Origin of the sequence: Ignisphaera cupida (genome assembly GCF_030186535.1) — an archaeon.
Lineage (GTDB): Archaea > Thermoproteota > Thermoprotei_A > Sulfolobales > Ignisphaeraceae > Ignisphaera > Ignisphaera cupida.
On the sequence record NZ_JASNVW010000001.1, the window covers coordinates 115,344 to 346,029 of the forward strand.

Below are 230,686 nucleotides of genomic sequence, written 5' to 3' on the forward strand. Positions count from 1 at the left end.
GGTAATGTATGCAACAAACAGATACATTGCTAACGTGGTTGCATCACTAAATCCAATTGCAATTCTAAGTCCATACCCACCATAGATAATGTAGTATGCTACAGCTATAGGCACTCCTATGAGAAGATAAAGAGCAACGTTTTTTGCTATATCCTTGGGTGTGTCATATCCAAGAAGCTTGTCTAAAGATATTGCAATTAAAGTTCCTAAAGCTATTAGTAAGCTCATGGCTGTTGAGAGGTGGTGGCAAAGCACTTGTGAGAATGCTAGCAATGGTAGCAAAGCAATGTGTTTTTAAATATTTTTAGAATTTAATATAAGAAGATATGTGGCTAGCATTATTGGATATGAATAAACCTCTTTGAGTGTAGATGATGTGAAGATAACAAATGATGGAAATGCTAGAAGCAAAGCCATGGATAGAACTGGTTTTCACATTTTCGGCATATGGCATAGACTAGAAGAGCAATTGCTGTGTTTAGTACTAGAACCATGTAAAGACCGTAAAGCGTATACAAATCAAGTTTCAGAACCCTATTCAGCACAACAGCTGCCAGCATGGTTCCTGGCCACCTATTGTTGTAGCCATCGAATGCAGAATCAATCCAAATCTTCAGATCTGGGTTGTTCAAAAGCCTTTGACTAATTTCGATAAGAGGCCATACATCAGTTGAGAAAGGGGTTTCAGTAGCCAGATATATCAAAACATGCACAAGTACTACAACTACTAGTGTTGCAATCATGATTTTTCTACTCATTTAGCTCACCACTTCTCACAATTCCCACAACTGTTATTGCATATGCTATTACAAATGTTGATGCATATACATGTGGGTCGACAACTAGTTGAATGCTGTGATTAATTATTACAATTCCAGGTTTTATCAAGTCAATGGCTATGTATGTAAGCAGCCAGCTTAGAACCATAGAAACTAGAATTGCAATGCAAAGAATTATGGCAATTAAGATTTTTGGCACACCAATTACTCGAAGCACCACAATCTCATTTTTAATTAAATGTAGTATAGATTGGCCAATGAGATAAAGACCCAGAGCTACTATTGCTGATAGCGCTATGCTAGCGGCAATTATAGTTGTTTGGTTTATTCCTAATCTAGAGAAGTAGGCTTCTGATACGCTGCTATAGAATTTTGTCTTCTTTTCCTGGCCCATATACTCAATAGCTATAAAAATTTTTTCAAGCAATGGCCTAGGAATGTTTATGTCTAGGCTTTTGTATAGAAGCTCTATGCTTTCCCTATTCCAAGCATGGATATAGGCAACTGAAACCTGGTTTGAGGTAGCACGTCTAAGTATGCGAGCTACAGCTATTGGCACAACCACTTCGTAGCTATATGGCTTTTCATTTGTGTAGCCAACAACTTTTAGTGGAATAGAGATTGGCTGAAACATTGATGAAACAATTACAAAACTGTCTAATTCAATGCCCAGGGCCTTTGCAAGATCACTGCCAACAACACAGCAATAGAGACAGTTGCTCAAATTGCTAAAATCGCTTATGTATCGAGAAGAATTAGCTTCTATACCACGAATCAAAACAGTTTTTTCATTGACTAAAGCCAAGACCATAACCTCAGAATCTATGCTTAAACCACTAACGTTTTTCAGTCTATGCATTAGCGATTCAAAATCCATAAGCGCTGTGAATGGTGCTAAAGCCATATTGCTAACAACAATCTCATTCTCATTTCTGTAAACAACATAGCCATAGAATGTATATAGCGCATTGATAACGCCAAGTACTATGGCAACTGCACAGGCTATGGGCATTGAAAACGCAATGCCTACAAGAATTAGCTTAGCAGCAATCCCAATTCTCATAAAACATTTTCACCAATTCTCAAAGCAACAACTGTTGCTACAAGCAATGCTGCTACTGCATAAATTACATAAACAAGAGTGTTGCTAAGCACTAGTGGTCTGTACGGCACTTCAACAGCTATTGAGCTTGCTATTGTCAATGCCAAGTGACTTGCTATTACACCAACAGCCACCCCTATTGCTGCTGATAATAGTGCAACAACTTCCTCAGAGATTATTAGGGACAATGAGATTATGGTTTTGGGAACACCAGCAATTCTAAGAGCCTTAACCACTGCAGAAACTCTATGAAGAACGTTATTTGCAGCGGGAATGAATACTGGCAGATATGCAATTAGAACATAGTTTTTTATGAGAAGTAGTGCTGAGGTTGTGTCCTGGGTAAGAAGCTGTGACATTTTTAGCAAAGTGTTTTGGGAAAGGCTTAGCTGAGTAAATGAACAGGTATTTGCAAGCTTCATAGGGTTTGTAATGTTTATGGGAAGTGCAATGAATGGACTTAGCCAACTCTGTTTGCAAACACCTTCAACATTTATTGTTTCGCTTTCCAATTCCACAACGACTTTACCTACACCAAGTGATCTATACACATCCAGGCCTATACACGGCTTATCAATATTTGCTAATACTGTTGCCACATAACTCAGCTTTTTGTTGTTCACAACAATATTGAAGTAGCATAGGTAAATGTTTTCATGTTTTGTTATTGGCATGGTCATAGATTCATGTACTTGAGCAAATGTATTGGATAAGTCGGCTACATATAACTGGCTAGAATAGCAAATAGTGTCAATGGCTACTGCTATAGCTATTGGCACTGCAACAACTAGCAACAGCCATGCAATTGAATTTGTACGAACAATAGCTAGTGTTATTGTTTTTGATGTTTCAAGGATTTGCACAAAAGCTTTGGACACTATTCCAACCTTTTCTCAAGTTCTCTAATCCTTCTATATATTCGTATTTCAAATCTCTTCAAATATATTGATAGTAGCGATAGGAAAATGCCAAGAACCCCTACAGCTAATAAGCCCAAACCGATTAAGCCCTTGACATAATGTTTTACACCATACACCACGTAACGATAGAGAACATATGAAGAAAGGGCGAATCCCATGACTAGAAATGGTATTGAGATTATTAGAGAAAGTGATATAGGGTTGTATCTATAAGCAAGTCTCAGCATATCCAAGGCTATTCTAAAACCATGTCTTACACCAAGTTTTTTCTTGCCAAGTCTTTTTCTATACTCTATTGGAATCTCACATATTTTTCCACCAGTTGATGCTATGTGAGCAACTATTTCGCTTTCTATAGAAAATCCCTTCATCTCAAACAGTAAATCAGATACACTATCAACTCGAATTAAATACATGCCACTAAGAACATCTCTTAGCTTCGTACCAAACAAAAAGTTAAACACATTGGTTAATATAATGTTACCAAACTTAAATGTATGTGTAAGCCATCACCATATAACCTAACCCCTATAACTTCATCACACTTGAATTTATTCATAGTCTTTAGCATTTCATCTAAAAACCTTGCTGGATAGCTATAATCACCATCAACAACAAGAACATATGGGGTATTCACAACATATTTAAGTGTAGTTGCTATGGCCATCGCCTTCCCCTTCCCCTCTTGAGAAATAACCTTCACGCCTTTCGACTCAGCAATTTCCACAGTCTTATCTGAACTGCCACCATCAATCACAATAATGTTGTTATAGCCATAGCTACGAAACTCATCTATAACAAGACCTATTGCCTCTTCCTCGTTAAGTGTTGGGATAATAATTGTTACAGAGTCTTTGGATAGGTCATCAACCATGAAATAGACCCATCACCAAAACTTGAAAACCTCTCTTACAATACTCTATGGTAGACTAGGGTAAAAATACTTTGACTTTCTAATAAAATTAGATTGCTTGAAAATCAGGTCACCGCCAATGGTATTATCCATAAATCATTTTGATGTGTTGTAAGTGGGTGTTTTATTCCTACATTGAAGAAAGCGTTAATGGCGTTTGATTTAAGTCGCGCTTTTTAGTGTGGAGAAAATTGTTTATTGAAAACATTGTATAAAGATTTGAAAGCTTTAATAATTTTTAAACAGAGTAGTAGGTATTGAAGCAAATTAGTTTTCAAGTTTTAGCAATCCTGGGTCAAGGAGGGTTAGGAGGTATTTACAGTGTTTGATGAGGAAGAATTCAATAGATGGTTTAATAGTGCTTTAAAAACATTGGAGTCTGCTAGAGTTGATCATGCTCATAGATTCTATAACTGGGCTTGTTTTAAAGCTCATCAAGCTGCTGAAAAAGCTATTAAAGCTTTTTTATGGGGCTTAGGAAAGCCTCAAACGGGGCATTCACTACCTGTACTAATATCTAAATTAAGAGAGGTGCTCGGTAATATTCCGGAAAATGTTGTGGAGTTTTGTATGAGGTTGAATAAATACTATATACCAACTAGATATCCCGATGTGTGGAGCGAGGGAATTCCAGAGGAGCAGTATACTGAAAAAGAATCTTCTGAGGCAATAAACATGGCTGAAGGGGTTCTGAGGTGGGTGATGGAAACATGGAGATTGTTGAAGAGAGAATAAAGATTCGTGAAAAGCTTCTTGAAAAAGCACAAAGATTTGCTGAATGCGTATTGCAAAAACTAAGCAACTCAACGATAGTAGTTTTTGGTAGTGTTGCTAGAGGTGATTTTAATGAATGGAGCGATGTAGATGTTCTAATAGTGACAAGAGATGATGTGCCCACAAGACCTGTGGATAGATTGGATGTGGTTTATGAGTGTATGAAGAGAAATCCAATTGTAGAACCGGTAATAATTACATATAATGAGTTCATGAAGTTACTTACCAAGAACAATCCCTTGGTGATTGAGGCATTGGAAAAGGGGATAGTTTTCGTAGATAAGCTTTCTCTAATCACTATATATTCCTCTCTAAAAAGTTCTGTATACTGATTTTGCATTTATTTTGCACATCCATTAAGATTAGAAATTCATCTGTGTTATTAGCTGTTTCAACCCATTTTCAAGTTTTGTATTTGGTCTGTAGCCAAGTTCCTTCATCGCTTTGGTTATGTCTGCTACGGAATGTTTTATGTCTCCTGGTCTTGGGGATGTGTATACAGGCTTCAAATTTTCTTTGCCCATTAGCTTGAGCACAAGCTTTGCCAAATTATTTATGGTTGTTGCTGTGCCACTACCAATGTTATAAACGCCTTTTGCATTTTCATTTCTTATTGCAAGCATTATAGCATTTACAACATCATCAACCGAAAATCTTGTTATTTGTAGTGTGGATGAGTGTTTATAATCATTTTATAAATTTGCTTATTTTTGGGTGATTTGTTGTGGGCTGTGAGGGTTTGCTAACCATGACAATTGGGATGAGGGTTAGCCCAGAGCCCACAGTATTAGATTTTCTGAAAAGATATAGAAATGCTTTGAACTACTCAATAGAGAAAATAATCAAGAGTAATGCAACATCTATTTCAAAAGCACATAAGTTGCTATACAACGAGTTGAAAAAGCTGTTTAATCTCCCATCCAGAGTTGCTATTGACTGTTATAGAGAGGCTTTGGCAATTGCAAAGTCTTGGTTGAGAAACTCGAGAAGAGGTAGAGTTCCAAGGGTTAAAACACTTAGAATGTGGTTAACGTATAAGCAGAGCTATAGAATTAGAGATGGTTTTGTTGAAATCATTGGCGGCTACAAGCTGAGAATTATTGGATGGAACAAAAGATACGACTCACATGAAAACAGAGAGGCTAGATTAGTCTACAGAGATGGTAAAATGTTTCTTATGATTACCAAGAATATTCCAAAACCAGAAACAATTAAGCCAATTGATGTCATTGGTGTTGATATCAATGAGAAGAAGATTGTTGTTGCTAACCATGTTCTTGTTAAAGATTTTGAAACACCAGTTGAGAAAGCTTTGCACTTTAGGTTGTTGGCTGAAAGGCTTCAAAGAAAGTATTCATTAACAAGATATCAGGCTTGGATGAGGAGAAGAGGAGTTCTCAATAGAGTAAAAAGCTTCTACAGAAAATCTAGGAACATTGTTGTGGACTGGGCTAGGAAGGTCTCTAAGGATATTGCTGAAATTTCTAAAAGCAATAGATTTGCTGTTGCCGTGGAGGATTTGAGGAATCTCATCAAAGCTCTTAAGAAGCTTCCGAAGAACCACAGAACATCACTAATAATGCTTGGCTATAGAAAACTTAGCTACTGGATGAATTGGCAAGCAATTAAGAGAGGTGTTCCAACAATAGTTGTTAACCCAAGAAAAACATCATCTATTTGCCCAATATGTGATTCAAAGCTTGTTGAAAACGGTTATAGAAGGTTGAAATGCTTGAAATGTGGTTTAGAAGCAGACAGGGACTTGATTGGAGCATTGAACATTAGAAGAAAGGCTCTTAATGAGATGGGGGGATCTCTGACCACCCCGACTGCCCAGCAGATGACAGATGTGAAAACGAATAGATGCTGGGAACCTATGAGCCTCTAGGGGAGGAGGTCAGAAGCACCTCAGACAAATGCTAAAGACAAAACAATATAGATTCGCTTAAAAATGCAAACTAATTTAAAATAGCATCAATGAATCAATGCATTAGATAACGACTTAGAATACATAGCTTCCTAGATTTGCATTAAACTAAGTTTATTAAGTTTCTCAACTGGTTATATATTACAGTGGTGTGTATGAGTGATCTACTTATCTTTGAGGCTAAAGTTAGTAGGAAAAGGCTATTAACCATTCCCAAGGCAGCTGCTGAAAGGCTTGGCATTAGAGAAGGTTCTAGAGTTAGAATAGTTGTCGAGAACAACAGAATCATCATTGAGCCCATAAAAGATGCTTTTTGGTATGCTCTTCACGGACCTAAGATTGGATACATAGGGTTTAAAGAGCTTGAGGAGGAAAGTTTGCGTGAACAAGAAAAAATTGAGAATTCTTCTTGACACATCATTTTTACTACCATTTGTAGGATTTAAAACAGATGTAGAAATTGAAGATGCAATTGCTTGTTTAACACATCATGAGGTGTACTATAGTGATCTAAGCTTGTTGGAAGCTGTGTGGAAAATAGCTAAGGTTGTTAAGAAAGATGAAAACATCGAAGTGATTGTTGAGGGTGTGAAACTATTAGAGAAAACATTTAAGCATCGAAAAATTGATGCAAACAGTATAGAAATTGCTTTGAAAATGCGTTTAGAAGGTCATAAAGATCTTATAGATAATATGCTCTATGGTTTAGCACTTTCAAATAACATGATGTTTCTTACTGTGGATAAAGAACTTGAGGAATTTGTGAAAAAGCGTGGCATGAAAGATGTTATATTAGATGTAACTAGGTTAAAACAAGAGTATTGCTAAACAGAAATAGTTTTTATAGCTGCAATCGCAAGGTATAGAATGGCATCATCTTAAACTCCTCACATATAAAATGTTATTGAGATAGTTCTAGCATAATTAAAGCCAAAGCTGAAGAAAATGTAAACATTTTTAATCTGTTAATAACATTAGTTTTACTAACCTTAGAGGCAAATATTTTGGGGGTGCTATATGGGTGTTCTTGAGTATGTGAGTAGAAATCTCGATTGGGGTTTGAAGATTTTAGGGGATATGATTTCAATTCCAACTGTTAATCCGCCTGGTGAGAAGTATAAGGAGTTTGTTTACTATGCTAGAGATGTTTTGACTGGTTTGGGAATGGATGTTGAAATTGTTGAGGTGCCTAAAGACTATGTGGCTAGGTATTACCCCGAGTACTCTCTGCATTCAAGATATATTTTGATTGGTAGATTGGGTAGAGGCAAGCCTGTTGTTCATTTTAATGGTCACTACGATGTTGTTCCAGCTGGAAGTGGTTGGAGTAGCAATCCATTTGATGCTGTTGTGAGAAATGGTAAAGTGTATGGTAGAGGAGCTAGCGATATGAAGGGTGGTATAGCATCTTTTATTCTAGCTCTCAAATCCTTTGTTGAAACCACAAAGAGTTTTAGTGGCTCTGTTGAAGTTGCTTTGGTTCCTGATGAGGAAATTGGTGGAGAAACTGGCACAGGTTTCTTGGTGAGAGAGCTTGGCTCTAAACCAGATTATGTTGTTATTGGCGAGCCAAGTAGTAGTGAAATTATTTGGATTGGTCATAAAGGTGCTTTATGGACTTTGGTAGAAGTTTATGGTAGACAAGCACACGGATCCACGCCATGGCTTGGTATAAACGCTTTTGAGTACATGGCCAAAATAGCCATGAGAATAATAAGTGAGTATAAACCTGTTCTAGACTCTAGAAAAAGTGTTTATGAGTATGAGGATGAGAGAGGTGCTAAACCAACAATAACAATTGGTGGTGAGGTTAGAGGAGGTGCAAAAACAAATGTTGTTCCAGGATACTACGCATTTTCAGTAGATAGAAGAGTTACGCCGGATGAGGATTTGGAGAGTGTTGAGAAAGAGTTTATGGAGTTTATAAACAGAGTTGCAGCTGACTATCCCGAGGTCAAAATCAGTGTTAGAGTTCTTCACAAATCACCACCAGCTTTAACAAATCCAAACTCAGAACTGGTTACATATGCAAAAAGCGTAGCTAAGGAAGTTATAGGTAAAGAGCCAAAGACAACAGTTTGTCTAGGAGGTCTTGACATGAGGTATTACACGGAGAAGAATATTCAAACAATTGCATATGGTCCAGGAACAGCAGGAACAGCACACATAGCTGACGAATTTCTGCCGATTAGCGAGTTTGAAAAGATGAGTAAGATATATCTTCTACTCTTAAACAAGATACTGCTCAAAACATAGTGCTCATTTAAAGTAGTATTTTATACTTTCTTTTTCACATTGAAAATTCTGTTTTTATATTTTGAAAAGTTGATTGATCTAGCCAAGATACTAGTAATTAACTATTAAGAGTTAAGTACTTGCTAGAAAAATACTGATTTGGTGTCTATTTTGATTAAAATTGAGCTTTTGGCGCATGTAATTGGAATTTGTTTAACGATTGCTATAATTGTTTACATATTAGCAACATATTTTCTTGCGTCAAGGGGTGCCCAGCTAGCACCTACTCCTCCACTACATGAACAGCCTTCAGAAATTCGTAGAGTTGGGGACAGAATCTATCTTCCACTACCAAGAAAAATAACAAATGTTTCTGTTGAAGAAGCTATTCTTTGGAGAAGAAGCATTAGAGAGTATAGACAAGAGCCTTTAACAATACTTCAGCTGTCAATGCTTCTATGGGCTGCGTATGGAGTTACAGATACTGTTTGGGGTTTTAGAGCCTCTCCCAGTGCTGGTGCAACATATCCTCTAGAGGTTTATGTTGTTGTTGGTGAAAAGTGTGTTGTTATAGACAATAAAACCTATTTGGAGGCTGGCATATACAAATATGATGTTTATACACATTCTCTTAGACTTGTAAAGAAAGGAGATTTTAGAGAAGAGCTTTATAGAGCAGCTCTTCACCAGGACTGGGTAAGGGATGCTGCTATAAACATAGTTATTACAGCTGTTTTTGAAAGAACAACGAGAATTTATGGTGAGAGAGGAGCTGTTAGATATGTTCCTATGGAGGTTGGTCACCTAGGCCAAAACGTGTATCTTATGGCAACAGCAATGGGCTTGGGAACAGTTGTTGTAGGAGCTTTTTACGACAATGAAGTAGTAAAAATATTGTCTGCACCACTAGAGGAGGTACCAATGTACATAATTCCTGTGGGTGTGCCCAAAACTCTTCGAAAAACAAGTTTTGAGGAAATACAAAACTTTATAGAGAGAAACAGGAGGTAGAGATGAGCAAATCGCTAAGAATTGCATTGGCAATTGTTGAAGCCACATCTCTACCCCTTCTAACACTAGTAGTGCTCTACACACTTAGTGGATACCAAATGCTCTATCCACAGATACGCTTATTGCCAGCTGCTAGAGCGATACACACAGATTTTTCACTAAGAATTCTATTCATAGTGTTGGCTTATCTACACTCTGTTTCAGGACTCATAATAGTTATTGAAAGAAGAATCAAGTTGAAAACGCTAAAAACAATTTTAGAGTACATAGCTATAACCATTTTATCATTGTTTCTAGCAATATGTATAGCCCTGGACATCACCTTCAGAATATTCTAAGCACCAACACTAAAATAGCAAAAATTGTTGGTTAAATCATGTTTAAAGCTCTGAAACGATTTCTATTTGGAAGTATTTCGGTGTATTCCATGGCTAAACTAATTGTTTTGAGTGGTTGTGATGGTAGTGGCAAGACCACTGCTATAACCATTTTATTGATTTACTTGTCCAAGAGATTTAGGGTTTCTGTTCACTGGTTGAGGGGCAGTCATTTACATGTTTCAATTCTTTACAGAATCCTCTCTAAATTTAGTGTTTTCAAAGGTTTTGACAACCCCTATTACAGGTTTTCTGCTCCCAGCAATCTAAGACCTCTTCTTGCTTTGCTTGAATTTACAGGTTTTTTGCCACAGTTTTTTTCTAGATTGTTGAAAAAATTGATAAGCGATGTTGTTTTGTGTGATAGAGGTGTTTTGGATTTTCTTGTATGGGTCATGGCAACACTTAGATATGGCAAGTTTCTAAATAGTGTTTTGGGGAGGTTCCTATTTGCTTTATCACTTAAAGAACTTCCAATAGTGTTGACAGCAAGCTTTAGTGTTTTGAGTAGCAGAGCTGATGTTCCCAGAGAGTTTCTTGCCAGAGAATATATGTATTACAGTGTTTTGCAAAAGTATTTAGCGAGGCTTGTTATAGACTCATCCAAGGATTCCCCAGCAAGGGTTGTGGCAAGAGTGTTGAAGAGCTATGGCATCCAAGACTCTTAGAATAATTGAAATTTTAAATGGTTTTGCAAAGCCTTTGCCAAGCGAGGTAGAGGAGCTTACTAGAATTGCTAGTTTAAACAAGATTCTCCTCGCTTTTTTGAGAACTGCAAATATTGGTGGTGCCATTAGGGTTTTGGAGGAGGCTAGGTATAGAAGATATGTGAAGAGCGTTGCTGAAGTTGTTGAAGCTCTCAGGGATTTTAACTATGCTTTGTACAAGTTTAGAAAACCTGTTGAGCATGTTTCAGTGGATATAGATGTGCTTATTGATTATAGAGACTTGAGCAAGGCAATTAAAGAACTTGTTTCCAAGGGATTTAAAATAATTGCTTTCGAAAAATATACTGTGACTCTAGCTAAAAACAATACAATAGTTGATCTATATACACATCCAGCATTTGCATGGATTATATACATAGATGGCTATAAGTTACTTGATTGCTGTGTTGAGGAATTTTATTTTGAAGGTCATGTTGTTAAAGGATTAACTAGAGAAGCAGAGGCTGTTGTTTCCACTGTTCATGCCATTTACAAAGAGCATTTGTATCTCCTAATAGACTATTTTGTGACTAGAAAATGGCTTAGCAAGAAAGCATTGAATCTCTCAATAGAGCTGGGCATTGGAAATAGTGTTGAAATAGCATGTCAGCTTAATGAATTAGTTGAAAAAGGTTTGCTAGAATTACCACATAAACTACCACTAGCAATAATGGCAAGAACATATCTAAACAAATTTATTAAAGACTCAGAATTCAGAGCAACAACACCAAACATACTCAAATATCTATTTACAGAAAGAATTGGAGAAAAAATAAAGTGGAGATTATCAAGAAAAACATACTAGTTATACACAAACACCATGGTTTTGTATTGATTCATTGCATTAATGTGCTTCAACAAAAACAAATACACACCTCTAACTTCCAAGTTTTCTAATTTTAATGCAAATCACATATTGATTAGCAAATCAACAAATACAAATTTTAAAGTAGTAACACAATATTTTATGGCGATGGAATGTTATGAGCAATGAAACCTGTGTTTTAATTACTTTCTATAGCGAGCCAAGAGAAGCATTCTTAACATCTATTTTTAGAGTTGAGGAGATTTTCAATTGTAAATACATAGAGGTTTTTGTTTCGAGAAGTAGAGCTGATGAAGCTAAGAAAATTGTTGAGATTGTTAAAAGCTTTCTTGAGGGTGTTGAAATCGATGTTCATCCCTTGTTTCCAGACCCAAGTGATTTAAGTTCTTTTAATGGTCTTGTGGAATCTCTATTCAAAGTTTTGAAGGGGTTGAGGGAAAGAGGCAGAATAGTTATTGCTGTTTTCACAGGCTCTAGACTAGAGGTTTCAACAACTGTTTTAGCTGCTTCAAGAGTTAGGGAGGATATAGTTCTTGTTTACATACCGTTTTTCTGGGGCTGTTTCATTGTTGATAATGGAGCATAAGGTTTATAAGCTCTGGTTTTGTTTATGTTTGTAGAGCTCTGAGGGGCGATGGGAGCGTTGCTCCAAGCCCGCAGGCTTCAACGTAGATGGGAGCCCTGTGCCGTTGGGCTCGACAGCCGCCCATGAACCCACAGTGATAGCACGTGACCTGTGGGCGAGGCGGAAGCCCCTACACCCGATCATGAACAGATGTAAAATGATTGAAATGAGGGTGTAGGGACAAACGGTCCCTGGACAAATCTATTCTACCCCTTTACACCAAAGCCTTTAGAACCTTTAACAGTTCTTCATCCAGTAGCTGAAGAAATTAAAAATATTGTTGTTGCTCAAGGTTTAAGGCATTTGGATCGTAAATCTGTTGAGGATTTCCTAATTAAAATGGGTTTGGCTTCAACACTTAGAAGAAACATGGCTTATACACAACACAGAATTAATTTTGAGTATGCACCAACGCTTATAGTATACCCCGTGGAGATTACGTGTAGAAAGCTTGAGGTATCTATAAAAATCAATAGAATTCCCAAGGTGATTGCCAAAGCCAATGATTATTGCGACTATAGCGAAGTTGTTAATCTTGTTAATGAGCTTGGGTTTAGAGTTGCTAGTGAATTGAGTGAGAGGGATGATATTGGTAAAGCTGTTAATCTCTTAATGAAATTTTCATCAGTTCTACTGCCAGTTGTTGAGGATTGTACATTCAACTGCTCTGAATATAGAGCTGCTCTCTTAACAGACTTCATATCTTCTATAAATGAAAAAGTTTTTGTTGATACAAACATTGTTTACACCTCTCTCCATACACTCCTGTATGAGAGTAGAAGAAATGTTGTTATTCCATTGTGTAGCTATGTAGAGCTGCTTAAGCATAAAGCCCATGGCGAAACACCATATGAGAGACTTAGATCAGTCTTAGCTGGACTGGCCATTGAAGAGCTGAGGAATTTAGGACTGGAAATAGATGAGAAGGTGTTTCAGCAGCCATGTGAAGTGGGCTTAGCGTTAACAAATAGAGTTGCTGTAACATGTGATAGAAAAGCCTATAACGAAATATTTAAAGCGTTGAACATGAGAGCTGTATTGGTTGTGCCAAAGCCATTGAAAGAAGTAAGGTTTTTGTATAGAGGGGATGTGAGAAGAATAGCATATGCATACCATGCCTTGGCTCAGCTAAAAATGCTTTTAACAATGGGTAGCGTTAAAAAGGCTTTGGATGAGCTGGGTATATCCATAGACTATACATAGCAGCAATGCATTTGCTGTAGCATTTTTGCTATTTTCTTGTTAGTGTTGTGAGAAACTCTGCTAAGGTTTCTTTGAATAGCTTTGCTTCTTCCTCTGTGTGTATAAGTGATGGTAGTAAATGCACAAGGTTTTCCTTCATGTATAATATGCCCCGGGTTCTCATGTATAGATGCAGAACTTGTTCTATGCTTTTACTCCATCTAAGCTCATAAACTTCCCTTACATTCTTTGGTTTAGATGTTGTGAAGTGTATACCAATCATTGTTGCTACTCCAGTTGTCCAACACTGTATGTTTGTTTCTTCACAAAGCTTTGTCACATCTCTTCTAAAGTTGCTCCATATTCTCTCAGCTTTTTCATATAGATCTCTGTGCTTGACAAGGTATTCAACCATGGCTTTGCCAGTAACCATGTTTACTGGGTTTCCAACAAATGTTCCTCCATGAAACGATCTCTTTGCAGGGCTTGGATATTTCATGTGGTCTATAAGCTCCATAACCTCAGCTCTACCTCCAAAGGCTCCAGCACCTGCAAAACCACCTCCAACAATTTTGCCAAACACAACCAAATCTGCTTTAACACCAAAATACTCCTGTGCTCCTCCAGGAGCTAGTCTAAAACCTGTTATAACCTCGTCAAAAATTAGAAGAGAGTTGTGTTCATATGCAAGCCTTCTAACCTCCTTCAAATAGTTGTTAACAGGTTCTATGGAGCCACCAGCTCCAAGAACTGGCTCAATAACAATGGCTGCTACTGAATAACTTTTCAATGTTTTTTCAAGAGCTTCAACATCATTGAATGGAACTGCTATTGTGTAAGCAAGGTACTCTTCTGGAAGACCAGCTGACTCAGGTTCTGTAAATGGGTATGTCACAGCTTTGTGCAAGGCATCGTAGCCTCCGTGCCACCCACCCTCAATTTTAACAACATATTTTCTCTTTGTATATGCTCTAGCAAGTCTAAGAGCATACATGTTAGCTTCTGTACCGCTATTCGTAAATCTAATCATTTCAACACCTGGAACAACTTTTGTTAAAAGCTCAGCATACTCAACTGCATATGGATTTTCATAACCTAGGTGAGTACCTTTATTCAAAACCTCTTTAACAGCTTCAATAACAAACTCTGGTTTATGACCAAGTATATGTGTTCCATGACCCATCCAAAAATCTACATAGGAATTTCCATCAACATCCCAAACTCTAACACCCTCAGCTTTCTCTATGAAAATTGGATAAGGCTTAAACCACCTTATCGAATATGTAACACCAGCTGGAAGCACTTTAGAAGCTCTTTCAAACAACCTTTTACTCTTAGCAGTTTTCTCAAAATACTTATCAACAAGCTCTTTACTTAATTCAACAAGTCTTTCCTCAATCCTTGCATACATCATTTAAATCACGAAAACTAAATACCTAGTCAACACTACATAAATTTTGCTGGCAATAACATCATTTCATAATTCCTACAATTCGCAATAACAAGCAAAATTTATTATTTATTGCATGATCTGTGTAGAATTGGTTAAACATTTTTGGAAAGGTCATGTCACAATCATTTTAAATGAATTTAGCTATAAAGCCAGCATTTAACAAACCTGTTTCCACCTACATTAATTGTGGGAGGCTCTAAACTTCTACATTTCTCTAATGCAAATGGGCATCTTGGGTGAAGACGACAGCCTTTTGGTGGATTTGATGGATCTCCTATCTCCCCCTTTAAATAGATCTTTTCAATTTCTAATTCCTCGCTTGCAAGAGGTGTAGCTGTTAACAATGCTTTTGTATATGGGTGAAGTGGGCTAGACACCACCTTTTCTGCAGGACCTTCTTCAACAAGTTGTCCTAGGTATAAAACACCTATTCTATTTGCTATTAAGCTGATTAAGGCAATGTCATGAGTTATGAATAGCATTGATAAATTGTACCTGTTTTTGAAGTCAAGCAATAGTTTAATTATTGAAGCACGAATTGATGCATCTAAGTTGCTTGTTGGCTCATCTGCAACTACGTAGCTGGGGCCAAGAAGCATTGCTCTTGCTATCACAACTCGTTGAAGCTGACCACCACTTAACTCATATGGTCTTCTCTTAATGAATTCATCTGGTGGAACCAAGCCAACTTCCTCAAGAGCTTTATATGCTTTTTCTAAAGCTTCTAGCCTACTCAATTTCTCATGAACTATAAGAGGCTCTGTAAGAGCTTCGCCAATAGTTTGAGCAGGGTTTATGGCGCTGTATGGATCCTGGGGTATTAACTGCATTTTTCTTCTCAGCTCCCTCAACCTATTCTCACTCAAATTCGTTATATCTCTGCCATCGAAAAACACCTTTCCGCTTGTGGGCTTGTATAATCTAAGAGTGATTCTACCTATTGTTGACTTGCCACTACCACTTTCGCCAACTAGGCCATATATCTCGCCTCTTCCAATTCCCAAAGAAACATTGTCAACAGCTCTAATTCTACGCTTTCTACCAAACAATCCAATCTCAAAATCCATTACCACATTACGCATCTCAACAATTAAATCCAGAGTACCTCACCTCGCAAAATGACATGCAACGAAATGTCCTTTCGAAATCTCAACAAGCTCAGGTTTCATAATTCTACACTTTTCTGATGCAAATGGACATCTTGGATGAAATATGCAGCCAGGTGGGGGATTGCGCAAATCAGGTGGATAACCTGTGAGGTACTTTGGCAAGGTTCTTTGTTTAATTCTTGGAAGAGACTCAAAAAGTGCTTTGGTATATGGATGCACCATGTTTTTAGCAAGTTCATTTTTACTTGCCATTTCCATTACATAGCCTCCATACATAACCATTACACTATCTGCTCTTTCAAGAGCTAGCGCCAAGTCATGTGTTATGAGTATAAATGATGAGCTATATCTTCTCTTGATATCACTTATCAAGTCCATTATTTGTTTCTGAACAACAACATCTAAAGCTGTTGTAGGCTCATCAGCTACTACAACACTAGGATTTAAGCTTATTGCCATAGCTATTGAAACTCTTTGTTTTTGGCCACCACTTAATTGATGTGGGTATGAATCCAAAACCCTCTCAGTTAGACCAACAGCCTCGATATACTCTCTAGCTATTTTTAATGCATTGTTTTTATCAATGCCATGCTCCATGAGAAACTCTATAAACTGATCTCTTATTTTTCTCAAGGGATCTAGCGTTGTGAATGGGTCTTGAAAAACAATCGAGATTTTGCTTCCACGAATTTTTCTAAGCTCCTCCTCACTTAGCTTCAATATGTTAACACCGTCCAATAGTATTTCGCCTTTCACAATTCTACCTGGTTTTGGAACCATGTTAAGTAGTGCATAGCCTATTGTTGACTTGCCACTACCGCTCTCACCAACTACTGCAAGCATTTCACCTCTAGATAAAGAGAATGATACTCCAGAAACAGCATTGATTACACCACTAGAGGTAAAGTACTTCACCCAAAGATCCTTGACAATTAGAACTGTGCTCAAAATATCGTCACCTCAACCTAACCCCAACTATTCTCGACACGCCTTCACTAATCAATGCAAAGCCAAAAGCCAAAAGTGTTATGCAAAGCCCTGGAAAAGCCATTAGCCACCATGCACCAGCTAATACAAAGCCTCTTCCCTTATACAAATCAAAGCCCCAGTCAGGTGTTGGAGGCTGAACTGTTAAGCCTATGAAACTCAAACCAGCTTCTGTTAATATGGCATCAGCACTATTCATGCTAAAAACAATCATTAGCGTTTTGAGTACGTGGGGCAGTATATGCCTTAGAATTATTCTTGTGGTTGGAAGTCCTAAAGCCTTTGTCATTTCAATATAACCCTCATTTTTAATGCTTATCACATGGCCTCTAAGCATTCTAAAGTATGTAGGAACATAAACCACGGCTATGGCAATAGCAGCGTTAACAGGGCTTGGTCCAAGAGCTACTGAAAGAGCAATTGCAAGTATTAGTGATGGGAATGCATATATAGAGTCCATTACAAATGATAAAACCTTGTCTAGAACACCACCAACATAGCCACTTACAAGACCTAGAATCGAACCTATGAAACCACTTAAAGATATTGACATAGCTACTATCATTAGAACTATTCTCGAGCCATAGACTATTCTCGAGAACATGTCTCGCCCAAGGTTATCTGTGCCCATTACAAATAGCTTGTTTGGTGGTTGAAGAGGGGGGCCAGCAGCATCAATAGGTGAGTAAGGCGCTATAACATCTGCAAAAAGAGCGAATGCAACAAAGATTAGTACTATGGCCAATCCTGATGCTATATAGGGATTTTTAAGAATGAGTGCAAAGCTCATGGAATCACCCCTCAGTATCTAACCCTAGGATCTATAACAGCATAGATAATGTCAACAATCAAACTAATTACACCAACTATGATAGCAAATAGAACAACAACAGCCTGTATCGCTGTATAGTCTCTGTACATAACCTTGTCAACAAGGTATGTCCCAATGCCAGGCCAGTTAAAAGTTGTCTCTGTTAGTACTGCACCTCCCATGAGAAGTGCAAACTGAAGTCCTGTATATGTTACAACAGGTATGAGCACATGTTTAAATGCGTGTTTCAGTATCTTCGCTTCGCTTATCCCCCTAGCTCTATACGCTTCAACCATTTTCGATTCTAGTATCGCCTCTAAATTGTTTAGTGTTAGCCTCATGTATGGACCTGAAAGAACAAGGCCTAGTGTGAAAGCTGGTAAAAGCAAATGCTGAAGCGCATCGATAAATGCGTTAATGTTTAGCTGGATTAGCGCATCCAATGTGTAAATACCTGTAATTGGCTTGAAATTCACAATATCAGAGATTCTGCCACTGCTAGGTAGTAGACGTAAATACTTTGAAAATACTAGCTGAAGTGATAATCCAAGTGCTGGTATGAATATTATGAACACTGCTGAGCCTAGTAACCTAACGAAAGCATTGATGTATTTACTCCTTGATTGCGCACCTAAATAGCCTAGTCCCAAGCCTATTGCCAAACTTATTAGTATTGACCAAATAGTCAGTTCTAGAGTTGCTGGAAGCTTATCAGCTATATCACTTGCAATAGGCCTACCTCTAACAATCATTGACTTGCCCATATCACCTTTAGCAAAGTTTATTAAATACTCGAAGTATTGCACATAAAGAGGTTTGTTTAAGCCAAGTTCGCTCATTATAGCATTTAACTGTTCTTCAGGAATATTCTTTGTGCCCAAAGCAGCTATTACAGGGTTTCCAGGCAAAATCCTTAACACTATAAACACAAGTGTGTAGAGTATCAGTACCGAGGGTATTATTAAAGCAGCTCTAATGGCAACGTATCTTAGCAAACCCATTTGATGGCACCATATTGCCACAGTTTAGATATTGTATATGCACATATCTTCATTGTACATGCTTATACAAATCTAGTGAAACAAATAGAGTTATTAAGCCTATTGTATGCAATAAATTCGATAAACTCTTTTGAAGCTTGCTTATGCTATATCATAAATTTATATACTTCTTCATATTTTTCTATACACCTTATGAGGTGAAGTAGTTGAGAAAAACCATGTATATTGTAATAGCTTTGATTATAGCTATAGCTGTGGTCGCAGCAACAATATACCTCTACTACAAGCCAGCGCCATCAGCAGCTGCTGAAAAGATTGTGATTGGTGTAACAGACAAGGTTACAGACCTCGATCCTTCAAATGCGTATGACTTCTTCACCTGGGAGGTTCTAACAAATGTTATGGATGGTTTAGTTAAGTATAAGCCTGGAACAGACCAGTTAGTACCTGGAATTGCTGAGAGTTGGAGTGTTTCAAGTGATGGTAGTGAATGGACTTTTAAGCTTAGGCAAAATGTTTACTTCTGTGATGGTAGAAAGGTTACAGCACAAGATGTTGTGAGAAGCGTTAAAAGGGTTATGACTATTAAGGGAGATCCATCGTGGCTAGTAACAGAGTTTGTAGATGATGTTATAGCTGTTGATGACTATACTGTTAAATTCAAGTTGAAAACTCCTGCCAGCTACTTTTTAGCACTTGTAGCTACACCACCGTATTTCCCAGTACATCCCAGCTACCCAGATAATCAGATTGTGAGTGATGCTACATGGGGTGGTGCAGGGCCTTACTGCATTAAAGATTTTAAGAGGGATGAGTACATTGTTCTTGAGGCAAATCCACATTACTATGGGGATAAACCAAAGACAAAAACTATTGTTATAAAGTTCTATAGAGATGCCACATCATTGAGAATGGCTTTGGAGAATGGCGAAGTTGATATTGCTTGGAGAACTCTTAGACCACAAGACTATGTTGCTCTTAGTAAAAACCCAAACTTTGTTGTTGAAAGCATTCCAGGTTCATTCATTAGATACATAATAATCAATGTTAAGATGCCTCCTGTTGACAATGTGTTGGTTAGAAAAGCTATTGCTGCAGCTATTAACAGATCGGAGATAGCTGAGAAAGTGTTTTTCAACACCATGACACCTCTCTATAGTCTTGTACCAAAGGGTATGTGGAGTCATATAGACGCTTTTAAGGAGCTTTATGGACCAGGACCAAACCTAACCCTAGCAAGAGAACTGCTAAAACAAGCAGGGTATAGCGAAACAAATAAGCTGAAGCTAGAGCTGTGGTACACCCCAACACACTATGGCGATACAGAAGCAGATGTTGCAGCTCTGCTTAAAAGCCAGCTTGAAGCCACTGGCCTAATCCAGGTTGAGTTAAAGAGTGCCGAATGGGCAACTTATGTAGATAATGCTAGAAATGCTAGAATGATGCTAAGCCTCTTCGGATGGTACCCAGACTACATAGACCCAGACGACTTTCTATCACCATTCTTACTAAGCACAGCAAACAAGTGGACAGGTTCTCAATACTCCAACCCAACTGTTGACAATCTATTAAGAGAAGCGATGGCGAAAACAAGTCAAAGCGAAAGAGAGGCTTTGTATATTCAAGTGCAGAAAATACTAGCTGATGAAGCACCATTCATACCACTACTACAAGGAAACCTCATGATAGTTCACGCAAAGAATGTACACGGAGTTGAAATAGGTCCGCCAATGCTCATGCCATACTACACCATATACAAAACAACAAGCTAGCTCCACACAAAACACTTCACAAAACTTTTTTCACAAAATTAAATCCCAACGCATGTTTATGAAATGCGCACAAAATATTTTCATAAATGATGCTGTGCATGAAGTTTTAACTTTATTGAGAAGTTATATTAAATTCAACAACTTTGTTTGTAAAAGGGAAAATAGTTTTTTATTGTAGGTTTTGCACAACATTACTTAAAGGCTGAATTCAATGGTTTGGCCAAAGGTCTCTATCATATGGCTTAATCACAATTCTATGAAGATTATTGATACTGTTATTGAGTCTTTAGAGTCTATAACAAATTTGGATTATCCAGATGATAAGTATGAACTTATTGTTGTTGATAATGGTTCAACTGATGGCAGTTTTGATAAGATTAAGGAGTTTCTTGATAGAAGGAGTAAGCTAAGGAAAAAAATTATTAGATTAAGTAAAAATCTTGGTTTTACTGGAGGAAATAATGTTGGGTATAGGGCAAGAGATGAGGATAGTAAATATGTTGTTTTAGTGAATAATGATGCTACTATAGAAGCAAATAGTGTGAAGCTTTATGTTGAAACTTTTGAGAAATTTCCTGGTATTGGAGCTCTTCAAGGCATTTTGATAAATAGAAGAAAAAAGGTAATAGACTCAATAGGATCGTACTTGTCAAATGTATTTACAGCACATCCCTTCTCAAGAGATATAAGAGATGTGCCGCAGAAATATGAAGCTTTAAAATGTTCATTTGTAGAAGGAACATTTCCAGCCTATCGAATTGAGAGTCTAAAACTTAGCATGGGAGAAAGGATTTTTGAGGAAAAATTTTTTGGTTTTGGTGAAGATGTGTTAACCAGCCTCATGATATGGTCTAAGGGATATTCAACAGTATTTATTCCAAAAATAGTAGGATTTCATGTGCGAGGAGCCACATGGAAAAAATGGAATCTGTATACTTAGTTTACAGAAATTACCTCACCATGTCTTACTTATTTGGAGGACCAACAGTTTATATGTATAACTTACTTTTAGTACTTATTCATTATAGATATAGAAAATTGACGTCTGTTCTTATAAAAGAATCCAGAAAACTTTACAGTATGTTAAGAAAAGAGATGACAAATGTGAATATAGCTAAGACCTCGATACCAATTATACAAATACCTAAAGCTATTCTTGTAAAAGGATTAGTTTTTAGAAGAAATATTGACGCATATGTAAATAGATGGATCAAAAAGAATATATCTAAATTGGCAATAACTTAGTTTTTGTGGGAGGTGAAGCCTTGTAGAGGGAATATAAATGCGTTTAAAGGGTCTTGTCCTGGCCGCTGGTGAAGGGTCTAGGCTTAGACCCTTCACCTATTCTAGGCCTAAGCATTTAATACCTTTGCTTGGAAAGCCCTTGATTCAATACCCTATAGAGGATCTTGTTGTTGCTGGTGTTAGAGATGTTGGTGTTGTTATTAGAAAAGGGTCTCCGTGGTTTGGAAAACACGTTGGTGTTGTTTTAGAATCTGGCTATGCTTTGTGGATACCCCCGGGCTTTGCCCACGGATTTCAAGCACTTGAAGATACACTTTTTCTCTATCTCGTCACAAAGGAGTATAGTCCTCAACATGAAAGATGCATTAAATGGGATGATCCAGAGCTTGGAATTGAGTGGCCATTGAAGGAAAATATTATTGTTAATGAAAAAGATAGGAAGTGCCCCAGTCTAAAGGACGCTGAGTACAACTTCGAATACTAATCCTCAACTCCTTTCACAATTCATCAATACTCATCTAACATGGATAGTTTTTGAATTGTCAATTAAATAAAAGATAGAAGCAGTGAAAATCTGTTAAAACAAAAAGCATTATGAAAAGGCTATGGGCAAAGCATTCATTGGTTTGATAAGAGATCATAGAACTAGAATTGGTAGAATAAAGAGTTTCAAAAGTGATGCTCGTGGTTATGAGAGTAAAGGTAAAGATAGTTAGAGAAGAGAAGGAGGTTAAGAGAAAAAGCGAACCACCCAAATACTGGAAATAAAAATAGCCTTCTTTGCTTTTTTCAATATACAATATGCGATTTTATGTACTAAACACTGTTTTTCATTGGGAGCGTAATGCATTTGTAAGATGCTCATATGCATTTTCTTAACATATCTATTATTTTTTGGTTTCCAGCTAACAAAATTCCGTGTTCTGCTATCTCCTTTACTATTCTTCTTCTCTCTTTACACATACCCATTATCTCATCCACTGTGTAAACTCTTGGCTCTACATCTATTCCCAGATCAGTATCTATGTACTCTGCTATGCGATCAACGAATCTTCTCGAATCGTTTTTAACAATAATTACTATGTCTGCATCTGAAAATGCTGTGTAGTCTCCTCGAGCCAAAGAACCTATTAGCACTATGGCCATTACATTGCTACTCAACTTTCTTTTTGCGTATTCCCTCAGTTTCTTCAAAACAGCTTCATAATCAAGTTTGAAAACCTTTATTTCTGACAAACTCGATCACCATTTTAGCATATTTAACAGCTCTCTCAGCATCCTCCCTTGTATAGTAGTCCATGGGAGCTCCCTCAGAGTGAAAATTAGGGTATATCGTTGGGCCATAGTGTCTATCCAACTCCTTTGCTCTATCAATAAGTTCTCTAGGTGGCTTAAATTCTTTGGGAAGCTCTTCAAGCATGCGAGAAACAGAATGCCCCCAAACCTCTAATCCAAGAAGTTGGTAAAGAGCTTTAACAGCTTTTTTAGCTGCTTGCTGAGCCATGAAACAAGCCCATTCATAGTATCCCAAATTCATAAGCGTTTCAGCAAGCCCTAAATCCCTGACTGCTTGTCTAAACCAGTCTCTTGCTCTAGAAACCACTTCAAAAGCACCATTCACTCACACACATCTTACATACACAAATAAATTTGTTTAAGATCTGGTCATAGGTAAAAATATGCTTTAAGAATATTAATTGAGTTGGCAAAAACTTTTTGTGCAACCTGCAACATTAACATGTATAAATGGCGGTTATCGTGAGTCATGTATGGGTTAGAGTTCGTCTAGCGGATCCTGCCCAAACAAAGATGATCGAAGTTGATGCTCTTGCAAATATAGGGGGCAACACTAACGGTTATACCAAGGAGAATAGCTAGTGAACTTAACCTTGCTATTACTGGAAAAAACCGTTGTGAAAACAGGTTCTGGCAAACTTGGGTTGGATAGGAGTAGGGCGTGGATTGAGATTATGGGCAAAAGCGACATAGTTCCAGTACTAGTATCTAACTCATAGATAAGGTGCTGGTGGGAGTGTCAACACCGGAGATTCTAGGACTAGAAGTAGATCCTGTAACTGGTGAACTAAGGGAGTAGACAATATTACTGTACTAAAGCAGGAAACAAAAATGCTAATCTTTCCAACTACACAAAAATTGAAAATCCTTTTCACAACAACATTACCACTTCTCTACAGCAAATTAATTAAAATCACTACTAAGCAATGTTTTCTGTGAAGCAACGTTATAGATTTCTAAAGTATTTAACAGATGTAGAGTTTGTAGTAAAATTTGCAAGTCAGGTTAAAAATGTTATGAGTGTTGTTATAAGTGTTCGTATACCTAAGAAGCTTAAAGAGCAGATGGATATGTTGAAGAGGTATGTCAATTGGGGGGAGGAAATTAGGAGGTTTCTTGAAAAACGTGTTGAAGAGGTTCGTAGAATGGTTGTTTTGGAGGAGGTGAGGAATGTTATTGAACAGCTACCTGAAGTTCCTAGAGGTACTGTTACTAAATATGTGAGGGAGGATCGCAACAATTTTTATTAACGTTGCATATTTGCATTTCATTACTGAGCTTGGCAAGATCTTTTGCATTCAAAAAGTCTTATTTATATTTGCTTACTTTAAATAAGCTTTGAATGCTTTTCTTAATAGTCTTAGCATAATCTTTGGTATTCTCTCTTCGAATTTTAAACAAAAATTAGTAGCATAAAACCCTTCAATAATTATTCAGCTAAGTAAAGCTATGTATGAACATAGGTATTGCTTCCTTGTTCCAAATAATGAATAACTCTTTGTGTTTATATACTACAATCATATCGCAATTACGTTATGGTGAATACAGCATAAGTTCATTAGTAGTTATATTGCAACTATATTATATGGTATTTCAGCTGTATTATAGTAATCTTACCATAATGGTGTTAATAAAATGAGCTATGTAACTGTTTCAGCTAGAATAAGAAGAGAACTTTATGAAAAACTAAGGAAGTATGGAATAGTTGTTAGTGAGGTAATTAGAAAGGCCTTGGAGGAGGAGGTGAGGAGAAGAGAGGAGGAAATCAAAGAAGCTTTGAAAAAAGCCCAGGAAATCCTATTAAAAATACCACCAGAAGAAATAGTTGAGGCTATTAGAAGTAGTCGTGAGGAAAGATGAACATTTATTTAAAAGCGATAAGCCAACCAGCTTAAAACTTCCTAGAAAGAGTCTAAAGGTATTTGTGAAAATGAATGGGATATGTATTTGACTCTTCAGCATTACTAAACATAATAAGGCTCATGGGATTCAATTCCCTTTCAATTCTCAGAGGAGGCTACATATTAACATTAACAATTTATGAAATAGGAAACGCCTTATGGAAAGAAGCTGCAAGACTTAATACAATATCAGTTGATGAAGCAATAAAGATTCTAGAAATAGTTACTAGCATAATATATAAGGCCTTGAACATTGTTGATCCACAAAACAGTAAATTAGTATTGAAACTTGCACATGAGCTTAGTATAACTTATTACGATTCATCATATATCGTTGCAGCATTTGAGTTAAACATAGGCTTAGTAACTGATGATAAAAACTTAAAAAGCGTGTAGAGCAAAACATGGATAAACTTGTAAATATTCTTGAAAGAAGAATAACCATTTATACAACTAAAGAAATTATTTGAATTGAGATGAATATATAAAACCTTATCAAGGTATAGCAACTGCAGGGAGTAACAGCATTGAAGAATCTTGGTTTTAGAGTAAATCCCGAGAATGGGAGGCTGGAGAAAGTAAATCTCTACATAATTTAACACATTTAAATACTGCAATAATATATGACGAGTCGCAATAAGTCATGCTAGGCCTTTGACAACTTAATCGATATTTAGAATTCAGTAATGGAGTTTCAAGGGGAAAGAAAAATAAATGAAATTGAAATAATGATTTGACAATTTTAGTGAAGGCCAGAATTAAATTAATTGCTTCAAAGAGTGGCTACAGCTGAAGGCATTGCTATTTGTAATGGGGGATGAATTTTTACGAATTTTGTGCCTTACATTCTTTACTGATAATGATGGTAACATTTGGTGATGGATTGTTTTCAAGAACTAGATGTTATATTGACAACGCAGAAAATTCAGAATGGTGTGATTTCCAGTCAGCTCAACTGTTCAGCGAATGACGGATGTAAAGATGTATCCACGAATAGATGCTGGGGAACCGATGATTCACCCCCAAAGAGTTCTTGCCCTTTAGGGCGGGGAGGAGGTTAGACGAAAAGTAAGGAGCAGGTCAAGTAGAGAAGCATTGACCATGGCATGCACAATTTCAAGAATGAATTCAAAATTATTTTAGCTAACAATATAAATGGCTACCTGCCCTTAAATCAATTGTTGTAAACCAAGTATCAGATCTGAACCCTATTGAGTGGATCTGGTTTGAGCTTTTCTGAGCTTTGGATAAACAAACACTACTTTAGCTATCATAGCAAAGTATCTTAGTTTCCATGCATACTGCTTCAAATCTTTTCTACCACTTTCAAAACCCTCCATCTCAATTAAATCAGCTATTCTCTCCATCTCCTCAATATCAGCCATGGTATAATCATTTGGATCCTTATCAAGTAATTGGAGAAGCCTCTCATAAACCTCTCTAGTATAGTACTTGGATTTCGGGGTTGGAAGCAGCGATTTAACTGCTCCTCTCAAAATCAAGGCCTCTGCTGATGACAAAACGTTCTTAGCCTCTAAAGTTGATATCAAGATTTCAGAGAATTGAAGAAAAGCATTCTCAAGCTTCTCAATCCTATTGTCTATGGAGTTAAATCTCTTATCTAGCCAGTAGACCAATGCAGAAACGGAGCTTATAATACTTGCTAGAATTGTGATGGTTGATAGCAATGTTTCATCTATCATTCTATATAGCCTTGAGCATTTTCTCAAATATATACTTTATAAGTTATAAATTTGTATGATTCGACCTCCTCCCCACTCTAAAGGGCGAAGCTTTCGATTGTAATTCATTTTTGGCTTGTTGCTATTTAAATAATGGGTGAGTCGATGAGTTGCTGTATATTGTTGTGGCTTGTTCATAAACTGTATTTGGATCTTCGTATAAACTCAGCTACCTTGATAACATCCTTTGTTTCAAGTGGGTCATGGGTTCTGATGATATGAGCACCATTGAAGACAGCGATAGCTGTTGCTGCTAAAGAGCCGTATAGCCTTTCTGAAGGGTCTCTAAGTTCAGTTATTTCACCTATGAAAGATTTTCTTGAAACACCAACTAGGATGGGCTTGTTAAGAATTCTGATCTCCTCCAGCTCTGCTAACACCATGGAATCCCACTTGAACCATGGTATTTCACTAAACCTATTGAATCCAATACCGGGGATCTACAATAATCTTGTTTTAGTCTATCCCATCTTTAAGAGCTATTGACACTGCCTCTACTCACTTTATCTTTGGTTCAGCAACATTATTTCTCAACGTGCTTATCCATATATTCTATACATTGGTGGGTTGTTTAAATATGATATGCCTGTGTAAAGTATTTTGCCAAAATCTCTAACAATGTTGATTGCCTTTTCCACGCAATTTTTCATTGTGAGAATAATGCCGTAGAATAAGGCTTTTCCTCTAACTGTGCAAAGCTCTATCTCAAGAAATATGTTGAGAAGAATAGACTTGAGGGTAGATGATTTGACAACACCCCATCTCCTAAGAGCTAATAGCAAAGCCCTTGACTCTGGTTTCAACATTCTCTAAACACCTAAGCGCATAGCTTTCCAAATATACTTGCGAACAACCTCCCCACTAACAACCCTCGGAAGCAAAAACCCGGCTAGAACCATTCTAGCACGGGATACAACATGCTCACTCAACTCAGTGGTTGCTTCAACAAGCTTTGCAGCTACAACACTCATAAAAACAAACCATCAACTTCCTATATACAAAGCCTAGCTTTAAAAACATTCTTGAACACAGCACCTCCTGCAAAACACTAGAACAACACCACAAAAAACATTTAGAAAGTGTGAAAAATGCTATTACTAATTTCTCCTCGAAGAACTCTCGCCATTTAAACCACTTTTAGAAGAGGCAATGCCACCTCTTTAACTCGATGATGTTTTAAGAACTTCATTTACCACATAACTTTTTAAGTTTCTCCAGAAATTTCTCCACATCCTTTAAAGACCTCTCCACCTCTTCTCTTGATGCCCAATTTTTATAGAAATTCACATGCATCGATATAGCTGTTCTCCACAGCCTCCCCAGTTTCTCATCACTTGTTTCTATAACTAGCTTATTCACATACTCCCATAGCTCTCCATGGCTCTTCAACCTACTTCCACTCCTCATATAAGCAACAGCTTTAACAGCTAGTGCAGTTACACCCAAAATCTTCTCACTAGCTTGTTTAAAATCACCTTTACTAAAATCCTCTTTCGCTCTTCTCAAATACTCCTCAGCCATATCCCAGTACATTCATGATTAACCTCTTCTCTAAATGTGTAAGCCATAACCACATTTATGTTTATGTATGTCATCTATTGTGCTTCTTTCTCACAGCATCTACAAAAATTTTGAGTAATTTCTTCAAAGCAATTTGCGAAGTTTTAGAGCCCATGGATTTTGCATCTGCATAGCAATTTACCTAACCTTTCCAATGTGTTGACTACCACAATTTGCTTAGCATCATTTCGTCTTGTACTAGGTTTAGAAGTGCTTCGTAAAGTCCAGGCACTTTCTCAACTATTACCACACCTTTTGTAAGTATTTTCCATTTGAATTTTGGATCAAGCTCTACTAGAGGCACTACATCTACTGGTACACCAACTCTCTCCTCAAGTTTTATGCTTAACTCTATTAGATAATCCAAGCTAGTATCTGTTGTGTAAATAGCTACATCAATATCTCTATAGCTTTCCAATTCAACAAAACTACCAAAAACTATTGCCAGAAGAACCCTATTCTCATTCTCAAGAGCTTTTTTCAAAATGTTAAGCTTCTCCTCCTTACCACCTCTAAAATACTTATACTCCCAAAACATTTTTCAATCTCTCAACAAATCTTTTAACACTTCTAAAATCATTTTTAACATTTTCGTATATGCGCCTATCATCTATAACCCAATACCTGTGAACCAAAAGATTTCTAAGCCTTATAAGAGCCTCAATGTCTCTAAGCTCATCACTATTCACTAAACCACGATCAGCTAAAAACCTAAATGTTTGAATTGGTGTTGTTGGCTCTAATCCATAGAGTCTTCTAGCAATGTGATAAGCTAAAGCTGTCAAAGCCTCAACAAGAACAATAATGTGGTATCTAACCCCAATTTTCTCAGCCTGTGAAAGCTCATCAAAAGGCTTTGAATAATACTCCTCAACAACTCTAATAGATTCAAGCACATCAGCTACAAGCTTTCTAACAAACTCTTTATCAATACTCATATACAACAACCCAAAACCACAGCCACAAACTTCAATTTAAAATTTTTGGCGTTGCTAAGCTGTTTCCAATACCTTAGCATTGACCATTACTGCTTTTTCCACAACCAATAACATTCTTTGTTTCCACAACCAACTTCTCTATGTGCTGCAACCTAGCCTTAACATCCTCGAAATCAAACTTTGCTTCATGAAAACCCCAAACATGAAGCGCCCAGGCGTGGTCCCATGAGCTCAAAACCCACTCCCCAAGCTTTTTAGCAACAAACAAAACTGTTTTTTCAAGTTCTTTAACAGTCCACCTACCCCTGCTTTCAACACTTTTCAAAACATCCTCAAGATTGTAGTGAATAGCTAATGCCTTTACACATTCCTCAGCAGCTTTGTAAAGCTTCTCACTTGCTTGAACAGGATCCTTATCAACAAGCTCTCTACCCTCAGCAAAATACTTCTCGGCAAGCTCAAGATGCGTTCTGGCCACAACCTTAAGACTTTGGCTTAGCCTTTCGAAAAACGCTTCTCCACATTCTATCATCTTTTTCACTTTTGTTTGTGTTTTCAACACATATATCTCTCGCGCTATCGCTTTTTATCTTTATTTTTCCTCTTTTTATACTCATTGCAACTACACCGAAGCTCGTGGTGAATAATATGGGTTTAGTTATACCAGCTTTAATTGAGGCAGTAAACAATTTCATGCCTATAAGATTTCAGGCAATATTTTTGTGTTGAGAAAAGCCCTATGGGGCAGGGAGTACTGCTCCAAGCCCTGCGGAGCTTCCCGTAGATAGGAGCCTCGTGCCGTTTACCTCAACAGCTGCCCATGAGCCTATGGGATGAGCTGGGCGAGCCCTCTAAGCGAGGCAGAAGCCCTTGACGCAGTAACGAAAAACGTGAACTAATAGGAATGAGCTTCAAGGGGCAAACAGAATAACTAGCAATACCTGAAGCCTATAACACTTTTACATAACTATTTATTATTTTTAACTACTTTTAATCCCCTTACTGCTATTAATTAAGCTGAGGCTTTATATCTATCAAAATTCATAAACTTTTCTGCTAGCATTTTATTGGAGGGATGAGCAGTGTGAGGTGGAGGAAGACACTCAATAAAACCCCTATGTCCTCGAGGGGGTTAGCCCCATAGGTTGCATGGGGAGGGAAGAAGGGGTGATGAGACCGAGTGATTAATAATCATTAAAAATAACTATCAATAATGATGAAGGTCAAACCCTATAACACTAACGTTAAATAAGTTAATTGAAGTCTTAAACACCTTCTACTTGAAGAACATGGTTGAGATGTTTTGGCCTATGATAGTTGAAGAGAAGAAAGCAAGGTTTGCAACTAAAAGCCTTGCTTTTTAAGGTGGGGAGAGGGTCAGATGCTAAGACAACGCTGCTGAAATTCCTGTTCCTAGATATAGCAATGTGTTAAGCTTGTCTTGATAGAACTTCGCTATAGTATTTCTCTAGCCTGGGTCTAAAATCTAGACATTCTTTCAGTGTTTTAACCTCGAAATCAATTCTCTCCTCAACACCTCTATCAACTACAACAATGCCCTTGGACACCACTTCACATGCTAGTAGCAGTGGTGCTGTTCTGAGATCAACAACATCAACTTTTTTGTTGGTGGCATCCTCAAGCTCTAGAATGAGTTCAACAAGTTCTCTCCACCCCATTGAATTCCTTGTGTAGATAGCTACATCAACATCGCTTTCATCTCTATAAACACCTGTGGCATATGAGCCAAAAACATATGCAAAAACAATGTTGCTTCTCTTTTCAAGAACCTTTTTAACACTATCAACAATGTTGCTCAAACTCTCTTTTTGAGGATCAACACCCCTATTTGCAACATATTCAAATATTCTATTCACAAAATTTTCAAGTTCCTCAATGTTTTGCAAAACCTCATACAACTTCCCATAATCTATTCTGGCATATCCATGTACAAGCACATTTCTAAGACCTATCCACAACTCAAGTCTTTTAGACTCATCATAGCTCAACACTCCACATTCTCTAAAAATTTTTGCAACATCTCGATATCTCTCAGGCTTAATTAGTTTAAGTATTGATGCAATTCTCATACCAACATCTATTATGGCTTCGATAGCAAGATGCAAATACCTTTCAATAGCACCTCTCAACACATAGTCTTCAAAATACCTCAAATCTCTAACTTTCGATCTAAGCAATTTCAAAATCTCTATACAGCTTTTAGCAAAAGCTAGTCTATCTCTAACAATTATTGTACATCACCTCAGATTGGTGTTGCTACACAACACTTTGAAGTATTTACTAGATTGTTGCTAGCTACTCTACTTTAACAACACTCTTATTTTTATCTATAAACATTTTTCTGAATTCTTCACAGCTCATCACATGTATATCCACTGGATAGTCCCATGGAAGCTCATACTTATCTATAGCTATTCTCATAACCTGTCTCCTAATCTCCTTAACCTTTTCAGGGTAAAGCTCTTCACATAGAACTATAGCCACATCAACATCACTTAAAACAGTTAATCTATTTTCGGCAGCTCCACCAACAACATAAACAGTGGCGTTGAGCCCAAGATCCTTAACAGCATTTGCAATAGCCTTTGCAGCTTTTCTCCACATCCTCAAATAGTTGATGTGGTATCTAACCCACAACACTATTCTCAACCTCTTCAAGAAGCTTGTGAAGATCTTTACAAGCAACAGCCATTTTAATCACATCATCTTTGCTATATACAAATACTCCATACCTAGACATTGTATATGCAGAGTCTAGATCTCCAAGCAAATCCCTATACCTCTTAGAAAAATCCCTAACCCTATTCGACTCCACACCAAAACCAAGCTCCTCAAGAATTTTCGCAGGCAAGCCAAGCAACTCTCCAATGCTATGAATCCTTGGAATCTCACCCGAGAATCTAAATATCGAAGCCTTGACTCTTAACTGACACCACTGCTAAATATTGAACGCAGCTATATCCACAACACCTCTATCAACAAGCTCTAAACCCACTTGCAAAAACACCTTCGATCTATCTTTAAGAAGATTAACCCTTTCACCACTCACAAGCAACACTCTCCGAAAATACACACCTACTTAAACATATTACTATCTCTATAACCCTCTCAACAACTTGTAGCTACAATGCATAGAGAAGAGTTCAGCTCCCCCAATAAAAGCTGGTAGCCTGGTAACTATATCATGAGTTTTGAGTTTTAGGTAATAAAAATTTATATACTAGTTGTTGTTTCTTAAATTACCTCTTTTTCAATATGAAATAAATTGCTGTTGCAGCTATAGCAACGGCTATAGCTGTTGTTGCTGCTGTTACGCCCCAGTTGATTGTTTCTGCATATACTGTTGTTGGAGTTGTTGTGGTTATGGAGATTGTTTTTGTTGTTGGAACTGTTGTTGTGTATGTGAGTGTTGTTGGAGCTGTAGCTGTTGTAGTTTCTACAACTGTAGTTGTTATGGTTTTAGTTGTGGTTAGTGTGGTTGCTGTAGTGGTGGTTGTGGTAATCGTTACTGTAGTTGGCAATGTTATTGTTGTTGCTATTGTTACAGTTGTGGTTGTTGTGATTGTGGTTGTTACTGTTTGTGTTTGTGTGGTGGTGATGGTTGGTGTTGCCATTTCCTCGTGTTTTGCTAGTACATATGCAGAGTTTAGTGATGTTAGCGAGCCCGCTCTAAGTGAAACCGCTATAGTTCCTCCACTCCTAATTCTTATTATCGCATGCGTTATGTGCAAATCCTCTTTAGATATGTTGATTATTTCAGCCAACCCCCTAACAACATTTATGCTTATGTTTTCTGTTGTTGGATGAGCTATTACCAAGTGCAGCACTCCTGGAGCTAGATTCAACTCTATTTCGCTAGCCCCCTCCTCGTTTAGCATCAAAGCCTTTGAAAGCACCTCTTTCCCAGGTGTTTTAGAGGCAGCATCTCTAAACCTGTTTGCAACATCCTTTGAAACTCTAACTAAACCTCCTAGAAGCTCTGTTACATTCAGGTATCTCCACTTCTTCACCCACTCAACAGAGTTCATAAGAAGCTTCTCAACAACAGCTCCCTTACCAGCCTCCACCTCAAAGCTGAAGTAAACAGCTCTATAGCCGTTGGGATCCCAGTACTTGTCATGCACAATAATACCTGCTAGGCCATTGGGCGACAAAGCCACTACTCTAGTTGGGAACCTCATCAATATGTTTGAAAGAGCCTTTTCACCAATGTCTATAACTACACTAAGGTTTTTACCAATTTCTGGAATTGGCATGGATATGTTTATGACTGTGCCTCGAATATGTGCAGAGCTCAGTACTTTGTAGAATCTTCTTAAATCTCTATCAATAGCTCTATCCAAGTACATGCCAATATCCTGAGCTCTAACAACACCTACACTAATGTTTTCATATAAAAGCCCAAGCCTATCTCTAACCCTGGCATAGATTTCCCTAGCCTTGGAAGTGCTATCCCATGCAACATAGGCTAATACCCTTGGGAAAGCAAGTTGCCACCCAACCTCTGTATAGGCCTTAAACCCAAACTCGTTAAGCAGCACAGGTATTTCAACATCGAACACCTCTGGAATGTCCCAGCCAAGATCCCTAGCCTCTGGCGTAGTCCTCAAAGTTCCGTTCCACGGAACATGTGGTACTTGCAGAGGTGTTGAGCCAATAGCTATTGCAGCAATCTTCAACGCTGCTGCTACTTGAGGTTGTGAAGAAAATGCTTTGGATAAATTGCAGATGGTTTCAGCAATCTTGTCTCTTGCAAATTCCCAAATAGCTAGCTCAGGCATTCCAAGAAGAGCAGCAACTGTTTTCTCATTAGAAATGTCCACATCGCTTATGTCGTAACCAACATGACCTCTAGCCCCAAGCTTGATCCTGACTTCGCAATCTAGCCAAACAATTTCATCACTTAAGGTGCTGTGTGTAGCTATAACTCCAGCATGATTTTGCTTAACATATGATATGATGTGGTCTAGAAGAGGCTTTCCATCTACCACAATATCTCTCAGATCCCAGTTCCATACACCTCCACGACTCACACCCAAACCAAGACTGCTAAGAATAACGACATTTGGTCTAAAGATGCTCAAAACCTTTACCAAATCACTCTTTGGCCATGCAATATATATGTTATAGTATTTGCCCAAATACTCCCAGTGATGGAAAAGAACTAAACCCTGCTTTGCAATTCTAGAAAAGTTTGCAACGCGTTTAACTGGTGTTGAAACCTCATCAGGAATGCTATAATCCATATTTGCCTTCACAACAGCTTCGAAATTAGCCAAATTCTCTTTGAATAGCCATAGCCACACATGAGGATCTATCACAAGAACTCTAGTATCACTATTTTTGTTAGCAACATAGTAAAAACCTATTGGCGATGTTGCAACATTTCCATCTACATCCCTAGCCACAGCTCTAAACATTACATATGTGCCTGGGTTTTGAGGTGGTATAGTAGCTTCTAAAATGCTTATTGTTAGCTTAGCTCTTGGTAACGTCAAATCCTGTTTGTAACTCCTAGCAACATTCTCTATAGACTCTATAGCATTGTTAACCTCATTAACAATATTCTCAACAGAACTCATAAGATTGCTTTTAACAGCTGATACAGAAAACCAGCTGCCTTCATCAACTCTGTACTCAAACTGTGTTCCAGGTCTATCACTCTCATCAAATGCCACAACCAGTATTTTTACGTTCTCACCTCCTCCAACAACCCAGCCCCTTGGCCCAAGACCAAAAGTATCAGCAACTATGCTTGGATCTTTGAGAACATCGTAGAGAAAAGCATAGACTAGTGGTGGCAACCGCCTAGCAAGCTCAAACTCTTTAACAGTATAGCTATCACTAGCTACAGCAACACCATCAACAACAAGCTTATACAAAACACTACTACCTATAGCAAGCCTTACAGCTACAGTTCTTAGAAGAAGCCTTGTTGTAAAGACAATTGTTTTCGATGGTAAACCAGGTATGTAGGCCATGTACCACCCAATCTCCCAAGGCAAAGGAATTGCAGGAACTTTGTAGGTAACAGTTACTGGTTGTAGAAGTTTCAAAGCCAATTCCGTAAAATTTGTCTCAACCTTAATTGTTACTGAAACCTCCAATTCAACAGTTTTAGCGTTTGGAGCATAGGCAAAGACTAGAACAGGTTGGCTAGAGCAAACATCTAATGGAGTTCTAAAAAGCTTTACCCCTTCTGTCGAGGCGTGTACAAGCAACAAATTGCTTAGCATCGATAAAGTTGTGGATATTAGTAAAAGCAACACAAAGACAAACCCAATACATGAATACATACATTTCCTCATATCATCAACTCCTCAAGAAGCTTTTCTTTATAAGGTTATATAAAACTTTCAATCAATTGCTTTAGTAATTCCTTTAGCTTCTCAAGCATAAACTCTACATACTCTATATCTCATCTTAATTGATTCACTATCCAACTTAATCTCGTGAAATCCCCAAACATGCAAATAATTAGCTTCTCCCCATGCAACTAAAATTCTTTGCCAATTCTTTCGGATATTCTCAGCACAGCTTTTTCCAAGTCTGTTACTGTCCACCTACCCCTCTTCTCAACGTTTTTCAAAATATCCTCTAGCTTAAAGTATTGTGCAAGTGCTTAGACCAGAGATTACAGAGCCTTTTGTAGCTCTTTCGATATTGAATCAGGATTGTAAATTGGGTGACTACCCCAGAATTGTCTATCCAGGCATGAATCTAACGCTATGCATTTATGTATATAACCACAAGCCTTACCCAATACTAGCTCAGGTTAGATACAAAATTGGTGATGCAAGCTCTCTACCATCAAACACATCGCCAAGCTTTGCACAAACAATAAGGATTTACCAGTTTGTTGTTAACATCGAAAATAATGTGACGAGAAAAGTTAGCATACCAATAACTATTACCAGTAGCCAAAACAAAAACGCTACTCTCATATTTGAGCTGTGGATCTTTGATGTGGATAAGCGTGACTGGGTTTATACAGGTATTTGGAACTCTCTCCATGTGCAAGTGGTGAGGGCTCCAATACCATGAGGCAAGAAACAAAAAATAAAGATGTTAAAACTCTTGAGGAATATGTTGAAGAAATTGCTAAATCCTCTGGAAATAGGGTGAATGCTATAAGAAAAGTTTTTCAGGATGTTGCAAGTGGAAAAGCTATTTTGGTAGACCCCAACACTCCAAGAGACTTTGTCGAGTACATTCTTAGAACCGATTACTCTCTATGGCTTTGGACAATATACACCATAGTTATTTTAACATTGGTATCAATAGCAACCACTTCTCTAATCCCCATTACAGCATATATCAGATATGTTCTAGGCTCTATAACAGTTCTATTTCTACCAGGCTATGTAACCATAGAGGCTCTATACCCAGAAGAAAAAGAGCTTTCAAATCTAGAGTAGCTCTCTCAATAGGTCTTTCACTAGCTATAGCACCTCTAATAGGGTTGTTTCTCAACTACACGCCATGGGGCATAAGACTACTGCCAGTATTGGCATCGCTAACAGTGTATATAGTAATCATTGGCTTAGTTGCCGCATATAGAAAATACAGCATATTGTCCAAGGCAAGAACAAGAACTATAGCAAGAATACCGCTACACAGCAAGTAATCACACAAATAGCTCTTGAAAAGCGTTTCCATTATACATGCGCAAAAGCCTTTTTGAGAAAACACTAAATGTTGTATAGTAGTGTAAAACATTGTTAGTTTCGAAAAGTTTTTAAATTTCAAGAAGAGCATTTTTGTGGAGAGAGTGTTTTGAATGGTTATTGAAATTGTTGGTGTTTCAAAATCTTTTGGTAGGGTGAAGGCTTTAAGCAATGTTTCTTTCACTGTTCGTAATGGGGAGGTTGTTGGATATGTTGGGCTTAATGGTGCTGGAAAGACAACAACTATTAGGATTGCTGTAGGGGTTTTGCCTCCGGATTCTGGCAATGTTTTTATTGATGGATATTCGGTGGTTAAGGAAAAGAAGAATGCTTCAAGACTTGTTGGCTGGGTTCCAGAGCTTCCCATATTCGAATCTGATTTCAGAGCTCTTGACTACTTCACATATCTTGCGGGTTACTATGGATACTCAGCTAGTGATGCTAGAAGAATTGGTAAAGAGCTTCTTGAGAAGCTTGGTCTTGGCGATGCTCTTAAGAAGAAGCTTTCTGAGTATTCCCAGGGAATGAGAAAGAGATTTGCATTGGCTGTGTCTCTTATTGGGGATCCACCAAACTTTGTTTTTGATGAGGTTCTCAATGGGCTTGATCCACAGGGAATAGCATTTTTCAGAAATCTTGCGATAGAATTTAGAAAGCAGAACAAGGCTGTGCTTTTCTCATCTCACATTCTAAGCGAGGTAGAGGGTATTGCTGATAGAGTAGTCTTCATACATAAGGGCAGAATCGTTGGAGATTATTCAATGGAGTATATAAGGCAGCAGGCTCAGCCAGCTATAGAACTTGCTTTAACAACTGTTGATGGAAAGGTGCTGAAGCTTTTGGAAAAACATGGCGAGCCTGTTGTTGTTTCTGAGAAAAGGGTTTTGCTGCGAAAACCCATAAGTGATTCTTCACAAATAGTTGTGGAGCTTGTAACAGCAGGTGTAGGGGTTTTAGAAGTTAAGAAGCATGAGAAACACCTAGAAGACTTTTTCTTTGAGCTTATAAGAAAGGCTGAGGGTGGTTAGTGATTGAATCCTGTTCTATACGACTTTAAACGTGGTATACTAAGACTTTCTGTGGTAGTAGCAATAACATTGTTTATATTAGCTGGTGCAGGCCTAGCATATATGACTATTCAGACAATGGTTGGCACAAAAGTACCTTACATTGAGTTAGTGGCTATGTCAACTCTAGATATCGAAACAGGAGTTTTGGATCTTGAGGGAATAGTTTTTGATATCTCAACCATGAAAGAACTTGGTGGGGTTTTTGAGTACAGGTTTACAGTTACAAACATATCTGGGTTTAAAGTAGGGGCTCAACCCGTAGTTGTTTGGTCAACTAGAGATAGTGTTAGGTTTAGTGGTAAACTCAATATCAGTAAAAACCTTGGCTCGCTTATCAAATACAATAGTAGCGAATATCTTTACTCATTGCAATACAATATAACAACATATCTTGGTTTAAAAAGTGGTGAAATACATTATGAACGCAGTAATGTGAATAGAAGCATTTATTGCTCAACTAGTGGAAGTTACAGTTTTCATGTACTGGGATCTGTTGAAACATCAGGAGCTGGTATTTTTGGAAAAGCCTCGTTGATGTTTATAAAATTCTCTAACTCAACAATAAAAGTTGTTATAGCTCTATGCACCCCATTGGCTAAAGACAGTTTTGAACTGTATGTTGGTGAAGTAAAAACAGCAAGACCACAGCAAGCGTTTTACATTACTACAAAGCCTCCTAGCTTGGATGAGCTAAAGAACTACACATTAGTGGGTACAGTAACCAATGGAGTCAATATATTGGATGTGCCACAAAACTTTAGCAAGGTCACGCAAATAGCTTTTGTGCTTATACAACCTAGCAAAACTCTCTATGTGCAAGGCGTTGTACCGGTTATGCAGAGAATAGGAACAACAGCAATGTATGTGGTTTTCTCACTTCTAGGTCAAGCAGATGTTTTCACACGATTTTTCCCAATTTTAATGCTGTATCTAGCATATGTATACATTGCTAAGCCAAGATCTCAAGGAGCACTAGAATTCGTACTTGCTAGACCAGTTACAAGACTAGAACTTTATTTAACGAGATTATTTGCAGGGATTCTAGTAGTTGTTGTAGCCTCGGCACTATTCTATCTCGTGGCAATAGCTACAATAGCAACTATTATGGGAATTGTTTTTGAAAGTTACACCTATATCATGATGTATCTAGGCATAGCTGTTTCGCTCATGGCCTTCTACAGTCTATGCTACGCCTTATCAGCAGCTCTCAAAGGTGGAAGATATTTAGCAGTTTCAATATTTGTATACATATTCTTCACAGTAATAATACAGATAATAATCTCCATAGTAGCAATTTTTGCAGTAAAGCCAGGCCCAAACTTCGTAGAAAACATAACTAAGTTAAGTTATCAAATGGCATACTTCTCTCCACTAGGCTTCAACGAATTCTCAAAATACTTCACTATGAAATACTATGAGACAAAGTATGGTGTTGGATTCACACCACCAGGGGTAGAAGATATTGCAAATCCAGTGTTGGTAGGGGTATCAGCTATTGCCTGGATTGTTATACCAGCTTTGCTTGGATGGCTAGTGTTTAGAAAAGCTAATTTGAGTAGTTAAAGCATCTATGCAAAATGTTGAATTTGGTTTGGCGCCGGGGGCGGGATTTGAACCCGCGCGGGGATGTTCCCCACCGGCTCTCCAGGCCGGCCCCTTAGACCACTCGGGCACCCCGGCACATTTGCTTCAAGTATATGTCTACCAATTCTGCTAATACTATAATTTTTAGAAATTTTTGTTTTTAAATGTTTTTATTTTAGCTGGTTATAAGTCTAGTTTTCTTGATAACAATACTTTGTATCCTTTTTTAGATGCCTTCACCTCAACATTGCCAAATGTTTTCCTCATTAAATTCTCAACTTTTTCAGCACCTTTTCTTGCAACAATTTGCAGCGCACCATCTTTTTTGAGGTGTTGAGGTGCTTCAACAATTATTTTCTCTACCACTTGTGAACCTGCGGCAAATGGGGGATTGCTATAGATTGCATCAAAAACAATGTTTTTTACTGGCTCGTAGAGATTTCCATGAAGAATCACAATGTTTTCTTTGCTAAGCTTATTTCTAACAACATTTCTTTCCGCTAATCTCACAGCCTCCTTGTTTATATCAACCATGTACACTTTGAGACTTGGATTAAGCTTAGCTAGCGTTATTCCTATTACTCCATAGCCGCATCCAACATCCAATACAGTACCGCTACTAGGTATTTCAGCATGTTCTAGAAGAAGCTTTGTACCCTCATCAACACCCTCATATGAGAACAGCCCTGGGACAACCTCAAACTCTACTGTAACTCCTCTAACAACATCGGATATGAGCATGTACTGACCTTTTCTCCTAACCCTTTCCGAGTAATAGTGTTGATCACTCATATTGCTTGTTCCTTCTTAGACTTTTTCCATAGAGATGGGTAAACATTTGGCTGCATAACAACACGCTCAATATTTACAACAACTCCTTTTTCACTCTTCAAAACCTCTTCCAAATCCATTGCACTTTTACCAATAGCCACAAGCTCACCTTTCAAAGTGAATATAGCCACTCTCTCACCCTTCTTCAAATCATCCGATACTGCAACAACACCTGGAGCTGCTAGCTGAGCTCCATGGGCAATAGCATCAACAGCAGAATCTCTTATCAAGATTCTTGGCAAGTGAGCAACTATGTACTCTCCAGGTAAAACAACTTTGCGTATTAGAGTATCATCTTTGTATCTATTAAGAAGGTAAAGAGCTTCGCTAACATCATGCATTGTTACAATGGGTAGATCCTCTCTTATATGAGCAACCATTGTTCTTCTAAGTTCTCTCATGTGAGCCTCAACACCAAGCAAAAGCCCAATATCGTGACACAGCTTTCTTATATAAGTTCCAGACTCGCATCTAACCTTGAACAGCACATGCCTATTCTCAAACTCTAGAAGATCAATAGAGTAAATCTCTTTAATTCTCAAAGACCTTTTAACAGATGATCTCAGAGGAGGCCTTTGATAGATTTTACCAACAAATATTTTCATAACCTCAACAAGCTTATCACGATCAACAATATCGTGAAGCTCCATTAAAGCAACATACTCTTTGTATGAATGCATAAGCAGGCCTATAACCCTAGTTGCATTCTCCAATGCTACTGGCAAAACACCTGTTACCTTTGGATATCCCCGCCCAAACCCTTCTAGGGTTTGGGCTCTAGGGTTCCCCCATGGCCAGCCTTAGACACTCCAAACATTTTCTTAATCCATGCAACAACCTCGTGACTTGTTGGACCAGGTGGCTTGTCTAGTGGTATTAAACCATAGCTTATATAAACATCTACTGGTCTTTCAAATGGGTAAAACCCGTATCTAGGATCTGTCTCAGCTTCTGACTTCACAATATAGTTACGCTTTTTGTTTGCAACTTCATCAAGTTTTTTCAAAAAAGCAAATCCCTTACTGCTTTCTATTTTCATGGCTAGCACACTAAAAACAATATTGCTTAATAGTGTAAAATACTCTTTTCTGTACCCAGTTAGAGCATTTATTTTTTGAGAAGCATTGGTGTAAGCTTAACCTTTACTCTTTCCTTCATAAAATCTATGAGCCCTGCTTGCTCCAATGCCTTAGCAACTTCCTCATCAGATGCTCCTTTAGGAATCTCTATCTTTTTGTCAAGCACCTCAATATGGTTGATATTACATCTTCTTCTCTTTACACCAGATACTTGCTTAGGTCCTGTTACAAGCACATAGTTCTCATCTATTATATCAACTATTACGCATTTCCTACCAGCTTCTCTACCAGCTATTTTAACACATATTCTACCAACTTCTATTGCTGGCATAACCAAATACTCACCTCTTTTCGCGGTGGTTATATCTAATTGGAAAGGTTTTTAAGCTATATCTCTAGCTGTTTTTTGCATATAATTGCAAGTGCCTTGTCAATAATTTCAACTATTTCATCCGGAGAAAATCTCTCGCTGTTAATAACCAAGTCAAAATCTGTGTAATCAGTAATGTCTATGTTGTATAGCTTTAGAAATCTGCCTCTCTCTATCTCCTCCCTCAATCTGGTTTCTCTAAAAACCTCATCAAGTGGTCTTCCATCTCTTTCAGCAAGCCTCCTAACTCTAACATCAAAACTAGCAACTATAGCTACTCTCAAATTAGCCAAACCCTTTAACAGCCATGGCGATGCATGACCATCTATAACAACATTACCTTTCTTAGCCTCTTCTTTAGCTATGGAGTCAAGCATTAAATCAATGGATGGATCCTTAGCAGCAACCTCACTTAATTGCTCAAGAGAAAGCCCACGCTCCTTAGCAATTCTTCTAAAAATTTGTCCTATAGAAACATGTCTCAAGCCATATTTCTGGGCTATGAGCTTTGCAATTGTTGTTTTCCCACTTCCAGGAGGCCCCCCAATAGCCACAACAATTTTACATTGCAGATTCTCTCACCACATTCTTCAAAACCTCTCTTAAACAAGATGCACACAAAACTCCACCAAACATTCTCTCAGGTCTTTTCAAGGTTCTTGGCAAGCTTCTTCTCAAACTCTCTTTTATTGGAACACCATTCAACACCTTACCACATCTAGCACATCTCATTGGGGTATTCTCTCTTTTCTCATAGTGTACAACAGTTTTGCCACCTGGTGTTCTTCTATATATTCTCTTGTATGATCTGGATCTAAGTCCAGGTCTTGGCACAGCAAATCACCTAGCTAAATCAAAATGTTTTCATGTCTCCACTTATAAGCTTTTAAACAATGTCTTCAAATATCTATCCATGCCCATATCTTGAAAGAGTAAAGAATCTCATACAAAAGCATACTCTTTGTCATATTCATAATTCATGTGTTAATACAAATTTTAACTAAGGTATTTCTTTGTGTAGTAATCATATAGTGGGAGATATAATATGAATACCAGAAAATGTATCCATATAAGTGATATGCTACATCCTGTTATTGTTGGAAATGCTATTGGGATTGGAGCTAAACACGCACCTTTAATACTAACAACATCTATGTAGTAGCCAAAAACAGCTATTGATATAAGTAGATATAGCACAAGCGCTATTATATATGATGTGAATGGTATTATGAATTGAAACATTGATAACTTGAAAATACTTCCTCTAACCTTTCTTATTTGAGATGATGCAACAATATACTTTTTTCTGCTTATATGAGCTTTTCTAACAGTTCTTTCTATTCTAGCACTTTGCTCAGCTATTCTATACCTTCTAACTATGGATATTACAGCATATAGTGCAAGACTATTTATTGCAATGCTTATTGCAAGTGCCATTACTATTACTGGATTCAGATACTACTCACCCAATAGCCTGCTAAGCATTGGATACATTTCAAGTGTTCTTTCATAGACTAGCAACTGGTAGTAGTTGTAAACTATTCCAACAGCAAGCAAAATCCCTGTTCCAGTGCCGTAGCTTCCAAAAATATCGCCAACAAGAGATATAATAGCAACAGCTAGCGAACTAAACACTGTGAGTGGGTATATGTATCTAGCCAAGTAAGATGCTAAAACCCTTGGATTTCTTCTCATACCAGGAATCTCAAGACCAGATTTTACCAAGTTCTCTGCCTGCGCCTCTGGATTTAGCCCAGCTATTTCAACCCACAGCAAGCCAAATAGAATGCATAAAACCATGAACATCACAGTATATGTTATTGCTTGCCAAGGTCTATAAACAAAGGAGTATAGTGTTGGTGGCGAGAGGTACTGTCTTATATTGTTAACAGTATCGACACCAATATAGTTTTGAAGCAGACTTAGAAACAGTATAATATCGGATATTAGTATACCTGTAAGCAAAACAGGTATGTTTGTTACATAGAGTAGTTGCAAAGGCACCTTAGTCTTTATACCACCATATCTGCTTATAACAATTGGCACATTAATTCTTGCAGCATTTAAGTAAGACAAGATGGCTATTAGGAATAGCGATGTTAAAAATCCGACAATGGTTGGATAGCCCATTGCCAACCTCTCTACAAATATATACCAGAAGTTTAGCGTGTTGCTTCTAACAGAATTTACAATATATGGTATTAAGCCATATACCTCTCCACCAGACTGAATGGGGTGAGGTGTTAAAAGATCTCCGAAAAATCTCCATGCAACACCTATTAAAATAAATAAGCTAACACCGCTACCAAGTCCCCAACCCTTCTGCACAGCTTCATCAAGCATAATAATTATTATGCCGCCCCAAATAAGCTGAGCAACAACAGCTACCTTAACCCATATTGGAACAGCCTGGGGAACATACCAGTAAACACCACTAACAACAAAACCCGTTGCCTCAACAATAGCAAGTATAATTCCAAGACCTTTAGAAGCTAGTGTAAAGTTCTTTCTAGCCTCAGGATCATTCAAATCAATATTAATTATTTTTGCACCAACAAGTATCTGAAGTATCAAACCAGCAGTAACTATAGGGCCTATACCAAGCTGTGCAAAAGTTCCTGATTGCATAGCTAGAATGATGCTTATAATTGGTGATATAGCACCTCTACCAGCTACCTGAATACCATAAAGCTTTGTTGAAGCAAGCATGACATAAGCTATTGCAACTAGCATAGTAAATAAAAGTCTCTTTCCCAACGACACTTTCCTAACAGGTCTAGGTGCTGAGGGTATTACAAGCCCCAGCTTTGCCAATACTTCAATTACTCCCAATACCTACACCCACTCAAACACTCATTAAACTTTTAACCATTTAGATCCTCAGAAAATTTTTATTGAAGAGGTAAATAAGCTATTTGGATTACAACCAAAGCCTTATTTTCGGCAATTATAATGAATGTTTCAAGTTTTGCTTTACATCTCCATAGAGAATATTTATTTAGAATACTTAATAGCAGATTTGTATCTGAGCAAATACTGAAAAATAATGAGCTTTGATACTTGGATATAGGTAAACTATTGCTATATTTTCTGTATAACTCCCCCGATCTTCTCTACTTTCTCCTTAGCTTTTTTAGAATATGATGAAACAAGAACCTTGACTGGAAACTCTATTGATCCACTTCCCAACAACTTATTTATACCCATTTTAGATAAATCCACAACAATTTTTCCATTTTCGGTAACAGCTGTGTTACTTTGAATCATTTTCTTTACAATCTCATTTAAATCACTAATATTTATTGCTCTTACCTTAACACTTTCACCTCTTGGAACAAAACCTTTTTTGCCAAACCAGTCTTTAAAATACTTCATAACCCAAGACCATTTATGTTTATGCATTCCAGCAGCTCCTCTGCCTCCTCTCGAACCAGATTTTCTGTGCTGACCTATGCTACCCCATCCCCTGTTTCTATATCCATGCATTTTCCTACTTTTCTTTTCTCTTCTAACAACCATTTCACATCATCCTCAACAATAAATCATTTATTTCCTTGCCTCTATAACCCAGTTCACCACCATCCTTATAAGGTTTCTTAATACTTCCCTTGAATCCTTTTGATGGTGGATGCAATCTGAATAGTGGCTTAATGCCATACTTGTTGAGTTTGTGGAAAAACACCTTGTTTTCAAATATTGCTTTTGCTAATTCCTCTACACCATCTAGCCCAAGAACCTTCTTCACATATTCATCTGTTAACGGCTTGTTACCTACAATCCTTCCTCTAGACCTAAGTAATTGAACAAGAACATGAAAATCTATTTCTCCCCATGTGACCCAGTCCTTAACCTTCTCCAACATTCCTTCAATATCAGATGTTGCTGGATAAATTACACAGGTAAACTTTCTTGTGAGTCTTAGAAGTCTCAATGTATACTCTATCTCCTCTGGTGTATCAACAACTCCTCTTAGTCTTATTATTGCATATATCTTGTTGCTTGCTACTCCCATGCCTTCTTACCCCAGTCAACTGGTGTCACAAATTTGTTTGTGTTTTTAAGAGCATTGTAAACAGCTTTAGCAAAGTTTATTGTGGTTCTAGTCTCGCCTTTGCTAAAGGTCCACACATCTCTTAAGCCAGCTAAGCGCAGAATCACCTTACCAATTTCTCCAGCTACAATACCTACGCCAAGAGGTGCTGGAATCAATGTAACTTCAACACTTCCTGCTTTTCCACGAACCCTAAATGGAACTGAGTGTGGCTCGTTACAACTACACTCCCAGCTTCCACAACCACGCCTAACAGGAACTATATTCAGTTTAGCATCTATAGTCGCCTTTTCTATTGCTGTTCTCAACTGCTTTGCCTTTCCAATTCCTAAACCAACATATCCATTCTCATTACCAACAGCAACCACAGCTCTAAATCTTGAGATTCTACCAGCATCAGTCATTTTCTGAACTAGCACAACATCCAAAATCTCTTGCTTTAGATTTGGAAGAAGAATATCCACAATTTCGGGCTCCATTATAACAGCATTCATAGCAAATATCTGATCTATTGAAGTTATCTTACCTTCTTTAACTAGCCACCCAAGTCTTGTTCTCGGAGTCCACTCCTCAATGCTTATACTCATAGCATTCTCACCTATTTCCAGATGTTAAAAGATTGATAATAGTTTCAGCATTTTTATCCTCTGGTATAGCAGAATAAACATTCAATATATAGTTTTTCACTTGCTCAAAATGCTCAACAATATTTCTTGGATCAAACCCAGCCTTTAGCAAAGCAGAGAACTGTCTATTGAATTTCTCTGGGTCTTTCTCACTAAGCATTTTAGCATACTCAGCTATTGTAACCCCCCTCAACCTGTCATCACTTGGCAACATCTCTTGATCTACCGGAACCTTTACACCACTATCAATCACACCTTTTATTACTGCAAAAATCTTTGATCCTTTAACAGGTCTGTGAAGACCTATGTCAGGCACAGCCTCCTTAATCCCAAGTTTGCTTGCTCTTAATCCAGCTAAAAGCCCTACCAAATATGCAGCTGGAGTATTCTTTGTTCCAGCTTTCCATCCAAACAGCTTCACAAGCTCTTTGCTATGCGCAGAAACTAGTGTATAGTCTCCAACAGGTGTTGGATAAACAAATTGTGCAAGAACATATTTATTAGTCTTTCTTATTACCAATATCACATGCTTATTTCTAACAAGTTTGTATCTCTTATGATAATTTGTCTTTCCCTCTCTTCTCCTTCTCTTAGCAACCTTATAGCTAGGTCCATGAGCCAACTCCTACTCACCTATAACTTTGAGGCAAAATATTTTGGTCTCTCATATACCTTTTAAGCGATGATAAACTATCAAATGCACCTCCCTTAGCCTTTCTATACAACATTCTGTATGTCCTCTTATCTATAACCCCATTATCTCTAAGCCATTTTAAGAACCTTCTAATTTTCCTAATTCTACTTATCCACATCTCCCTTGGTTTTGCCCTAGCACCTACAGAACCTTTTCTCTTACCTTGTCCTCTGTGTCTTCCACTTTTGCGCTCTTCATGAAATTCTCTCCACCTCCCCCTGGAATTGCTCTTAACAGGCTCAACATATATCACACCATCCTTTATCAGTCTTCTTATCTCATCCTTTGTAACAGCACCTTCTATTCTATCAATGGCGGATTCATCAAACTTTATTTTAGACTCGCCAACACCAAGTATTTCTGCTGCCAATCTTCTTTGATAACTCAAATCCATACTTTATTTCACCTCTCGTTAGCTACTTTAAATCCTTTTGACTTAGCCAACTTGATTAGCTCTAGCCTCTTTTTAAGACCTACAGCAGAGGCTATATAGATTATATGCTGCATTGGATCCAGACTCTCCATATCCTTAGCACTTGCAATCACAACAGGCTTTAACCCACTTGGATGCAGGTTTCTTATCTCATTAGGAGTTCCATAACCTGTAGATGCCTTTGGTGGATAACCTTTAAGAGCTAGTCTAACAGGATTGTCCTTTCCCCTAGGCTTTTTCCACTTCAAATTATTTTGAAACTTAGCAAATTTCCACCAACACCATCTCAGAAACTCTGGTTTTTGCAACCTCAGTTTTAATTCTAGAATTTTTCTTCTTTTTCTAAGATTCTTTAAAACACTTAATCTTTTTGACAATAACTCATTGTACTCTGTACTCATTCAATAACACCTCTTTCATAAATGTATACCCCATCTACAAATATTCTCCTATCCTTATCCCTAACCTTAGTAGCAATCTCTATATTTGCAGCAGTTTGTGAAACCTTCTCCAAATCAATTCCCTCAACAATTATATCCTTTCCCTCAACCTTGACTCTAACACCCTCCAATATCTTTGCTTTTCTAGGAGCTCTTTCACCAAGAAAATTCTCCACAACAACATAATTACCAGAAATTTTCACGTTAACAGGAAAGTGTGAGGAAATAACCTTTAATTTATATTTCCAACCCTTTGTAACACCAGTTATCATATTCTCTATATGGGATGCTATTGTATACAACAACGCTTTTTGTTTGCTATTGGCAAAAAACGTTTCTAAAACTATCTTCCCATTCTCCATTCTAATATCAATATTCTTGGCATAGCCAAAATCTCTTACAAGTTCTCCTTTGGGCCCCTTAACCTTAACTACTTTATTACTAATCTCTACCTCAACGCCATTTGGAATATTTATTTGTTCAATTATGTGAACAGCCTTAGCCAATTTTCAACACCTTTTAGTATACATAGGCTATTAGAATACCTCCTATTCTCTTCTCAATAGCTTCTCTATGAGAGAGAACACCCTGATTTGTTGTTAATATTAATAATCCAATGTCTTTAGATGGTAAATATCTTCTTATGTAATGAGGCATTTGAAGAAGATCTCTATACGATACAGCAGTTCTTGGCTTTATAGCCCCTGCCCTATTTATTCTACCCATTAGCTGAACTAATATCTTTCCCCATCTCCCATCATCAATATACTCAAACTCTCCTATGTAACCATATTTCTGCATAACTCTCAGCACTCTTATGATGAGTTTAGAAGCTGGCCATATCAATGCCTCTGACCTTCTTCTTGCCTCAGCATTAGTTAATGTTGCGAGAGCATTTGAGAGAGTATCCATTGTTGTCATGTGTTGTCACCCTAGTTAAACTTTCTGAATCCCATGATCATAGCTACTTCTCTAAAGCATTGTCTGCAGAGATATATGCCATACTTTTGTATAACAGCATCTCTATTACCACATCTTCTACACACTTGAACTCCACGACCATATTTTCTTTCTGCAGGAGGCCTGAACTTGCCCATTCACTATTCACCTTAACCTGAGACTTTTGTTCCAAACAAAATTTCTAGAAGAAGTATGCTCTCCTCCCTACTTACCCTATGTCTATTGGGTATTGATAACACTTTTCTTCTACGTCTCTTCATAATTCTGAAACCTGGTCTTTCAAGTGTTAGTGCAACATCCATTCCAAATATTCCTATATCAGGATCGTATCTTACGCCAGGCAAAAGCAAATGCTCTTTTATTCCAAATGAGACATTGCCATATTTATCAAATGAAGACAGCTTAAGTGTATTGTTAACAGCGTAAAGAGCTTTTCTAAGAAACTCCAATGCTCTTTGACCACGCAAAGTAACAACAGCAGCTATGGGCTGTCTTCTACTAATGCCAAACTCCCTTATAGTTTTCTTTGCTTTGCGAATAGATGGTTTTTGCCCAGTTAACTGTTCAAGTAATCTAGCTGCTTTTTCAAGTCTTTCAGATGCTCCACCCACGCTAATGTTTATAGTTACTTTAGCTATTCTTGGAATTAGCATTGGCTTCTCTCTCCACTTCTTTAGTATGTTATTAACAACATCTTGACTTAAAATAGAACTTGTAAAGCTTTCAGGTATGGATGACAATGTTAATGAGCCATTTCTTATAATTACTAAAGACATTTAACCACCTTTGCATTTATGCAATTGTTATCAATGGTTTATCAACACCAATAACCAAAATATAATCCAAAATTGTTTGGAATCTATGGCCCTGCAAATCTTCTAGCATAACAACTGATCTTCTTTTCTTCATGCCAGGCCTAATATCGATGCTTATTATTTTTCCAACCCTCCCCACATTTCTACCATCAACTACAACAGCAAGTTTCCCTGGCTCCAACTTTATATGTTGCAAAATATTTTGTGATGGCACCTCTATTAGAAGTGAATCAAGGGTTGATATATTGGATGCTTCCACAGGCTTTGTAGGATCCTTGACTTTAATCAAAATGTTTCTTCCATCAATTAAATTAAGCTGTATATGTCCTCCATTTACAGTGGTTTTGTTCTCTACTCTAACTATTTTTAGAAAGGCCTCCTCCTTTGGGATTTTAACATACCATAAATACTTTGTGGGATATGGAACAAAACGAGCATAAAAGTCTATATCGGGTATAGAAATAGTGTCCATTAAACCAACAGGAAACTTATAGTCTCTTCTAACAACACCATCAACAAGAATCCTTCCATCAAAAATAATTCTCTTCGCCTCTCTAGCAGTTTCAGCTAAGCCAAGAACATCTCTAACTACAACAAGCAAAGGCAAGCTTCTATCAATTGGGTGAGGACCTGGCAAAGGCTTTACAACCCATTTATACTCCTTTCTAAGAATGGGCCAAAACCATGGAGCAGCCAATCTTTTTAGATGTCTAGAATTGCCCATTTTAGCCATGAGACATCGCCTCTAGGCTTTTTCAGCAATTTTCTTCTGCTCTTCATTTAAAGGCTTTGCCTTACCCTTCTTAACTAGTTCTTCTCTACTTCTTTGTCTTCTCTCAATTATTTTTCTTCTAACATCATCAACCTCTCCAAGCTTCACAATAACAACTTTTGATGGATGTATGGGATATGGAACATCTGTTCCATCAGCCTTTTTTATTGTTACCCCCTCCACATGTATTCTAGTTCTCTTTAAATCAACATCTAAAACCTTGCCTTCGTGTCCCCTCCAATCGCCTCTAACAATTCTAACAACATCATTTTTTCTCACATACAGTCTCTTAATTCCAAGTTCTCTAGCCAAATCATCAGATAGAGGTGCTGTTAGCAATCTCCATCTAAGATGAAGTGGAAGGTTAAACAACTTCTTTCTTTGTTTTCTTGGCAGCTTTGTTTTAAGCTCCATAGCAGCTTAACACCCATCAAATGACTATTGTAGCCATGTTGGCTATTTGAGGCCATCTCTCAACAGCTTCTCTAGCCACGGGCCCTCTAATCTCCTTACCCTTTGGTGTACCATCTGGATTTACCAAGACACATGCATTGTCTTCAAATGCTATCCACGTGCCATCAGGTCTTTTAAAAGGCTTTTTCTGTCTTACAATTATGGCTCTTGATATTTGGCCTCTTAACTCAGGATTACCCTTCTTAACAGTAACTATAACCATGTCACCAACAGTTGCAAAGGGTACTCTTCTCAATCTTGTTTTTACACCTACTACACCCACCACCATTACCTCTCTTGCTCCACTATTATCAGCAACAACAAGTCTAGTTCCATTAATTATACCTGCAACTCTTCTTCTTCTCGGAAACGCTGCTCCTGTCTTGGCTCTTTTCACAGCCATTATCTACTCACCCACCTTCGACTTTCCAATTACTCCTAAAACAACAAAAGACACACTTTTTGCAAGAGGTCTTGTCTCGCCTATAAGCACTATATCACCTTCTTTAGCTGATATACAGGGTGGGTTATGGACATGAATTCTACTTCTTCTTCTTTCATACCTTTTAAATTTTCTAACCCATACAACATATTCTCTTTCAACAACAACTGTATTCTGCATTTTTGCCTTGATAACCTTTCCAGTTAGTAACAACCCTCTTACACTAACGTTTCCATGCCAAGGACATTTATCATCATTACATGTTCTTTCCGGTGGTTTTAGACCAGGATACACAATACCTATGTTTCTAGTCCTCGTATTTTGCTGTATAGACATGTTTTACTCACTACGCATTACTCTTATAGCTTCTTATTTTTGTCTCTCAAACTTTTTAAGTCTATCCTCAGGCCTTCCAAAAATCTTGTTACCATCAACAAAGACTTTTTCACCTGTTTCTGGTATAGTGAATATAAATAATCCACCCTTCTTCATAACTGTTACAATTTTCTTGCGATTATAATCAGCTATTCGCAAAGTATTCATGGTCTCATCTACAACAATTCCGCTCAAGCCTTTTAGTGTTGGATCTAAATGAGACACAACCTCAACGTATAAACCTATTAATTCATGATATACCAAATTACTACCTGTTCTAAGCATGTTTGCTCTGACCCTTTGACTCTTCGTTCAATACTGTCAAAATTCTTGCAATATTCTTTCTCACTATTCTTATTCTTGCTACATTTGTTAATGTTCCTGTTCTGGCTTGTGTTAAAAGTCTTAAAAGTTCAAGTCTCAACTCATTCAAAAGCCTTAATCTTTCTTCAAAACTCATAGACCTTATCTCATCAGCTTTAAGAGGTCTATCACTCAACCAGCATCACCTATGTCTTTTGTTCCTTAACCTCTGTTGCAGGGCTAACGATTTCAACATGATCAGATGTGAGACCAGGTTTTGTTATCAAAACCTCAACACCAAATATACCAGGCTTTAACAAAACATGTGCAACAGCTCTATCAATAAGCTTTAAGCTTTGCTCTCCTGATTTATACACCTTTCCAGCTTTTAACTTCTCATAGCGTGCTCTTTCAGCCACGAGCTTACCACTAATAACAATTTCACAGCCTAGTGCACCAGCTGCCATAACTCTTCTGAGAGCTATGAAACCTGCTCTTCTAAAGTGAACACCTCTTTCAAGAGCCATTGCAATATTGAAGGCAACAACTCTTGCATTGAGATCTGGGTTTTCAGCTTCAACAACTGTTATTTGTGGATTTTCAATGCCAAATAACTTTTCTAAAACAGTTTGTATTGTTTTTAGTGTTTGTCCTTTGCGACCTATTATAAGACCCGGTCTCAATGCATATATTATAACCCTTGTGCCAAGCGGTGTTCGAATAATGTCAACACCTGCATAGCCAGCTCTCCAGAACTTGCTAGCTAGATACTCATCAACAGCAACTTTCTTTATTCCCTGCTCTATAAAATACCTCTTTATATTTACCATAGATACTACACCTCAGCAACAATTACCTCAACACTAGTATGTGTTCTAAACCACGGTGTTGCTCTGCCAAAGGCTCTAGGCATCCACTTCTTGAGGTAATAGCCTCTGTGAGCAGCTATGTGAACTATTTTCAGCTTTTCCGCATTAAGACCTTTGCTAATAGCATTATTCTCAACATTTTCAAGCAACTTCAAAATGTTTTTAGCTACTTTCACAGGGTATCTTCCTATTGGGCTTTTAAAATCACTCCATCTACTTGCTAATCCACGTTTATGGCCAATACTAAGCTTGTACCTAGTATATGGTATAGGCTCCTTCAACTCTATTACTCTTTTAAGCAATTCCTTTGCTTTACTCAACTCCATACCTCTAATAACTTTACACACTTCATAAGCTTCCTTAAAAGACATTGGCACATCTCTAATAACAGCTCTAGCAGTCCTCTCCTCACTTACTCCTTCAAGTTTTGGATATCGCCAATGCCCCATTCATTTACGCACCATGTGACTAGTCAAAATTAGCACATCTTACTTAAAAATCAATATCAAATACAGTATGTGTTATTTAAGAGGAAATAAAAGCTTTATTGAATACCTACAAACCTATTAAAACCAGTCAAGTACTGTTTACTGCAAAAATCATGAGTCTTAAGCTTATTAACTCATAAATGTATATGACTAGGTTGCTGGTGACAAAATATGGTTGCTAGCTTAAAGCGTGTTAGCGATGTTGTTTGGGTTATTCCGAAAGAGTATAAGAGATGTATGAAGGTTCCTGCCATAATATATGCCGATGATTTTTTGTTAAACAAAATGAAGGAGGATGCAACATTAGAGCAAGCAGCAAATGTTGCTTGTTTACCAGGTATTGTGGGGGCAAGCTATACTCTTCCTGATGGTCACCAAGGCTATGGTTTTCCAATAGGCGGTGTCGCGGGTTTTAATTTGGAAACTGGTGTTGTTAGTCCAGGTGGTGTTGGGTATGACATTAACTGTGGTGTGAGGGTTTTAAGAACAGATCTAACTGTTAAGGATGTGAAGCCCAAGCTTAGGGAAATAGTTGACTTAGTATTTAGGAATATTCCAAGTGGTGTTGGAGCAACTGGAAAGATTAGGCTAACTGAAAGTGAGCTTAACAATGTTCTTGAGGAGGGAGCTCAATGGGCATTGAGACAAGGATATGCAACGGAATATGATATAGAGCATACAGAGTCTAAGGGAAGGCTGGAGTGGGCTGATGCATCAAAAGTTAGTAGAAGAGCTAAGGAGAGAGGAGCTCCACAGCTAGGTACATTGGGTAGTGGAAACCACTTTCTCGAAATTCAAGTAGTTGATAAGATATATCTTCCAGATGTGGCTAAGAAAATAGGTATTTTCGAAGAGGGGCAAATAACAATAATGGTTCATACAGGCTCTAGGGGCTTGGGACATCAAGTTGCTAGCGACTATTTAATGGTTATGGAGAGAGCGATGAGAAAATATGGAATAGAGGTGCCAGATAGAGAATTAGCAGCTGTTCCATATAACAGTAATGAAGGAAGAGACTACTTTGCAGCAATGGCTGCTGCAGCAAACTATGCTTGGGCAAATAGACAGCTAATAACACACTGGGCTAGAGAGTCATTTGCAAGAGCATTTGGCTTTGCAGATTACGAAAAACTTGGAATAAGGATGATCTATGATGTAGCACATAACATTGCTAAAATAGAGGAACACGAATTTGAGGGAAGAAGAATGAAGCTTGTAGTACATAGAAAAGGGGCTACAAGAGCTTTCCCACCTCAACACCCAGAGATACCAGCTGACCATAGAGAATTTGGACAAATAGTATTAATTCCAGGAAGCATGGGTACTGCAAGCTACATAACAATACCGAATACGGGTGCTAAAGACTCTTGGTGGTCAGCCCCCCACGGAGCTGGGAGATGGATGAGTAGAGCAGCAGCAATAAGAGCTAAGTCACCAAGAGAAGTTATTGAAGCATTGGAGAGAAAGGGAATTCTTGTAAGAGCAGCTACCATGAGGGAATTATCTGAGGAAACACCTGAAGCCTACAAAGACGTTGATAGAGTAGTTGATGTTGCTACACGTGCCCATATAGTAAAACCTGTTGTTAGAATGATTCCAATAGCTGTTGTAAAGGGTTAAACAATCGTTGAAATAGTTATAGCCCCCGCAGAGACCCCGTGCACACACTTGCCAACGGCTCATTGATTGCACGGGTCGGCCGTCGACGGGGGCCTGAATATAGAGTGTGCTAGATACACCAAAATATTTTTATTTACATGAACTATTTAAACTAAATTTATATACCGCACCACATTCTAATTTTCTGGTAATGTATAATGCCTAAAATACCTGTGAAACTTGTAGATTGGAGTGATATTGTCGAATGGAGTTGGGGACTTGCGAAAAAGATTGAGGAAAGCAATTACATACCAGATGTGGTAATAGCTATTTCACGTGGTGGCTATGTGCCAGCAAGGCTTTTGTGTGATTTCTTAGGTGTTGAAAATCTACTATCAATTCAATCACAGCACTGGACAGAGGCTGCGAAAAAAGGTGAAAGAGCAATAATAAAGTTCGAGTATGTTATAGATCTCTCGGATATGAAGGCATTGCTTGTTGATGATATTGTCGATACAGGAGACTCGGTTATTCTTGCCAAGGAGTATATTCTAAGAAATTGGAAGCCAAAGGAGTTGCGCACAGCTGCATTGCAGTGGATATCATCAGTAGCTAAAATAAAACCTGATTACTATTTCATGGAGGTTAGGGAGTGGTATTGGTTTCAATACCCATGGACTAGGCTAGAAGATGTTACTCAGTTTATTAAGAGAATACTAGAATCAACGTATAAGGAAAGTGGAAAAAGTACTTGGCGTGTTGAGGAATTGACTAAAGAATTCAAGGAGTGGTATGGAATAGAAGTTGACAAAAGATACATTGATGAAGCTATAAAAATGCTTATTAAGAAAAGAGTTATTAAAGCAATTAACAATGAACTGGTATATCTACCTGGATAAGTGCATCATGTAAACAAGGATAATAATATATGCTCTCTACATGTAATGCTAAACTTGATGAGATACTATTCTCAAAGCCTTCTAAAATCATTATATATGGTATTGCAGGTAGTGGAAAAACAAATTTTTTATTAAATATTCTTAAATGTTCTAAGCTCAACAACAGTAAGATTGTTTTTATATCAACTGAGGATCCTGTATTCCTAAACAGAGTTATGGATCTTGGCATAGACTCAAGTAATATATACTTTGCCTTTGCTTTAAGCCAGGAACACCTTCTTTCACTAATTCTTGAAAGCTTAAAATATGATGTTGTTATGGTAGCTATTGATAGCATCAACCATTTGTATAGAGTTGAATCTGAAAGTAACAAAGGAATTAATATATTTGTTAATATCTTGGTAATATTAGATGCATTACATAGTAAGGGAATAACAATTGTTGCCAGTGCTCAAGTGAAGCTTGAAGAGAATATTGTTGCAGGATTTGAGTATCTTAGTTTATGGGCTGATAAAATAATTGAATTGAAGATACTGCCAAATAAGATGAGAAGCATAAAACTTGTTAAACCATTATCTCAACATGAGTACAGGTTTGTGATAACAAGTAAAGGGATAGAGTGGATACATAGGGACTTTAGCATGTAGCAGCTACATATTCTAAAGATATATCAGGTTTTAGGGAGTAGAAGATTCACTGTTTTTCTTTAAGATTTTACTCATTAACTCAGGATATTTGCTTCTTAGCCTATACTCAACATATTTATCCTCTGGTGAAAATCTTGGTGGATGGGGTACAATTGTTTTACTACCACATTTTGGGCACAAATCTTTTAATGTGTATAAATTACATTTTGGGCATTTTTTAATTCTCCACTTCATTACTATTATCCTTTTTGTATTTCCTCTCTTTCAAAGCTATATGAGTCTATCTCCATATTTTTTGCCAGTTTATCTATGAGACTACTTATCTTGTTGAAAACTTCCTCAGCTGTTTTATAATCATGAGCCTCTATTTCAATTCTATATCTGGGAGCCCCTATGGTGTATACATCTAGTTTGACTTGAGAACTCAGGGAAAGATTCTTGATTTCTGTTAGAAGCTTCTTTATTCTCTCAACACCATCTGGTTTATAGGAAATGATCTTGGCTATACCTCTTATTCTAACAGTTTTTATTGTAATATGTTTCTCTGCTTCCTCATATATTGCCTTAGCCCATTGCTCATTTATACCAACTTCAACAAGTTTTTGAGACCCCATCATAACAGCGTCTTCAAGTATTGATAAAGGATCCATTCTTTCTAAATGTACCCAAACCTCTTTATAGGCTTCATCAAGTGACTTTCCTAGTTTTTTAGCTGTTAACTCTACTATTTTTTGAGCTTTTTGCATCCTTTTCCACCGCAGCATTTTGATTCTCTTCTCACCTTCCATTACCCTCTTCAAAGAAATGTCAACTTCTATTCTTGTAGGCTTTTTCTCAACTCTAATAACTTTACCAACAACAACTTGCTTTTCTTTCAAAATCTCTCTAATATCCTTAACATATTTTGTGCTTATTTCACTCCATGGAATAAAAGCTTCTAGATTTTGATACTCTAAAAGATCTGCGTAAGCACCATAATCAAATACCTTCTTTACTTGAGCAACAACTAATTCCCCTATTTCTGGCACTCCTCTTCTTCTAAAAGGTAGGCTCATATAACTGCACCCTACTGCAAAATAAGAATTGGTTGATAAGAAATTTTTATTTCTATCTTACTTAACCAAGTACTCTAACAGTTTCAGCATTAACTAGTTTTGCTTTTCCGCCAGTAGGTTGCACAATTACTGTGCCACATACCAAGCATCTTACAGGAAATGTTGCATGGTCAAATACAGGCTGTTCATTTCCACAAACATTGCATTTTACTCTAATGAACTTGCTTCGTGGTTCTGGTATTAATATTTTCCTCTTTTTAGCCAATTACCTCACCCATGCTTTTCAACCAATTCTGATTTCTTTAACCTAATTCCCTTTCTATGTAGGATATAACCACATTTGGAGCATTTAAGTTTTAAAACAACTTTCTTTGTTACTTTAGCAAATCTTTTTTGCTCTGGTTTTCTTTTTGAGCCGTAACCTTCTTGCTTTCTCAAGTATCTTCTTTGTCCCTCAGCCAGGGTTCTTCTCTTGCCATGTTTATATATCGCTACGCTATGTTCTGTATGCGTTCTACATTTGGGACAATATGTAACTATAGCTTTTGGTATTTTCACTGCAATCACATCTTAAATTAGTTACTTCTGCAAGTTTTACACACTTTAGCAGAATTTATAAGCAATATTGTTAGAATGGCTCAATTATTTCCACAAATCCCAGCGTAGAAAGATGTGCTGCAACATCAATTGGCAAAAGCGTTATGTATTGTGGCAAGGCTAATGAGAATTTAATTTGGCAAGGTTTTAAAATTTTGCATAGCACAACTCCACCTGGTAGCAACATAGATTTCTGTATAGCATTATTAAACATGTTTAGTGCATTACTTACTTTCTTCAAAAATGATCCTACAGCTTCATCTTCTAACACAATCTCTTCTCTTATAGCCTTTAATACAGCAAGCATAGATAAGGTTGCTGTTATTGTTGAAACATTCTTTTCAAACTCATTGCACAACTCCATCAGCTCCCTAGCCTCATCACCACTACACCAAATCTTCATATCCAAATTCAATTTGTTTATACTCTCAATAAGTTCATTAATTTCTTTAGAACTTATCTTCTCATCGCCTAACACCTTATCAAAAATTGTTTTTACTTTCTCATAAATCTCCATATACATCGCTATTTCAATCACCTTACAGATATAAGATTTGCTACACCTTTAAAAATAAGGTAAGAGGCATAAGCATATTCTGCAACTATTATATCACCTCTCTTCAAATTAAATTCCCGATCAATTATTTTTATGGAAGGCAAATCTACAACAATTCTTATTTTAAGTAACTCATTTACATTGCTAATTGAAACATTGTGTGCATTTAATTCAAATTCTGCTATATCCTTGATTATAAATGCTTTCCAACCTGTTTTTCCATTTATGCTATTTGGTATTCTAACAAGGTGTGTAGTATCTATGGTGACCTTAGAATCTATTGGAATTGACAGCTCATTAACAATATCATCAATTTGATTTGACAACACCTCTACTAATTGCAGCATTTTTACGTATTCAATTTTTTCCGTGTAGCCCATTAGAAAACTTTTTACATCAGGATCTGAAACTCTTTTTAGAAGAGATAACGCTATTCGCCTTCTCAATCCACCATCAACTATTCTTGGCACTAAATACCCTTGTCCCTTTTCCTTTTCTTTATAGTGCACATACATATTCCTAATATATTTTTTATCAAAATCACTTAATGTGATATAAGATACTATTTCTCTTCTTGTTTCAGAATCAATCTTATCAAATGGTTGTGGCAACTCAACTATTAAATGAAATCCTCTATTTCCAGAAAAACTTGCTTTATAATTTGTAAACCCAAAATCATTTTCAATAATATCTATAAGGCTAATTAAGTAGCTATAGGCTTTTTCAATACAAGTTTTATCCACATGTTCAAATTTTTTAAGCTCCAAATGGCAATATGGACACTCTTTCTCATCGCTTTTCGCTATATAGCCACAAGAAGGACAAAATCTGAACTCTATGACATTATTTTTGCATTCAGGAATCTCATTTGCATCTATATCAAATACTAAGTCGCTTCCTATCCACCCTTTCTCAGACATGTTATTGTTTCCTGGAAAAGAATATTTTGCTGAGGAATAATACAAGTGTCTAGGAATATTCACGGTTATGTAACTTATTAATTGTGTAGGAGAGTCAAAAGATAAGTGACGAACATAATAGTCAGCATCAAATGGTTGCAGAGCTATTTCTCTAAGTGAAATATCTTGAGGTAGTTCTAAAGACGCATTTCTATAATACTCTTTAAATTTCTCTTTAAAAAAATCTAGTTCTTTTTCTTTTCCTCTTCTCTGAGACACTCCACATCACAAAGGCTTTGTTACTCTACTCTTGGTGCTATGAAAACTTTTAGAGAGGCTCCTCCAATTAAATCCAAGTCTATTTCACAAGGTATTTCAGGTGCTAATCTAATAGTAGCTGTTTCAGCTAGTTTTGAAAGTTGTGTTAAAGTTGATACATACTCCATTGAATACATGTTAGTGAATTCATTTACATCCTCAGCTATTTGATAATCTATTAACGTTCCCGTTGCTGTATTAAACAAAAACTCTACCTCACCTAGTTCTGTAGAGGCCATTAACGACAGACCATCTTTTAAAACTCTGAACTTTGCAACATCCCCTACATCTTCTAATATTGATAAAGCCAATGATAATGCAGGTCCAAGAATCTTAGCAACAACCTTGAATTCTAGAGATAGCTCTGGCACCTCTTCATATGTTGATGATATTAATGGTAGTATAAATGTTCTTTCTGTACCTCCCTTAGATATTAGGGATAGGCTTAGTCTACTACCATCACTAGATATTGCAAGCTTATCTGATTTAGAAGCTCTTCTAAGTATTTTTGACACATTTTCTAGGTTCAAAAACAATGTTTCTTCTTTTTCAACAACATATTCCTCGAAGGCTGTAAGAGGAATACTAAAATCTATTAACATTACTCTACTTGGATCCATAGCCCTGATTCTAACACCTTGGGTAGGGCTTAATTTCATACCTACAACTTCTAAGTAATCTGCAAGAGTTCTCAAAACATATCTCCAAACTCTAGCATCGCTAAATACAAATCTAATGTTTGAAGAGCTACTCACTTTTTACACCAAGAATAAAAGTCATTTGTTAAACGAAATATAAATGGTGTGCTTAAATAAAAATTTCTAGTTATAGACACTGCAAATCCTTTGGTTTTTCCATCTTAAACCAGTTTTTACTTATAATCAATTTGCATCTATATCGATTACAAGATGCATCTATGCATCTACAGTTCATAGCTATTAAATTATTTCCTATGGCTGTAAGCAGCTCTAGTACTTTATTCAAAGAGCTCGTGATTGTGCAGAGTGTTAAATCGCTTGATTTTGCACTTACTATTTCTATTTTCTGAAGATCCTCATCAAACAGTATTATTAGCTTGTCTCCCTCTTCAATATTAAGTAAAAGTCTTAGAGCAGAGGGTATAGTTATTCTTCCCTTTACATCAACCTTTACTATGTCTGCATACATTACAATACCACTGTTTCTATGTTCTTGGCGCTACCCAGATTTCTACCTTACTTCCACCAGTTATCTCAAATGATATTTTCAATGGTTTGTCAGAACCAAATGATATGCTACACTCATCTGCAAGGTTAAGAAGCTTTGCAATAGCCTTTAAATGCTCAACACTATACTTTGCAATAGTATTGCTTACAGTGGATTCTAGATATGTTAGTGGGTGAAACTGCTTTAGAACGGTTTCATATGATCCTAAATCACCATGCGCAACAACCTTTATTCCATTTAGTTCTGAAGAATATATGAGTGACATCTCCTCTCCTACAATACTAACATCCTTTATTATAGATACAAGCTCACTTGAAGGAAGATTTGCAGAAACTTCAAGCTCAACATTTATTGATCCTATTCTATCAAAGCTCACTTCTGATAGGGGCACGGCATATTCTCTTTCTACATTATTCCTAACATTGAAGACTCTTACTTTCAATTCTCTTCCTCCAGCCATATACTCAAATGTTACCTTATCTCTTTTTGAAGCTCTTCTTAATGATTTGACAAATTCATCTCTATCAGCAATTATTCTAACCTCTTCACTAACACTATATTCTTCAAATGCTACTGATGGAATTGAAAATAGAATCATAGATACCTTGTCAGGAGAAAGAGCCTCTATAGAGAACTGATCTAGTGATATAACAATTGGTATTTGATCTACAATACTCTTCAATGCTTGTGCAACAACCTTTATTACTGCACCAACAGGATAAGTTATTCTTGCACTCATATTGCTACCTCAAAACAAAATTTTACCTTTCCAAATCTATAAAATTATCGGCTAAAATACTTAGTATTTTTGAGGTGATGCTGAATAAAAATTGAGATTTTCACAATACTTGGAGGATATGTAGCTATAGAAGTTGAAGCTAGTGAAGCAATAGAGATTCTCAAAAAGCTTAGAAACGAGCTTAGCAAGGGTGGAGAAGATGTAGAGGATAGCATCAGAATGATACAACACTTTGACACATTCTATGGTGTAATGCAAAGAAAATTCAAAGATTTTCTAACACCCAAGAAAAATGTTAGTGAATTAATAAAAGGAAATGTAATGGTTGATAAGATAAAGCTTGTAAAGAAGAATAATCAAAAAATTGTTGTAATAGTTTTTGATAGATCTATTAGCAAAGAAATGATAAAGAGTGCTTTAACTAAACTTGGTTATGAAGTTGTAGAACACTAGTACCTACACACATCAAGATTAATTATGAACATAAAATGCTTCTAAGTATCTAATTCTCAGGATTTTGATGATCTTTTTCTTTTGCCGCGTTTTGGCGTTGCTTCAACCTGTATTGGGCTTTGCACAAATGATTCCAGCATTTTTCTTGCTTCACTAATTGGGATTTCACCTTTGACTAGCTTATCCCAGGTTTCTGAGCGAAGAATAAACAATTCTAGTTCTTGTGGTGAAAACGCTACATACTCCATTTCCTCGCCTTCAGCATATACCTCTTTCTCTTCTTCTGCCTGAACTTCTTCCCCTTCTTGAATTTCTGATGATTGAATTTCTTCCTCCATTAGCATAACCCAGAATAATTTTTGTTCAATAAGCTATATGATTTCTACATTAAAAGCTTTTATATATTATTCAACATAGTTTATGGTAGGTATTTTCAAAAATCAGAAATGGAATTAAAAGGAGGATAAGGAGCATTTTCTAATCATAACTAGTATTATGGCAAGTACCAAGATTAGTAAAGGCATTAAATAAACAATTATTGGAAATAAAGAGCCTTCAAATAATAGCATTAAAAGCGTAGCAATGGCTAAAACATTAAATATTACAATTCTTTTTGCTAACTCATTTTCTATGCAGCCTTTCATATAATCATCCTTAGTTTCGCATAACCTCCTAATACTTTGGCAAAGCCTATGGAAACTGAGAAAAGTATTGTAATATAGAGAGCAACACCAACAATATCTATATAAATAGCTCTAATAATTTCATCAAAAATATTTGGAATGTTACCACTATTCATAGCCTGGGACTGAGCCATGTATATATAGCTTTCACTAGGCTCTACCTCAGCATTTTCATCTTTATCCAAACTCACACTTAGTTTGTGCATTCCTGCAGGAATTTTCAATACATATGATCTTCCATATAAGTCAAACCATCTCCACCGATACTTTATATAGTCATCTACATTCTCAATAGTATTAGAGTCTATGCTCAATGACTTTATGTTGTAAGCATCAACCAAAGAAATGTAGAGATCAAAGTCTTGTTGAGACTCCAAATAAACCTCGATATACTTAGGCGTAAACAATGATACATTTACAGAACTTGGAAATGGGAATGCATGTAAAGCTATTCCCTCGTTATAATCTATTAAACCCATTACCTTCAAATTCAGTTTACATAATAGTGGTGTAGTACCACTATATGTATTTCTGCATAGATTATGAATTGAAGCATTCGTTATATTTGTAAAAAACATGTGACCACAAACATCAAAATACAAAGTTGCATTTCCTTCATAATTAACTAACATGGTGTAAATGCTTGAGTATACTGGTATTGGAGCAATATATTTATTACCATACTCAAGTCCTATAAATCCATGGGAAATGCTTTTATTATTCATATTAACTACAGATCCATATACTATGAAACCACTTAAGCTAGATGCTTCAGAAAAAATTAGCATTTTTACAAACTGCATATAGAGAGGTAAAGCAGTGTTAAAAACAAGTGCAAATGCTAATAGAAATGCACCAGCGCTTCGCGCAATTCTAAATGGTATTGCCATTAATGCTAGGCCCAATGCTATGAAAGTCCAAAAAGAAGTTTTAACAACAACTGATAATGTGTACATAACCAATAACATGTAAAGCGAAGCTACAATGCTATTCATAATCATAGAAACAAGCCTAGTTATACCTGACAAAAAACCTATTTTACTTAGCAAATCTCTAAGCAAACCCAACATCATTAAGACATATACTCTACCTGCTATAGATGCCTTCGTATATGAGAGAAAAGAATTCCAATCACCACCTAGAGTATGCTGAATTATGTTAGATAATGTAACTATTGAGGATATGCTAAACAACAAAACCATTACAAAAAAAGCATCTGCAATTAGCCTAGGAGCCCAACGCTTTAAACTTGTAACAGGTATCGGAAGAGAATATATTAGAACACCTATGTAAAATGTCAATATTGCTAAGTAATAAGCAACTAGTATTAGATACAAGGCTCTTCCCCCAACAAGTTAAAAATAACCTATTTTTAGCTTAGCATAAGCTATGGTAGCTGAGGCGATGGTGGTGGAGGAAGAGCATTTCCTATATATGCCGATATATATGTTATAAGCCAAAATATTGTAGTTCCAATGGCAACCCAAAAAGCACCCCATACAGCATCCTCAACAAGACCTTGTCCAATTCTTCTTACCTTTCCCATGGGTATTGGCGCTCCTTTAATAGCCCATCCTATTAACCATGTTAAGAAAAACAAAAGCCATGAAACTACAACAGTTTTACTTATAATGTCCTTTATCAGTGCTATGATATCCATTTTCTAGTCCCGATATCACTAGAAACCTTATAAAATGTTTTGAATTATTTGAATTGCTAGTGAAGCGCTATTCCCAATACCTTCTTGTTTTCAAATATTTTTCCTCATACTCTAGAATATTTTGTATAAGAGTGTTCATGTCAAAAGATTTTGACAATACTTTTTTTGCATTCTCTATTCCAATACCAATACCCTGTAATGCTATTAAACATGCAAGTCCATATTCCATTATAATATTTGCTGCCTCAGCAAATTTCTCTAAAAATGTTCTTTCCTCAACATTTAATTTCCCTATTTCCCCAAAACTTTTAACTTTTAACAATATTTTCTTCAACATAGCAACATCATCATCTTTATCTATTACAGTTACAGCCTTAGAACCACAAGAAGGACAGTGAACAGCACATTTAAATGGATTTTCTGTTTTGCAAACATTTGATAAATACTCATTTATACTTAACTCAAATGTTGTACCACATACCAAACAAAATGCTTTTATTTTTCTATTTAAAAGCCTTCGCTTTGCTAATTCAATTAACAATTCCTTTGGCATTGCTGCATTTCTTACGATGTATCTTAAAGCACCTAATTGTGTAATTTCTTGAAGGTATGGTGATGGTTTTCTTGTAATAATAATCCTAATCTTCATGTCTTTTGAAAGAGTATCTATGAATTCTATAACACTTTGAATATCAATTTTATCTACAAGCATTTCTCGAATTGTTTCATCAACTAAGATTGGTATATTCATCAAATTATTTATAATCCTTTTAACTTCTTTCAAGTCGCTATTCTTTGATATTACGCCCATTTTTCTTGCAACATTAATTAAATTTCTTCTAAATATTGATGTTTTTTTCAATTCCTCTACAATAAGTTCCCTCACTAATCCTTTCTCATTTAAATTAAACAATAATGTAATCAAGTTTTTTATGTGATTAGTATCAATATCAGTATCTGCAAACACCACTGTACCAAGTTGATGAGACCTGTAAACATTTCCTATTTTTAAATAATCCCTTAAAATCTTTGATACAACTATTGAAAATGCTTCAGATGCCTTAGAACCTAAGCATGTATATATGGCTAACAAGGTCTTTTTCTCATTAGGAATTCTGAACAACTCTATTGTTAGAACTTTATCATTTGGATATACTTTACATATATTTTCCTTATTCAATATTAGAAATTCTTTCACATCCCTATCAACATTATAATTATCCAGAAGCATATTTACACATTCAAGGCCGTCGCAAGTACAAAAACGTCTAAGAAATGAACAAACCTCTCTTGCAACTTTTCTATGAACAGGAATATTTTCTCCAACCCATCTAGGCAACACAATCTCTGCAAGATCTGTAAATGGTGCTAGCCAAACATTTTTCTCATCATAATCTATGCTAACAATTTTCCATGGCTTTCCAGCTAACACTATAACATCGTTTTCATTACATGTTGCTATAAAATCTTCATCTAGAGATGCCACTATCTTATGGTCAATTATAGACTTTGCAGAATATTGTGATGTATCAGGTATCATATTTGTTGTCACATAATATATGTAACCCCTTTTAGAATCACTACACTTACCTCTACTGGGATCATCACACTTTATGAGGCCAATTTCATTAAGAAATGAAGCAACTTTCTCCACATCCTCCAATGTTATACCATTAAATAAAGGAGACTTTTTTACAATGTTAAAGAATTCTTCAATACTTATCAATCCTCTTTCAATGGTTAAACCTACAAGTTGATGAACTAAAACATCTAGACTATTAAAATGCATTTCTTCAGACTCTAAATCCTTTCTTTGAAGCCTTTTCGCAATAACTATTGATTCAACAATTTCTGTAATTATTGGTGGAACAAGCACAATTCCTTTTGAAATACTTGTTTCTCTATGACCTGCACGACCAACTCTTTGCATGAGCTTAACAACTTGCCTTGGAGATAAATACTGTAGCACAAGATCTACACTTCCAATGTCTATACCAAGCTCAAGACTTGATGTTGAAACAACTACTTTCAAAGAACCCTCTTTAAAATTCCTTTCAACATATTCTCTTTCGATTTTCGATAATGAACCATGGTGAAGCCCAACATCACCTTCGCTAAGTAGTTTATGAGTTCTAAGTAGGAAGCTTAGTTCTTCTGCTGATGTTCTAGTGTTTGTGAAAAGTAAAATTTGGCTATGCTGCCATTTGCTTGCTATTTCAGATATCTTTTCCACTACTTTGTTCACGTCAAATACTCCACTCTGATAACTATTTTCAGTTAAAACAACTTTTACATCATATACCTTCTCAATGTCTGATAAAGCAATATCAAAGGATCTATTTGAGAATATAATGTTTCCAATGACTCTTGCATTCTGCTCGCTCATTGATGCTGATATAGCTATTCTTCTAACATGTTTCTGTAAGGCCTCATCTAATCTCTCAAGAGACAAGAAAAGTTCTGTACCTCTTTCATCATTAATTAGCTCCTGAAGTTCATCAATAACAACAGCATACAAATTTAACATATGGTTCATCAAATCCTTTTTAATAAGTAATATTTGGAAGCTTTCTGGGGTGGTGAGAAGAATATGAGGAGGCTTTTTAACAATTCTCTTTCTCACAGCATATGACGTATCTCCATGCCAAACCTCAACATCGCAGTTAAACACTGAACAAATTTTTTCTAACCTATTCTTGATGTCTCTATTTAATGCTCTGAGAGGTGTTATGTAAATAATGAGAATACTTGGTGTTTCCTTTAAAAAACCATTTTTAGTTAATTTAATGAGAAGAGGAACCATGACAGCTTCTGTTTTACCAGATCCTGTAGGTGCTATTACAATCAAGTCTCTATCGTGTTCTAAAACCTTGGGAAATGAAATCTTCTGTATGTTTGTTAATGTTTCAAAACCTAGTTTTGCAAACCAATAACTAGAATCGTCAGCACTATTCTTCATAGTTACTGAAACCTTAAACAAAACCATTTACTTAACAAATTCATAAATATTAATTTTCAAAAATAATATATATTGAAATCATTAAGAGTTGCAGCCCATGATAAATAGAAATCATAAACTTGTTGACACACTCTTCAATATTTATACAGTTATGCTTGGCATTATTCTCTTACTATTCTACCTTACATTTTTGTCTAATTTAAAGTTAAGCATATTTGACTACATACACATCTATGGTTTTAGAGTTGATAGTCTACAAATGTACTTAGCAAACTTAATTCAGGCTTTGACCAAATATTTTCCAAGATTTTTATCCTATATACTTTTCTCAAGTTTATTCATAGCTATAGAAACGTTGATTGTAATTAAGCAAAGATCTAAACCACAGCTTCTTATCGAAGCATTACTATACTTTCTATTCACAGGTGATATCACATCTACACTCATACTTCTTATTATAATGATTTTAAATCTAAAGTTTCTAACATTCTTCATTAATGAGAATAAGAATGAGAAAAAACGAGATGTTGAATGCTTTAGTAATGAAGCAAAATTATCTACTTTGCTTATAGCATTTGGTTCATTGCTATTAATGTTTTCTTTAGAATCATTAGTATTCAGATTCATAACTGTAACTACATTAGTTGTATACATGGTAATTTTTATTGGTGTAGCTTTTTTAAAGCTTCATTGTTTAGCTAGACAATCCATTGCAAAAATTATACTAGTATCTATTCCGCCATTTGGAGTAGTTGTTCTAATGAAAAGCTCTTAAATAATTTATAATCTTAAATCATTTATTTAACTTCTATAACCTCAATTTTATGCCATGAAATGGCTGTAGACAATTTATTAAGTACATCTTCTACTCGTTTTTTAACCGTCTCAATATCTATGAATGGAACAACATCTATATAGTAAAACCTTTTCACAGTTTTGCTAGGATGAGTACCGAAGGTACATGAATTCTCTCTACAAATATCTCTCAATTCTTTTACTATTAGCTCTAAATATTGCTCATCGGAAAGCAATAGAAATACATTAACCCTTTTTACACCTTTAGATGACATTGTGTAGCAACCTTTCATTTCTTTAATTAATCAGGTAGGGAGTCCTTTCATCATTTTTCAGTACTCGGCAGTTACATCATTTTGAATATACTTTATCGTGATAGCCTTTCAATAATATCAAGTGCTCTGTTTTCTGGAGATAGCTTTACATATGCTTTCTTATATCCATCTCTATCTATTAGTGTGTTAACCTTTAAAACTTTTACATTAAATGTTTTTTCAACAAATTCTTTTATCTCTTTTTTATTGCTATTTCTATGAACCTTGAGTGTTATATAGTTGTATTTTTCAGCAAGAAGATAGGCTTTCTCTGTTGTGACAATGTTTACAACAATATTCTTCTTTTCAGTATTTTGACTCATGGCTTTTCAACCACATACAATTTAGATAGTTCTTCTAATGCTTTTTGTGTTATAATAGCAAGTCTTCCTGGCATACCCCCTGGAGCCAATTTACATATGTTTAGTGTTTGTGGTGTGAGATAATCTACACCTGGCAAATTCCTAATTGCTTTGATAACAGGTGCTTGAGTTGATGAAACTATGAATAGCATGCTTTTTGTTTCTTTATATCTTCTTCCCCTCATCTTACCCTTTCCACTTCTAATCTTCACACTATTCTGCGCTTTTTCAATGTTTTGCCAAAGCCCTGTCTTCACAAGATATTCTTTAACTGCTTTTGTTGACTCAATATTTTCAAATTCGTTAACAATTATTATTGGTGGTGAAGATATCTGTGGTGGTATTATGTGTCCTCTAGCAGTAACATATTTTACGTTTGCTAAAGCTGACAATGCTGAAATTATTGCTAACTTCATTTCCTTTTTATTTATTTCCTCATGTATTTTTCTCATTGTTGTTGGTGCAAATTGTCTTCTACCACCAACTACATTTGGTGCAAGAACCGCTCTACCATTATCTAATCTAGGCACTCTCGCAACACTATATCCTATACCCCACGATTCACCAACTCTTCTTTTCCCAGCTAGCGGATCTCTTCCCTTTGGCTGCACCCTTGCTGTAAAAGCTGATAACACAGCTCTTCTAATTAGATCAACTCTAACTGGGTAACTAAAGAGCAGTGGCAGCTCAACTTTATCCACAACATTACCATTTAAATCCAGTAGAGTTCCATATCTTTTCTCAACAGGATATAAAATTAGGAATTTGTTCACCATTTTAATCAACCAGCTATTTTACTTTCTAAACTTACATAAACAATTTTTGGTGGTTGAGTTGGAACCCATCTTGGTGGTCTAATGGGCCATCTCAAAACAAGTGGTCTTTTTGGAACTCCAATGCAGCTCCCCCAAATCATTATCCATTTCGACTTTACTATGCCATAGTGTGGAAAACCTCCAGCAGGTGTTATAGCATATCCATCATCGCCCATAGCAATGATTCTCTTGTTAAATTCTGTTCTTCTGTGAAAGCCCGTTTGACCTGGTTGAGGAACCTCAGACATTGCACCAATTGTTGGGCTTCTGCTACCAACTCTTCTACTACCTTTTCTATGTTTATGCCATCTTGGCAACTCCTTTACACCAAATCTCTTAATAACTCCTTGGAATCCCTTGCCCTTAGTAACTCCTATAATATCAATAAATTGGCCAGGACTAAAAACACTATCCACGGTTATAGTCTTTCCCAGAATATCTAATGCATAGGCAATTCTTTGAGTAATATCTCCACCACCTACAGTAACTTCTATTAAATCTGGCACCTTTTTACTTAACCCCCCAACAGTTTTAACATTAGCTGCAAGAACAAGCGAAACTCTTTTTATTAAAGATGTGTTATTTTTAATCCACTCTATTCTATCATTAATATTTGCTGATGGTCTATATGTTGGTATTCTTCTCCAGATTTCTATCTCCTTTGGAGGCTCTATCCAAACATCTTTTAAAAGTCCTAGACCACCATATTCATTAACGCCATATACCCTTAAAGCTATTGGTATCATTTGCGGAGTTTCAACTATTGTTACTGGAACAAATATTTCTTTACCATACGTAGGGGTTCCAGGTCTATCATCTACAAGAATAACATGTGACATACCGACTTTATAGCCCAAGAAACCCAGAAGTCTTGGTGTATCGAGTTGAGGTGAAGGCCAGCTTCTCACACGTGGAATAAATTCTGATGCTCTTTTCCTTGGTCTAAAACCTAGGCTTCCACGTCTTGGTGCTTTTGTCTTTCTATGTGCCAACGCTTTTCACCTTACTGCAAAAACTTATTGCTTTTTACCTTTTTGCTGTTTTTTAGACCCTTCTCCCTGTTGCGAACTACTTGATTTTACCATGAAAAGTGTTGTTTTTTGCTTACCACCCATTGCCGCAAAACCTCAATCACAATATTTTACTACACTATTATTGTGACATTACTTGAGAAATCAATACAAAACCCTGCTAATAAGCTTTTATAAAGTATGATTTCTGTCAAGGTTTAATATTTACTTATAAACTGTGTATCATCTTTATTTGTTTCAGCTATAAGGTGTTGAAATAGCATGAGTAAGCAATGCTGGGAATTGCCAGTAGAGTGGAAAAAGTTTAGATATAGAGGAAAAGGTCTAGAAGAATTAATAGATATGCCTATGGATGAACTTGTAAAGTTTTTGAATAGTAGAGCACGAAGAAGTTTAACTAGAGGATTTTCAGCTAGGCATAGAAGACTTCTTGAGAAAATTATTGAAGCTAGACAAAAACTTGTAAATGAATGCAAAGAAACCGTGATAAAAACTCATGTGAGGGATATGATCATCCTACCTGTTATGGTTGGTCTAACAATATCTATTTACAATGGCAAAGAATATGTTCCAGTTAAAATAACTCCCGAAATGATAGGGCACTATCTAGGAGAGTTTGCACCAACAACAAAGCAGGTAAAGCATGGTGAACCAGGACTTAAAGCAACTAGAAGCACGTTATTTGTTGCACTTAAATAAATATTATTATCATTATACAGTAGGTGCTTTGCATGGGTAAGAGAATACTCGTTCAAAGGATGGGTAGAGGAGGTCAGCAGTTCAGAAGCCCAAAACACAAAAAAATAGCTCCTGTTAAATACCCATATCTGCCACCTGATAAAACATTGAAGGGAATAGTTGTTGACATAATTCATGAGCCTGGAAGAAGTGCACCAATAGCTTTGATAAAGCTTGAAAATGGTGAAGAGTTTTATAATGTAGCAGTTGAGGGATTGAGAGTAGGACAAGTAATTGAAATAGGTTCTGGTGCAAGTATTGCAAATGGTAATATAGTTCCTTTAAGAAATGTTCCTGAAGGTGCTAGGGTATGCAATGTAGAGTTGAGACCATATGATGGGGGCAAGCTTGTAAGAAGTGGAGGATCATATGCCATAGTAACTGGAAAAACATCTACACATGCAATACTTACTTTGCCAAGTGGAAAACAAAAAACAGTGTTGCTTGATGCAAGAGCAACAATTGGAATGGTTGCAGGAGGTGGTAGACTAGAAAAGCCATTGTTAAAAGCAGGTAATGCATACTACAAGTGGAGGGCAAAGGCAAGAAAGTGGCCAAGGGTTAGAGGTGTTGCAATGAATGCTGTTGATCATCCACATGGTGGAGGCTCGCATCAAAGTGAGTCAAAGCCAACAACAATATCGAGAAGAGCTCCACCAGGAAGAAAAGTTGGGCACATATCTGCTAAAAGAACAGGTCGAAAGAAGGGAGCTCACTAGTTTAAAGACCATAATATCTTTTAAGTATTCTTTCAATTGATTCATAACCTTCACCTGAATTTTCCAGTACCTTGACTCTATACTCATACTCAGCCTCTACATCATCTCTATCTAATCTTTTTGCAAGTCTTTTAATAATATAGCTGCTTAGAATTGATCCACCCCTACTCATATCGTATATCTCTCTCCATCCATCATCAACTCTTTCAAATATTTTCCATACTCTTCGCTCAATGCTATATCCTCTACGAATTCTTGAAACAAGTACCATTAGTGCAGTATTTAGGGAGAGCATTACGTATAGGTCTCGTGGTAAAAGACCTCTTACTGCTAATTCATACTCTTCCGGCGCTGATGCATGAAATGTTGTTGCAGAACCTGAACCAGATGCAACTGCTCTTACAAGCGCAATTATTTCACGTCCTCTAACTTCACCAACAACTAGAATATCGGGTCTGTATCTAAGAGCTGTGAAACATCTTTGGAGTAACTCATCAGAGTCTTCGCCATAGAATTGTATGAACCTAGTTCTTAATGGAAGCTTAATTTCTGGCACATCTTGAACAACTACTATCTTCCAATTTGGGTTTGACAACTGCAAAAAAGCATTTAGTAGTGTTGTTTTTCCGCTACCACTTCCACCAACAACAACATAAAAAAGCTTTGCATCATTAACTAGCCACATTAATGCAGCTATTTCATAGTTTATAACCCCTTGTTTAACAAGTTTTACAACATCTATTGGAACATTTGGCAATTTTCTAACATTAAATGTTGGACTTGAACTAATTGGGTTACCCAATGTGGCAGCAACTCTATAGCCTTCTGGAAGAGTTCCATGAAGCTCTGGCTTTGCATATGATACGGATTTGCCACATTTTATAGCTAGCTTATCTATATAGTTCTTTGCCTCTTCCTCGCTTTGAAAATGAATATTGGTTACAAGAGCTTCATACGATAGAAAATCTCTATGAACAACAGTTACAGGTTTTCTCCAATCAGAAAGCTCCACATCCTCAACTCCACCATCATTTAATACAACATCTAGAATGCCATATCCCTTGCTATCTCTATAAACATAATACATTAGTGTATCATAGTATTTGCGAAGAACCATTCCAAGACCAATTTCACTAGCAACTATTTCAACGGCTTTTCTAATTTCTTCAAATGATTCTAAGCTAAAGTAAGAAGTATACAAGTAGCTCATAATCTTGTTATATGCGTTAAGAAGTACTTCATCAACTAAAGGCTCGTTTACAAAATACCTTGCAATACCATGCTTATCAACACATATTATTACCTCAGCCATTCCAACACTATATCTCCTTAAAACATCCAAACAAATATCATCAATATTTTCAATTCTCAAATATCTTAGATTCTTCACAACAAAATTAACTGAATTATTTTTAGAAAAGGCCTTGCGCATTCTTATTAAAAAATTCAAAGTGAGACACCTCCGAAAGAAAATACATTATTTAAATAACGTATATCGAAAAATTGATTTGCAAAACTATGATAATTTAAATAATGAATAACATAGATATGAAGTTTGTTGTTTTAATTCGCAATTGTTGATAACAAAAACTTTATAACCCTATTATTAACATAAATAGAAACTCAGTAGCCGGGTCGTCTAGCGGCCAAGGATGCGGGGCTTTGGCCCCCGTGACCGGGGTTCGAATCCCCGCCCGGCTACCAACAACACAATTAATGATGATCAGAGGGTCTTATGAGTGTTCTCGATGAAGAAAGCCGGAAATGCTGATCAGAATTAATGGCAATGGCATCAGTTAAACAGATAACGTAAAATTTGTAATAGTTTAATTGTGTTTTGGTGCTATTTTCAATGGGTTCTCAAAGTAGAAAACCATTAATTAAAAGAATTGCCGAAAAGGTTCTTGGACCCAGCTTTGCTGATATGCTTTGGAAAAGAATTGAGATAGTAGGAGATGTAGTGATTATTAGGCGTGCTTTTGATGTTTCTGTGGAAGTTTACAAAGCAATTGGTGAAGAAATTCTACGAGAGCTTCCATATATAAAAAGTGTTTGGCTTGCAACATCACCTGTAAAAGGCTCTGAAAGAATTAGAGAGTATGTTCATATTGCTGGAGAAAAGAAGAGTGAAACAATGTATAAAGAGCATGGCTGTATATTCAAAGTGGATTTTACAAAAGTTTACATATCTCCTGTTTTAGGTTTTGACCACATCAGAATAGCGAAAATGGTTAAAGCAAATGAGAAGATATTAAACATGTTTGCTGGATTTGGCCCTTATAGCATAATAATATCTAGGTATTCTAAACCATTTTATGTAGTTTCAATAGATTTAAACGAATTTGCTGCAAAATATGCTAGAATAAACATCGAGTTAAATAAGGTTGATGCATTCAACGAGGTTATACATGGAGATGCATTATTGATTACACCAACATTTCATGAAGAATTTGACAGAATATTAATGCCTTATCCAGATATTTTTGAAAATGCATTCAAAGTCTCGCTAAGTGCTGTAAAAATAGGTGGTTATCTGCATCCACATCTATTTGTAGAAGCACAAAATAAGCACGAAGCTATGCAAAAAGCATATGACATTATTAAATTACATGCAAAAGAACTTGGTGTTGTTGTAGAAACTCTTGGAGGTCATGTGATAAGGGGTGTAGCACCAAGAAAATACCATGTTACTGTAGATGCTATAGTAAAATCCAAATACAAGAAGCAATGATGTAACTGTATTATAAGTACTATAAATGCTTGCTAAAATTGAAACCTCAATGCTATTGCATTAAATAGAAGCATGTCACGAGGGTATTTATTGTGTCATTGGTATGAAGAATAAAAAATATTTTTAGGCAGGCTAATAATGATTCAATGATATGGTAAAACAATGCCTCGGGGTGAAGCATTTTAATGTCATATGGATTTAATAAAGATGTTGATGTTGTTATTAAAGAGTTTAATAGCATGTTTAATGTTGATCCAGATGTTGTTGTATCTGCTCCAGGTCGTCTTGATTTTTTGAATACGCATCAGGATTACAAGGGCCTTCCTGTTGTGTCTGTTGGTGTTAATCTAAGGACTTATGTTGCTGGAAAGAGATTTGAAGGTAGTTTCATAGAGGTTTTTTCAGGTAATTTAAGAGATGAGGGATCCGATTACTTTGATAGAATTGATTTATCAAAACTTGAATTGGTTTCTAAGCAAAAGTGGTTTGGAAATTACTTAAGAGCAGCTATTATTGCACTTAAACAAAGAGGATATGTTATTAACAGTGGTGCAAGGATTTGGATAAGAAGCTGGGTTCCAATAGCCTCTGGATTAGGAAGCAGTGGAACACTAGTGGTAGCCTTTATAGCAGCATTAAATGAGTTATACGGCTTAAATCTTAGTGTAAAAGACATTGCCGAGCTTGCCTATATTGCAGAACATGATGTTTTAAATATTCCATGTGGAAGACTAGATCAGTATGGTGCTGCTTTTGGCAATGTATCTGTAATTGAAACTGTTCCACCATATAATGTTGAAACAATACAGTTTAGTGAGGGAATTTTTGCTGTTATTGATAGTGGCATTAGACATAGCACAGCAGATATTCATCCAAAAAGACAAAAAGAAATAGAGATGGGTTTAGAAAAACTCATGTCAATAGCTTCAGAATCCTTGAGAAAGAAGCTTGGGTACAGGTATTGGGAACCTAAATGGGATTCTTTAACAATTGAGGAACTTAAACCATATTTAAATGAATTGGAGGAGAAGAGTCGAAACAGAATACTATACACTATTAAAGCCCATAAATCAACAATGTTGGCAATAAAGATTCTTAAAGGCTATAAACCCTCATCTACAGAAATTGCTCAAGTACTTGAAGTAAGTGAGGAGGATGCTAGGAAGATAGTAGGTAAAAGCAAAGTAGATATAATTGGCTACATAATGACTCATCAACATCAGTTACTTAGTCGCTTATACGATGTTAGTCTACCTGAACTCGATAAAATTGTTGATGAATTTATAAGCAATGGTGCTTTAGGAGCAAAACTTTCTGGAGCAGGCCTAGGAGGATGTGTTATTGCACTTTTCAGAGACTCTGAAACAGCTTCTAAAGCACTTAATCACATTCTCTCAAGAGGTATCGGAGCCAGGGGCTGGATCGTAAAAGTGGATAGGGGCATAACTCGCCATAGGTGATGCACACTATGTCAAATAGTGAAGAGCTTGTTATGGAACTTAGATGGGATCCTACACTAGGAGAGTGGATAATGGTTTCAAATATTAGAAGTGCAAGACCATGGCAGCCAACATCTTTTTGCCCTTTCTGCCCTGGAACTCCTGAAACAGGATATGGATGGAAAGCGCTTATACTTGAAAATAGGTTTCCCATGCTAATTGAAAATCCGCCTAATCCATCTATTCACAGATTCTACAAAACTGCAAAAGCTAGTGGAAAGTGTTATGTTGTTGTAGAAACCCCTCAGCATGACTTAGACGATTTAAGTGATTTACCTCTTGAACAAATAAAATATGTTATTGAGCTTGTTATTGAAAAGCAGAAAGAGGAAATGAAAAAAGATTATGCCGAGTATTTTCTATGGTTTAGAAACAAAGGTAGGGAAATAGGTGTCTCGCTTACACACCCACATAGCCAAATATATGTCACACCATTTACCCCCATAAGAGTACTGAGGGAGATAGAGAATGCTAAAATATATTGGGAGAAAAATAGAAGATGCCTTTTTTGCGATATACTAAAAGTGGAAGTTGAAGACAAAACAAGATTACTGTTGGAAAACACAAACTGGGTTGCATTCATGCCATTCTACTCTCACTGGCCATTTGAAATACACATATATCCAAAGAAACATATCCAGCTCCTCACCCAATTGTCCGAAGTAGATATTGTAGACCTCGCTAAAATACTGAAGCATAGTTTGTGTGGCTTAAAGAAGCTATTCTCAAAACCAATGCCATATATAATGGCTGTTCACCAAAGCCCCTTGAAAGGCGATTGCAGCTTTTATCATCTTCACATTGAAATTTATGGAATATTGCGTGATGAAAACAAGTTAAAGTATGCTGCAGGCATGGAAACAGGTGGAGGGAACTTCACATATGATTCTGTTCCAGAATTAAATGCGCAGAAGTTGAAGAAAAAAATTATTGAGTGTTTAAATGAGAACAGCTTGTAACATTTTTATGCAACAGTTTTTGCTAGTTCCTCTACAACACTCTCTGCTTCCTCTTTTGACTTAGCCTCTAGAACATGAGTTCTATCTGGTAAGACAACAACTGTGTAATTCTTGAACTTAACTATGTACACAGGTCCTTTATCTAGCACCTCAGACAATTCTGCACCTAGTTGTGGATTCTTGAAAACTCTAAGTAGTTTTGCAACTGTTGAATATCTTAGTGCCTTGATGCCCTTGCTTAAAAATGCTGTTTCATCCTTTACATGAACAACCTTTTCAACCTTAACCACAACTCTACACCTCAACATCTATACATCTCTAAAAGGAGTTATAAGTTTTACGATTCCATACAATATTTAGTCGACCTTGCATCTTAAAGATATTTTAATGTTAAAGCCGTTCTTTGGTGAAATCTGAAAGATAGGCAAAAATATAAAAAATGTTTTGCAGTTAATCTAGATGATTAGGGTATGGTCTATGTCTGCAGATGTAAAAATACTTGAGAATGGTGTAGAAGTGCCTTTTGATGTAGGAAAGGTTGTTATAGAGTTTTTCGATAGCAACATCGTTCGTATTACCCATGCTCCAGTTTCTTCATGGTATATTCACAGCTTTGTTATTGTTGCAAAGCCTAAGCAAGTTAATGTTAGTATTGAAAGAGTTGGAAATGTTGTTGCTATTTCATCTAATGAAATTAGTGTTTATGTTGATACAAAGGATTATACCATAGAAATTAGATTTAATGGTTTTTTAATTAAGGAAGTTAGTAGAAGAGCTGTTAAGCAAAAGCTTTACGGCGAGGAGTTTTACACTTTCGAACAAATCTTTGAAATAGAACCTGACTCTGTTTTGCATGGTTTTGGTCAGCACGCTGGTTATTCAGCTCATGCAACATTTAATTACAGGGATAGAACTGTTTATCTAGCGCAAAGAAATACTGATATTGTTGTGCCTTTTGTTGTTTCTAGTTCTGGTTACGGGATTTTGTGGGATGTTTATTCAATGGGTGTTGTAGAGTCTAGAGGAAATGTTCTTAGGGTGTGGTTCGAGGCTTGTGATTACCTAAGCTACTATGTTATATATGGACCTGATTTAGATAGGGTGATAGCTGGCTATAGATGGTTAACTGGAAAAGCAGTTATGCTACCCAGATATGCTTTTGGCTATTGGCAGTCAAAAGAGCGTTACGCTTCTCAAGAGGAAATAGTTTCTGTAGCTAAAACATTTAGAGAGAGGGGAATACCTATTGATATAATTGTTCAAGACTGGAGATACTGGGGAGACTATGGGTGGAATGCCTTCAAATTTGATGAAAAGTATTATCCTGATCCAAAGAAAATGGTTGAGGAAATACACAAACTAAATATTAGAATAGCGATATCTATTTGGCCAATATTTGAAAAGAAAACTGAGATATATAGAGAAGCTGAGGAAATGGGCTGTATAATGGAGGGTGGTGCAGAGGATTTTGGCCTTATAAATGTTTTCAAGGAGGAATGTAGAGAATGGTTCTGGAGAAAAATAAATGAAGTATTCTACAGCATAGGCATAGATGGTTGGTGGCTAGATGCATCAGAACCGGAGGTGATGCCTCGTCTAATTTATTCAACATGGCAAAAAACTCTTGACATAGGTAATGGGAGAAAAATGATCAAATATCTCAATATATATCCTTTGCTTGAAACAAAAGCTGTTTACGAAGGTCAGAGAAAAACATCGAATAGGAGAGTACTTATATTAACTAGATCAGGCTTTGCTGGCATTCAAAGACATGGTGTTGTTAATTGGAGTGGTGATATAACAGGAGATTGGACAACACTCAGAACACAGATATGGGCAGGGCTAAACTATAGCATGTCTGGCTTGCCATACTGGACAACTGATATAGGCGGCTTTTTCAGTGGAAATCCAGATACTGATGGATATAGAGAACTGTTTATTAGGTGGTTCCAGTGGGGGGCTTTTTGCCCAATATTTAGAGTTCATGGAACTTATTATCCAAAGGAGCCTTGGAGATTTGGTGAAGAAACTGAGAAGATTCTTGTTAAATTTATTAGGCTAAGGTATAGGCTTTTGCCATACATATACACATTGGCTTGGATGGTTTACAGCCAAGACTATACCATTATGAGACCACTTGTTATGGACTTTAAAAATGACAAAAATGTTTACAACATAGATGATCAATACATGTTTGGGCCCTTCATAATGGTTTCACCTATTACAATACCATCAACATTCGATAGAGAGATTTACTTACCTTATGGCACATGGTATGATTTTTGGACTGGAGAAAAGCTGGTTGGAGGTAGAAGAGCTAGAGTTAATGCTCCACTAAACATTATACCATTACATGTTAGAGCAGGTGCCGTATTACCCCTTGCACCACTAACTATTGAGAGCTCTAACGAGTATGGAAATGAAATTGAGTTGAGAGTGTATAGAGGTAGGGATGGCGAATTTACATTATATATAGATGATGGGGAAACATATGATTATGAAAAAGGGCTTTATGCATTAATACCAATTAAATGGATTGAAAAAGAAAATAAACTTGTGATAAGCGAGAAAAGAGGTTTGTTTAACATTGGATCTATTAAATTTAAGGTTGTGATTGTTGACAGAGGTAAGGGAGTAGGTGTTGAAGAGTCAAAACCTGATGAAGAAATTGAGTACAATGGTAAGGAAATTGAGCTAAAACTCTAGCTTTCATTATGAAACAGCTTTTTTACTTTTCCAAACCTTATATGTTTTGTGCCTAAAATGACTAAAAGAATTGTAGTTATTGGTGGTGGCGCAGCAGGGGCATCAGCAGCATCAAGAGCAAGAAGACTTGATCCCTCAGCTGAGGTAATTCTTGTTGAAGCATCTAATATGATTACCCACGGCCCTTGCGCAATTCCTTATTATGTTGAGGGTATTGTTAAAGACAAGAAAATGCTTGTAACCTACACTGCTGAGGAATTTGAACGTGAAAGAGGGATAAAGGTTTTCATTAATACTGTTGCAAAGAGCATTGATGTTGATAAGAAAGTTGTTGTGTTGGAGAGAAATGGTAAGGAGTTTTCAATTGAGTGGAGCAAGCTAGTTATTGCAACAGGTGCTATACCTGCAAAGCCAAAAGTAGATGGTGTGGATGCAAAAAATGTTCATGTTATTAGGCATCCTGCACAAGTTGATGAGTTATATGAAGCTGTTAGAAGTGCTAAGACTGTGGCTATTGTTGGTGGTAGCTATCTTGGATTGGAAATGGCCGAAGCTGTTGTTGCTTTGGGTAAGAAGGTTATATTGATTGAGAAAGAAGCTCAGCTACTGCCAAAGACTCTCGACAGTGATATGGCTGATATTGTGGCTAAGGAGGTTGAGTCAAAAGGAGTTGAACTACATCTTTCAGAGTCGCTAAAAGAGATTATTGGAAATCATTCTGTGAAAGCTGTTGCAACAAATAAGAATGTTTATGATGCTGATTTAGTGATTTTAGCAACAGGTGTGAAACCAAATGTTGAACTGGCTGTGAAAAGCGGTATCAAACTAGGTATTACAAGTGCTATAGATGTGAATGAATTTTTGGAAACAAATATTGAGGATGTGTATGCTGCTGGCGATGTTGCTGAGAAAAAACATATTGTAACTGGCAAAAGAGTTTGGATCCCACTTGCGCCAGCTGCGAATAAAGAAGGTCAGGTTGCTGGTGCAAATAGTGTTTTAGGCAGGTTTCTGAGGTTTCCCGGTGTTGTTGGAACAGCTATAACAAAGTTTTTTGATATGTTCATTGCTAGAACTGGTTTGGGCGAAGAAGAGGCTAGAATGCATGGATTTAATGTAGAAAGCAAATTAGTTAAGGTGAGAACAAAGGCACATTACTATCCAAAGGGCTCTTACGCATTAATCAAGATGATTGTAGAGTCTGGTAGTGGTAGAATTCTTGGGGTGCAGATAATAGGTTGGGAGGAAGCGGTTGCTGAATACATAAATGTTGCAGCTCTTGCTGTAGAAAAGGGTATGACTATTGACGATCTATTCTTTGCCGATATAGGCTATCACCCAGCAGTTGCACCTGTTTGGCATCCACTAATAGTAGCAGCTAGAGTTTTATCTCATGGGCGTTTCTAAAACTAATTATCAATTAAATTGCTTAACAAGGTTTACAGAAAAGCAGTGATTTTATGCTCATACCCAATATTTCACATAGCGAAAAATGGAAGCAGTTTTTTAGAAGAGATATTGGAAGAGCACTGGGTTATTGTGAAAGAATAGTGGGGTTATACAACAAACTTGCAATGAGTTCTTCTGATATTAAAACAAGAAAAATTGTTGCAGGAGTTATAGGAAAAGATACCATAGGGCATTGGAGAGATGTTCAAGAAATATTCAAGGACTTTTTTGGGGTAAGCTGTCTTCAATGTTCTGAAGCAGTAAAAAATATTGCAAAGGGAATACCATGTGAGATTGCATTGCAAAAAACATCACTTTCTTTTGATGCATCAACCTATATCAAAGAACTCGAAGTGCTTATGTTGATATTAGCGGAGGTATATAGAGGTTCAGGTATTGCAAGACCGGATATAGATGTTTCAGTCATTGTTGAAAAAGATTATAATACTCTTTTGAACAACCCTCTTCATATAATTAGAGTATTAAAAGGTTTGTACACATCTCTACGAATGCTTTTGCCTCTATATAATGAATTCACCTATTTTCTTTTAATAACAAGAAATATTGATGAAGAGGTCTTTGAAAAATATTTTAATAATGTAGACATGGAAATGTTAAACAGATTTGGTGTTAGATATAGAAGAATTGAGTTATGCAACAAAACACTCATATTTACTCATGATAGAAATAGTGTTGGGGAAAAGGTGCTGCTTTTAGTAAGCAATATATACAGATTTTTTAAGCTGAGATCACACATATTAAAGAAATTCATTAGAATTGAAAATGAAAAAGAAAAATTCTTAGAGAACATGCTTAACACAGCCAATAACTTGCTTAAAGATCTAGAGATTAAGAATAATCAATTCATATATTCATTAATGTTTAGAAATGCCAGAAGGAGATTTGCTCGAGCTAAATACATTTACATATCAACACATGTTAGAATAGATAGAGAAAACTGCAAGACTAGAATAGGATCTGTTGAAATACCATACAAAGACTTTATCAAGTATGTGGAGCCATATATGATAACAGGTCTTCTGCATTTAGACAATATCATGAGTAAAAACAATTATGTGGAAATGGTGTTGAATGTTTATATAGATCCAAGGAACATTAGCTATAGATAATATCATTGTTAGGTAAGCTACATAACTGTTTATGATGATTCTTATACCAGTCTAGGTAGTATTGTAGCTCCTAAAGCTATTGAAATAGCTATTGAGATTGGTGTTAGCAATACCAAAAGCAGGGCTACTAGTTCATCATCTAAATTAAATATTTTACTTAATATAACATTTGTAACGGCTGGTGGCATTAAGCTTTGGAGTATGATGCCGTGGACATACAAATAATTTTCACTAGCTTTAACTAAAATTGTGTGAACTAGTGAAATTGCGATAAGAGGGGAAATGACGTATTTTATTAAAAACGAAATTAGAATGATTTTAGTGCTTTTCCTAAATGTTTTAACAGTTAGTTTGCCCATGGCCTCTCCTATTAAAATAAATGATAAGTAAAATGATTGTGAAATAACAAAGTCTATTGTTTCAACAATAGCGTTATAGCCAATGTCTAAAAACATTTTTATAGTTAATGCAACAATAAGTGCTGTAAATACTGGTATGGATTTCAAATAAGTTTTCTTATCATAACCTCTCTTCGCTGTTATATATGCTAGAAAAAGTGTTATGATTGGCAACACTATGTTGAATGCGATCATATATGGTATAACATATATGCTATTGCTCCATAGTATTATTGCAAGAGGTATTGCTAAATAGCCTGAGTTTGGCATTGAAAGTGATAAAGATGCTGAAAAAGCCTCAATAAGCTCTGCAACTAGTCTAATCAATGAAAAGGAAATTCCAAATATTAAAAAGATGTGAAGTAAAGAAATAAATATCAATAATGCAAATTGGTAATCTATGTGCATGAAACCTATTTTCATAATTATAGTAATTGGAACAGCTACATAGAAAAGATACTTATTAAGAACATCAATAAATACATTGACAAATTTGCTTCTAATTCTAGATGTGGCGTAACCCAGCAGCATGAATAGAATTATTATCAAAAGCTCAAAAAGACTCATTTTAACCACAACAAACTAGATGTTTTCAATAGTGACAAGAAGTGAAATGGTTAGCTATGTGATGATCTTGCGGCACACTGAATAGTGATGTGAAACACCTAAACTGATTAATAACATAAGTTCTTAGCTTTTCATTAACCCAATTAAATTTAGGATTAATCAGCAGATCAATGGATAAAGGTAAAAACCCTATATTTCTCAACGAAAACACCTGTTGTTTTGCTTTTTATGTAATTCAATTAATTTTAAATGATACCATTGTATATTCATTCCTAGAAGTTGAAGTAGTTACCAATGGAAAAGTTTTTAAGTTTTTATTTTCTGAATATAATATTAAAGTTATTACAACATCTTTAAATTAGTTGATGTTGTGATTAGAGTTAGAAACATTTTTAATAGCATTTGATTAGCTTTTTTATGGCGATAATTGTTGAAAAGCAAATGTGTTGTAGTAGCTTCTATAGCTTCTCGAAAATCTGTAGCAATAGCTAAGTCTATAAAAAGTTTATTGAATGTGAAAGTTGTTGGCATTTCTCACACTTTTCATCCACACATATTTTCACGTGTTTTTGACTACAAATATTTTTATAGGGTTGATAGAAGAGGTGTTGTGTGGCCTTATATAGTTGCTTCAATTGCTTATAAGAATGGCTGTGAAGTTGTTGTACCTGTTGACTATGCTGATTTCACAAGTTTTTCTAAGTATGTTGACATGTTTCGTGAATTGAAAATAGCTGTTGCAGCACCAAGTTATGAAGATATTGTTTTAGCTTCTGATAGAGTTAGAGTTGTTGATAAATTAGCTAGTATTGCTATGTTTCCTAAACAAGTCTTTATAGATAATGGACATAGCTTTGAAAAAGTCTATGAATTACTTCCACCACTTGTTGTAAAAGATCTTGGAGAAGCCTCAAATTCAACATTTCATTTAGACTATGAATCAGCAGCTGAAGAGGTTTTTGAAAGAGCTCCATGTATTGTTCAAGAATATGTTGAAGGTGTTGCAAGAGGGTATTACGCTTTGGCATTCAATGGCGAGCCAATTATTGAATTCACACATCAAAGAGTTGTTGAGTATTTGCCTATTGGGGGTGCAAGTCTATATGCTAAAGGACCTGTTAAAGACCCGTTGCTATATGCTATTGGAAGAAGAATCGTTAGAGCATTGAATTGGAGTGGCATTATAATGATTGAAACGAGATATGTTGATGAGTCTGGAACATACTATGTTATTGAAATAAATCCCAAGTTCTGGGGAAGCATAGATCTATCAGTAACTCTGGGATATCACTTTCCAGCAATACTTGTTTCTGCTTATATCTATGGTGTTGAGAAGGCAAGGGAACTAGCAGGAAGTTTAAAAGTTAGTAGAGGAGAGTTTATATGGGGTTTAGATGGGTTGAGATACTTAGTTAAAATACCTTCAACATGGTTTTACATGGCCAAAAACATCTTTATGAATCCCCTGAACAGCGATACTGATTTTCTGGATCCTGCAAAAAACTTAGTACAGATTTTAAAGGCTATTGAAAGATTTGGTAGAGAGTCTAGCAACTGGAGAGCATATTTAGAAAGTGCTAGGAATGAGTCTAGATATTGGATTAAAAGGTTTATGCAGTTTGTGAATAGTTTTGAAAGAGTTGTTATATTCGATTTGGATTCAACACTAACTTTACTTCCAGTGCAATGGAGAAGTGTTAGAGCAAGGCTTATGAGACTTGGACTAGTAATGGAGTGGGAAACTATAAACAGAGCTATGGTGAGGCTTTGGAGAACAGATATCGAGAAGTTTAAGATGTTATCCAATATCATTGAAGAGGAGGAGCTAAAATCTTTAGAGAAACTTAGCGAGAATAACTTGTATGTTCCAAGAGATCTTTTAGAGAAACTTGCTGAAGAGACAAGGGTATGTGTAGCAACAAAACAAAGTTTCAAAGTCGCAAAATTGGTTGTTAACAAGCTTGGTATTGCAAAATACGTTGATAACATAGTTGGCAGAGATGGTGATGTCGGCCCAGAAAAAATTGCTATGTACCTTAAATGCATAAATGGCTATGAAAACGCAAAAGCAGTTGTAATCGATGATAATATTGAATATGTTGTAAATGCTTATAGAAAAGGCTTTACACCTATGCTAGCCTCCAACAATAAATACAAAATTGCTAGGGTTTATCGACTTGGAATTCCAGCAGGCTCTACAGAAAAGCTTGTTAGTTTTATTTTACATGCTCTCAGCTCTTTGAAGCAATAATGCCTTTACCTTCATACTTCTAACTTTCTCTTCTCGCTCCATTTCATCAAATTTCATCATAAGGTATCTTATTGTGGTTAAGAGTCTTGGGATCAAGACCTTTTCAAGCATTGTAACAATTCTCTTTACTCTAGAAATTTCTATTGCAAGCTCTATCAACTCTTTTTCGTATTCAGCCACAGAAATCAATGTTTCTAAGAACTCTTTGCGTCTCATCTGAATACTGGATACTTCAATTGGTAAAGCTGGTGTGTGTAGTGGTATGGATGAAGCCTCCATTGATGGTGCTACAACACCCATGATGTTTCTAGTAGATGCAACAACCTCTGCCACTTCACCAATAGTTTGAGCACCCTCGTTGAGAGTCTCTAAACCGTGTAGTGCAACAGCATATGCGTAATCATTGTAAATATCATTAAGCATTTCATGGAGTTTGCGTCTAGCATCATAAGCTTTTCTAAAAACTATGTAAAATTCTTGCAAAAGAAATGTTAGCCTATCTCTTAAAATTCTGTGGATTCTTCTACTTAATGCAAGTCTTCTTCTAAGTCTTATAAGCTCTATTTTTGTTGGTCTTGGCAATCTAATTATTTCGCTGCTCAGTCTAGCTCCCTCTATACTTTGGATGATACCTCTTGATAGTTTCTGGTCTTATTTGTCTAAGCTCATCTTCTGGCAGCATTGCAAAAAGCTCCCATGCAATATCAAGTGTTTTCTCTATAGGCCTTCTTTCATACTCTCCTTGGTTAATAAACCTCTTCTCAAACTCATCAGCAAAATCCAGATACTTTCTATCTCTTGGTGTAAGAGATTCTATACCAACAATAGTAACAAGTTCTCTTAAATAAGTTCCCTCAGAATATGCAGCCATTAGCTGTGCAAAAACCTCTCTATGGTCTTCTCTAGTCTTTCCAGGCCCTATACCCTCCTTCATTAATCTAGATAGTGAGAGAAAGACATCAACAGGTGGGTATATACCCTTTCTCCACATATCTCTAGATAAAACAATTTGCCCCTCGGTTATATACCCAGTTAAATCAGGTATTGGATGAGTGATATCGTCATCAGGCATTGTTAGAATGGGCATTATTGTCATGCTACCCTTCTTACTTGCTGTTCTACCAGCTCTTTCATACATTGTAGCCAGATCTGTGTACATATAGCCTGGGTATCCTCTTCTACCAGGAACCTCTTCTCTAGCAGCTGAAATTTCCTTCAATGCCTCACAATAGTTCGTCATATCAGTCAATATTGTCAAAACATGCATATCATATCTCCATGCAAGAAACTCTGCAGCTGTTAAGGCTGTTCTAGGCAGTGCAAGTTTCTCAACAGTTGATGCTGAGGCTGGTGCTATGAAGGCTATCGTCCTGTCTAGTGCACCCATGGACCTTAATTCATTGAGAAAGTACATAGCCTCTTCATGTGTTACTCCAACAGCTCCAAATACAACAGCAAATTTTTCACCACTTCCTCTCACAGCAGCTTGTCTAACTATTTGCATAGCCAATCTATTGTGAGGCAATCCAGAACCAGAAAATATTGGTAGCTTCTGTCCTCTAACAAGAGTTAGCATACCATCTATTACAGAAACACCTGTTTCTATAAACTCCGATGGTGGAACTCTTATAGCTGGATTCAGAGGCTCTCCATGTATATCCAGATAATCTTCAGGAACTATTGAAGGACCACCATCAATTGGTCTGGCAAGGCCATCGAATATTCTTCCAAGCATATCAGAAGACACAGGAATGCTTAGTGTTTCTCCACGAAATCTTATCACAGTTTTTCCTGTAGTAATACCTAATGAGGTGCCAAAAACTTGTATTATTGCAACATCTTTACTAACATCTATAACCTGCCCCAGTCTAGTAGTCCCATCAACATCTATTTCAACAAGTTCCCCGTATCTTATTCCACCCAATGCCTTTACAAATATCAAAGCTCCTCTAGTACCTATAATCTGCTTGCTTGCTTTCGAAGTAAGCTTGGGAATCTCAACGGCTTTAGACATTAGTGCTTCACCAAAGAACCAAATTCTTGATTTAGAGTTTCAAGAAATTGTGGAATAAGCTTCTTCAAATCATCTATGGAATAGAACTTTAGCTGATAAAGCATGTACCTACTCTTAAACTCTCTTATTTTAGAAACGCTAACACCCTTTGAAACAGCTTCTAAAGCTTTTTTGTAAAACTCCATTATAGCCTCCATCATCACAATGCCTTTTTCTGGCGGCGAGTAGGCATCAACAGGATCTAAAGCACTTTGCTGTAGAAAGCCCTCTCTAATAATTCTAGCTATTTCAAGAACAAGCTTATCTTCTTCAGGTAGAGCTTCAGGACCTACAAGCCTAACAATATCGCTTAGCTCAGCTTCTCTTTGAAGAATTCTCAGCATTGTTAATCTATACTTGCTCCACTTACCATCTGTTACCTTATCCCAGTACTCCTTAACAAAATCAACATACATACTATAACTTGTAAGCCAGTTAATTGCAGGGAAATGCCTTCTTGTTGCAAGTCCATAGTCCAATGCGTAAAAGCTTTGAACATATCTAACAGTATTTCTAACAACAGGCTCGCTAAAGTCTCCTCCAGGTGGTGAAACAGCACCAAATATAGTTACACTACCAAATCTCTCTGGTTTTCCAAGAGCCTTAACCTTGCCAGCTCTCTCATAGAATTCTGAAAGCCTGCTTGCTAAATATGCTGGGAACCCCTCTTCACCAGGCATTTCCTCCATTCTACCACTTATCTCTCTCATAGCCTCAGCCCATCTACTAGTAGAATCAGCAACTATTATTACATCATAGCCCATATCCCTAAAGTATTCAGCAATTGTTATACCCAGAAACACACTTGTTTCCCTAGCTGCAACAGGCATATTACTTGTATTTGCTATGAAAACAGACCTCTCCATCATTGGTCTTCCTCTTCTAACATCCATAAGCTTTAGAAAACTTGTTAAGGCATCTGACATTTCATTACCTCTTTCACCACAGCCAACATATATTGCTATATCAGCATGACTCCACTTAGTCAATTCTTGAAGCAAAACAGTTTTACCTGTTCCAAACCCACCTGGAACAGCAGCTTTACCTCCTTTCGCAATTGGAAAAACATGGTCTATAACCCTAATACCTGTAACCAAGGGCTCTACAGGATTTAGCTTCTCTACATAGGGTCTTGGAATTCTAATAGGCCAAATGTGATAAAGTTTGACATTGAATTCTTGTTGACCAGAAGAAACAACTGCTATTGTATCCTCAACAGCATAGTCACCATCATCAGCAATCCATTTAAGCTCGCCTTTAACATTAGGTGGAATCATTATGTAGTGTTTAACAAGTGGAGTCTCATTGACATAGCCTATAATATCTCCTGGATAAACCTTGTCACCAACATTAACACTTCTCTCTTTCACAAAATACCACTTCCTGCTTCTGTCAAGTGATGGAAGCTTAACCCCTCTTCTAATAAATATATCATTTAGTAACCTAGCAATGTCTTTCTCAGGTCTTTGAAGCCCATCATAAATAGATCCTATTAGCCCAGGTCCAAGCTCTGCTGACAAAGGCCTTCCAGTAGCCTCAACCTTTTCACCAACAGTAAGACCTGTTGTCTCCTCATAAACTTGTATATATATCTTCTCTCCCCTAACAGCTATTACCTCTCCAATAAGCCCTTCTTTACCAACATAAACAACTTCATACATCATTGGATTTGGTATATCAGTAGCTACTACAAGAGGACCAGCAATTCTATATATCTTGCCAACTCTTTCACTCATAGATTATCACTCTAAATGAATTTCATAACCTATATATCTTCGAATAAGTTCTCTATAAAAAACTTTTAAAGATTCAAATAAATCTTTTTTATCATCAGGTATAAGCACCACAATTGGATATAGTCTTTGCAAGTTCAAATCTATGAAACTTATTTCAGCTGGTACTAAACTTTTTTGAACTGCTACAATGGCTAAGTCATTGCGTGTAGCAAGCTTGTCTAAAAAATTCTTTGCTTCACCCCAGTTATTCACAGTGTAAACCTCTTTAATGCCTAGCATTCTCATAAGAGGCTCAAACTCTTTTTTAACAATGGCACAAATGCCTTTAACAAATTCTTTTGGCAAACTCATTTAATCACCCAAGACACTGGAAACACATATCTTAAAACACGAATTTCGTAATATCTATTCACTAAATACAGTGTCAAGAGATCTATTACCTGAGGAGAAAATAGCAAGATATCTCTGCATTTGTAATAAACATAGTTAGCTTCATGTAGTGTGGATTTAGATGGTTGAGACCTAAATATGCTAATCATGTGGTTTACAGAACTTTCAAGCATATATGATAACATGCCATCTATTTTCAAGTTAGAAGTTATTTGTTTAAGAAAGTCTTTTAATGAATGTGAAAATGCAATGCCAAGTCTCTCCAAATTGGATGTGTGCTTTGCATAGTTTATAGCAACAAGCAAAGCTATGCATTGAAAAGCCTTGGAAGGATCTTCTTCAAATATTTTTTGTGGTGTGCTCACCTCCAAACTTGTTTTAATGCTTTGAATGAACGATTGCAAAAGACAATCATAGGTTTTCTCTTTTGTACAATGTGAATAAACATTTAGGTACTCAGGGTTGAAAAAAGTTGTTGCTACATTGGGAAACTTATTACTTATAATAGCTTGGTGTATTCTGTCAAGATCATAGAAAGCTAGGAAGAATTTGAAAAAATTTTCATAGGGTTGTGGAAGAAGGTTGTAGATATAGCTTAGCTCATTTTTTGTGAGCTCAACAAGGTTTTTGTCAAGTTCTTCAACAGTTTTTGCAGATAGAAGATTCATGTATTCTGTTCTTGAGTTGTATCTTGTTAACATTGATGGCAAGTCTATGAAACGATTCTCTAGAGCTATTTGTAAAGCCTCCTCAAGTTTCGGGTTCTTATCTAAATAAGTTATTATAACTGATTTTATGCTTTCTCTACTCATTTTATATTGTGTTTTCATCTTTCGTCACATGGTTTTTGATATTTGCGTTATCATAATTCTAAGAACCCTTTCCAATCTTTCATCATAGCTATTATCAATGATTACATCTCCATTCATACACTCAACTATTATACCCCCAACAATATTTGCTTCATAAACACCCTCAACCCTTATTTTATAAAACTCTTCAACATATTTCTTAATCGTATCAGAAAACTCGATATCTCTCGGCGAGACCTTGACTACAATGCTATCAACTTTGCCAATAGTATTGAAAACCTCTTGAATACTTTCATCAATCAACTTTTTAATAGAATCCAATCTCTTATCAGAAGACAAAGCATTTATTTCATTAACAACAAGTTCTCTAATTTCCTTAATAATAGAGCTTTTTGCTTCAGCTAATATAATTCTGGCCTTGTATCTACACTCAGCTACTCTAGCATCTGGATTTAGCCTAGCCAATATCTCTGCTTTTTTCTGTTCAACCAATGCTGATTTTCTCTTCAAAGCCTCTTCAACAATTCTTTTAGCCTCCTCCTCAGCTTTTCTCAAAATTGATTCTGCTTCAGCCTTAGCTTTTTCCAAAACAGCTTTTCTCAAATCCTCAACACTCATACAGTTCCTACCAACTAGCTATAATAGAGGCCATTAATATGCCAAACACCATTCCGAGAATCCCGAAAAGCTCTTCATAAGCAGCCAAAATTATTGTAGGAGCAAATACTGCGCCACGACTCTTTATTAGTTGAGCAGCTCCATCAGCACACACCCTACCCTGCATCCATGCTGAAACAAGCTCTGCAAAACCTACGAAAAGACTCACTCCAAATACTGCACCTGCAATATTTAGTGGTATTGAAGAGTGATATTTGCTATATATGCTTGGCAAAAAGGCACTATACATCATAAGCATGTAGATAAATCCATAAACCATTGTTTGTGTAGCTGGTAGAAATGCCAATGCAAAGACTCTACCCCTTTGCGCAGGGTCCTCAGATATTATTGGAATTCCTGCTGCAACAGCTTTGTATATTCCGACTGTGGAGCCTATAGATGCTAATGCTTCTGCAAGTCCAGGCCCTATATATGCTAATACCTCGCTCATTTCATACCCCAAAAGCTTAAGCAAGGTTGAGGTTAAAAGCTTATAAACAAATGATAATGTGGAAATAGCTATTAAGAAGTCATTCTTACTCCAAGTGATATTGAACCTAGTGAGACTTTTATCGGTGTTATTCTTCTTCCACTTCCCTCATAGAATTTCGAAGCCATTTCATATGTTATTAGCCTTAGAGAGTGTATATATGGTCCTAAAACAGATGCGGCAAGTGAGAATGTATGCAACATTAGTGCTGTTGCAATACCTGCAACAATACCCACAGCTATGTTTATTGCTGCAAATGATTGCATTGCTGAGTATACAAATCCATTGAATATTTCTGTGAGTAAAGCAGATCCTGCTCCTATTCCAGCAATTCTAACAAATGACATGTTATCTGCTAAAATACCTATAACATCAAATATCCAAAACAGTGCACCTGCAGGTCCAGAGGTTTTGATCTTGCAAAATATGTATACTACTAGTGTTGCATAGATTATGTACTCTATTATGTTTACTGGCATCACCCTTCCCAACTTAAATACATCAATATTTATTCCAGTAAACGAAAGCTTGTATGTTATGAATGGAGGGCCAAATACTATCATAATAACCATGCATGCTTCCAATATTGCTGTCCATAGATCATGTGTTTTTATAGCAGCTTTTGCAAAACCAGTTAAGTGTGCTACTAGTATAGAGATGTAGCCTACTAATAGTGCAAGTTTTATTGCTGATTTCATATATTCTACTGTTGCTGCAAGGTCTAAGAGTCTTGGTGGTGGTGATGGCAAGACAGATGGTATGAACATAGATATGTATTGACCTATTAAAGAGCCTAGGAAGCTTCCAGACAAAACCCCTGTAACTACAGCGCAAAAAGCTGTTGCATAAACTATTTTTCGAAGCTTTTGCAGTGTTTCAAGGTTTTGAACAAAATATGGCAAAACATATTTAGAGCCTATTAACAGGCCTATTGCATAGCCAATGTCTGGAAACATGAGGGCAAAGAAGATGGCGTAGAAGTATGTGAGTAGTGGTGTTGGGTCCCATTCTCTTGGCGATGGATGGCCATTAAGCTCTGTAAACATTTCAAATGGCTTAAACGGTTTTAGATTGTTGAATTCTACTGGAGGCTCAGGATCTTCTTCAAAAACTATTTGTAGCGGAATATTGCCCAGCTCTCTATATAGAGAATCTTTCTTCGATTTCAAAACCCAGCCACTTAGAAGTGATAAATGCTTTGACTCTAAAGCAACTTTAAGAAGCTCGGTCTTGCTATATTCAACATCCACAAGTATTTTTAGTAATGCAATATCATATGCATTATTCTTCACAATATCATTGATTCTATTTTCAATATTACTTAACTCAACCTTTAGTTTTTCTACATCAGCTTTTATCATATTAGAAAGCGTTGATAACGATACATATCCATATGTTTTTGATATCTCAATCTCCCTAAGATTTCTTTGTTCAACTTCCTTAAGAACCTCATCTGCAATGCTTTTCTCAAAAGCAATAGTGGCAAAGGCATTTTGCTCATCTATTGAAAGCTCGCCTAAAACATACATTGCTTTACCTTTTAATGCTTCAATACTGCCTCTAAGCCCAAAAAACGTTTTAACAACAATTAATGCCCCATCATAGTCTAAAATGCTTGAATCAGTGTTGTGATGAATAGAATTCATATGATCTACATATTTTTGCAATGCGCTAAGCTCATTAACCTTTTTATGATATTCATTCCTCTTTTTATCAAGCTCCATAAGAAGATTTAGTACGTTGCTTAACTTATTGTATAGACTTTCCAGTGTTTGCCTAGTGTTTGCCGGAATTTCTCTAACCTCTATTGTCAATGGCTCTTCTATATATGAATTAATTGAATCAAAAAGTTTCTTGCATTTCTCAACCAAGTTTATATACTCTTCAACTTCTTTCTTCTTAGCCTCCTCCTCAAGATGTATTGGCTCAAAAACTCCCAGTTTCACCATCTTCTCCAAAACAGTATCAGCATAATCCCGAGGCGCAATCACATAGGTTTTTAGCGCCACATCAGGATTGCTAACTATGATTTGCTTTATACTCAAGGTATCAACCTATTCAATACTTGTTCCAATAACCATTGAGACTAATTTTCTCACTATCTCATTTACAACCCTCCTATACTTTTCAATAACTTCATTAGCTTCTCTCTTGGCATTTTCTATTACGCTAAAGCACTCTCTCTCAATACTTCTTTCCACATCCTTTGCAAAACTTTCTAACTCTTTAACATAGCTTTCATCATTTAGAATTTCACTAGCTTTTTTCTTAGAATCTTCAATTATCTTCAACGCTTTTTCTTCAGCTTCCTTAATAATCTTCTCAGCTTCAGTCTCTAACTCTTTTACAACACTACTTACACTACTCAAAGAAAATCACCGTTACTATATCATTAAACATAAGCTATGTTGCAGCTATAAAAGTTTTTACACAGAGCTTAAAATTGTAATCACGGTTAAGAATTTCATCTAAGCCTTATATATACAGTCATAACAATTAGTATACACTAAATGTTGTGAGCTTTGTGATATACATGTACTCAAATAAATTAGAAAATGTTGTTGCATCTATTCTGGCTGGCGGTGAGGGAACTAGGTTCAAGCCATATACAGAGATTATTCCAAAGCCTATGATTCCTATTGGATGTGAGGAAAAGCCCCTTCTCGAGCACATAGTTTGTTGGCTTAAAAAATTTGGTGTAACAAAATTTGTTTTTCTTGTTGGGTATAGGTGGAGACAGATCAGAAACTATTTTGGTGATGGCTCTCGATATGGTGTTTCAATAAGCTATAGCCTAGATGATGAAGAGTATCACAATACTGGTGGAGCTCTTCTAAAAGCATTTAAAAGCAATTTGTTTGAGAATAACACAATAATTGTTTGGTATGGAGATATAATTGCACCTATAAATGTAAGCAATTTAATTATGTTTCACAGAAACGGAAAAGCTGATGCAACAGTAGTCTTAGCTGATAAATATCAGGTTCCTGTTGGTGTAGCAAAAATTGATAACTTAAATAATGTTGTTGAACTTGTTGAGAAACCTTGGCTAAATTTCTATGTTTCAATAGGAGTTTTAGTTATGGAGCCTTACATACTAAAGAACGTTGAGAACTACCTAGGCAAATCATTTGATATAATGAGTGATTTAGTGCCATGGCTAATTAGAAAAGGGTTTAGTGTAAAAGCCTATATATACAATGACTTTTGGTATGATGTTGGAAGTCTTGAGAGATATGTTAAACTAGATTACAATGTGATAAAGAAGTTTTTATGCGAATAAGCTTTTTCTTATTATTGGTGCACATAAACTTAGTCTTGGCTCCATCTCCACACCTTCTCTAATAATCATGCCATCCTCTGTAACTTCGTCTCCCACATTCATACATGTTCTAGCTTTTCTAATGGTTCTTGCTCTTTGCTGTACAAAATCCTTGAATTGTACTGTGCAAAAATGAATTGATGTGTTAATTCCATGTTGTTGTGCTCTAATCAAAATATTCTTGGCTGTTTCTGCACTTCCAACAACTGATCTTCCATTTTCTCTTATTTTAAATCCTCTAAACAAAACTCTCTCTACATTAGTTTCGCTTACCTCCATCTCATTTAGATTAACAAATTTGACACCAATACTATTTGCTTTCAAAATAGTTTCCCAGACATTATCTTCCTCCCCAGGTATAACCGGAATTTCTATACCAACATCCATTGATGTTTCTTTCACAGAGTATTCAACTAGTTTCCAAACAGATTCACTTACTATGTGAAACCTTATTTCATCAAGACCAATTTTATCAAGATATTTTATGGCGTTTCTTGTTGCTCCAAAACCCGAAGTATACAGGTGTATGTGGAATTTTTGTCCAAACGCATCTTTAAGAAGATGAATAATGTTAACAACAAGATCGTATCTCTGCATAGGCTCTCCACCTGTTATTGAAGCTCCCTCAGCTCTTACTATTGATGCTTCATCCAATATTGTTGTTGCATTATCCACCTTCTCTTCATCAACATAGAATGCTCCAAACAACCTTCTTTCTCTGCTTATAGGACAATAATAACAGTCAATGCCACACACACCTGTAACAAATATAACAATTTTAGAGCCTTTCATGCAAAGTTTGCATCCATTTGGAAGCTCCTTATACCAATAACCAATAACCTCGTTTCCTATAATGCTATGTGCAAAGCCCATACTGTTTCAGCCTTTCTCTAAAGAATTGATTCTTATTACACAAAAACTTTATATAGCTTTCAACATCTGTGTTAAGAGGAATTTCATAATCTATGAAAAGCCCGCTATGACCTTCCCTAGCTCTTCTTGTCAAAGTCTCTACCCTATCTAAAACAACATTTATGGATATGCCAAGTCTTTTAGCAACATATCCCTCGTTTCCAATAACAGGAATTTCTAGATGCCCTTCTTCAATAGGTTCTATAAGCAGAAGATTCTTATTCACACCGGCAATTCTAGTATTATTTAAAAGATCTTTGTATTCAAGCATTCCACTAAATTTATAAAACTCTACCTCCAAAGGCTTTAAACTAACAATTGGATTAGAAATAACAAGCTCTTCAAATGGATCAAGATAAATATATAGCTTGGGTGTGTGAATTGGCGTTGGCATAACAATTTTTCTGCTATGTATACTGTACCCCCGTTTCTCAAGACAAAGCTCTAATAGGCTTGGAGAATATGGATTAAGCAATGCAATGTCAATATCGCTATCCTCATCAACATCACCTCTAGCAACACTTCCATGAACAACAACATCTATAATTCTACACGATGAAAGATCTTCGATAATTCTAATTGCTTTCAATCTTTTCTTTTTTAAAATACCCCACCTCCTCTCATCATAAACAACTTTTTTAGCGTAGCCACTAAACATGTTAACAGCCATTCGATCATTGTAGTTAATGGTATAAACAAGTTAATTAGCATTTAAAAACACTGTATACAAATAGAATTAAATTGCATTAATAGCGTTTTTGGTGCTAGCCATTGGACATAATGCTATATGTTATGCTCATGTGGATAGCTGTTTTCGCAGCTTTACCTTTAATTTTTGGGGATAGGGAAATAAGGTTTGGAACTATAAAAATTAAGCTTGTCATTGGGGGGTTTCTACTCTATTTAGGAAAAGAGATAAAAACAAGAAAAGCTGTAACTACAAAAAAATCTGTAAAGCTTGTAGTACTGTTCTCAATGTTTATTGGTATAGTTCTTTTTTACATATTCTTTGTACCACTTCTCATAAACATGGTTAAAGGATTCTTCATGTTCTTAACAGGTGTTTCCCATGCTCCTCCACAGCCTGTTGCAGTTCCAGTTCCAATATTATTTACATTTACATCTATAATAAAATATCTGATAGTGTCTATAGCCATTGGCGCAACACTTCACGAGCTTGCACATGCTGTTACAGCTTTGAGAGAAGGCGTTAATGTGAGGAATTGGGGAATTGGAGTAGCATTTTTGATACCCCTAGCTTTTGTTGAATTAGATGATGACTTGTTTAAAAATGCAAAGCCTTTATCAAGAGCATTAATAGCCTCTTCAGGTCCTTTAGCAAATGCATTAATAGCTTTAGCAGCAATTGCCATAGCTACTTTAATTCCATATATGGGCTTTTCACTTTCTCAAGCAATAGTTGTTGCAAATGTTGATTGTAGCATATGTAGTAATGTGGAGTGTCCTGCAGCAAGAATTGGTTTGAGAGAAGGTGATATAATATATGCAATTAACGGTGTTGTAATTAGAAGTGGCAATGATATTGCTAATATATTAAAGAATTTAAGTATAGGTAGCAATGTCACATTTACTATTTGCAGAAATGGTCTATGCAAAAACATTACAACAATTATTGACTCCTACAACAAAAAACTTGGTAACAATATTCCATGTATTGGCGTTTCAATGGAAAACACGGTGATTGTGTTAAGAAATGGTATTCCATATAACAATCCCATGATAATTGAGGTAATAAACTATATAAACTTCATATTTGCTGTAAACCTCAGCCTCTACATATTCAATGCCATACCACTTTTTGTTACAGATGGCACAGTTTTTCTATCATCGATTATACCATCTTCAGCTAAACTAAGATTTATAATTGATAAGAAGCTTCTTGATATTGTAAATGTTGTGCTAATCGCTGTTGCAGCTGGTATATCAACCTATGTCCTGCTAAGTGGTTAGTAATGATAGTAATTAGAAAAGCTGATGGAAATGACATTAAAAGTGTTTATGAATTAGAGAAAAAATGTTTCAAAGATCCCTATCCAGAAATTGTTTTGAGAATGTTGTATGAGCTTTATCCTGAGCTTTTTCTTGTGGCTGAGGATAGTGAGACTAAGGCTATCATAGGATATGTCTCTGGCATGATAAGAGTTGATGGGTTTGGGCACATAGTTTCTATATGCGTAGATCAGAATTATAGGAGAAGGGGTATAGGGAAAAGACTTATGGAGGCAATTGAGAATGTTATGCATAAAATATTTAGTGTGTGTATGTTTAGATTAGAGGTTAGAGTAAGCAATATACCAGCTATAAAACTTTATGAGTCTCTTGGATATAGAGTAGAGGCTATTCTGAAAAATTATTATCTCGACGGAGAAGATGGGTATTTAATGACGAAAAAACTTTGCTAAAACAGCATTGTTGTTATTTTCGAAAAATTTAAATTTCCAAGTTTAGACTCTGAAAATTACCACATGTGATGGCTTATGGTATTTACACTTAGATATGCTTCAACAACTCTATACTTTGGCGTTAATGCATTAGAAAATGCAAAAGAGTATATATCAAATCATGAAAAAGTTGTTATAGCAACTGGAAAGACATCTGCAAGAGTCTCTGGAGCGCTAGCAGATGTTGAAAAAATTTTGAAGGGGTATGGAATAAGCTATGTTATTTACGATAACATATCACCCAATCCATGGGCTAGTCAAGTCGAGAACTTGGCAAAAACAATTTGGGGTGAAGGAGCAGACCTGGTTATTGCTATTGGTGGTGGAAGCCCTATTGATACTGCAAAAATGGCTGCTATTATTGCTTTGAGTGGTGGAAGTGTTAAAGATTATGTGAAGAACCTTAGAAAACCAAAGAGAAGCGTTCCTCTAATAGCAATTAATTTAACTCATGGTACTGGAACAGAAATTGATAGATATGCTGTTGTTACACTTGATGACACGTTGGAGAAGCATGGTTTAAGCCCTAAGTATCCAGAGATTTCAATTGATGATCCTAGATACACACTCACTTTAGATAAAAGACAGACTATGTATGTATCTTTTGATGCGTTTTATCATGTTTACGAATCTGCAACATCTAAAGTTAGAAGCCTCTTTATAGAGTCTCTAGCAAGAGAAGCAACACGAATAATTTCAGAAGCTCTTCCAAAAGTTGTTAACGACTTGAAGAATCTTGATCTGAGAGAAAAGCTGTTATATGCATCAATGATAGCTGGAATAGCTATAGACTCTGGATCAACACATATAATACATGCAATAGAGCATGCACTTAGTGGCTTACAGCCAAAGCTGGCACATGGATGTGGCTTAGCATTGCTAGGTCCTCGATCAGCTTTCTACATACATAAGGCAGTTCCTGAATACTCAGCTGCAATACTAAAGATATTGGATCCAACAATAAAGCCTATATCTGAAGATGCTGAAAAGGCTCAGAAAGCTGTTGAGAAGTTCCAGCAAGAAGTTGGATTCACTGAGAAATTAAGTGATTATGGATTTTCTGAAAAGGATATCAATAAAATAATTGAGTATGTGCTAACAAGACTTAGCTACATGCACACAAACTCTCCATTTCCATTAACTAGTGAAATCATAAGAGATATTGTTGCGCATGCTCTATAAATTGAATTGAACCATAAACAGAACATTAAGTAAAAACATTAAATGAATCTATTTTTTAATTTAATATGGACTAGTCAAGTATATTAATTCTGCTATACAAACTTAATTACATAGTAGTGTTTATACATGCCTAAAGAAGCAATGCTTTACAAAGTTATTGATAATACGAAGAAAATCGTTGAATGCACAGCTTGCCCAAGAAGATGTAAGTTAAGCGATGGTCAATATGGTTTTTGTGGAATTAGATGGAATTTTGATGGAAAGCTTTATTTGGTTTCTCATGGTCTTGCCATAGCAGTTGCTATTGACCCCATAGAGAAAAAGCCTCTTTATCACTTCAACCCAGGCTCCATGGTTTTTTCACTATCTACAACAGGATGTAGCTGGGCCTGTGTTTTCTGCCAGAATTGGGATATTAGTCAGAGAAGAATTATAGCTGGGTGGAAGCTTCCACCGGAACTTGCTGTTGAGCTTGCTTCTAGCTATGGTGCTCAAGGAATTACCTATACATATAATGAGCCAGTTGTCTTTATAGAATATGCTTATGATATAGGGATGTTAGCTAAGAAACAAGGCTTGTTTAATACCATGGTAACAAATGGGTACATGACTGATGAGACTATTGACCTGGTTTCTAAATTTATTGATGCAGCAACAGTTGATTTAAAGGGTAATGGCGATAAAGATTTTGCTAGAAAATTTAGTCTTGTTCCTGACATAGAACCTGTTTTTAATGCTATGGTTGAGCTAAAGAGGAAGGGGGTATTCATAGAAGTTACAGATCTTGTAGTGCCTAGGTATGGTGATGACCTTGAAAAAGCAAGGAAAATGGTTAGATGGATTGTTGAAAATCTTGGACCTGAGACTCCTGTACATTTCCTCAGATTTCATCCAGACTACAAGCTTTTAGATTTGCCATCAACACCTGTAGCAACACTTGAAAAACATGCTCAAATAGCTATGGAGGAAGGCTTAAAATATGTTTATTTAGGCAATGTGCCTGGGCATAAACTTGAAAATACCTATTGTCCAAATTGTGGAAGGGTCTTAATAAGAAGAATAGGATTCGATATTCTAGAGGTAAACCTAACAGCTGACATGAGATGTAGATTTTGTGGATATAAAATAAACATTGCTGGCAAGATTCACCCAACTTACAAGCTAGATAGATTTGTGTATGTACCACTCGATGCCTTCACACAGTTTATACATGTAAAACAAGATCAAATTAGAGAATTTGTATTAGAATCATCCTCTAAATAGTGTAAAGGTTACAAATAATGGCTCAATGTCTTCAATACAACTTCTCTACAACACCTTACATCGATTCTCACATACATCTATATGAATATGGTGAGGAGGCTGAAAAACTTTGTAAAGAAATTCACTATATATTTCTAGCTGTTTCAGATGATATTCAAAGCAGTTTAAAGACTATTGAAATAGCTAAGAAATGTTCTAATGTTGTTCCCTCTATAGGTTTTCATCCATGGAATGTAAAAGAGCCTAATATTGACTTTAAGCAGTTTGAAAACATTATAAAAACATATAATGTTAAATTCCTTGGTGAGGTTGGTTTAGATAAAAAATTCGTTTCTGAAACATTTAATGTGCAACTTCATTTATTTGAAAATCTGGTTGCAATGGCTAAAGATTATGAACTGGGTTTATCGGTTCATGCACCAAATGCATGGAGAGAAGCATTGGAGGTTTTGAGGAGAAGTGGTGTAAAAATAGCTATATTTCATTGGTATACAGGACCTGCTGAATTGCTAAGAGAAATTGTTAATGAAGGATTTTATATAGGAATAAATGTTGCGGCTAAGATTCAGAAGAAACATTTAGAAATAATTAAAATTGCTCCATTAGAAAGTATTGTGACAGAATCAGATGGTCCATATAACTATAGGGGGTTGGTACTGGGTCCTGCAATGTTACCTGAACTAATTGCTTTAATTGCAAAAATTAAGAATGTTGATGAAAAAACTGTTAGAGAAGCTATATGGAGAAATTTCTATATTATTTTGAAAAATGTTGGAATATGTTGATGTATAGCTCTTAATGTTTACTAGGCCAATTAAGTTTTTTATATAGCAACTCACTATTATAATGTGTATGAGAGGTGGCTGAATATAAAGTCTGTTCAAATTCATGCTCAAAGAATAATGGCTCTTACATTACCTCCTAACTATCCTGAAATAGATGTTGTTAGATTGATAAATTATAGAACATTTGAGAATTGTATAAAAAATGAGGTTAGATGTGCAATGGTCTCTCTAATGGCGCGAGGCATTACCACAGCAGCTGAAATAGCTTCTGCGCTTGGCATTTCTCGAACAGCGATATACAGACATCTCAATGCTCTTAGAAAAAGTGGAATAGTTGCGTATAGAGATGGTAAGTTCTATGTGGCTGCAAGACTATTCCTAGTATATGATGTTGATATTGATGAAAAAGGCTCTATAAAAATAACTGTGTACCCTAATAAAGGTGGTTTCATTGATGAGGCAATAGGGTTTGCATTTGTAAAAGGAGAGTATTGTAGATGCGATGTTTGTGTAGTAAGAGACAAGTGTTTAAATGCTGTAAAGAATCTTGCTAAAAAACTTGATGTAAAGATAAGATCAGAAAATCCACTTGATGGATTTAGAGAAATTGTTGAAGAAATTACTAAAAAGGATTTGATAAAATTGCTGAAAGATGGCTATCTCATAGCAAAACTATCTGAAGAGATAATTGAGGAGGAGCCAGAGGCAGAATAATTTTTGCATAAAGTTATGTGAGTAAAGATGAAAAAACTTGTTTTTAAACTGGATTATGCTGGAAAAATTTTGTCAGGAGAAAAGAGAACAACAATAAGGCTTTCAACAGAATTGAAAGAAAATGAAATTGTAGAGGTATATGTTGGTCACGTAAGAGTAGGTAGAGCGCTAATTAAGAAAGTTCAGAAGAAAAAGTTAAGCGAGTTATCAGATGAAGAGATAAAAGCTGATGGATTTAATTCACGTGAAGAATTGCTAAAAGCCTTGGCAAAGATATATGGTAATAAAAGAGTTTATTCAGATCCATTCATTTATTTAATAGAGTTTCAATTAATATAACACAGTCTAGAATTGATTGATAGCTTATTAGCAATACACAATAAAAATTATTAACCTCAAACCAATTTTAATTTACTAAGATTTGTGCGGGGGTGCCCGAGCCAGGTCAAAGGGGTCGGGCTTAGGCCCCGATGGCGTAGGCCTGCGTGGGTTCAAATCCCACCCCCCGCACCATTTTTTGAAATAAAGGTTTTTGCAATGCACTTAATATTTTATATCAAAATGGGATTGAAATGTAAACCTGTAATAGATTATACTCTTTGCAATGGCTGTATGGCATGCGTTTCGCTATGTCCATACAAAGCTTTTTTCAGTGATGTTGACGCACATGCGAAAATAGATTATAGCAAGTGTAAAATGTGTGGTGTATGCATAATCCTATGTCCATATGGTGCTATAGATTGTCAGTGGGTGCCGACATCATCACAATGTCAGAGCGGACTGAAACAGTCATCATGAGTTAGCAACTATTTGCATCTCTTGTTTCTGTGTGTTGAGATTTCTTAAATCTTGTTTAGAGCTTTTCTCCAATACTTTTTTCACCATGTCTTGAAGTCTTGCTATAAGCTTTCTCTTATCTTCCATCAAGACAATATCGCTATAGCCGTAAGCAACAATGTTATGAGCAAATGGGCTTGGGGCAAAAGGGCTTTCAATAACTCTTATTGCTATATCCCCAGATTCAATTTTTTCTAGAACTTCCCTAGCATTTTGCAAATCCATAAAATCTTCCAAAATCTCTCTATAGGTTTCTTCAACAATTGGGAATTTCTCATACTTTTCAACAGCTTGAATAATCTTTTCTGCATTTATTTGTCTTCTAGCAATTGATACATCAACACCCTTGTAGCGTCTTAATAACATAAATGCTCTTTCAGCACAATGCCTAAACCTTTTCTTGAATAGCTCTGTTTTCCTAATGGCTTTTCTAGCAATTTCCTCAACATTTTTGCTTGTAACACTCTTAATAACATTGTTAATTTGCTGAATATTAACATGTCCTGGTACTGTTAGCATGAACCCATTGTCTGTAACCGATATCTTGACACTTTCCTTCAAAATATTTGCAAGTGCATATGCATATGCTCTTGAAAGCACATCATTTACTCTTCGGCCAAATAAGCTATGAAATATTATGTTTGAAGCACCTCTTTCTTTGTCAGGCCATATTTCAACAAGTATGAGCTTATCTGATGGTATTAAATCATTTGTAAACAGTAGTTGTTGATAAATATATTCATAAATGTATTCAGCTGCATGAAACTCGATGTTATATTCTTTAACAAGCCAGTCTATAACAGCATCTCTAGGCATGGACTTAATCATTTCAGCTATAGTTCTTCTAAATCTTCCAACCTCCACTGCTGAATCATAGGATAGTGGAAGCATTTCAGAAAACCAAGAAGGTACAGTAGGTCTTTCACCTTCTGCCGGCTCAACAACTATGTGCGTAGGATGCATTGCTAAAACTCTATATGTTTTGCCTCCCAAAACAAAGATATCTCCTGGGCCCAGTATTTCAGCAAATCCCTCTTCCAAATCACCAATATATCTTTTTTTGTTATCAATAACACAAAAAACTCCTATCTTTGCCTCATCAGGAATGGCACCAACGTTAAGCTGGTATATCATTCTTGCTCCTCTTCTTCTTTCAATGGTTTCAGAATTCTCATTAAACCTTATTTTAGCATATACATTGTAATCTTCTAAACCAGGGTATTTGCCAGCAAGATAGTTCACCACAGTTACTAATTCATCTTTTCGAATATCATGGTATGTATAACTTCGCTTTATAATGGTTAAAATCTCGTCAATTGTTCTGGGTTTTTCAAGCGACATTCCAACTATGTGCTGTGCTAAAATGTCAAGAGGCTTTTTAGGTATTTTGACTCTGTCTATCTTCCTCTGAAGAGCAAGTTTTGCTAAAACTGTGCATTCAACAAGATCATCTCTGTCAACAACTATGAGAACACCTTTACTAACTTCATAAGCATTGTGTCCAGCTCTACCAACTCTTTGTAAAAGCCTTGTTACACTTTTTGGACTACTAAGCAAAACAACGAGATCTATATAACCAATGTCTATGCCTAGCTCAAGACTTGTTGATGACACAACAACTCTTAGAAGACCCTTCTTAAGCTTATCCTCAACATCAAGTCTTACATCTCTGCTTAAGCTACTATGGTGAGCCTCAATTTCATCAGCATCGATAATACCATTTGAACTAAGGCTCTTCTTAAGTTTGTAAACAACTCTTTCTGTTGCACTTCTAGTATTTGTAAAAACAAGTGATGTTCTATGCTGTAATACGAGTTTTGTAAGTTCCTCATATATAGCCTCATTCAATACATTAGCAGGAGTATAGACAAGGTCTAAACGTGGAGTCACAACCCTTATATCTATTGGCTTAGAGAATCTCGCATCTACTATTACAATAGGTCTTGGACTTCCATCACTTTTAAAGCCTGCTAAAAACCTTGCAACTTCCTCTAAAGGAGATATTGTAGCACTCAGACCTATCCTCTGAAAATCATCACCAACAAGATCAACTAATCTCTCAAGTGATAAAACAAGATGCGATCCTCTTTTACTCGACGCAATTTCATGAACCTCATCAACAATAACCCACTTGGTTGTAGCAAGTCTTTCTCTAAATCTTGGAGCATTGAGTGCTAAAGCTAAGCTTTCAGGAGTTGTAATCAATATGTGTGGAGGAGTTTTTAGCATTCTAGACTTCTCATTTGGTAATGTATCACTAGTTCTAACAGCAACTCTTATATCAACATCAACCCCCAGCTCATTTTTAACATATTCTCTAATCTCAGTCAATGGCTGTATAAGATTCTTCTGCATATCATTATTCAATGCACGAAGAGGTGAGACATAAACAGCATATATCTGATCCTTCAACTCATTGTTTAAAGCAAGTCTATACAAATCATCTATAATTGGCATAAACACAGCAAGTGTTTTCCCTGTTCCAGTAGGGCTTGATATCAAAACATTGTAACCAGCTTTGATGTAGGGAATAGCCATTTTTTGAGGTGGTGTTAAAGAACCATATCTATTTTTGAACCAGTTCACAATTGGTTTAAGAAGAAAACTAACGACATATTCGCTATCGAATTCATGAGCATAAGCAAGGCCATCATCTGAAAAAACAACCTTTAAACTCAAATCATTAGCACCTTAAATCAATATTGCTCTAGTATTACTCTCGTTAGAATAGGCTATAGCTATTTAAAGGGCTTATTAAGTATGAGATTCGTGAAACTTCATTAAAAAGACTCATACATATTCATGTTCATATATCTATTTTTGACAAAGCATCTCTTATGTTTTTAGGTAGCGACATGTAGTCTATTTCCTCAGCATCTCTCTCCTGATATTCCCATTCTTTCTGCGTTCCATCAGGCAATGTATAAACATGTTTTGTTACAAGCACTGGTACTGCATAGAGTTTACCATCTTGTGATCTGCAAAGCTCTACAACTATTCGCTTCTCTCCTTTCTTCACAATGTATTTCTTCTCAATATTCACTCTATACATTGTTATCACTTTTTTGCTTCTTTTTGCTACTCAAAGACTTAATGCTTTTGACAATATTTTCAGGTAGGGTAAAAAAGTGTTTACTAACTTCAACTATGTAGCTTAGTGATGGTGTTGCCTTGGGTATACCAATGTTGAGAGCTATAACATTCTTTGTCATGTTAATATCCATAAGACTTTTTACTTGACCAGAAGCAATTCTAGCCCCCACCTCATATGCTATAACAAATTTTGTAAATCTTCTAACAGTATCTTGGAACATGTCATAGAAATTGTAAAGCTTTTTCAAAATAGTTACAAGATCCTCGAATTTTATAAAACCGAAGTAATATAGTGTAAAAGCAAATCTAAGAAATCTTGCAATAAATGAATCATTTAGTTGCGTACACAAATCATCTACTTCTTTACAGAAATCTTCTCTTGTTGATACCTTGCTCAAAACATTCAAAACTTTTTCGAATAGCATCTCCGTGGAGAATACTGTTTTTAGAATTTCCTCACTAATGTCTCTATCTATTCCAAGACCCCATTTACCAATTATGTATAGAGATGCCATTTCCTTATCGTATAAATCTGGAGGGTTGCTAGAACCTCTTATAGGCTCTATGCTCATTGAATTATAGGTATCTTTAAGTATCTCCACAACCTCTTCTCTATTTTTTATAGGTTTTGACACTAAAATACTCCAAACAGTTGTTAAAGCCTCTATTCTTCTCCTTTTTAAATTCAATTTCAGCACCTTACTAGCGAATTGTTTAAAAAATTTCCACAGATTCTCACATTTATTAATGGTGACTAGGTATATATACCTTCTTATATTACAATCCAGGGTATTAGATGATAAGGTTATAGGGCTATGGACAAACTCAAGGCTGAAATAGTTATAACGACAGATAGATCTATGATGACTAATCATCATGGAAGAGAGTTTATAGGGTTCTTAGCAACAGGACCAGCCATAGGAGTTCCAGAAGCACTGTGGATGTATCTTTGTTGCCCAAAGCCTAAAGTTGATGAGTTTGGAAGACCATTTGAAGCACCCTATGGTTTACGCAAAATTGAGGCAGCACTTCAAGATGCTGGTTTGGAGGCTCATGTGATAGACCCAGACTATCTCGATAGGTACATAGAATCTGCAAAAATTTTGATGATTGGTCATCACGATTATTTTGCATTTGGCCCTCCAAGCTCAGAATGGTGGCTTATCACAGGTAAGGAACCTGTGAATAGAAAAAGTTTCTTTAGGCTTATGGAAAGCGATGCAGTAAGGAAAATGCGTAGTAGAAATGTTAAGATTGTTGTTGGAGGTCCAGCAGCTTGGCAGTGGCTTTGGGTACCAGAATATGTGGATAAGTGGGGAATTGACGTTATTGTTGAAGGTGAAGCTGATGAGATTGTTGTTGATATTGCTAAAAAGATTCTCAATGGTGAGGAGGTGCCAAAATATATTTCTGTTGGGGCTTTGGAATCTCCACCGATAGAAAAGATACCAGTAATAAAAAGAGCAAGTGTTAATGGATTAGTTGAAATTATGAGGGGATGTCCAAGAGGATGCAAATTCTGTAGCGTTACGTTAAGACCTCTTAGACACATACCCATAGAAAAAATAGTTAAAGAAATCGAGGTTAACAAAAGCTATGGTGTTAAAAACGCTATTTTACATAGCGAAGATGTTTTGCTCTATGGTTCAAAAGGTATAGAACCAAATGAAGAAGCTTTGATTAAACTTCATGATGCTATAACCAAGGTTGTTAATGGCATGGCATGGGCTCATGTATCGCTAGCTACAGTTGTTTATGCTCAAAGAAAATACAAATTAATAACGAAAATAACAGAGATTGTATATTCAAGATTGGAGCAAAATTATATAGGTGTTGAAGTTGGTATAGAGACAGGGTCGCCTCGCTTAGCAAAAATTGTAATGCCTGCAAAGGCTGCTCCGTTTAAGACTGAAGAATGGCCTGATATAGTTGAGGAAGCATTTGCTATTATGCATGATCATAGGATAATACCTGCAGCAACATTTATACTTGGTTTTCCTGGTGAAGAGCCAGATGATGTTGTTAAAACAATTGAGTTATTAGAACGGCTAAAGAAATACAGAAGTCTTATTGTGCCCATGTTGTTTGTTCCAATGGGTGTGTTGAAAAGTGAGGAAGGTGGTGTAACAGGTATGAAGATAATACATGAACATGCAGAAGCTATGAGAGTAGCGTTTTGGCATACAATTCACTGGGCTGAGGATATAATAACGAATTTCTATATGAGGGGATTCAAATATGAGCCATTAAAACTCATAATAAAGGCATTTCTGTGGTTTGCAAAAAGAAAAATGATTGAAATTGAGAAAAATGTATTACCAAGATTCACAGAAAAGGAATTGTCATTGAAAACAAATCAGTAGAATAGCGAAATAACAAATGATGTGCATTACATTTTTAATAAAATAGGAGTCAGATATAGTTTTTGAGAACAACATGAGTGTTAAATCAAGAATTTTACTAAGCATAGCGCTTTTGAGGGAGCTTCACAATAAAATTGAGTATTATAAGATTGTTGTTGATAATAATATTAGAAGAGCTGAAATACTTTCAAAGCAAATTGGTGATAGGAAGAAGAATTTTGAAAAAGAAATCCAAAGCTTAGAGCTATTGAAAAAAAGGTTAAATAGCATTGATATTTTTCTTGAAAATATCATATTGAAATTGGAAACATTCATGAATTTAGGGCATGCAATGTTTTTTGGTGTTGTTATTAGGGAATTGGCGAAGGAGTTGAAAAAGCTAATTAAAGGCTCTATACCAATAATGGAAGTTTATCTTGATAACCTCACCAGAATTTCAAATGACTTAATAAACTTTGCAGCTATGGAATCAAATTCTACAACATTTGCTTCTCTCGTTCCTGAAGCTAAAAAAATTATTGAGGAGGCAAAGAAGGTAGCTGGCATAGTATAATCTATTACTTATCGCTAATTCCCTTAACATATAGATATAGTCTGGCCGTTCTCATAGGCAGTGCAACTTCGACTATTTGAATAGGTCTCCATCCTGGAATTTCAAAATCTAGTGTAACAACCCTTGCCCCATCCTTTAACTCAGCTTCTAACTTAGGCCTTAAAGCCTTGTTAACAGATGTTAACAAATACATGTAAACAACACTTGCTTCTGATAAATTTGTTTTGAAGAAATCTTCATTTACAAACTCTATTTTATTTAATACATTTAACGACTTTGCATTTTCTTTAGCTCTTTCAATAAGCATTGGATTTATTTCCACACAAACAGCTTTTTTTACACCCTCTTTAACAGCCTTCAAAACAACTCTGCCATCTCCACATCCAAGATCATAGAAAACATCTTCAGATTTCACATTTGCTAATCTCATCACAATGTCTAACAACTCTTCTCTTGTTGGAACCCATGGCACTCTAGCACCTTCATAATATGCGGAGACCAATGACATCACCTCTTCAAAACTCCACATATCTAATACAGCCTTGCTCTAGAAATTTATAAAGTTTTAATATCTAAGGTATCCATAAATTCTTTTTAACAAGTTCTTTCATGTCTTCTTCAGCTTTCATAGTTATGAACTCTAAAAATGTCTGTATCACTTCATCAAATTCTTTCTTGCTATATTCACTCTCGTTCCATTCCTTAGCTACTTTACCCCACATTTTAAGTTCTTGAATTCTAGCTCGAGCTAATTTAGTTAAGTCACTTTTTATATCCTCTGGTATAATCCTTTTATTACCTATTATGCCAGGACATTCACCTAAAGCGTTCTCATTCACCTCAATGCTTATATTATCACCATTTTCAATGTATACAAATGGGTAGAATCTACACACAAGTGGTTTATATGGATGCACACTACATTTTCCATTTCTTAAAAGAAAAATGCATGAGCCATCATCCTTCGAATTCAATGCAAGAAAATACTTCTCACCACCAAATACCACCTGAGGATATGTTAAATCATCATAAAGTGAAGCCTCATATAAACTAATTGTTGATGGCTTTATATCAACATTAGCATATATTTTAAGTCTCAATAAATCTAGATGTGTTACTGGAATCCAATACTTTTTACAGCAATAGCCTTTAAGAATACATCTAAAGATTACCAATGACTTCACCTTAATTACTATAAAGCTTATTATTTAAAAGTTGAAAATATGTTAATCTGGAGGTGTTAATACATATATTGTATTGCTTTTTATATTACTTTTCTCCAAAACAATCTGATTTGAATCTATTTTAATAACATTCCAATTACTTGGCTTTATAGCTAGAAAGTCTTCGACTGGTTTTAAAGGAAGATTCAATCCTTTTACCCAGTAGTGCATAGGTATAACGGCTTTAGGTGTCAAAACATTTATTACATTCCAGGCAGCTTTAGAATCAATTGTGTATGTTCCACCAACAGGTATCATAAGAACATCTATATCGCCAACAGCATTCTTATATGATGCATCAAGTTCATGGCCGAGGTCGCCAAGATGAGTGAGAGATACTCCATCAACAACTATTTTATAGATTGAGATTTTGCCTCTTCTCCTTCCTTTTTCTCTATCATGATATGCTTCAACTCCTTTCACAATTACATCATCTATTACCTTTTCTCCTACAAACGTGGATATAACTTTTGCACTAGGTTTTGCAACAACTCCATAGGCATTATGATCAAAGTGTTCATGTGTTATCAAAACTATGTCTGCTTGAACTTTTGGAGGTTTTAAACCCAGGCTATAACCATCATGTGGATCAATAACGATTACAGTACCCTTAGATGATACTACTTCAAAACATGCATGTCCATGCCATTTTATTACAACCATGTGTCTACACCTAAGAAAAATAGGTTTTCGGTATTAAAAAAGCTTCTTGTTACTACAAAACCTATAAACTCGCAAATCGAAATAGCAAGAATTAGGTGAGATTTAATGGTTGCTGAGAGCAATCAGCAAAAAGGAGGTGGTGCTGCTAATATTCAAAAAAGATTCGAATCACGAATACCTCAATATGATAATGAGGCAAAAATTAGACAGGCGTTAATGATATTGAATAGAGTAATGAATGATCCATCAATACCTAGAAACATTAGAAGAGCTGCCATGTATGCTATAAGAGCATTGAATGAGAAAAGCCTTACACCTGGTGTAAGAGCTGCAAATGCTGTTGGTGTTTTAGATGAGGTTAGCCAAGACCCTAACATGCCACTACATGCAAGAACTCTTTTATGGCAAGCAATATCGATTCTTGAAACCGTTAAGGATTAAAATCCATTGATATATACACAACTATTGAGAGAGGTTTTACCATGTACAGATATAGAGTTAGAGGCCCTTATGCAACTGCATTAGCAAAGATAATAATTGATGCTGGATTTGAGCTTGTTGATCTATCAAAGAATTTAGCATTGAGATTAAAAATGGAGGAAAAGAGTGGAGTTGCGCCACATGCAACTATAAAAGAAGGTGATGAAGACCCGAGTACATTAATAATAGTTGGTTATCCAGATGCTGTTGAGGCTTTGCTTTATGAAATCATAGCTAGAATTCCCTTTACAACATTTATCTATGAAGAGCTAGGGCCATATACAACAATTTCTGTTAAGATAAAAGGTTTTGATAGAATGGGTAGATGCATAGGCGAAACTGTTAATGGTAGAGAGGTTATACTTCAGAACATAAGAGAGTGCATAGAAGATGCCATGGCCATAGCCCATATTGTTAAGCCCAGTCAAAAACTTAGAAATGGTAAAGCAGTTGCATTACCAGGTACAGCAATATTAAAGGATACCCTAGTTCTGCTTGATGATAAGGGTGGAAGAGTTTATTTTAGTGAACACATAAGAGATTTCGAAAGAAAATCTCTACTCAACAGTTTAGCAACACAAGTAACTAGAGAAGGATTTAGCATAAGATGGAGAAGCTCGGCCAAGAGCGCTCCACTAGAATTAATTGGAAAGGATCTTGAAATAGCATTAAATGATGCTATGAAGCTTAGAAATATTAGTCTAAAAGGTCCTCCATCCATATTATATCAGGGTGAAACAATAGCATTCATAAAATTGACTAGAGCGTCCAAGGAATATCTAGACATTGTTAGAAACTCAATTACACCCACCACACCAAATCATCACATGTTAAGAACATGTAGAAAATCTCTTGATATATGTGTTGATTTATTAGATTATGCAACCAAGAATGTAGGCAAAGGTGAGTTAGACCGCACAATAAAAGAATTCATATTGAGCAGAAGTATAGGCAGAGAAATTACAATAATGCATGAAAAGCCGGATTACAGCCACATTGAGATAGGCCCTATAAAAATTGTTGATGTTGTTAATACTGAAATGGGCTTAACACTGGTTGGAGGAAGAATTATTCAAAGAAGTGGAGTATATGATGGTCTTGGTGTAGAGAAAAGAGCTGGCGACATCGCATTAACTCTAATACCATTTGATGAATGGTTTATTGTTCATAGTTATTTGGATCAAAATGGAAATGAAAAAGGAATATACATAAACATTAATACACCACCTGAATATTGTCCACTAGACAATGTGATAAAATATCTTGATCTAATTATAGATGTTGGCATAATTGGAAACAATATGAAGATAATTGATTTAGAGATGCTTGAAAAAGCTGAAAAAAGTGGATTGTTATGTGAAGACTTAGTTTACATGGCTAATGAAAGTGTTAAAAAAGTTGTTAGTTTTGTAGATACTATTCGGAGGGTTCTTGAGGTATTTCGACCTTTGGTAAAACAGTTTCAGGTTTTCCAATAGTCATAAGCGCTTTAATTGTAGCAACTTCAGCAATTTCAGCAGCTTCATAAACTGCTACAATAGCTTCATGAGCTATTGCTAAGACACCTGGTGCTTCAATGCATTGAGTAACATTGCCTAAAATCTCTTTTGAAAGCTCTTCTCTACCAATAAGCACTTTCATAATCAGAGATATGTTAGATGACGCCAAAGCATTTACAGCTTTTGAAACATATGATGAGACCTTTGAAAACATGTCTTTAAACACTTCTCTACACTTTGCATTTATATTGGTGTCAAACCCAAGTCTTAGTATAGTATTTGAAACTCTATCCAATGTATCGCCAATATGCTCTAAACTTTTAATTATTATAGAATTGTTGATTGCTTGAGAAGGATCTCTAAATGCTGTTCTCTTTATTGTTCTCATTCCAAGGAAATGTAGCCTATCCAAATCATCATCTAGTCTTATCACTTCATCAAGTTTTGATTTATCTCCAGAGGTAAAGTAGTCAATTAGTAGATCAAACATCATTGAAAGAGTTGTTCTCATAGCCCCTATAACTTCCTCTAGATCTGTGTTAAATTCATCAACAGATATTTTTAGTCTAAATGTTGCACCTTCCATAGCAATGGCTCCTGGAAGTCTTGTGGAAATTTTTTGGAAGGATCTTCTTGCAATGTCCTTGCTTTCGTCTATTGATATTACATCAAATCCCTCTATGTAACTTGCTATTATAAGTCTTGAAAGAGTTTCTTCATCTTCATGTTTAATTTTTATGCTTTGTGTTATTTTTGGATGTATGGTTGAAAGTGGTTTGACCAAGAGATAACCTGGCCCAAGAGTTACTTCAACACTTGCTCCAACAGATATTCCAAGTATGGGTAACCACTCCTTTGGTATCGTAATACCAATACTTCTTTCTCCAATTCTAATTACCTTTCTAACATTTGTTAACACAGCTTCCATTGGTAACACCTAGTTATTTCTTATGATTCAAGGTTATACCCAGACATGTTTACTCTTGTTCTTACTTACTTTATAAACTTTTATATAGGTTAAACTTAATTATTTGATGCATATAAAGTTGATTAGCAAAAAATACACAAATGGTGTGGGTGTAAGACTTGGAAAAAATGATTATAATTGTATTAGATGGTGTTGCTGACAGTCTTAAATATAGACCAACATCACTTGAGCTAGCAAAGACCCAGGGCCTCAATGAATTAGCTAGGATAAGTATTGGTGGCTGTTTCTATCCAATAGATGATGAAACAGCGCCTGAAAGCGATGCTGCAGTTTTTTCTATTTTGGGCTATAACCCCAAGGAAATTAATGTTGGAAGAGGGTTGTTGGAGGCTCTTGGTGTAGGAATTGAATTATTAGAAGGATCTGAGGTTGCATTTAGAGCTAATTTTGCTACTATTGATGCTAAAACACTTAAAATAATTGATAGGCGTGTTGGAAGAAGCCTTACCTCTGCTGAAGCAAAAGAACTTGCAAAGTCTTTGAATAATCTCAATCTAGGTATTTATGGAGGTTATGCAAAGGTATATTCAACAGTTGGTCATAGAGCTGTCGTTGTTATTGGTAGCAAGGAGAAGAGGTTATCAGCAAATGTATCAAATACTGATCCAGCTTATGGAAGAGTTGGAAGAGTTTCTATTGCACTTGAAAAATTTGAGCCTTTCGTAGCAAAATGTAAACCTCTTGATAATAGCGAGGAAGCTAAAATAACATGTGAACTTGTAGATGAATTCACGAAAAAGGTTATAGAAATACTTGATTCTCACCCAATAAATGTTAAAAGAGCTGAAAAAAGTCTTCCAAAAGCCAATGCTCTCCTTCTAAGAGATGCAGAAGATAGATACCCAAACATCAAATCAATTTCCACTATCTATGGAAAAAGCTTTGGTATTGTAGCTGAAATGCCTGTAGAAAAAGGCATAGGAAAATTATTGGGAATGAAAGCTGTAGAAGTTTCACCACCATCTGGATCAATTGAGAAAGACTTGAAAGAAAGACTTGAAGCAACTTTGAAGCTTTTGAATGAGGTAGATGTTGTTTATGTTCATTTAAAAGGTCCTGATGAGCCAGGTCATGATGGCAATAAGCAAAGGAAGGTATCTTCGATAGAGGCTATAGATAGGTATTACATATTGCCACTTATAGAGTCAATTGACTTGAACAAGATAGCAATAGTTGTAACAGCAGATCATGCAACACCACCAGAGTTTAAAGCACATACAAGTGACCCTGTTCCTCTCATTGTAGCCTCAAAAGCTTTGAAGAGAACAGATGGACTCAATAGGTTTACAGAACATGAATGTTGCTCAAAAGGGTCTCTGGGAATAATACCACATGGGTATCTTGTTCTCAAAAAAATTTTTGAGCTACTAAATCAATAAAATGATAGTTGATGATGTATGCACCTCCTATCTGATTTAATGATGTTCGGTAAGAGAGCTGAGCAAGACATTGTGTGAGGATATATGGTGTTGCATTACATAGGTATTGACGTAGGTGCAACATGGATTAGAATAGCCTTGGCAACAGAAGCTGGTGAAATAATTAAGAAAGTTGTTTTGAGAACTCCGCGTGAGGGGGATAGATATACCATAGCAAATGCTATATCTAATAAAATAGAAAATGAGTTTGGAAATGTTTTAAGAGATGTAAAAGCTATTGGAATTGGAAGTGCAGGTCCAATGGATTTAGCAACAGGGATTGTGATAAACGCTCCCAATATACCTATTCACACCTTTGAGTTGGCTAAGCCTTTGCAAGAAAAATTCAGGAAACCTGTTATAATGGCTAATGACTGTATTGCTGGTGTCTGGGGAGAGAAAGTACTGGGGCTGGGTAAGGAACATGAGAACATTGTTTATGTAACTATTAGTACAGGTATTGGAGGAGGAATGATTGTGAATAACACTCTTCTTCTAGGCAAAATGGGTAATGCACATGAGATTGGCCACATAGTAATTGATGTTAGTGGTAAAATGAAATGTGGTTGTGGTGGCTATGGTCATTGGGAAGCCTATGCAAGTGGTGCAAACATACCAAGGTTTGCTTCCAAGCTTATTGAGGAATGGAATCTTAATGAACAAGAAAAGGAATCGCCAATTTACAAAGCATATAAGGATGATGCTTTATCATCTGAACTCATATATGCAAAAGCTAAGGAGGGTGACAAGCTATCTCTGCGAATAGTAGATGAGATTAACAAGTACAATATAGCAGGATTTATAAACATAATTAATTTGTATGATCCAGAGCTAATCGTGGTTGGGGGATCTGTTGCTTTAAAGAATAAAGAGTTGGTAATAGACCGTATTAGAGACGGTGTGCACAAATCTACTGGTGTAGTAACATCTATACCCAAGATCTTGCCAACAAAATTCGAAGATGATGTGGTTCTAATGGGTGCTATAGCACTAGCTATGAAACCTCCAGAAAACCTTGTTAAAATGCTTAAATATCTTCAGCTTTGATAAAACACATTAGCGCCATAATATCTCATTCAATACTTCAGAATTTTCAATACTGTGAATAACAGTTGATACTACAGTCCAAGTCTCTAATGGCTGGCTATATATAGCGAATCTATCTTTAGTTAAGCTGAGTGTACTTTGTTCAAAATCTCCATGTTGAAAACCACCAATTATTACACATGTCTTTTCGCCATTAACCATTTTACTTGCTATTAATTCGCCGAGAGCTTTTGGCTTGATGAAGGTACCTCTTTCATGCAGTAAAATAATGCTAGTGAATCTTCTTTGCTTAACAAAATCATGAAGTTTTCTTTCCTCAATCCACATAAGCGGTTTTTGAGCATTTGGAGGAACCTTTTTTTCTATAAGTAATTGCTCCATTAATCCCACGAATCTATTGTAGTTTCTAGGCACTCTTGCTTTTGGATCTACATGAATTATAAGATCATTTATTGTGTGAATAAACAGATTGAGTAATCCAGTTCTATTCAAAATGCTTGATAATGCGATTAACATTGATGTATGAATGATATCCGGTCTTCCTCTCTTAAACCAGTTTCGCAAATTCTTCATCGCTTTATAATGTAGTGAAATATCTAGTAACATTTCATTTGCCTTTTTACCTCTTTTCTTTGCATGAGCCAATATCACAGGATTATTTGCTATCTCTTCTGGAATTAACTCTAGCCCAGCTTCAGCAATAACTATAGTTATTGGTTCTACACGCATAGCTTTTCATCAATCTCTAAAAACATTTTTATTTCTGCCTATATGTTATCAAGTGATGAATGTAACTTACATCTAGAGGCTTATTAGAATATGGCAAAAACTCAGGAAAAATCCTCAACATGCTCACCATTGAATGACGAAGCTGTAAAAGCTTTTCTATCTTGTCTTGAAAAAAGATGTGAATGTATAGCAATATATATTGATTACAGCGCTTTACGTTATCCAGTAGCGAATATCTATGGTTATATTACTCCATGTGAAGAAGCCTTACCTGAATTAGAAAAGTTTGTTGGAGAGATTTTTCTAGAGATTACAACAACTATTAACTTAATTACAAATTTCGATGTCTTAAAAAACAACCCTTTTGAGCACATAACGTCTCTAAGAATTAGATGTGGCAATGGCTGGATTAACTATGGTTACATGCCTACTAGATCACAATATGGTGTACCTTATGTAACAAAGAACTGGTTTCATGTTTCTGAGGAAGGGGAGATAACAGTAATAAATATTGAGGAGCTTAGAGAGATGCTGGTTAAACTTGTTGGTTTAGTAATTGAAATTGCTAAAAAAATTTTTGAGCATGAGTTTTGAAAACAAGCTTTCTGGATGCTTTAAATAACCCTATCCAATGCACTATATTACCCAGTAACTGATTAAGTGGGTGTGTTATTTGCCTAAATGCTCAAAAAGTGGAATTGTTGGCTGGGGAGTCTACATACCAAGGTATAGAATACGTGCTGACGATATTGTGAAGATGTGGGGATTTGATGAAGAATCTGCTAAAGGTATATGGATTGAGGAAAAAGCTGTGGGCAACATAGATGAAGATGCAGTTACTATAGGATACATGGCATCTCTCTATGCTTTGAAAAGAGCTGGTGTTAGTCCCTTGGAAATAGATGCTGTTTATCTTGGAACAGAAAGCAAGCCATATGCTGTCAAACCTGGTTCTAGCATAATTGCAGAGGCTCTTGGCATTAAACATGAAAAAGCTGTGGCCGATTTAGAGTTTGCTTGTAGAGTTGGTGCTGAGGGTATTAGACTTGGCATTACCCATATTGAAAGTGGACTTGCAAAATATGTTTTGGCAATAGGTGCTGACACATCACAAAGTAGCCCAGGAGATGTACTAGAGTTTACTGCAAGCAGTGGTGGTGCAGCATATGTTATAGGTTCTAAAGACAATGCTGTTGCTATATTTGAGGGCTTTGTGTCATACTCCACAGATACTCCCGATTTCTGGAGAAGAGATGGTGCCCCCTATCCTCTCCATGGAGAGGGCTTCACAGGAGAGCCAGCATATTTTAACCATGTGGTTACAGCAGCAAAGTTATTGATGAAAGAGTTAGGTTTAAAAGCATCAGATTTTGATTACGCTGTTTTTCATCAGCCAAATGGAAAATTTCCACTAAGAGCAGCCTCAGTTCTTGGAATACCAAAAGAGAAGGTTCTTCCAGGAATTGTAACGCCCTACATTGGCAATACATACAATGGCTCAATGCTAATAGGATTAGCAAGAATATTGGAGCATTCCAAGCCAGGACAAAGAATATTGGCAGTATCATTTGGTAGTGGTGCTGGAAGTGATGCCTTTAGCATAGTTGTTACAGATAGAATTCATGAAGTAGTTAAAAATGCGCCAACTGTGGATGAGTTTCTTAGTAGAAAAGAATACATTGATTATGCTACATATGCGAAAATAAGAGGGCTTATAAATAGATATAGGCTTTAAATGCAATTATAGTTTTCCAGACACAAATTCAACTTTTTTGCTAAGTTACATAGAGTTTCAATACCTACAAGAGCTTTTGACCCTCTTTCAGTTCTTATTATAGCTACTTTACCAATAGTTTTAACAACAGCTTTTTCACATTTTTGAGAACTCATCTTGTACACATAATACAAAATTATGGTCTCAAATTAACTTTTTACATAGAAACTTTAGGTTTTACTCCTCTATACTCTCTTCTTCCTCAAATCCCTCTTCATATTCTTCTACATCGAATAATCCACTACTCCTTACCTGCTTTATTGCCTCTCCCAATGGTAATCCAGTTTTCCTTAGTTTTGCAGCTAAATTACCCCATCTTTCTCTGAACTTACTTGGTACTAAAGGTCTAACTCTTTTAGTAGATTTTCTAGGAATATAGTTTTGTTCCATGCCAGGTAAGGCCAAGGCCCCATCAGGTAGTTCAATGAGCTCATCTCTTTCAATAAGCTTTACTAAAACCTTCCTCAACCTATCTTCACCAGCAATACCTGCAAACAATTCTCTAAGTTCTCTCCAGGTCATAGGCCTTGCATTATTCTTAATAGTCTCTTTAATAAGATTCTCCAGCTCCTCTTCAGTAGGCGCCTTAAACACCTCTATATCGATGTCTTCATAAAGCTTTTTAAGTCTTATCATACGATTCACCCTATATATTTTTTACCCCAGTAAGATATGTGTTCATTAAAGTTTTTAAGCTTTTCTATCTTGAAGCACTGTTCAAAATCTTCAATCTTATATAGTAACACCCAACTTAACCTTTTCTCGATTAAAATGAACAGAGTTAAACTAATTGTAATAGGGTCTAAAGTAGATGATTTTGAGAAATGTGGCAGAGTAGCAACGAAAATCAGAAAATCATTAGCAAAATATACAGAAGTAGAGATTTTATTTGTCAATGCCTCTTCATCTGGCTTATCTCTAGATGGGGAAGAGATTATTCCATGTGAATTAGAGGATGAGGCTATGGATTATATAATATCAAAGATAGCATCAGATAACAAAAACATACTAACACAGGGTATAGTTGTAGCAGCAGCTATATTTAAGACTCTTAAACATTAAGAATTGATCAATGTTTGAACATGTTAGATGATTACAAGAGATGGAGTAGTTTTATGGGCATATCTGAATATTTAAAAGTAAATGAAAATCAATCAGAAAATACTTATATAAAAGTTTAATGCTCTAAGGCTCTAATTATTATAGCTTATATTCTCTTTTTGATTATCATTATTTTGAGAATAGCAAGTAAATGGGTGTTACAATGAATATAGATGAGAGGGAGCTTATTGTTGAAGTACTTTCAAGTCTTAAGAAATTTTTCAAGTTTAAGGAATTGGAGGAAATATTGAGTATAACAGTGCCAACACTTTGGCGATATGTGCATGGCGATATAAAACCATCGGTTGATAGAGCACGGCAAATGCTTTTAAGATTACTTGATCAAGATATAGTTAATCAACTAAGAGAAAGATTGTTGAAAATAGATAATGAAGGTGTTATTAGAACTTATGACATTGTTTATAATATAGAGTTGCTTAGTTATGCATCCATAGATGCATTGTTGTGGGCTCAGAATATGGGATTTAGTGCTGTAGCTACAGTTGAAACTGATGGAATAGCTTTAGCAACTCTAATATCGAAAAGATTGAACGCTAAAATAGTTGTTATCAAGAGAAGAAAAGAAATAGGATACAGTAAATTCATTGAAGTAAGCTATGTTACTAGGTCACCACCTGAGGTTGTTTCTTTGTACCTTCCTGAAGATGTCTTAGAGTATGGTGAAAAGGTTCTTGTTGTTGATGATCTTGTACGAAGTGGTAGAACAAGTGCAGCTGTTTTTGAGTTGTTGAAAAAAGCTGGTACTAGACCAACTGGTTTCTATGCACTTGTTGGAATTGGTGATCAGTGGAAGCCTATTATAGAGAAATATGTTGGAAGCAACTATAGAGTGCTCTTTCATGTGAGTTGAGAATAGCGATTATATATGGCAAAGGAGAATCTTATTAGAATAGCTATTGTGCAAAACATTGAGTATGAGAAATGCAGAGAATTGGTGGAGGCATTAAAAAAGCAACATGTTGATGCAATACTTGTATGTGGAGGTATAGGCCAATGCCTTAGTGTGCTAGAGGTAAATAAAAAACTATTTGGGATAACGAATATTGATGATGATACACATGTTGTAAAAGCCTTGAAAAATAGAGAAGCATTTGTAGCTGGCTCCTGGCAATTAATAGAAAAGAACGTGTGTATCGGTGGTGTTGATGCCAAAAACCCTGTGCAAAATGTTGAAAGACTTGAACGCACAATACTATCTCAATGCTCCTTCGCTATAATAATATCGTATTATCCTTTGAAGAAATCAATCTGTGCTAAAGCAGAGTTTATGGGTAGAAGTCTAAGCTTTGGACTGAAGTCAATTTTTAAAAACAAAAGTAAACAAATAAAGTATTTGGTAATAGCATGCAATAAAAACTTTGTGCATAGCTTTTGCAAACAAACTCTGGATTCAGAGGGGCTTCTCGTAACAACGAATGAATCGTTTATTTCATTGTTGGTAGATTTACAAAATCTTGATGTTGCTATTGTTAAGTGACTAGATATGAGTAATGATGAATTCGTGGTGTTCAAACCTAGGAGAGAAAACTATGTTTTGAGTAAAAGGGGTAGACCAAGTGATATTAAAATAGGTATTTTAATGACTATACCCTATAGAGCAGCTGTTTCATCTCTATTCTTTCAGATGGCTTACACATATCTAAATAGTTTGGAAAATGTAATTGCATATAGATATGTTTTTGATATTGAGAACAAAAGAGTTGAGGCACTAGATACCGAGATGAATCTCAAAAAACTTGATGCAATCTTAATATCGCTGCCATTTGAGCTGGACTATGTAACAGCTACATACATTCTCATCAGACTTGGTCTTTTGCATAAAGAAAAGGGAAAAGCGAAACCAATTATTATTGCAGGAGGTTTAGCTGCTTCCTCTAATCCACTACCATTAACAGATATTGTAGATGCTGTTTTGATAGGAGAAGCTGAGGATGTTTTAGCTGATATCGCATATTCCATGGGAGCATCAAATCCTATTGAGGAACTTGAGAATATAAAATGTATTCACACAACACCTTTTAGTGGTGTTAGGAAAAAGTGTCTTGTTTCAAATCTTGATAAAAGCTATCATGCTGTTCACCAATTCTATTCTGTTGATGAAGAGCCTATATATGGGTATGGTATTAGAGTTGAGGCTTCTAGGGGTTGTCCCTATTTATGTGCTTTTTGCATGGAAGCTCACGTACTATATCCATTTAGATATAGAAGTATTGCAAATATTGAAAACATTGTTTTTAAAGGAATAGAGTTTCTAAAAATTCGAAGAACTATTCTATATTCCTTATCATTGTTCAGTATACCAGGTATTGATCAGCTTCTAAACAAGTTTATTGATATGGGTATAGAGGCTTCAATACCATCTATAAGAATAGAACATTTAACACATAAAAGACTGGAAATGATAAAACAATTAGGTCAGAAAACAATTACACTAGCTCCCGAAACTCTCTTAACTAACTACAGCTGCAGAATTGGAAAATGCTATAATTTAGAGTCTTTAGTAGAAGCCATTGAATTTTCCTACAAAACTGGTTTTGATCATGTAAAACTCTATCTCATTACAGGTTTTCCAGATGTTAGTATTGAAGATGAGGTACATTCATTTAAGGAATTCATGAACAAACTTAGTTTTATAAAGAGAAGAAAATTTATTGAAATATCAATAAACCCCCTTGTACCTAAGCCATGGACCCCATACCAGTTTCTTCCACCAGAAATAGTGTTAAAAGCAAAGAAAAACATTGATGCATATAAATCAATTAAGAGTTCAGTTTTTCGGTTATCAGCTTTAAGTCCAGAATGGGCCTTTGCTCAAGCTGTTATAGCACTAGGCGACAAAAACACATCAAAATTATTGATTGACTGGGCTTTAAATGGATTAGGATTACAAGGCTTTAGAAAAGCTCTTACTGCTTTGAGTCAAGAATTGAAAAAGTATATAAAGTATGGCTGGGAGAATCTACCATGGCTCGATGTTGTAGACTTAGGCATACCAATAAGATATTTAGAGTTGAGAGCCAAATTCCTAAAAATTAAAAATTAGTGAAGCAGATATAGCAACACTACTTATTCCACACATCTCTTTATAAGTTCTGCATATTCACTACTGATGGATGTACCCTTCTTTCAATATAATCGAATGCACTAAGTAATCTCATTCTATGTGTTATAGAGTCTTTAAGTTCTTTGTAAATAGATATTCCACTACCTATATCACCAAATCTTATTGGCTTTATTAACACATTTGATAGGTTGTATCCAAAGATTTTTAAAAGGCTCATTAAACCAGGGTGTATTATTAGAGTGAATTCTTTTTTGGCAATTCTAGATACTAGAGATAGTATAATTGGGTCATAGGTGGATAATATAACTATATCGCATATTGGCTTCTCATCATATATTGACACATGCTCACCTTTGATAATATCATGCCATAGCGTATGTGAGGGAACGATATATACCTTTGAAGCATTTAGTTGAGAAACATAGGCAAAAGGCACTATAGAGAGATCATTGCCAACAATCAGCACATTAGCTCCTTTTACAGTATCCAGTAAATGTCTTGATACTGAAAGAGTTGCTATAATTAGTGCTTCTAAATCATTGAACTCTTTAGCGTTAAATACTATAACGCTGTCTTTATTTGCTGTGTGAATGGTTTCGGCAACACCATTATGATCTGCATATACTATTACCCTGTCACCTTCTCTAACGTTAGAGACACCAAAACCCACACCCACAATCTTACCAACACCAACAAAACCAAGCACATGTTCAGCACTTTGTGAAACAACCATACATTTTGTAATTGCTTCATCAACAATAGACATGTATACATAGCTTATCTTGATTGCAACCTCGTTTTCTGCAATCAAATATCCACTATAGTTTCTCACAAGAGGATCTCCACAATATGATACAAAGATTTTGTGATACAATGCTCAACACTTCCACAATTAACTCTGATTACAACATATAAGCTTATATTTCGCTCCATTAAGGTGTGTGAATATGTCGTAGGTGAAGAGTTTTTGGCACGTTAGATAAGGATGTATTTGAAGAGCTTTACTCAAGTGATGTTAAGTTACTTAAAGAACAAGGCATTTCTACTCTTGAAATACCAGCAAATACTGAAAAAGTCATAAACTTTGCTAGTGGATTGCCCGATCCTAGAACAATTCCAAAAAATGAGATAAAAGAGATTATTGCAGAAGCCTTTGAAATATATGGATACCAAGTTCTGCAATACTCACCATCATCTGGTCTTTCCAAGCTAGTTAAGGAGGTAATAAAGTTTGTTTATAGAACAAGGGGTTTGAGAGCCAATCTAAACAATGTTATTATCGTTTCTGGTTCTCAACAAGGTTTAGAGCTTGTATCAAGAATTTTCATAGATCCTGGCGATATTGTTGTTGTTGAGGAGCCGACATATCTTCTTGCTTTAAATGTATTTAAATTAAGAAAGGCTAGAATCGTTTCCGTACCTGTTGATGACGAGGGTATGGATGTAAATGTTTTGGAGGATATAGTCAAGGATTTGAAGAAAGATGGTAAAAAGCCTAAGATTGTATATACTATGCCAGTAGCTCAAAATCCTACTGGAGTAACTATGAGTATTAATAGAAGGAAGCATCTTTTAGAATTAGCAGAAAAATACAATTTCATCATAGTGGAGGATGACGCATATGGGCTTTTAAGTTTCGACTATGAACAACCACCAATAGCAAGTTTAATGGGATTAAATAATGTTGTGTACATTTCATCACTTAGCAAAGTTTTGGCACCAGGTCTTAGAGTTGGCTATGTGATTGCAAATGAAAACATCATTAATAAGATGTATGTGTTGAAGCAATTCATGGACTTAGGAACATCAGTATTAGGACAAGCAATAGCTCAAATAGCTTTAGAAAAAGGTGTTGTTGATAAAAATGCTGAATATGCTAAAAGACTTTACAGACTCAAAAAGAATCTCATGATAGAGCTCATAGATGGCATGTTCTTTTCAGAGTCTTGGAGAAGTAATCCCAAAGGAGGCTTCTACATTTGGGTAAAGCTTAATAAGAACATTGACACCAGAAAATTGTTTGAGCAAAGCAAAAGAAATGGTGTTATATTTACGCCTGGAGCAAATCTTTGTGTAAATACTTATAGATGTTTAGATGCTATGAGACTTAGCTACTCAAACCCATCTGAAGATGAAATAAGAATTGGTATTTATAGACTATCTTCGCTGATTAGGGAGATGGCAAATGTTTCTTAGTAGTGGTAAGCTCGTTAAAAATCCTCAACTAATTCACAAGTATTTAGATGAGCTTAGAAAAAGAGGTTTAGATCCTTCCATATTATTACCAAGCAGAGAAGATATCGACTTAATTGAAAATAGTGTTAAGAAGGGGTTAAGCATGCTTAAAATAATGGATGATCTTATAAACAACTATTTGAGAAGAATAGATCCTGTCATTGCTAAGAAAGTTTTTAAGGAAGTAACAAATGAGGATGTAGATGAGGAAACGGCAGCATATTTAATAGCTAAAGAGCTTTCAGCTTGGACTCTTGAAATAGCTGAAGCACTAAATATTATCATGATTAGTGATGTAATAAGATGAGCAAGTGTGAGATATTATATGAATAGCGATATGCGTATTAAAATTAGACCAGCCACGGATAAAGACATAGACTATGTTATTGCCATAAACATAGAGTGTCTTCCAGAGCACTATCCACTTTCTTTTTGGTTAGAACATTTAAGTAAATATGGTGATGTTTTTTATGTTGCAGAAGTTGATGATAAAATTGTTGGCTATGTATTAACAAGAGTTGAGGAGGGCGAATCATTATTTCACATAGGTAAAAAAGTGAAGAAGGGACACATTGTAAGTGTTGCTGTTAGGGAAAACTACAGAAGAAGGGGTATAGCAACATATCTTTTGTCAACAGTTTTAAGTATATTAGTTCACTTATACGAAGCTTCAGAAGCTTATTTAGAAGTTAGAGTTAGTAATGTTCCTGCCATAAAACTTTATGAGAAGCTTGGATTTGAAATTTTGCGAAAAATTGAAGGTTATTATCTCGATGGTGAAGATGCTTATTTAATGGCAAAGAGGCTAAAGTGATGTAATTGCAATTCATTAAATTCTAAGAATCTTCACCTCAACATTTTCCATTTGAGCTAAGCACATAATATTTGCAAAAATCCTTGGCACATAAGGTTCTTGTATAACAACAAGTAGTATGTCTGAAAATGTTAAGCATTTTAAAAGCTCATCATATCTATGCTTAGTTACTACACCAGCACCATTACAAAGAATGATGTTATTAGCACCTCTTATTGTGATGTTACTACATAGGTTTATTGTGCATGTTACATCATTTGATTTACTTACATCATCAATTATTTGTTCAATATCTTTATAAATGTTGATTCCTTTGTTTGTTGATATAAAGGGACAAGTAGTTTTATTGCACAAATAGCCTTTTGATGCTATTGCTATTGCTATCGCTATCTTTTTTCCTCTTGGAATTTGAAGTGAAGTATTTTCTCTCATCAATTACCATGGTATTACTTGGCAATATGCTTAAAAACTTATACAACTCTTAATTACTTTCCATCGCAATACTTCTTCTAATTAAATCAATTGTTGAGTACAAATACTCTTCAACAACAACTGCATGCTTCTTTCTAATATGATCCTCGATTATCTGTATTGGAAGCTCATCTCCACAAAGCACACACTTAACAAAAGATCCATTAAGTTTTTTCGTAACTGGCCTAATCTTGGTAATTACTGGTATAGCATATTTTAAAAGTGCTTTTGCTTTTGTAGCTGATCCAATTTTCTCAACAATTCGCTGAGCATAACCCCTTACTTGGTGTTTGCTTAAACCATACTTTAAGGCTATGACACTAGGGCTTTCACCATATATAAAATAATCAGCAAGAGCATTAACAATATTATCCTTGCCTGCAAGTATCTTAACTATAAGGTATTCTAATACATCTTCAGCTGAAGATCTCATTGAAAAAGTCCCAAAATTAAACTAATTTTCATGAAAATATATAAGCTGGCTAGCAAATTGACCAAAAGTCATTTAAAAACTTTAGGTAATTATTATTATTAAATTTAAATATTTCTATAGTAATACCTGCAATTACTTTATGACATTTACTCTATAAATTTTGAATCATATGATCAATGAAGTAAATGAGCACATATATTCGTCGACATTGGTAGATATAGATAAGTACTTAACAGAAAAATCAAGATATACCTAGTAGTGGAGGTAAACATAAATGAGAAATGTAAATACAGAAATAGAACTGGATATTATGCCTACAAAAGTTATTTCTGTAAAAATAGATTTTGAAACCTTAAATGAAATAGAAACTTTATGCAAAAAACATCACTATAGAAGCAGATCTGATTTCATAAGAGAAGCCATAAAACTTTACATATATTTACTTAAACAAGTTAATGATAAAAAAGACGTGGAAGAAATGCTAAAAACATGCAAAGGAATTACCACATAATTTAGCTTAATACAATGTAAAAGGCGTATACAACACATAAGCTTATCAAAGAGGAGAGTATTATAGACATTTGAGATTAATACATAGATGCGGGGGTGCCCGAGCCAGGTCAAAGGGGTCGGGCTCAGAACCCGATGGCGTAGGCCTGCGTGGGTTCAAATCCCACCCCCCGCACCAGGCACAAATCAATCCTTTTAACAATTTCTCCAGTTTTTGGTATTCTTATGTGAAAAATGTTAATTTAAGTAATTTTGATGTTAACGACTTTTATTGTAACATAACCAAGTTATGTTTCTTAGTTTTGCTTATTACGAGTTGAAGTAGAGAAGTGCAGATTCTATTTAGCTTTCTATGTGCATTACAACATTTATTGCTGTAACTAACTAATGAGCCTTACTGTTTTTAATATTCACATCTATAAAAATATAGTGTGATGTGTGAGATATAAATGTCTCAAACAACAAGCAATCAACAGCTTTTAGCAGATGTTTTGCCATTTTCTAGTCTTGCTGAGTTGAGGCAGAAAGTAGATGAGATGAAACAAAGTGTAGACAGTTTAGGTACCGTTTTTCAGCAAGTGAAAGCACTTATGTATATAGGTGGGCTTATAGGTCGTTGGAAGGCAATGACATGCAAATCAAATTTAAATGGGTTTTGTACTGGTTGGCGCATTCCAAATGAGATTGTTTTTGATGTGAAAAAGAATTTTGGTGAAAATAGCATTGTTGAAAAGGATGGCACCTTCAGATTTAATGTTGCAAATACTGCATTGGTATGTGCTATTTGCCCACTGTATTCACCAAAGAGCTGAGCAACAATTATAATGCCTCTATGCGTTTTTTACTTTTCTCCTCAAGTTCCTTGAACCTATTTTCAAATTCTTGCAGAGTTGCTGAAACAGCTTTTTCAAGATCTTTATTATCAAGATATAGAATCATTGTTTTAAAGAATTTAAGAGCACATGCTTTTGAATGAAAATGTAGCTCCTTTCCACCAGCAGTAATTCTCACTCCTTGCCCCTCATAGAATATTCTGCCACAGGTTACACATCTAATTTTCTTTGTTGGCATTTTTCATCATCTTCTCAAGATATTTATCAAGCTCCAAATTCTTTATCATTTGCTCAACTTTTTTTGTTGCCTCCTCTAAATCATTTGCAGTAACATTGAAGTATATTTTTGTTCCCTTGACTCTAAATCTAAATCTTGTACCAGGTATTCCCTCATATCTATAAACCTCTACAAGCTCAACATCTATCTTCATAAAATTACCTTGTAGCATTTTTTATAGCAACTTCTAAAATTTCTAAACCAGTTAAAGCCTCTTCTTCAGTTATTATTATTGGTGGTGCAATTCTTATGCTGCTTTTTCCACATCCTAAAAGAACAAGACCATTTCTAAGAGCTTCATACAAAACCCTATTTCTGGTTTTCACATCATGTTCCTTTGTCTTTCTATCTCTAACAAATTCTATTCCCCATGCAAGACCCAGCCCCCTAACATCTCCAACATGAGCATACCTCTCCTTCAACTCAAACAATTTTTCTTTAAACAACCTCTCTAACTTAACTACATTCGGCAAATATTTTTGTACTAGCTCAATAGTTTTAAGAGCCACCATACATGCTAGTGCATGTCCTCCAAATGTATTGCTATGGGCACCTGGGCTAAAGTCAAGCTCAGATCTAAATATTGTAGCTCCAATAGGCATTACACCACCACCCAGCGCCTTAGCCATGGCAATAATATCTGGAATAGTGTTGAAATGTTCTATTGCAAACATTTTACCTGTTCTACCCAAAGCCATTTGAACTTCATCATCTACTAGCATTATGTTATAGTTCATCGCTAATTTACTCAATTCTGTGAAGAAGTTCTTTGGTGGAACAACATAGCCTCCCTCACCTTGTATAGGCTCAAAAAATATTCCAGCAACTTCATCAGGTGATACTATGTGTTGAAATATCCAATAATCTATATATTCAATAACTCTGTTTACGAGCTCATCAGGATGTTCATAGCCATCAACTCCCCATGGATTTCTAAATGGATTTGGGTAAGGCACATGTATAACACCATTAACCATTGGAAAATAGCTTCTTCGCTGTATGGTTTTTGATGCTGTTAGACTAAGAGAGCCCATTGTTCTTCCATGAAAAGCTCCTATAAATGCTATGAAATACTTTCTACTTGTTGAGTGTCTAAGCAGCTTCATAGAAGCTTCAATAGCTTCTGTTCCACTATTACAGAAAAATACCTTCTTCTTAAATACTCCAGGAGATATGGAGACAAGCTTCTCTGCTAAGGCAACTTGATATGGGTTATAAAAATCTGTTCCAGCAGCATGAGCAAGTTTATCAAGCATTTCAATAACAACTTTCTTAATTTCTGGATGTGTTGGATATCCGAGATTTGAAACTGAAATTGATGATGAAAAATCCAAGTACTTGTTTCCATCAACATCATAAAGCCATACACCATCTCCACGCTCAACAACTAAGGGCAGACTCTCTGGGTCGTGAGTTGTTGTGGCAATGAGTTTTGTATGCATTTCAATGATTTTTCTTGCTTTTGGACCTGGAGGCTCAACAACAATTTCTGGAGTCTTCAACCTCATAATGAATCACCTAGCTTTTGTTAACATAGTTTCATATTTCCGATAAGTTTTTGAGTTTTTTATTCGAGGTAAGTATATTAGGTGAGAATGTGGCTAGGTTAAGCTCTGGTTTTGTAATAGCTGGTGCATATGCTGATAAGATTAGAAGAACAATGTTTGCTCAGCTCAGGGACTATATAAAAAGGGATAAGGAGTGGGGTCAGAAAATAGCTTTGGCTGTAGCTCAGCTGAATAGATTACTATATTCTGTTCTTGTTGAACAGCTTAAGATAGATAAGGGAGATGTTGTTAGAGTTAGAATTGAATATGACATAGATGAAGCAGGCAAGAACATAGTGTGGAGATGGGATACATTAGCTGTTGAAGTTTTCAGAAGAATTTCTCAAGAGCAAGTAGATTCCATAGTAAAACAGGTAACGGCAAAAGCATATGAAGTTGCCTTGGCAGCTGTAACATATGATGTATCAAAGCTTGGAGAGACATTTGATGGGGATATAGTGTTCTCAATAAAGCTTGGCGAAAGAGAGGTGGGGGCAGCAATTATAACAACATTTAATGAGTCCTTAGCTGTTTTAAAGAGAGGTGCTGTTGTAGAGCCAACTCCTGCAATCTTTGAGAAGGTGAGACTTGAAATTCAGCCTGGAAAAAGCATTGAGGATTCTCTTAAATCGGCTTTGTCACTAGTTATGCAAGCAGCTAGGCACGTAGGTTACGATGAAGCTTTAAAGATTATGAATGCTATTAGGGAAAGAGTAGCTGCAGCTCCGGTTGAAAAAATAGAGGAGGAGGAAGAGGAATAATATAGAGAATGAAACTATAATGAATAGACTATTCATTTTTCTTTTTCTTAACTACTAACACCATACCCTTTCTCTCAATAACAACAACTTCATCACCTGGCTCTATAACCTCACTACTTTCAGCAAACCAATACTCCCCCTCATACAACACCCTACCTCTTTTACCTGGCTCTATACGCTCTACAGCCTTGGCTAAACTACTTGAAATTGATTCTGAAGCCTTCAATCTCTTCCTACCTGCTTCCAGAGCCTTGTACAATATGAAGGAGAAAAACCCTGCTAAGCCACCACCAAGTATAATCGCAAATGTTCTAATACTTTCTATTACATTTGGTGCTATTTGAGTTGCTGGAGAAATAGGCATTAGCATAATACCAAATATGAGCGCTATTATACCCCCAATTCCAAGTATTCCATGTCCTGGAAACATAAATTCTATAGCTATAAGCAGTGAGCCTAACGCTATAAGCATTACCGATATAATGTTTATATTTATTGAGCTGCCAACCAATGCTAGCAATAGGAAAATTAATGTAAGGGGTAGAAGATCTATTCTACCAGATAACAACGCTATGAATGTTCCAAAGAAGCCTAAAAACCATAGAATTGAATTGATTGTAGAATCTCTTAAATAGGTGTATACTTGAATATACAGAGATGGATTATATTCATAGAAACCAACTATGTTTAATGTGTAATTCTTTCTAACACCACTATATTCAACAACAACAGTTCTTCCATTAACTTTTGATATGAAATCATTCAAATTATTTGCCACAACATCTGCAACCTTTTCCTTAACAGCTTCTTCACCTTTTAAAACAAGGTTCTTTGTAATAAACATTACAACTGCCGTGGAGTTTCTCCCCCTGGCCTCAGCATATCGAGTAGCCATAGCCACAACACTATTTATTATCTTACTCTCATTTATGAACACATACTGACCAGTTACAGGATTTATTGTTATTGGCTGGGCAGCACCTATTACAGCATATGGCGATATCCCTACAATGTGCATTGGCTGAACAATTATGCTTGCAGCACTCAACGCCTTATCTGTTATATATCCTAGAACAGGAACTTTAGCCTCGAGAAAGGCATTGGCTATATTAATCATGGAGTCCATGTAACCTCCATAACTATCAACAACAACAACCAACGGCACATTTCTTTCTTCAGCAATGGCAAGAGCATCTTTCACATAAAGTTCAACAGGAACATCGATAGTTCCCATAGAACCCTGTATTCTTATTAGAACAGCATTCGATGGTGTTTGAAAATATGCAGAACTGTGTAGAAGCATTGATGTGAAAGCAAAAATCGAGAGTATGAGAATAGCTCTAATTATATCTGTGCGCATCATGTTTCTACTCTTTACTTGCTTTTTCATATTGTTTTGCTTTTTCTAAAGCTAGAGATGATGCTATAGCTTCTGAAACTGTTCTCGACACACCACTTTCAGTAATTATGATAATATTCTTTTCTTTTGCTATATCAACATATGTTTGAAGCTCTCTAAGCCTAAGCGCCACTGGGTGTTGCTCATATGTTTGAGCAGCCTCAAGAAGTATTTTAGCTGCAGCCCTTTCTGCTTCAGCCTCTATAATTCTTGCTCTCCTAATTCTTTCTGCTTCTGCTTGATATGCCATTGCTCTTATCATTCCCTCTGGTAATTCAACAGCTTTTAGTGTAACCATAGACACTTTTATTCCCCAAGGCTCTGTAATCTCGTCTATTATGCTTTGAATTCTCTTATTTATCTCCTCACGCTTACTCAGTATATCATCTAATTCCAACTGCCCAACAACATCTCTTAAAGTTGTTTGACCAAGTAATGCAATAGCATAGTTATAGTCTCTCACCTTCATAACAGCTTTCTCAGGATCCAAAACCCTGTAATAAACTACAGCATCTACTCTAACAGTAACATTATCTCTTGTAATAACATCTTGCTTAGGAACATCAACAGTATTTATTCTTGTATCAACAACTATTCCCCTATCTATGAATGGAATTAGAAAAGCCAGACCAGGACCTTTAATACCAACATATTTTCCTAGTCTAAGAACAACCATTCTCTCCCACTCCCTAACTATTCTAAAAGATCTTGAAAGTATTATAGCTATTATTATAATTAGAAGAAAAATTCCAAAAATTTCCAAAGGTCCTATGGGCACATGCTACACCTTCTCTTTTGCATAAATAGTTTCTCGAGTATATTAGCTTCAATGCCACTATTAAATTTTATCTAAACCAAGCTTTTCAATATAATAGCTCAGAATATTGTCATGCTGTTCAGCAATTGTTTTAAACTCTTCTTGCTCAACTATTGTAAATGGTATAACGTCTTTTATCGATGGAAGATTATGTAAAATCATTACAAGTCTATAGATGCCTATTCCAACACCTGCTGTTGGAGGCATTCCATACTCCAGAGCTCTTACATAGTCCCTATCCATTGGATGATGCTCTATCTCACCAAACTTCTCTCTACTCTTTATGCGCAGCTCCTCCTCTTTTTTAAAGAAGTAGTACTGAACTATTGGATTGTTAAGCTCGCTATATCCATTACCTATCTCCAAACCATTTACAAAAATTTCGAATCTTTCGGCATATTCAGAGTTTTCTCTTGAGGGTCTTGCAAGAGGGGATACATCTCTTGGAAACATTGTTATAAATGTTGGCTGAATTATTTTTGGCTCAGCAACTTTCTCAAATATTTTCTCAATAATTTTTCCTTTTCTTGGATCATCAATTTTTATGTTGAGATTCTTTGCAATTTCCAGTAGTTCATCATAACTCTTTTTTCTAACCTTTATGCCTCCAAACCTTTCTATTGCATCCTCAATAGTTATTCTAGTCCATGGCGGCTGAAAATCTAGAACTATTTTTTCATTACCTTTTTGCAACTCTATTTTGTAGTCTCCATACACAGTTTTTATTGCTTGAGAAATCATTTCCTCAACAAGCATCATCATGTCCATCCAATCTGAAAACGCTTGGTATATCTCTATTTGGACAAACTCAGGATAATGTTGAGCATCTATATCCTCGTTTCTAAAGCACACAGCAATTTCATAAACCTTGAAGAAATTGGCTACAACAGCTCTTTTCAAGTATGTTTCTGGTGCTATACTTAAATAAACATCTCTATCGAGAGCATACATTCTAGTTACGAATGGTCTTGCCAAAGCACCTCCATAAACAGATTGAAGTTTTGGTGTATGTATCTCTATAAATCCTCTGGAGTCGAGGAAATCCCTAAATGCTTTTTCTATTCGATACATAGATACCATTGCTTTTCTAACATCATCATTAAGCATCATGTCTAAATATCTCATTCTATACCTTTTCTCAGAATCTGCCAAGCCATGCCACTTCTCAGGAAACTCTCTCCACGTGATGGCCAATACCCTGAAGTCTTCAACAAGAAGTGAAAGCTCTCCTCTCATAGTCTTTATTGGTCTTCCTCTAACACCAATAATATCACCAACATTAAGTATCTCAACAAGTTTCCAAAGAGCTTCGCCAACAACATCAAATCTGAAAACAATTTGAAGTTTATCTGTTCCATCATCAAGAACAGCAAAAACTATTTTTCCATGTCTTCTAATTCCCATGATTCTTCCAGCAACCGAAAATCTTTCCCCAGCTTCTTGACCCTTGTCTAAATAGCTATACCTATTTCTAATGTCACTAAGTGTTGTTGTTACATCATACCTATACTCTGTAAGATAAGGATCTACACCAATTTCGACAAAACGCCAAAACCTGTGAATAGTTGACATGGCTATTCCCAAGTCATTTTCTCTTTCAGCATCTAGTAGTTTTGAAATTCAAGTAAACAAGTTAAAAACTCAGCTGGATGCTCCTCATCACTACTCAGAGAAGAGCGCTTTCATCACATTAAAACTCTTCCAAAACTCTAATACCTAATTGAGGATTTAATATGTCTACAGTGCCATGGATTCCATCACCCAAAACTCCAATAGAGTATTTGAAATATGCTTTAGGTGCAAGCAGTAATGATGTTGTTTTAGATCTTGGATGTGGAGATGGGCGAGTGCTTTTGGAGTTTGCTAAAGCAGGTGCTAAAACAATTTGCATAGAAATTAACAGAGTTCTATGTAATGTTAGTGAACTTGTGTTTGGATTGCATGGACTAAAAGATAGGCTTATTGTTATATGCAGTGATTTCTTTAGTGTAGATTTATCTGAATTAAGACCTAGGCCAACAATTGTATATGCATATCTATATCCATCTACTTTAGAACTGTTATCAGAAAAACTTGAGAAGGAGCTAGATCTCTGCACCATTATAGCAACACTTGATTTTCCTATAAGAAATTGGAGCCCAGTATTTGTGAAAAGTCTTGTTGACGAAAATGGGCATCACAGAACAATCTGGATTTACATAAATGGTTTTTCAAATCCTAAAGCAAGGCTCATTACAGAAGAAAAGATTAGTTTAGTAGAGCAAACAAATTACTGTCCCGATACTTGTAAGAGAAAATTGTTTCTATAGGTAAGAAGGAAAATCAGTTTATCGACCCTTCGTCACTTCTCCGACAACGTCGACCTCATCATCTACTCTAAATTTAAATCTCATAAAGCTTAATCCTTATAGGTTCTGGCAACTGATTTTCGCTAATAATAGTTGCTGTATAAGGTGGCTTATTAACCTTGGGCCCAACAACAATGTATCTAGATTCGCTTTCCTCCCTGCTCTTCAGCACCCTCACCTTTACATAGACACCATCATTTCTTTTTACATAAACATACTTTTTATGCTTCAAACCCATAACAAAACACCTCTACACATGGCATTCTTTGCTGCAAAACCTTTTAATTAAAAATGGTATGAGAGAATTAATAAGCTGTTATTGCAATAAATTATGATTTGTTTAGGGTGGCAATAACGAATACAAATAACTTGTTCTCTAGTTGGGAAGTACTTGAAGAAGAAATAAGAAGGTGTGTTAGATGCCCTTTGCATAGAAGTAGAAAAAATGCTGTTCCTGGTGAGGGAAATAAAAAATCAGTTGTAATGTTCATAGGTGAAGCACCAGGTGCTACTGAAGATGAAATGGGAAGACCATTTGTAGGTGCGGCTGGAAAGCTCTTAACTATGATTATGGAAAGCGTTGGTATAAGTAGAGAAGGTGTTTATATAACAAATGTTGTTAAGTGTAGACCTCCTGGAAATAGAGAGCCTAAGGATGATGAAATTGAGGCTTGCAGCATATTTCTGAAATCTCAAATAGCTTTGTTGAAACCCAAGCTTATTGTTACTCTTGGTAACATAGCTGGAAAAACTGTTTTTTCCATGGGTAAGCGGGAATGGGTTGGAGTAATGAAGATGAGGGGAAAGAGATATGAGTTGACGATTCAAGGAATTCAAATTCATGTAATACCCACACTACATCCAGCTGCAGCATTGTATAATCCACAGTTGAGATCTATGCTTGAAAGTGATATGAAACTTGTAAAGAGTTTTATTGATGAAATAACTAGTAGCATGAAAAGTTCTACATCTGATAAAACAAAACCTAGAACGTTACTTGACTACATCAAGTAGCTTTAGAAGAGCCGCTAAAAATACTGCATATAGAGATATGAGCTCGTACAATACTATATCATGCAACATTCTTAAAAACGTAGCATAGCTTGTAACACTAGTTATACCTACACCAAAATTATTGCTAACAATCTCGAGAACCATTACTATTAAACTAGATTCCAAAGTAGCCATAGAAAGTAAATATACACTATTGCTATCATCCACATAATTTGAATACTGGTAGTAGAGATATGGAACAGTAACAAGGTTAATGTCTAGCATTCTCGAATATATCTTGAATAGCTTTCTCAAAGAATCTTTAACATATTGTTTGTAGGTTTCAGGTAATCTTGAATAGAGATAAGCTCTTGTACTAGCCAAGCCATCTAGTGTTAGAATAGAATATGTTTTATTGAATTCCACAATGCTACTAACAACATTTAACGCGTTCGCCAAAGCATTTTTAACATCCCTAAAGCTGTAAAGCTTTCCAGAGCCACTCACATTGATAGTCATGGCCAAGTCTAGCCATTGTATTGCTGTTAATATTCTTCCATAGGCACTTGCTATTATTGATTTATCTAAACCTTGTGTAGTGTTGATTAAGTTCAGATAGTATTTTGCTTGAGTAACTCTATCAATAGCCATGACTAGAAATGGTATGGCGCTACTCTTAATTGTTTTTAAATTTTCCAATAACTGATAGATGTTGGATAAATTAGAATTGCATTGTCTAATATAGTTTTTAAGATTCTTCGCACTTTGCAAAGAGAAGTACTCCTTAAGTATTGTTACATATACTGAATATGCCATACTTGCTGCTGTGTACCACTCATCTTTACTTGCAGCTGCTTGCACTTTTTTCATTGCATCATCTAAATATTTATTTACATTTTCATTTCCAATAGCCTTAGCTATTTTCATTGCTTCTTCACTAAAGTAAATTGTAGCATTTTTAAAGAATTGATTAACTATTTTAAGTAAAGTAGTATTAACATATACTTCACCAGTTTCATCAACATTTGCGCCACAAATATCTAGCAGTGATGCAATGGGTACTACAGCAGTTGTATTTACTACCCCATTTATCATTGGAGTATAAACTCTTTTTATACCAGCAGAAGTTGCAGCAGCGATTTTCTCATTTAAACCAGCCACAGCATCAATAAAACCATCTATTGACACCACACCTGTAGCACTCCACAAGCCATTGTCATACCTATTGTAGATTCTATACAGACTTATTGCAAATGCAAGTGATGCACTAGCTCCTTTAGCACTACCACTACTTCGAATAGATACTGTGACTTCGCCTAATCCCACTTTACAAATTTTGTTTAAGGCATATCCAGCCACTACAAAGGAGTTCAACAAGCTTTCATCATATTCAACTCCTTGGATATGTACTCTAAATACTGAAGAATGTTTTAAACATATTTTTACAGGAACTGCCTCTCCCACACCCATTTTTTCAGAAACAGCAAGAAAGTATGTATCGATGCAGGAAGTATTATTATCAGCTCTTAAACTGGTGTAGATGCTTGAAATATTTAAAAGAATCATTAAAATAACTAATGTAGTTGATACAAAGATTCTGCAGCAAGTCTTGAAGATCATATTGTTCACAACACTGTGTCATATTAGCTTAAAAGCAAATAAAGTTTCAAAACAATATATGTTTTCATTGATGATGACGTGGGCAGCCAATGACTTTGTGTGAATGGGATGAAGAACCCACATGCTCAATCTGATGTTCTATGCCTAAAACGAAATTCATGTTGTGTTGCAGTAAACGAGGTTTCGGAATTGATTAATGCTGTTACGAAAATTGCTTACAGATTAAAATCTTCTTTAATGAGTAATAGCTGGTTATTGCAGGAGCTAGAAATAATGAAAAACATTGTTATAAATGTTCGCAGTTCTTTAGATTTTTTCACAAGAAATTTTTATAGAGTTGATGATAAAGGTATTGATCAAAACTCTTTAGCTTACACAGCTACAAATATTTTGAATAGACTAGTTGAGTTTAGAAATAGGCTAATCAGAGTCATGGAACACATTGCTGAGAAAACAAGTGAGAAAGAGACTGAAAATGAGTTGTTAAATGTATTCAGAAAAACCAATGCAATAACAATGAAGCTTATTATAATATTTCTAGCATTTGCAACAAAAATTGAATGGAGTAAAGACTTGGCAGGACCATTTTCAGCATCAATGGCATCAGCAACTCTAGCAACGCTTTTGAATATAGACAATCAAGTTGTTGAATCTATAAAAGAATGCGTATACAGCTAGGGGGCACCAATGAGTATTGATGCAAATCAAATCCATTTTCTTACGAAAAAAGCTTTGAAAGGCGATTTAGAATCTGCAAAGACAATAATAAACTTTTTGATGTCCTTGGATATGAGAGAAGCTATTGTCGTCGCTTATTTAATTGCTTATCAAATTATAATGAATATATACATGAATCTTGGTGAAGAATGCAAAAAATGTGGGGGCATATGCTGCAAATTTGGATCTCCAATAGAGTTAACGGAATTTGACTTAAGTGAAATAATTGCTGAAGGCATTTCTCTTAGTGGAATTATGAATGAGAGCAATAAATATTTAATTCCAAGACCCTGTCCATTTCAAGACGGGTGGAGATGTAGAATACATGAAAACAAGCCATATGCGTGTCTCTCATATCCATTTGCAGTTGAGGATATTCAAAAGGATGTTATAGTTTCGTGGAATTCCTCAGAACCTCCAAAACCATTTATACCACAATTCTGTGTTGCAGGTCAAAAAACATGGGACTATATAAAGTTTCTTATTGAGTCATTTAAGAAAGAGCATGGCAAAGTCCCAACACCACTAGAATTGCTAGAATTTGCAAATAGCAGTTCTAAGTCCTGACATTAATTCAAGATAAAATTGATTTAAAATTTTGGGCGAAATCTGCTTAACCGTGTGAATTCTTTTATCTGCGACCTTTTCTAGCAGGCTTTGGTGGTGTTGGTGGCGGGGTTACTTTTTCTTTACCTGTTTTCATACCTATTACATAGCCTATAACAAGTGAGATTATAATTAGTATCAGTGATATTGATATGGCTAGTCTAGGCTCTAATCCGATGACCACTGTTTCGAGATTTGTTGTTGTATATGAGAAGAATACTGGGATTGTTGTTGTTGCAAATATTGTTGTTGGCTTTATTTCTGTTACTGTAACTGTTGTAATATTCGCGATAGTTGTGGCATTTGTTGTGTTCTTTGCTGATGTTTCTGTTGTAACTGTGTATCTTAAATCCACTGATTGTGCTTCGGCTTGAATTGTCAACAGTAATGTTATTAGCAAAGCTAAGGCTATTGTGAATATAAGCAAAGCTTTTTTCTCCATGTTCATCACATGAATAATAATTGTTTAGTGGGTAAAGTATAAAAGTGTTAATAAATTAGGAGAGTCATGAAATTAAGAATATGTGGTGCTTATTGCGTGACCTTTAATTCTGCATCTATCTTTCCTAAACAATCCTCGCTTAAAGCGATAAAGCCTTTTGATCCTTGGAGATCACCTCTATGCACTTGTCCAATGAAGTGGGTTGTACATCCATATACTGGTTGTTCTCATGCATGTTTATATTGCTATGCAGCAAACTATATACCTAAGCACTCAACTCCAAGACCTAAAAAAGATTTCTTATCTCTTATAACAAAAGATTTGAGTTTAATACCCAAAGAAGCATTAATAGAGTTATCTACAAGTAGTGACCCATATTCATGGCCTGAAAAAGAACTTGGTTTTACTCGACTTGTTTTGCATAAGCTTTTGGAGAATGGGGCAAGGGTTTTGATAACAACTAAAAGCAGTTTTGTTGTACGTGACTTGGATTTGCTGAGCAAGTATAGAAACAGAGTTGCTGTTGCTATTACAATAACAACACTAGATGATAAGCTAGCAAAAATTATAGAGCCTGGTGCGCCACCCCCTTCAGAAAGGCTAAAAGCAGTTAAGCTGCTTGCGGCAAACGGAATTGGTGTTGTTGTGAGGCTTGACCCGATAATACCATTTATAAATGATTCTTATGAAAACATGGAGAATGTTATAAGCAGTGTAGCTGCAGCTGGTGCTCTTCAAATAACTTCGTCAACATACAAGGCCAAGCCAGTAGATTTTAAGAAGATTTTGAATGTGGTTAGAATGCTTCGTGGTGATAGAGTTGCAGAAGAATTTAAGTTTCTATACTTTGGAAACTCTAAAAATGTAGTCAGTGGCTATAGGTATTTAGATGAAAAACAAAGACTTGACTATATGAAAATTGTAAGAGAAATTTCGTATAGTAATGGATTGGTTTTTGCAACATGCAGAGAAGGATTTAAATATCTTCATACACCAGGCTTTAATTGTGATGGCTCATCCTTTGCATATAGAGATATTACTGAGTTGCCATAAGCGTTGATCTAACAAGCAAAACACCTTTTACACTATGAATTCTGCCAATAAGCTCCTTAACCCTGTTGCTAGAACCCTTCACAGCTACTATTAGCAAGCACCTCTCCTTATCTAAATGAATATGCATTGCAGAACTTATCACATCAAGAAAATCGTGTTGAAGTTCTGTCAACTCCTTATCGCTATCACCTATTTTATGGTTGTAAAGAATGTTGATAGAACCAACAACCTCTTTAGCAATGCTCCACTTATTCTCAATTATGAACAATCTTAAAGATTCTTGAAGAAGCTTAGACCTATTCTCAATACCCAAACTCTTCATAAGCTCATCTAATTCACGTGCTAATTCAGATGGGATATAAACTCCAAACTTTGTTTTCCTACCCACTTCCTCGTATGCAGAATCCATAACCACAAACAACACCAGTCATTCTAATCTCTATATTTAGCATCTACACACTTTTTCCTTTTATACCTTTTCGCTTTTGCTTCAGAATCTTTCTATATTTTTCAACATCTGGATAAAACCTAACATCAACATGATATATCATTTCACTAACACTTCTACACATTCTTATAATTTTCATGCGCATCTCGTTTAACTCAATCAATGTTGTGTATGGATCTACATACAAATCTACTGTAACAATATAGAAAGAACCTATTTTCCTAGCATCAACATTTTTCACTTTAACATTCTCTAACTCACTTAGCTTTAGCTTAATATTGTAAATAAGCTCCTTATCCTCCTCAACACCAATTATGGATCTTGCAGCATCTTCAACAATATTAGTTATGCTGTGCAATGCAAAGAAAAATCCTGCAATAACTGTTAACAACTCTGTAGATGGGTTTCTGGTTAAAGCTGTTACAACAACTCCAATAGTTGATATAAAAGCTGCAACAACATCTATTAGTGCATGTGTATATTCAGATTTTAGAATCTCTAGTTTTAGCTTTTCATATTCTTTTCTAAGAATTGCAAAAGCGTAGAGTGTTAAAAACCCTCCTGAGAGAGTTACAAGGGATAGTAAAGGATTTTGTGTTGTAACCTTAGAGTTAGCACTATAAATAATGTTGTTAACATAATCAACAAAGCTTATAATATAGAAAGAGATTATAGCTATTGATGTGATGAGCATTAAAAATGTTTCCATGTATAGAACACCCCACGAAAATCTTCTCAAGGTTTTACTAGCATGATACAAAGCAATCATTGACATAAACTCTAAAGCAGTATCAACTGCCCAGTGAACAAAATCAGTGAAAAGTATCATAGATTTTGAGAAATAAGCAAACACAAACTCCATCACCATACCCACAAACGAAACTATCAGAACGATTCTGATAACCTCACAACCCCTTTTCAACCTACTTGAAATTTCGTGTAAAGACATTGAGCTCACCCCAAGTAAAAAATAGCAATGCAAAGGTTTTTAGTGCGGGGGGTGGGATTTGAACCCACGCAGGCCTACGCCAGCGGGTCTTAAGCCCGCCCCCTTTGACCTAGCTCGGGCACCCCCGCTCAATAACGAGACTTTTTAGCTTCTCTCTAGCAAATTTACTTAATTTGTTCTAGGTTATTAACTTTTATAGCGGCTAAATAACACTAGTTTAATGCTGTGATGAAACACGAGCGTGATGAGAAGCTGTGATTGATGTCAAGAGTACTGAGCTAAAAGCTATTATTACAACAGATATTGATTTAGAGCATGAAACTTGCGAGGATATTGAAAATGCTCTTGCATTCTCACTTAGTAGTGTTCAGTGCTTGCCGCTGGAGAGAAGTGGAATTGCTTTGGTTTATGCCGAGAAGCATTCTGATCCCTTGCAAATTGTGAAGAAATTGATTAGAAGTAGTGTGAGGTGCCACTGGGTTTTCCCTATATACGCGTCTTGCAAGTCTATGTATGAAGAAATTAAGAAGTGTGTTATGGAGCTTCTTCTGCTTTCAAATGTTTCAAAACCTATTAAAATGGTTTGTAGATGTAGGAAGAGAGGCTGGTCAATAGATTCCTGCTCGAGATTAGTTAAATACATAGGTAGTTTTCTCGAGTCACTAAATATTGTTGTTGTGGATTATAAAAATCCTGAGTATGTTCTGCGTCTTGAAATAGTGAATGAGATTACTGGTCTATCCTTTTATCACAAAACCCAAGAAAGAGAATTCAGAATGGGTAGATACTAGCATTAAAAGCTTTGTCTAGAAGCAGCTTAGCAACTTTGGCTAGATTCGTTATTTGCTAACTGGATAGGGCTTTTGCTACTTGAATTGATGTTCTCCACACATCATCATCTAAGTGACTCACGTTCTTCACTGCCTTGCCTTTAACTCCTGGAGCAATTTGTGTTGAGTCTACTAATGCATATCCAATTACTATGAAATATTTTTCTGAAGGCTCTAAAACAGCAACAATAGCGTTTTTGGAAAAACTCTTCAAAACTTTTTTAATGCCAGGAATCATAACATCTGCACCATTCTTCAAAAAACTTACAGCACCTTCATCAACTGTAACTGCAGGTACTGCTACAATCTTTTTTGTATTGTACAACATGTTTACTATGTACAGTGTTGGTAGATAGAAATCAACTTTTTGTGTTTTGAAAAGTGCTGGAGTAGATCCAAAAACAACTATCTCAAACTTCTCCTCAACAACTTTTTTAACATCATCTTCAAACTCCTTTAGATAATCTATGAGCTGAGGATCTATCTCAACCCTTTTTTGAAGCTCGCCAAAAATGTTTTTAACATCTCTTTTCGATATGTAGTTAAGTCTTAACAAATATTAAGCACCTTCACATAGAGTATTTATTAAAAGGTTCTTAAGAATTAATGAAGTGAATTAGTCTATGAATATAGTGCTAAGGAAATGCAGGTATGTTGTTAAGTCTTTCAAACCTTTTCACATAATTGAAAATGCTGATATAGTCATAGATGAAAACACCATTTCTTGCGTTGGTGAATGTAGCAATGTTCATGGCTACGATGTTCTGCATTGCGAAAACTCCATAGCACTATCAGGTTTTGTTTCATCACATACGCATATCTTCACAAAAAGTTGGGGTTGGCAAACAATTGAAATTGCAGAAAAAGCCCTAAAGGCTTTAGCTATACATGGCTTTGCATTAGTTCACATAGCCGATAATTATTTTGATGGTGTATGCGAAATTGCTAACAAAATTGGTTTGAGAGTCTCTACAGGACCTCTCATCAAGAGTTATGGCGATTTAAAGAACTTGGTTATTGCAAAGAATTTGAAACGTGATTTATGTATTCCATCAATTAATGTAGAGCTTTCGGCGAGTATCGATGATGATACTTTAAGAGAGGTTAGGGATTTTGCTATTGAAAACAAAATTAATTTGCATTTAATACTTCCACAAAACGTTGCAAACATACTATCATTTTATAAAACAAGAGGGGAGTGGATCATTAACCACCTTTACAAATTGGGGTTGTTATCAAAAAATGTGTGTTTAGCCCACTTTTCATGGGCAACCACATGGGAGGTGGAGAAAGTGGCTCAAAGCGAAGCAAGCATAGCTGTTACACCATACTCAGACTCCATAAAGGGTGTTTATGGCTCTGTTCATCCAAAACTTTTTGAATTGAAGAACATTAGCATAGGCATAGACGATATTTGGGGTAGAGCTGGAACATCAATAATATACGATGTTATAGCTATGCAATCAGTATATTCAACAAAAACATGGGGCATATACCCATCAATAGAGGAGGTATTGCACTATGCCACAAGAGGTGGAAGCCAAGCACTAAACATAGAAACAGGGATTATAGACATTGGAAAACTAGCTGATATAGTAGTAGTAAAAATGAATAAGCTAGATCTGTTCAGAGATATGTCAAAAACAATTCTAAACTCAATCAACACACTAAAATATGTAATAGTCAATGGAAAAGTTATATGGGCCCGCAACTCAAACTCCATTCTTCAACACTAGAAGAGCTTTAAACTGGTAATATTGTGACCACAAATTAAAAGCAATACAAATGAAATTTTTAGATCTGCCAGATTCAATAACAACGTGTGAAACATTGGTAACGATATGTAAATTGTTAATACGTGAGAAACCTTGGTGTAACAACAAAAATAGTTTGAGGCAAACAACAAGAATTAAGCTGAAGTAAAGCTAAAAATCCCTCCAAAACAAAAACTTACACAACAAAAAAGCCACCACACAAAAATGGGCCCGTAGCTCAGCCAGGACAGAGCGCCGGCCTTCTAAGCCGGTGGTCCGGGGTTCAAATCCCCGCGGGCCCGCCACACAACAATTTTGTAAATACCTCTATCCTTTCTAATTAGCTTAAAGCTTTGATGATGTAATGAACTAATGCGTGTTGTGATAAAATGCTCCATGCTGTAGTGAGTAATTGTGCTGCAATTCTTACTTGATTATTGCAATATTTTTATTGGCTGAGCTTTTAATTTTCTTTTCTTCTTCAAAATTTTTCTTATGTGGATAAGCATTGATACAACAACATATGTTATGCTGGAGGTTGCTAGGTAGAGCATATCCGAAAACCTTACTGTATCTGTACTTTCAACACGTTTGATAGGCTCCATGCTGATTATCATGTCGATGCGCCTCTCAATTTCTTCCTCAGTGAGATCAGGGGCGTAGAAAATCGTTTTTGCAGCTTCATATGCTGAACACTTGTAAATTACTGAATCGAAATAGGTTTTCACAAGATATGCAATTGAAATACTTAAAGCAGTAGCAGCTAAATATGCTGCTAAACCTGTTGCCAAAGCTTTTTTAGATGCTGTACCTGGTGGATACAGAATTCCCGATGGATACAAAATTCTTGTGAATACAAATGGCAAACCAAACCAGTAGAGGTATATTAGTGGTATTGACAAAAAGATTTTATGTAGATCATCAACAAGAGCAGAATTTGCTTGATACAATCTAGACATGAATATTGATGCGTAAAACAAGAAAGTTGCTGAGCCATAGCCAATGGCAATGGGTATAACAACATGTTTAACTGCGTTAATCACAAATGATCTATCAATTGATTTAACAATAAGCAGCAAGCCCATTGCCATAAATAAGCAAATAGTTGAAACATCATAGAAAAACCTATTCAAAACATAAACCAGAAGAGCACTCCAAATATAGTGAGGATAGGGAACAATGGCTCTTAAAGAATCAGCAAAACACTTGTTTCTAGCAAGCAAAGGCGAAAACGCATAGAACGAAATAAAAACAGCAATAAAAGTAATCACCACTACAATTCTTCTATTCATAGCTACCCACCTTAGCCAAGCGGACTTGGTTTAAATCTCAACTCACCAACAAAATAATTCCAAATATTACCTGTTACAGGTGAAGACCCAGGTGCCAACCAATATATAGCAGTAACACTGTATTTAATAATAATATCATTGTCATTCCAGGGACTATATGATGGCATAATATACAACTTTACTCTCAATAAGTCTCCTGAGCAAATACCAGATGTGCTTGATGTGCATGTGATGTAGGAGTTTTTCCAATAGATTACACAAGACACAGTATCTGAACTAGGCTTTGAACATGTTACATAGGTTGTGCAAACAGGTATGCAAGATGCCAAACTCTCTATTATCCATGATGCAGCACCAATAACTATTCCAACAACTCCTGGAACAAAATTCAAAATAAATGAAAGTGCTGAAGCCACAAGAAACTCTCTTAACTCTTGTGGAGGTGTTGATATACCCTTATGATATGCATTTACAAAAGGATCGCTAAGCATTGTTCCGGTCTGCGTCACATTAATGACTATATGCAAATATCCAACAACATAAGCAATATTTGCATAGCTATCACTTTCCGAATACGTTGAGGTGTATTTTCCAATAGCATCAAGCGTAAGAAACACCGCTAACATATCATATTCATTAATTGAAGGTCTATTAACCTCAACTGTAAATACATCACTTGCAAGTTCTGTATGTTTTCCTGGTACAAACCATTTGCTTGTACCTCCATATGAATATGTCTGCATACTTATAATGTACGCTGAATTTATCGTAGGACTTTCTGTGGGATCTAGCCACATGGGCTGTATATAAGGTGCTGCACTCATTCTTGCGTAGTATCTTATTTTGAATGGTTTTACGAACCAGTATGAATCGTAGTTGTTGTATCCTCGGATTTTAACATATATTATTGGCATGTCAGAGTCTCTTAGCGATGCGTATATGAGGTATGGTACTAGGTATTGCGCATTTGTCTTTAGTTGTTGTGCTGAACAAGTAAATGTTCTTACTCCTGCTGTTCCATTCGCTATACTACTTCCTCTAGCAACACCACTACAAACATTGACTAGAGGTCCTCGAGCAAAACCAATGTATATATTGACATATCTATCGTATAGCTGATTAGAATCGCTTTCAACAGTAATGTCAGTAAAATCAGCTGGAATATCATCAAAAACATCCAGGTTTTTATAGATGAAGAATACTCCATCACCAGTATATCTATTTAGAACATATCTCTCATCCCAAGCACTTCCATCGTCTGGAGCACCACCTCCAGAGAATTTCTGTTCAGCAACATAAACAAAGTTTGTTGGTCTACTACTCGATACATATGCTTGGCAAACAACATTTGCATGAAGTTTTAGCAAAGCATTTGATGGTGTTGCATATGGAATTGATATTGCAACGCTCAAATTCGATTTAGGTTTGAAGTATTGACTGTTGGACGGTTTTGGAATGTAAAAGTAGATATCTGAAAGCTTATCTCTAAAAACATCGAGGTTATAGCTATAGGAAGAGCCATTGATATTGATTGTTATTGGAATTTTTGCATCAACATTCAAAGAACCAATGAAAATTCTTAGATAACACATTGAGGTGTTGTGCATAATTGTTACTCTATCGATTTGATACCATGGATAAGAAGAAATTGTTGCATTAATGAATTTACCTAGATACACATATGATGTTGGCGAAGTTACTTCACCAACAACACCACTTGATTCCCATGGTCTATAATAGTAAAGCGTTGGATCATCATCACCTTTAGCAATTTTCTCTACTAATTGTTTAGGTGCTTTCTCAACAGCTTTCACATTGCTTCTTGAAATTTTAGCAAGCTTATATCTATTCACAAGCTTGTTACTATCTATAACCATTTCAATTATTTTTTCACCATTTTCAACGTTGATTACCGTGTATATTGTTTTTGTTGATAATGTCAATAGGTTTTCTATTGGTGTTGATACTTTTGACTTGTTGTTGAAGTACATTGCTATTTCAAAACCATTGTAATCTATTATTGCTCTATTCAAAAAGCCTTTTTTCAATGCCTTCAAACTCCAGTTCTCAACAGGGTATCTACCTCTAGCATTGCTTGGAATAAAAACAACAACTGTTGATGTGTCTTCAACTGTATATGGATTTAAAACAATGTCAACATCCTTTAAATACCTTCTGTTTTCCTTTTTAGATAATTCCTTAACGAGATTCTCATAGCCTATTTCACTAACCCACTTACTAATAGACTTGTTCTTGTATAGAGTATCTACAGTAATGTTAATTGAAACTCTTTCACCAGGTAACAAAGTATATGGTAACTCAACCTCAAAACCGTTGATGTAAGCTAAGAACATAATGGAATCGAATCTAGCACCAAAATACGAAAGATCAACAATAAGAGGAGTAGATTCAACAAAACTATTAACAAAATTAGCCACACTGCTTTGAGCATACAAATAAACAACGAAAATAGTCTGATCAGTGAAAAGTAGAAGCAAAATCAAAAACGCAAAAACAAGCCTTGGCTTTAAAAACATGCACACCACCTTTCATACCAGTTTTCTCATTTAGGGTATTTATTTTTTTGTATATCAGAGTATGAATTGCTGTGATTGCAATGCACCATTGAGGCAATTAAAATGTTGTTTGCATATTTGAATTGAGGAAACGAGGAATGTAGATAAATAAGTTTTGTTAGAAAAATATTTTTTGTTGCGGTTTATTTCTATGGGTGTTTGCAAACTTTGTGGCGCTAAAGGTGTTGTGATTAGCGATGTTATTGGTGTTTGCTCAGCTTGTTTGAGGAGTAGAGGTGAGGAGGCTGTTTCAATTGCTATGAAGGTGCATAGTAGGTATAGATCTGGTTTGGGTCTTCCAGTAAACCCCCCAAATAATTTAAATGGTGTTAAATGTGGTTTGTGTGTTAATGAGTGTGTTATTGGTGTTGGGGAAACTGGTTATTGTGGTCTTTGGCTTAATGATGGTGGATTGCTAAAATTTGTTGAGGGTTTCAATGCGGGTGTTTTGTATGCTTATCTAGATCCTCTTCCAACAAATTGTGTTGCGACACCTGTGTGTCCAGCTGCTACTGGGTGTGACTACCCCAGGTATAGTGTTAGCATGGGTTCTGAATATGGCTATTACAATCTTGCAGTGTTTTTTGCTGGTTGCAACCTCAACTGTGTTTTTTGTCAAAACTTGGATCACAAAAACATAGTTGCTTCTCAGGCTCTTAGAAAAAGATATGTTGTTTCTAAGAGTGAGCTTGTTGAAAAAGCTTTGAACAATGATAGAGTTACATGCATTTGCTACTTTGGTGGTGATCCAGGGCCCCACATACTCTACGCACTTGAGGTTTCTAAAGTAATTGTTGATGAGGCTAGGAGAAGGGGCTTAGTGAAGAGAATTTGCTGGGAAACTAATGGTCTTGAAAACCCAGGTGTTATGAGGGAAATGGCTAGGCTAAGTCTAGAGTCAGGAGGTATTGTGAAAATAGATTGGAAAGCATATACACCAGAGGTGTATCAGGCGCTTACAGGTGTGAATGGATATAAAGCTGTTGAGAGAATTAAGGAGAATATAAGAATTGTTGCTGAAATGGCTAGGGAAAGACCGGAGGTGCCGCTTCTAACAATTAGCATTCTTCTTGTGCCAGGCTATGTGGATGAGAAAGAGCTTATGGGGATGGCTGAATACATAGCTTCCATAGATAATGAGATACCAGTTGTTTTGCTTGCTTTTCACCCTGATCATCTACTAAAGGATTTGCCTCCAACAAGCATAGGCCATGCTGCAGCAGCTGTGAAGATATTTAAGGGTTATGGAGTAGAAAGAGTTTTTATAGGAAATGAATGGCTTTTAGGGCCATACTACTGAAATATTTGGTTAGATATCTGCAAAAATATTCTAGGCTTAAATATTGCTGAATGTTAATTGGATTTGAAGAGGTGTAATTGTTTGGATAGTCTTGTTGATACTGTGATTAGCTATGGCAAAGAAGCTTTAAACATTCTTTCTAAACATGTTCACAAAACTCCTTTGGACTTCAGCTTAACCTTTTCCAAGTTAAGTGGAAACAGTGTTTATCTAAAGCTTGAAAACATGCAGAAAACAGGTTCTTTCAAAATTAGAGGAGCTTTATACAAAATTCAAAAGCATTTGGAAGAGGCTAGGGCAAGAGGTGTTGTTGCAGCTTCTAGTGGTAACCATGCCCAGGGTGTTGCATATGCAGCTTCTATTCTAGGTGTTGAAGCAACTATTGTCATGCCTATAACAACACCTGTTTTCAAAGTTAATGCAACAAAGGGTTATGGAGCAAATGTTGTTCTCTTTGGAGAGTTCTATGATGATGCATATAAAAAGGCTTTGGAGATAGCTGAAGAGAGAAAAGCTTTGTTTATTCATCCATTTAACGATGTTGAGATTATTGCTGGTCAAAGCACAATAGGTTTTGAAATTGTTGAGCAGCTACCCTCTGTGGATGTTGTTGTTGTGCCTATTGGTGGTGGAGGACTCATATCCGGTGTGGGAGCAGTGTTGAAGAAGCTTAGACCAGGGGTTAAAGTCATTGGTGTTGAACCCAAAAATGCACCAAAATACTTTGTTTCTAAGCAGTATGGAAAAGTTATTGAGATTGTCCCAGCCCCGTCTCTCGCTGATGCTGTTGTAGCTAAGAGTGTTGGTGACATAACTTTTCAGATAATGAATGAGGTTGTAGATGATGTTGTAACAGTTGATGAAGATTCTATTGCAAAAGCTATATATTTGCTTATGGAGAGATCAAAAATTGTTGTAGAAGGTGCTGGTGCTCTTCCTCTTGCAGCTTTGCTTGAAGGCTACTTATCTGGAAAGCAAAAAAATGTTGTGCTTGTTGTTAGTGGGGGAAACATTGATTTGACAACTCTGTATAGAGTTGTTTTGAGGGGGTTGGCAAGTGATGGTAGAGTAGCTATGCTTAGAATTGTTTTGAGGGATGTTCCCGGGGAGTTGCTAAAAGCTCTAAATATTTTCTATAGATATAGATGCAACATAATAGACATTAGACATGATAGATATAGCTTAGCTACTCCAGTAGGCTATGCAGTTGTTGAAATTATTTTTGAAACTCCAGAGAAGGGAGTTGTTGATGAGATTAGGAAAGAGCTTGAGAAAATGTCTATAAAGATTATTTAGAGAAACAAGATTTGTGCATGGTCTAGCTACAAGTGTTTGAATTGCTTTTTGATGCTACATATATTGCTAATGTGATTAGAGCTCCACCAGCCACTCTTCTAACATCTATTTCCTCACCATATATAGCAACAGAGAATAGAAATGCGAATAAAGGCTCTAGAAGATATATTGTAGATGCTATAGCTGGATTCACATGCCTTTGCCCAATTACTTGAAGAAGCGATGCAGCTATTGAGCATGCAGCAGCTAGATAGAAAATGTAGAGCCATGTTCCAAAGCCTACTGATGAGATATTGTCAGAAGCAAGTGTTATTGGTGCTAGTGAAAGCGAGGGAATAAACATGCCGTAGAGAAAATCAGAAAAACTCTTAACATTTTTGCTATACCTCGACACAAGAACTATTTGAGCTCCCCAAGCTATTGAACCAGCAAAAACCATGAGCTCTCCAAAGCCAAAATCACCACTAGGTAATGTAACCATGTAGAGACCAAGCAATGCAAGTATAAGTGAAGCTAAGAGGGAAAGACCATAGCTTTTCTCAACAAAAGCGCAGTAAACATGCACATGAACAGTATTAAGCCCAGTTATGAAAGCACTCGTCGATGGTGTGGTGTACCTCGTTCCAATACCTTGAAGAAGAAGACCAAACAAATAAGCAACACCTGTAACAACGCCACCAAAAAATCCAGCAGAATCAAACAAGCCAGTAAACAGTCTATACAAAACAAATGGTGTTAACAAAGCAACAGCAAAAAGCATTCTGTAAAAAGTGTAGCCAAAACCAGAAACAACTTCAACAGAAAACTTGATAAAAACAAATGAGCTGCCCCACAAAACAGCTACGAAAACAAGTACAACATAATATAAAAGCCTAGACCCCAACAACAAACACCAACAAGTGCCAACAAAACCACGAGAATATAAGCACTAAATCTGTGAATCCAAAATCCTTGACAAACAAAAATTAAAAAACTCAGAGCACTATCAAAGCATCTGGCGGCGGTCGTCTAGCCTGGTCTAGGACGCCGGCCTCCCAAGCCGGAGATCCCGGGTTCAAATCCCGGCCGCCGCACCTCTCTACATAGATCGAGAAGTTTGCAAACACCCATAGAAATAAACCTCAACAAAAAATATTTTTCTAACAAAACTTATTTATCTACATTCCTCGTTTCCTCAATTCAAATATGCAAACAACATTCTAATTGCCTCAATGGTGCATTGCAATCACAGCAATTCATACTCTGATATACAAAAAAATAAATACCCTAAATGAGAAAACTGGTATGAAAGGTGGTGTACTGATGAGAGTTGGAACGTTAATAACAATAATGCTTATGTTAGTCATAGTGTCTAGCATTCCCATGGCGTTGGCTGATAGTAATATACAAATATACACTATATATGACTACGATAATCTTGTGATAGTTGCTATAAATAGATCTGCTCTCACGTATTTAGGTAATGGTTATTGGCTCTTAGTGTTACCAAACATGGATGCAGTAACGTTCTCGTCAGAACTTGTTAATGAAATAATTGGTAAATTTATAGGTCCTAGAGCAACCTATTTAAGACTACGCATTACCATGACCGTTGATGGTTATAGAATTGTAAAGACTATTGACAGTTTGAATGCTTTAGATGCGTCAGATAATGAGGTTATGAGTGCGATTATGCGGGCACTCAATGTAACTAGAGCTCGTGAAGCATGGGTCTTGTTCCTTGGTAATAATGTGATTAGAATTGATGTTGTAGCTGAGAATGGTATTGATGTTGAGAAGATTGCTAAGGAGCTCTCAGATATTGCTAGGAGTCATAAGATTGTTGTTATCGAGACTTTGAGTAGTGGAATACCCTCATACTTTGATGCTCAAGATCTCTATGAGAATCTGAAAAAGATCTCTTGCTTTGTTAGCATGGGAGAATCGCTCTATGGAGTCAATATATGGTTTAACATTTCGTGTATTAAGGAGTTAGCTATTGCAACTAATAGAAGCTTCAATGAGGCAATAGAGGATGTTGCCAACTCTGTGAAGACTCTAAACCCATTATTAAGAAAGTATCTACCTTACCAGGATATCGTGGTACTAGTTGCACAGCCTCCACCACCAGCCATACCTCTACCTGGTGAAGTTAAACCTGTCGAGAAGATAAATCACACAGAAATAGTGGAGATCGAGAAGATAAAGCATACAGAAACTGTAGAAATATTGCAGACATCATCCGACTTACCACAACAGATCTTTATCATTTCAGCAATCGTTGTAACAGTTGCTATAACACCTGTGCTATGGAGAATAAGATCAATAAAAAGATAGTTATTTTTAGGTTATAACTATACATCAAGTGTTGCTTTATTTGTTAAATAATGACAAGGCATGTTGTTTGATAGATGAGCGTTTATTGAACTTAAGTTACTTGAAGACGAAATTCGCATGAGGATTTTCTAAGAAACAACACAACGAACCACGATTAGGTAAATATACTACTGGATTATTGTCTAATGTACATGTTTATGTTGATTGAATTAGGGTCGAAACCTTGGACAGCCGTATTTCAAGATGTAGTTTTATATCATACTGCCGCCTGAACTAACTAATATTTTTTTCCTAATTAAAACTTAAATAACATTATCATTGATAGGTTAGAGGCTGAAAAGCTTGTTGAAGCGATCATCCACGCCATTTTTGAGAAAAGGGTTCTAGTGCAGGAGGTTGTAGGTCTCGGTAGAGCGCCCTTCTAGGACATGGAGAGAGTAGTTCCCATAGGCTTGATGCTTAAAACCCTAATCTTGTAATACCGCTCTCTAGAATAGCATTTGCATACTCTATTATGTCTCCCCATCCGCTAGGATATGCAGCTACCGAGCCGATCCTATTATGCTGGTGGTGCTCCATATTTATATGGGCGAGGCATAGCCTTCCATACTCAGTGTTTGCACAGTAATCGGTGAATAGAGACATTAGAATTCTAGCAAGCCTATCAGCTGTGTTAAGGATATCAATACCCCATGCCGAGGTCTTACCTGTAGTTTGGTAATATTTTACAAGAAATGCCTTAGAGAATATAGTGTGAACTACTGATATCTCTGCTTAATTCAAGGCTATCTTTAGATAATTGTCAGTTACGAAGCAATAGTAAGCTCTTTTAGTGCTTGACCCCTTCATAATAGGTGTTATCACATCCCTAATCTCTATATGCCTCGCCTCAGAGGGTCTTAGCCCTGAGATTGAGAGGAGATATATGAATAGACCATAGTTTATATAAGCATTGCTCGATATAGAGACGATGTCAGTGAACTCATCAATACTCGGAATTCTCCTCGGATTGAGGGGCTCAATGCTCCATTTTATCCTCAGCCTCTTCTTAAGAATCTCATAGTGATCACTACATATCGTTGTTTCATACTTATTATCGAGGAACCTAGTGAAATTAGCAATAACCTTGAGTATGTGCGTCCTCACCTTAGGAGTTTTTATAGCCAGAACCTGGGCAAATCTGGCTGATGAGGCCAAATACCTTAGATACCTCACACAGATCTTCATATTCTTCTCATAATAGCTCTTGGAAACAAAATCCCTGACCCAACCGAGAAACTCTGAACCTCTGAATCTAGGTTAAGACCCGCAACAGGGTTCCAACCAAGAGGTGCACTGGCCTGCCTATCATATGACTTGTCATATGACCCACCATAGATCCCGGGTTCAGATCTCGGTCGCCGCATTAACGAAATACATTAAAACAAATATTTCAATAATTCATATGGTTTTCTACTATTCTATAAAAGGCATTACTAATATAACTTATTCCATTCGTTTGAAAAGAAGATTACTTTGGTTTGTAGCTAGAGATTGTTGTGGTATAGTAAATTGATGAAGTAACATGTGCATTATTTCTGATTATATACATAACTAATGTATATATTTACATAGGTATTAAATAAAGTGCTTTTAAATTCTGTGTGTATAGTTTTCACATAGAAAAATAGTTTGGTGCAAGTTTATGGAGGTTTCATCTATGAAATATGGAAAGCCAGATGCAACTACAGCAATAGCCTATATAGCTGTGACATCAGCTATTACAGCTGTAGGGTTTTTGTTAACAGCGCCAATACCTCTAATACCAGGTGCTATACATTGGAGGGTTTTAGCGTTTTTGCCATGCCTCTTTGGCATTATCTATGGCCCTGTAATAGGGTTCTTGTCAGGTGCTATAGGCAATACCCTCTGGGCTATTATAGGAGGTTACTTTAATCCAGCAACACCTGTGTTTGATCTGGTTGGTGTTGGCTTAACTGGTTTAATACCTGGTTTGCTGTGTAAACCAAGTGATGCTTTAAGCAGAAGAGGATTAGTAAAGATAGCAGTTATTTCCCTAGCTTCGGGCATAGTAATGGTTCCAATCGTCGCAATAGGATTTGACTTAGTTGGTGTAGCACCCTTTGGACCTGCTGTAGCTCTTCTTTCTCTTAGTGATTTACCTCCAATTCTTGTAGGAACACCGTTAGCAGCTAGAATTATTGTTCCTCCACTGCTTAGAAGAAATGTTATTAGGTGGAGATTATAGCATGTTTGTTGTTAAAAACTTGAGTTGTTCTTTTAACGGGAAAAATGTTTTTAGTAACATATCCTTCTCTCTTGGTAGAGGAGAGGCTATAGCTATTCTGGGTCCTGCTGAATCAGGTAAAACAGTTCTTGCATATTGCTTAACAGGCATTATACCAAATAGAATAGCTGCTGAGGTTCATGGGGAAATTGTTTTAGATGGTGAAAACATTCTAGGTAAGAAACCTGGTGATTTAGCAAGTAAAATAGGTCTTGTTATGCAGAATTACGAAGCGCAGTTATTTGGTTTAACAGTTGAAGAAGATGTAAGATTTGCTTTAGAGAACATGGGTCTTGATGAACATGAAATTGAGGGAAGAGTTGATTGGGCTCTTAAATCTCTTGGATTGGAAAAGTATAGAAGTTATCGCACATCCCAACTATCTGGAGGTTTAAAACAAAGACTTGCCATAGCCTCTGTAATTGCTGCAAAACCAAAGGTTGTTATATTAGATGATCCAACACTTAATCTTGACTGGATTGGAATTAAAAGCTTAGAAAACATTATTGCAAGACTTAAAAACGAAGGAATGAGCTTTGTAGTTCTTTCTAAATGTGTTGATGGAATAGAGAATGTGATAGATAAAACCATTGTTCTTGGAAATAATGGCTGGAATGGGAATGCAATAGAATGTGGAGAGGTTAAACCACATGACTTATTAACAAAATCTAAAGTTTCGAAGAACATGAAAGAAGAGGAATTGATAAGAGTAGAGAATGTATGGTTCAAATACCCAGATACAGACTATATCATCAAAAACATTTCATTAAGTATAAGAAGAGGTGATGTTGTAGCTATAATGGGATCTAATGGATCAGGTAAAACAACACTTGTAAAGCTTATGAGTGGTATTCTAAAGCCTTCTAAAGGAAGAGTAGTTGTTTTGGGAAAGGATACAAGGAAGTATTCTGCTTCGGATATAGCTAAACATGTTACAGTAGTTTTTCAAAACCCAGAGAGGTACACAGTATTTGAGACAGTATTTGATGAGGTTTACTTTGGTTGTAGAAACATTGGGTTGCCTAAAGAATTTGCTGAAAATGCCTTGAGGTTTACTGGTCTTTATGATAAAATGTTTGAGGCTCCATACAACTTGAGTAGAAGTGAGAAAATTAGATTGCATATAGCATCAGCACTTGCCATGAACCCAGATGTGCTCATACTTGATGAGCCTTTAACATCATGTGATTTAATTATGTTCTCTATGCTAAAATCACTTGTGGACTACATGTATATGCAGGGAAAAGCTGTTGTAATTGTTACTCATGATACTAATATAGCTGCTAAGCTATGTAATAGAGTTGTTGTTTTAAATAATGGTGTTGTTGTAACTGATTCAAATCAATCAATTTTCTTCAATGATAATTTCGTTAGGAACACTGGGATAAGGCCTTTGAAGATATTTAACAAGATTTTTGTTGGAGGTGCATAACAAAATGGCTTTGCTAGATCCTAGAACAAAGCTCGTTCTTTTCATGGTGTTGTTTGCACTAATATTTATTGTAAAGGACATAACATATCTACTGCTAATATCTCTTGCAGCATTTCTCATAACAGTTTCTAGCCAGAGTTGGAAGAGGTTTTTAAGACTCTTGGCAAAGTTTTCTCCACTAATAGTAGTAGCCTTCGTAATATGGTCTCTTTTCCATCGAATGTCTCTTTTTCACGTAAGTTATATGGGATCTGATTTCGCAATAGGTGTTTTTGCAGCTACTAGGTTGTTCGCACTAATATCTGTCTCTATATCATTTATCCTTTGTGTTAAACCAGAAGATCTTGTTAAAGGTTTGGAGTATTTCAGAATTCCCTATTCAATTGTTTTTCCACTTGCTCTTTCACTAAGATTCGTAGATACATTATCTGATGAGTACATATCTATTAAAGAAGCGTTAATGGTAAAGGGTTTAGAGTTGGAAAAAGGCTCCTTACTAAAAAGAATTAAAAATTACTCATATCTGCTCATCCCATTTCTTATACGAGGAATAGAGGTAGCAGATAACATTGTTTTAGCCATGGAGCTAAAAGCATTTTCATTAAGAAAGCAAAGAAGATGTTGTAAAGGTAAAAAGTTAAGCTTGTTAGATATAATGATGATTTTTGTTTCTATAATTACTTTGCTGATTGCAATATCACATTATGTTTTTGGGTTGATCTAGATGAGCAGTGTTTTGTTATATGAGGGGCAGAAGTTTTATAGAGTAAATGTATTTGGTCTTACTAGAGACTTGCCCATAGTGCCAATAGATAATGGGCTGTGGATAGCATCTGATGCAGAACTTGTTTTAGGAGATGTTGAGTTTATAGATGTTGCAGGTAGAGAAATAGCAGAAACTATAAAACGTTTTAGTCCAAGTGTTATAGTTACTGCAGAAGCCAAGGCAATAACAATAGCATATGAAATTGCTAAAAACCTTGGACATAAGAGATTTGTTATTGCAAGAAAAAGTGTTAAAGGCTATATGAAGGAGTATATAGTTGAGAACGTAAAGTCGATTACAACAAAAGAACAGCAAATACTGGTTCTAACAAGAGAAGATGCAAATCTAGTTAAAAATCAAAGAATTTGCATATTTGATGACGTAGTTTCAACAGGTGGAACAATAAATGCTCTAGAAAATTTAGTTAAGAAAGCTGGAGGAAATATAGTGTGTAAAGTATGTATATGGAAAGAAGGTCCTTGGTACAAATCACAGGATCTAATATACTTTAGCATACTTCCAATATTCGTATCTAAAAATATTTATGAAGAATATGTGAAAAACATCAGAGCATGAAATAAATCAAATTCCTAAAAATCAAAACAAGAGATTCAGCATATCATTACCACTGAAAGATGATGCAATAATTCATACTATGTGCAAAACTAAAAAATATTTGTCAATGCTTAAAATATGTAATTTAGAATTTTCTAAAAGTTCATTAGAGTAATTCAATTATTTTGGTTGCTACTAGTTAGTACCGGTACACTACTGGTTCTTTATTTTACTATACAAAATTAAATTTTTATTTTGATTAATACTAAGGCTAATTATGGTGCAAGAGAATTGGCAACAAAATTTGCGTTATACATTGCTTTGCCTTCTGTAAAAGCTATTCTAAGTGATAGTTCTAAGTTCGAAACACTTGTCTCCGTATTGAATAGACTAGGTTTTCAAAAGGTTTATATAGAGAATTATAGGGATGGTCAACTGCTTGGTGTAGATGATGTGGCTAGGGTTAGAGACATGTTTGAGAAGGAGTTTAGTGTTGCAGGCGGTCTTGCCATAGGTACTTGGGGTTTTGGCATGGGTAGAAATGCTGATTGGTGGAGTGTGTGTGCTTGTATTGATGATGAGAAAAATCTTCAGATTTTTGAAAAAGCTATCATTAATCAAGCGAAAGTGTTTGACGAAATTTTGATAGATGATTTCTGGGCTAATTGGTGTTATTCAAAGGAGCAAATAGAGGAGTTTAACAAGATCTATGGCCTTTCCCTAGATTCCAAACAGCTTAGGTATTTGCTTTCATTTGACCATGAAATAGCGAGGCTATGGTCTGAGTACTCCAAGAGTTTACTTGCATCAGCATCAAAAAGATTGTATAGTAAGGCTAAGGAGATTAACAGTAATGTTAAAGTTGTTTTGAAAGTTGCTGAATGGCGTGAGCAGTTTTTGCATAGAGGTCTCGACCTCAAATTAATGACTCAAATATTTGATGGACTATACGTTGGTACCGAATCTAGAGAAGGGACTATCAGATATGGTTCACTCTTTATAATAGACTATGTTAGGGCATTGGTTGGAGACAAGCTTAAAGGTGCATGGTTCGATTCTTATAACGGACTTGGGATTCCAACAGTTATAACCCCAGAAATATTTGTTGAACAGCTTTGGTATAGTTTTCTTGGAAAAGTAGATGAAGTAACGTTTTTCCAGGGAATTGAATATGTTGTTCAGGAGGTGGGTGAGGAATCAAAGAGTGTTGGAAGCATACCGCAAAGTATTGAGAGTAGAGCAGATCATGTGAAACTTGTTGAAAGGGATTTGCTGCTGCTAAAAAGAATTGAGAATTTGATTACAGATGAGAAGAGGGGTTTGGTGGTGCCAGCAATTCAAATTCCCATAGCAAATCCTAGTGATAACTATGTTGAGGATGTTTTAGGCTATATGGGGATACCAATAACATCTAAACCTATTGACAAAACTGCTGAGGGGGAAGTAGTTCTTGTTAAAGGCTTTACCACAAAATATATAGATGTAGATGGTTTGTTGAGAAAAGGTATAAGTATTGTTTTAACAACTGGTGCTGTTGAGGATCTTGTTAAAGGTGTTCAAAGTTTAGATCTTATAGGTGTTGATAAATATGCGCCCATAGTTAAGGATGTTGTAGACGCTGTTGCGTTTATTGATGGCAAAATCATTAGTTCGAGAAGTCATAGAAGACCACATCTATACCCCTTGGGCCCAATACTAAACATTGATAAGAATGCCATAGTTCATCTATATGCTGTAGATAAATTCGGCAATAGATATCCAGCTCTCTATGAAATAAAATATGAAAAGGCCAGCATTATAGTAGCTCCCATTCTGAAATACCCACTAGCTTTATCAAGTACATTTCCAGAAATTGCTCGCCAAACTCTCAGAGATGTTGTAGCAAAATTTGTTGGGATTAAAATTGAAACTAGACAAGCTACATCCATAGACCTAAACGAAACCTCTGGCATAGGCCTAGTTTTGTACAAGTCCAAGAGCATTGCAATTACTAATGAGAATCTTCACAATAAATACTTTGACTTGGTGATCTATAAAAGCGTATCAGGTTTGACAAAGCTTAATGGTGTTGTTCTTGGCAATGCCAGAATTGAAGAGGTTATCAATAGCAGTGATGAGCTAAGGCTAAGAATTAGAATGTCTAGACACTCAATAGATGCTATAACCTTTAGCTGAAATAGTTAAATCTTCAAATACTTTTAAACTCACATATTATCCACATGCACAATCTACACCATCTTCTCAACAAAGATTTGAAACCTTATTGATTTACTACATGTTAAATACTGTACTGAAATAACAAAACCTTGTGGTATATTCACAGCGAGGCAACAGCTCTTGATCTTAATTGTTGTTGGAATCATCTTAATTATAACAGTCTCATTATTTGTCATGAACATCTTTCCTTTAAGTAAAGGATCAAAAACTTTAGCCCCAACCCCTACACAGGTTGAGAAACCTGTTGAAACGACTTTGGTGACAAGACCTCTGGAGCAAACACAACTTAGCACTGTTGTGGAGGTGAGTAAAAGAGTTACAGTAACACTAACAACTGCTCAAACAACAACTACTGTAGCTACTGAAGCCAAAACTGAAGCAGCTTTAAAAACCTTGATAACTGTACAACCTCGCCTATAGTCAAACCATCTATTAATGTAGTTTATCATTCAGAGGAGGGTGTGCGCTATGATGTTGTTGAAATAATGTTTAATATTACTAGAAATAAGCTATTTAAATCCGTTCAATTCAAGTGATATAGATGTAGTAGGCTATGTAACAACACCAGAGGGTAAAACCCTAGTTGTTCCAGCTTTCTACACAAGAAATTACACCATCCAAAGTATTGCACCTAATGAGCGTGTAGTTGTATTTACATCTCCATACATATGGAGCTTAAGGTTTACGCCACTTAAGCAGGGAGAGTACAGAATACGTATTGAGGCAGTTAATAGCATTGGTATGAAAACTACCAGCAACAACATTGTAATTCCTGTTAAGAATTGTTCAGAAGGCAGGGGATTTCCGGTTATAGATCATAATGGCAAATACCTTGTGTTCAACAATGGAAGCTCCGAGATAATGGTTAGTATAAACCTTGCCTGGCCACCTGGTAAGAATTAAGAATGAAGCGATATCCTTTTACAAAAAGTGGTTTGAAAGACTAAGAGAGCTTAGGGTCAAGGTTGTTAGAATAGGTCTTGTGTCATGGGCTTTAAATCTGGAATCTAGTGCATATCGCTACAGCTTATCTGATGCAGCTAGAATAGATGAGATTATTAGATTTGCCAAGGAAAACAATATATAATATATAATACCTGTTTTTATGTGGCATAATGAATTAGCAGATCAGTGGAGCAAAAATCTATACAATGTTGCAAATGGTGAGTCGCTCAAATCGCTTGAAGAGTTTTGGTCTAATCCATTGACTATAAAAATGTTTAAGGATAGAATTAGGTGTATGATAGCTAGATGGGGTTATTCTCCAAACATAATCGTATGGGAAATAATGAACGAAGCTAATTTAATAACAGGCTTTTTTGCAAATAGAGATGCCTTTGTGAAGTGAATTAACGACATTGCTAGCTACATAAAATCTTTAGATCCATACAAAAGAATTGTAACTATTAGCCTATCCTATTATGGTTCTAGCTAAGAGTATGGAGACTAGATAACATAGATGTTATAACAGTTCATATATATGGTCCAACAGAGCTTAAGGATGTTGCAACTGCAATACACAATGTGATTCAAAATCTCTAAACCTTGTATAGAAAACCTGTGATTGTAACAGAGTTTAGCGTAGACTATAGATGGATTGAAATACCTGGTTTCACAGACACACCATACTGGGCCTTGGATAAAAATGGTATTGGTCTTCACGAAAGTCTTTGGAGCTCAGCTTTATCAGGCACATCAATATCGGCTATGAGCTGGTGGTGGGATGTGCAAATAGAGAAGTATAGTCTCTTCTATCACTTCAAAGCATTTTCAACATTTTTGAAAGGTGTTGACTTAGTTAAGAGCGGTTTGAAGGAGGTAAGTGTCATAGTCAAGGAGGCGTCTACAGAGAGAGGTGAAATAGCATCTATAATTCTTTATTCAACAACAGGATGGGTTTCAACAACATAACAAACAAAATAATATATTTGTTACACATATTGATGGTGTTGTTGAAGGGGATACAAGTCTTCTGAGCAGCTTCATCTATGGCAAAAGCCATTCACAGAGAGTGTTAAACCCAGTATTTAAGGTTAGGTTTTTGGATAAGGGCAAGATGATTTTGCATGCGAATTCTGTTGGAAAAGGTTCAGCCCAGCTTGTGATATATGTTAACAATAGCAAACACTTGGACATGCCACTACCTGACAAAGATAGTAAAGGAGATGAGGTTGCCAATGAGTACAACATTGATGTTGTTTTAGAGCTTGGGCCAGGGAGTTACGAGATTAAAATAGATAATGATGAGGTTAATTGGTTCACATGGGACTATATAGTATTTGAAAATGCCGTTTATGCAAAGGCAAAAGTACAGGTAATTGGGTTAAGCAATAAAACGTTTGCAATGTTGTGGATCAGAAATAGAGACTACAACTGGTGGAATATTGTTGTAGCAGATAGAGATGTGGAAACCTTGAAAAATGTCACAATAGAATTGATTGGATTAGAGGAAGGAAAGTATGTTGTAGAGTTTTGGAATACAACCACTGGAGAGATTGTGCAGATGCAAAAATCATTGTTACAAACAATAAAGCTGAGATATGTATAGAGTTTTTAGAAAAGGATATAGCATTGAAGATATATAAAGAACAGGAATAGAATGCATCATCAGCAAAACCTCGAATCAAACACCTTTTATAACTCTACCTTGGATCAGACTATGCCAGCTTTACACTTTAAAAATATTTAGCTTTAATAACAATAAAGTCAGCTTCTTGACCATACTCAATAGCAAGTATTTCAACTTCTTCAAGTAGTTTTAACAAAGCTAAGCTAAAGATTTTTGAAATAACAAACTCTATGTTAAGTACAGCTTTTTAAGTGAAAAAGAATACAATGTAGTCTCTTCTTGCAAAGCCTTAAACAATATATTTTTTCAAAAATCATGAAGAACATAGGCTATTACCAGACCTCCTTATTTGCTATAACATATCTGTTTATTGTATTGCTTACCATATTCATGTTAATAAACTTCAAAGTATTTACGAGCATTAGAAGCATTTACTCATATTGTTATAATTGCATTGGATTAATGTGAATGTATAGTGCTTCTGGGTCTTGTATATTCCAGTTAAGAAGTTGGATAATATAGATTTGTCTCATTAATTATGTCATGTTCTTGCACATTGTGTTTAGTATTTTTTCTATTCTGTTGTAAACTGATTCAAATATTTTCCTATATATGTTCTGCTGAATAAACTTCATAGCCTTTTCAGCAAAAATTGATGTTTCTATACAAAGTTCTTTTAGATGCCTATTCTTGGCAATGTCATCAACAGGCTTTTCTGCTTGAATTTTTGGATTTCCCTCCATAAAACCCTCTGGAAAATACCAGTCTTTAAACCATGTAAACCCATTTTCAAGTAGCATAAACCCCAGCCTAGTTAAATGTGGTGGTGTGCCCATTTCCAAAGCCTTCCAAGTTTCAACATCATAGATATACTCGATAAATATTCTCTCTCCTGCGTCAATAAATCTAGACAAACATTCTATAAGCTTTCTCTCCTCCTCTGAGTTCAAAAAACGATATTTTTTCTCGCTAATAACTATTTCTGGACTTATGAAGAATATCTCTATCCACTTTCTATAAAATGGTTGTCTACCATGAAAAAATTTTATTATTAAGAGTCTATGCCAAGAATCTTTGTAGCCCACGTAAAATTCAAAGGTTTTTTCCTCTGGAAATCTACCACTTTTTTCAACAACTTTAAAATCTAAATTTAGATTCTTTAACGAATTAAACACTTGGTGACAAACCATGGACATACCTAGTTTTCTACTTTGAATATGCCTTGGTTTTTCTTGGATTGCCTAACCTCCTGGAGTTCCATGCCATGGACTATCTCTCCAAATAAGTTCCCAAATATCTTCTTCAGAGATGACTTCTTTCTTAGCTATATTTTCTCTAATGTCTATCAATATTTTATGGTGTTTAACCTCATCCTCATATATAGCAGCTAGAATTAGTTTAAGTCTTGGATCATTTGTGTGCTGAAGAGCTTCTCCAACTATTTTAATCATTTGTGCTTCTGTCTCTATGTGCTTCTCAATTTCTTTAGAGATTATCTCTAGTTCACTATCTGATATTACTGGTTGAGGAGATGTGAGCAATTCTGTAATTGATTTGTATAATTGTGAATGTTTAATACTATCATTGGCAACAGCTATGAATATTGATCTTAAAACAGGATGATTTATTTTATTACCCAATTCGGAAAGTGCTTCAGCATAGCTCTTTTCAATATCAATCATTTTCACAAATAATTCCAAGTATTTTCTGTGTTCAGATAACATTGTAACCACAGGGAAGGAATAGGCGACAAAGGTTAAAACTTTTTCATTTATAACAAGCTTCTCTAAGTCTGAATTATTGTTGAATACAATAAATAGCAGATTTAACGTTATTAAGAATAAAAACATGTATGTGCAGATGAGGTTTTGTCAATCTTTACGGAATCATATATATTTTGACAGCTGCTCTACGTACTTAAACCCCATGTCTGGAAAGATAAGAATGTAGTCTCCTTCCTCAAGCTCCTTGTTTTCAACCATTTTCTTGTATGCCGCGTAAACAGCTCCACTGCTTAAACCAACAAATATTCCATCATTTCTAACAATTTCTAAAACAGCTTTGGCTGCTTCATCTGGTGATATCTCCACAATTTTATCTATTTCCACTTTGTGTACCCATTTCATTCCGCTTTCTATTCTTCTAATGCCCTGAATGAATGTTCCCTGTTTAGGTACAACACCATATATCTTAACCTCTTTGAATCTGTTTTTGAAGTAAAATGCTATGGTTGATAAATGTCCTGATGTTCCAAGTCCTCCAAAAATTGCTTTTGGAATTATTCCAGCTTCCCTAATTTGAAGCTCTAATTCTTTGGCTGTGTATCTTAAATGAACTTCAAAGTTTGCATCATTGTAAAATTGATTTAGATGAATAGCACTTTGTTTCTTCGCAACATCTTCAACTTCATCAATAAGCTCAACAGTTAAGGACTTTGGAGATCTAATAACATCAGCACCAAAGATCTTCAATAGAATCTCGCCTGTTGTGGAAACAGTTGATGGTATATATGCTCTTAGCTTAGAACCATAAATAGTACACATAGCAGCAATAGCTAAACCAGTATTGGTTGACGTGGCTTCCACAAGCATTCTAATATTTTCTTTACCAGATTTTTCTAGACTCTTTTTAAACATATACCAACCAATTCTATCCTTAACACTCATACTCCAAGGATTAAAACCCTCTAGCTTAGCCCAAGCAACTCTACCATTAATAGATGATTTCCTCAGTTTTACCAAAGGTGTTGGCCAATTTCTGTAAAGAAGCTCTTCAGTATCCATAAAAACTCTATATTTGCTAGGCTTAATGTCTTCAAAAAATCCAAGATGTTCAAGAGGAATAAAAATGGTTTCAGAAACTTGATGTGATACAGGTAAGCGTATTACCCCAATTTTTTTCAAAGCCGCACACAACTTTTTATTTTCAATTACTTCTCCACTTCTACTATCAACAACAATTGTTTTGTCCACACCACCACTTCTAAGAATCTCACCAACAATATCAAGAAACTCCTCTAATTCCAGCTCCTCTTCACAAATAACTCTATTAACATCCTCAAGATACACAAATGTTGATCACCATTAATCCAATTTTTGCAAATCAAATACAAAGTATTTTCCAAAGGATCTAGGTTTTTAAATTTTTACTTAATTGGAATAAATATTTATTGCTTTTGAAGAGGTATTATCTTCTTTGACAATACTTCATCCATGCTTCCACTTCTATAACCTAAAAGATCTAGAGTAACATATTTATATCCAAGTTTTTGAAGCTCTTGAGCAATTCTATCCATTAATTCCTCGTTAAAGAATTTTCTTCTCTCATCACGACCTACCTCTATTCTTGCTATGTGTCCATGGTCTCTAACCCTAATTATGGTAACACCTGCTAAGTTCTTTACAATTTTCTCTGCTTCTGCAACTCTTCTTAGTTTTTCAACTGTTATTTGTTCTCCATATGGTATTCTAGATGCTAAGCAAGCCATTGGTGGTTTACTCCAATTAGGTAAGCCAAGAGCTTTTGCCAATAGCCTTGCCTCATCCTTTGTTATGCCAACCTCTGCTAATGGGCTTCTAACACCCTCTTCCTTAAATGCTAAGTAGCCTGGTCTATGAGTTGCTAGATCAGAGAAGTTTGTTCCATCAACTATGGTTTTTGCATTGAATTTATTAGCAACATCCTTTAACTCTTTCGAGAGAGACTTTTTACAGAAATAACATCTATTCGGAGGGTTAGCAACAAAATATGGATTCTGCAGCTCGTTGCTTTCAACAAAAACATGCTTAACATCAAGGATACTAGCAATCTTTTTTGCCCAGTGAAGATCATCCTCGGGGTATGTTGGCGATACAGCTGTAACAGCAATGACATTGTTCTTGCCGAGGGCAAGGGTAGCAGCAGCTAGAACCACTGAACTATCAACACCACCAGAAAATGCCACTACTACAGGTCCTCCAATATCTCTAAACCAATTCAAAAGCTTTTCAAATTTTGCTCTAAGCTCATTGTTTAAACTTTTTAAATCTATTTCTAAGTGTTCCATGGAACATAGCCACCTAAACATGTTTGAAAACAAATTATTAAAGTTTTGGCTTTGTGACAGAGGTTTTCAACTCTAATAACGCATTACCATCATAATTTTCTTAAGCAACTGCAAGGTGCTTTTACATATTAGCTTCAATAAATTTGAATTGAATTGACATTACACTTAATAGCGTTAAAAACAAAAAATCTTTGGCTTAAAACACAACAAATTTTGGTTTTATAAGCTCTAGCATTATCTTACTGGAAATAAAAGAATATAGGTAAAATATCGAAGCAATACAAGCAGTACTGAAGCTGTGTCTATACAATTCTTTTATAAGATCCAAGTATTTTCATTGAAGTTGTAACTCTTTTTACATCTTCTAAAGCTTCAACAACCTTGGCATCTTCAATGGATCCAGCAAAGTCTACAAAGAACATGTATTCCCATGGCCTTCCTTTTATTGGTCTCGACTCTATTTTTGTTAGGTTTATACCTCTAATAGCAAATGGCTCTAGAGCCTTGTAAAGTGCTCCTGGAACATTCTTTACAGTAAATATTATCGAGGTTTTTGTTTCTACTCCTTTATCAAGAGGCTTAAAGCCTATTGCTATAAATCTTGTGTAGTTTTCTCTGTTATCTTCTATCCCACTAGCAATTATCTCTCCTCCATATAGCTTAGCTGCAAGTGCTGAACCTATGGCTGCTACCCTCTCTTTGCTAACAGCCTCCTTCACAGCCTCAGCTGTGCTTGCCCTCGTCTCGATTCTAACATTTTTCAGCTTATTGCTTATATAGCTTCTACACTGAGCCAATGCCATTGGATGGCTCAAAACAATCTCTATGTCTTCAAGTTTCGTTCCAGGTTTTGCTATTAGGCAGTGACTTATTCTAAGCTCAGTTTCGCCACATATCTTCACATTTGAGTATGTGAGCATGTCTAGTGTTTCCCCTACACTACCCTCTAGAGAATTCTCTAAGGGCACAACACCATAATCTATTTCACCAGCTTCAACAGCTTTGAAAACATCTTGAATTGAATTATATGAAACAAGTCTTGCTCCAAGATCACTAAATATTTTTATTGCAGCTTCCTCTGTGAAACTCCCCCTAGGACCAAGAAAACCAACAGATAGAGGTTTTAAAAGCTGAAGTGTAAAACCATCTATGTAGCTAAGCAAAAGCGCTAAAGAATCTCTTGGTAACGCATAGTGCTGAGCAACATCATCTAAAAACCTATTTAGTCTAGACCTTAGCACAAATCTAGCATTTTCATATCCCAGTTCTTTCAAAAGCTCTACACGCTTAACTAGAAGCTTTAATATTTCAAGATCTAAAGCATTTATATCAAATTCAATTTTCTTAGCAGCTATAAATACCACCTATATCAATTCCAAGACTTAAAAGTCTAACTAGCATTCAATTCTCTTGCAAATATTTATAAATTTAAATCAGGCATAGATAGACAACTCATTGCATTGATTATAAATAGCTAGCTTCAGTTAATTGATATATCCTATTTGGATTGAGCATAAGCTCTGTTCCAATTAGAAATGCTTTTGCACCAGCATTTCTAAGATACTTAACGTCTTCAACACTTCTTATGCCGCTTTCAGCAATTTTTATAAATTTGTTGGGTATGAAACTAAGAACTGTATATGCATGTTCTAAACTTATTTTAAGAGTATTTAAATTTCTGGCATTAACACCTATCATTAGATATCCCATGTTTATAACATCTTCTGCTTCGTCTAAGCTATGAATCTCAACAACAGCTTCTAGTCCAAAGCTTTTTGCATCTTCATATAGTTGCTCAAGCTCTTTATCTGTTAATATCGATGCTATTAACAAAACTGCATCAGCACCAATGTTGTAAGCTGTTTCTATTTGATTTCTAGAAATAATTATGTCCTTCATCAAAATTGGTATGTTGGTGCAAGCAGCTATTTTAATTAAATCTCTGTAGCTTCCTTTAAAGTAAAGCTCTTCAGTTAAGACACTTATTCCAACAGCATGTTTTTCAACAATTTTTACATACTCTACAGCATCTCTATCAACTCTGAAACCGGATGGAGAACTTAGTTTATACTCTGCTATAACTGCTACTTTTCCAGTGCTATAGAATTTTTCTATTCTTTCACCAAGACTGTAAATATCTCTAAACCTTGATATCCTTAAAACCGGTCTAGATAAGTTATGCTCAATAACCTCTTTAAGCCATGGTGAAACAATTTTTGGCATAGTTTCTACACCAAATCAATAAAGTTTTTCAGTATTTTCTTACCATATTTTGTTTCAATGCTTTCAGGATGGAATTGAACTCCATATACATGATACTTGGTGTGAGCTAAAGCCATTATCTCCTCATCATCTATAGACATAGCTGCTACAATCATTTCTGGTGGTGGGGAGTCAACGACTAGGCTATGATATCTAGTAGCCTTAATTATTTTGGGAACACCTCTAAATATCTCCACATCACTTAGTATTTCTATTTGCGATATCTTTCCATGCATAATAGTTCTAGCTCTTCTAATTCTAGAACCAAATGCATAGCCTATAATTTGATGACCAAGGCATATACCAAGTATAGGTGTTGATCTATAAAATCTCTTGACTATGTCGATGGATACTCCGATATCCTCTCTTCTTTCTGGTGTTCCAGGACCAGGGGATATAATTATTGCATCTGGATCTATTCTCTCAACAGCTTTAATCGACAATTCATCATTTCTAACAACAATAGGTGCGCCACCTAATTCACCAACTATTTGAGCTATGTTGTATACAAAGCTATCGTAGTTATCTACAATTAGTATGAGTTTCAATTCAAATCACGCCAAGAGCTTTCTTCAAAGCAGCTAATTTATGATCGGTCTCCTCTAGCTCTAGCCATGGATTAGAGTCATAGACTATTCCAGCTCCAGCTTGTATTCTAATCAAGTCTTTATATACAAATGCTGTTCTTATTGCTATTGCAGCCACAGAGTCTCCAGATGTTGTGAAAAAGCCAACTGCACCAGCATATGGCCCCCTCTTATAGTCTTCAACTTCCTCTATCAACCTCATTGCAAAAGGTTTTGGAGCACCACTAACAGTTCCTGCTGGTAACATAGCCTTTAGCAAGTCTACTGATGTATACTTCCTCTTCAAAACCCCAACAACTTTTGATACAATGTGTTGCACATGACTATACTTCTCTACATACATAAACTTCTCAACTTTCACAGAACCAAATTCACATACCTTCCCCAGGTCATTTCTAGCCAAGTCAACAAGCATTAAATGCTCAGCTCTATCCTTTTCAGATTTAATCAGCTCCTCCTCAAGAGCCCTATCCTCCTCAGGAGTTGCACCTCTAGGCCTTGTTCCAGCTATTGGATAGGTTTCCACAAACCTATTTCTACAAGCATATAGCAACTCTGGACTAGCACCAATTAATACTTTATCACCAAATTTCATGAAATATGTGTGTGGCGATGGATTAACTCTTCTAAGGATTATGTAGAAATCTGCTAGATCACCAGCATAGGCATATCTCAAAAACCTGGAAATGACAACTTGAAATGCATAGCCATCTCTAATATGCTTAAGAACTTCTTCAACAGCTCTAACAAACTTCTCCCCATCTAACATTGAGTCATAGATGCTTACCCTAGGCATTTCAAGTGCATAACTTTTTCTGCATTTTTTCAATTCACTAGAATCTCCATCCACATAAACCACGCCTTTGCTGTAATCATAAACAGCAATATTAATCGGCTCAAACATTTCTACAAAAGGCCATTCCTCTGCATGAGGCTTCAAATCAGGTACTTTCTCCCACAGCCTAACAGCATCATAGCTTACATAACCAATTAAGCCTATGTCAAAGGGATAGAGATGCCTTCTATCAATAGTCTTTTCAAGACTCGACCTAAGACTATTCAAAACATCCTCATCACTTCCACTAACAACACTTCTCACACCCCATGCTACTATGCTATACATGCTACTGTTCCTTGACAGATTTTCATATACTGCAAACACTTTTTCCTCGTTGTTAAAACACTTAACAACTTCCTCAACGCTTAGCATGCTCTTTAGTGGGAAGATCTCCATTGATGAACAACCTCCTTCAATCTTCTAACCTTATCCAAATCCTTTTTACCAGGTCTAATCTCAACACCACTCGACACATCTATCCACATAGGCTCTAACTCCAAATACAGATGAACATTCTCCAAAGTTATTCCACCAGCAACCCCAGCCTCTCTATGATGATCAAGAAGTAAGCGCAAAACCTTTGGATCGCTCCTCACACCTTTGATTGGCGCATCAAACAAAACCATTTTGAAGTATCTCTGAACCTTCTTAAGGTAGTGGAGATAGTCTAGAGATGCAGGTACATAAAGTATAAATCTTCTTGTATCAAAAGATGCTAGCTCCTCCAGCTCCTCATCTGACAAGACCCTATGAATTTGCACATAACTAGCTTTGCTCTTGGCAAAATCACTTGGTGTTCCATGCACCTTAACACTAACAATTGGTGTATGTACAATTTTTCTAACTTCATCAACAACAGTCTCTGGTACATACCTAGGGCTGGCGGGGTCTGTGACCATACCTATGAAATCAACACCTATTCTATCTATTTCGATAGCATCTTCAATATTTACAACTCCACATATCTTTAACTTAATCCTCATAGCACCTTCGCCAAGAGACTTCTAAACTTGTTTTCATCACCATTTGTCTTAACTAATTGCTCAATTCTATCTACGAGTTTCGGTAAAAGCTGATCTACATATTCAAAACCATCCCTATAGTCCTTAACCACATTGGCTACATACAAAGCAAATGCAGTATTCATTTTTATGAATATACCTACTTCCCTATCTAAACCCATTGACGCTCTTAAAATTCTTAGTGCTGACTCCACAGCATTGTTTACAATCAGCTTTTGTATCGGCATTCTCTCTACACCTAAATCCTCAGGAGTAATCGTATAGTAATCAACTCTATGTCCATTAACCTCATACACATGGGTAATTCCAGAAGGTGAAACCTCATCTATACCAGGCTCACCATGAACAACCAGCACTCTTTCATAGCCAAGCCTAGTTACTGCTTCAGCAACAAGTTTTGCAAATGTTTTTGAAAACACCCCTATTACCTGTCTCTTAACACCACCTGGATTTGTTAAAGGACCTAAGATATTGAATATTGTTCTAACCCCTAGCAATCTTCTTATCGATGCTACTTTCTTCATTGCTGGGTGATAGAGAGGGGCAAAGAGGAAAACAAAACCTGTTTTACTTAGAATTTCAGATGCTTTCGATGGCTCAACCTCTATTTTATAGCCTAGAGCCTCTAAAACATCTGCCGAACCACTTCTACCACTAACTGCTCTATTCCCATGTTTAGCCACTGGATGTAGCATCGATGAAAGAATAGCTGTTGCTGTACTAACATTTACTGTTCCTACACCATCTCCACCAGTTCCAACAACATCAATTGCATGTTCGGCAGATATTTTCACAGCTTTTTCCCTCATAGCTTTAGCAAATCCCACTATCTCATCAACACCTTCTCTCTTCATTCTAAGAGCAATGAGAAAAGCTGAAATAATTGCATCTGGCACTTCCCCACTCATAATAGCTAGGGCTACTTCCCTAGCCTCTTCCTCTGTTAAACTACTAAAATCAACAACCCTCCTAAGGAGCTGATTATAAATCATCTAGAACACCTCTCAACTCTTTAACAAGCTCCAATGCTTTTTCAACATCACTTTTTTCAATGGCTTCTATAATTGCAGTTCCAACTGCTATTCCATCAGCACCAGCTTTCACAACCTTTTCAATATCTTTTATTGATAGTCCAAATCCCACAACAAGCTTGTTTTGTACAAGCTTTCTTGCTCTAGTTACAAGTATCACTGGGTCTACTGGAAGAGGTATTCCTGTAGCTGGTCTAAGACCAAAGTATAGAAATGGTTTTGAATGCTTTGAAGCTTCTGCTATGAGCTTGTCTGGTGTTGATGAAGATACAAACATGGTTGTTTTAATTCCGTATTTATGCAGGGTATTTACAATATCCCTATACATATCCACATAGTCAATGAGCAAATCAGGTAACAATACACACTCTATACCTGTGCTTAGCATTTTTTCAGCAAACTCATCTAGGTTATTCACATAGTCATCTAGATATGTCAAAGCTATTACAGGTGCACTAGAATTCTTTGCAACTATTTTAAGAACATTCTCAGCATTTATACCAAGGCTTTTCACATATTCATAGCTTCTTCTTATAGCAGGTCCATCATATTTTGCAAAACTTGGTGGTATACCCACTTCAATATAGCTTGCTCCACAATCTCCAACCTGGGATATGAACTGAGTGAATTTCTCTATTGAGGGATAGCCCAAAGTAATATAAACTACTAAGAGCTTCTTCATAGGGTCTCCACCAGTCTTCAGCTTTGTTAGAATCTTCCATATCTAATCATCATAGATTTGTAGTTGTCTATGTCGAGAAGTCCATGACCACTCAAATTGAATAGTATTGTTATTTTCTCGTTTCTTTTCCTAGCCTCTAAAGCAATATCAATTACAGCTTTTACAGCATGTGCACTTTCTGGAGCAGGTACTATTCCCTGTGTTTCAGCAAATATTCTAGCAGCTTTATATACCTCCACCTCCCTGTACTCAATAGCTTCAACAACTCTTTCCCTAATCAATAAACTTAGCGATGGGGCTAGACCATGGTATCTTAATCCCCCAGAGTATATTGGTGGAGGCACAAAGTCTTTTCCTAAAGTAATCATCTTCAGAAGTGGTAAAAGCCCTGCTGTATCAGGATAATCATATCTATACTCACCTTTGCTAAACTTTGGTACCTCAGCTGAACCCACAGCTATAAATCTTTTGCCTTTGTTTCTAAGGCCTATGAATGGATAGGCCAGTCCAGCAAAATTGCTTCCACCACCAACACATGCCACAATAATATCGGGTTCTTCACCAATCAACTCCATTTGCCTCATAGCCTCTAAACCTATGATAGTTTGGTGAAGCAGCACAACATCAATTACACTACCCATAACATATCTATAGCCATGTTCAAGAGCATATTCAATGGCTTCGCTAATGGCTATGCCAAGAGATCCTGGATGATCTGGATTATTCTCCAAAAGGCTTCTACCAAATCTTGTTATTTTAGATGGGCTTGGCACAACCTCAGCTCCGTAAAACTCTATCAAACTTCTTCTAGCTGGTTTATGATCATAGCTTGTTTTAACCATGAACACAATAGATTTTAATCTGTATAAGCTAGATGCCAGGGCTACAGCAGAACCCCATTGCCCAGCTCCGGTTTCTGTTGTAACACCCTCAACATTTTCGCTATAGGCGTAATACACCTGTGCAATGGCAGTATTAACTTTATGTGAACCTGTAGGCAAAGCCCCTTCATACTTGAAGTATATTCTAGCTGGAGTATCCAAGAATTTCTCAAGGCCAATAGCTCTGAAAAGCGGTGTTGGCCTACCAACAACAACATACTTTTCCAGAATTTCATCAGGTATTTTCACAAATCTGTCAATGGTGAATTGTTGCTTAATAACTTCCTTTGGAAGTATTCTTTGTAGCAATTCTATTCTAGAATTGGTGTCTTTTGGATCCATTGGTGGAGGAAGTGGTTTTGGTAGATCCGGAATGATGTTATACCAGTACTTTGGCAGAATTTCTTCTCTATATTTATAGAGATACTTATTTACCTCTTGAATATTTACCATTGGCTCATATCAATCCCCAAACAACAATAACGTTATCAAAGCATTTATTTATAAGTTTTTCTCTAGTAAATGTGATAAACAAGAAAATGTCTCAAGTATCTCGAATATTAATATATTCAATTAGTATTCTCAAAAAGATTTAATACTTCCCTAATCTTTTTGTAGTGCATTTGTCCATTGGCTGTTGGCTCTGTTACATAGCCATAAACAAGTTTTGATCCTAGTAAAGCAAATGCTATTCTCTCTCTAGGCTCAACATTCATTGGCATAACAGCTACATTTTCTCCAAGTTCTAGAAGCTTTGCTAAAAATGATTTGTATCCTTTGAATGGAACAACAGCAATTTTGACTGCGAATGCCTTGTCTAAATACTTTATAACCTTGTTCTCTACTTCAATAATGTTTTTAGGCTCACTCAAAATATGTATAGAGACAATAGCATTGTTGTATTCAACATTGTATTTTTCAATAAATGAAGCTTCTACATCGTAGAGTATTCCAAGTTTTCTCCAAAGCATTATCAAACTCTTCTTCACATTTGGATCAAAGCTATTGACACCACCTTCACTTTTTTCTCTGAGTGTTGCTATAAACCTTCCATTTGCAAACATTGTATAGTCTATTCTTTCTGGGCTGCTGTAATAGTCTAGTCTAAGCTCAACATAATCGGCATCCTTTATGCTTAGAGCAATCTCAAGATCCTTCACATTTCTTATTGGAATAGATGCAACTACCAATGGTTGTTTAACCATCTTCACACCTCTATCACCAAACTTATTTTAGCACCCAAAAACTTCATATCGCTCCAGAAAAGAGGATTACTTTTATTAACACACTCAGCATTATCCAATATCCCACCAGATTTCACAGCTATGGATGCAAACATCATAGCTACTCTATGGTCGTTAGGGCACCTAGATACAGCACTAAAAGGTTCGCCACCAACTATATACAAAGAATTGTTATGAACGTAAGCCTCTATGCCAAAGCTTTTTAGCGTAGAAATTATTGCTTCAATTCTATCACTTTCCTTCAATCTAAGGTTAGCTACATTACTTAAAATTGTTGTGCTTTTAGCTACAGATGCTAGAGGCGCAATGGACATGGCCATGTCAGGATCGTCAAACACGTTAACAGATACACCTCTATAGATATCAGAGGCTTTTGCAATCCAAACACCATTGCTGTAAACGCTATAAGCACCCATATATCTATATATATCAACGATTTTATGTGGTTTATCTCTATTCCCAAATCCACGTAGATTATAAACCTCTATAAAGCCATCTGTAAGAAGTGCTGAAGCTACATAGAAAGATGATAAGAGGAAATCACCTGGAATACTACCACTATATGCTCTAGGTCTTTCATTGACATCAATATCAACTCTGTTTCCACAGAACTTAACATCTACCCCAAGAGTTTTCAAAACATCTGCAGTCATCTCAATATAGCTTTGTGAAGCAATTGGTGGTTTAATTTTTATAGTGCCTCCACCAACAATTGCAAATGCAATCATAAAACCACTTACATATTGACTACTTTCAGCTCCGGAAATCTCTATGTAGTTGTCATTCAACTTTCCATCAATCACCATAGGTAAAGAGTCACTTGAAAATCTAATACCTTTATCCTTTAAAGCCTCTACAACAGCTTTAACAGGTCTTCTCCTAAGTGATTCCCCACCATCTATAAAAATTCTACCCCCAACAACAGCTATAATAGGTATTAGCATTCTCAAAACAGTTGCAGATGCCTTCACATAGACTTTATCGCTATGCAAAGCTATTTTCTCAGGTTTTTCAAATCTGCCCTCACTAATCTTAACACCAAAAATTGATACAGCATTTATAGCATCTACAACATCCTCAGACAGCAGAAGATTGCTCAATAACACCTCAGTAAAAAGAGATGAAAAGATGAGTCTGATGGCATAGCTTTTAGATTGTGGAGCAGATATTCTTCCATAAACCCTAGACTTTTCTATAATAGCTTTCAAGGAGTTTCACCAACTCTAACAAATCTATGGACACGAACCTCTCCATACCTGGAAAAGAACTCTATGATAGGACCTTCATCACCAGCTCTACAAACAGCAAATGTTGCAGGTCCATTACCTGAAACCCCAGCAGCCGAAGCACCCATGCTCAACGCTTTTCTCGGCACATCCTCTGAATAGCCCATGAGCCTAGCTATTAACAGTCCATTCAAAGTCATGGCTCTGAAAATATCTCCTTGGATAGCAATGCTAAACACCTCCTCAAACAAGTGTGAATATTTTCTAAGCTTATCAACATTCATGGGGGGTCTGGAAACACCTCGGGGTATTAAGATAACTACAGACATTTCAAGTTTTGGATCTAGAACTCTTATAACCTTCATGTTTGTGTTATCTGTGAAGACAACTCCACCATAATAAGCAGCTGCAGCATCATCAAGAGCACCAGTTATGGATACTCCTGCTAATCTAGACAATTCTGCTGCCAATCTAGGCACATCGAGTTCCTCAACAATGTTAAGATTCTTCACAGCTTTTATCAATGCTACAGCCACTGAGCTACTACTTTTCAGCCCACTTCCCATGGGGATATCAGAAACCACATCTGCGCATAAGTTGGATAAGCCATATCGACTTGAAAAATACTCCAAAATCTTTTCAACAAGTCTAGAACTAGGCTTCTTCTCAAAATTACTGCAACGTCTAATGAAAATCTTCGTCTTCATGTCTATTGCTATTGCCGATCCCAGTCCAGATGGTATGGCGTTAACTACGGAGATTCCTCCCCATGCTGACATAAACTCCTGTACCTCTTCCAACCATTTTCAATAATTTCAACATCCTTTTGACTAAGCTTTGTAGAAGGAATTAGCCCAGATCTCATAGCATGATCAACCAAGGTTATTGCTGTCATGGCCTCTACAACAGCAACACCTCTAATCCCTATACATGGATCATGCCTACCCTCAACAGTTATCATAGCCTCTTCCAATGTTCTAAGATCAATTGTTTTAATTGGTTTTCTAATTGAACTTGTTGGTTTGAAAGCACATTTGAAAACAATTTGCTCACCAGTAGATATACCTCCCAGGATACCACCATAGAAATTATGTTTCCATCTAATCTCATTATTAATAACCACGAGCTCATCAGAAACTTCGCTACCCCTCTTTCTAGTAGCCTCAAAGCCTATTCCAAGCTCAAAACCTATGACACCAGGTATAGACATTATCGCCTTAGCCAAATCTGCCTTGAGCTTATCAAACACAGGTTCTCCAAGGCCCTTGGGAACACCATCAACCACAACTCTAACTATTGCACCTATACTATCACCTTCGTTTATAATGGTTTCTAAAACATTTTGAAATATGGAGTCATAGTCTTCTCTACACGCCCTGGTTTTTCTACATCTGGACTTCAATGCATCTAAAAATGTTATTTCACGATCAATTCTTATCCAGCCCAAAGACTCAATACATCCAGCAATCTGAGTGTTTAGCAACATAAGAAGCTTTTTGGCAATAGCGCCTGCAATAACTCTTGCAACTGTTTCTCTACCACTTGCCCTACCCCCACCACGATAATCCCAATTATCAAACCCATATCTAAATATGTATGGAAGATCGGCATGTCCAGGTCTGGGGGTATATTTAATGCTTTCATAATATCTAGAATCAACATCAACATTCTCTACAATAATTGTTATTGGTGCTCCAGTTGATTTGCCATTGAAAACACCACTCACAATTCTAGCTTTGTCTAGCTCTCTTCTAGGAGATACAAAAAATCCGCCAGGTCTTCTAAAGAATAGCTCATAGTTTATATCATCCTCAGATATCGGTAAACCAGCTGGAACACCATCTATAACAACACCTACTAGAGGCCCATGACTTTCTCCAAACGTTGTTACCCTAAATATTTTACCAAATGAGTTTCCTGGCATGGAGATAACCCACAACCTTTTCAAAGGGAAACTCTATGCCAAGCCATATTCTCTGAGCTTCAAGAGCTTGGGCAACAAGAATTTCAAGACCGTTTATAACAGGAATCCCTTTCTCAATAGCCTTTTTAACTAGCAAAGTTTCAACAGGTCTATAAACAAACTCTATAACAAGTTTGAGATTGTTATGAAGGCATTTATCTGGAATAAAGCTCGGGTCTGGTGTTGCATTAACAATCACCTCAGCTTCTTCACATGTTGATGTATTAGCTACTTCAATGCTATTCACAATTTTTCTAAGATCTTTGGCCATCTTCAATGCTCTGTCAACTGATCTATTCACTATACGAATACTGCATCCTTGTTCCCCTAGTGCTGCAGCCGCTGCTCTAGCCGCACCTCCAGCCCCAAATATATAGCAAATACCCTTTTCAAGACTATGGCGATACTTCTCAAACAGTTTTTTTGTTGCTATGTAATCTGTGTTATAGCCTCTTCCTCTATAAACAGTGTTTACAGCTCCTATAATTTCAGCTGATTTGTCTAAATGGGTTAGATATGGAATAATTTTTTCTTTGTATGGTATTGTCACATTGAATCCCTCGCATATATCAATCAACGCCTTGGCTACATAATCAAACTTGTTTTCAGGAACATCAAAAACTAGATAAACAGCGTTGTATCCAATTTCCATGAATATGTAGTTGTGTATTGCTGGTGATAGGGTATAGCTAATGTTGTGTCCAAGTACACCAAAAATTTTTGTTTTAGCATCTATTAAGTGCATTAGCAAGAGCCTCAACATAGCTATCGATATTAACTGTAAGTGGTTTCCAAACACCAATATCTACTACAACAGGTAGTGTAAGACCTCTCCAACCAGCTTTCTTATCTTTTGAAATAACAGCTTTCAGAGTTTCTAAATTCTTTGGAATATCAACATTGAGTTCTCTAATGCTTGTAGGCAGTCCATAAACTTTTATCATTTCAATAGCTTCCTTAAGCACATAGTCTTTGGTTATACCCATTTCAGTAGAAATCATAAGCTCATACACCATGCCAACAGCAACAGCTTTTCCATGGCTAACAGAGAAGTTCGATAGAGACTCTATCATATGTCCTACTGTATGCCCAAAGTTAAGAACAATTCTAACATCCTTAACATCAAACACATCTTTTTCAACAACAGATAACTTGTTTAGAATAGATCTCTCTATTAAGTATTCTAAAGCTTCTTCATCTCTACTCAAAACATTTTCAAAGTTTCTTTTAAGAAAGTTGTATAGCTCATAATCTAGTGTAAAGGCATATTTGATGACCTCTGCAAGACCATTAACAAACTCTGCTTGAGGTAATGTATTGAGAAATAGCGTATCAGCAATAATTATGCTTGGCTGGTAAAAGGTTCCAAGAACATTCTTTATTCCACGGAAATTCACAGCATTTTTTCCACCAATAGCTGCATCGACCATGCTTAAAAGTGTTGTAGGTATGTTGACTAGATTCACACCTCTAAGGTAAATTGATGAAACAAATCCTGCAACATCAAGTAGTGTTCCACCACCAAAAGCCACTACATAATCACTTCTTTGAATACCAACACTATGCATTTTCTCAGCAATTTTCAAAACAATTTCAATATCCTTTGACTCCTCACCACCTTTCAAAACAAATTCCGCAACAATGTTTTTAAACGCACTGCGTATTGGAGTAGGATCTAAAACATCCTGTCTAATGAGAAACACCTTAGCTTTTTCAGGAATTTCGCTAGCAGCATTCTCTAAAGCGTTTTTGCCTATAAACACCTTTGTTTCTTGGCAGCAAAGAATTTTGCTCAGAATCTTCATATGGATCTACCCAAAGCTTCTGCAACCATTTTCAGCTTCTTCATAAGCTCTTCAAACATGGATATAGTTAACTGCTGTTCGCTATCACTCAAAGCTTTTTCAGGAGCAATATGAACCTCAACTATTAGCATATCAGCACCAGCAGCAATAGCTGCTAATGCCAAGGGCTCAACGAGATCTCTTCTACCAGCTGGGTGACTTGGATCAACGGCTAGAGGTAGATGAGTAACTGTTTTCACATAGGCTAAACCAGCTAAATCAAGTGTGAATCTAGTGTTTTTCTCAAATGTTCTTATACCCCGTTCACATAGAACAACATCTCCATTGCTCTCCAAGAGAATGTACTCTGCTGCTAAAAGCCATTCTTCAGTAGTCATTGACATGCCTCTCTTCAGCAAAACAGGCTTTTTGGCTTTGCCAACTTCTCTTAGCAGTGGAAAGTTCTGAGAGTTTCTAGCTCCTATTTGAAGCATGTGAGCAAAGCTAGCAACTTTTTCAACATCTCTTGTATCCATAACCTCTGTAACAATGGGTAGTCCAACAACTTCATATACTTTTCTAAGTATTTTCAACCCATTTTCTCCAAGACCCTGAAACGTGTATGGGCTTGTGCGAGGCTTGTACGCACCACCTCTAAACATTTTTGCACCAGCTTTCTTCACAGCTTTTGCAATTTCTATAGCAATATCCTCATCCTCTATTGCACATGGACCTGCAGCAACAACTATATTTCTACCCCCAATTTCTATACCATCTACATTCACAATAGTTTTATCTTTTTTCCATTCGTTTGATGCTAGCTGCCACGGTTTACTAACTCTAACTTTCAACTCAACATCATCATCAATAACATTCTCTACAAGCTTATCTGGCCATGCAACAACTATCTTTCTTTTGTAGAGATCAACAACTTTATATGAAGCTGATTTTTCCTTCAATTTCTCTATAAGTTTTAACCCATTTGAGTTGTTTTTCAAAATGAATAACATCTTACTTCAACCCAAGGACTTTTCAATCTCATTGGCAATAATCAAAAAAGAGTCTCTAACCATTTTAGCAAATGGATTCATTTTCTGAATTTCATCAACTGTGGAACGTATTTTCCCAAGCCTCATCAAAACACTGTAAACATCTCTATAGGTAGGTGTTGCAAACTTAGAAGCATCTACACTAAGTTCTTTAGACAATTTCACAACAGCCTGGCCATAGGCTAACAAAACAAAATGTGTTAGTACTTGTACTATTGCCATAGCTTTTTCATGCTCCTCTATGGAGGCAATAACAGGTTCTACACCAATAGAAGTCCACAACTCAATAACATCACTTAGTATGTCAAGACCTGTTTCTGATGGTATTAAAACAACTTTTTCGCCTACAGGTGATGTATATGGTCCGAATAGTGGATGTGTTGAAACATATTTGAAGCCAATGTTTTTTGACTGTTCAACCATATGCTTAAATATGTAAAGTTTTGTGGATAGAATATCCATCACTATTTTACCCCTCATGTAATTAGCTATGGAATTTACATACCCATTGCTAAAAGCATTAATTGACAAGGCCAATAAAACAAAGTCGCAATTTTCCATAGCCTGTGGAATGGGCTTAGCATCAACACCAAGCTCCTTTCCCAGAGAAGTAGCCTTCTCAATGTTTCTACCAGTTATTGTTACACTGCATCCACTATTTGAAAATGCTTGTGCTAGTGTCTTGGCCATAGCCCCATAACCAACTATACAAATACTTCTATTCTTTGAAGCATTATTAGAAACACTTTTTATTTGCACGGCTCTCGATATTCTCATAATGTCTTGAGCTAGTAGAGAAGCTAAATCTGATGAAACACCATACTTAGCTAACCTTATTCTCCACTTTAGCAAAACCTCTGATTCGCGATTAACATCAGTTATGGGAATGTTCTTATCATTTTTTATAGCTGCTATCCTCTTCGCAATCTCCAGTCTTCTACCCAACAACTCAGCTATGGCATCATCGATTTTGTCTATTTCTTCTCTAAGCCTATCTATTTCCATGGCTAATAACCTCGAGAACTGCTTTAACAATAGCCTTTTTATCCAAGTTGAAGTACTCCAGCAACTCTTGATGAGACTTAGCAGATTTACCAAATGTTGTGCTTCCAAGAATCCTCATTGGAACAGGATATTCTTGTGCCAAAACCTCTGCTATAGCACTTCCGACACCACCGAAAACCATGTGCTCCTCAACAGTCACAACCCTTCCTGTCTTTTTAGCAACATTCAATATTGTCTCTCTATCAATTGGCTTAACCGATAAAACATTCACTACAGCTACGCTAATACCCATTTTCTTAAGTTCTTCAGCTGCTTGAAGAGCTTCATAGAGAACTACACCAGAACCCATAATAGCTATGTCATGACCATCTCTAAGCAGATATGCTTTCCCAAGTTCACAATCATATTCAATACCAAATGTGATTGGAGGTGAGTAATCTCTGCCAATTCTTATGTAAACAGGCCCCCTAGTTTCAATAACAAGTTTCTTGAGACATCTTCTAAGATCATGTACATCAGCTGGGACAACTACATTCATATTCGGAATAACCCTCATCAGTGCTATATCCTCTAACATTTGATGACTTGAACCATCAGCATAGTTGCTATAGCCAGAGTGTGTAGCAATTATCTTCACATTTAGATTCATTCGAGCTACACTATTTCTTATCTGCTCCCAAGCCCTCATAATAAATGCTGCATAGGCCACCACAACAGATTTTGCCCCAATAGCAGCTAGGCCAGCAGCAAATGTTATCATGTGCTGCTCCGAAATCCCAACATTGTAGTATCTGTCTTTGAACACCTCCCCAAATTTAGCAGCTCTTGTAGACTTTCCAACGTCAGCTGTTATCACAACAACATTCTGATCCTCATTCCCTATCTCAACCAGAAGCTCTCCCAAAACATCTCTAAAACTTTGAACACTAGTGAGCGCCATGAGATGCTATCGCCTCTAACAACTTTCTAACATCACTTGTTTGAACAAAGATCACAGTTGGTTTATCTGATTCCAATATTTCGTCAAAAGCCATTATCATGCTAACTATATCTCTTCCACTGGCCCACAGAACTTTCCAGCCAATGATTTTCCAAATTAGTGGAATGTAATGCTTTGGCTTAATTTCATTGGTGACACCATCTAGCTGGGTATTATTCCAGTCAACTATTACAACAAGATTGTTGAGCCTCAAACTAGCTGCATGTGTTATTGCTTCCCAAACCTGCCCCTCATCCTGTTCTCCATCACCCATAATAACAAATACTCTTCCCTTGCCACCCATTCTCTTAATCCAGGTTGCTACACCTATGGCAAAGCTTATACCCTGGCCAAGACTTCCAGATGAAAAGTCTATACTAGGTGTGGAGATATCTGTGTGGTTTTGAAGCATAGAATCAATTCTATTTATTTTTGGAAGCTCTGACTTGGGTATAACACCAACCTCAGCTAGTATTGCATATAGGGCTGGTGCTGCATGACCTTTGCTTAGTATTAGCCAATCTCTATCTATATCATTTTCACTTCTTCTGATATACTTCGATATGAGAACAGCTAGTATTGGTAAGCAACTTAAAGATGAGTTGAGATGTACATGCTTATCGTGTTTATACATTAAGAGAACGTCTTCATATGAATTTTTTATGAGCTTGTTTATCGCTTTAATATCTTCCTCTAGGTTTATTAAATCCGATATCTTTAGTATTGGCTTTGCATCTCCCTTCACCATTGGAGTAGATTGAATTCCATGTGGATCGCCTAGCTTCTTTAATTGTGTTAGCAGAGGTTTAAAAAGTTTATCTCTCTACATACTGTATTTAATGCTTTAAAAACCTATAGAATTTTCAATTCTTAGCTTTAGCAACCAATCACATTAGCTGTTGTAAAGCTAGGCTAATATTTGAAGCAGCTTTTTAACAGCATCTATAGCATTTTTGCCCAATACTCTTATCATAGGCTCTTTTCCAACATCACCAACATCATATATTAAATCAGGAATCTCTTTCGTTATTTGAGATGCAATCCACTCCATACTACCCATGGGAGCTTCCTTAATTTCTGCAGGTTCTCTTCTTCTATCCACAAAAGCAACTTTGAATCCTTTCTCAATAGCTTTTTCAACAACAGCTTTATCAAATCTTATGTTAACAGCAGCATATATTTCGTGACCACTTCTCATTAAAGCGATTACAAGTCTGGCTAAGTGGCTTGAACCACCCATTTTCACTTCCCCAACTTTGGCTAGGCGATTACCGGCTTTCACAATTCTTCCCTCAACACCAGCAACATCATTTACACCTGTAACATACCTAGCCTCTATTGCTTCCACAACATTTATACCAACTTCAGGAACATAGGGAAGTACAAGGCTTTGATTTTCTAAAAGAATTTCAACAGCTTTTCTAACATTTTCAATGGCATGGAATTTAGCAGCCGGTATTTCGATATATGCAATTGGATTAACAGGGCAATGCCCCTTACCAATTTTTAAACCGAATCTTATAGCCATGTCTATAAACTTCTTAGCTTCTTGTATAGCATTGAGTAGTGGGAAGCTCTTGGCTAGAAAAGCTGTGATTGCTGCTGAAAATGAGCATCCTGTTCCATGGAAACACCCATCTAAAATTCTTTCAGACTCAATTAAATAATATTCGCCATTGTAATAAACAACATCAACTGCTTTCAACTCTTTTAAATGACCTCCCTTAACAATTACTGCTGCAGTGCCATACTTTTCATGTATTGTTTTAGCAGCTTTTTTGGCATCATCTAACGTCTTCACACTAAAACCTGCTAAAACCTCAGCTTCGCTAGCATTTGGCGTTGCTACAAGTGCTAGTGGAAGAAGCTTACTCTTTAGAGCTTCAACAGCATCTTCTCTAAGAAGTCTAGCACCAGATTTTGCTATCATAACAGGGTCTACAACTAAATTCTTGATACTGAAATCTCTAATGGCTTGTGCAACAGCTGAAATGATTTCAGAATTGCTTAGCATACCTGTTTTAGCAGCATCTATGCCCATGTCCTCATAAACAGCCTTTATCTGGTTATAAACAATTCTTCCTGGAAGGTCATAAACATCAATAACAGAGTAGGTGTTTTGTGCTGTTATACTAGTTATTGCAACAGTTCCGTGAACACCCAATGCACTAAATGTTTTTAGGTCAGCCTCTATACCAGCTCCTCCACCAGAATCACTACCAGCTATGGTCATTGCAACAGGGATTTTCCTCAAGCTAACCACTCAAATCATTAACAATTATTTCAGCAACTTTCTTACCTGATAAAAGCATAGAGCTAAATATTGGACCCATTCTGGGTAGTCCATGGATTGTTGCTACAGACATTCCAGCTACGTAAAGACCTGGTAAAACCCTTCCAGTTTTCTCTACAACAACTCTTTCAGATAATTCTGAATAAGCAGATTTCTCACCAATTAGCTGAATTCCTGCCTCAGGTATTTTTCTTGCAACAATTTGAAGAACTTCAGCATCATGACCAGTAGCGTCTACTACAGCCTTAGACCTTATAAACAGGGGATCTACATGAAGACCAGACATTATCACAGCACTCCACTGAATAACAACACCCTCTATACGCAACGGGTTTTCCCTATATATCACATCCTCAATGTGAATACCATGAACAATTTTTGCACCAGCATCTATTGCACCTACTGCAAGTTTTGCCATGAGCTCAGAAGAGTCTAGAACATAGAGATTCTCCTCCTCATCCACTTGATACCTAATCTTAAAATCATCTAGTATGTGCTTTGCTGACTCATCAACAACAATTTTATGGAAAAGCATACCACCACCACCAATTCCACCACCAAAGCTAAGTCTACGCTCAAATACAACAACCCTAAACCCCTTCTCGGCAATGTATTTAGCTGCAGTCATTCCAGCTGGGCCAGCACCAACAATAACAACATCAACATTGCACAGATTTAGATAGTCAGCCATAGTATTTCTAATTATTGCTCTAGTTATTCTCTCCTCTAAACTTTTGCCATTAACCAATTCAAAGCACCCTAAACAATAACTAAATCAAAACAAAGAAAGATGCAAAATTAATAAGTTTTTAGCTTATAAACAATACAACACTCTCTCCTTAAAAATTCATGCACAGTTGTTTAGTAATACCTATAGCCTTGCTGTTACAGAACCTGTTACATAATCCCATGTAATTTTAGGCACGGGCCTACCACCCCACAAAACATCTTCCAAAATAGTTACAAAGCCTATTGCTATTGGCTCCAACCCAACCTCTCTAAGTTCCTGAACTATTACATCTTCATAACTCAGATTCACAACCAGTAGCGGGGTATACTCTTCATTTGATGCCAAAGCCATGACAATTGAATCTATGTTACTACTTCTTGAATACTCTACTGCTAATGGATGAAGAATTTTCAATGGGTTTTCATATATGTAAACCCCATTTCCACTAACATCATGTAGTTGCTGCAATGCTTCTGCCAATGTGTCGCTAACATCTATTGATCCAGTTATGCCCTGTCTACACCTTTCCAGAACACTTACAATATTGGTGTTTACCACTGGTCTACAAGCAAAGTTTCTAACTTCTTCAAAAGCTGGGTATCTACCTTTCGAATACTCAATGTATGCAATAGTGGAAAGACCTATTTTTCTTGGTATTAAAATCTTGTCTAGAGGTTTTGATGCCCTGGGTATGGGTCTATAAACACATTCGCCAATAATGAAAACATCTATCCAATCATCTAAACCAACATTAGTATCAACATTCTCGATATAGCCACCATACAAATTAACAGCTTCTTCAACACCCTTCATAACATCATCGACGAAACTCACATGATCAGGTTTAACACCAATAGAAACAGCATATATGTATGGTCTACAGCCCTTGGCAACAACATCGCTTACAGCAGCAGATACACTTCTAAAGCCAAAGTCTCTAAAAGAACACCATGGGTATAAAGCTCTTGAAGTAGCAAAACCATCTACCTTAATAATTATGTAGCTATCACCAAATTTTATGGCACCAGCATCATCAAACCACTCAAGCAGTGTTCTAGGATGTCTTCTAATAATTTTAGCCCATTTTCTAACATATTCACTTAGTGAAGACAAATATGCTCAACCAAAGTATAGGTTACCACGCAAAACAAGCTATAAACACTTTACTAGCTTCGACATGTATAATGTTGCTTTGATGAGGTTTAAAAATGTGTGTAAATGGATTTGAGGCTTGGTTAAGGACTTTAGCTAATTATGAGGAGATTTACAGAGTGTGGCGGTAGTGTTACTGGTTCTCTGAATGCATACGCCTTTTCCTCGATTCCAACTTTGTTAGGCTCTTCAAAAACGTTTTTATCATTGATTGAAGAACCAGCTACGTATTTGTGTTGAATTGTTGATGGCTTAAGGTTCTTTATATGAATATACACTTCTGCATTTTCTTCTGGATGTCTATTAACTATGAAGAGATACACCTTGTTTTGTGCATATATAGCTGAGGCGTCTATGTATGGCACAACCTCTTCAAGTTCTTTGGATATGTAGTGTGGTGAAATAACATCTGTGGCTACAACATTACCTTCCTCAACCTCTGTATATAGCTTAAACACTAGATATTGTGGTGTTAGCAGCATCTTGTCTTCTTTTGTTAGTATAAGCGGTAAAACGTTGACTGTTTGTGCAAATGTTGCTATCGGCACTATTCTTGATAGTCTTTGCAAGGCATTTAGAACCAAGCCAGTGAATACAGCATCTTTAACACTTGTTATCTGCTCTAGATATGGTGGTTGGGCCTCTGGATACCAAACATTCCACTCGTCAAACGCTATCTTTATTTCTTTCTTTATTCCATATTTTCTTCTTGTTTGCTCAATTGTGTAGTATACGTGTCTAAGATTCTTCTCTATTTGAATAGGCCACGCAACAAGATCTTCATAGGTTTTCCCCTGTCTATCAGTGAAAATGTATGTATGTATCGATAAATAGTCTATGTATTCACCAGCTATTCTAATCATGTCAACATTCCATTCAGTATCATAGTCAACACCAACAGCAACTAGCTTTATCTCAGGATCAACTCTCTTCATATGATCAGCAAACTCAACTGTTCTCCAACCACACTCCTCAGCATCTCTACAAAACCCAACTTGCCACCTACCCCACAACTCATTGCCTATACCCCAAAGCTTAACACTGAAAGGCTCTGAATGACCATACCTTCTCCTCAGATTTGCATAGTAAGTATCCTTTGTCGAATTGCAGTACTCAACCCATGCAGCAGCCTCTTCGGGAGATCCATTACCAGCATTAACAACTATGAATGGCTCAGCACCAATAAGTCTAACCCACTCAATATACTCATCAGTTCCAAACTCATTGGACTCCACCTGACCCCAGGCTAAATCAAATTTCCTTGGTCTTTTATCCCTAGGCCCAACACCATCAATCCAATGATACTGAGAAGCAAAATTACCACCAGGCCATCTAACAATAGAAGGCTTAATAGCCTTAACAGCATTTAAAACATCAAGTCTATAGCCCTTTAAATTGGGTATAGCCGAATTCTCACCAACCCATATACCACCATAAACACATCTTCCAAGATGCTCAATAAACTGTCCATATATTCTTTTATCGAGTGAAGTTATGATTGAATCCGTATCTACATAAACATGAGATTTTATTGTCATTTCTATACACCAAATTTTTCCACATATCCTCTACCATATTTAAATTTGACTCTAACTCAAGTCATGAGTTTTCTTACAATAGATCTAGATGCTATGAAAGAAGGTGTTAATGTAAATAGTATTAATTAAGTGTCAAAGGTATTGCAATTAGATTATTTAGTACAGGTTTGTGATACAATCAATGGTTGCATACTGGCATAATCAATGAATACGTATTATAATTGGTGATTTTCCACTAATTCTAAAACTTTGAAGTAGTTACTTGGATTTAATAGATTTAAATTATGTTAAGAATTATTATGAAATAGGTGAGAATCTGGTGAAAAGCTCTTTAATTGTTTTAGCATTTGACTTGGGGGCAAGTAGTGGTCGCGCTATAATAGGTAGGATAGATCTTGATAATAGGAGGCTTGAAATGGAAGAGGTATATAGGTTTCCTAATGGACCTATTAGAGTAAGGAATCATTTGTACTGGGATGTTTTGAGAATATGGAGCGAGGTTAAGGAGGGTATTCTACAGTCCTATAGAAAATATGGAGATTCTATTGCTTCAATAGGTGTTGATACCTGGGGTGTTGACTTTGCTCTTCTAGATAATCAGGGAGAGTTAGCGGGGCTTCCATATTGCTATAGAGATCCGAGACGTGCCAATGCCTTTAGGGAATTGTTGGCTGTTATTCCCCCGGAGAGAATATATATGAGAACAGGCATACAGTTTATGCCTATAAACCCACTTTATCAACTATATGCGCTTGTCAAAGATGGTTCTTCGTTGCTTAAATCCGCTAAAACATTTCTCATGATCCCAGATCTATTCAATTATTGGCTATCAGGTAAAGTAGTATCTGAATATACCGATGCCTCTACAACACAATTTCTAGACCCATGGACCAAGAAATGGGCTTATGATCTTCTAGAAGAAATAAAGTTTCCAACAAATATATTTCCAGAGATTATAGAGCCTGGAACATTGCTTGGAGAAATAGATTTGCATTTAGCAGAAGAACTTGGAATACCGAAAAACATTAAAGTAGTTGCACCAGCAACTCACGACACAGCCTCGGCTGTGGTGGCTTCGCCAATAGACGAAGACTCTGCATATATAAGTTGTGGTACTTGGAGCTTGGTTGGTGTAGAGCTTAGGGAGCCTCTAGTCAATAGAAAGGCTATGGAATATAATTTCACTAATGAGGGTGGAGCATTCAATACCATAAGATTTCTGAAGAATGTACAGGGTATGTGGTTTATGCAAGAAATTAGAAGAGCTTTGCAGAAACGTGGACAAGACTACGACTACACCACTCTTACGCAAATGGCTGAAAAATCCCAGGGATTTATAGGTTTTATCGATCCTGATGATCCAAGATTTCTAGCACCCATAGACATGATTGATGAGATAATGAAGTTTCTTGAGGAAACAGGTCAGAGAAAGCCTAAAACAGTTGGTGAGTTAGTGAGGTTAGTACTTGAGAGTTTAGCGCTGAAATACAGGTTTGTGATAGAACGAATAGAAGATTTGATGGGTAGAAGGATTAAGAAGATAAACATTGTTGGTGGAGGCTCAAGAAACTGGGTTCACAATCAACTTGTAGCGGATTTCACTAACAGAATTGTTGAGGCTGGACCAGAAGAGGCAACATCTATAGGAAACATGTTGATGCAGCTAGTTGGACTTGGATATGTTAAGTCTCTTGAGGAGATAAGAAAATATGTTAGAAATTCATTTGAGATTAAGCGATATGAGTCTCGATATGATAAAAGACACGAGGATGCATATTCAACGTTTTTATCTATACTAGAAAAAACAGGTGGGTTGGCTGGTTGGGCACTGAAGATCTAAATATGGTTTCCTAGGTGAAGATGCATATGCAAAGCAGTGTTGATAAAACTAAAGTTGGTAAGCAAATATGTGATGCTTTGAAAATGATGTATTTAAAGGGTTTGATAACCCCATTAACTGGGAATATAAGTGTTAGACTAGGCAATACAATACTGATGACACCATCATCATTTGTGCCAACTATAAGGTTGAAGTATGAGCTAAATCCTGAGGATCTGGTTGAGGTGGATTTAAATGGTAATGTGGTAAGTGGTGGCAAACCCACTACAGAACTTCCAATGCATTTAGCAATATATAATGTATGCTCCAAGTGCAATGCTGTGGTGCATATTCATGGGGTCTACTCACCTTTGCTAAAATCAAGTGATTTAGATGATCTTTTTCTAGATACTGAGCTAAAGTATATTCTCAAGCCGCGAATATGTTTTGTGAAGGAGCTAATACCAAGAACCCATGACCTTGCTAATGCTGTTGTGGAAAAGGTGAGGGAGGGGTGCGAAATAATTCATTTGGAGAGGCATGGCGTGGTAACAGTTTCAGACACTCTTGGAATGGCGCTGGAGCTTGCTGAATTAGCTGAGGTCATTGCAGAAAGAACAGTATTGCAGAAACTACTTTCCAAGATCTAAAGCATTATGGTGTTTATAAGTATGAATGATGTTTATGTAGTTGATGCTCGCAAATCGCCTTATGCAAAGCTTGTGCCAATACCTCTAAACAGAATTGTTGTTAATGATGCTTTTTGGAGGCCTAGACTGATTGGTTTAGTTGAAAAGACTTTGCCTATGCAATACGATTTTCTTGAAAAAACGGGAAGAATTGATAATTTTAGAATTGCAGCTGGTTTGAAAAGCGGAGAGTATACAGGGCTTTGGTTTAACGATTCAGATGTGTATAAATGGGTTGAGGCATCATCGTATGCATTAATCCACAAATGGAGTGACGACTTGTATAAAGCTGTTGAGAATGTTGTGGATGTTATTTCAAGAGCTCAGGAAAGAGATGGTTATTTGAACACATATATTCAGCTGAATAAACTTGAGAGATGGGCTAATCTGGCCTGGTCACATGAATTATATTGCGCTGGTCACTTGTTCCAAGCTGCTGTAGCAGCTAGAAGAGCTCTAGGCAACGAGACTTTATTTAAAGTTGCTTTAAAGTTTGCTGATTTGCTTTCAACCGTTTTTGGATTTGAGGAAAACAAGCTTAAAACAGCTGATGGTCATCCAGAAGTGGAGATGGCTTTAGTTGAGTTGTTTAGAGAAAGTGGTGATAGGAAATATTTGGAGTTGGCAAGGTTTTTCATAGATGTAAGGGGTAGGGGGCTGGTCACTCAAACTAATAAAAATCCATTTATTCGCATAGACTCTGTTTATCTAGTTGATCACGAGCCCATTCGTATAATGAATGATTTTGCTGGAAGCCATGCTGTAAGAGCTCTTTACCTCTTCGCTGGCGGTGCTGATTTGTATCTTGAAACTGGCGATGAGGAATTGTTGAATGCTTTGAAAAGGCTTTGGAGAAAAATGCTTTTGAAAATGTATATCACTGGTGGGCTTGGTTCTAGATATGAGGGTGAGGCTTTTGGTGAGGATTATGAGCTTCCTAATGAGAGAGCGTATAGTGAAACATGTGCAGCTGTTGCAGGTGTTATGTGGGCTTGGAGAATGTTTTTAGCAACAGGAGATGCTGAGTATATGAATGTTTTAGAAACAATATTGTATAACGCAGCTTTGGCTGGAATATCAATTGATGGAACAAAATATTTCTATGTTAATTCATTGGCAGATCCACATGCAAAACATGAGAGAAGGCCATGGTATGAATGTGCCTGTTGTCCACCCAACATAGCCAGGCTGCTAGCATTCATGCCTAGCATAGCATATGCTATTTCAAAAAACGAGTCGAAGATATGGATAAATCTATTCATTGGTAGTATAGCTGAGGTGAATCTACATGGAAATAGGATAAAAATTGAGATAAAAACTAACTATCCGTGGGAAGGACACGTGGAGATTAGGGTTTATCCAGAGAAATCAGATGAATTCTCCATAATGATTAGAATACCTAGCTGGGGTCTAGGCACAAAAATTAGAGTTGAAGAAAATGTGATTGAGCCTAAACCAGGTGAATATGCCGAGATTAGGAGAAAGTGGAGCTGGGGAAAAGCTATTGAAGTTAAAATACCTTTAAAACCAAGGTTCATCAAGTCACATCACTGGATTGAAAGCAACTATGGCAAAGTGGCTATAGCTAGAGGTCCCTTGATTTACTGTATCGAGCAAGTAGACAATAAAGAATTTGATGTAAGAAACCTGGCTGTAAAACCAGATGAGGCAAAGCTTGAAGAGGAGTATAGAAAGGATATGCTTAACGGAATTGTTGTTATCAAGGGTCATGGATATGAGTTACCTAGTGATAGCGAAAAGCTCTATAGAGATTTTGATGAAACACTGGAAAAACCAGTTAAGAAACTAACATTTACTGCTATACCATACTATGCCTGGAACAATAGAGGAGCTACAAAAATGCTTGTATGGATTAAAACAATTCAATGAATTATTTTGATTTTCAACAACATTACATAGCTTTACCAGATGCAGCTTTAACCAAGGATTCAATTCTAAATCTTGGAGTAAATTTATGAATAAGTTTTTATGATTACATAGAGTTACATCATCGCCAAAGACATAATTATAGAGATAAGTGTACATAATTCTTTACTGCTTTTAATGCAAAGACTAATATGAACTTATTTTACATTTAAAATTTGTTATATTTTGTTTGGAATTTGCTTCAGCATCTGCGGTGAAATGATGATAGATATGGGAGTTGTTATAAGCATTGTAAGTACTATTGTATCTATAGCTGTATCTATTGCTAGCTTAGCTTATTGGCTTGGCAAAAAGTTTTCAGAGATAGATTCAAGATTTAAGCTAATGGATGAAAGATTTAATCGAATAGATAAAAAGTTTGAGTTAATAGATACAAAATTTAAGCAAATTGATGAAAGATTTAATCAGATAGATAAGAAGATTAGTGATCTAGAAAATAGCATTTCTAATCTGAGGTCGAGAATGGATAGATTGGAAAACGCCTTTTCGCAATTTTCAGACCTTCTTATATCTCTACTAAGCAGTAAAGGCATGTTTACATCAACTGAGGTTATTCTTGTAAAAAGTGTTGTTAAAGCACTGCTTCCAGCAACAAGATCCAAGTACTACACAAAAGAAGTTTATGAAAAACTCAAGCAACTACTAGATAAGAATCCAGAAGACTACACAATGGCTGATATTGAAGAGCTTTTCAGAATAGCAGATCTCATAGAAATGGAGGGATTTGAAAGCAATAGAAGAGATTTGAAAGAGTATGCATGGAGACTAAGATTCTATGCCATGATAGTTAGAGCAGTTTACATATATCCAAAGATTGTAAAAGCAGAAGAAAAAATTGAACACATTAAACGATAATTTTATCCAACTTAATTCCAAGTTTATTTCCTGTTTTGATAACACCTCTACACAAAACGCTTTAAATGAACTAAGTAAGTCAAGAACATATTTTCTTTTAGTTAATGTAATGCTGAAAATATAGCATTGAATAATATGGCATATACACAAAAACTTTAAAAGTATTAATATTGAAAAAAGTTGATGTGTGTTGTATGGCAGATAAATTAAGAATGGCTCTTGTAGGAGCAGGCATGATTGTAAGAGAGGCTCATATAAAATCATTGAAAAGGTTAAGTGATAGAGTTGAGGTAGTGGCAGTATATTCTCGTAGACTTGAGGTTGCGAAAAATTTTGCTAAGGAGCATGGAATTCCTTTATATACAGATAACTGGAGAGAGGTTATTGGAAGAAGCGATGTGGATGTAGTTTTAATTGCCACTCCTAATTACACTCATAAGCCCATAGCTGTTGAAGCTGCTAAAAGCGGTAAACACATATTTCTTGAAAAGCCTATAGCATTGAGTATAGAAGATGGTGAAGCGATTGTTAAGGAAGCAGAAAGTCATGGAGTCAAGCTGTTAGTGGGACACTGTCTCAGGTTTTGGCCAGAGTATGTAAGGATCAAGAAAGCTGTTGAAAATGGTGTTATTGGTGAGCCTAGAGTTGCTCGAGCCTATAGGCTATCTTCATTTCCTCGCTGGACTCAATGGCATAGATATAAAGAGTTTAGTGGAGGTGTTGTGATAGATTTGGGCATACATGATTTAGACTATTTGAGATGGGTTCTTGGCGAACCAGTTGAGGTTTATGCTGTTGGCGGTATTAGAACAAGGTATTCTGTTGATGCAATTGATTATGCAATGGCTATTATAAAATTTAGAGATGGTGCAATAGCATATGTGGAATCGAGCTGGGCTATGCCTGAAAACTTCAGATTCTACACATATCTTGAGATTACAGGCACAAAAGGGCTTTTAACAGTAGATAACAATACTACTGCAACAGTTACTACATATATAGATGATTCATTTTGGAGCTTTGCCCCTGTAGATGATAATGCATATTACCTGGAAATGAAGGCATTTCTTGATTGGATTCAACATGATGTTAAACCACCATTGGAGCCCAGGGATGCTGTGGAGAGTCTTAGGCTGGCACTGGCTATAGTAAAGAGTATAGAAAGAGGTGAGGTAGTGAAAATAGCAGTGGGGTGAGAACAATGATTAGACTTGCTATAGTGTCATTTGCTCATATGCATGCATGGAGTTATATTAGAGTTGTTAAAGAGTTGGAGGCTGAGGGAAAGGCTGTTTTAGAGGCTATATATGATGATAATACCGAAAGGCTTAGAAAAGCTGCGGAGATTTACAAACCAAAGAATGTTTATAGCTCATTTGATAAAGTGATTGAGAACAAAGAAATTGATGCAGTAATTATAGCCTCGGAAAATGCTAGGCATGCAATGTATGCAATACCGTTGATGAAAGAGGGAAAGCACGTACTTGTTGAAAAACCAATAGCTACAACAATTAATGATGCAAAGCAAATGGTTGAAGCGGCGAAAAAGAGCAATGTAAAACTCCAAGTGGCATTTGTTATGCGTTACCATGATGCAGCTATAGAAGTTAAAAACATTGTTAATAAACTTGGCAAAATATGGTATATAACATCGACAAATCATGGTACATGCCCCTTTGACTGGTTTGTAGACCCTGTACTTGCTGGTGGAGGCGCTATGATGGATCACATAGTTCATGTAGCTGACTTGATACGGTTTTACACAGGTAGAGAATTCTACGAGGTCACGGCATTCATTGGAAGAAATCTGTATCCAGAACTCAAAGTAGAGGATAATGCACTGCTCATAGCAAAGCTAGATGATGGAACACCAGTATCAATTGATTGTAGCTGGTCTAGACCAAAAACATGGCCGACATGGGGTGATGTCTACATGCATATTGTTGGTGAAAGAGGAGCAATAATTCTAAACGCATTCAACCAAAACATTTGGATTGCCAACACAAACTCATTTAAGTGGCATTACTTTGGCCCCGATGCAGACAAAAACATGATTCTTGACTTCATAGATTGTATAAAAAAGGATAGAAAACCCAAAGCCACAGGCGAAGACGGGTTGAAAGCACTAGAAGTTGTAGTAGCAGCATATAAATCTGCAAAAGAAGGAAGACCAATAAAAATTTCCGAAATTGAGCAATGAACAATAAATTAAAAGTAATGTTTATTTTCAACTAAATAACTTATTTTAATGTTTACCTGTCAACAGCTTTCTAGAAACTGGATTTTATTAAATTTTTGCAAGAGATAAAATCGTATAACTTTAATTAAAATTTATAAATGTGTCCGCATGAAAAGTAATTTGGGGTGTCATATGCGTAGTTATACAAAAATGATAAGTAAGATTGGCCTTTGTGTATTAGTAATATTGTTGATAATACTTCAATACTACTCAGCTTATGTAGGTGCACAAGAAAGAAGAAATTACTTTGTGGGAGCATGGCCTTATCTGATACCACCCACTGGTCATTTTAACCCGTTTGCACCAAACGCAATAACACTAGGCATATACTTTGATCTTATATGGGCTCCTCTAGGCATGTATATTTGGCACAATTCGTCATGGTTTAAGATCCTTGGGGAAGACTGGTACTTCAGTCCTGATTACCGCACATTCACTGTAAAGATTAGGAGAGATGCGAGGTGGAGTGATGGAACACCCTTTACAACAAAGGATATTAAATGCACTTGGCTACTTTTGTGGTCTCAAGGGCATGCACTATTTAAATATGTTGACCCAGATATTGAAACACCTGATGACTATACAGCTGTCTTTCATATAGTTAATCCTGTTGCACCAATGATTGTAGAAAGGTATGTAGTTCGCCAAAACTATGCCCCATATAAAACATATAAACAATTCTGTGATCAGCTAGAGTCATTGATAAGAGCTGGTGTAAAGGACTTTAAGGTTAGAGATGTTCAAAACATTGCAGGTAATTTATCAGAGTTCAGGCCAGATAAAATGCTTGCATCAGGACCATTTGAAATTGATGTGGCAAGTATTACAGAAGCTGAGCTATGGCTAAAGAAAAACCCGTATTCGCCATTCGCTAAGGATGTTTTGTTTGACTGGATAAAAATATTCAATGGAGAAACACCTGTTGTAATGCCTCTTGTGATGGCCAAAGAGGTGGATTACGCTACGCATGGCTTTCCAGTTGCTGCTGAAAAACAGTTCATAGAACTTGGAATCAAGATCCTTAGACCACCAACATATTTTGGTCCTGCACTAGCTTTTAACTACAATCATAGTAAGTATGGTGAGTTATTTAGGAGGAAGGAGTTTAGACAAGCAATAGCCTATGCATTAAATATGACTGAAAATGCATTTGTATCACTAGGTGTGAGTGCCAGGCCATCAAAATATATGACTGGTACATTTGATGAAATCACAGAGCTATGGCTATTGCCAGAATACAAAGCAATGTTAAATAAATATGAGTATAATCCAGCTAAAGCAGAAGAATTGTTAAAGAGCATAGGACTTGAGAAGAAAGGTGGGACATGGTATTGGAAGGGAGAGCCTGTAGAGCTAGAGATAATGGTTCATGCAGAATTTGCCGATTGGTCTGCATCAGCTGAAAATGTTAAAACACAACTTGAGAAATTTGGATTCAAAGTAGTTTTAAGACCAACAACATTTACACAAGTAACTCCATTAATTCAGCAAGGCCAATTTATGATAGCATATGTTGGGTGGGGAGCAGGCCATCCACACCCATTTATGAGCTACGATTCGTTGTTTGCAACATTCAATACAAGATATTATATGGGTACAGGATACATAGGTATGTCGCTTCCAATGATTTGGGACACTAAAATAGGCAAGGTCAATGCGTCTGAGCTAATATATTTAATGGGATATAGTTTAGATATAAACAAGCAAAAGGAAGCATTTTCAAAAATGGCCGTAGCATTCAATGATTTCTTACCAGTTATACCATTGTGGCAGAGATATGGAAACAACCCAGTATTAGACGGTGTAAGGGTATGTGGATGGCTACCATTCAATGATCCATTATACAAAAACTCTGTTTATACTGACAGCTTCGTGATAATAATGATATATGCAGGTATACTACATCCATGTGGAATTGTGCCAACACCTAAACCAACTCCCACACCTACACCAACACCTACTCCGACTCCAACTCCTACACCAACGCCTACTCCAACACCATCTCCAACACCAACACCTACAACAGCACCTGGTGTTGTAGCAACTGTTACTGTTTTTGCTACTCAAACAATTGAAAGAACTGTTACAACAATATCAACAGTGTTATCAACAACAACATCAACTATTACACAAACAGTAACAGAATGGACAACAACAATAGCAATAGCAATAGTACTATTCATAATAGGATTCGCAATAGCATGGACAATAAAAAGAAGATAAATCGTAATAAAAATATAAATTTTTTATTTTAATCTTATTTAGGATTAGATAATGTTAAAATTGGTGATTAATTGATGTCTTTACATCATAAATTATATCGTATTTTTAGAAGTTACTTGTTCTGGAGGGTTGTAAGAGCTTTTGTAACAATACTTATTGTGATGACGCTTACATTTTTTATATTAAGGCTTATGCCAGGTAATCCAATTGATTTATACATAATAAATTTAATGACTTCAGGAGGTTTATCATATGAGGAAGCTAGAAACAGAGCGTTAGCAATGTTTCGTATTAATCTTACGAGACCTTTATATGAGCAATACTTTGAGTATGTATCAAATGTTTTTAGGGGTGATTTGGGTCATTCCATAGTAAGTATAGGAACGCCTGTTATTAAGATAATAGCTGAGTTTCTTCCGTGGACTATTTTCTCTGTTGGAATAGCTCTCATAATATCATTTTTGTTAGGTATTTTCATAGGAACTTTCATGGCTTATCGAAGAGGTAGTAAGATAGACTCTGTGCTTATATCATTATTCTCAATACTTTCTGCCATACCAAATTATATAATTGGTTTATTATTCATAGTAATTCTGGGTGCGCAGCTGAAAATAGTGCCATTTACTATGCTAAGAGGTGCTTACAGTCCCTATATAAAACCAGGGTTTACTGTAGAATTCATAGCAGATATATTTCTGCATGCTGCATTTCCGATACTAGTTTATGTTTTGACAACTATAGGTAGCTGGGCATTGACTATGAGAGGAAGTGTGATATCTGTTCTTGGTGAAGACTATGTACTTGTAGCTAAAGTAAGAGGGTTGCCTGAAAGAAGAATTATGTGGACGTATGTAGGGAGAAATGCTATTCTACCTCTTTTCACAAACTTAGCTATATCAATAGGCTTTATATTTGGTGGTTCAACACTTGTTGAATTTGTTTTTGTATATAGAGGTATAGGTTACAGGCTTTGGGAAGCAATTTCTGCAAGAGATTACCCAGTAGCTCAAGGCATATTTTTAATAGTTACAGCAGCTGTTGTGATAGCCAATCTAATTGCAGATCTTATCTATGCAATACTTGATCCAAGGGTGAGAATACAGTGAAGCACTCCAATAAAAAATCAATTGGTATTGCTAAGCATAGAGCAGTTTTTTTAGTAGTTTCAGCGGCAAAATTCTTACGTATACTTAGCAAAAATAAAATAGGTATGCTTGGCTTAGTCATACTATTGTTTTTTATAGTGCTAGGTTCTATAGGTCCTCTGATAATACCTAGACCAACTAGTAATCCAACTGCGATTTACTTACCCCCTAGTTTGGAACATCCTTTTGGAACAGATTTTGAAGGAAAAGATGTTTTTGCGCAAATAGTTCATGGCACACCAATAGTTCTTCAAATAGCTTTCTTAACGGGGTTTTTAACCGTTATAATTTCATTTACATTAGGGGCTTTGTCAGGCTATAGAGGGGGTTTAGTTGACTCTATCATAATGTTCATATCTGATGTTATACTAACAATACCATTTATACCATTATTTATGGTGTTAGCTACAGTAGTGAAGTTTAACGAGGCTAGAATCATAGCTTTGCTGCTCGCAGTATTTTCATGGCCTCCTATTGCAAGAGCTATTAGATCTCAGGTATTGGCATTAAGAGAAACAACATTTATTGAAGCTGCAAGGATTATAGGCTATTCATCTATTGAGATAGTATTTAGAGAAATATTGCCAAATATTGCAGCATTTATTGCAGTAAGTTTCATATTCGCATCTATCAATGCTATATATGCTCAAGTAGGTCTTGCTTTTCTAGGTATAATACCCTATATTGGAGAAAACTGGGGAATAATGATAAACAGGGCTTATACATATGGAGCTATTTTTTATAGCAAGAGTTTTTGGTATAACATGGCCCCTATAATAATGATAATACTTCTCCAATTAGGTCTATTACTGTTTTCAAGACTACTTGAAGACTTTCTAAATCCTAGGGTGAGAGTAGGTGAATGAGAAAATACTGAGAATATCAAGACTTAGTATAATTTATGGTGCTAGAAGAGGTTTTGTAAAGGCTGTTAGAGATGTTTCACTGGATCTGTATAGAGGAGAATGTCTAGCATTAGTAGGAGAAAGTGGCTCAGGAAAAACAACACTTGCCTTGTCAATAGTCAGAGCTTTACCTACAAATGCAAAAATTGTTAGTGGAAACGTATACTATCATCTTGATAATAATAAGGAGGTTGATATAACCAAGTTAACTGAGGATGAAATGAGAAAAATCAGATGGAGAGAAATAGCAATGGTTTTTCAAGGAAGTATGAATGCGTTCAATCCTGTATTAAAGATAGGGGATCACTTTATTGAAACAGCAAAGGCCCATAGATTTGCTATGGACAAAAATGAAATAATTGAAAAAGCCTCTAACCTGCTATCGCTAGTTTTGCTTGATGCTAAACGAGTTTTAAATAGTTATCCACATCAGCTTAGTGGCGGAATGAAACAAAGAACTCTCATAGCTTTATCGTTACTTCTTAATCCAAAAATTATTATAATGGATGAACCAACATCAGCATTGGATGTTGTATCACAAAAAGTAGTATTAAATGCTCTTAGCAATATTAAGAAAGAGCTAAATTTATCAATGATATTTATTACACATGATCTGGGCATAACAGCTGAAGTTGCCGATAGAGTTTCTGTTATGTATGCTGGTCAAATTGTTGAAATAGGTAATGTGTTCGAGATGTATTATGATCCTCTTCATCCATATACCCAAGGTCTTTTAAAAGCTATACCAAGGCTCAGAGGCTCTGTAAACATAACATCAATACCAGGATCTCCACCAGACCTCATAAATCTACCCCCTGGATGTTCCTTCCATCCTAGATGCCCATTTGCTATGGATGTTTGTAGAAGGGAGGAGCCGCCGATGATTGAGGTTGATAAGAATCGTTTTGTGAAGTGCTGGTTATATATGAAAAAATAGGGTGTATATATGCAGCCACTTGTTGAACTTAGAGATGTTATTGTTGAATTTAAAGTAGGCACATACTTTTCTAGAAGAGTAGTCAGGGTACTCAATGGGATTAACTTTAAAATTTTTGATGGAGAGACTGTTGGTGTTGTTGGTGAAAGTGGTTGTGGGAAAACAACATTGGCTAGAGTTATTGCCGGTATTATTAAGCCATCGCAGGGGAAGGTGCTATTTCAAGGAGAAGATATCTGGAATTTAAAAAGCAGTGAATATCGTGAATTTAGAAAAAGTGTTCAAATGATACATCAGGATCCCTATACATCACTTAATCCAATGCACACAATATTCACGATATTATCTAGACCTATATTAAAGTATGGAGTTATTGATAAGAGTAATGTTAGAGAATATGTTGCAAAACTATTAACAAGAGTAGGACTAACACCACCTGAGGATTTCATGTATAAATATCCACATCAGCTTTCAGGAGGGCAGAGACAAAGAGTTGCTATAGCCAGGGCACTGAGTCTAAGACCAAAACTTTTGATTGCTGATGAACCTGTTTCAATGATAGATGTGTCTTTAAGAGTAGATATACTAAAACTGATATCAGAACTTAAGAAAGAGTTTGGCATGACACTTCTTTACATAACACATGATCTTGCAACATTGAAATATATTGCTGGAACTGGAAGATTAGCTGTGATGTATTTAGGGGAAATAGTTGAGATAGGATCAATAGATAAAGTTATTGAGAATCCTCTTCACCCATATACACAGTTACTTATTTCAGCATTGCCTGAACCAGACCCTAAGATCACTAGAACTAAGCAACTTCCAAAACTTCGAAGTTTAGATATACCAAGTATCGCTAATCCACCACCAGGTTGCAGATTCCATACTAGGTGCCCATATTACATAGAGGATACATGTAATAAGGTTAAGCCTAAACTGATTGAGGTTGAAAGAGAACACTATGTATCATGTCATCTATATACAAGAAAATAGAGTATTATTAGTTGATAGTATATGGATAACAATGGTGCTTTAAAAACCTGGTTATCCCTTGCAATATTATTAGTAATACTTTCGCTAGTTACACTTCCTTTCCAAGACCTCAATTCAGCATCTTTTGTAGTCAATATCTTTGCATTAATCGTAGCTTTTATTTTACTTGTACTAATCATTGTGTTTATAAAGAAAAGAATCATTGTCTGAGTAATACTATGTTATTCTTTTGAAGTTATTTTACTTTTAAAGCATTTTGTAACTAACCTTACATCGTTATTAGCTAAAAATTCTCATAGTGAAGTTATAGAATTACTTCATGTCAATAAGTGTGTAGCTTAGTGTTATAACTTATATCATCTCGAAGATGTAATAAACTCTTACATGACAGCATGAATAGTTTCATTATTGAATCTCGTCAGATTTATGATTTATGATATGCTAAAATTGTTTTAGATTATTAAAGGGTTATTTAATCGTGTCATAACTTGGCTTAAGCTTTACAAAAACTTCTTCTAGATTAGATGAATTCATGCTTTTCTTTAGCTGTTCTGGTGTTCCTTCAGCTATGAGCTTTCCTTTATATAACATGCCTACTCTATGGCTTAAATACTCTACTTCAAGCATGTTGTGGCTACTTAGAAGAACTGTGATTTTATATTCTTTGTTGTATTTTTTTATCAGGTTTCTCACATAAATGCTTTTTTCAACATCTAAACCAGTTGTTGGCTCGTCGAGTATTAGAAGCTTTGGTTTGGATGCTAAAACAGTGGCAACAGCAAGTATTCTCTTCATACCCTTGCTATATGTTCTTATAGGCTTTTTCAAGTAGTTTCCAAGATCTGCTATTGTGATTGCTTCTTCAACAGCTTCTTCAAGTCTTCTACCACTAAACCTTAGAGAAAGCATAAATTTTACAAAGTCGAAACCTGTTAAATCTCTGTAGGCACCAGCCTCCTCAGGCAAGTAGCTTATCATAGACCTTACACGCAAAGGCTCAGCAACAACATTAACACCATAGACAAGAACAAGACCGCGAGTAGGCTTAATCAAAGTTGCTATAATTCTCAAAGTAGTTGTTTTGCCACTACCATTTGGGCCAATCAAAGCATATATTTCACCACTTTCAACAGTAAAGGAAATGCCGTCAACACCTATGCTACCTCTACCATATATCTTCACAAGATCCTTAACAACAACAGCAGGAGGATTCAAATCAAAACCCCATTTTTAACTAAGACCTTGTGAACAAATAAATCTTTGTGTTGTTGCTACAGCCACACTCTATCTTCTTTCAAGAACTCAAGTATCTCGATTTAACATAAAAACTGAGGAAGCAAAAATGGGTATAAACTTTATTTTTGTTTAATGTAGAGATAGGAGCAGATAATGCTACACAATGCTGGTTACGAGGTATTGCTTAGGAGTAAACTCGGCGCTAAGAAAGTTTAGCTAGAGATAAGCTCATGTAAACAGAATGGTACCATGCCTCAAATGTTGCAGCCATTGAATTGCATTTAGTTCTAATATATGGTATAAATTGCTGTGAAACAATAATACAAATTACAATGCTTCTTGACTCTATTCTCCTTATTATAGAGCATGTTTATATGTTTGAAATACAATTTTATTTCTGAAAAGGTGTTTAGCGTTGATTAAAGGAGTTGTTTTTGACTTGGATGGGACTCTTGTTGATAGTGTTGAAATTCATGTTTCTGCATGGCTAGAAGCCTGCAAAGCTATGGGCTTAGTTAAAGATGATGTGGAGGAAATGAATATGGAGAATCTTATTAGAAAACTAGTTGGGTTAGCACCAATTGATATTGCATACAAAATTGTTAGCAACTCTGAATTGGCTAAAAAGCTTGCTGAAACCAAGCAAAGAATATATCTAACAAAAATTGAAAGAGTAAAGCTTTTTCCAAATGTTGAAAAATCTCTTGAAACTCTTAAGAAAATGGACATGAAAATAGCTATAGCATCATCAGTTTCAAGCAATATAATAAAAAGGATTTTGGAGTTAAACAACATAGCGAATTATATAGATGCTTACGTGGGAAGCGATGAAGTTTCAAAAAGAAAGCCAGAACCGGACATATTCCTAAAAGCACTAGAAAAAATAAGTGTTAAACCAAGCGAAGCTGTAATAGTTGGAGACACAGAATACGATATCATACCAGCAAACAAAATAAATGCTATATCAATACAAATATGCTGGAAACAATGCCTAGAAACCAATACAAAACCAAATTTCTATGCAAAAAACATAGAGGAAGTAATAGAAATAATTAAAAAACTCATTAATAAATAGAACATCAAATTAATACCATATTTAACACAAATAATTCTAACAATCAATCTAGCCAATATATTTTAAATCAACTATTTAGACAAAGACTAGAAAATTAAATGGTCTTGCCCCTCGGTGCTGTAACCAAAGACAAAAAGCCATGCATCGGAATCTGAGCATCCAGCACAACCCCCAGGGCTTATCCCCTGAGGGCGTGCTAGATACCCAGATTCCGATGCATGGCTTTTTGTCTTTGGTTACAGCACCGAGGTTTGGCACCAAATATATATTGTTCTTGGTGGATTATATATGGCTTCTCACAAATAATACCTCTATTGTATTTTCATGCATTGAGTTGTTTATATGCAATGCATTTTTCTTATCTTTTACTTTGGTATTACTAAGGTAATACTTTTTATATGAGTTATTTATTTTGTTGAATGTATTAAGAACTTGTATTGGTATTATTTGTATGGTAAAGTTGTTTTTTACCGTTGTGCATAAATCCATTTTGTTCTGTTCCATTCTAGGGCTTTGGAATCCAAAATCTATGTCGCTAATGAGAATTGGCTTATTGAATTGGTTGCGTCGAGGTTTAGAGAAGCTGGTTTTAGTGTCTATAAAAATATTGTTGTTTGTGATGTTGAGTTTGATATTCTTGCATTTGAGTATATTCAAAATGGTATCTATGTTCATATTGTTGAGGTTAAGAGGAGACCTAGTGATAAAATCTATAGGCAGCTTTCTAAACGATTGAAAATTGCTGATTATCTCTATGTTGCAATTCCATATGAGTTTTATTCATGGGCTTTGAAAAGAATTGATCCAAGAATTGGAATATTATTGGTAGCTGGAGATGATGTTGTTGTATTTAGAAAACCTAGGTATCTTGGCAATGGATTTTTAATAGCGAACAATATGTGCAATATGGTTTTAAGATCTGATTCTAGATAAGGATTTCGATGCTGTGTATTATATTTAGCTGAGAGTTCTTCCCCCACCCCATATCATATTAAAGTATTTAAGCAATTTTTCAACAACTTCAGAGCAGTTTGTCTCTATGGAAACTTCGTGATTTAGTGTTAAAGCGCTTTCAGTCCAGTTATGGCTTCCTATAACAGCAGTTTTATTATCGACTATAACTATTTTTGCATGTGTTGTTTTTCCGCTTGATTCATCCAGTTTCACATTTATTTTATTGTTTATTAAATAGCTTATTGTTTCTGGGTAATCCTTGTATGTAACATCATCAACAATGATTTTCACATCAATTCCTTCTTTGTTTTTCAAAACAATTGTATTTAGAAGTGTATTTACAGGGTCTCCAGACTCTTTAGGATCATATTTCATGGCATACATAATTATGTAAATACTCTTGTTAGCATTTTGAAGCAAAGTCGAAACAGTTTTGAGATACTCTTTATCGAGTAAAACAATTAATTTACAACCTGTTTGTTGTGCACTAGCTGCGTATTGTGTGTAGGTAGTTACAACACTTTTTGTTAATGTTATTAACTTGGTGGTTGTTTGCATTTGAGTAGTTGTAGCAATTTTTTCTCTGCTTTGCTGACTAGGCATCGACACTAAATAGGCTATGGCAAAGCCTAGCAATAAACCAATGAGAAATATGGTTAGAGGTTTTAGATTCACTAAGACACACCTCTAGCAACACTTTTATAACATTGGTCCTAGTGCTTATAGATTTTATTTAACATCACAAACCTGGTTCACTCATAAAACTTATTTGCCTGAATCATACAGTTTTCAGGGGGCTGTACCCAATGTTAACATGTATGGACGTAAATCTAAACTTCGCTGGTTCAAAAATAAGAATTGTGATAACAACTAACTCACCAAATGTTTGTGAAGAAATTAGAAATGTTATTGAAAGTGGAAGAATGGGTTTTTCTAGCTTGTTAAAAATCGTTGAAGCTCATGGTGGTTGTTTAATAGGTTCTGAAAAACCATTAGAAATAACCACAAAAGATAATGCTGTGAAAGTCGTTGCGGAACCAACAAGTATATTCATAAGTATGTATTGGGGAACTGTTGTGGATAAGGTTCGCGAAGTTTGCAAAGGTAGTTAATGATGTGGTATGTATACAAGCCGTGAAAAGATGTGATTCATTCAACAACTTACCTTATTTAATCAAAGGGTATTAGATGAGGCCCCAGTATTCTTGCCAGCGTCAAGTAGCTTGGTATATAAACTCTCTTTCTTCTTTTTCTAATACCATTAATTATTGCTTTAGCAGCTTTTTCAGCATCTAAACCACTTTCAATGTTTTTACCAGCTCTTAAATGGAACTCTGTTTTTATCAAACCAGGATATACAAGCAGAAGATGAACACCATATTCTCTAAGCTCATCTCTTAAAGCCTCGGCTACATAGTTTAAAGCTGATTTTGTAGCACCATAGATTGGAAGGTTTTTCATAAGAACGTGAACACCTGCTGTGATAACCATTGCAACTACAGAGTCTTTGTGCATGAGGGGTAGAAGCTTCTTTGTTAGTAGTATTGGCGAAACAAAGTTTGTCATGGTCATGGAAATTATCTCCTCATCGCTATGACTTAAAACATTTTTGTATAGACCAAAACCAGCATTATTAACAAGAACATCAACATTGCTAAACACGCTATAAACACTTTTCACAGTTTTCTCAATTCCATCAACAGTAGATAAATCAGCTACAACAAATGTAAAGCACTCTCCAAGCTCTTCTCTAAGAGCTTTAAGTCTTTCCTCATTTCTTGCAACACCAATAACTCTATTTCCTTTTTCTCTACATAAGAGCCTTGAAAGCTCCATACCAATACCAGACGAGGCACCTGTGACAATACAGTTCAAGTAAATCACCAAACATATTTATTAAGCTAACCCAAATTTTTATGTCTCTACAACAATTCTAAATGAAAGTTGATTATGCTATTTAAACATGAATAATAATCGAACTGAGCATCACCCTTGCGAAGTTATCGTCACCCCAAGAATTTTAGAAACTATGTATGGAGTTACAAATGTTTCTACAATACTAGCAGCAAAAAGCATTAATGCAACTATGGCAATTATCATAGGAGCTTTTCTCAATGTTCTCAAAAGCTCATCTTTGCTTCTCCTCACAATATATCTCCAAAACTCAACACCTATTTTAGTTCCAAAACCTGTTGCAAGAAGTATTGCAGGAATTTCTATAATTCCATGGGGAGCTATAGCGGCTATGCTTACTATGGGTGATTGCATTAAGGAAGTAACAAAAAATGCTATTAAACCAACTACAAAACCATTTGCAAATACTATAAGCCCTGGAACGAAAACAGCTATTCCAAGAGCTATAGAAATTAAAGCTACTAACATGTTTCTTCCAAAAATGTAAAGCGCCATGTCAAAACTATAGAATTTCGTTGGTGCACCACCATAAATTTGCTTAGTGAGCTCCTTTACAAAACCTATTTCTCCAAGACTTTGAAAAGCCAAGGTTGCGAAAAAACCTAGTAAAATCCCTATTACGAAAAGTAGCAACATAATCAAAAACATTGCTTTGATAGACACAGTGACTCACCTTAAGATTAGTAAAGCTTCTTCCTTCATTAAAATATTTTTACTATAATCATGTTAGTGTTGAGTATTATAATGCAAAAAGCTTTTAAGCATACAAAACAATTTGTGCTCATATTGACTGTGAAACCATGGAAGAATCCGATTCGAATTCAGAAGATGATTCGTCGCATTATAGTAAATGCATTGATATAGTTGTTAGAACTGCAAAACATTCTGATGTAGATAAAGTCTTTAGAATATATAGTGATAGCATACAGTATCTCGATGTTGAAAGCAGAGATTGGATAGAGGGTATTGTGAAAAAGAAGAGTAGAAGGGCTAGAGTATATGTTGCTACAAGTAATGGGGATGTTATTGGTTTTGCAATAGTATATAAGAAGAGAAATAGAGCATACATTGATGCACTTGCTGTGGATGTGCTATATAGGGGTAGGGGTGTAGGTGAGTGTATTTTAAGAAGAATTGAAGAAATCTTGTTAGGTGAAGGAGTTGAAAGGATCTATTTGACTGTGAAAAACCATAATAACAGAGCCTTGGGTATGTATATAAAGAATGGCTATAGAATATCAAATGTTATTTTCATTTTAGAAGCAAAGCAAACCAATATAGACACTCATGTAGATAGGAAAATGGTCAATAGTGTAAGCATCAATATTGGTAGTGTGAAGAGGTCATCAATTCCACGAGTAAAGCTTTTGGATGTAACAATGTGGAATAACTTTACATGGGATATTGACGAGGCTATATATAAAGTAAGTAAAGAAGAAATAACTAGAATAACTATTGCAAGGGGGAAGAGATTAATTGGTTTAGCACAAATAGCAGTTGATGGAAAGAGCATATTGGTTGAAAGACTAGCGTTGTCATACTACAAGCCGTCGGAGTCACTAAAAATAATTATAGAGTCTATGAAGAATCTCATAGCCAACGACCCTGAAATCAGCATTGTTATACCAGTAGACTCAACAAAAACCTCGCTTCTAAAAACACTGATATCAATAGGCTTTAGAATAATTGACAGTGAATATGTGTTGTGCAAAGACATAATACAGAAGAATAATGTGCTAGGTATAGTAAACACTACTTCGAGATAAAACATTTTAATTGTTTACACCAGAACAACATTTAGCAGGTGTTTCTGTGCCTAGACATCATAGACATAGACATGGCTGGTTTAGAGAAGCTGGACCTAGAATACCCATAGGAAATGTGATGAGTGTTGAAGATACAATATTTATTCCAATCAAATCTTTAGAAAACATTGAAGTAAAAGATTGTATAGAAATTTATGACTATGAAATAAAAGCTCTTGTTTACATCCACATAGAAGGACTTTCAACAGAAGAAGCTGCAAACAAAATGGGGTTGTCTAAAGCAACTTTCTGGAGAATTTTAGAGGGAGCTAGATTCAAAATTGCTAAGGCACTATCTGAGAGAAAACCAATGAAACTTGTTTCAACTAGGCAGATAAGCAATGATAATAAAAGCTTATTAACCGAGAAACAGGTTTCAAGTACTGGTGAGAAAAATGGGCTGGTGGTGGGGTAGATCCTGGAGAGGACCATGGCCAGGTCATGGACCATGGAGTCATTTACCACCGTGGCAAAGACCAGGATGGGTACTTGGCTGGATGTGGTGGCGCTATGGATATGCATACCCATATACAGCTCCATTCACATATCCAGATAAAGAACTAGAGCTTAGGTACTTAGAGGATTTGAAAAATTATTTAAGCGATGTGATATTGAAAGATATTGATACTAGAATTGAAGAGCTAAAGAAGGAACTAAAGAAGGGCACTCAATAAAATGAGTAGAAACATTATCGCAATACCGATAGTGTCCTCTGGTATCAACAAATATGTTTTTCCACACTTTGGCAAAGCACCAAGTTTTGCTATAGTTGAGGTGATGGATAAAAGCTTCAGAATTTTATATGTTATCCAAAATCAGTATAGGGATCATATGCATGGAAAAGGCCATGAAGTAATCAAGATGCTAGTAGAGAATGGCGTAGACACTGTAATAGTTAGTGACATTGGTTATGGGGCATTTCAGCAACTAAAAGAATACAATATAAGGATATATAAATTGCCTGAGAAAAGCCAAGGTCTCTACAGCCTGGAAGAGGCTTTAAAAATGTTTATAGATGGTTCACTAAAAGAATTGGAAGAACCTTCACAGCATAATCATCACCATCATTATTAAGCTTTTTTATCCAATCTATAATTATTTCAGTTAGAAAATTTTTATGAGAACATTTGTGTTCGCATCATATTATATATTATGTAGTTGCTCTATAATGAAAAACTCCTTATTTTTTCAATAGCTTCTTCAACACATTGTCGCACTTCATGACTTTCAATTATTACCGGTGTTCTGTATCTTCTAAATGCCTTCAGAACATAGTCATATTTTGTGTCTTTGATAATATTTTCCATTACAAACATTAGATCTGCTATTGATGCGTCTTCCAGGCATTTATTCATGTTTACACAATTGCCAATTCTGATCGTTGATATGCCTTTGTGTTTCAAGTAGAGAATCTCATTATATAACTCTCTAAAGTATTTCTCATAGTCTTGATGTTTAATAATATGTACACCATGAAAAACTACAATATCTGGCTTGTACTGCTCAACAAGTTCAAGCTCCTTAGCCTTTAACTCAGCTAGGCTTTGAGCATATGGATTGATTCCCTTGATTATTACATATCTATTTATAATTTCTTCAGCAATTTTTTCGCTAATACCATACCTGTTAAGTGTGCTAATTATCATGTCTTTGAATATTGCAGGGGATAGCACATAGCTTACTATGAGAACCCTTAAGTTATAGGTAACAGCTTGTGCAAGAATAATTATGAATGCTTCTGCTCTTCCTTGTAGAGCTTCAGGTGGGTAGAAAATGTTTATAGTAAAATCTTTATGCATGTGACCAATTTTCTCGTTGTAGACTCTACATGGAAAATATATCTCCTCTTTTTGCTTAGGTATTTCCTCAAGTATTGGTGGAGTATATACAACAACTCCTTTATCATTAGTTATTGTGAATGGGATTTCGGCTAAGTATATGGGTTTTCCACGGGCTTTTCTAATCTCAATTAATCTTGTGAGAAACCCATTCTCTAAGCCACTCTTCAAAACAAGAATAGCATCAGCTACGAACTCGGGCGAGCCCATCTCAAGTGTTTGCTTACCATATGGAAGCTCTGCTAAGAGTATAAGCAAACCATTTATGGTTGATGACAGCTGGTAAAAATAGTTTAGAAGAATTGCTCTTTTATCAATACTAGTCTCTAAAGCCTCGATCAACGGTGTGATAGAGTCTATTACAACAACATTGAATTTCTCCTTAGAAATAATCTCAGAGATTGCCTCTAAAACCTTCTCCACATCACTCGACACGGGAAGTCTGACGAATTTCAGCAAATTCTTTTTCTCAGCTTCTCTAAGTTTTAATCCAAGCTTCTCCATAAACATGTAAAACTTTTCTTTCTCCTCGTAAAATGTTATATATAAGCATTTACCTCCTCTAACAGTATTGGAGTAGCAAATAGATGCAGCAAAAGTTGTTTTGCCAGATCCTGGATGCCCAGCTACAAGAATTGTATATGGAGGTGTAATCTCACCTAAAATCTTGTCAAGACCTTCAATTCCTATTTTAAATGCTTTAACCTCTTCCACCATAAATCATCATCAAAACAACTTAGCTACAACACATCATCCACTAATACTTCATAGAATCAAATATATAAGTTTTTCATTTGTTTTAACGAAATTAACTAGATAGTTGACAAGATAGTGTATTGTGAAATGGTTTAAGAAGCTACTAAACTGTTTTAGCAAATCTCAACAATTTGAATCTATATTCATATAATATTAACATGGTTAATACTGGTATGGTGAATCGCTGTTGTGTTTAACATTACCTTAGCATTTTCTCTAGCTCTGTAATGCCAGCAGCACTCCAAAATCTGCCAACAATTGTTTCTAGCCCATTTGGCTTCCTCTCTTCTAGCCACAACTCTGCATATGTTTTTGCAATTGCTATGTAATCTGATGCTGTAGCTCTATTGTCTATAACCTTTAGAACAAGCTTGTAAAACTCCTTTATGAACTCTAAGCCCCTTGGCAAATTAATTGACTCTGCTTTTCTAATCACTTCCTCAATTTCCTTTCTAAGGTTTTCTATAACACCTTTATCTAGATATATCTTGGCTATTCTCATAATATCTGTTTTCAACACTATGTGTTTTGGTAGCCAAAAGCCCCATCTAACCCAAAATTCTTCCTTAGCGCTAAATATTTTTCCGAAATCCTTTCTAATCTCCAAAACCTCTTTCGCTTCACCTGTTAGCGCCATCCACTTCTCCTCCCATTCACCACTACCCTCAGCAATTTCCATAGAAGCTAAGATAAGTGGATCGAGATACTGAAACAGACACTCACTTCCATCATCACCCCACGCAGTTATGAGAAACCCTTCAACACTTGGATCATTTTTTGCAGCTGCAAAAAAGTTTCTAAGATTCTCTAGTGCTGTTGGATAATCTGGGTAAAACCTATTCCAATTCCATAAACCAGGTGCAATAATTTGCCTCAAGCCCTTATCACTTATAATCTTTATAGAGTTTTTGAAATGCTCAACTGGTCTTGGAGTATAATCCCAATTAACAACAATTGTTTCTCTCCATATTGGGCTTTCCAAGATGCTTCTCCACACCTCTTTCTCACTTTCTCTCAAGTAGGCTGCTGTTATCATGTCCCCCCAAATCATAGGCTTCTTCCCATGCTCCTTAACAACACTTACCAACATCTTTGTATGCTCCTCATACAGCTTCGGCCCCTCAAATCTAAGTGTTTTGTCTAAGCTTTTGCCTCTTCCAAGAGCCCAGGTTTCATCACCACCAATATGTATATACTCTGATGGAAAGAACTCAACCACTTCCTTCAAAAGATCTTTAGCAAAGTTCCTAGCCTCCTCATCAGAAGCATCTAGCACACCCTCAGCTGGGTTGTGCCATTCACTAAATTTCCTGTATGGGGGTAAAACAAGTATTCTTTCCATATGTCCTAAGAGTTCTAGAGATGGTATAACCTCTACACCAAGTTTCTTACCATATTCAATGACTTCTCTAAGCTCTTCCCTACTATACCTGCCTCTAACAACACCAATATCCTTGTATTTTTCCCATGGAAACAAATCCTCTAGATATAATGCGAGGTAATTGTATTTCAATATGTAAAGCCATTTCAACAATTTTTTGAGTGTGTTTACTGTTGGAACTCCACCTCTAGCAACATCCAGATGAAAACCTCTAAACCTATACCTAAACTCTTCAACAACTTTAACCTTTGGCAGCATTCCTCTTCCCTGCATAACAAGCTGAAGAATGGTTGCATAAGCTATTTTTTCGTCACCCCATATCCTAACAACACCTTTTTCAATAACAACACCTGATCCACTACCCTCAGTTTTCTCAACAACCCAACTACCTTTGCCAATACCAAACTCCTTTGCTAAAAACTCTGGAAAGTTTTGAAAACCATCAAAGTCATACCAAGTACCATCAAATTCAATCATCTTTGGCTCAGGAACAATATATACCTTCTTCACGAACCTCACCACAAACAATATTAAAAACACAAACTTAAATTTTTTATTAATCTGTTATCTGGATACGAGTTGGAGGTTGCAAATTTATGTCTGTAGAGATATCGATAGATCTTGGTAAGGAGGTACTAGAAAGGGTTCTGAGAAGAAATGTTGATGAAGCTGTAATAAGACTTCAAGAAAGAGTTTATGAGTTGATTGTTTTTGATAACGGGGTTTTGAGAAGCTATGGTGTTTCTAGAGTTGTTGGCATTGGTATACAGGTTTTTGTAAATGGTTTTACAGGGTATAGCTACACTTCTTCACTGTCTCGGGAAAGCATTGAATCTGCTATTGATAGAGCTGTTAAAAGTGCTAGAACCTTAGCTCTTGTTGCAAAACCAAGGAAGTTTGCTGAAGTTTCCAATGTTAAAGGATTTTACAAAACAAGTTATTCTGAAAACCCATTTTCTGTGGATTCCTCTGAGAAAATATCTCTAATCAAGGAGCTTAATATTAATGCTATGAAGAAACCTGGTATTGTTTCAGCTTTGACTAGACTTGGATGCGAAAGAGATAGAAGAGTTATTGTCTCTAGCAAAGGTATTGAGGTATTCAATGAGGTTACAATGGTTGGCTTGAGTCACATGGCTGTTGCAAAATCTGGAGAAATTATGGAGAGGGTTTATGATCAGAAAACATTTGTTGGAGGCTATGAAAAAATAAGGTCATTTGATTGGATGAGCTTTGTAGATGAGGTTAATGACCTAGCTGTAAAAGCATCTATGGCATCTGCGCCAAAGGCTGGTGTTTACAGAGCTGTTGTTGATAATGAGTTGATTGGTTTATTGCTTCACGAAGCCTTTGGCCATGCTTCAGAAGGTGACTCTGTTCTATACAATGTATCTGTTTTGAAGGGTAGAGTAGGTGAGAAGGTGGCTAGTGAGTCTGTAACAATTGTTGATGATGGCTCTGTTGAGGGTGGTTATCCTATTCACTATGATGATGAAGGTGCTGAGAAAAAGAAAACAGTTATTGTTGACAAAGGCATTTTAAAAACATTTTTAAGTAGCAGATATGTTGCTGGAGAGCTTGGCATAGGGCTTACAGGTAATGCACGAGCCCAGGACATAACATTCAATGCTATTGTGAGACAAACAAACTTCTATATGCTTCCTGGTGATGCGAAAGTTGATGAGCTTTTTGAAGGCATTTCAGAAGGTATTTATCTTAGGGGTAGAGGGGCTATGGGCGGCCAGGTTGATCCATCTATGGGCACATTCACTTTCAATGTTGGCCCCTCATATATTATTAAGAATGGTGAGATAGAAAAGCTTGTGAGAGGTGTAACAGTATCTGGAAACATATTGGATGTTCTAAAGAATGTTGAGCTAGTTGCAAATGATTTAAAGGTTTCTACAAGTGTTTTTGGTGGTTGTGGAAAAGCTTCGCAGCTTGTAAGAGTTGGTGATGGGGGTCCACATATAAGAGTTTCTAAAATTGTTGTAGGTGGTGAGTAAAGAATGAACATTGTTGAAATTGTTGAAAGAGGAGTTAGAAAAGCAGAATCTCTTGGTGTTTCCGAAGCTGAAGTCTATGTTGTTAGAGAGCATTCAATGTCCGTAGCTGGTGATGTGAGAGGTGTGGAATCTATAGTTAGTGGAGAGTCTGTAAGTGCATTTGCGAGAATTGTAATTGGTAAAAAGCTTTCTGTTCAAGGATCAATGATATCCACTCCAAGTGATATTGATGTACTTATTGAAAATGCTGTGAAAATAGCTAAGGTATCTTCAGAAGACCCAAAATGGGTTTCTTTACCAAAGAGACTTGGCTTATCAATGATATTTGACATTGTTGATGAAAGGATTAGAAATCCTGATATAGGTTTCTATACAGAGATTGTTAAAGAAGCTCTTGAAAAGCCTAAACAGTTTGGCAAAATCGCTTTTACAAATATTGCTGAGGTTTCGTTAACCTTTTCTGAAAGAGCTATTGGCAATAGCTATCAACAGCCAGTGTCCTGCGAAAAAACAGATTTTGTGTTTTCAATAAATGTGAAGGCTGTTGATGAAGGTGCAGAATCAAGTTTCTCTAGTTATTATCATGCACCAACACTAAGAGAGTTCAATATGAGTAAAGTTGTTGAAGAAGCAACAAATGTTGCCACCTCAACCTTAAGGGCAAGACCAGTTGAAACTGGCAAATACCAAGTTATTTTCATGCCAAGAGTATTTGCATCTGTTTTGCAAGCTCTTATAGTTCCAGCTATTAGAGCTGATATGGTTCAGAAAAACAGGTCTCCACTAGCAAACAAATTGTTTTCAGAAATTATTTCACAGGAAATAACATTGATAGATGATGGTGCAGCGCCCAACATGGCTGGCTCTAGTCCATTTGATGACGAGGGTGTTGCAACAAAAAGAAAAACAGTGTTTGATAGAGGTGTTCTAAGAACATTTCTGTATGATACTTATACAGCAAATATAGATGGTAGGGAGAGTACTGGAAATGCTAGAAGAGCAGGTTCTTCAAACACATACCCAGATGCAACAAACATTATTGTGTTGCCTGGTTCCTCATCTCTAGAATCGATTATTAGAGACTTAAGAAAAGGTCTTGTAGTCTATGGCACAATAGGTGAGTGGTTATCAAATCCTGTTAACGGCTTTTTAAATGCTACAATAACACATGGATTGCTTATTGAAAATGGTGAGGTTAAGCAGGCTGTTAAAGGTGTTGTTTTGTCTGGGGATATCTACAGGCTTTTGAAGGAAAACCTAATTGCTTTGTCTAGAGAATACGAGGTTGTTTCAAATTATATGGTGCCAGCTATAGCAATTGATAACGTTACTGTTGCTGGTGAAGGTGGTGGGTAAATCGTTTAGAGAAGAGCTTAGAAACAGAGTATGGAGACTTATGGAGGAAAAGAACATTGCTAAATTTCCAAGACCTGTTTTTGGTAGAATACCAAATTTTGTTGGTGCTGAAGAAGCTGCTCAAAAACTTGTTCAATCAGATTTGTTTAGAAAAGCCAAGGTTGTTAAGGTTAATCCGGATGCTCCACAAAAACCAGTTAGAGAAGCTGTTTTGAAAAGCAACAAGATTTTGGTTATGCCAACACCTAGAATCTCAAAAGGCTTTCTATTGCTAGACCCAAGAAAAATTAGCCCAAACCTCTATAGCTATGCAGCAACAATTCAAGGCGCTTTCAAATATGGTTTGCCTATAGAACCAGATGAGATTCCCGAAATAGATCTTGTTGTTGCTGGCTCTGTTGTTGTTAGTATCTATGGTGAGAGACTCGGCAAGGGAGAGGGATACTCAGAGCTAGAATACTCAATTCTAAAAGAATTCAACAAAATCTCTGACAACACCCCAATAACAACAACTGTACACGACATACAAGTTATAGATGAGCATATACATCTTGAACCATGGGACTTCACAGTTGACTATATCTACACACCAACCAGAGTCATTAAATGTATTGGAGAAAGAAAAAGACCTATTGGAATCTTATGGCAATACTTAACAAAGGAGAAAATAGAGTCAATACCAATACTAAGAAAAATGCATCAAAGAAAGCATATAAATAATTCTTAAATCTATGTACTTTCACTTACCTTTTTAATTTCATAATCTTTAAAAAACCTTTCAACAATGGAAAGCACAAGTTCTAATGTCTTCACATTATCTAGTTTATTCTCTACAATAACTAAAAACTTATCAGGCGATGTTATAACAGCTCGTACACTTTTTCTCATCCATGGATGCTTATCTATAGTACTTCTCAATTCTTTCTTAAGTAAATGAGCAACAATACCAGGATTTCTACGTTCAATTTTAATTATCATTCTCAATTCAACATAGAATTCACAATCCAAGGCTAATATTTCACTACAATCCTAAAACATTATTGAATCTTCAATAGATTAGGTAATACTAAGTAATTACAAATACATTACTTAGTTATCTCAGCTTTTTCCAGAGATAACACAAAGTTACATAACATAATCATAAGTAAGGCAATGCTAAGTTCTGCAAAACACGTTTAAAAATGTTAGCACTACTTTGCTATAACATCATTTATTTTTATTGCAACTACACCTTTATTCATGAGATCTTCAATTGCCTTTTCTTCAGAGCCTGGAGGGCTATCTATACCTTTTATAGCATCTTCGAGTAAAAACACTTGATATCCAAGTTTAACACCATCTTCTGCTGTTGCTTTTACACAATACTCTGTTGCAACACCAGCAATGAACAATCTTTTTATGTTGCGGCTTTTCAGAGTGTTATCTAGTTCCGTATCCTCGAATCCACTATAAGCCTCTTTATCTTCTTTAAATGCCTTTGAAATTACAATTGTGTTTCTTGGAAGTTTCAAATCTTTGTGAAACTCTGCACCCCACGTGTTTTGAATACAGTGTGGTGGCCATGGACCACCTCTAGTATTGAATGATATGTGGTTTGGTGGGTGCCAATCTCTTGTTGCAACTATTAATGCATTTGATTTTTCAAACAACTCTATATACTTGTTTATAGCCGATATTATGGTTAGTGCGTTGGGGACTGGAAGAGTACCACCTGGCATGAAATCGTTTTGCATATCAACAATTATTAGAGCATCAATTGGCAGTATTTTAATCTTGGCCAAGATAATCACCAACACAAAACAGTATTTCCAAGTTTAAATTTCTTGCTACAATATTTTTAGTTTTGGTGAAAAGTTGTGGAAAGAGGTTTTGAGTTTTTGAGTCATACTGCTGATGTGCTTATAAAGGTGTGGGGAGAGAGTTTGGAGACCGTTTTTGAGGAAGCTGCAAAGGCAATGTTTGAAGTAATTACGGATACGAGCAGAGTTGAGCCCAAGAATGTTGTTGAGATAAGTGTTTGTGGTTATGATGTTGAAAATCTTCTCTATAGATGGTTGGAGGAGATGCTTTATCACCATGACAGTAAGAATCTTGTTTTTGGGGAATTCCATGTGAAGAGAATATATAGTGTAAGCAACGAGGAGAAGATGCTGTGCCTAGATGGTTATGTAAAGGGTGAGGAGTTTCAGCATGAAAAACATGAGCCAAGAACTGTTGTAAAAGCTGTTACATATAACGAGATGAGAATTTGGAGAGAGAATGGGAAGTGGTATGCAACATTTGTAGTCGATATATGAGAACCTTAAATGTTATTTAATCATTCTATAAAACAAGTTTTTCACTATGAGCATCACATCCTCTGGCTTTAGAAAATGCTGAAGCTCTCTATATGCAGAATCGAATATTTCTCTCATATTGCTTGCTTTGTGATATTTTCCAAAGTACCACAGAAGAGCATCTAGATTTAGAGGTGGAACAGAGGATTTTTCGCCAACCATTGTCCAAATACTTCTTATAGTTTTGCTGAATTTTAGCAAATTATAGCTGCTTATAGCAATTCCCTTAGGCAAATCCAAGGCACCAGAAAGATACGTTATTATTGCAACCCTTGTGTCAACTGGAATGGGTATAGTTAGTGGAACTTGAACTTGTTTCTCAAAGGCTTTGTTAACATAGTAAATCATTTTAATAGCAAAAACAATGGTTTTAGAGTTTTCATCAACCTTTAAACATCTTGCAGTAATTTTTCTAATGGTCTCTAAATCATTGAGAATAAGAATATTTTCTAGCTGAGTACAGCGAATAATTTTTTCAATTCTTTTAATTTTTTGATTGAGAAGATATCTATTATACTCTTTTGCAAAGTCTTCAACAATTTCAACTAGCGATCTCATTCCGGATCTAGATACGCACTTAGTAGCAACGTAGTCTGCAAATAAAGACCAGTAAATTTCTCCTGTCTGAGAAAGTCTGTAGCTAATAAGAGCATTTAGAAAAACAAGCAAATAACTTGCCAAACCACATTCAGCAACCAATTTCTTTACAGCTCTAAACTGTGGATCTAAATCCTCAAAAGCAATAACTTTCTCAAAGCCAATTGCTTTAACCATTTCTGCTAATTCATCAACTCTTCTGCTATTAACTCTAAGCAAGCAATTTTCACCAAATAATTCCTTGGTATATAATCATAATTTGAAGTCTTTAACAAGAATTTAAATTGATGTAATTTTTCGCTATACTACTTAGCCTATTAACCTTCTAACCTTATCCAAAAATCTTCTAACATCAACAACATACCTCTCATGAACACCCTCACCAACTAAGACATTTTTCCAAAAAGCCTTAACCTCAAACATTAGCCTTCTACCCTCTTTTGAAACAAGCTTCACCTCAATTCTTATAGTAGCTCCTGAAGGTGCTGGATTAACATGTTTAACATTAATTATGAAGCCAACAGTTGTGTAACCAACTGGAATATATTTTTCAATACATTTCGAAGCTGTTACCTCCATAAATAATATCATCATCGGCGTAGCCAAAACATTAACATGTTTTGCAATATGCTCATCACCAATTTTATAATCTTCAATACATGTAATGCCAGTAGGTATTAACTCTACGAGGTCCTCATAGCTCATAGACTGCACCTATAGCTTTTAGAGATTTAACTATGTAGCTTTGCAGCATTTGCCAAAAAAGTATTTGTACTAAATCAAATATGTAAAGAGCTTGTCAAAGAAACTTTGAATAGATGTTTCTACAGGAATCTGTCTTGGGCAATTACATGGTATTTGTTTTGAAAATATTTTAACTGTTCTTTACTTGTATCAACAGCCTTTTTATTGTTCAAGTCTTTTTACTTAGCCAAGGTAAATACACAAAGATTATTGGGTTTGGGACATGGAATTTGAATACATGCTTTGCTTTTTCAAATTCAAAAGCTTTAGAATGTTGTAGGAAGGAAATAGCTTGGGATTTGTCTATTCATATATCATTGCTGAAACAAGTTCAAATGGTATTAAGCTTAGTATATCATAAACATTCATTGCTATGTTCTCAAAGGATTTTATGAATTCAGTGAACCAATAAAGATCTAAGCTCTCAATTAGTTTTACTCTTAAATGCTTTAGGCTATCTCTAGTTATTAAACATGTTTTCATGTATTGTCTAAGCTCTGCTATTTCAATTGATTTTTCATGAGCCTTCATAACAACATCTCTGTAGATTTCATCGATGTTATTTACAGCTTCTTTGACTTTGTCAATACTTTCTTTGCTAAGCTTTTCCCTCTTGGGGCTAAGCTCTATTGATGCCAATGCAGCGTTTTTAGCTTCATCACCAATTTCCTCAATGAATTTTATGAGCATTCTTGAGTCAACAAGCTTTAGAAGAACTTTTGGCTCAAGTACCTGCGTCAATATCCTTTTTCTTATTGTTCTTGTTATGTAGAAATATAATCTGTTGACATCTCTATCTCTAAGCACAACTGCCTTAGCCAACTCTATGTCTCCAGACTCTAGAGAGTTGAAAGCATCGAGGTACATAAATCTAATCATTTTGTGCATGTTTCTTATAAGTGAATCTATATCAGCATCTTCAGATGCTAGAACCTTCAAAACAATATAGTTGCTTCCAATATCAACTGTTTCCAGTCCTAGCAAAAGATCTTTTGTAGACTCTATAACACCCTTAACCTCTCTCTCAATTGCTCCACCAGAAAACCTCAGCGTTATTGTGTCAAAACCTCTAAGATAAGCTGTCAAAAGAGATGTGTAAACCTCTGCAGGCTTATCAACAAAAATTTCAATTTCGTTTCCATACCTAGCTTCTGAAGACTCCAACACCTTCTCGCTTTTTGCAATAGGCAAAATCTTTAAAGCTCCGTCAACATCTATAGAAACCTCTACAACAGATCCCTTGTCGAGATTAAATCTTCTAAGCCACTCCTTAGGCAAAGCCACATATACAGAGCCTCCTATACCTTGCAATCTATATATTTTCTTCAAAGCAAACACCATTTGATATGTGAACAGTGTTTAAGCTAGTTTAAAAAGTTTAAATTTTATCAGCTTTAAACATCAGCCTTAAAACATTTGGCAATGTACATATGATTAAATTATGTCGATTTAAGTGATGCAAACGTCTCAAGACAGAAGACAAGGAAAGGTCTTTGGATATTCAGAAATAGCTTTACTAGCAATCTTTTCAGGTCTTTCGATAATGCTTCACATATTCCAATGACCATATCCATTAACAACATTTTTAAAATTTGATTTGGCAGGTGTTCCAATAGCTGTATTAACATTACTAAATATGAGATTAGGTTTAATATCATTACCTATTTTCTGGATTGGAAGTGTTGCATTAACAACAGATCCAACAAAGGTTGTTGGACCTACAATGAAAGTTGTTGCAGAGGCTTCTACAGCTCTTCCCCTAGCGCTGCTATTCAAAGCTCTAGAAGCCAAGAAGAAACACTACACACATGTAGCAGCTTTTATAGCTGCACTTATTAGTCGTGTTGGTGTTATGCTTCTTTTAAATTATTTAGTGGCGCCTTACTGGCTTATATGGACTGGATGGATGAAGAACTTTGAAGCTGCATATAAACTTGCATTGGCTTATCTACCAGTAATTGCTTTGTTTAACGCTATTGTTGTTTGTTATGTTGCTTCTCTATCACTTAGCATATTTGCTACGCTCAAGAAGTATTTCATGTTTTAGATGTGGCTGAATAAGACTTGGTGAAGGGAATAGTAGTATGAATAATGTTGTTGAAGTTAAAAATCTTTGGCTTAGATACAAAGATGGTAACTGGATACTTAAAGGACTTAGCTTTGAAGCTTCTGATAATGAGACTCTTCTCATAGTTGGTAGAAGTAGTAGTGGCAAATCGTCTTTTGCAAAAGCATTGATAGGCATAGCTCAAAGCATTTTTGGCGCTGAGGTAAGTGGCGAAATCTCGTTGTGTTCTAAGAGATTGGATGAGATGAGCTTAAGAGAGGTTCAGATGTGTGTACAAATTGTTAATCAGGATCCATACACACATTTTTTAGAGCCTATACCAATAGATGATTTGATTAGCTATGCTGAGAAGTTTTATGGGGAGGAGGCACCAAGTTATGTCAACAAGATTATTAGGTTATTGAAGATTGAAAGTATTGTTGAAAAGCCTATTACAGTTCTTTCGAATGGTCAAATGAGAAGAATTTCCATTGCCAAGACCCTTATTCCAAATCCAAAAGTTTTGATTTTAGATGAGCCCTTCATGTGGTTGGATGATAGTGATGGCATGGAGCTTGTTGAGAATGTGATTGACATGCTTAGAAAAATGGGGAAAACAGTTATAATCTTTGAACATAGATTTAAACGCTTGGTTAATAAAGTTGACAAGTTTTATGTGCTTAAAAACGGTGTTTTAGAGAAGCTAGATACTAACATTCTTAAAAACAAAATGGATGGCATAAACAATCAAGGTAATGCAAATTTGGTTAATCATAAACTTGATGATTTAGCTAATCAGATTAGTCAATGCGATGTTGTTTTAGAGATGAACAATGTTTGGTATAAATATGATAATTCTAGGTGGATTTTGAAAAACGTTAATATGAGGATTTGTAGAGGTGATACAATAGTTATTTATGGTGTTAATGGTTCTGGAAAATCAACCTTGCTAAGAATTTTAGCAGGTGTTCTAAAACCTGTGAAAGGCTATGTAAAGAGATATGCAGATGTTTCTTATGTTCCTCAACTACCTTATTTGTTCTTTACCGAGGACAGTGTAAATGAGGAAACAGAGGCTATATGCAAGGCTAAGAAGCTTGGAGTGAAATGTATCGAGAAATGTAAAGAAGTTCTGAAGAGGTTTGGTTATGGTTATGACGATTTTGAGAAACTTCCTTTGAATTTATCCTGGGGACAAGCTACAAGACTTTCAACTCTCTTAGCATACTTTACGTCAAAGAAAGGCGTTGTGCTTTTTGATGAACCATTTACAGGGTCTACATATATAGAGGCTTATCAGCTTATACAAACACTTTCTACATTATCAGATGTAGCAAAGATTATTACCCTAAGCTCCAAGGACTATATACCCCTCTTTCCATATGCAAAAACATATGTACTTGAAGAAGGTGTTTTAAAGCCTTTTCTCTATACAGACAACAGCATTAATCAATTAATTGAACTAGCTACAAAAATATATAGCTAGACTTTGGCAACTTGGTGTAAATCTTTATGAGCATATTCAAAGATTTTTTCAATTTCTTCATAATGCAGAAAAGGGGAAGTAGATTCTCAATACATTTTAGATTCTTGTTGTTACTTACCTTACTTGTGGAGATAGTAGTCTCTATAACATTCTTCAAAGATTCTAACATACTATTTACAGTTTATGTTGTTGGAATCTCTTTTGCAATTCTGTTTGCTGTTAGCAACATTAGAAAAGTGTTGAATGCGTTAAAACTTCCACTAATATTTGTGTTGATAGGTTTTGTAACAATGCTGTTTTCAATGATAATGGGCTATGCAACACCATCTCTAAAAACGATCATCCTATCCTCTGCGAAATTAACTGCTTTATTTCTTGTTATTGCACTTGGTTTTCAGTGGATTAGCTTGAGAGAGTTTAGATGGGTTTTGAAGAAGCTAGGTCTTGGAAAAATAGGTAGCTTAGCAACAGTTGCACTAGCTGTAATGCCTGTGCTAATGTATCTCTACTCAGATGCTTACATTGCTACCTTACTAAAACTGGGTAAAAACAAGGTGCATAAAGCATTGAAGCCTATCATAATACATGCTGCACTACTTTCAAGAGATTATGCCCAAGCAATATACTTATATGGATTACCTAAAACAATTCAAATAGATATGAAGAGGTTTGATGTAAAGGAGCTATTGCTGTTTCTAGCCATTTCTCTTATAGGTTTAGCTTTACAGCTTTTAGTACCATGATAAGTTTTTCCATGTTATATCGTAACTAATTTTGATTCTAAGGCTATTCTCATGTATTTTTTGGTTTTTTCAATAGTTTCTCTAATTTCGTTTTCAAGTTCGTTTCTTGACATTTTTCTTCTAGCGTATCCAAGTTCTATTGCTTTTTCTGCTACTGCTATAGCTTCTTTAACATATAGTTCTGTTTCTTGCATAGATCCTATGATTCTCTCTTCGTGAATTCCAGTTTCCTCTGTGTATTTTGCTATTGCATATGCTGCTGCAATAAACATTTCATCACTCATTTTCCTAGCTCTAACAGTTAAAACACCTCTGAAAACTGCTGGAAATCCAAGGCTATTGTTTATTTGATTTGGAAAATCACTTCTACCTGTAGCAACTATTTTTGCACCAGCCTCCTTAGCTTCCCAAGGCCAAATCTCTGGAATTGGATTTGCTTCAGCAAAAACAATTGCGTCTTTATTCATCAATTTAACCCACTCCTTTTTAATAACCCCGGGACCAGGTCTAGAAGCAGCAATAACAACATCTGCTCCATTAAAAGCTTTCTCAATTTCTTGAACATCATCACCATTTGTTTCTAAAACAACTTGGTATTTCCATGGATTTTCAGTTTTCATCTTCTCTAAATCTCCTCTATTTTTGTGAAGAACACCCTTGCTATCCACAACAATAATATTATTTGGTTTTGCACCAAGAATTTTCAAGTATTTGTATGTACACAAATTAGCTGCTCCAGCACCAAACAAAACAATTCTCACTTGGTTAATCCTCTTATCAACAATCTTAAGAGAGTTGATCAAAGCCGCTATAGTTACCAGGGCAGTTCCTTGTTGATCATCATGCCATACTGGAATGTTTAGAATTTGCTGAAGTTTCTCAAGAATATAGAAACACTTTGGAGATTCTATATCCTCAAGATTAACAGCTCCAAAACTAGACTCAAGAGCCTTCACAATAAATATGAAATTTTCAGGATCTTTAACATTAACAGCAAGTGGAATTGCATCAACACCACCAAGATACTTAAACAAAAGCGCCTTGCCCTCAAGCACAGGTAGACTAGCCTCGGCACCAATATCACCAAGACCCAGAACCCTAGAACCATCACTTACAACAAGTGCTGTGTTCCAGCGCCATGTAAGCTCAAAAGACTCGTTCTTATCAATATGAATCCTTTTGCACACTTCTGCAACACCTGGTGTATACCAAATGGCAAAATCATCTAAAGATCTTATGGGAACCTTTGGAACAATTTCAATCTTTCCCTTGTAAAATCTGTGAAGCTCAAGAGACTTGGTAAACCAGTCAAAACCCATTCTAAATCACATTTTTACGTATTTGCAGTTGTCAACTAAAAATTTTTCAATATTTGATGAGAACATTACATACATCTATTTTTCCTCACTGCGGGGCCTCATCACAAATCAGAATCGGAGATCGCAGACATCTCAAAAGGTTCTATATACAAAACTATTTTAAAGCTATTAGAGTTATTGTCGAGGTTATCGCTATCAATGCATTGTCATCTATGTATCCAAATTCAAATCTTTCCACAAAAGTAGCTAGAATTGCTGCAACAACTCCAGCAAATCCAGCTAGAAAATAGCCCATGGGTATTGTCACAGCAGCCATGGCTAAGTTTCCAATCCAGTGTTTTGTTCTTCTTCCAAAAACAGCATTTCTAACAATACCTGTAGCAGCATCTCCAAATGATATGAATAGTGCTGGTATTATTGATTTCCATGGATTGTTTAGAAAAAGCCACAAAACCAGTATCGACGCCCCCCATGCAATGCAAAAGTTAACCTCGTAGACATTGTCCTTTGTTTGAAACCATTCAAGCTCTTTACCCTTAATGTGAGGATACAATGTTATGAATGCTAATATAATTGCGAAAACGAATGGTGTAAAAGGCTCTTTGAAAAGAATTGGCACCAGCAACGCTATAAAACCACCTGTGGAGATGTGTATAATCTTTCTATTATAATATACAACAACATTTTTTCTAAATCCTTTTCCAATAAGATAACTATACAATCTTCTAGTAAAGATTGAGACAACAAGTAAGACATATATGAAAAGAGGAATAGCTATGGCAAAATCAAATACAAAAACCTTTAAACTAGTCACAATATTTCACACCACTAAACATTCAATGAAAAAGATTAGCTTAGCTTTGTTAAGTCATACACTTGCTTATTTTCATTCACAATACCTATAAATGCTGTAGCACCTTTAATTTTAATAGCAGCTACTTTATAGTTATGGTTTTTTGGAATAGCGCTATAGTCTTTAATTGTTACAACAATTGCGTTTTCCTCTAGAATATCGTATGAGGAATCATCAATTTGATATCCCATGTTCTTTAAATTTTTTATATGCTTTGCGATTCTTTTTAATGGCTTTATGTAAACAGAATTCCAAAGCCATATCTTTAGCCACGTGAAAAAAGCTATGATGGGTAGCAAAATTAGCAGTGTTGTATAAAGTATTGAGTAGTTTTCAACAATTTTAGAGGCAACTACTAATGCAATTATTATTGGCATTGGTGGCAATATTACGAAAAATATTAGTGTTCTCCAAATCTTCTTTTCTAAATTTTTTAAAATACTCATTGCAATCAACAAATAATATTTTAGATATTTAAATTTAAAAGTTCATATAAGAATTTTGATTGTAATAGAGATTATAAATATTAGATGATGAAGACTGTGAACACTAGATAATGTGATGAGGTGTTTCAAGACTGGTTAAAAACATTTACTTTATTTGCTTTAGTATTGCAATTCCCTTTTCTATTCTTGGTCTCACTGCTATTGTTTCCCATACTCTTAGCTTGTGATAATCATTTTCAGGACCTAAGTAATCAACTCTTGTATCAACACCAACAACAATGTCTATAACATGCGGATTTGCAGAAACTATTAACGCTGTATCCTCTGGCAAAATCGGTGTTGCAACAACATCTTTAACTATGCCCTTAATTCTTGTTAGCTCCATTACACCAGTTTTCTCATGAACTGCCAAAAGCTTTGTATATCTAACGGGATTAACAAATAGCACAAATGGTTCTCTAACACCACTTTCAATCATTTTTGCTACAGCTTTTGCAACATCTGATAGTGCTTGGCCAGGCTCATCCCAACTACTCATATCCATCTTAACTGGGTTTGCAAGTTTCAACAGCTTTTCCAATATGAATTTATCTTCTAGTGATGCAAACTCTATGGAGGCTCTATAGCCATCTCCAAGCTCTATAGGCAAATTAGTTGCTTCCCCATATTCAACAGATCTTTGAGAAACCTTAAACTCTACGGAAATGTCTTCAAGAGGTAGAACAACTCTGGAACCTGTTCCCACAACCTCTAGAGGAACCCCCTCAACACCTCTACCAACAACTGTTAAAGGTAAATACTTCCTAAAGACTCTAACAGAATCAACAGCTTTCACAATAGCTTCTGAAACTCTTTTCCAAATATCATCGCCTTTACCAGCTGGCGGATCTGCAACTTCAATTCCTGTTAAGCTCTTAACTTCCTCAGCTCCTCTTTTCAGCTCCTCAACTTGCTGAGGATCCAAAGTCTTTAAAACAGCTAGAAACTCCCCAACATGTGTCTTCTCCTCTTTAGCAATATCCTCAAAAACCTTTCTAATTTTCTCATCATCTATTGATCTAGCAAGCTGGAGATATAGGTTAATTGCGTCAAGCTCAGCTATTATAGCAAGTCTAAGAGCTTCAGCAACTTCATCTTTAGAAAACTTTCTGCCAACAGGTAAATCAAGTGGATGCTTAGAGAGCATGTTTACACACCACACCAACAAAAATCTATATACATAGACTAAAATATAAACTTTGCTAATTAAAATGGGGAAAAGTGCTCTAATAACTTTTAATTAAACGGATTGTGTTTATGTTAAACCTGAAATACTAATTCAATAAAAATGTTGGTGCTAAGATTTTTCAATTTTCTCAACTATT

General features: G+C 36.0%; 265 protein-coding genes, 7 tRNA genes and 2 pseudogenes (2 of these 274 only partly in view). 115 read left to right on the forward strand and 159 right to left on the reverse strand.

Features of this window, described 5'->3' with window-relative positions; all coding sequences use genetic code 11:
- From QPL79_RS00665 to QPL79_RS00690, 6 genes are all read right to left on the reverse strand, one after another.
- A protein-coding gene (locus tag QPL79_RS00665) for a hypothetical protein (RefSeq protein WP_285272858.1) crosses the window boundary here: on the reverse strand, window positions 1-228 show its start. It extends 771 nt beyond the left edge of the window; the window shows 228 of its 999 coding nt (coding positions 1-228); the start codon lies at window positions 226-228; its stop codon lies beyond the left edge, outside the window.
- A 173-nt stretch (window positions 229-401) separates the two neighbouring features.
- Window positions 402-758 carry a hypothetical protein gene (locus QPL79_RS00670; protein WP_285272859.1) on the reverse strand — a complete coding sequence of 119 codons (357 nt, stop codon included), beginning with the start codon at window positions 756-758 and terminating at the stop codon, window positions 402-404.
- The gene (locus QPL79_RS00675) at window positions 751-1,842 is read right to left on the reverse strand and encodes an ABC transporter permease family protein (protein WP_285272860.1); all 1,092 of its coding nucleotides are present in this window, start codon (window positions 1,840-1,842) and stop codon (window positions 751-753) included. Before QPL79_RS00675 ends, QPL79_RS00670 begins: the two co-directional genes overlap by 8 nt.
- Entirely contained in the window at window positions 1,839-2,759 is a 921-nt protein-coding gene (locus tag QPL79_RS00680) for a hypothetical protein (protein WP_285272861.1), read from the reverse strand. Before QPL79_RS00680 ends, QPL79_RS00675 begins: the two co-directional genes overlap by 4 nt.
- The gene (locus QPL79_RS00685) at window positions 2,759-3,253 is read right to left on the reverse strand and encodes a glycosyltransferase family protein (RefSeq protein ID WP_285272862.1); all 495 of its coding nucleotides are present in this window, start codon (window positions 3,251-3,253) and stop codon (window positions 2,759-2,761) included. Before QPL79_RS00685 ends, QPL79_RS00680 begins: the two co-directional genes overlap by 1 nt.
- A 17-nt stretch (window positions 3,254-3,270) precedes the next feature.
- Window positions 3,271-3,675: a glycosyltransferase family 2 protein gene (locus QPL79_RS00690; protein ID WP_285272863.1), complete on the reverse strand. Its 405-nt coding sequence runs from the start codon at window positions 3,673-3,675 to the stop codon at window positions 3,271-3,273.
- A gap of 360 nt (window positions 3,676-4,035) precedes the next feature.
- On the opposite strand from QPL79_RS00690, the gene QPL79_RS00695 reads away from it, so the two are divergent.
- Both QPL79_RS00695 and QPL79_RS00700 read left to right on the forward strand, forming a co-directional pair.
- A complete protein-coding gene (locus QPL79_RS00695) occupies window positions 4,036-4,449 on the forward strand; it encodes a HEPN domain-containing protein (protein ID WP_285272864.1) in 414 nt (137 codons plus the stop codon).
- Window positions 4,425-4,820, forward strand: coding sequence for a nucleotidyltransferase domain-containing protein (locus tag QPL79_RS00700; protein WP_285272865.1), 396 nt, complete (start codon window positions 4,425-4,427; stop codon window positions 4,818-4,820). The genes QPL79_RS00695 and QPL79_RS00700 overlap by 25 nt, the downstream gene beginning before the upstream one ends.
- A 30-nt stretch (window positions 4,821-4,850) precedes the next feature.
- Here QPL79_RS00700 and QPL79_RS00705 read toward each other — a convergent pair whose 3' ends face one another.
- Complete coding sequence (locus QPL79_RS00705) at window positions 4,851-5,150, reverse strand: GDP-mannose 4,6-dehydratase (RefSeq protein WP_285273393.1); 300 nt, start codon at window positions 5,148-5,150, stop codon at window positions 4,851-4,853.
- A gap of 62 nt (window positions 5,151-5,212) precedes the next feature.
- On the opposite strand from QPL79_RS00705, the gene QPL79_RS00710 reads away from it, so the two are divergent.
- From QPL79_RS00710 to QPL79_RS00755, 10 genes are all read left to right on the forward strand, one after another.
- Entirely contained in the window at window positions 5,213-6,376 is a 1,164-nt protein-coding gene (locus QPL79_RS00710) for an RNA-guided endonuclease TnpB family protein (RefSeq protein WP_285272866.1), read from the forward strand.
- Window positions 6,377-6,570: 194 nt separating this feature from the next.
- Window positions 6,571-6,828, forward strand: a complete 258-nt coding sequence (locus tag QPL79_RS00715; protein ID WP_285272867.1) for an AbrB/MazE/SpoVT family DNA-binding domain-containing protein — start codon at window positions 6,571-6,573, stop codon at window positions 6,826-6,828.
- Window positions 6,797-7,243 carry a PIN domain-containing protein gene (locus tag QPL79_RS00720; protein WP_285272868.1) on the forward strand — a complete coding sequence of 149 codons (447 nt, stop codon included), beginning with the start codon at window positions 6,797-6,799 and terminating at the stop codon, window positions 7,241-7,243. The genes QPL79_RS00715 and QPL79_RS00720 overlap by 32 nt, the downstream gene beginning before the upstream one ends.
- A 189-nt stretch (window positions 7,244-7,432) precedes the next feature.
- A complete protein-coding gene (locus tag QPL79_RS00725) occupies window positions 7,433-8,671 on the forward strand; it encodes a M20 family metallopeptidase (protein ID WP_285272869.1) in 1,239 nt (412 codons plus the stop codon).
- Between the two features lie 150 nt (window positions 8,672-8,821).
- Complete coding sequence (locus QPL79_RS00730; protein WP_285272870.1) at window positions 8,822-9,661, forward strand: SagB/ThcOx family dehydrogenase; 840 nt, start codon at window positions 8,822-8,824, stop codon at window positions 9,659-9,661.
- A 2-nt stretch (window positions 9,662-9,663) separates the two neighbouring features.
- A complete protein-coding gene (locus tag QPL79_RS00735) occupies window positions 9,664-9,999 on the forward strand; it encodes a hypothetical protein (RefSeq protein ID WP_285272871.1) in 336 nt (111 codons plus the stop codon).
- An 89-nt stretch (window positions 10,000-10,088) separates the two neighbouring features.
- On the forward strand, window positions 10,089-10,706 hold the full coding sequence (locus tag QPL79_RS00740; RefSeq protein ID WP_285272872.1) for a nucleoside/nucleotide kinase family protein: 618 nt from the start codon (window positions 10,089-10,091) through the stop codon (window positions 10,704-10,706).
- Window positions 10,687-11,550, forward strand: coding sequence for a Clp protease/crotonase-like domain-containing protein (locus tag QPL79_RS00745; protein ID WP_285272873.1), 864 nt, complete (start codon window positions 10,687-10,689; stop codon window positions 11,548-11,550). The genes QPL79_RS00740 and QPL79_RS00745 overlap by 20 nt, the downstream gene beginning before the upstream one ends.
- 178 nt (window positions 11,551-11,728) lie before the next feature.
- Window positions 11,729-12,157, forward strand: a complete 429-nt coding sequence (locus QPL79_RS00750) for a hypothetical protein (RefSeq protein WP_285272874.1) — start codon at window positions 11,729-11,731, stop codon at window positions 12,155-12,157.
- Between the two features lie 342 nt (window positions 12,158-12,499).
- On the forward strand, window positions 12,500-13,399 hold the full coding sequence (locus QPL79_RS00755; protein ID WP_285272875.1) for a hypothetical protein: 900 nt from the start codon (window positions 12,500-12,502) through the stop codon (window positions 13,397-13,399).
- Between the two features lie 28 nt (window positions 13,400-13,427).
- Here QPL79_RS00755 and QPL79_RS00760 read toward each other — a convergent pair whose 3' ends face one another.
- The 5 genes from QPL79_RS00760 to QPL79_RS00780 form a co-directional block, all read right to left on the reverse strand.
- The gene (locus QPL79_RS00760) at window positions 13,428-14,792 is read right to left on the reverse strand and encodes an aspartate aminotransferase family protein (protein WP_285272876.1); all 1,365 of its coding nucleotides are present in this window, start codon (window positions 14,790-14,792) and stop codon (window positions 13,428-13,430) included.
- Window positions 14,793-14,968: 176 nt separating this feature from the next.
- The gene (locus QPL79_RS00765; protein ID WP_285272877.1) at window positions 14,969-15,898 is read right to left on the reverse strand and encodes an ABC transporter ATP-binding protein; all 930 of its coding nucleotides are present in this window, start codon (window positions 15,896-15,898) and stop codon (window positions 14,969-14,971) included.
- A 39-nt stretch (window positions 15,899-15,937) separates the two neighbouring features.
- Complete coding sequence (locus tag QPL79_RS00770) at window positions 15,938-16,891, reverse strand: ABC transporter ATP-binding protein (RefSeq protein ID WP_285273394.1); 954 nt, start codon at window positions 16,889-16,891, stop codon at window positions 15,938-15,940.
- A gap of 4 nt (window positions 16,892-16,895) precedes the next feature.
- Complete coding sequence (locus QPL79_RS00775; protein WP_285272878.1) at window positions 16,896-17,717, reverse strand: ABC transporter permease; 822 nt, start codon at window positions 17,715-17,717, stop codon at window positions 16,896-16,898.
- A gap of 11 nt (window positions 17,718-17,728) precedes the next feature.
- Window positions 17,729-18,739, reverse strand: a complete 1,011-nt coding sequence (locus QPL79_RS00780; RefSeq protein ID WP_285272879.1) for an ABC transporter permease — start codon at window positions 18,737-18,739, stop codon at window positions 17,729-17,731.
- Window positions 18,740-18,957: 218 nt separating this feature from the next.
- On the opposite strand from QPL79_RS00780, the gene QPL79_RS00785 reads away from it, so the two are divergent.
- The 4 genes from QPL79_RS00785 to QPL79_RS00800 all read left to right on the forward strand — a co-directional run bounded on the left by QPL79_RS00785 (window position 18,958) and on the right by QPL79_RS00800 (window position 22,240).
- Complete coding sequence (locus QPL79_RS00785; RefSeq protein WP_350309062.1) at window positions 18,958-20,511, forward strand: ABC transporter substrate-binding protein; 1,554 nt, start codon at window positions 18,958-18,960, stop codon at window positions 20,509-20,511.
- A 211-nt stretch (window positions 20,512-20,722) separates the two neighbouring features.
- Window positions 20,723-21,451 carry a glycosyltransferase gene (locus QPL79_RS00790; protein WP_285272881.1) on the forward strand — a complete coding sequence of 243 codons (729 nt, stop codon included), beginning with the start codon at window positions 20,723-20,725 and terminating at the stop codon, window positions 21,449-21,451.
- Window positions 21,433-21,756: a hypothetical protein gene (locus tag QPL79_RS00795; protein ID WP_285272882.1), complete on the forward strand. Its 324-nt coding sequence runs from the start codon at window positions 21,433-21,435 to the stop codon at window positions 21,754-21,756. The genes QPL79_RS00790 and QPL79_RS00795 overlap by 19 nt, the downstream gene beginning before the upstream one ends.
- Before the next feature lie 37 nt (window positions 21,757-21,793).
- Window positions 21,794-22,240 (forward strand): dTDP-4-dehydrorhamnose 3,5-epimerase family protein, encoded by a 447-nt coding sequence (locus tag QPL79_RS00800; protein WP_285272883.1) that lies wholly within the window; start codon window positions 21,794-21,796, stop codon window positions 22,238-22,240.
- A 377-nt stretch (window positions 22,241-22,617) separates the two neighbouring features.
- Here the strand turns inward: QPL79_RS00800 and QPL79_RS00805 are convergent, their stop codons facing one another.
- Together QPL79_RS00805 and QPL79_RS00810 are read right to left on the reverse strand one after the other, a co-directional pair.
- The gene (locus QPL79_RS00805; protein ID WP_285272884.1) at window positions 22,618-22,992 is read right to left on the reverse strand and encodes a nucleotidyltransferase domain-containing protein; all 375 of its coding nucleotides are present in this window, start codon (window positions 22,990-22,992) and stop codon (window positions 22,618-22,620) included.
- Window positions 22,964-23,359 (reverse strand): HEPN domain-containing protein, encoded by a 396-nt coding sequence (locus QPL79_RS00810; protein ID WP_285272885.1) that lies wholly within the window; start codon window positions 23,357-23,359, stop codon window positions 22,964-22,966. The genes QPL79_RS00805 and QPL79_RS00810 overlap by 29 nt, the downstream gene beginning before the upstream one ends.
- A 274-nt stretch (window positions 23,360-23,633) precedes the next feature.
- Between QPL79_RS00810 and QPL79_RS00815 the strand changes: the two genes are divergently transcribed.
- The 4 genes from QPL79_RS00815 (at window position 23,634) to QPL79_RS00830 (ending at window position 25,349) form a co-directional block, all read left to right on the forward strand.
- On the forward strand, window positions 23,634-23,771 hold the full coding sequence (locus tag QPL79_RS00815; RefSeq protein ID WP_285272886.1) for a hypothetical protein: 138 nt from the start codon (window positions 23,634-23,636) through the stop codon (window positions 23,769-23,771).
- A gap of 216 nt (window positions 23,772-23,987) precedes the next feature.
- Window positions 23,988-24,302, forward strand: a complete 315-nt coding sequence (vapB, locus tag QPL79_RS00820; RefSeq protein ID WP_285272887.1) for a type II toxin-antitoxin system VapB family antitoxin — start codon at window positions 23,988-23,990, stop codon at window positions 24,300-24,302.
- Window positions 24,303-24,687: 385 nt separating this feature from the next.
- On the forward strand, window positions 24,688-24,912 hold the full coding sequence (locus QPL79_RS00825) for an AF_0619 family ribbon-helix-helix protein (RefSeq protein WP_285272888.1): 225 nt from the start codon (window positions 24,688-24,690) through the stop codon (window positions 24,910-24,912).
- A 74-nt stretch (window positions 24,913-24,986) separates the two neighbouring features.
- Window positions 24,987-25,349 carry a type II toxin-antitoxin system VapC family toxin gene (locus QPL79_RS00830; protein WP_285272889.1) on the forward strand — a complete coding sequence of 121 codons (363 nt, stop codon included), beginning with the start codon at window positions 24,987-24,989 and terminating at the stop codon, window positions 25,347-25,349.
- An 812-nt stretch (window positions 25,350-26,161) separates the two neighbouring features.
- On the opposite strand, the gene QPL79_RS00835 is transcribed toward QPL79_RS00830, so the two are convergent.
- From QPL79_RS00835 to QPL79_RS09250, 14 genes and pseudogenes are all read right to left on the reverse strand, one after another.
- The gene (locus QPL79_RS00835) at window positions 26,162-26,656 is read right to left on the reverse strand and encodes a hypothetical protein (protein ID WP_285272890.1); all 495 of its coding nucleotides are present in this window, start codon (window positions 26,654-26,656) and stop codon (window positions 26,162-26,164) included.
- A gap of 173 nt (window positions 26,657-26,829) precedes the next feature.
- Complete coding sequence (locus tag QPL79_RS00840; protein ID WP_285272891.1) at window positions 26,830-27,078, reverse strand: dihydropteroate synthase; 249 nt, start codon at window positions 27,076-27,078, stop codon at window positions 26,830-26,832.
- A gap of 156 nt (window positions 27,079-27,234) precedes the next feature.
- A complete protein-coding gene (locus QPL79_RS00845) occupies window positions 27,235-27,501 on the reverse strand; it encodes a hypothetical protein (RefSeq protein WP_285272892.1) in 267 nt (88 codons plus the stop codon).
- Window positions 27,502-27,504: 3 nt separating this feature from the next.
- Window positions 27,505-27,666, reverse strand: coding sequence for a hypothetical protein (locus QPL79_RS00850; RefSeq protein WP_285272893.1), 162 nt, complete (start codon window positions 27,664-27,666; stop codon window positions 27,505-27,507).
- A 214-nt stretch (window positions 27,667-27,880) separates the two neighbouring features.
- Window positions 27,881-28,228 carry a PaREP1 family protein gene (locus tag QPL79_RS00855; RefSeq protein WP_285272894.1) on the reverse strand — a complete coding sequence of 116 codons (348 nt, stop codon included), beginning with the start codon at window positions 28,226-28,228 and terminating at the stop codon, window positions 27,881-27,883.
- 190 nt (window positions 28,229-28,418) lie between these two features.
- Window positions 28,419-28,793 (reverse strand): nucleotidyltransferase family protein, encoded by a 375-nt coding sequence (locus QPL79_RS00860; RefSeq protein WP_285272895.1) that lies wholly within the window; start codon window positions 28,791-28,793, stop codon window positions 28,419-28,421.
- On the reverse strand, window positions 28,777-29,193 hold the full coding sequence (hepT, locus tag QPL79_RS00865) for a type VII toxin-antitoxin system HepT family RNase toxin (protein WP_285272896.1): 417 nt from the start codon (window positions 29,191-29,193) through the stop codon (window positions 28,777-28,779). Before hepT ends, QPL79_RS00860 begins: the two co-directional genes overlap by 17 nt.
- Before the next feature lie 73 nt (window positions 29,194-29,266).
- On the reverse strand, window positions 29,267-29,725 hold the full coding sequence (locus tag QPL79_RS00870; protein WP_285272897.1) for a PaREP1 family protein: 459 nt from the start codon (window positions 29,723-29,725) through the stop codon (window positions 29,267-29,269).
- On the reverse strand, window positions 29,676-29,810 hold the full coding sequence (locus tag QPL79_RS00875) for a hypothetical protein (protein WP_285272898.1): 135 nt from the start codon (window positions 29,808-29,810) through the stop codon (window positions 29,676-29,678). Before QPL79_RS00875 ends, QPL79_RS00870 begins: the two co-directional genes overlap by 50 nt.
- 813 nt (window positions 29,811-30,623) lie before the next feature.
- Window positions 30,624-31,445 carry a type VII toxin-antitoxin system MntA family adenylyltransferase antitoxin gene (gene mntA / locus QPL79_RS00880; RefSeq protein ID WP_438839345.1) on the reverse strand — a complete coding sequence of 274 codons (822 nt, stop codon included), beginning with the start codon at window positions 31,443-31,445 and terminating at the stop codon, window positions 30,624-30,626.
- A 64-nt stretch (window positions 31,446-31,509) separates the two neighbouring features.
- The gene (locus QPL79_RS00885) at window positions 31,510-31,854 is read right to left on the reverse strand and encodes a nucleotidyltransferase domain-containing protein (RefSeq protein WP_285272900.1); all 345 of its coding nucleotides are present in this window, start codon (window positions 31,852-31,854) and stop codon (window positions 31,510-31,512) included.
- Window positions 31,841-32,134: pseudogene (locus tag QPL79_RS00890) on the reverse strand (HEPN domain-containing protein); the annotation flags it as partial. The gene QPL79_RS00885 and the pseudogene QPL79_RS00890, both read right to left, overlap by 14 nt.
- Window positions 32,135-32,453: 319 nt before the next feature.
- Window positions 32,454-35,522 carry a hypothetical protein gene (locus tag QPL79_RS00895; RefSeq protein ID WP_285272901.1) on the reverse strand — a complete coding sequence of 1,023 codons (3,069 nt, stop codon included), beginning with the start codon at window positions 35,520-35,522 and terminating at the stop codon, window positions 32,454-32,456.
- An 81-nt stretch (window positions 35,523-35,603) separates the two neighbouring features.
- Window positions 35,604-35,738, reverse strand: coding sequence for a hypothetical protein (locus tag QPL79_RS09250; protein WP_350309063.1), 135 nt, complete (start codon window positions 35,736-35,738; stop codon window positions 35,604-35,606).
- A 94-nt stretch (window positions 35,739-35,832) separates the two neighbouring features.
- On the opposite strand from QPL79_RS09250, the gene QPL79_RS00900 reads away from it, so the two are divergent.
- The 4 genes and pseudogenes from QPL79_RS00900 (at window position 35,833) to QPL79_RS00920 (ending at window position 39,514) form a co-directional block, all read left to right on the forward strand.
- The gene (locus QPL79_RS00900; RefSeq protein WP_285272902.1) at window positions 35,833-36,258 is read left to right on the forward strand and encodes a hypothetical protein; all 426 of its coding nucleotides are present in this window, start codon (window positions 35,833-35,835) and stop codon (window positions 36,256-36,258) included.
- Window positions 36,255-36,841 (forward strand): annotated as a pseudogene (locus QPL79_RS09300) (DUF8471 domain-containing protein). Before QPL79_RS00900 ends, QPL79_RS09300 begins: the two are co-directional and overlap by 4 nt.
- A 153-nt stretch (window positions 36,842-36,994) precedes the next feature.
- Window positions 36,995-37,909, forward strand: coding sequence for an ABC transporter ATP-binding protein (locus QPL79_RS00915; RefSeq protein ID WP_285272905.1), 915 nt, complete (start codon window positions 36,995-36,997; stop codon window positions 37,907-37,909).
- A 3-nt stretch (window positions 37,910-37,912) separates the two neighbouring features.
- Entirely contained in the window at window positions 37,913-39,514 is a 1,602-nt protein-coding gene (locus QPL79_RS00920) for an ABC transporter permease (protein ID WP_285272906.1), read from the forward strand.
- A gap of 29 nt (window positions 39,515-39,543) precedes the next feature.
- On the opposite strand, the gene QPL79_RS00925 is transcribed toward QPL79_RS00920, so the two are convergent.
- From QPL79_RS00925 to QPL79_RS01055, 27 genes are all read right to left on the reverse strand, one after another.
- Window positions 39,544-39,631, reverse strand: a tRNA-Ser gene (locus tag QPL79_RS00925).
- Between the two features lie 87 nt (window positions 39,632-39,718).
- Window positions 39,719-40,327 carry a class I SAM-dependent methyltransferase gene (locus QPL79_RS00930; RefSeq protein WP_285272907.1) on the reverse strand — a complete coding sequence of 203 codons (609 nt, stop codon included), beginning with the start codon at window positions 40,325-40,327 and terminating at the stop codon, window positions 39,719-39,721.
- A complete protein-coding gene (locus QPL79_RS00935; RefSeq protein ID WP_285272908.1) occupies window positions 40,324-41,091 on the reverse strand; it encodes an RNA-guided pseudouridylation complex pseudouridine synthase subunit Cbf5 in 768 nt (255 codons plus the stop codon). Before QPL79_RS00935 ends, QPL79_RS00930 begins: the two co-directional genes overlap by 4 nt.
- Before the next feature lie 38 nt (window positions 41,092-41,129).
- Window positions 41,130-41,405, reverse strand: a complete 276-nt coding sequence (locus QPL79_RS00940) for a tRNA pseudouridine synthase A (protein ID WP_285272909.1) — start codon at window positions 41,403-41,405, stop codon at window positions 41,130-41,132.
- A gap of 68 nt (window positions 41,406-41,473) precedes the next feature.
- Window positions 41,474-41,776 carry a 50S ribosomal protein L14e gene (locus QPL79_RS00945; RefSeq protein ID WP_285272910.1) on the reverse strand — a complete coding sequence of 101 codons (303 nt, stop codon included), beginning with the start codon at window positions 41,774-41,776 and terminating at the stop codon, window positions 41,474-41,476.
- Between the two features lie 56 nt (window positions 41,777-41,832).
- The gene (cmk, locus tag QPL79_RS00950) at window positions 41,833-42,369 is read right to left on the reverse strand and encodes a (d)CMP kinase (RefSeq protein WP_285272911.1); all 537 of its coding nucleotides are present in this window, start codon (window positions 42,367-42,369) and stop codon (window positions 41,833-41,835) included.
- A gap of 7 nt (window positions 42,370-42,376) precedes the next feature.
- Complete coding sequence (locus tag QPL79_RS00955) at window positions 42,377-42,649, reverse strand: 50S ribosomal protein L34e (RefSeq protein WP_285272912.1); 273 nt, start codon at window positions 42,647-42,649, stop codon at window positions 42,377-42,379.
- Between the two features lie 162 nt (window positions 42,650-42,811).
- Entirely contained in the window at window positions 42,812-43,252 is a 441-nt protein-coding gene (locus tag QPL79_RS00960) for a hypothetical protein (RefSeq protein WP_285272913.1), read from the reverse strand.
- A 21-nt stretch (window positions 43,253-43,273) separates the two neighbouring features.
- Window positions 43,274-44,647, reverse strand: a complete 1,374-nt coding sequence (secY, locus tag QPL79_RS00965) for a preprotein translocase subunit SecY (protein WP_285272914.1) — start codon at window positions 44,645-44,647, stop codon at window positions 43,274-43,276.
- Between the two features lie 249 nt (window positions 44,648-44,896).
- Window positions 44,897-45,334 carry an uL15 family ribosomal protein gene (locus QPL79_RS00970; protein ID WP_285272915.1) on the reverse strand — a complete coding sequence of 146 codons (438 nt, stop codon included), beginning with the start codon at window positions 45,332-45,334 and terminating at the stop codon, window positions 44,897-44,899.
- 1 nt (window position 45,335) lies between these two features.
- Entirely contained in the window at window positions 45,336-45,827 is a 492-nt protein-coding gene (locus QPL79_RS00975) for a 50S ribosomal protein L30 (protein WP_285272916.1), read from the reverse strand.
- Window positions 45,818-46,453, reverse strand: a complete 636-nt coding sequence (locus QPL79_RS00980; RefSeq protein ID WP_285272917.1) for a 30S ribosomal protein S5 — start codon at window positions 46,451-46,453, stop codon at window positions 45,818-45,820. The genes QPL79_RS00975 and QPL79_RS00980 overlap by 10 nt, the downstream gene beginning before the upstream one ends.
- Window positions 46,454-46,460: 7 nt before the next feature.
- Window positions 46,461-47,114: a 50S ribosomal protein L18 gene (locus QPL79_RS00985; protein ID WP_285272918.1), complete on the reverse strand. Its 654-nt coding sequence runs from the start codon at window positions 47,112-47,114 to the stop codon at window positions 46,461-46,463.
- A gap of 7 nt (window positions 47,115-47,121) precedes the next feature.
- Window positions 47,122-47,580 carry a 50S ribosomal protein L19e gene (locus QPL79_RS00990; RefSeq protein WP_285272919.1) on the reverse strand — a complete coding sequence of 153 codons (459 nt, stop codon included), beginning with the start codon at window positions 47,578-47,580 and terminating at the stop codon, window positions 47,122-47,124.
- 8 nt (window positions 47,581-47,588) lie between these two features.
- The gene (locus QPL79_RS00995) at window positions 47,589-48,020 is read right to left on the reverse strand and encodes a 50S ribosomal protein L32e (RefSeq protein ID WP_285272920.1); all 432 of its coding nucleotides are present in this window, start codon (window positions 48,018-48,020) and stop codon (window positions 47,589-47,591) included.
- Complete coding sequence (locus tag QPL79_RS01000; RefSeq protein ID WP_285272921.1) at window positions 48,017-48,565, reverse strand: 50S ribosomal protein L6; 549 nt, start codon at window positions 48,563-48,565, stop codon at window positions 48,017-48,019. Before QPL79_RS01000 ends, QPL79_RS00995 begins: the two co-directional genes overlap by 4 nt.
- Window positions 48,566-48,578: 13 nt before the next feature.
- Complete coding sequence (locus tag QPL79_RS01005) at window positions 48,579-48,980, reverse strand: 30S ribosomal protein S8 (protein WP_285272922.1); 402 nt, start codon at window positions 48,978-48,980, stop codon at window positions 48,579-48,581.
- A gap of 11 nt (window positions 48,981-48,991) precedes the next feature.
- Entirely contained in the window at window positions 48,992-49,156 is a 165-nt protein-coding gene (locus QPL79_RS01010; RefSeq protein ID WP_285272923.1) for a 30S ribosomal protein S14, read from the reverse strand.
- A 12-nt stretch (window positions 49,157-49,168) separates the two neighbouring features.
- Window positions 49,169-49,795 (reverse strand): 50S ribosomal protein L5, encoded by a 627-nt coding sequence (locus QPL79_RS01015; protein WP_285272924.1) that lies wholly within the window; start codon window positions 49,793-49,795, stop codon window positions 49,169-49,171.
- Window positions 49,796-49,811: 16 nt separating this feature from the next.
- Window positions 49,812-50,567 (reverse strand): 30S ribosomal protein S4e, encoded by a 756-nt coding sequence (locus QPL79_RS01020; protein WP_285272925.1) that lies wholly within the window; start codon window positions 50,565-50,567, stop codon window positions 49,812-49,814.
- Window positions 50,568-50,579: 12 nt separating this feature from the next.
- Window positions 50,580-51,020, reverse strand: coding sequence for a 50S ribosomal protein L24 (rplX, locus tag QPL79_RS01025; protein WP_285272926.1), 441 nt, complete (start codon window positions 51,018-51,020; stop codon window positions 50,580-50,582).
- A gap of 16 nt (window positions 51,021-51,036) precedes the next feature.
- Window positions 51,037-51,462 (reverse strand): 50S ribosomal protein L14, encoded by a 426-nt coding sequence (locus tag QPL79_RS01030; RefSeq protein ID WP_285272927.1) that lies wholly within the window; start codon window positions 51,460-51,462, stop codon window positions 51,037-51,039.
- A 3-nt stretch (window positions 51,463-51,465) separates the two neighbouring features.
- Window positions 51,466-51,837: a 30S ribosomal protein S17 gene (locus QPL79_RS01035; protein ID WP_285272928.1), complete on the reverse strand. Its 372-nt coding sequence runs from the start codon at window positions 51,835-51,837 to the stop codon at window positions 51,466-51,468.
- A 33-nt stretch (window positions 51,838-51,870) separates the two neighbouring features.
- Window positions 51,871-52,161, reverse strand: coding sequence for a ribonuclease P protein component 1 (locus tag QPL79_RS01040; protein ID WP_285272929.1), 291 nt, complete (start codon window positions 52,159-52,161; stop codon window positions 51,871-51,873).
- Window positions 52,154-52,375, reverse strand: coding sequence for a 50S ribosomal protein L29 (gene rpmC, locus QPL79_RS01045; protein WP_285272930.1), 222 nt, complete (start codon window positions 52,373-52,375; stop codon window positions 52,154-52,156). The genes QPL79_RS01040 and rpmC overlap by 8 nt, the downstream gene beginning before the upstream one ends.
- Before the next feature lie 10 nt (window positions 52,376-52,385).
- Complete coding sequence (locus tag QPL79_RS01050) at window positions 52,386-53,009, reverse strand: 30S ribosomal protein S3 (RefSeq protein ID WP_285272931.1); 624 nt, start codon at window positions 53,007-53,009, stop codon at window positions 52,386-52,388.
- A gap of 5 nt (window positions 53,010-53,014) precedes the next feature.
- The gene (locus QPL79_RS01055) at window positions 53,015-53,497 is read right to left on the reverse strand and encodes a 50S ribosomal protein L22 (RefSeq protein ID WP_285272932.1); all 483 of its coding nucleotides are present in this window, start codon (window positions 53,495-53,497) and stop codon (window positions 53,015-53,017) included.
- 210 nt (window positions 53,498-53,707) lie between these two features.
- Between QPL79_RS01055 and QPL79_RS01060 the strand changes: the two genes are divergently transcribed.
- The 3 genes from QPL79_RS01060 (at window position 53,708) to QPL79_RS01070 (ending at window position 56,681) form a co-directional block, all read left to right on the forward strand.
- Window positions 53,708-55,156 carry an RtcB family protein gene (locus QPL79_RS01060; RefSeq protein WP_285272933.1) on the forward strand — a complete coding sequence of 483 codons (1,449 nt, stop codon included), beginning with the start codon at window positions 53,708-53,710 and terminating at the stop codon, window positions 55,154-55,156.
- Between the two features lie 197 nt (window positions 55,157-55,353).
- Window positions 55,354-56,034: a phosphoribosyltransferase gene (locus QPL79_RS01065; protein WP_285272934.1), complete on the forward strand. Its 681-nt coding sequence runs from the start codon at window positions 55,354-55,356 to the stop codon at window positions 56,032-56,034.
- A 29-nt stretch (window positions 56,035-56,063) separates the two neighbouring features.
- The gene (locus QPL79_RS01070; RefSeq protein WP_285272935.1) at window positions 56,064-56,681 is read left to right on the forward strand and encodes an RAD55 family ATPase; all 618 of its coding nucleotides are present in this window, start codon (window positions 56,064-56,066) and stop codon (window positions 56,679-56,681) included.
- 30 nt (window positions 56,682-56,711) lie between these two features.
- On the opposite strand, the gene QPL79_RS01075 is transcribed toward QPL79_RS01070, so the two are convergent.
- The 9 genes from QPL79_RS01075 to QPL79_RS01115 all read right to left on the reverse strand — a co-directional run bounded on the left by QPL79_RS01075 (window position 56,712) and on the right by QPL79_RS01115 (window position 62,051).
- Window positions 56,712-56,915: an RNA-protein complex protein Nop10 gene (locus tag QPL79_RS01075; protein ID WP_285272936.1), complete on the reverse strand. Its 204-nt coding sequence runs from the start codon at window positions 56,913-56,915 to the stop codon at window positions 56,712-56,714.
- A 5-nt stretch (window positions 56,916-56,920) separates the two neighbouring features.
- Complete coding sequence (locus tag QPL79_RS01080; RefSeq protein ID WP_285272937.1) at window positions 56,921-57,736, reverse strand: translation initiation factor IF-2 subunit alpha; 816 nt, start codon at window positions 57,734-57,736, stop codon at window positions 56,921-56,923.
- A gap of 61 nt (window positions 57,737-57,797) precedes the next feature.
- Window positions 57,798-58,001 (reverse strand): 30S ribosomal protein S27e, encoded by a 204-nt coding sequence (locus QPL79_RS01085; RefSeq protein WP_285272938.1) that lies wholly within the window; start codon window positions 57,999-58,001, stop codon window positions 57,798-57,800.
- A gap of 5 nt (window positions 58,002-58,006) precedes the next feature.
- A complete protein-coding gene (locus QPL79_RS01090) occupies window positions 58,007-58,294 on the reverse strand; it encodes a 50S ribosomal protein L44e (protein WP_285272939.1) in 288 nt (95 codons plus the stop codon).
- 70 nt (window positions 58,295-58,364) lie between these two features.
- The gene (locus QPL79_RS01095) at window positions 58,365-58,850 is read right to left on the reverse strand and encodes a hypothetical protein (protein WP_285272940.1); all 486 of its coding nucleotides are present in this window, start codon (window positions 58,848-58,850) and stop codon (window positions 58,365-58,367) included.
- Window positions 58,851-58,867: 17 nt separating this feature from the next.
- Window positions 58,868-60,067 carry a DNA primase small subunit domain-containing protein gene (locus QPL79_RS01100; RefSeq protein WP_285272941.1) on the reverse strand — a complete coding sequence of 400 codons (1,200 nt, stop codon included), beginning with the start codon at window positions 60,065-60,067 and terminating at the stop codon, window positions 58,868-58,870.
- A gap of 20 nt (window positions 60,068-60,087) precedes the next feature.
- Window positions 60,088-60,861: a beta clamp domain-containing protein gene (locus QPL79_RS01105; protein WP_285272942.1), complete on the reverse strand. Its 774-nt coding sequence runs from the start codon at window positions 60,859-60,861 to the stop codon at window positions 60,088-60,090.
- Between the two features lie 70 nt (window positions 60,862-60,931).
- On the reverse strand, window positions 60,932-61,273 hold the full coding sequence (locus QPL79_RS01110; protein WP_285272943.1) for an AbrB/MazE/SpoVT family DNA-binding domain-containing protein: 342 nt from the start codon (window positions 61,271-61,273) through the stop codon (window positions 60,932-60,934).
- A gap of 16 nt (window positions 61,274-61,289) precedes the next feature.
- The gene (locus tag QPL79_RS01115) at window positions 61,290-62,051 is read right to left on the reverse strand and encodes a beta clamp domain-containing protein (protein ID WP_285272944.1); all 762 of its coding nucleotides are present in this window, start codon (window positions 62,049-62,051) and stop codon (window positions 61,290-61,292) included.
- A gap of 252 nt (window positions 62,052-62,303) precedes the next feature.
- Here QPL79_RS01115 and QPL79_RS01120 point away from each other — a divergent pair, with 252 nt between their 5' ends.
- Entirely contained in the window at window positions 62,304-62,504 is a 201-nt protein-coding gene (locus tag QPL79_RS01120; protein ID WP_285272945.1) for a hypothetical protein, read from the forward strand.
- Between the two features lie 56 nt (window positions 62,505-62,560).
- Here QPL79_RS01120 and QPL79_RS01125 read toward each other — a convergent pair whose 3' ends face one another.
- From QPL79_RS01125 to QPL79_RS01145, 5 genes are all read right to left on the reverse strand, one after another.
- Window positions 62,561-62,842, reverse strand: a complete 282-nt coding sequence (locus QPL79_RS01125; RefSeq protein WP_285272946.1) for a hypothetical protein — start codon at window positions 62,840-62,842, stop codon at window positions 62,561-62,563.
- 114 nt (window positions 62,843-62,956) lie between these two features.
- Window positions 62,957-63,148: a hypothetical protein gene (locus QPL79_RS01130; RefSeq protein ID WP_285272947.1), complete on the reverse strand. Its 192-nt coding sequence runs from the start codon at window positions 63,146-63,148 to the stop codon at window positions 62,957-62,959.
- The gene (locus QPL79_RS01135) at window positions 63,145-64,524 is read right to left on the reverse strand and encodes a hypothetical protein (protein WP_285272948.1); all 1,380 of its coding nucleotides are present in this window, start codon (window positions 64,522-64,524) and stop codon (window positions 63,145-63,147) included. Before QPL79_RS01135 ends, QPL79_RS01130 begins: the two co-directional genes overlap by 4 nt.
- Window positions 64,525-64,574: 50 nt before the next feature.
- The gene (gene cedA1, locus QPL79_RS01140) at window positions 64,575-64,847 is read right to left on the reverse strand and encodes a DNA import protein CedA1 (RefSeq protein ID WP_285272949.1); all 273 of its coding nucleotides are present in this window, start codon (window positions 64,845-64,847) and stop codon (window positions 64,575-64,577) included.
- Window positions 64,848-64,914: 67 nt separating this feature from the next.
- Window positions 64,915-67,833: a DEAD/DEAH box helicase gene (locus tag QPL79_RS01145; RefSeq protein ID WP_285272950.1), complete on the reverse strand. Its 2,919-nt coding sequence runs from the start codon at window positions 67,831-67,833 to the stop codon at window positions 64,915-64,917.
- Window positions 67,834-67,903: 70 nt separating this feature from the next.
- On the opposite strand from QPL79_RS01145, the gene QPL79_RS01150 reads away from it, so the two are divergent.
- On the forward strand, window positions 67,904-68,581 hold the full coding sequence (locus tag QPL79_RS01150; protein ID WP_285272951.1) for a hypothetical protein: 678 nt from the start codon (window positions 67,904-67,906) through the stop codon (window positions 68,579-68,581).
- Between the two features lie 22 nt (window positions 68,582-68,603).
- Here QPL79_RS01150 and QPL79_RS01155 read toward each other — a convergent pair whose 3' ends face one another.
- From QPL79_RS01155 to QPL79_RS01170, 4 genes are all read right to left on the reverse strand, one after another.
- Window positions 68,604-68,876 (reverse strand): hypothetical protein, encoded by a 273-nt coding sequence (locus QPL79_RS01155; RefSeq protein ID WP_285272952.1) that lies wholly within the window; start codon window positions 68,874-68,876, stop codon window positions 68,604-68,606.
- A 92-nt stretch (window positions 68,877-68,968) separates the two neighbouring features.
- Window positions 68,969-69,238, reverse strand: coding sequence for a 50S ribosomal protein L23 (locus QPL79_RS01160; RefSeq protein WP_285272953.1), 270 nt, complete (start codon window positions 69,236-69,238; stop codon window positions 68,969-68,971).
- On the reverse strand, window positions 69,235-70,053 hold the full coding sequence (rpl4p, locus tag QPL79_RS01165) for a 50S ribosomal protein L4 (RefSeq protein WP_285272954.1): 819 nt from the start codon (window positions 70,051-70,053) through the stop codon (window positions 69,235-69,237). The genes QPL79_RS01160 and rpl4p overlap by 4 nt, the downstream gene beginning before the upstream one ends.
- Before the next feature lie 5 nt (window positions 70,054-70,058).
- Window positions 70,059-71,084 carry a 50S ribosomal protein L3 gene (locus QPL79_RS01170; RefSeq protein ID WP_285272955.1) on the reverse strand — a complete coding sequence of 342 codons (1,026 nt, stop codon included), beginning with the start codon at window positions 71,082-71,084 and terminating at the stop codon, window positions 70,059-70,061.
- A 300-nt stretch (window positions 71,085-71,384) separates the two neighbouring features.
- On the opposite strand from QPL79_RS01170, the gene QPL79_RS01175 reads away from it, so the two are divergent.
- Together QPL79_RS01175 and QPL79_RS01180 are read left to right on the forward strand one after the other, a co-directional pair.
- Window positions 71,385-71,822 carry a 30S ribosomal protein S19 gene (locus QPL79_RS01175; RefSeq protein WP_285272956.1) on the forward strand — a complete coding sequence of 146 codons (438 nt, stop codon included), beginning with the start codon at window positions 71,385-71,387 and terminating at the stop codon, window positions 71,820-71,822.
- Between the two features lie 32 nt (window positions 71,823-71,854).
- A complete protein-coding gene (locus tag QPL79_RS01180) occupies window positions 71,855-72,580 on the forward strand; it encodes a 50S ribosomal protein L2 (RefSeq protein ID WP_285272957.1) in 726 nt (241 codons plus the stop codon).
- A gap of 1 nt (window position 72,581) precedes the next feature.
- Here QPL79_RS01180 and QPL79_RS01185 read toward each other — a convergent pair whose 3' ends face one another.
- A complete protein-coding gene (locus QPL79_RS01185) occupies window positions 72,582-74,030 on the reverse strand; it encodes a type II/IV secretion system ATPase subunit (protein ID WP_285272958.1) in 1,449 nt (482 codons plus the stop codon).
- A 178-nt stretch (window positions 74,031-74,208) separates the two neighbouring features.
- Here QPL79_RS01185 and QPL79_RS01190 point away from each other — a divergent pair.
- From QPL79_RS01190 to galT, 4 genes are all read left to right on the forward strand, one after another.
- A tRNA-Gln gene (locus QPL79_RS01190) sits at window positions 74,209-74,284 on the forward strand.
- Window positions 74,285-74,432: 148 nt separating this feature from the next.
- On the forward strand, window positions 74,433-75,311 hold the full coding sequence (locus QPL79_RS01195; protein ID WP_285272959.1) for a class I SAM-dependent methyltransferase: 879 nt from the start codon (window positions 74,433-74,435) through the stop codon (window positions 75,309-75,311).
- 185 nt (window positions 75,312-75,496) lie between these two features.
- Entirely contained in the window at window positions 75,497-76,771 is a 1,275-nt protein-coding gene (locus QPL79_RS01200) for a GHMP family kinase ATP-binding protein (RefSeq protein ID WP_285272960.1), read from the forward strand.
- An 8-nt stretch (window positions 76,772-76,779) separates the two neighbouring features.
- The gene (gene galT, locus QPL79_RS01205) at window positions 76,780-77,769 is read left to right on the forward strand and encodes a galactose-1-phosphate uridylyltransferase (RefSeq protein ID WP_285272961.1); all 990 of its coding nucleotides are present in this window, start codon (window positions 76,780-76,782) and stop codon (window positions 77,767-77,769) included.
- A gap of 5 nt (window positions 77,770-77,774) precedes the next feature.
- Here galT and QPL79_RS01210 read toward each other — a convergent pair whose 3' ends face one another.
- Window positions 77,775-78,059 carry a hypothetical protein gene (locus tag QPL79_RS01210; protein WP_285272962.1) on the reverse strand — a complete coding sequence of 95 codons (285 nt, stop codon included), beginning with the start codon at window positions 78,057-78,059 and terminating at the stop codon, window positions 77,775-77,777.
- 187 nt (window positions 78,060-78,246) lie between these two features.
- Here QPL79_RS01210 and QPL79_RS01215 point away from each other — a divergent pair, with 187 nt between their 5' ends.
- Genes QPL79_RS01215 through QPL79_RS01225 form a run of 3 tightly spaced genes read left to right on the forward strand, consistent with a single transcriptional unit; the run spans window position 78,247 to window position 83,054 of the window.
- On the forward strand, window positions 78,247-80,475 hold the full coding sequence (locus tag QPL79_RS01215) for a glycoside hydrolase family 31 protein (RefSeq protein ID WP_285272963.1): 2,229 nt from the start codon (window positions 78,247-78,249) through the stop codon (window positions 80,473-80,475).
- 57 nt (window positions 80,476-80,532) lie between these two features.
- Window positions 80,533-81,882, forward strand: coding sequence for an FAD-dependent oxidoreductase (locus tag QPL79_RS01220; protein WP_285272964.1), 1,350 nt, complete (start codon window positions 80,533-80,535; stop codon window positions 81,880-81,882).
- A gap of 53 nt (window positions 81,883-81,935) precedes the next feature.
- Window positions 81,936-83,054 (forward strand): hypothetical protein, encoded by a 1,119-nt coding sequence (locus tag QPL79_RS01225; RefSeq protein ID WP_285272965.1) that lies wholly within the window; start codon window positions 81,936-81,938, stop codon window positions 83,052-83,054.
- 41 nt (window positions 83,055-83,095) lie between these two features.
- On the opposite strand, the gene QPL79_RS01230 is transcribed toward QPL79_RS01225, so the two are convergent.
- Complete coding sequence (locus QPL79_RS01230; protein ID WP_285272966.1) at window positions 83,096-84,019, reverse strand: AEC family transporter; 924 nt, start codon at window positions 84,017-84,019, stop codon at window positions 83,096-83,098.
- Between the two features lie 430 nt (window positions 84,020-84,449).
- Between QPL79_RS01230 and QPL79_RS01235 the strand changes: the two genes are divergently transcribed.
- Entirely contained in the window at window positions 84,450-86,270 is a 1,821-nt protein-coding gene (locus tag QPL79_RS01235) for a hypothetical protein (RefSeq protein WP_285272967.1), read from the forward strand.
- Here the strand turns inward: QPL79_RS01235 and QPL79_RS01240 are convergent.
- From QPL79_RS01240 to QPL79_RS01280, 9 genes are all read right to left on the reverse strand, one after another.
- Entirely contained in the window at window positions 86,241-86,852 is a 612-nt protein-coding gene (locus tag QPL79_RS01240) for a V-type ATP synthase subunit D (RefSeq protein WP_285272968.1), read from the reverse strand. The genes QPL79_RS01235 and QPL79_RS01240 overlap by 30 nt on opposite strands.
- A 22-nt stretch (window positions 86,853-86,874) precedes the next feature.
- On the reverse strand, window positions 86,875-88,284 hold the full coding sequence (locus QPL79_RS01245) for a V-type ATP synthase subunit B (protein WP_285272969.1): 1,410 nt from the start codon (window positions 88,282-88,284) through the stop codon (window positions 86,875-86,877).
- Window positions 88,284-90,059 carry a V-type ATP synthase subunit A gene (locus tag QPL79_RS01250; RefSeq protein ID WP_285272970.1) on the reverse strand — a complete coding sequence of 592 codons (1,776 nt, stop codon included), beginning with the start codon at window positions 90,057-90,059 and terminating at the stop codon, window positions 88,284-88,286. Before QPL79_RS01250 ends, QPL79_RS01245 begins: the two co-directional genes overlap by 1 nt.
- A 6-nt stretch (window positions 90,060-90,065) precedes the next feature.
- Window positions 90,066-90,410, reverse strand: coding sequence for a V-type ATP synthase subunit F (locus tag QPL79_RS01255; RefSeq protein ID WP_285272971.1), 345 nt, complete (start codon window positions 90,408-90,410; stop codon window positions 90,066-90,068).
- On the reverse strand, window positions 90,407-91,279 hold the full coding sequence (locus QPL79_RS01260; RefSeq protein ID WP_285272972.1) for a hypothetical protein: 873 nt from the start codon (window positions 91,277-91,279) through the stop codon (window positions 90,407-90,409). Before QPL79_RS01260 ends, QPL79_RS01255 begins: the two co-directional genes overlap by 4 nt.
- A gap of 6 nt (window positions 91,280-91,285) precedes the next feature.
- A complete protein-coding gene (locus QPL79_RS01265; protein WP_285272973.1) occupies window positions 91,286-91,879 on the reverse strand; it encodes a V-type ATP synthase subunit E in 594 nt (197 codons plus the stop codon).
- A 7-nt stretch (window positions 91,880-91,886) separates the two neighbouring features.
- A complete protein-coding gene (locus tag QPL79_RS01270; RefSeq protein ID WP_285272974.1) occupies window positions 91,887-92,369 on the reverse strand; it encodes an ATP synthase subunit C-like protein in 483 nt (160 codons plus the stop codon).
- A 71-nt stretch (window positions 92,370-92,440) separates the two neighbouring features.
- Window positions 92,441-94,453 (reverse strand): V-type ATP synthase subunit I, encoded by a 2,013-nt coding sequence (locus QPL79_RS01275; RefSeq protein ID WP_285272975.1) that lies wholly within the window; start codon window positions 94,451-94,453, stop codon window positions 92,441-92,443.
- 9 nt (window positions 94,454-94,462) lie between these two features.
- Window positions 94,463-94,777 carry a hypothetical protein gene (locus QPL79_RS01280; protein ID WP_285272976.1) on the reverse strand — a complete coding sequence of 105 codons (315 nt, stop codon included), beginning with the start codon at window positions 94,775-94,777 and terminating at the stop codon, window positions 94,463-94,465.
- Between the two features lie 164 nt (window positions 94,778-94,941).
- Here QPL79_RS01280 and QPL79_RS01285 point away from each other — a divergent pair, with 164 nt between their 5' ends.
- Window positions 94,942-95,691, forward strand: a complete 750-nt coding sequence (locus tag QPL79_RS01285) for a nucleotidyltransferase family protein (protein ID WP_285272977.1) — start codon at window positions 94,942-94,944, stop codon at window positions 95,689-95,691.
- Here the strand turns inward: QPL79_RS01285 and QPL79_RS01290 are convergent.
- Window positions 95,680-96,603, reverse strand: coding sequence for a radical SAM protein (locus QPL79_RS01290; protein ID WP_285272978.1), 924 nt, complete (start codon window positions 96,601-96,603; stop codon window positions 95,680-95,682). The genes QPL79_RS01285 and QPL79_RS01290 overlap by 12 nt on opposite strands.
- Window positions 96,587-97,300 carry a nucleotidyltransferase domain-containing protein gene (locus tag QPL79_RS01295; protein WP_285272979.1) on the reverse strand — a complete coding sequence of 238 codons (714 nt, stop codon included), beginning with the start codon at window positions 97,298-97,300 and terminating at the stop codon, window positions 96,587-96,589. The genes QPL79_RS01290 and QPL79_RS01295 overlap by 17 nt, the downstream gene beginning before the upstream one ends.
- A 122-nt stretch (window positions 97,301-97,422) precedes the next feature.
- Here QPL79_RS01295 and QPL79_RS01300 point away from each other — a divergent pair, with 122 nt between their 5' ends.
- The 9 genes from QPL79_RS01300 (at window position 97,423) to QPL79_RS09255 (ending at window position 103,846) form a co-directional block, all read left to right on the forward strand.
- Window positions 97,423-98,613 carry a M50 family metallopeptidase gene (locus tag QPL79_RS01300; RefSeq protein ID WP_285273395.1) on the forward strand — a complete coding sequence of 397 codons (1,191 nt, stop codon included), beginning with the start codon at window positions 97,423-97,425 and terminating at the stop codon, window positions 98,611-98,613.
- A 2-nt stretch (window positions 98,614-98,615) separates the two neighbouring features.
- On the forward strand, window positions 98,616-99,065 hold the full coding sequence (rimI, locus tag QPL79_RS01305; RefSeq protein WP_285272980.1) for a ribosomal protein S18-alanine N-acetyltransferase: 450 nt from the start codon (window positions 98,616-98,618) through the stop codon (window positions 99,063-99,065).
- Between the two features lie 75 nt (window positions 99,066-99,140).
- On the forward strand, window positions 99,141-100,286 hold the full coding sequence (locus tag QPL79_RS01310; protein ID WP_285272981.1) for an iron-containing alcohol dehydrogenase: 1,146 nt from the start codon (window positions 99,141-99,143) through the stop codon (window positions 100,284-100,286).
- Window positions 100,287-100,412: 126 nt separating this feature from the next.
- Window positions 100,413-101,549, forward strand: coding sequence for an AmmeMemoRadiSam system radical SAM enzyme (amrS, locus tag QPL79_RS01315; protein ID WP_285272982.1), 1,137 nt, complete (start codon window positions 100,413-100,415; stop codon window positions 101,547-101,549).
- 17 nt (window positions 101,550-101,566) lie between these two features.
- Window positions 101,567-102,334 carry a TatD family hydrolase gene (locus QPL79_RS01320; protein ID WP_285272983.1) on the forward strand — a complete coding sequence of 256 codons (768 nt, stop codon included), beginning with the start codon at window positions 101,567-101,569 and terminating at the stop codon, window positions 102,332-102,334.
- 117 nt (window positions 102,335-102,451) lie between these two features.
- Window positions 102,452-103,048, forward strand: a complete 597-nt coding sequence (locus QPL79_RS01325; protein WP_285272984.1) for an ArsR family transcriptional regulator — start codon at window positions 102,452-102,454, stop codon at window positions 103,046-103,048.
- A gap of 27 nt (window positions 103,049-103,075) precedes the next feature.
- Window positions 103,076-103,387, forward strand: coding sequence for an ASCH domain-containing protein (locus QPL79_RS01330; RefSeq protein ID WP_285272985.1), 312 nt, complete (start codon window positions 103,076-103,078; stop codon window positions 103,385-103,387).
- Window positions 103,388-103,473: 86 nt separating this feature from the next.
- A tRNA-Leu gene (locus QPL79_RS01335) sits at window positions 103,474-103,561 on the forward strand.
- Window positions 103,562-103,609: 48 nt separating this feature from the next.
- Window positions 103,610-103,846: a 4Fe-4S binding protein gene (locus QPL79_RS09255; protein ID WP_350309065.1), complete on the forward strand. Its 237-nt coding sequence runs from the start codon at window positions 103,610-103,612 to the stop codon at window positions 103,844-103,846.
- Here the strand turns inward: QPL79_RS09255 and QPL79_RS01340 are convergent.
- From QPL79_RS01340 to QPL79_RS01350, 3 genes are all read right to left on the reverse strand, one after another.
- Window positions 103,841-106,564, reverse strand: coding sequence for an ATP-dependent helicase (locus QPL79_RS01340; protein ID WP_285272986.1), 2,724 nt, complete (start codon window positions 106,562-106,564; stop codon window positions 103,841-103,843). The two genes, QPL79_RS09255 and QPL79_RS01340, sit on opposite strands and share 6 nt — an antisense overlap.
- Before the next feature lie 127 nt (window positions 106,565-106,691).
- A complete protein-coding gene (locus QPL79_RS01345) occupies window positions 106,692-106,937 on the reverse strand; it encodes a hypothetical protein (RefSeq protein ID WP_285272987.1) in 246 nt (81 codons plus the stop codon).
- Entirely contained in the window at window positions 106,930-107,667 is a 738-nt protein-coding gene (locus QPL79_RS01350) for a DUF2192 domain-containing protein (RefSeq protein ID WP_285272988.1), read from the reverse strand. Before QPL79_RS01350 ends, QPL79_RS01345 begins: the two co-directional genes overlap by 8 nt.
- A 126-nt stretch (window positions 107,668-107,793) precedes the next feature.
- On the opposite strand from QPL79_RS01350, the gene QPL79_RS01355 reads away from it, so the two are divergent.
- Together QPL79_RS01355 and QPL79_RS01360 are read left to right on the forward strand one after the other, a co-directional pair.
- Entirely contained in the window at window positions 107,794-109,341 is a 1,548-nt protein-coding gene (locus QPL79_RS01355; protein WP_285272989.1) for a B12-binding domain-containing radical SAM protein, read from the forward strand.
- Window positions 109,342-109,414: 73 nt separating this feature from the next.
- Entirely contained in the window at window positions 109,415-109,894 is a 480-nt protein-coding gene (locus QPL79_RS01360) for a hypothetical protein (protein ID WP_285272990.1), read from the forward strand.
- 4 nt (window positions 109,895-109,898) lie between these two features.
- Here the strand turns inward: QPL79_RS01360 and QPL79_RS01365 are convergent, their stop codons facing one another.
- From QPL79_RS01365 to QPL79_RS01375, 3 genes are all read right to left on the reverse strand, one after another.
- Window positions 109,899-110,402, reverse strand: a complete 504-nt coding sequence (locus QPL79_RS01365) for a class I SAM-dependent methyltransferase (protein ID WP_285272991.1) — start codon at window positions 110,400-110,402, stop codon at window positions 109,899-109,901.
- Between the two features lie 64 nt (window positions 110,403-110,466).
- On the reverse strand, window positions 110,467-111,069 hold the full coding sequence (locus QPL79_RS01370; protein WP_285272992.1) for a YkgJ family cysteine cluster protein: 603 nt from the start codon (window positions 111,067-111,069) through the stop codon (window positions 110,467-110,469).
- A gap of 51 nt (window positions 111,070-111,120) precedes the next feature.
- Window positions 111,121-111,780, reverse strand: a complete 660-nt coding sequence (locus QPL79_RS01375; protein WP_285272993.1) for an MBL fold metallo-hydrolase — start codon at window positions 111,778-111,780, stop codon at window positions 111,121-111,123.
- Window positions 111,781-111,885: 105 nt separating this feature from the next.
- Between QPL79_RS01375 and QPL79_RS01380 the strand changes: the two genes are divergently transcribed.
- Both QPL79_RS01380 and QPL79_RS01385 read left to right on the forward strand, forming a co-directional pair.
- Window positions 111,886-112,221: a stationary phase-response protein gene (locus QPL79_RS01380; protein WP_285272994.1), complete on the forward strand. Its 336-nt coding sequence runs from the start codon at window positions 111,886-111,888 to the stop codon at window positions 112,219-112,221.
- Between the two features lie 41 nt (window positions 112,222-112,262).
- Window positions 112,263-113,738 (forward strand): ribonuclease FAU-1 family protein, encoded by a 1,476-nt coding sequence (locus QPL79_RS01385; protein WP_285272995.1) that lies wholly within the window; start codon window positions 112,263-112,265, stop codon window positions 113,736-113,738.
- Here the strand turns inward: QPL79_RS01385 and QPL79_RS01390 are convergent.
- On the reverse strand, window positions 113,677-114,687 hold the full coding sequence (locus QPL79_RS01390; protein ID WP_285272996.1) for a phosphate signaling complex PhoU family protein: 1,011 nt from the start codon (window positions 114,685-114,687) through the stop codon (window positions 113,677-113,679). The two genes, QPL79_RS01385 and QPL79_RS01390, sit on opposite strands and share 62 nt — an antisense overlap.
- Window positions 114,688-114,854: 167 nt before the next feature.
- Here QPL79_RS01390 and QPL79_RS01395 point away from each other — a divergent pair, with 167 nt between their 5' ends.
- Both QPL79_RS01395 and QPL79_RS01400 read left to right on the forward strand, forming a co-directional pair.
- Window positions 114,855-116,126: a BPG-independent phosphoglycerate mutase family protein gene (locus tag QPL79_RS01395; protein ID WP_285273396.1), complete on the forward strand. Its 1,272-nt coding sequence runs from the start codon at window positions 114,855-114,857 to the stop codon at window positions 116,124-116,126.
- A gap of 84 nt (window positions 116,127-116,210) precedes the next feature.
- On the forward strand, window positions 116,211-117,212 hold the full coding sequence (locus tag QPL79_RS01400) for an ROK family protein (protein ID WP_285272997.1): 1,002 nt from the start codon (window positions 116,211-116,213) through the stop codon (window positions 117,210-117,212).
- A gap of 9 nt (window positions 117,213-117,221) precedes the next feature.
- Here QPL79_RS01400 and QPL79_RS01405 read toward each other — a convergent pair whose 3' ends face one another.
- On the reverse strand, window positions 117,222-117,941 hold the full coding sequence (locus QPL79_RS01405; protein ID WP_285272998.1) for a 16S rRNA methyltransferase: 720 nt from the start codon (window positions 117,939-117,941) through the stop codon (window positions 117,222-117,224).
- 90 nt (window positions 117,942-118,031) lie between these two features.
- Between QPL79_RS01405 and QPL79_RS01410 the strand changes: the two genes are divergently transcribed.
- Both QPL79_RS01410 and QPL79_RS01415 read left to right on the forward strand, forming a co-directional pair.
- Entirely contained in the window at window positions 118,032-118,535 is a 504-nt protein-coding gene (locus tag QPL79_RS01410; RefSeq protein ID WP_285272999.1) for a hypothetical protein, read from the forward strand.
- Window positions 118,536-118,614: 79 nt separating this feature from the next.
- A complete protein-coding gene (locus tag QPL79_RS01415; protein WP_285273000.1) occupies window positions 118,615-119,676 on the forward strand; it encodes a hydroxymethylglutaryl-CoA synthase in 1,062 nt (353 codons plus the stop codon).
- Here QPL79_RS01415 and QPL79_RS01420 read toward each other — a convergent pair.
- Together QPL79_RS01420 and QPL79_RS01425 are read right to left on the reverse strand one after the other, a co-directional pair.
- Window positions 119,673-119,831 carry a hypothetical protein gene (locus QPL79_RS01420; RefSeq protein WP_285273001.1) on the reverse strand — a complete coding sequence of 53 codons (159 nt, stop codon included), beginning with the start codon at window positions 119,829-119,831 and terminating at the stop codon, window positions 119,673-119,675. The genes QPL79_RS01415 and QPL79_RS01420 overlap by 4 nt on opposite strands.
- 61 nt (window positions 119,832-119,892) lie before the next feature.
- On the reverse strand, window positions 119,893-120,351 hold the full coding sequence (locus QPL79_RS01425) for a hypothetical protein (protein WP_285273002.1): 459 nt from the start codon (window positions 120,349-120,351) through the stop codon (window positions 119,893-119,895).
- 135 nt (window positions 120,352-120,486) lie between these two features.
- On the opposite strand from QPL79_RS01425, the gene QPL79_RS01430 reads away from it, so the two are divergent.
- The 4 genes from QPL79_RS01430 to QPL79_RS01445 all read left to right on the forward strand — a co-directional run bounded on the left by QPL79_RS01430 (window position 120,487) and on the right by QPL79_RS01445 (window position 123,880).
- Complete coding sequence (locus tag QPL79_RS01430; protein WP_285273003.1) at window positions 120,487-120,777, forward strand: hypothetical protein; 291 nt, start codon at window positions 120,487-120,489, stop codon at window positions 120,775-120,777.
- 202 nt (window positions 120,778-120,979) lie between these two features.
- Window positions 120,980-121,687, forward strand: coding sequence for a phosphoribosyltransferase family protein (locus tag QPL79_RS01435; protein ID WP_285273004.1), 708 nt, complete (start codon window positions 120,980-120,982; stop codon window positions 121,685-121,687).
- 15 nt (window positions 121,688-121,702) lie between these two features.
- Window positions 121,703-122,314, forward strand: coding sequence for a hypothetical protein (locus QPL79_RS01440; RefSeq protein ID WP_285273005.1), 612 nt, complete (start codon window positions 121,703-121,705; stop codon window positions 122,312-122,314).
- Window positions 122,315-122,320: 6 nt separating this feature from the next.
- The gene (locus tag QPL79_RS01445) at window positions 122,321-123,880 is read left to right on the forward strand and encodes a B12-binding domain-containing radical SAM protein (RefSeq protein WP_285273006.1); all 1,560 of its coding nucleotides are present in this window, start codon (window positions 122,321-122,323) and stop codon (window positions 123,878-123,880) included.
- Window positions 123,881-123,920: 40 nt separating this feature from the next.
- On the opposite strand, the gene QPL79_RS01450 is transcribed toward QPL79_RS01445, so the two are convergent.
- Complete coding sequence (locus tag QPL79_RS01450) at window positions 123,921-124,775, reverse strand: alcohol dehydrogenase catalytic domain-containing protein (RefSeq protein ID WP_285273007.1); 855 nt, start codon at window positions 124,773-124,775, stop codon at window positions 123,921-123,923.
- A 203-nt stretch (window positions 124,776-124,978) separates the two neighbouring features.
- On the opposite strand from QPL79_RS01450, the gene QPL79_RS01455 reads away from it, so the two are divergent.
- Genes QPL79_RS01455 through QPL79_RS01465 form a run of 3 tightly spaced genes read left to right on the forward strand, consistent with a single transcriptional unit; the run spans window position 124,979 to window position 126,950 of the window.
- A complete protein-coding gene (locus tag QPL79_RS01455) occupies window positions 124,979-126,097 on the forward strand; it encodes an aminotransferase-like domain-containing protein (protein WP_285273397.1) in 1,119 nt (372 codons plus the stop codon).
- A complete protein-coding gene (locus QPL79_RS01460; protein WP_285273008.1) occupies window positions 126,087-126,443 on the forward strand; it encodes a hypothetical protein in 357 nt (118 codons plus the stop codon). Before QPL79_RS01455 ends, QPL79_RS01460 begins: the two co-directional genes overlap by 11 nt.
- 18 nt (window positions 126,444-126,461) lie before the next feature.
- Window positions 126,462-126,950, forward strand: a complete 489-nt coding sequence (locus QPL79_RS01465) for a GNAT family N-acetyltransferase (protein ID WP_285273009.1) — start codon at window positions 126,462-126,464, stop codon at window positions 126,948-126,950.
- A 15-nt stretch (window positions 126,951-126,965) separates the two neighbouring features.
- Here the strand turns inward: QPL79_RS01465 and QPL79_RS01470 are convergent, their stop codons facing one another.
- Window positions 126,966-127,382 carry a hypothetical protein gene (locus QPL79_RS01470; RefSeq protein ID WP_285273010.1) on the reverse strand — a complete coding sequence of 139 codons (417 nt, stop codon included), beginning with the start codon at window positions 127,380-127,382 and terminating at the stop codon, window positions 126,966-126,968.
- Window positions 127,383-127,431: 49 nt separating this feature from the next.
- Window positions 127,432-127,854 carry a hypothetical protein gene (locus QPL79_RS01475; protein ID WP_285273011.1) on the reverse strand — a complete coding sequence of 141 codons (423 nt, stop codon included), beginning with the start codon at window positions 127,852-127,854 and terminating at the stop codon, window positions 127,432-127,434.
- A gap of 274 nt (window positions 127,855-128,128) precedes the next feature.
- On the opposite strand from QPL79_RS01475, the gene QPL79_RS01480 reads away from it, so the two are divergent.
- From QPL79_RS01480 to QPL79_RS01490, 3 genes are all read left to right on the forward strand, one after another.
- Window positions 128,129-128,365 carry a ribbon-helix-helix domain-containing protein gene (locus QPL79_RS01480; RefSeq protein ID WP_285273012.1) on the forward strand — a complete coding sequence of 79 codons (237 nt, stop codon included), beginning with the start codon at window positions 128,129-128,131 and terminating at the stop codon, window positions 128,363-128,365.
- An 89-nt stretch (window positions 128,366-128,454) separates the two neighbouring features.
- A tRNA-Leu gene (locus tag QPL79_RS01485) sits at window positions 128,455-128,542 on the forward strand.
- A gap of 271 nt (window positions 128,543-128,813) precedes the next feature.
- A complete protein-coding gene (locus tag QPL79_RS01490; RefSeq protein WP_285273013.1) occupies window positions 128,814-129,176 on the forward strand; it encodes a hypothetical protein in 363 nt (120 codons plus the stop codon).
- 7 nt (window positions 129,177-129,183) lie between these two features.
- Here the strand turns inward: QPL79_RS01490 and QPL79_RS01495 are convergent, their stop codons facing one another.
- The 3 genes from QPL79_RS01495 to QPL79_RS01505 are packed head-to-tail and all read right to left on the reverse strand — an operon-like array spanning window position 129,184 to window position 130,982.
- Window positions 129,184-129,435: a hypothetical protein gene (locus QPL79_RS01495; protein WP_285273014.1), complete on the reverse strand. Its 252-nt coding sequence runs from the start codon at window positions 129,433-129,435 to the stop codon at window positions 129,184-129,186.
- A complete protein-coding gene (locus QPL79_RS01500) occupies window positions 129,416-129,628 on the reverse strand; it encodes a hypothetical protein (protein ID WP_285273015.1) in 213 nt (70 codons plus the stop codon). Before QPL79_RS01500 ends, QPL79_RS01495 begins: the two co-directional genes overlap by 20 nt.
- A 4-nt stretch (window positions 129,629-129,632) precedes the next feature.
- Window positions 129,633-130,982, reverse strand: coding sequence for an acetyl ornithine aminotransferase family protein (locus QPL79_RS01505; RefSeq protein ID WP_285273016.1), 1,350 nt, complete (start codon window positions 130,980-130,982; stop codon window positions 129,633-129,635).
- An 89-nt stretch (window positions 130,983-131,071) separates the two neighbouring features.
- Between QPL79_RS01505 and QPL79_RS01510 the strand changes: the two genes are divergently transcribed.
- Window positions 131,072-131,782 (forward strand): DUF2258 domain-containing protein, encoded by a 711-nt coding sequence (locus QPL79_RS01510; protein WP_285273017.1) that lies wholly within the window; start codon window positions 131,072-131,074, stop codon window positions 131,780-131,782.
- Between the two features lie 28 nt (window positions 131,783-131,810).
- Here the strand turns inward: QPL79_RS01510 and QPL79_RS01515 are convergent, their stop codons facing one another.
- From QPL79_RS01515 to lysS, 3 genes are read right to left on the reverse strand one after another with little or no spacing between them, the layout of a single operon-like run.
- Window positions 131,811-133,172, reverse strand: a complete 1,362-nt coding sequence (locus tag QPL79_RS01515) for an NfeD family protein (protein WP_285273018.1) — start codon at window positions 133,170-133,172, stop codon at window positions 131,811-131,813.
- Entirely contained in the window at window positions 133,150-133,959 is an 810-nt protein-coding gene (locus QPL79_RS01520) for a slipin family protein (RefSeq protein ID WP_285273019.1), read from the reverse strand. The genes QPL79_RS01515 and QPL79_RS01520 overlap by 23 nt, the downstream gene beginning before the upstream one ends.
- Window positions 133,960-134,019: 60 nt before the next feature.
- Complete coding sequence (gene lysS, locus QPL79_RS01525; RefSeq protein ID WP_285273020.1) at window positions 134,020-135,582, reverse strand: lysine--tRNA ligase; 1,563 nt, start codon at window positions 135,580-135,582, stop codon at window positions 134,020-134,022.
- Between the two features lie 149 nt (window positions 135,583-135,731).
- Here lysS and QPL79_RS01530 point away from each other — a divergent pair, with 149 nt between their 5' ends.
- Window positions 135,732-136,307, forward strand: a complete 576-nt coding sequence (locus tag QPL79_RS01530) for an SAM-dependent methyltransferase (protein WP_285273021.1) — start codon at window positions 135,732-135,734, stop codon at window positions 136,305-136,307.
- Between the two features lie 73 nt (window positions 136,308-136,380).
- On the opposite strand, the gene QPL79_RS01535 is transcribed toward QPL79_RS01530, so the two are convergent.
- Complete coding sequence (locus QPL79_RS01535) at window positions 136,381-136,584, reverse strand: DUF5622 domain-containing protein (protein ID WP_285273022.1); 204 nt, start codon at window positions 136,582-136,584, stop codon at window positions 136,381-136,383.
- 107 nt (window positions 136,585-136,691) lie between these two features.
- On the opposite strand from QPL79_RS01535, the gene udg reads away from it, so the two are divergent.
- Entirely contained in the window at window positions 136,692-137,360 is a 669-nt protein-coding gene (udg, locus tag QPL79_RS01540) for a type-4 uracil-DNA glycosylase (RefSeq protein ID WP_350309055.1), read from the forward strand.
- On the opposite strand, the gene QPL79_RS01545 is transcribed toward udg, so the two are convergent.
- Window positions 137,340-138,959 carry a hypothetical protein gene (locus tag QPL79_RS01545; RefSeq protein ID WP_285273023.1) on the reverse strand — a complete coding sequence of 540 codons (1,620 nt, stop codon included), beginning with the start codon at window positions 138,957-138,959 and terminating at the stop codon, window positions 137,340-137,342. The genes udg and QPL79_RS01545 overlap by 21 nt on opposite strands.
- 108 nt (window positions 138,960-139,067) lie before the next feature.
- Between QPL79_RS01545 and QPL79_RS01550 the strand changes: the two genes are divergently transcribed.
- Together QPL79_RS01550 and QPL79_RS01555 are read left to right on the forward strand one after the other, a co-directional pair.
- Window positions 139,068-139,637, forward strand: coding sequence for a hypothetical protein (locus tag QPL79_RS01550; protein WP_285273024.1), 570 nt, complete (start codon window positions 139,068-139,070; stop codon window positions 139,635-139,637).
- Window positions 139,638-139,646: 9 nt separating this feature from the next.
- Entirely contained in the window at window positions 139,647-140,243 is a 597-nt protein-coding gene (locus tag QPL79_RS01555; protein ID WP_285273025.1) for a YkgJ family cysteine cluster protein, read from the forward strand.
- A gap of 64 nt (window positions 140,244-140,307) precedes the next feature.
- Here QPL79_RS01555 and QPL79_RS01560 read toward each other — a convergent pair whose 3' ends face one another.
- Window positions 140,308-140,724: a hypothetical protein gene (locus QPL79_RS01560; protein WP_285273026.1), complete on the reverse strand. Its 417-nt coding sequence runs from the start codon at window positions 140,722-140,724 to the stop codon at window positions 140,308-140,310.
- 96 nt (window positions 140,725-140,820) lie between these two features.
- Here QPL79_RS01560 and QPL79_RS01565 point away from each other — a divergent pair, with 96 nt between their 5' ends.
- Entirely contained in the window at window positions 140,821-141,777 is a 957-nt protein-coding gene (locus tag QPL79_RS01565; RefSeq protein WP_285273027.1) for an SPL family radical SAM protein, read from the forward strand.
- Here QPL79_RS01565 and QPL79_RS01570 read toward each other — a convergent pair.
- The 3 genes from QPL79_RS01570 to QPL79_RS01580 form a co-directional block, all read right to left on the reverse strand.
- A complete protein-coding gene (locus QPL79_RS01570; RefSeq protein WP_285273028.1) occupies window positions 141,761-142,186 on the reverse strand; it encodes a CopG family ribbon-helix-helix protein in 426 nt (141 codons plus the stop codon). The two genes, QPL79_RS01565 and QPL79_RS01570, sit on opposite strands and share 17 nt — an antisense overlap.
- A gap of 43 nt (window positions 142,187-142,229) precedes the next feature.
- A complete protein-coding gene (locus QPL79_RS01575) occupies window positions 142,230-143,174 on the reverse strand; it encodes a cation efflux transmembrane domain-containing protein (RefSeq protein WP_285273029.1) in 945 nt (314 codons plus the stop codon).
- Window positions 143,175-143,217: 43 nt separating this feature from the next.
- Window positions 143,218-143,302 (reverse strand) — tRNA-Leu (locus QPL79_RS01580).
- A gap of 126 nt (window positions 143,303-143,428) precedes the next feature.
- Here QPL79_RS01580 and QPL79_RS01585 point away from each other — a divergent pair.
- A complete protein-coding gene (locus QPL79_RS01585; RefSeq protein ID WP_285273030.1) occupies window positions 143,429-143,965 on the forward strand; it encodes a THUMP domain-containing protein in 537 nt (178 codons plus the stop codon).
- 55 nt (window positions 143,966-144,020) lie between these two features.
- On the opposite strand, the gene QPL79_RS01590 is transcribed toward QPL79_RS01585, so the two are convergent.
- Window positions 144,021-144,560: a PUA domain-containing protein gene (locus QPL79_RS01590; RefSeq protein ID WP_285273031.1), complete on the reverse strand. Its 540-nt coding sequence runs from the start codon at window positions 144,558-144,560 to the stop codon at window positions 144,021-144,023.
- Between the two features lie 67 nt (window positions 144,561-144,627).
- Between QPL79_RS01590 and QPL79_RS01595 the strand changes: the two genes are divergently transcribed.
- Together QPL79_RS01595 and QPL79_RS01600 are read left to right on the forward strand one after the other, a co-directional pair.
- On the forward strand, window positions 144,628-145,740 hold the full coding sequence (locus QPL79_RS01595; RefSeq protein WP_285273032.1) for an amidohydrolase family protein: 1,113 nt from the start codon (window positions 144,628-144,630) through the stop codon (window positions 145,738-145,740).
- Between the two features lie 245 nt (window positions 145,741-145,985).
- A tRNA-Arg gene (locus QPL79_RS01600) sits at window positions 145,986-146,063 on the forward strand.
- A gap of 129 nt (window positions 146,064-146,192) precedes the next feature.
- On the opposite strand, the gene QPL79_RS01605 is transcribed toward QPL79_RS01600, so the two are convergent.
- Both QPL79_RS01605 and QPL79_RS01610 read right to left on the reverse strand, forming a co-directional pair.
- On the reverse strand, window positions 146,193-147,050 hold the full coding sequence (locus QPL79_RS01605; protein WP_285273033.1) for a hypothetical protein: 858 nt from the start codon (window positions 147,048-147,050) through the stop codon (window positions 146,193-146,195).
- 11 nt (window positions 147,051-147,061) lie between these two features.
- Entirely contained in the window at window positions 147,062-149,587 is a 2,526-nt protein-coding gene (locus tag QPL79_RS01610) for a hypothetical protein (protein WP_285273034.1), read from the reverse strand.
- A gap of 190 nt (window positions 149,588-149,777) precedes the next feature.
- On the opposite strand from QPL79_RS01610, the gene QPL79_RS01615 reads away from it, so the two are divergent.
- Window positions 149,778-150,926, forward strand: coding sequence for a radical SAM protein (locus tag QPL79_RS01615; protein WP_285273035.1), 1,149 nt, complete (start codon window positions 149,778-149,780; stop codon window positions 150,924-150,926).
- 81 nt (window positions 150,927-151,007) lie between these two features.
- A complete protein-coding gene (gene ilvA / locus QPL79_RS01620) occupies window positions 151,008-152,222 on the forward strand; it encodes a threonine ammonia-lyase (protein WP_285273036.1) in 1,215 nt (404 codons plus the stop codon).
- A gap of 22 nt (window positions 152,223-152,244) precedes the next feature.
- Here the strand turns inward: ilvA and QPL79_RS01625 are convergent, their stop codons facing one another.
- The gene (locus QPL79_RS01625; protein ID WP_285273037.1) at window positions 152,245-153,105 is read right to left on the reverse strand and encodes a DMT family transporter; all 861 of its coding nucleotides are present in this window, start codon (window positions 153,103-153,105) and stop codon (window positions 152,245-152,247) included.
- 114 nt (window positions 153,106-153,219) lie between these two features.
- On the opposite strand from QPL79_RS01625, the gene QPL79_RS01630 reads away from it, so the two are divergent.
- Both QPL79_RS01630 and QPL79_RS01635 read left to right on the forward strand, forming a co-directional pair.
- Window positions 153,220-153,295: transfer RNA gene (locus QPL79_RS01630), tRNA-Gly, on the forward strand.
- Between the two features lie 229 nt (window positions 153,296-153,524).
- Window positions 153,525-154,538: a hypothetical protein gene (locus QPL79_RS01635; RefSeq protein ID WP_285273038.1), complete on the forward strand. Its 1,014-nt coding sequence runs from the start codon at window positions 153,525-153,527 to the stop codon at window positions 154,536-154,538.
- A 774-nt stretch (window positions 154,539-155,312) separates the two neighbouring features.
- Here the strand turns inward: QPL79_RS01635 and QPL79_RS01640 are convergent.
- Window positions 155,313-155,765, reverse strand: coding sequence for a site-specific integrase (locus QPL79_RS01640; protein ID WP_285273039.1), 453 nt, complete (start codon window positions 155,763-155,765; stop codon window positions 155,313-155,315).
- A gap of 457 nt (window positions 155,766-156,222) precedes the next feature.
- Here QPL79_RS01640 and QPL79_RS01645 point away from each other — a divergent pair, with 457 nt between their 5' ends.
- From QPL79_RS01645 to QPL79_RS01690, 10 genes are all read left to right on the forward strand, one after another.
- The gene (locus QPL79_RS01645) at window positions 156,223-156,786 is read left to right on the forward strand and encodes an ECF transporter S component (protein WP_285273040.1); all 564 of its coding nucleotides are present in this window, start codon (window positions 156,223-156,225) and stop codon (window positions 156,784-156,786) included.
- Between the two features lies 1 nt (window position 156,787).
- Window positions 156,788-158,257, forward strand: a complete 1,470-nt coding sequence (locus QPL79_RS01650; RefSeq protein ID WP_285273041.1) for an ABC transporter ATP-binding protein — start codon at window positions 156,788-156,790, stop codon at window positions 158,255-158,257.
- A gap of 4 nt (window positions 158,258-158,261) precedes the next feature.
- Complete coding sequence (locus QPL79_RS01655) at window positions 158,262-158,981, forward strand: energy-coupling factor transporter transmembrane component T family protein (RefSeq protein WP_285273042.1); 720 nt, start codon at window positions 158,262-158,264, stop codon at window positions 158,979-158,981.
- The gene (locus tag QPL79_RS01660) at window positions 158,982-159,599 is read left to right on the forward strand and encodes a phosphoribosyltransferase family protein (RefSeq protein ID WP_285273043.1); all 618 of its coding nucleotides are present in this window, start codon (window positions 158,982-158,984) and stop codon (window positions 159,597-159,599) included.
- Between the two features lie 270 nt (window positions 159,600-159,869).
- Window positions 159,870-161,753, forward strand: a complete 1,884-nt coding sequence (locus tag QPL79_RS01665; RefSeq protein ID WP_285273044.1) for a hypothetical protein — start codon at window positions 159,870-159,872, stop codon at window positions 161,751-161,753.
- 162 nt (window positions 161,754-161,915) lie between these two features.
- The gene (locus tag QPL79_RS01670; RefSeq protein ID WP_285273045.1) at window positions 161,916-162,215 is read left to right on the forward strand and encodes a hypothetical protein; all 300 of its coding nucleotides are present in this window, start codon (window positions 161,916-161,918) and stop codon (window positions 162,213-162,215) included.
- Between the two features lie 457 nt (window positions 162,216-162,672).
- Entirely contained in the window at window positions 162,673-162,882 is a 210-nt protein-coding gene (locus QPL79_RS01675) for a hypothetical protein (protein WP_285273046.1), read from the forward strand.
- Window positions 162,883-162,900: 18 nt separating this feature from the next.
- Window positions 162,901-163,143 (forward strand): hypothetical protein, encoded by a 243-nt coding sequence (locus QPL79_RS01680; protein ID WP_285273047.1) that lies wholly within the window; start codon window positions 162,901-162,903, stop codon window positions 163,141-163,143.
- A gap of 197 nt (window positions 163,144-163,340) precedes the next feature.
- On the forward strand, window positions 163,341-163,706 hold the full coding sequence (locus QPL79_RS01685) for a hypothetical protein (protein ID WP_285273048.1): 366 nt from the start codon (window positions 163,341-163,343) through the stop codon (window positions 163,704-163,706).
- 130 nt (window positions 163,707-163,836) lie between these two features.
- Window positions 163,837-164,343 carry a hypothetical protein gene (locus QPL79_RS01690; RefSeq protein ID WP_285273049.1) on the forward strand — a complete coding sequence of 169 codons (507 nt, stop codon included), beginning with the start codon at window positions 163,837-163,839 and terminating at the stop codon, window positions 164,341-164,343.
- Window positions 164,344-164,900: 557 nt separating this feature from the next.
- Here the strand turns inward: QPL79_RS01690 and QPL79_RS01695 are convergent.
- From QPL79_RS01695 to QPL79_RS01820, 26 genes are all read right to left on the reverse strand, one after another.
- A complete protein-coding gene (locus QPL79_RS01695) occupies window positions 164,901-165,539 on the reverse strand; it encodes a DUF1122 family protein (RefSeq protein WP_285273050.1) in 639 nt (212 codons plus the stop codon).
- A gap of 66 nt (window positions 165,540-165,605) precedes the next feature.
- A complete protein-coding gene (locus QPL79_RS01700) occupies window positions 165,606-166,088 on the reverse strand; it encodes a ferritin-like domain-containing protein (protein ID WP_285273051.1) in 483 nt (160 codons plus the stop codon).
- 162 nt (window positions 166,089-166,250) lie between these two features.
- Window positions 166,251-167,432 (reverse strand): PLP-dependent cysteine synthase family protein, encoded by a 1,182-nt coding sequence (locus QPL79_RS01705; protein WP_285273052.1) that lies wholly within the window; start codon window positions 167,430-167,432, stop codon window positions 166,251-166,253.
- Between the two features lie 98 nt (window positions 167,433-167,530).
- Window positions 167,531-168,409: an ATP-dependent sacrificial sulfur transferase LarE gene (gene larE, locus QPL79_RS01710; RefSeq protein WP_285273053.1), complete on the reverse strand. Its 879-nt coding sequence runs from the start codon at window positions 168,407-168,409 to the stop codon at window positions 167,531-167,533.
- A gap of 302 nt (window positions 168,410-168,711) precedes the next feature.
- Entirely contained in the window at window positions 168,712-169,773 is a 1,062-nt protein-coding gene (gene pheA / locus QPL79_RS01715; RefSeq protein ID WP_285273054.1) for a prephenate dehydratase, read from the reverse strand.
- A 100-nt stretch (window positions 169,774-169,873) separates the two neighbouring features.
- Window positions 169,874-170,632, reverse strand: coding sequence for an indole-3-glycerol phosphate synthase TrpC (trpC, locus tag QPL79_RS01720; RefSeq protein ID WP_285273055.1), 759 nt, complete (start codon window positions 170,630-170,632; stop codon window positions 169,874-169,876).
- Window positions 170,633-170,637: 5 nt separating this feature from the next.
- Window positions 170,638-171,219 (reverse strand): anthranilate synthase component II, encoded by a 582-nt coding sequence (locus tag QPL79_RS01725; RefSeq protein WP_285273056.1) that lies wholly within the window; start codon window positions 171,217-171,219, stop codon window positions 170,638-170,640.
- Between the two features lies 1 nt (window position 171,220).
- Window positions 171,221-172,492 carry an anthranilate synthase component I gene (locus QPL79_RS01730; protein WP_285273057.1) on the reverse strand — a complete coding sequence of 424 codons (1,272 nt, stop codon included), beginning with the start codon at window positions 172,490-172,492 and terminating at the stop codon, window positions 171,221-171,223.
- Complete coding sequence (locus tag QPL79_RS01735) at window positions 172,474-173,079, reverse strand: phosphoribosylanthranilate isomerase (protein WP_285273058.1); 606 nt, start codon at window positions 173,077-173,079, stop codon at window positions 172,474-172,476. Before QPL79_RS01735 ends, QPL79_RS01730 begins: the two co-directional genes overlap by 19 nt.
- Complete coding sequence (gene trpD, locus QPL79_RS01740; protein WP_285273059.1) at window positions 173,076-174,110, reverse strand: anthranilate phosphoribosyltransferase; 1,035 nt, start codon at window positions 174,108-174,110, stop codon at window positions 173,076-173,078. Before trpD ends, QPL79_RS01735 begins: the two co-directional genes overlap by 4 nt.
- Window positions 174,100-174,831: a tryptophan synthase subunit alpha gene (gene trpA / locus QPL79_RS01745; RefSeq protein ID WP_285273060.1), complete on the reverse strand. Its 732-nt coding sequence runs from the start codon at window positions 174,829-174,831 to the stop codon at window positions 174,100-174,102. The genes trpD and trpA overlap by 11 nt, the downstream gene beginning before the upstream one ends.
- 26 nt (window positions 174,832-174,857) lie before the next feature.
- Window positions 174,858-176,165, reverse strand: coding sequence for a TrpB-like pyridoxal phosphate-dependent enzyme (locus tag QPL79_RS01750; protein WP_285273061.1), 1,308 nt, complete (start codon window positions 176,163-176,165; stop codon window positions 174,858-174,860).
- Between the two features lie 116 nt (window positions 176,166-176,281).
- Window positions 176,282-176,917 carry a type I 3-dehydroquinate dehydratase gene (locus tag QPL79_RS01755; protein ID WP_285273062.1) on the reverse strand — a complete coding sequence of 212 codons (636 nt, stop codon included), beginning with the start codon at window positions 176,915-176,917 and terminating at the stop codon, window positions 176,282-176,284.
- A gap of 2 nt (window positions 176,918-176,919) precedes the next feature.
- Entirely contained in the window at window positions 176,920-178,164 is a 1,245-nt protein-coding gene (gene aroA / locus QPL79_RS01760; protein WP_285273063.1) for a 3-phosphoshikimate 1-carboxyvinyltransferase, read from the reverse strand.
- Entirely contained in the window at window positions 178,161-178,961 is an 801-nt protein-coding gene (locus QPL79_RS01765; RefSeq protein ID WP_285273064.1) for a shikimate kinase, read from the reverse strand. Before QPL79_RS01765 ends, aroA begins: the two co-directional genes overlap by 4 nt.
- On the reverse strand, window positions 178,934-180,106 hold the full coding sequence (gene aroC, locus QPL79_RS01770) for a chorismate synthase (protein ID WP_285273065.1): 1,173 nt from the start codon (window positions 180,104-180,106) through the stop codon (window positions 178,934-178,936). The genes QPL79_RS01765 and aroC overlap by 28 nt, the downstream gene beginning before the upstream one ends.
- A complete protein-coding gene (locus QPL79_RS01775; protein ID WP_285273066.1) occupies window positions 180,084-180,890 on the reverse strand; it encodes a shikimate dehydrogenase family protein in 807 nt (268 codons plus the stop codon). Before QPL79_RS01775 ends, aroC begins: the two co-directional genes overlap by 23 nt.
- Window positions 180,871-181,950: a 3-dehydroquinate synthase gene (gene aroB / locus QPL79_RS01780; protein ID WP_285273067.1), complete on the reverse strand. Its 1,080-nt coding sequence runs from the start codon at window positions 181,948-181,950 to the stop codon at window positions 180,871-180,873. Before aroB ends, QPL79_RS01775 begins: the two co-directional genes overlap by 20 nt.
- Window positions 181,947-182,939: a 3-deoxy-7-phosphoheptulonate synthase gene (aroF, locus tag QPL79_RS01785; RefSeq protein ID WP_350309056.1), complete on the reverse strand. Its 993-nt coding sequence runs from the start codon at window positions 182,937-182,939 to the stop codon at window positions 181,947-181,949. The genes aroB and aroF overlap by 4 nt, the downstream gene beginning before the upstream one ends.
- 6 nt (window positions 182,940-182,945) lie before the next feature.
- Window positions 182,946-183,983 carry a bifunctional chorismate mutase/prephenate dehydrogenase gene (locus tag QPL79_RS01790; protein WP_285273069.1) on the reverse strand — a complete coding sequence of 346 codons (1,038 nt, stop codon included), beginning with the start codon at window positions 183,981-183,983 and terminating at the stop codon, window positions 182,946-182,948.
- Window positions 183,970-184,923, reverse strand: coding sequence for a transketolase family protein (locus QPL79_RS01795; RefSeq protein WP_285273070.1), 954 nt, complete (start codon window positions 184,921-184,923; stop codon window positions 183,970-183,972). Before QPL79_RS01795 ends, QPL79_RS01790 begins: the two co-directional genes overlap by 14 nt.
- On the reverse strand, window positions 184,910-185,710 hold the full coding sequence (locus tag QPL79_RS01800) for a thiamine pyrophosphate-binding protein (protein ID WP_285273071.1): 801 nt from the start codon (window positions 185,708-185,710) through the stop codon (window positions 184,910-184,912). Before QPL79_RS01800 ends, QPL79_RS01795 begins: the two co-directional genes overlap by 14 nt.
- 159 nt (window positions 185,711-185,869) lie before the next feature.
- Entirely contained in the window at window positions 185,870-187,225 is a 1,356-nt protein-coding gene (locus QPL79_RS01805; RefSeq protein ID WP_350309057.1) for a bifunctional hydroxymethylpyrimidine kinase/phosphomethylpyrimidine kinase, read from the reverse strand.
- The gene (locus QPL79_RS01810; protein WP_285273073.1) at window positions 187,218-188,003 is read right to left on the reverse strand and encodes a sulfide-dependent adenosine diphosphate thiazole synthase; all 786 of its coding nucleotides are present in this window, start codon (window positions 188,001-188,003) and stop codon (window positions 187,218-187,220) included. Before QPL79_RS01810 ends, QPL79_RS01805 begins: the two co-directional genes overlap by 8 nt.
- Window positions 188,004-188,126: 123 nt before the next feature.
- Window positions 188,127-189,098, reverse strand: a complete 972-nt coding sequence (locus QPL79_RS01815) for an AIR synthase related protein (RefSeq protein ID WP_285273074.1) — start codon at window positions 189,096-189,098, stop codon at window positions 188,127-188,129.
- Between the two features lie 131 nt (window positions 189,099-189,229).
- Window positions 189,230-190,675 (reverse strand): alpha-N-arabinofuranosidase, encoded by a 1,446-nt coding sequence (locus QPL79_RS01820; RefSeq protein WP_285273075.1) that lies wholly within the window; start codon window positions 190,673-190,675, stop codon window positions 189,230-189,232.
- A gap of 319 nt (window positions 190,676-190,994) precedes the next feature.
- Here QPL79_RS01820 and QPL79_RS01825 point away from each other — a divergent pair, with 319 nt between their 5' ends.
- The 11 genes from QPL79_RS01825 (at window position 190,995) to QPL79_RS01875 (ending at window position 204,430) form a co-directional block, all read left to right on the forward strand.
- The gene (locus tag QPL79_RS01825) at window positions 190,995-192,515 is read left to right on the forward strand and encodes a rhamnulokinase (protein WP_285273076.1); all 1,521 of its coding nucleotides are present in this window, start codon (window positions 190,995-190,997) and stop codon (window positions 192,513-192,515) included.
- Between the two features lie 26 nt (window positions 192,516-192,541).
- Window positions 192,542-193,144 carry a class II aldolase/adducin family protein gene (locus tag QPL79_RS01830; RefSeq protein ID WP_285273077.1) on the forward strand — a complete coding sequence of 201 codons (603 nt, stop codon included), beginning with the start codon at window positions 192,542-192,544 and terminating at the stop codon, window positions 193,142-193,144.
- 21 nt (window positions 193,145-193,165) lie between these two features.
- A complete protein-coding gene (locus tag QPL79_RS01835) occupies window positions 193,166-195,073 on the forward strand; it encodes a glycoside hydrolase family 127 protein (RefSeq protein ID WP_285273078.1) in 1,908 nt (635 codons plus the stop codon).
- 258 nt (window positions 195,074-195,331) lie between these two features.
- Window positions 195,332-195,985 carry a hypothetical protein gene (locus QPL79_RS01840; RefSeq protein WP_285273079.1) on the forward strand — a complete coding sequence of 218 codons (654 nt, stop codon included), beginning with the start codon at window positions 195,332-195,334 and terminating at the stop codon, window positions 195,983-195,985.
- 194 nt (window positions 195,986-196,179) lie between these two features.
- The gene (locus QPL79_RS01845) at window positions 196,180-197,181 is read left to right on the forward strand and encodes a Gfo/Idh/MocA family protein (RefSeq protein WP_285273080.1); all 1,002 of its coding nucleotides are present in this window, start codon (window positions 196,180-196,182) and stop codon (window positions 197,179-197,181) included.
- A gap of 5 nt (window positions 197,182-197,186) precedes the next feature.
- Window positions 197,187-198,185: a Gfo/Idh/MocA family protein gene (locus QPL79_RS01850; protein WP_285273081.1), complete on the forward strand. Its 999-nt coding sequence runs from the start codon at window positions 197,187-197,189 to the stop codon at window positions 198,183-198,185.
- Window positions 198,186-198,356: 171 nt separating this feature from the next.
- A complete protein-coding gene (locus QPL79_RS01855; RefSeq protein ID WP_285273082.1) occupies window positions 198,357-200,447 on the forward strand; it encodes an ABC transporter substrate-binding protein in 2,091 nt (696 codons plus the stop codon).
- 74 nt (window positions 200,448-200,521) lie between these two features.
- The gene (locus QPL79_RS01860) at window positions 200,522-201,553 is read left to right on the forward strand and encodes an ABC transporter permease (protein WP_285273083.1); all 1,032 of its coding nucleotides are present in this window, start codon (window positions 200,522-200,524) and stop codon (window positions 201,551-201,553) included.
- On the forward strand, window positions 201,550-202,458 hold the full coding sequence (locus QPL79_RS01865; protein ID WP_285273084.1) for an ABC transporter permease: 909 nt from the start codon (window positions 201,550-201,552) through the stop codon (window positions 202,456-202,458). The genes QPL79_RS01860 and QPL79_RS01865 overlap by 4 nt, the downstream gene beginning before the upstream one ends.
- On the forward strand, window positions 202,451-203,434 hold the full coding sequence (locus QPL79_RS01870) for an ABC transporter ATP-binding protein (RefSeq protein WP_285273085.1): 984 nt from the start codon (window positions 202,451-202,453) through the stop codon (window positions 203,432-203,434). Before QPL79_RS01865 ends, QPL79_RS01870 begins: the two co-directional genes overlap by 8 nt.
- Before the next feature lie 9 nt (window positions 203,435-203,443).
- Complete coding sequence (locus QPL79_RS01875) at window positions 203,444-204,430, forward strand: ABC transporter ATP-binding protein (protein WP_285273086.1); 987 nt, start codon at window positions 203,444-203,446, stop codon at window positions 204,428-204,430.
- A gap of 468 nt (window positions 204,431-204,898) precedes the next feature.
- On the opposite strand, the gene QPL79_RS01880 is transcribed toward QPL79_RS01875, so the two are convergent.
- On the reverse strand, window positions 204,899-205,645 hold the full coding sequence (locus QPL79_RS01880) for an ABC transporter ATP-binding protein (RefSeq protein WP_285273087.1): 747 nt from the start codon (window positions 205,643-205,645) through the stop codon (window positions 204,899-204,901).
- 436 nt (window positions 205,646-206,081) lie between these two features.
- On the opposite strand from QPL79_RS01880, the gene QPL79_RS01885 reads away from it, so the two are divergent.
- Window positions 206,082-206,741: an HAD family hydrolase gene (locus QPL79_RS01885; protein ID WP_285273088.1), complete on the forward strand. Its 660-nt coding sequence runs from the start codon at window positions 206,082-206,084 to the stop codon at window positions 206,739-206,741.
- Window positions 206,742-207,254: 513 nt separating this feature from the next.
- A complete protein-coding gene (locus tag QPL79_RS01890; protein ID WP_285273089.1) occupies window positions 207,255-207,674 on the forward strand; it encodes a hypothetical protein in 420 nt (139 codons plus the stop codon).
- A 24-nt stretch (window positions 207,675-207,698) separates the two neighbouring features.
- Here QPL79_RS01890 and QPL79_RS01895 read toward each other — a convergent pair whose 3' ends face one another.
- Complete coding sequence (locus QPL79_RS01895; protein ID WP_285273090.1) at window positions 207,699-208,370, reverse strand: phospholipase D-like domain-containing protein; 672 nt, start codon at window positions 208,368-208,370, stop codon at window positions 207,699-207,701.
- Window positions 208,371-208,501: 131 nt separating this feature from the next.
- On the opposite strand from QPL79_RS01895, the gene QPL79_RS01900 reads away from it, so the two are divergent.
- Window positions 208,502-208,807 carry a hypothetical protein gene (locus QPL79_RS01900; protein WP_285273091.1) on the forward strand — a complete coding sequence of 102 codons (306 nt, stop codon included), beginning with the start codon at window positions 208,502-208,504 and terminating at the stop codon, window positions 208,805-208,807.
- Between the two features lie 58 nt (window positions 208,808-208,865).
- Here QPL79_RS01900 and QPL79_RS01905 read toward each other — a convergent pair whose 3' ends face one another.
- Window positions 208,866-209,570 (reverse strand): SDR family NAD(P)-dependent oxidoreductase, encoded by a 705-nt coding sequence (locus tag QPL79_RS01905; protein ID WP_285273092.1) that lies wholly within the window; start codon window positions 209,568-209,570, stop codon window positions 208,866-208,868.
- Window positions 209,571-209,681: 111 nt separating this feature from the next.
- Window positions 209,682-210,272, reverse strand: coding sequence for a stage II sporulation protein M (locus QPL79_RS01910; RefSeq protein WP_285273093.1), 591 nt, complete (start codon window positions 210,270-210,272; stop codon window positions 209,682-209,684).
- Window positions 210,273-210,409: 137 nt separating this feature from the next.
- On the opposite strand from QPL79_RS01910, the gene QPL79_RS01915 reads away from it, so the two are divergent.
- From QPL79_RS01915 to QPL79_RS01930, 4 genes are read left to right on the forward strand one after another with little or no spacing between them, the layout of a single operon-like run.
- Window positions 210,410-211,375 (forward strand): GNAT family N-acetyltransferase, encoded by a 966-nt coding sequence (locus tag QPL79_RS01915; protein ID WP_285273094.1) that lies wholly within the window; start codon window positions 210,410-210,412, stop codon window positions 211,373-211,375.
- A gap of 46 nt (window positions 211,376-211,421) precedes the next feature.
- A complete protein-coding gene (locus QPL79_RS01920; protein WP_285273095.1) occupies window positions 211,422-211,829 on the forward strand; it encodes a DUF134 domain-containing protein in 408 nt (135 codons plus the stop codon).
- Window positions 211,810-212,088, forward strand: a complete 279-nt coding sequence (locus QPL79_RS01925) for a hypothetical protein (RefSeq protein WP_285273096.1) — start codon at window positions 211,810-211,812, stop codon at window positions 212,086-212,088. The genes QPL79_RS01920 and QPL79_RS01925 overlap by 20 nt, the downstream gene beginning before the upstream one ends.
- 1 nt (window position 212,089) lies before the next feature.
- Window positions 212,090-212,488 carry a NifB/NifX family molybdenum-iron cluster-binding protein gene (locus tag QPL79_RS01930; RefSeq protein WP_285273097.1) on the forward strand — a complete coding sequence of 133 codons (399 nt, stop codon included), beginning with the start codon at window positions 212,090-212,092 and terminating at the stop codon, window positions 212,486-212,488.
- An 89-nt stretch (window positions 212,489-212,577) separates the two neighbouring features.
- Here QPL79_RS01930 and QPL79_RS01935 read toward each other — a convergent pair whose 3' ends face one another.
- Window positions 212,578-213,969 carry an RAD55 family ATPase gene (locus tag QPL79_RS01935; protein WP_285273098.1) on the reverse strand — a complete coding sequence of 464 codons (1,392 nt, stop codon included), beginning with the start codon at window positions 213,967-213,969 and terminating at the stop codon, window positions 212,578-212,580.
- A 238-nt stretch (window positions 213,970-214,207) separates the two neighbouring features.
- Window positions 214,208-215,899 carry a beta-N-acetylhexosaminidase gene (locus tag QPL79_RS01940; protein WP_285273099.1) on the reverse strand — a complete coding sequence of 564 codons (1,692 nt, stop codon included), beginning with the start codon at window positions 215,897-215,899 and terminating at the stop codon, window positions 214,208-214,210.
- 86 nt (window positions 215,900-215,985) lie between these two features.
- Between QPL79_RS01940 and QPL79_RS01945 the strand changes: the two genes are divergently transcribed.
- From QPL79_RS01945 to QPL79_RS01955, 3 genes are read left to right on the forward strand one after another with little or no spacing between them, the layout of a single operon-like run.
- Entirely contained in the window at window positions 215,986-217,395 is a 1,410-nt protein-coding gene (locus tag QPL79_RS01945; protein ID WP_285273100.1) for a TldD/PmbA family protein, read from the forward strand.
- Window positions 217,396-217,398: 3 nt separating this feature from the next.
- Window positions 217,399-218,751: a TldD/PmbA family protein gene (locus QPL79_RS01950; RefSeq protein ID WP_285273101.1), complete on the forward strand. Its 1,353-nt coding sequence runs from the start codon at window positions 217,399-217,401 to the stop codon at window positions 218,749-218,751.
- The gene (locus tag QPL79_RS01955) at window positions 218,744-219,478 is read left to right on the forward strand and encodes a 5-formyltetrahydrofolate cyclo-ligase (RefSeq protein WP_285273102.1); all 735 of its coding nucleotides are present in this window, start codon (window positions 218,744-218,746) and stop codon (window positions 219,476-219,478) included. The genes QPL79_RS01950 and QPL79_RS01955 overlap by 8 nt, the downstream gene beginning before the upstream one ends.
- Window positions 219,479-219,480: 2 nt before the next feature.
- Here the strand turns inward: QPL79_RS01955 and QPL79_RS01960 are convergent, their stop codons facing one another.
- Window positions 219,481-219,729 carry a hypothetical protein gene (locus QPL79_RS01960; protein ID WP_285273103.1) on the reverse strand — a complete coding sequence of 83 codons (249 nt, stop codon included), beginning with the start codon at window positions 219,727-219,729 and terminating at the stop codon, window positions 219,481-219,483.
- Between the two features lie 212 nt (window positions 219,730-219,941).
- Window positions 219,942-220,532, reverse strand: a complete 591-nt coding sequence (locus tag QPL79_RS01965) for a nicotinamidase (protein WP_285273104.1) — start codon at window positions 220,530-220,532, stop codon at window positions 219,942-219,944.
- A gap of 75 nt (window positions 220,533-220,607) precedes the next feature.
- Between QPL79_RS01965 and QPL79_RS01970 the strand changes: the two genes are divergently transcribed.
- Window positions 220,608-221,048, forward strand: a complete 441-nt coding sequence (locus QPL79_RS01970; RefSeq protein ID WP_285273105.1) for an archease — start codon at window positions 220,608-220,610, stop codon at window positions 221,046-221,048.
- A 12-nt stretch (window positions 221,049-221,060) separates the two neighbouring features.
- On the opposite strand, the gene QPL79_RS01975 is transcribed toward QPL79_RS01970, so the two are convergent.
- The 3 genes from QPL79_RS01975 to QPL79_RS01985 all read right to left on the reverse strand — a co-directional run bounded on the left by QPL79_RS01975 (window position 221,061) and on the right by QPL79_RS01985 (window position 223,757).
- The gene (locus QPL79_RS01975; protein ID WP_285273106.1) at window positions 221,061-221,903 is read right to left on the reverse strand and encodes an N-glycosylase/DNA lyase; all 843 of its coding nucleotides are present in this window, start codon (window positions 221,901-221,903) and stop codon (window positions 221,061-221,063) included.
- A gap of 90 nt (window positions 221,904-221,993) precedes the next feature.
- Window positions 221,994-222,389: a thioesterase family protein gene (locus QPL79_RS01980; RefSeq protein ID WP_285273107.1), complete on the reverse strand. Its 396-nt coding sequence runs from the start codon at window positions 222,387-222,389 to the stop codon at window positions 221,994-221,996.
- Window positions 222,390-222,731: 342 nt separating this feature from the next.
- Complete coding sequence (locus tag QPL79_RS01985; RefSeq protein ID WP_285273108.1) at window positions 222,732-223,757, reverse strand: phosphate signaling complex PhoU family protein; 1,026 nt, start codon at window positions 223,755-223,757, stop codon at window positions 222,732-222,734.
- Between the two features lie 268 nt (window positions 223,758-224,025).
- Here QPL79_RS01985 and QPL79_RS01990 point away from each other — a divergent pair, with 268 nt between their 5' ends.
- The 3 genes from QPL79_RS01990 to QPL79_RS02000 are packed head-to-tail and all read left to right on the forward strand — an operon-like array spanning window position 224,026 to window position 226,704.
- A complete protein-coding gene (locus tag QPL79_RS01990; protein ID WP_285273109.1) occupies window positions 224,026-224,475 on the forward strand; it encodes a hypothetical protein in 450 nt (149 codons plus the stop codon).
- A gap of 37 nt (window positions 224,476-224,512) precedes the next feature.
- Window positions 224,513-225,961, forward strand: a complete 1,449-nt coding sequence (locus QPL79_RS01995; RefSeq protein WP_285273110.1) for an ATP-binding cassette domain-containing protein — start codon at window positions 224,513-224,515, stop codon at window positions 225,959-225,961.
- A 26-nt stretch (window positions 225,962-225,987) separates the two neighbouring features.
- Entirely contained in the window at window positions 225,988-226,704 is a 717-nt protein-coding gene (locus tag QPL79_RS02000; RefSeq protein ID WP_285273111.1) for a hypothetical protein, read from the forward strand.
- A gap of 14 nt (window positions 226,705-226,718) precedes the next feature.
- Here the strand turns inward: QPL79_RS02000 and QPL79_RS02005 are convergent, their stop codons facing one another.
- The 5 genes from QPL79_RS02005 to QPL79_RS02025 form a co-directional block, all read right to left on the reverse strand.
- Window positions 226,719-228,023: an NAD(P)-dependent malic enzyme gene (locus QPL79_RS02005; protein ID WP_285273112.1), complete on the reverse strand. Its 1,305-nt coding sequence runs from the start codon at window positions 228,021-228,023 to the stop codon at window positions 226,719-226,721.
- A gap of 154 nt (window positions 228,024-228,177) precedes the next feature.
- A complete protein-coding gene (locus QPL79_RS02010; protein WP_285273113.1) occupies window positions 228,178-228,837 on the reverse strand; it encodes a dolichol kinase in 660 nt (219 codons plus the stop codon).
- A 35-nt stretch (window positions 228,838-228,872) separates the two neighbouring features.
- Window positions 228,873-229,322, reverse strand: a complete 450-nt coding sequence (locus QPL79_RS02015; RefSeq protein WP_285273114.1) for a hypothetical protein — start codon at window positions 229,320-229,322, stop codon at window positions 228,873-228,875.
- 145 nt (window positions 229,323-229,467) lie between these two features.
- Window positions 229,468-230,508 carry a family 1 encapsulin nanocompartment shell protein gene (locus tag QPL79_RS02020; protein ID WP_285273115.1) on the reverse strand — a complete coding sequence of 347 codons (1,041 nt, stop codon included), beginning with the start codon at window positions 230,506-230,508 and terminating at the stop codon, window positions 229,468-229,470.
- Window positions 230,509-230,658: 150 nt separating this feature from the next.
- On the reverse strand, window positions 230,659-230,686 hold the 3' end of the coding sequence (locus QPL79_RS02025) for a hypothetical protein (RefSeq protein WP_285273116.1). It continues 527 nt past the right edge of the window; 28 of the gene's 555 nt are visible here — the last part of the coding sequence; its start codon lies off the right edge, out of view; the stop codon is at window positions 230,659-230,661.

Excerpts from the sequence above, each read along its gene's own strand:
- QPL79_RS00670 (WP_285272859.1), bottom strand. The coding sequence starts at position 758 with ATGAGTAGAAAAATCATGATTGCAACACTAGTAGTTGTAGTACTTGTG.
- QPL79_RS00675 (WP_285272860.1), bottom strand. The coding sequence starts at position 1,842 with ATGAGAATTGGGATTGCTGCTAAGCTAATTCTTGTAGGCATTGCGTTT.
- QPL79_RS00690 (WP_285272863.1), bottom strand. The coding sequence starts at position 3,675 with ATGGTTGATGACCTATCCAAAGACTCTGTAACAATTATTATCCCAACA.
- QPL79_RS00700 (WP_285272865.1), top strand. The coding sequence starts at position 4,425 with ATGGAGATTGTTGAAGAGAGAATAAAGATTCGTGAAAAGCTTCTTGAA.
- QPL79_RS00715 (WP_285272867.1), top strand. The coding sequence starts at position 6,571 with ATGAGTGATCTACTTATCTTTGAGGCTAAAGTTAGTAGGAAAAGGCTA.
- QPL79_RS00725 (WP_285272869.1), top strand. The coding sequence starts at position 7,433 with ATGGGTGTTCTTGAGTATGTGAGTAGAAATCTCGATTGGGGTTTGAAG.
- QPL79_RS00735 (WP_285272871.1), top strand. The coding sequence starts at position 9,664 with ATGAGCAAATCGCTAAGAATTGCATTGGCAATTGTTGAAGCCACATCT.
- QPL79_RS00740 (WP_285272872.1), top strand. The coding sequence starts at position 10,089 with ATGGCTAAACTAATTGTTTTGAGTGGTTGTGATGGTAGTGGCAAGACC.
- QPL79_RS00745 (WP_285272873.1), top strand. The coding sequence starts at position 10,687 with ATGGCATCCAAGACTCTTAGAATAATTGAAATTTTAAATGGTTTTGCA.
- QPL79_RS00750 (WP_285272874.1), top strand. The coding sequence starts at position 11,729 with ATGAGCAATGAAACCTGTGTTTTAATTACTTTCTATAGCGAGCCAAGA.
- QPL79_RS00760 (WP_285272876.1), bottom strand. The coding sequence starts at position 14,792 with ATGATGTATGCAAGGATTGAGGAAAGACTTGTTGAATTAAGTAAAGAG.
- QPL79_RS00765 (WP_285272877.1), bottom strand. The coding sequence starts at position 15,898 with ATGGATTTTGAGATTGGATTGTTTGGTAGAAAGCGTAGAATTAGAGCT.
- QPL79_RS00775 (WP_285272878.1), bottom strand. The coding sequence starts at position 17,717 with ATGAGCTTTGCACTCATTCTTAAAAATCCCTATATAGCATCAGGATTG.
- QPL79_RS00780 (WP_285272879.1), bottom strand. The coding sequence starts at position 18,739 with ATGGGTTTGCTAAGATACGTTGCCATTAGAGCTGCTTTAATAATACCC.
- QPL79_RS00785 (WP_350309062.1), top strand. The coding sequence starts at position 18,958 with ATGTATATTGTAATAGCTTTGATTATAGCTATAGCTGTGGTCGCAGCA.
- QPL79_RS00790 (WP_285272881.1), top strand. The coding sequence starts at position 20,723 with ATGGTTTGGCCAAAGGTCTCTATCATATGGCTTAATCACAATTCTATG.
- QPL79_RS00795 (WP_285272882.1), top strand. The coding sequence starts at position 21,433 with ATGGAATCTGTATACTTAGTTTACAGAAATTACCTCACCATGTCTTAC.
- QPL79_RS00800 (WP_285272883.1), top strand. The coding sequence starts at position 21,794 with ATGCGTTTAAAGGGTCTTGTCCTGGCCGCTGGTGAAGGGTCTAGGCTT.
- QPL79_RS00825 (WP_285272888.1), top strand. The coding sequence starts at position 24,688 with ATGAGCTATGTAACTGTTTCAGCTAGAATAAGAAGAGAACTTTATGAA.
- QPL79_RS00830 (WP_285272889.1), top strand. The coding sequence starts at position 24,987 with ATGGGATATGTATTTGACTCTTCAGCATTACTAAACATAATAAGGCTC.
- QPL79_RS00835 (WP_285272890.1), bottom strand. The coding sequence starts at position 26,656 with ATGATAGATGAAACATTGCTATCAACCATCACAATTCTAGCAAGTATT.
- QPL79_RS00840 (WP_285272891.1), bottom strand. The coding sequence starts at position 27,078 with ATGGTGTTAGCAGAGCTGGAGGAGATCAGAATTCTTAACAAGCCCATC.
- QPL79_RS00845 (WP_285272892.1), bottom strand. The coding sequence starts at position 27,501 with ATGTTGAAACCAGAGTCAAGGGCTTTGCTATTAGCTCTTAGGAGATGG.
- QPL79_RS00850 (WP_285272893.1), bottom strand. The coding sequence starts at position 27,666 with ATGAGTGTTGTAGCTGCAAAGCTTGTTGAAGCAACCACTGAGTTGAGT.
- QPL79_RS00855 (WP_285272894.1), bottom strand. The coding sequence starts at position 28,228 with ATGTACTGGGATATGGCTGAGGAGTATTTGAGAAGAGCGAAAGAGGAT.
- QPL79_RS00860 (WP_285272895.1), bottom strand. The coding sequence starts at position 28,793 with ATGTTTTGGGAGTATAAGTATTTTAGAGGTGGTAAGGAGGAGAAGCTT.
- hepT (WP_285272896.1), bottom strand. The coding sequence starts at position 29,193 with ATGAGTATTGATAAAGAGTTTGTTAGAAAGCTTGTAGCTGATGTGCTT.
- QPL79_RS00870 (WP_285272897.1), bottom strand. The coding sequence starts at position 29,725 with ATGATAGAATGTGGAGAAGCGTTTTTCGAAAGGCTAAGCCAAAGTCTT.
- QPL79_RS00875 (WP_285272898.1), bottom strand. The coding sequence starts at position 29,810 with ATGAGTATAAAAAGAGGAAAAATAAAGATAAAAAGCGATAGCGCGAGA.
- QPL79_RS00895 (WP_285272901.1), bottom strand. The coding sequence starts at position 35,522 with ATGAGGAAATGTATGTATTCATGTATTGGGTTTGTCTTTGTGTTGCTT.
- QPL79_RS00915 (WP_285272905.1), top strand. The coding sequence starts at position 36,995 with ATGGTTATTGAAATTGTTGGTGTTTCAAAATCTTTTGGTAGGGTGAAG.
- QPL79_RS00930 (WP_285272907.1), bottom strand. The coding sequence starts at position 40,327 with ATGAGTGATCAACACTATTACTCGGAAAGGGTTAGGAGAAAAGGTCAG.
- QPL79_RS00940 (WP_285272909.1), bottom strand. The coding sequence starts at position 41,405 with ATGAAAATAGAAAGCAGTAAGGGATTTGCTTTTTTGAAAAAACTTGAT.
- QPL79_RS00945 (WP_285272910.1), bottom strand. The coding sequence starts at position 41,776 with ATGCCAGCAATAGAAGTTGGTAGAATATGTGTTAAAATAGCTGGTAGA.
- QPL79_RS00960 (WP_285272913.1), bottom strand. The coding sequence starts at position 43,252 with ATGGCACTTGCAATAAGCATTGCAATAAATAGTCTTGCACTATATGCT.
- QPL79_RS00970 (WP_285272915.1), bottom strand. The coding sequence starts at position 45,334 with ATGGTTGTTAGAAGAGAAAAGAAAAGTAGGAAAATGCATGGATATAGA.
- QPL79_RS00975 (WP_285272916.1), bottom strand. The coding sequence starts at position 45,827 with ATGGGAGTAGCAAGCAACAAGATATATGCAATAATAAGACTAAGAGGA.
- QPL79_RS00980 (WP_285272917.1), bottom strand. The coding sequence starts at position 46,453 with ATGAGTATAAGCATTGAGGAGTGGACTCCGAGAACAAGACTTGGGTGG.
- QPL79_RS00990 (WP_285272919.1), bottom strand. The coding sequence starts at position 47,580 with ATGGATTTGAGTTATCAAAGAAGATTGGCAGCAGAAATACTTGGTGTT.
- QPL79_RS00995 (WP_285272920.1), bottom strand. The coding sequence starts at position 48,020 with ATGAGTACAGAGTACAATGAGTTATTGTCAAAAAGATTAAGTGTTTTA.
- QPL79_RS01005 (WP_285272922.1), bottom strand. The coding sequence starts at position 48,980 with ATGACAACAATGGATACTCTCTCAAATGCTCTCGCAACATTAACTAAT.
- QPL79_RS01010 (WP_285272923.1), bottom strand. The coding sequence starts at position 49,156 with ATGGGCAAGTTCAGGCCTCCTGCAGAAAGAAAATATGGTCGTGGAGTT.
- QPL79_RS01015 (WP_285272924.1), bottom strand. The coding sequence starts at position 49,795 with ATGTCTTTAGTAATTATAAGAAATGGCTCATTAACATTGTCATCCATA.
- QPL79_RS01020 (WP_285272925.1), bottom strand. The coding sequence starts at position 50,567 with ATGGCTAAAATGGGCAATTCTAGACATCTAAAAAGATTGGCTGCTCCA.
- rplX (WP_285272926.1), bottom strand. The coding sequence starts at position 51,020 with ATGGAGCTTAAAACAAAGCTGCCAAGAAAACAAAGAAAGAAGTTGTTT.
- QPL79_RS01030 (WP_285272927.1), bottom strand. The coding sequence starts at position 51,462 with ATGGCTGTGAAAAGAGCCAAGACAGGAGCAGCGTTTCCGAGAAGAAGA.
- QPL79_RS01035 (WP_285272928.1), bottom strand. The coding sequence starts at position 51,837 with ATGTCTATACAGCAAAATACGAGGACTAGAAACATAGGTATTGTGTAT.
- QPL79_RS01040 (WP_285272929.1), bottom strand. The coding sequence starts at position 52,161 with ATGCTTAGAACAGGTAGTAATTTGGTATATCATGAATTAATAGGTTTA.
- QPL79_RS01050 (WP_285272931.1), bottom strand. The coding sequence starts at position 53,009 with ATGGTAAATATAAAGAGGTATTTTATAGAGCAGGGAATAAAGAAAGTT.
- QPL79_RS01055 (WP_285272932.1), bottom strand. The coding sequence starts at position 53,497 with ATGGGGCATTGGCGATATCCAAAACTTGAAGGAGTAAGTGAGGAGAGG.
- QPL79_RS01060 (WP_285272933.1), top strand. The coding sequence starts at position 53,708 with ATGGTTGCTAGCTTAAAGCGTGTTAGCGATGTTGTTTGGGTTATTCCG.
- QPL79_RS01065 (WP_285272934.1), top strand. The coding sequence starts at position 55,354 with ATGCCTAAAATACCTGTGAAACTTGTAGATTGGAGTGATATTGTCGAA.
- QPL79_RS01070 (WP_285272935.1), top strand. The coding sequence starts at position 56,064 with ATGCTCTCTACATGTAATGCTAAACTTGATGAGATACTATTCTCAAAG.
- QPL79_RS01075 (WP_285272936.1), bottom strand. The coding sequence starts at position 56,915 with ATGAAGTGGAGAATTAAAAAATGCCCAAAATGTAATTTATACACATTA.
- QPL79_RS01080 (WP_285272937.1), bottom strand. The coding sequence starts at position 57,736 with ATGAGCCTACCTTTTAGAAGAAGAGGAGTGCCAGAAATAGGGGAATTA.
- QPL79_RS01095 (WP_285272940.1), bottom strand. The coding sequence starts at position 58,850 with ATGGAGATTTATGAGAAAGTAAAAACAATTTTTGATAAGGTGTTAGGC.
- QPL79_RS01110 (WP_285272943.1), bottom strand. The coding sequence starts at position 61,273 with ATGTATGCAGACATAGTAAAGGTTGATGTAAAGGGAAGAATAACTATA.
- QPL79_RS01115 (WP_285272944.1), bottom strand. The coding sequence starts at position 62,051 with ATGAGTGCAAGAATAACTTATCCTGTTGGTGCAGTAATAAAGGTTGTT.
- QPL79_RS01120 (WP_285272945.1), top strand. The coding sequence starts at position 62,304 with ATGCAAAGAAAATTCAAAGATTTTCTAACACCCAAGAAAAATGTTAGT.
- QPL79_RS01125 (WP_285272946.1), bottom strand. The coding sequence starts at position 62,842 with ATGGAGGAAGAAATTCAATCATCAGAAATTCAAGAAGGGGAAGAAGTT.
- QPL79_RS01130 (WP_285272947.1), bottom strand. The coding sequence starts at position 63,148 with ATGAAAGGCTGCATAGAAAATGAGTTAGCAAAAAGAATTGTAATATTT.
- cedA1 (WP_285272949.1), bottom strand. The coding sequence starts at position 64,847 with ATGGATATCATAGCACTGATAAAGGACATTATAAGTAAAACTGTTGTA.
- QPL79_RS01145 (WP_285272950.1), bottom strand. The coding sequence starts at position 67,833 with ATGGTTTTGTTTAAGGTTTCAGTAACTATGAAGAATAGTGCTGACGAT.
- QPL79_RS01150 (WP_285272951.1), top strand. The coding sequence starts at position 67,904 with ATGATAAATAGAAATCATAAACTTGTTGACACACTCTTCAATATTTAT.
- QPL79_RS01155 (WP_285272952.1), bottom strand. The coding sequence starts at position 68,876 with ATGTCATCTAAAGGTGTAAAAAGGGTTAATGTATTTCTATTGCTTTCC.
- QPL79_RS01160 (WP_285272953.1), bottom strand. The coding sequence starts at position 69,238 with ATGAGTCAAAATACTGAAAAGAAGAATATTGTTGTAAACATTGTCACA.
- rpl4p (WP_285272954.1), bottom strand. The coding sequence starts at position 70,053 with ATGGTGAACAAATTCCTAATTTTATATCCTGTTGAGAAAAGATATGGA.
- QPL79_RS01175 (WP_285272956.1), top strand. The coding sequence starts at position 71,385 with ATGAGTAAGCAATGCTGGGAATTGCCAGTAGAGTGGAAAAAGTTTAGA.
- QPL79_RS01180 (WP_285272957.1), top strand. The coding sequence starts at position 71,855 with ATGGGTAAGAGAATACTCGTTCAAAGGATGGGTAGAGGAGGTCAGCAG.
- QPL79_RS01195 (WP_285272959.1), top strand. The coding sequence starts at position 74,433 with ATGGGTTCTCAAAGTAGAAAACCATTAATTAAAAGAATTGCCGAAAAG.
- QPL79_RS01200 (WP_285272960.1), top strand. The coding sequence starts at position 75,497 with ATGTCATATGGATTTAATAAAGATGTTGATGTTGTTATTAAAGAGTTT.
- galT (WP_285272961.1), top strand. The coding sequence starts at position 76,780 with ATGTCAAATAGTGAAGAGCTTGTTATGGAACTTAGATGGGATCCTACA.
- QPL79_RS01215 (WP_285272963.1), top strand. The coding sequence starts at position 78,247 with ATGTCTGCAGATGTAAAAATACTTGAGAATGGTGTAGAAGTGCCTTTT.
- QPL79_RS01220 (WP_285272964.1), top strand. The coding sequence starts at position 80,533 with ATGACTAAAAGAATTGTAGTTATTGGTGGTGGCGCAGCAGGGGCATCA.
- QPL79_RS01225 (WP_285272965.1), top strand. The coding sequence starts at position 81,936 with ATGCTCATACCCAATATTTCACATAGCGAAAAATGGAAGCAGTTTTTT.
- QPL79_RS01230 (WP_285272966.1), bottom strand. The coding sequence starts at position 84,019 with ATGAGTCTTTTTGAGCTTTTGATAATAATTCTATTCATGCTGCTGGGT.
- QPL79_RS01245 (WP_285272969.1), bottom strand. The coding sequence starts at position 88,284 with ATGTCTAAAGCCGTTGAGATTCCCAAGCTTACTTCGAAAGCAAGCAAG.
- QPL79_RS01250 (WP_285272970.1), bottom strand. The coding sequence starts at position 90,059 with ATGAGTGAAAGAGTTGGCAAGATATATAGAATTGCTGGTCCTCTTGTA.
- QPL79_RS01255 (WP_285272971.1), bottom strand. The coding sequence starts at position 90,410 with ATGAGTTTGCCAAAAGAATTTGTTAAAGGCATTTGTGCCATTGTTAAA.
- QPL79_RS01260 (WP_285272972.1), bottom strand. The coding sequence starts at position 91,279 with ATGAAAACACAATATAAAATGAGTAGAGAAAGCATAAAATCAGTTATA.
- QPL79_RS01265 (WP_285272973.1), bottom strand. The coding sequence starts at position 91,879 with ATGAGTGTTGAGGATTTGAGAAAAGCTGTTTTGGAAAAAGCTAAGGCT.
- QPL79_RS01270 (WP_285272974.1), bottom strand. The coding sequence starts at position 92,369 with ATGAGCGAGGTATTAGCATATATAGGGCCTGGACTTGCAGAAGCATTA.
- QPL79_RS01285 (WP_285272977.1), top strand. The coding sequence starts at position 94,942 with ATGTACTCAAATAAATTAGAAAATGTTGTTGCATCTATTCTGGCTGGC.
- QPL79_RS01290 (WP_285272978.1), bottom strand. The coding sequence starts at position 96,603 with ATGGGCTTTGCACATAGCATTATAGGAAACGAGGTTATTGGTTATTGG.
- QPL79_RS01295 (WP_285272979.1), bottom strand. The coding sequence starts at position 97,300 with ATGTTTAGTGGCTACGCTAAAAAAGTTGTTTATGATGAGAGGAGGTGG.
- QPL79_RS01300 (WP_285273395.1), top strand. The coding sequence starts at position 97,423 with ATGCTATATGTTATGCTCATGTGGATAGCTGTTTTCGCAGCTTTACCT.
- rimI (WP_285272980.1), top strand. The coding sequence starts at position 98,616 with ATGATAGTAATTAGAAAAGCTGATGGAAATGACATTAAAAGTGTTTAT.
- QPL79_RS01310 (WP_285272981.1), top strand. The coding sequence starts at position 99,141 with ATGGTATTTACACTTAGATATGCTTCAACAACTCTATACTTTGGCGTT.
- amrS (WP_285272982.1), top strand. The coding sequence starts at position 100,413 with ATGCCTAAAGAAGCAATGCTTTACAAAGTTATTGATAATACGAAGAAA.
- QPL79_RS01320 (WP_285272983.1), top strand. The coding sequence starts at position 101,567 with ATGGCTCAATGTCTTCAATACAACTTCTCTACAACACCTTACATCGAT.
- QPL79_RS01325 (WP_285272984.1), top strand. The coding sequence starts at position 102,452 with ATGGCTCTTACATTACCTCCTAACTATCCTGAAATAGATGTTGTTAGA.
- QPL79_RS01330 (WP_285272985.1), top strand. The coding sequence starts at position 103,076 with ATGAAAAAACTTGTTTTTAAACTGGATTATGCTGGAAAAATTTTGTCA.
- QPL79_RS09255 (WP_350309065.1), top strand. The coding sequence starts at position 103,610 with ATGGGATTGAAATGTAAACCTGTAATAGATTATACTCTTTGCAATGGC.
- QPL79_RS01345 (WP_285272987.1), bottom strand. The coding sequence starts at position 106,937 with ATGTATAGAGTGAATATTGAGAAGAAATACATTGTGAAGAAAGGAGAG.
- QPL79_RS01355 (WP_285272989.1), top strand. The coding sequence starts at position 107,794 with ATGGACAAACTCAAGGCTGAAATAGTTATAACGACAGATAGATCTATG.
- QPL79_RS01360 (WP_285272990.1), top strand. The coding sequence starts at position 109,415 with ATGAGTGTTAAATCAAGAATTTTACTAAGCATAGCGCTTTTGAGGGAG.
- QPL79_RS01365 (WP_285272991.1), bottom strand. The coding sequence starts at position 110,402 with ATGTCATTGGTCTCCGCATATTATGAAGGTGCTAGAGTGCCATGGGTT.
- QPL79_RS01375 (WP_285272993.1), bottom strand. The coding sequence starts at position 111,780 with ATGGTTGTAATAAAATGGCATGGACATGCATGTTTTGAAGTAGTATCA.
- QPL79_RS01380 (WP_285272994.1), top strand. The coding sequence starts at position 111,886 with ATGGTTGCTGAGAGCAATCAGCAAAAAGGAGGTGGTGCTGCTAATATT.
- QPL79_RS01385 (WP_285272995.1), top strand. The coding sequence starts at position 112,263 with ATGTACAGATATAGAGTTAGAGGCCCTTATGCAACTGCATTAGCAAAG.
- QPL79_RS01390 (WP_285272996.1), bottom strand. The coding sequence starts at position 114,687 with ATGGAAGCTGTGTTAACAAATGTTAGAAAGGTAATTAGAATTGGAGAA.
- QPL79_RS01395 (WP_285273396.1), top strand. The coding sequence starts at position 114,855 with ATGATTATAATTGTATTAGATGGTGTTGCTGACAGTCTTAAATATAGA.
- QPL79_RS01400 (WP_285272997.1), top strand. The coding sequence starts at position 116,211 with ATGGTGTTGCATTACATAGGTATTGACGTAGGTGCAACATGGATTAGA.
- QPL79_RS01405 (WP_285272998.1), bottom strand. The coding sequence starts at position 117,941 with ATGCGTGTAGAACCAATAACTATAGTTATTGCTGAAGCTGGGCTAGAG.
- QPL79_RS01410 (WP_285272999.1), top strand. The coding sequence starts at position 118,032 with ATGGCAAAAACTCAGGAAAAATCCTCAACATGCTCACCATTGAATGAC.
- QPL79_RS01420 (WP_285273001.1), bottom strand. The coding sequence starts at position 119,831 with ATGAGTTCTCAAAAATGTGAAAAAGCTGTTGTTAAAACTATTGGTAAA.
- QPL79_RS01425 (WP_285273002.1), bottom strand. The coding sequence starts at position 120,351 with ATGATAAGACTTAAAAAGCTTTATGAAGACATCGATATAGAGGTGTTT.
- QPL79_RS01430 (WP_285273003.1), top strand. The coding sequence starts at position 120,487 with ATGAACAGAGTTAAACTAATTGTAATAGGGTCTAAAGTAGATGATTTT.
- QPL79_RS01435 (WP_285273004.1), top strand. The coding sequence starts at position 120,980 with ATGAATATAGATGAGAGGGAGCTTATTGTTGAAGTACTTTCAAGTCTT.
- QPL79_RS01440 (WP_285273005.1), top strand. The coding sequence starts at position 121,703 with ATGGCAAAGGAGAATCTTATTAGAATAGCTATTGTGCAAAACATTGAG.
- QPL79_RS01445 (WP_285273006.1), top strand. The coding sequence starts at position 122,321 with ATGAGTAATGATGAATTCGTGGTGTTCAAACCTAGGAGAGAAAACTAT.
- QPL79_RS01460 (WP_285273008.1), top strand. The coding sequence starts at position 126,087 with ATGTTTCTTAGTAGTGGTAAGCTCGTTAAAAATCCTCAACTAATTCAC.
- QPL79_RS01465 (WP_285273009.1), top strand. The coding sequence starts at position 126,462 with ATGAATAGCGATATGCGTATTAAAATTAGACCAGCCACGGATAAAGAC.
- QPL79_RS01470 (WP_285273010.1), bottom strand. The coding sequence starts at position 127,382 with ATGAGAGAAAATACTTCACTTCAAATTCCAAGAGGAAAAAAGATAGCG.
- QPL79_RS01475 (WP_285273011.1), bottom strand. The coding sequence starts at position 127,854 with ATGAGATCTTCAGCTGAAGATGTATTAGAATACCTTATAGTTAAGATA.
- QPL79_RS01480 (WP_285273012.1), top strand. The coding sequence starts at position 128,129 with ATGAGAAATGTAAATACAGAAATAGAACTGGATATTATGCCTACAAAA.
- QPL79_RS01490 (WP_285273013.1), top strand. The coding sequence starts at position 128,814 with ATGTCTCAAACAACAAGCAATCAACAGCTTTTAGCAGATGTTTTGCCA.
- QPL79_RS01495 (WP_285273014.1), bottom strand. The coding sequence starts at position 129,435 with ATGCCAACAAAGAAAATTAGATGTGTAACCTGTGGCAGAATATTCTAT.
- QPL79_RS01500 (WP_285273015.1), bottom strand. The coding sequence starts at position 129,628 with ATGAAGATAGATGTTGAGCTTGTAGAGGTTTATAGATATGAGGGAATA.
- QPL79_RS01505 (WP_285273016.1), bottom strand. The coding sequence starts at position 130,982 with ATGAGGTTGAAGACTCCAGAAATTGTTGTTGAGCCTCCAGGTCCAAAA.
- QPL79_RS01515 (WP_285273018.1), bottom strand. The coding sequence starts at position 133,172 with ATGAAAAAGCAAGTAAAGAGTAGAAACATGATGCGCACAGATATAATT.
- QPL79_RS01530 (WP_285273021.1), top strand. The coding sequence starts at position 135,732 with ATGTCTACAGTGCCATGGATTCCATCACCCAAAACTCCAATAGAGTAT.
- QPL79_RS01535 (WP_285273022.1), bottom strand. The coding sequence starts at position 136,584 with ATGGGTTTGAAGCATAAAAAGTATGTTTATGTAAAAAGAAATGATGGT.
- QPL79_RS01545 (WP_285273023.1), bottom strand. The coding sequence starts at position 138,959 with ATGATCTTCAAGACTTGCTGCAGAATCTTTGTATCAACTACATTAGTT.
- QPL79_RS01550 (WP_285273024.1), top strand. The coding sequence starts at position 139,068 with ATGAAGAACCCACATGCTCAATCTGATGTTCTATGCCTAAAACGAAAT.
- QPL79_RS01555 (WP_285273025.1), top strand. The coding sequence starts at position 139,647 with ATGAGTATTGATGCAAATCAAATCCATTTTCTTACGAAAAAAGCTTTG.
- QPL79_RS01560 (WP_285273026.1), bottom strand. The coding sequence starts at position 140,724 with ATGGAGAAAAAAGCTTTGCTTATATTCACAATAGCCTTAGCTTTGCTA.
- QPL79_RS01570 (WP_285273028.1), bottom strand. The coding sequence starts at position 142,186 with ATGGATTCTGCATACGAGGAAGTGGGTAGGAAAACAAAGTTTGGAGTT.
- QPL79_RS01575 (WP_285273029.1), bottom strand. The coding sequence starts at position 143,174 with ATGTCTTTACACGAAATTTCAAGTAGGTTGAAAAGGGGTTGTGAGGTT.
- QPL79_RS01595 (WP_285273032.1), top strand. The coding sequence starts at position 144,628 with ATGAATATAGTGCTAAGGAAATGCAGGTATGTTGTTAAGTCTTTCAAA.
- QPL79_RS01605 (WP_285273033.1), bottom strand. The coding sequence starts at position 147,050 with ATGAATAGAAGAATTGTAGTGGTGATTACTTTTATTGCTGTTTTTATT.
- QPL79_RS01610 (WP_285273034.1), bottom strand. The coding sequence starts at position 149,587 with ATGTTTTTAAAGCCAAGGCTTGTTTTTGCGTTTTTGATTTTGCTTCTA.
- QPL79_RS01615 (WP_285273035.1), top strand. The coding sequence starts at position 149,778 with ATGGGTGTTTGCAAACTTTGTGGCGCTAAAGGTGTTGTGATTAGCGAT.
- QPL79_RS01635 (WP_285273038.1), top strand. The coding sequence starts at position 153,525 with ATGAGAGTTGGAACGTTAATAACAATAATGCTTATGTTAGTCATAGTG.
- QPL79_RS01640 (WP_285273039.1), bottom strand. The coding sequence starts at position 155,765 with ATGAAGATCTGTGTGAGGTATCTAAGGTATTTGGCCTCATCAGCCAGA.
- QPL79_RS01645 (WP_285273040.1), top strand. The coding sequence starts at position 156,223 with ATGGAGGTTTCATCTATGAAATATGGAAAGCCAGATGCAACTACAGCA.
- QPL79_RS01650 (WP_285273041.1), top strand. The coding sequence starts at position 156,788 with ATGTTTGTTGTTAAAAACTTGAGTTGTTCTTTTAACGGGAAAAATGTT.
- QPL79_RS01655 (WP_285273042.1), top strand. The coding sequence starts at position 158,262 with ATGGCTTTGCTAGATCCTAGAACAAAGCTCGTTCTTTTCATGGTGTTG.
- QPL79_RS01660 (WP_285273043.1), top strand. The coding sequence starts at position 158,982 with ATGAGCAGTGTTTTGTTATATGAGGGGCAGAAGTTTTATAGAGTAAAT.
- QPL79_RS01680 (WP_285273047.1), top strand. The coding sequence starts at position 162,901 with ATGTGGCATAATGAATTAGCAGATCAGTGGAGCAAAAATCTATACAAT.
- QPL79_RS01700 (WP_285273051.1), bottom strand. The coding sequence starts at position 166,088 with ATGTTATCTGAACACAGAAAATACTTGGAATTATTTGTGAAAATGATT.
- larE (WP_285273053.1), bottom strand. The coding sequence starts at position 168,409 with ATGGAACACTTAGAAATAGATTTAAAAAGTTTAAACAATGAGCTTAGA.
- trpC (WP_285273055.1), bottom strand. The coding sequence starts at position 170,632 with ATGCCAAAAATTGTTTCACCATGGCTTAAAGAGGTTATTGAGCATAAC.
- QPL79_RS01730 (WP_285273057.1), bottom strand. The coding sequence starts at position 172,492 with ATGGAGATCTTCCCACTAAAGAGCATGCTAAGCGTTGAGGAAGTTGTT.
- QPL79_RS01735 (WP_285273058.1), bottom strand. The coding sequence starts at position 173,079 with ATGAGGATTAAGTTAAAGATATGTGGAGTTGTAAATATTGAAGATGCT.
- trpD (WP_285273059.1), bottom strand. The coding sequence starts at position 174,110 with ATGATTTATAATCAGCTCCTTAGGAGGGTTGTTGATTTTAGTAGTTTA.
- trpA (WP_285273060.1), bottom strand. The coding sequence starts at position 174,831 with ATGAAGAAGCTCTTAGTAGTTTATATTACTTTGGGCTATCCCTCAATA.
- QPL79_RS01750 (WP_285273061.1), bottom strand. The coding sequence starts at position 176,165 with ATGGTAAATATTCAAGAGGTAAATAAGTATCTCTATAAATATAGAGAA.
- QPL79_RS01755 (WP_285273062.1), bottom strand. The coding sequence starts at position 176,917 with ATGGTTAAACAACCATTGGTAGTTGCATCTATTCCAATAAGAAATGTG.
- QPL79_RS01765 (WP_285273064.1), bottom strand. The coding sequence starts at position 178,961 with ATGTCAGCATGGGGAGGAATCTCCGTAGTTAACGCCATACCATCTGGA.
- aroC (WP_285273065.1), bottom strand. The coding sequence starts at position 180,106 with ATGCCAGGAAACTCATTTGGTAAAATATTTAGGGTAACAACGTTTGGA.
- QPL79_RS01775 (WP_285273066.1), bottom strand. The coding sequence starts at position 180,890 with ATGCACTTAATAGATGCTAAAACAAAAATTTTTGGTGTACTTGGACAC.
- aroB (WP_285273067.1), bottom strand. The coding sequence starts at position 181,950 with ATGAAGATTCTGAGCAAAATTCTTTGCTGCCAAGAAACAAAGGTGTTT.
- aroF (WP_350309056.1), bottom strand. The coding sequence starts at position 182,939 with ATGTTATTCATTTTGAAAAACAACTCAAATGGGTTAAAACTTATAGAG.
- QPL79_RS01790 (WP_285273069.1), bottom strand. The coding sequence starts at position 183,983 with ATGGAAATAGATAGGCTTAGAGAAGAAATAGACAAAATCGATGATGCC.
- QPL79_RS01795 (WP_285273070.1), bottom strand. The coding sequence starts at position 184,923 with ATGGCGCTCACTAGTGTTCAAAGTTTTAGAGATGTTTTGGGAGAGCTT.
- QPL79_RS01800 (WP_285273071.1), bottom strand. The coding sequence starts at position 185,710 with ATGGTGAAGGGAGATGCAAAGCCAATACTAAAGATATCGGATTTAATA.
- QPL79_RS01820 (WP_285273075.1), bottom strand. The coding sequence starts at position 190,675 with ATGACAATAAAATCTCATGTTTATGTAGATACGGATTCAATCATAACT.
- QPL79_RS01830 (WP_285273077.1), top strand. The coding sequence starts at position 192,542 with ATGCAAAGCAGTGTTGATAAAACTAAAGTTGGTAAGCAAATATGTGAT.
- QPL79_RS01835 (WP_285273078.1), top strand. The coding sequence starts at position 193,166 with ATGAATGATGTTTATGTAGTTGATGCTCGCAAATCGCCTTATGCAAAG.
- QPL79_RS01840 (WP_285273079.1), top strand. The coding sequence starts at position 195,332 with ATGATAGATATGGGAGTTGTTATAAGCATTGTAAGTACTATTGTATCT.
- QPL79_RS01845 (WP_285273080.1), top strand. The coding sequence starts at position 196,180 with ATGGCAGATAAATTAAGAATGGCTCTTGTAGGAGCAGGCATGATTGTA.
- QPL79_RS01850 (WP_285273081.1), top strand. The coding sequence starts at position 197,187 with ATGATTAGACTTGCTATAGTGTCATTTGCTCATATGCATGCATGGAGT.
- QPL79_RS01855 (WP_285273082.1), top strand. The coding sequence starts at position 198,357 with ATGCGTAGTTATACAAAAATGATAAGTAAGATTGGCCTTTGTGTATTA.
- QPL79_RS01860 (WP_285273083.1), top strand. The coding sequence starts at position 200,522 with ATGTCTTTACATCATAAATTATATCGTATTTTTAGAAGTTACTTGTTC.
- QPL79_RS01875 (WP_285273086.1), top strand. The coding sequence starts at position 203,444 with ATGCAGCCACTTGTTGAACTTAGAGATGTTATTGTTGAATTTAAAGTA.
- QPL79_RS01900 (WP_285273091.1), top strand. The coding sequence starts at position 208,502 with ATGTTAACATGTATGGACGTAAATCTAAACTTCGCTGGTTCAAAAATA.
- QPL79_RS01915 (WP_285273094.1), top strand. The coding sequence starts at position 210,410 with ATGGAAGAATCCGATTCGAATTCAGAAGATGATTCGTCGCATTATAGT.
- QPL79_RS01925 (WP_285273096.1), top strand. The coding sequence starts at position 211,810 with ATGGGCTGGTGGTGGGGTAGATCCTGGAGAGGACCATGGCCAGGTCAT.
- QPL79_RS01930 (WP_285273097.1), top strand. The coding sequence starts at position 212,090 with ATGAGTAGAAACATTATCGCAATACCGATAGTGTCCTCTGGTATCAAC.
- QPL79_RS01935 (WP_285273098.1), bottom strand. The coding sequence starts at position 213,969 with ATGGTGGAAGAGGTTAAAGCATTTAAAATAGGAATTGAAGGTCTTGAC.
- QPL79_RS01945 (WP_285273100.1), top strand. The coding sequence starts at position 215,986 with ATGTCTGTAGAGATATCGATAGATCTTGGTAAGGAGGTACTAGAAAGG.
- QPL79_RS01950 (WP_285273101.1), top strand. The coding sequence starts at position 217,399 with ATGAACATTGTTGAAATTGTTGAAAGAGGAGTTAGAAAAGCAGAATCT.
- QPL79_RS01960 (WP_285273103.1), bottom strand. The coding sequence starts at position 219,729 with ATGATAATTAAAATTGAACGTAGAAATCCTGGTATTGTTGCTCATTTA.
- QPL79_RS01980 (WP_285273107.1), bottom strand. The coding sequence starts at position 222,389 with ATGAGCTATGAGGACCTCGTAGAGTTAATACCTACTGGCATTACATGT.
- QPL79_RS01995 (WP_285273110.1), top strand. The coding sequence starts at position 224,513 with ATGAATAATGTTGTTGAAGTTAAAAATCTTTGGCTTAGATACAAAGAT.
- QPL79_RS02000 (WP_285273111.1), top strand. The coding sequence starts at position 225,988 with ATGAGCATATTCAAAGATTTTTTCAATTTCTTCATAATGCAGAAAAGG.
- QPL79_RS02005 (WP_285273112.1), bottom strand. The coding sequence starts at position 228,023 with ATGGGTTTTGACTGGTTTACCAAGTCTCTTGAGCTTCACAGATTTTAC.
- QPL79_RS02015 (WP_285273114.1), bottom strand. The coding sequence starts at position 229,322 with ATGAGTATTTTAAAAAATTTAGAAAAGAAGATTTGGAGAACACTAATA.
- QPL79_RS02020 (WP_285273115.1), bottom strand. The coding sequence starts at position 230,508 with ATGCTCTCTAAGCATCCACTTGATTTACCTGTTGGCAGAAAGTTTTCT.